The 224972-nt window shown below is 69.4% G+C and carries 210 protein-coding genes (1 of these 210 running past the window's edge); 113 read left to right on the forward strand and 97 right to left on the reverse strand.

The features are described 5' to 3' along the window. Nucleotides 1–42: 42 nt before the first annotated feature. The 8 genes from WDJ58_RS04415 (at nucleotide 43) to WDJ58_RS04450 (ending at nucleotide 12852) form a co-directional block, all read left to right on the forward strand. Nucleotides 43–465, forward strand: coding sequence for a hypothetical protein (locus WDJ58_RS04415; protein WP_338916415.1), 423 nt, complete (start codon nucleotides 43–45; stop codon nucleotides 463–465). A 468-nt stretch (nucleotides 466–933) separates the two neighbouring features. Continuing rightward, nucleotides 934–3612 (forward strand): alkaline phosphatase PhoX, encoded by a 2679-nt coding sequence (locus tag WDJ58_RS04420; protein WP_338916416.1) that lies wholly within the window; start codon nucleotides 934–936, stop codon nucleotides 3610–3612. A gap of 42 nt (nucleotides 3613–3654) precedes the next feature. Then, the gene (locus tag WDJ58_RS04425) at nucleotides 3655–4440 is read left to right on the forward strand and encodes a cell surface protein (RefSeq protein WP_338916417.1); all 786 of its coding nucleotides are present in this window, start codon (nucleotides 3655–3657) and stop codon (nucleotides 4438–4440) included. Nucleotides 4441–4536: 96 nt separating this feature from the next. After that, entirely contained in the window at nucleotides 4537–7509 is a 2973-nt protein-coding gene (gene uvrA, locus WDJ58_RS04430; RefSeq protein WP_338916418.1) for an excinuclease ABC subunit UvrA, read from the forward strand. A gap of 219 nt (nucleotides 7510–7728) precedes the next feature. Further along, entirely contained in the window at nucleotides 7729–8175 is a 447-nt protein-coding gene (locus tag WDJ58_RS04435) for a hypothetical protein (protein WP_338916419.1), read from the forward strand. A 306-nt stretch (nucleotides 8176–8481) separates the two neighbouring features. Further along, nucleotides 8482–10518, forward strand: coding sequence for a hypothetical protein (locus WDJ58_RS04440; RefSeq protein WP_338916420.1), 2037 nt, complete (start codon nucleotides 8482–8484; stop codon nucleotides 10516–10518). Between the two features lie 167 nt (nucleotides 10519–10685). Further along, on the forward strand, nucleotides 10686–11699 hold the full coding sequence (locus WDJ58_RS04445) for a WD40/YVTN/BNR-like repeat-containing protein (protein ID WP_338916421.1): 1014 nt from the start codon (nucleotides 10686–10688) through the stop codon (nucleotides 11697–11699). A 73-nt stretch (nucleotides 11700–11772) separates the two neighbouring features. After that, the gene (locus WDJ58_RS04450; RefSeq protein ID WP_338916422.1) at nucleotides 11773–12852 is read left to right on the forward strand and encodes a geranylgeranyl reductase family protein; all 1080 of its coding nucleotides are present in this window, start codon (nucleotides 11773–11775) and stop codon (nucleotides 12850–12852) included. Between the two features lie 176 nt (nucleotides 12853–13028). Here WDJ58_RS04450 and WDJ58_RS04455 read toward each other — a convergent pair whose 3' ends face one another. Next, nucleotides 13029–14096, reverse strand: a complete 1068-nt coding sequence (locus tag WDJ58_RS04455; RefSeq protein WP_338916423.1) for an aminomethyltransferase family protein — start codon at nucleotides 14094–14096, stop codon at nucleotides 13029–13031. Nucleotides 14097–14249: 153 nt separating this feature from the next. Further along, a complete protein-coding gene (locus WDJ58_RS04460) occupies nucleotides 14250–14546 on the reverse strand; it encodes a DUF6432 family protein (protein WP_338916424.1) in 297 nt (98 codons plus the stop codon). A gap of 160 nt (nucleotides 14547–14706) precedes the next feature. On the opposite strand from WDJ58_RS04460, the gene WDJ58_RS04465 reads away from it, so the two are divergent. Further along, nucleotides 14707–15666, forward strand: a complete 960-nt coding sequence (locus WDJ58_RS04465; RefSeq protein ID WP_338916425.1) for a DUF7093 family protein — start codon at nucleotides 14707–14709, stop codon at nucleotides 15664–15666. Nucleotides 15667–15771: 105 nt separating this feature from the next. Next, nucleotides 15772–16164: a DUF5611 family protein gene (locus tag WDJ58_RS04470; RefSeq protein ID WP_338916426.1), complete on the forward strand. Its 393-nt coding sequence runs from the start codon at nucleotides 15772–15774 to the stop codon at nucleotides 16162–16164. A 146-nt stretch (nucleotides 16165–16310) separates the two neighbouring features. Here WDJ58_RS04470 and WDJ58_RS04475 read toward each other — a convergent pair whose 3' ends face one another. The 3 genes from WDJ58_RS04475 to WDJ58_RS04485 form a co-directional block, all read right to left on the reverse strand. Next, on the reverse strand, nucleotides 16311–16487 hold the full coding sequence (locus tag WDJ58_RS04475; protein WP_338916427.1) for a hypothetical protein: 177 nt from the start codon (nucleotides 16485–16487) through the stop codon (nucleotides 16311–16313). A 234-nt stretch (nucleotides 16488–16721) separates the two neighbouring features. Then, nucleotides 16722–17072, reverse strand: coding sequence for a cell division protein SepF (gene sepF / locus WDJ58_RS04480; protein WP_338916428.1), 351 nt, complete (start codon nucleotides 17070–17072; stop codon nucleotides 16722–16724). Nucleotides 17073–17172: 100 nt separating this feature from the next. Beyond that, nucleotides 17173–17652, reverse strand: a complete 480-nt coding sequence (locus WDJ58_RS04485; RefSeq protein ID WP_338916429.1) for an RNA-binding protein — start codon at nucleotides 17650–17652, stop codon at nucleotides 17173–17175. Between the two features lie 131 nt (nucleotides 17653–17783). Between WDJ58_RS04485 and WDJ58_RS04490 the strand changes: the two genes are divergently transcribed. Together WDJ58_RS04490 and WDJ58_RS04495 are read left to right on the forward strand one after the other, a co-directional pair. Then, complete coding sequence (locus WDJ58_RS04490) at nucleotides 17784–18110, forward strand: DUF7562 family protein (RefSeq protein WP_338916430.1); 327 nt, start codon at nucleotides 17784–17786, stop codon at nucleotides 18108–18110. 618 nt (nucleotides 18111–18728) lie between these two features. Further along, entirely contained in the window at nucleotides 18729–20087 is a 1359-nt protein-coding gene (locus tag WDJ58_RS04495) for a ribonuclease R family protein (protein WP_338916431.1), read from the forward strand. Between the two features lie 146 nt (nucleotides 20088–20233). Here WDJ58_RS04495 and WDJ58_RS04500 read toward each other — a convergent pair whose 3' ends face one another. Further along, nucleotides 20234–20764, reverse strand: coding sequence for a DUF4188 domain-containing protein (locus WDJ58_RS04500; protein ID WP_338916432.1), 531 nt, complete (start codon nucleotides 20762–20764; stop codon nucleotides 20234–20236). A 170-nt stretch (nucleotides 20765–20934) separates the two neighbouring features. Continuing rightward, nucleotides 20935–21774 (reverse strand): helix-turn-helix transcriptional regulator, encoded by an 840-nt coding sequence (locus tag WDJ58_RS04505; RefSeq protein ID WP_338916433.1) that lies wholly within the window; start codon nucleotides 21772–21774, stop codon nucleotides 20935–20937. A 291-nt stretch (nucleotides 21775–22065) separates the two neighbouring features. Between WDJ58_RS04505 and WDJ58_RS04510 the strand changes: the two genes are divergently transcribed. The 5 genes from WDJ58_RS04510 to WDJ58_RS04530 all read left to right on the forward strand — a co-directional run bounded on the left by WDJ58_RS04510 (nucleotide 22066) and on the right by WDJ58_RS04530 (nucleotide 30809). Next, complete coding sequence (locus tag WDJ58_RS04510) at nucleotides 22066–23664, forward strand: hypothetical protein (protein ID WP_338916434.1); 1599 nt, start codon at nucleotides 22066–22068, stop codon at nucleotides 23662–23664. Further along, a complete protein-coding gene (locus WDJ58_RS04515; protein ID WP_338916435.1) occupies nucleotides 23661–24386 on the forward strand; it encodes an ABC transporter ATP-binding protein in 726 nt (241 codons plus the stop codon). Before WDJ58_RS04510 ends, WDJ58_RS04515 begins: the two co-directional genes overlap by 4 nt. 435 nt (nucleotides 24387–24821) lie before the next feature. Further along, nucleotides 24822–25955 carry an ABC transporter permease gene (locus tag WDJ58_RS04520; protein ID WP_338916436.1) on the forward strand — a complete coding sequence of 378 codons (1134 nt, stop codon included), beginning with the start codon at nucleotides 24822–24824 and terminating at the stop codon, nucleotides 25953–25955. 129 nt (nucleotides 25956–26084) lie between these two features. Next, on the forward strand, nucleotides 26085–29069 hold the full coding sequence (locus WDJ58_RS04525; protein WP_338916437.1) for a PAS domain S-box protein: 2985 nt from the start codon (nucleotides 26085–26087) through the stop codon (nucleotides 29067–29069). A gap of 75 nt (nucleotides 29070–29144) precedes the next feature. Then, nucleotides 29145–30809: an acyl-CoA synthetase gene (locus tag WDJ58_RS04530; RefSeq protein WP_338916438.1), complete on the forward strand. Its 1665-nt coding sequence runs from the start codon at nucleotides 29145–29147 to the stop codon at nucleotides 30807–30809. A gap of 41 nt (nucleotides 30810–30850) precedes the next feature. Here WDJ58_RS04530 and WDJ58_RS04535 read toward each other — a convergent pair whose 3' ends face one another. The 3 genes from WDJ58_RS04535 to WDJ58_RS04545 all read right to left on the reverse strand — a co-directional run bounded on the left by WDJ58_RS04535 (nucleotide 30851) and on the right by WDJ58_RS04545 (nucleotide 34347). Beyond that, nucleotides 30851–31738, reverse strand: coding sequence for a hypothetical protein (locus tag WDJ58_RS04535; RefSeq protein WP_338916439.1), 888 nt, complete (start codon nucleotides 31736–31738; stop codon nucleotides 30851–30853). Between the two features lie 122 nt (nucleotides 31739–31860). After that, nucleotides 31861–32970, reverse strand: a complete 1110-nt coding sequence (locus WDJ58_RS04540; RefSeq protein ID WP_338916440.1) for a branched-chain amino acid ABC transporter permease — start codon at nucleotides 32968–32970, stop codon at nucleotides 31861–31863. Between the two features lie 27 nt (nucleotides 32971–32997). Continuing rightward, nucleotides 32998–34347, reverse strand: a complete 1350-nt coding sequence (locus WDJ58_RS04545) for an ABC transporter substrate-binding protein (protein ID WP_338916441.1) — start codon at nucleotides 34345–34347, stop codon at nucleotides 32998–33000. 151 nt (nucleotides 34348–34498) lie between these two features. Between WDJ58_RS04545 and WDJ58_RS04550 the strand changes: the two genes are divergently transcribed. Genes WDJ58_RS04550 through WDJ58_RS04560 form a run of 3 tightly spaced genes read left to right on the forward strand, consistent with a single transcriptional unit; the run spans nucleotide 34499 to nucleotide 36947 of the window. After that, nucleotides 34499–35377 carry a branched-chain amino acid ABC transporter permease gene (locus tag WDJ58_RS04550; protein ID WP_338916442.1) on the forward strand — a complete coding sequence of 293 codons (879 nt, stop codon included), beginning with the start codon at nucleotides 34499–34501 and terminating at the stop codon, nucleotides 35375–35377. Further along, on the forward strand, nucleotides 35374–36201 hold the full coding sequence (locus WDJ58_RS04555; RefSeq protein WP_338916443.1) for an ABC transporter ATP-binding protein: 828 nt from the start codon (nucleotides 35374–35376) through the stop codon (nucleotides 36199–36201). The genes WDJ58_RS04550 and WDJ58_RS04555 overlap by 4 nt, the downstream gene beginning before the upstream one ends. After that, nucleotides 36198–36947: an ABC transporter ATP-binding protein gene (locus WDJ58_RS04560; RefSeq protein WP_338916444.1), complete on the forward strand. Its 750-nt coding sequence runs from the start codon at nucleotides 36198–36200 to the stop codon at nucleotides 36945–36947. The genes WDJ58_RS04555 and WDJ58_RS04560 overlap by 4 nt, the downstream gene beginning before the upstream one ends. Nucleotides 36948–37008: 61 nt before the next feature. Here WDJ58_RS04560 and WDJ58_RS04565 read toward each other — a convergent pair whose 3' ends face one another. Next, nucleotides 37009–37470, reverse strand: a complete 462-nt coding sequence (locus WDJ58_RS04565) for a pyridoxamine 5'-phosphate oxidase family protein (RefSeq protein ID WP_338916445.1) — start codon at nucleotides 37468–37470, stop codon at nucleotides 37009–37011. 125 nt (nucleotides 37471–37595) lie between these two features. Here WDJ58_RS04565 and WDJ58_RS04570 point away from each other — a divergent pair, with 125 nt between their 5' ends. The 3 genes from WDJ58_RS04570 to WDJ58_RS04580 all read left to right on the forward strand — a co-directional run bounded on the left by WDJ58_RS04570 (nucleotide 37596) and on the right by WDJ58_RS04580 (nucleotide 38475). Beyond that, nucleotides 37596–37775: a hypothetical protein gene (locus tag WDJ58_RS04570; protein WP_338916446.1), complete on the forward strand. Its 180-nt coding sequence runs from the start codon at nucleotides 37596–37598 to the stop codon at nucleotides 37773–37775. A 128-nt stretch (nucleotides 37776–37903) separates the two neighbouring features. Next, nucleotides 37904–38038 (forward strand): hypothetical protein, encoded by a 135-nt coding sequence (locus WDJ58_RS04575; RefSeq protein WP_338916447.1) that lies wholly within the window; start codon nucleotides 37904–37906, stop codon nucleotides 38036–38038. Nucleotides 38039–38133: 95 nt separating this feature from the next. Next, on the forward strand, nucleotides 38134–38475 hold the full coding sequence (locus tag WDJ58_RS04580) for a hypothetical protein (protein ID WP_338916448.1): 342 nt from the start codon (nucleotides 38134–38136) through the stop codon (nucleotides 38473–38475). Nucleotides 38476–38587: 112 nt separating this feature from the next. Here WDJ58_RS04580 and WDJ58_RS04585 read toward each other — a convergent pair whose 3' ends face one another. Further along, nucleotides 38588–39163: a DoxX family protein gene (locus WDJ58_RS04585; RefSeq protein ID WP_338916449.1), complete on the reverse strand. Its 576-nt coding sequence runs from the start codon at nucleotides 39161–39163 to the stop codon at nucleotides 38588–38590. 249 nt (nucleotides 39164–39412) lie between these two features. Between WDJ58_RS04585 and uvrB the strand changes: the two genes are divergently transcribed. After that, nucleotides 39413–41467: an excinuclease ABC subunit UvrB gene (gene uvrB, locus WDJ58_RS04590; RefSeq protein WP_338916450.1), complete on the forward strand. Its 2055-nt coding sequence runs from the start codon at nucleotides 39413–39415 to the stop codon at nucleotides 41465–41467. A gap of 227 nt (nucleotides 41468–41694) precedes the next feature. Here the strand turns inward: uvrB and WDJ58_RS04595 are convergent, their stop codons facing one another. Together WDJ58_RS04595 and WDJ58_RS04600 are read right to left on the reverse strand one after the other, a co-directional pair. Then, on the reverse strand, nucleotides 41695–42732 hold the full coding sequence (locus WDJ58_RS04595; RefSeq protein ID WP_338916451.1) for a sodium:calcium antiporter: 1038 nt from the start codon (nucleotides 42730–42732) through the stop codon (nucleotides 41695–41697). A gap of 105 nt (nucleotides 42733–42837) precedes the next feature. Continuing rightward, nucleotides 42838–43281 (reverse strand): bifunctional nuclease family protein, encoded by a 444-nt coding sequence (locus tag WDJ58_RS04600; protein WP_338916452.1) that lies wholly within the window; start codon nucleotides 43279–43281, stop codon nucleotides 42838–42840. A 257-nt stretch (nucleotides 43282–43538) separates the two neighbouring features. On the opposite strand from WDJ58_RS04600, the gene WDJ58_RS04605 reads away from it, so the two are divergent. Then, nucleotides 43539–44909: a sulfatase gene (locus WDJ58_RS04605; RefSeq protein WP_338916453.1), complete on the forward strand. Its 1371-nt coding sequence runs from the start codon at nucleotides 43539–43541 to the stop codon at nucleotides 44907–44909. Nucleotide 44910: 1 nt separating this feature from the next. Here WDJ58_RS04605 and WDJ58_RS04610 read toward each other — a convergent pair whose 3' ends face one another. Genes WDJ58_RS04610 through WDJ58_RS04620 form a run of 3 tightly spaced genes read right to left on the reverse strand, consistent with a single transcriptional unit; the run spans nucleotide 44911 to nucleotide 47865 of the window. Further along, nucleotides 44911–45807, reverse strand: coding sequence for a glycosyltransferase family 2 protein (locus tag WDJ58_RS04610; protein WP_338916454.1), 897 nt, complete (start codon nucleotides 45805–45807; stop codon nucleotides 44911–44913). Then, nucleotides 45804–46571 (reverse strand): glycosyltransferase family 2 protein, encoded by a 768-nt coding sequence (locus tag WDJ58_RS04615; protein ID WP_338916455.1) that lies wholly within the window; start codon nucleotides 46569–46571, stop codon nucleotides 45804–45806. The genes WDJ58_RS04610 and WDJ58_RS04615 overlap by 4 nt, the downstream gene beginning before the upstream one ends. Before the next feature lie 22 nt (nucleotides 46572–46593). Then, entirely contained in the window at nucleotides 46594–47865 is a 1272-nt protein-coding gene (locus tag WDJ58_RS04620) for a hypothetical protein (RefSeq protein ID WP_338916456.1), read from the reverse strand. A gap of 122 nt (nucleotides 47866–47987) precedes the next feature. On the opposite strand from WDJ58_RS04620, the gene WDJ58_RS04625 reads away from it, so the two are divergent. Then, nucleotides 47988–48758: an enoyl-CoA hydratase/isomerase family protein gene (locus WDJ58_RS04625; protein WP_338916457.1), complete on the forward strand. Its 771-nt coding sequence runs from the start codon at nucleotides 47988–47990 to the stop codon at nucleotides 48756–48758. A 10-nt stretch (nucleotides 48759–48768) separates the two neighbouring features. On the opposite strand, the gene WDJ58_RS04630 is transcribed toward WDJ58_RS04625, so the two are convergent. The 3 genes from WDJ58_RS04630 to WDJ58_RS04640 form a co-directional block, all read right to left on the reverse strand. Beyond that, nucleotides 48769–48954, reverse strand: coding sequence for a hypothetical protein (locus WDJ58_RS04630; protein WP_338916458.1), 186 nt, complete (start codon nucleotides 48952–48954; stop codon nucleotides 48769–48771). Between the two features lie 136 nt (nucleotides 48955–49090). Next, nucleotides 49091–49378: a hypothetical protein gene (locus tag WDJ58_RS04635; protein WP_338916459.1), complete on the reverse strand. Its 288-nt coding sequence runs from the start codon at nucleotides 49376–49378 to the stop codon at nucleotides 49091–49093. A 184-nt stretch (nucleotides 49379–49562) separates the two neighbouring features. Beyond that, a complete protein-coding gene (locus tag WDJ58_RS04640; protein ID WP_338916460.1) occupies nucleotides 49563–51656 on the reverse strand; it encodes a minichromosome maintenance protein MCM in 2094 nt (697 codons plus the stop codon). Between the two features lie 145 nt (nucleotides 51657–51801). Here WDJ58_RS04640 and WDJ58_RS04645 point away from each other — a divergent pair, with 145 nt between their 5' ends. Beyond that, on the forward strand, nucleotides 51802–52485 hold the full coding sequence (locus WDJ58_RS04645) for an HAD family hydrolase (protein WP_338916461.1): 684 nt from the start codon (nucleotides 51802–51804) through the stop codon (nucleotides 52483–52485). 104 nt (nucleotides 52486–52589) lie between these two features. On the opposite strand, the gene WDJ58_RS04650 is transcribed toward WDJ58_RS04645, so the two are convergent. From WDJ58_RS04650 to thpR, 5 genes are all read right to left on the reverse strand, one after another. Next, nucleotides 52590–53255 carry a translation initiation factor IF-6 gene (locus tag WDJ58_RS04650; protein WP_338916463.1) on the reverse strand — a complete coding sequence of 222 codons (666 nt, stop codon included), beginning with the start codon at nucleotides 53253–53255 and terminating at the stop codon, nucleotides 52590–52592. 8 nt (nucleotides 53256–53263) lie between these two features. Beyond that, complete coding sequence (locus tag WDJ58_RS04655; protein ID WP_338916464.1) at nucleotides 53264–53539, reverse strand: 50S ribosomal protein L31e; 276 nt, start codon at nucleotides 53537–53539, stop codon at nucleotides 53264–53266. Then, nucleotides 53536–53688 (reverse strand): 50S ribosomal protein L39e, encoded by a 153-nt coding sequence (locus WDJ58_RS04660; RefSeq protein ID WP_338916465.1) that lies wholly within the window; start codon nucleotides 53686–53688, stop codon nucleotides 53536–53538. The genes WDJ58_RS04655 and WDJ58_RS04660 overlap by 4 nt, the downstream gene beginning before the upstream one ends. Nucleotides 53689–53752: 64 nt before the next feature. Then, nucleotides 53753–54598: a ZIP family metal transporter gene (locus WDJ58_RS04665; RefSeq protein WP_338916466.1), complete on the reverse strand. Its 846-nt coding sequence runs from the start codon at nucleotides 54596–54598 to the stop codon at nucleotides 53753–53755. A gap of 120 nt (nucleotides 54599–54718) precedes the next feature. Next, on the reverse strand, nucleotides 54719–55276 hold the full coding sequence (thpR, locus tag WDJ58_RS04670; RefSeq protein ID WP_338916467.1) for an RNA 2',3'-cyclic phosphodiesterase: 558 nt from the start codon (nucleotides 55274–55276) through the stop codon (nucleotides 54719–54721). A 246-nt stretch (nucleotides 55277–55522) separates the two neighbouring features. On the opposite strand from thpR, the gene WDJ58_RS04675 reads away from it, so the two are divergent. From WDJ58_RS04675 to WDJ58_RS04685, 3 genes are all read left to right on the forward strand, one after another. Beyond that, a complete protein-coding gene (locus tag WDJ58_RS04675; RefSeq protein WP_338916468.1) occupies nucleotides 55523–56275 on the forward strand; it encodes a tetratricopeptide repeat protein in 753 nt (250 codons plus the stop codon). Beyond that, nucleotides 56275–56577 carry a DUF424 domain-containing protein gene (locus WDJ58_RS04680; protein WP_338916469.1) on the forward strand — a complete coding sequence of 101 codons (303 nt, stop codon included), beginning with the start codon at nucleotides 56275–56277 and terminating at the stop codon, nucleotides 56575–56577. Before WDJ58_RS04675 ends, WDJ58_RS04680 begins: the two co-directional genes overlap by 1 nt. A gap of 86 nt (nucleotides 56578–56663) precedes the next feature. Further along, the gene (locus tag WDJ58_RS04685; RefSeq protein ID WP_338916470.1) at nucleotides 56664–57905 is read left to right on the forward strand and encodes an aminotransferase class V-fold PLP-dependent enzyme; all 1242 of its coding nucleotides are present in this window, start codon (nucleotides 56664–56666) and stop codon (nucleotides 57903–57905) included. A gap of 12 nt (nucleotides 57906–57917) precedes the next feature. Here the strand turns inward: WDJ58_RS04685 and WDJ58_RS04690 are convergent, their stop codons facing one another. After that, nucleotides 57918–58352 (reverse strand): hypothetical protein, encoded by a 435-nt coding sequence (locus WDJ58_RS04690; RefSeq protein WP_338916471.1) that lies wholly within the window; start codon nucleotides 58350–58352, stop codon nucleotides 57918–57920. 124 nt (nucleotides 58353–58476) lie between these two features. On the opposite strand from WDJ58_RS04690, the gene sufU reads away from it, so the two are divergent. Then, a complete protein-coding gene (gene sufU, locus WDJ58_RS04695; protein WP_380661561.1) occupies nucleotides 58477–58893 on the forward strand; it encodes a Fe-S cluster assembly sulfur transfer protein SufU in 417 nt (138 codons plus the stop codon). A 448-nt stretch (nucleotides 58894–59341) separates the two neighbouring features. Then, nucleotides 59342–63652: an LAGLIDADG family homing endonuclease gene (locus WDJ58_RS04700; protein WP_338916473.1), complete on the forward strand. Its 4311-nt coding sequence runs from the start codon at nucleotides 59342–59344 to the stop codon at nucleotides 63650–63652. 325 nt (nucleotides 63653–63977) lie between these two features. Here WDJ58_RS04700 and WDJ58_RS04705 read toward each other — a convergent pair whose 3' ends face one another. The 4 genes from WDJ58_RS04705 to WDJ58_RS04720 all read right to left on the reverse strand — a co-directional run bounded on the left by WDJ58_RS04705 (nucleotide 63978) and on the right by WDJ58_RS04720 (nucleotide 67040). Further along, on the reverse strand, nucleotides 63978–64484 hold the full coding sequence (locus WDJ58_RS04705) for a hypothetical protein (RefSeq protein WP_338916474.1): 507 nt from the start codon (nucleotides 64482–64484) through the stop codon (nucleotides 63978–63980). 271 nt (nucleotides 64485–64755) lie between these two features. Then, the gene (locus WDJ58_RS04710) at nucleotides 64756–65052 is read right to left on the reverse strand and encodes a hypothetical protein (RefSeq protein WP_338916475.1); all 297 of its coding nucleotides are present in this window, start codon (nucleotides 65050–65052) and stop codon (nucleotides 64756–64758) included. 3 nt (nucleotides 65053–65055) lie between these two features. Next, entirely contained in the window at nucleotides 65056–65388 is a 333-nt protein-coding gene (locus WDJ58_RS04715; protein ID WP_338916476.1) for a winged helix-turn-helix domain-containing protein, read from the reverse strand. Nucleotides 65389–65453: 65 nt separating this feature from the next. After that, complete coding sequence (locus tag WDJ58_RS04720; protein ID WP_338916477.1) at nucleotides 65454–67040, reverse strand: molybdopterin-dependent oxidoreductase; 1587 nt, start codon at nucleotides 67038–67040, stop codon at nucleotides 65454–65456. A gap of 141 nt (nucleotides 67041–67181) precedes the next feature. Here WDJ58_RS04720 and WDJ58_RS04725 point away from each other — a divergent pair, with 141 nt between their 5' ends. After that, the gene (locus WDJ58_RS04725; protein WP_338916478.1) at nucleotides 67182–67325 is read left to right on the forward strand and encodes an HVO_2523 family zinc finger protein; all 144 of its coding nucleotides are present in this window, start codon (nucleotides 67182–67184) and stop codon (nucleotides 67323–67325) included. A gap of 131 nt (nucleotides 67326–67456) precedes the next feature. Here WDJ58_RS04725 and WDJ58_RS04730 read toward each other — a convergent pair whose 3' ends face one another. Beyond that, entirely contained in the window at nucleotides 67457–68128 is a 672-nt protein-coding gene (locus tag WDJ58_RS04730; RefSeq protein ID WP_338916479.1) for a TVP38/TMEM64 family protein, read from the reverse strand. A 124-nt stretch (nucleotides 68129–68252) separates the two neighbouring features. Here WDJ58_RS04730 and WDJ58_RS04735 point away from each other — a divergent pair, with 124 nt between their 5' ends. Then, on the forward strand, nucleotides 68253–68648 hold the full coding sequence (locus WDJ58_RS04735; RefSeq protein WP_338916480.1) for a DUF5830 family protein: 396 nt from the start codon (nucleotides 68253–68255) through the stop codon (nucleotides 68646–68648). Nucleotides 68649–68715: 67 nt separating this feature from the next. Here WDJ58_RS04735 and WDJ58_RS04740 read toward each other — a convergent pair whose 3' ends face one another. Further along, nucleotides 68716–69342, reverse strand: coding sequence for a DedA family protein (locus WDJ58_RS04740; RefSeq protein WP_338916481.1), 627 nt, complete (start codon nucleotides 69340–69342; stop codon nucleotides 68716–68718). Between the two features lie 153 nt (nucleotides 69343–69495). Continuing rightward, on the reverse strand, nucleotides 69496–70716 hold the full coding sequence (locus tag WDJ58_RS04745; protein WP_338916482.1) for an acyl-CoA dehydrogenase family protein: 1221 nt from the start codon (nucleotides 70714–70716) through the stop codon (nucleotides 69496–69498). Nucleotides 70717–70931: 215 nt separating this feature from the next. On the opposite strand from WDJ58_RS04745, the gene WDJ58_RS04750 reads away from it, so the two are divergent. Then, nucleotides 70932–72026 carry a cohesin domain-containing protein gene (locus tag WDJ58_RS04750; RefSeq protein ID WP_338916483.1) on the forward strand — a complete coding sequence of 365 codons (1095 nt, stop codon included), beginning with the start codon at nucleotides 70932–70934 and terminating at the stop codon, nucleotides 72024–72026. 268 nt (nucleotides 72027–72294) lie between these two features. On the opposite strand, the gene WDJ58_RS04755 is transcribed toward WDJ58_RS04750, so the two are convergent. Further along, a complete protein-coding gene (locus WDJ58_RS04755) occupies nucleotides 72295–73464 on the reverse strand; it encodes a hypothetical protein (protein WP_338916484.1) in 1170 nt (389 codons plus the stop codon). Between the two features lie 158 nt (nucleotides 73465–73622). On the opposite strand from WDJ58_RS04755, the gene WDJ58_RS04760 reads away from it, so the two are divergent. The 6 genes from WDJ58_RS04760 to WDJ58_RS04785 all read left to right on the forward strand — a co-directional run bounded on the left by WDJ58_RS04760 (nucleotide 73623) and on the right by WDJ58_RS04785 (nucleotide 80449). Further along, nucleotides 73623–74804, forward strand: a complete 1182-nt coding sequence (locus WDJ58_RS04760; RefSeq protein WP_338916485.1) for a CaiB/BaiF CoA transferase family protein — start codon at nucleotides 73623–73625, stop codon at nucleotides 74802–74804. Nucleotides 74805–74924: 120 nt separating this feature from the next. Further along, on the forward strand, nucleotides 74925–76094 hold the full coding sequence (locus WDJ58_RS04765) for a thiamine ABC transporter substrate-binding protein (protein WP_338917813.1): 1170 nt from the start codon (nucleotides 74925–74927) through the stop codon (nucleotides 76092–76094). Continuing rightward, complete coding sequence (locus WDJ58_RS04770) at nucleotides 76055–77875, forward strand: ABC transporter permease (RefSeq protein ID WP_338916486.1); 1821 nt, start codon at nucleotides 76055–76057, stop codon at nucleotides 77873–77875. The genes WDJ58_RS04765 and WDJ58_RS04770 overlap by 40 nt, the downstream gene beginning before the upstream one ends. 2 nt (nucleotides 77876–77877) lie before the next feature. Further along, nucleotides 77878–78924 (forward strand): ABC transporter ATP-binding protein, encoded by a 1047-nt coding sequence (locus WDJ58_RS04775; protein ID WP_338916487.1) that lies wholly within the window; start codon nucleotides 77878–77880, stop codon nucleotides 78922–78924. 106 nt (nucleotides 78925–79030) lie between these two features. Continuing rightward, nucleotides 79031–80275 carry an MFS transporter gene (locus WDJ58_RS04780; protein WP_338916488.1) on the forward strand — a complete coding sequence of 415 codons (1245 nt, stop codon included), beginning with the start codon at nucleotides 79031–79033 and terminating at the stop codon, nucleotides 80273–80275. Between the two features lie 45 nt (nucleotides 80276–80320). Continuing rightward, the gene (locus WDJ58_RS04785) at nucleotides 80321–80449 is read left to right on the forward strand and encodes a hypothetical protein (protein WP_338916489.1); all 129 of its coding nucleotides are present in this window, start codon (nucleotides 80321–80323) and stop codon (nucleotides 80447–80449) included. Nucleotides 80450–80494: 45 nt separating this feature from the next. Here WDJ58_RS04785 and WDJ58_RS04790 read toward each other — a convergent pair whose 3' ends face one another. Next, nucleotides 80495–80821, reverse strand: coding sequence for a DUF5783 family protein (locus WDJ58_RS04790; RefSeq protein WP_338916490.1), 327 nt, complete (start codon nucleotides 80819–80821; stop codon nucleotides 80495–80497). 181 nt (nucleotides 80822–81002) lie between these two features. Between WDJ58_RS04790 and WDJ58_RS04795 the strand changes: the two genes are divergently transcribed. Together WDJ58_RS04795 and WDJ58_RS04800 are read left to right on the forward strand one after the other, a co-directional pair. Continuing rightward, a complete protein-coding gene (locus WDJ58_RS04795; protein ID WP_338916491.1) occupies nucleotides 81003–81263 on the forward strand; it encodes a hypothetical protein in 261 nt (86 codons plus the stop codon). Between the two features lie 116 nt (nucleotides 81264–81379). Continuing rightward, nucleotides 81380–82660 (forward strand): MFS transporter, encoded by a 1281-nt coding sequence (locus WDJ58_RS04800; protein WP_338916492.1) that lies wholly within the window; start codon nucleotides 81380–81382, stop codon nucleotides 82658–82660. Between the two features lie 47 nt (nucleotides 82661–82707). Here WDJ58_RS04800 and WDJ58_RS04805 read toward each other — a convergent pair whose 3' ends face one another. Next, nucleotides 82708–84393 carry a hypothetical protein gene (locus WDJ58_RS04805; RefSeq protein WP_338916493.1) on the reverse strand — a complete coding sequence of 562 codons (1686 nt, stop codon included), beginning with the start codon at nucleotides 84391–84393 and terminating at the stop codon, nucleotides 82708–82710. Between the two features lie 156 nt (nucleotides 84394–84549). Between WDJ58_RS04805 and WDJ58_RS04810 the strand changes: the two genes are divergently transcribed. The 3 genes from WDJ58_RS04810 to WDJ58_RS04820 all read left to right on the forward strand — a co-directional run bounded on the left by WDJ58_RS04810 (nucleotide 84550) and on the right by WDJ58_RS04820 (nucleotide 86432). Beyond that, nucleotides 84550–85560, forward strand: coding sequence for an AIR synthase family protein (locus WDJ58_RS04810; protein ID WP_338916494.1), 1011 nt, complete (start codon nucleotides 84550–84552; stop codon nucleotides 85558–85560). A 128-nt stretch (nucleotides 85561–85688) separates the two neighbouring features. Next, nucleotides 85689–85916 carry a hypothetical protein gene (locus WDJ58_RS04815; protein WP_338916495.1) on the forward strand — a complete coding sequence of 76 codons (228 nt, stop codon included), beginning with the start codon at nucleotides 85689–85691 and terminating at the stop codon, nucleotides 85914–85916. A 138-nt stretch (nucleotides 85917–86054) separates the two neighbouring features. Further along, on the forward strand, nucleotides 86055–86432 hold the full coding sequence (locus WDJ58_RS04820; RefSeq protein ID WP_338916496.1) for a hypothetical protein: 378 nt from the start codon (nucleotides 86055–86057) through the stop codon (nucleotides 86430–86432). Between the two features lie 78 nt (nucleotides 86433–86510). Here WDJ58_RS04820 and WDJ58_RS04825 read toward each other — a convergent pair whose 3' ends face one another. Beyond that, on the reverse strand, nucleotides 86511–87824 hold the full coding sequence (locus WDJ58_RS04825; protein WP_338916497.1) for an NADH:flavin oxidoreductase: 1314 nt from the start codon (nucleotides 87822–87824) through the stop codon (nucleotides 86511–86513). 119 nt (nucleotides 87825–87943) lie between these two features. Here WDJ58_RS04825 and WDJ58_RS04830 point away from each other — a divergent pair, with 119 nt between their 5' ends. Both WDJ58_RS04830 and WDJ58_RS04835 read left to right on the forward strand, forming a co-directional pair. Then, nucleotides 87944–88234 (forward strand): DUF6360 family protein, encoded by a 291-nt coding sequence (locus WDJ58_RS04830; RefSeq protein ID WP_338916499.1) that lies wholly within the window; start codon nucleotides 87944–87946, stop codon nucleotides 88232–88234. Nucleotides 88235–88319: 85 nt separating this feature from the next. Next, nucleotides 88320–88628: a CPCC family cysteine-rich protein gene (locus tag WDJ58_RS04835; protein ID WP_338916500.1), complete on the forward strand. Its 309-nt coding sequence runs from the start codon at nucleotides 88320–88322 to the stop codon at nucleotides 88626–88628. Between the two features lie 108 nt (nucleotides 88629–88736). On the opposite strand, the gene WDJ58_RS04840 is transcribed toward WDJ58_RS04835, so the two are convergent. Together WDJ58_RS04840 and WDJ58_RS04845 are read right to left on the reverse strand one after the other, a co-directional pair. Then, complete coding sequence (locus WDJ58_RS04840) at nucleotides 88737–89396, reverse strand: DUF502 domain-containing protein (RefSeq protein WP_338916501.1); 660 nt, start codon at nucleotides 89394–89396, stop codon at nucleotides 88737–88739. 111 nt (nucleotides 89397–89507) lie between these two features. After that, complete coding sequence (locus tag WDJ58_RS04845) at nucleotides 89508–90119, reverse strand: DedA family protein (RefSeq protein WP_338916502.1); 612 nt, start codon at nucleotides 90117–90119, stop codon at nucleotides 89508–89510. A 193-nt stretch (nucleotides 90120–90312) separates the two neighbouring features. On the opposite strand from WDJ58_RS04845, the gene hemB reads away from it, so the two are divergent. From hemB to hemL, 7 genes are all read left to right on the forward strand, one after another. Then, nucleotides 90313–91353 (forward strand): porphobilinogen synthase, encoded by a 1041-nt coding sequence (hemB, locus tag WDJ58_RS04850; RefSeq protein WP_338916503.1) that lies wholly within the window; start codon nucleotides 90313–90315, stop codon nucleotides 91351–91353. 454 nt (nucleotides 91354–91807) lie between these two features. After that, nucleotides 91808–93163, forward strand: coding sequence for an ammonium transporter (locus WDJ58_RS04855; RefSeq protein WP_338916504.1), 1356 nt, complete (start codon nucleotides 91808–91810; stop codon nucleotides 93161–93163). After that, on the forward strand, nucleotides 93156–93527 hold the full coding sequence (locus tag WDJ58_RS04860) for a P-II family nitrogen regulator (protein WP_338916505.1): 372 nt from the start codon (nucleotides 93156–93158) through the stop codon (nucleotides 93525–93527). Before WDJ58_RS04855 ends, WDJ58_RS04860 begins: the two co-directional genes overlap by 8 nt. Before the next feature lie 3 nt (nucleotides 93528–93530). Next, nucleotides 93531–93914, forward strand: coding sequence for an Lrp/AsnC family transcriptional regulator (locus WDJ58_RS04865; protein WP_338916506.1), 384 nt, complete (start codon nucleotides 93531–93533; stop codon nucleotides 93912–93914). Nucleotides 93915–94427: 513 nt separating this feature from the next. Then, nucleotides 94428–95801, forward strand: coding sequence for an ammonium transporter (locus WDJ58_RS04870; protein WP_338916507.1), 1374 nt, complete (start codon nucleotides 94428–94430; stop codon nucleotides 95799–95801). 1 nt (nucleotide 95802) lies between these two features. Beyond that, nucleotides 95803–96168, forward strand: a complete 366-nt coding sequence (locus WDJ58_RS04875; RefSeq protein ID WP_338916508.1) for a P-II family nitrogen regulator — start codon at nucleotides 95803–95805, stop codon at nucleotides 96166–96168. A gap of 664 nt (nucleotides 96169–96832) precedes the next feature. Further along, on the forward strand, nucleotides 96833–98173 hold the full coding sequence (gene hemL, locus WDJ58_RS04880) for a glutamate-1-semialdehyde 2,1-aminomutase (protein WP_338916509.1): 1341 nt from the start codon (nucleotides 96833–96835) through the stop codon (nucleotides 98171–98173). A 49-nt stretch (nucleotides 98174–98222) separates the two neighbouring features. Here the strand turns inward: hemL and WDJ58_RS04885 are convergent, their stop codons facing one another. The 3 genes from WDJ58_RS04885 to WDJ58_RS04895 all read right to left on the reverse strand — a co-directional run bounded on the left by WDJ58_RS04885 (nucleotide 98223) and on the right by WDJ58_RS04895 (nucleotide 100972). Further along, nucleotides 98223–98483, reverse strand: coding sequence for a glutathione S-transferase N-terminal domain-containing protein (locus WDJ58_RS04885; RefSeq protein WP_338916510.1), 261 nt, complete (start codon nucleotides 98481–98483; stop codon nucleotides 98223–98225). 118 nt (nucleotides 98484–98601) lie between these two features. After that, nucleotides 98602–99501, reverse strand: coding sequence for an alpha/beta fold hydrolase (locus tag WDJ58_RS04890; protein ID WP_380661563.1), 900 nt, complete (start codon nucleotides 99499–99501; stop codon nucleotides 98602–98604). Between the two features lie 40 nt (nucleotides 99502–99541). Beyond that, the gene (locus tag WDJ58_RS04895) at nucleotides 99542–100972 is read right to left on the reverse strand and encodes an arylsulfotransferase family protein (RefSeq protein ID WP_338916512.1); all 1431 of its coding nucleotides are present in this window, start codon (nucleotides 100970–100972) and stop codon (nucleotides 99542–99544) included. Nucleotides 100973–101323: 351 nt separating this feature from the next. Between WDJ58_RS04895 and WDJ58_RS04900 the strand changes: the two genes are divergently transcribed. Next, the gene (locus WDJ58_RS04900; protein ID WP_338917814.1) at nucleotides 101324–102334 is read left to right on the forward strand and encodes an AAA family ATPase; all 1011 of its coding nucleotides are present in this window, start codon (nucleotides 101324–101326) and stop codon (nucleotides 102332–102334) included. Between the two features lie 277 nt (nucleotides 102335–102611). Here WDJ58_RS04900 and WDJ58_RS04905 read toward each other — a convergent pair whose 3' ends face one another. From WDJ58_RS04905 to WDJ58_RS04920, 4 genes are all read right to left on the reverse strand, one after another. Beyond that, nucleotides 102612–103172 carry a metal-dependent hydrolase gene (locus tag WDJ58_RS04905; protein ID WP_338916514.1) on the reverse strand — a complete coding sequence of 187 codons (561 nt, stop codon included), beginning with the start codon at nucleotides 103170–103172 and terminating at the stop codon, nucleotides 102612–102614. Between the two features lie 345 nt (nucleotides 103173–103517). Beyond that, the gene (locus WDJ58_RS04910; RefSeq protein WP_338916515.1) at nucleotides 103518–104195 is read right to left on the reverse strand and encodes an HAD family hydrolase; all 678 of its coding nucleotides are present in this window, start codon (nucleotides 104193–104195) and stop codon (nucleotides 103518–103520) included. A gap of 147 nt (nucleotides 104196–104342) precedes the next feature. Further along, complete coding sequence (locus WDJ58_RS04915) at nucleotides 104343–104477, reverse strand: DUF7129 domain-containing putative zinc-binding protein (RefSeq protein ID WP_338916516.1); 135 nt, start codon at nucleotides 104475–104477, stop codon at nucleotides 104343–104345. Nucleotides 104478–104511: 34 nt separating this feature from the next. Further along, complete coding sequence (locus WDJ58_RS04920; protein WP_338916517.1) at nucleotides 104512–105489, reverse strand: methyltransferase domain-containing protein; 978 nt, start codon at nucleotides 105487–105489, stop codon at nucleotides 104512–104514. Between the two features lie 148 nt (nucleotides 105490–105637). On the opposite strand from WDJ58_RS04920, the gene WDJ58_RS04925 reads away from it, so the two are divergent. From WDJ58_RS04925 to WDJ58_RS04935, 3 genes are all read left to right on the forward strand, one after another. After that, nucleotides 105638–106201: a TATA-box-binding protein gene (locus WDJ58_RS04925; RefSeq protein ID WP_338916518.1), complete on the forward strand. Its 564-nt coding sequence runs from the start codon at nucleotides 105638–105640 to the stop codon at nucleotides 106199–106201. 64 nt (nucleotides 106202–106265) lie between these two features. Next, complete coding sequence (locus WDJ58_RS04930; protein WP_338916519.1) at nucleotides 106266–106763, forward strand: DUF7473 family protein; 498 nt, start codon at nucleotides 106266–106268, stop codon at nucleotides 106761–106763. 136 nt (nucleotides 106764–106899) lie between these two features. Then, nucleotides 106900–108102, forward strand: a complete 1203-nt coding sequence (locus WDJ58_RS04935; RefSeq protein ID WP_338916520.1) for an MFS transporter — start codon at nucleotides 106900–106902, stop codon at nucleotides 108100–108102. 43 nt (nucleotides 108103–108145) lie between these two features. On the opposite strand, the gene WDJ58_RS04940 is transcribed toward WDJ58_RS04935, so the two are convergent. The 4 genes from WDJ58_RS04940 to hisG form a co-directional block, all read right to left on the reverse strand. Further along, on the reverse strand, nucleotides 108146–109462 hold the full coding sequence (locus tag WDJ58_RS04940; RefSeq protein ID WP_338916521.1) for a hypothetical protein: 1317 nt from the start codon (nucleotides 109460–109462) through the stop codon (nucleotides 108146–108148). Beyond that, entirely contained in the window at nucleotides 109459–110070 is a 612-nt protein-coding gene (locus WDJ58_RS04945; protein ID WP_338916522.1) for a hypothetical protein, read from the reverse strand. Before WDJ58_RS04945 ends, WDJ58_RS04940 begins: the two co-directional genes overlap by 4 nt. A gap of 309 nt (nucleotides 110071–110379) precedes the next feature. Next, complete coding sequence (locus tag WDJ58_RS04950; RefSeq protein WP_338916523.1) at nucleotides 110380–110943, reverse strand: hypothetical protein; 564 nt, start codon at nucleotides 110941–110943, stop codon at nucleotides 110380–110382. Nucleotides 110944–111058: 115 nt separating this feature from the next. Continuing rightward, the gene (gene hisG / locus WDJ58_RS04955) at nucleotides 111059–111904 is read right to left on the reverse strand and encodes an ATP phosphoribosyltransferase (protein ID WP_338916524.1); all 846 of its coding nucleotides are present in this window, start codon (nucleotides 111902–111904) and stop codon (nucleotides 111059–111061) included. A 171-nt stretch (nucleotides 111905–112075) separates the two neighbouring features. On the opposite strand from hisG, the gene WDJ58_RS04960 reads away from it, so the two are divergent. From WDJ58_RS04960 to WDJ58_RS04970, 3 genes are all read left to right on the forward strand, one after another. Then, entirely contained in the window at nucleotides 112076–113371 is a 1296-nt protein-coding gene (locus WDJ58_RS04960; RefSeq protein ID WP_338916525.1) for an amidohydrolase, read from the forward strand. Nucleotides 113372–113567: 196 nt separating this feature from the next. Next, nucleotides 113568–114635 carry a hypothetical protein gene (locus WDJ58_RS04965; RefSeq protein ID WP_338916526.1) on the forward strand — a complete coding sequence of 356 codons (1068 nt, stop codon included), beginning with the start codon at nucleotides 113568–113570 and terminating at the stop codon, nucleotides 114633–114635. A gap of 148 nt (nucleotides 114636–114783) precedes the next feature. Then, nucleotides 114784–116064 (forward strand): adenosylhomocysteinase, encoded by a 1281-nt coding sequence (locus WDJ58_RS04970; RefSeq protein ID WP_338916527.1) that lies wholly within the window; start codon nucleotides 114784–114786, stop codon nucleotides 116062–116064. Nucleotides 116065–116282: 218 nt separating this feature from the next. Here the strand turns inward: WDJ58_RS04970 and WDJ58_RS04975 are convergent, their stop codons facing one another. Then, nucleotides 116283–116747: a hypothetical protein gene (locus WDJ58_RS04975; protein WP_338916528.1), complete on the reverse strand. Its 465-nt coding sequence runs from the start codon at nucleotides 116745–116747 to the stop codon at nucleotides 116283–116285. 153 nt (nucleotides 116748–116900) lie between these two features. On the opposite strand from WDJ58_RS04975, the gene leuS reads away from it, so the two are divergent. Beyond that, a complete protein-coding gene (gene leuS / locus WDJ58_RS04980; protein ID WP_338916529.1) occupies nucleotides 116901–119759 on the forward strand; it encodes a leucine--tRNA ligase in 2859 nt (952 codons plus the stop codon). A gap of 7 nt (nucleotides 119760–119766) precedes the next feature. On the opposite strand, the gene WDJ58_RS04985 is transcribed toward leuS, so the two are convergent. Further along, the gene (locus tag WDJ58_RS04985) at nucleotides 119767–121146 is read right to left on the reverse strand and encodes a hypothetical protein (RefSeq protein WP_338916530.1); all 1380 of its coding nucleotides are present in this window, start codon (nucleotides 121144–121146) and stop codon (nucleotides 119767–119769) included. Between the two features lie 216 nt (nucleotides 121147–121362). Here WDJ58_RS04985 and WDJ58_RS04990 point away from each other — a divergent pair, with 216 nt between their 5' ends. Genes WDJ58_RS04990 through WDJ58_RS05000 form a run of 3 tightly spaced genes read left to right on the forward strand, consistent with a single transcriptional unit; the run spans nucleotide 121363 to nucleotide 122980 of the window. Then, the gene (locus WDJ58_RS04990; RefSeq protein ID WP_338916531.1) at nucleotides 121363–121935 is read left to right on the forward strand and encodes an AAA family ATPase; all 573 of its coding nucleotides are present in this window, start codon (nucleotides 121363–121365) and stop codon (nucleotides 121933–121935) included. Beyond that, on the forward strand, nucleotides 121932–122348 hold the full coding sequence (locus WDJ58_RS04995) for an RNA-binding domain-containing protein (RefSeq protein WP_338916532.1): 417 nt from the start codon (nucleotides 121932–121934) through the stop codon (nucleotides 122346–122348). Before WDJ58_RS04990 ends, WDJ58_RS04995 begins: the two co-directional genes overlap by 4 nt. A 2-nt stretch (nucleotides 122349–122350) precedes the next feature. Continuing rightward, complete coding sequence (locus WDJ58_RS05000) at nucleotides 122351–122980, forward strand: HAD family hydrolase (protein WP_338916533.1); 630 nt, start codon at nucleotides 122351–122353, stop codon at nucleotides 122978–122980. 9 nt (nucleotides 122981–122989) lie between these two features. Here WDJ58_RS05000 and WDJ58_RS05005 read toward each other — a convergent pair whose 3' ends face one another. Continuing rightward, nucleotides 122990–123943: an alpha/beta hydrolase gene (locus WDJ58_RS05005; RefSeq protein ID WP_338916534.1), complete on the reverse strand. Its 954-nt coding sequence runs from the start codon at nucleotides 123941–123943 to the stop codon at nucleotides 122990–122992. Nucleotides 123944–124301: 358 nt separating this feature from the next. Between WDJ58_RS05005 and WDJ58_RS05010 the strand changes: the two genes are divergently transcribed. Next, the gene (locus tag WDJ58_RS05010) at nucleotides 124302–125132 is read left to right on the forward strand and encodes an amidohydrolase family protein (protein ID WP_338916535.1); all 831 of its coding nucleotides are present in this window, start codon (nucleotides 124302–124304) and stop codon (nucleotides 125130–125132) included. Nucleotides 125133–125170: 38 nt separating this feature from the next. Here the strand turns inward: WDJ58_RS05010 and WDJ58_RS05015 are convergent, their stop codons facing one another. The 3 genes from WDJ58_RS05015 to WDJ58_RS05025 all read right to left on the reverse strand — a co-directional run bounded on the left by WDJ58_RS05015 (nucleotide 125171) and on the right by WDJ58_RS05025 (nucleotide 127331). After that, the gene (locus WDJ58_RS05015) at nucleotides 125171–125575 is read right to left on the reverse strand and encodes a hypothetical protein (protein WP_338916536.1); all 405 of its coding nucleotides are present in this window, start codon (nucleotides 125573–125575) and stop codon (nucleotides 125171–125173) included. A gap of 76 nt (nucleotides 125576–125651) precedes the next feature. Beyond that, nucleotides 125652–126578 (reverse strand): glycosyltransferase family 2 protein, encoded by a 927-nt coding sequence (locus WDJ58_RS05020; protein WP_338916537.1) that lies wholly within the window; start codon nucleotides 126576–126578, stop codon nucleotides 125652–125654. A gap of 45 nt (nucleotides 126579–126623) precedes the next feature. Continuing rightward, nucleotides 126624–127331 carry a class I SAM-dependent methyltransferase gene (locus tag WDJ58_RS05025; protein WP_338916538.1) on the reverse strand — a complete coding sequence of 236 codons (708 nt, stop codon included), beginning with the start codon at nucleotides 127329–127331 and terminating at the stop codon, nucleotides 126624–126626. 208 nt (nucleotides 127332–127539) lie between these two features. Between WDJ58_RS05025 and WDJ58_RS05030 the strand changes: the two genes are divergently transcribed. The 8 genes from WDJ58_RS05030 to WDJ58_RS05065 all read left to right on the forward strand — a co-directional run bounded on the left by WDJ58_RS05030 (nucleotide 127540) and on the right by WDJ58_RS05065 (nucleotide 136594). Beyond that, nucleotides 127540–127818, forward strand: a complete 279-nt coding sequence (locus tag WDJ58_RS05030) for a MarR family transcriptional regulator (RefSeq protein ID WP_338916539.1) — start codon at nucleotides 127540–127542, stop codon at nucleotides 127816–127818. Nucleotides 127819–127844: 26 nt separating this feature from the next. Further along, nucleotides 127845–128651 (forward strand): MBL fold metallo-hydrolase, encoded by an 807-nt coding sequence (locus tag WDJ58_RS05035; RefSeq protein ID WP_338916540.1) that lies wholly within the window; start codon nucleotides 127845–127847, stop codon nucleotides 128649–128651. Between the two features lie 133 nt (nucleotides 128652–128784). After that, on the forward strand, nucleotides 128785–130389 hold the full coding sequence (locus WDJ58_RS05040) for an Hvo_1808 family surface protein (RefSeq protein ID WP_338916542.1): 1605 nt from the start codon (nucleotides 128785–128787) through the stop codon (nucleotides 130387–130389). 22 nt (nucleotides 130390–130411) lie between these two features. Continuing rightward, nucleotides 130412–131851: an Hvo_1808 family surface protein gene (locus tag WDJ58_RS05045; RefSeq protein WP_338916543.1), complete on the forward strand. Its 1440-nt coding sequence runs from the start codon at nucleotides 130412–130414 to the stop codon at nucleotides 131849–131851. Then, on the forward strand, nucleotides 131848–133182 hold the full coding sequence (locus WDJ58_RS05050; RefSeq protein WP_338916545.1) for an Hvo_1808 family surface protein: 1335 nt from the start codon (nucleotides 131848–131850) through the stop codon (nucleotides 133180–133182). The genes WDJ58_RS05045 and WDJ58_RS05050 overlap by 4 nt, the downstream gene beginning before the upstream one ends. Nucleotides 133183–133248: 66 nt before the next feature. After that, nucleotides 133249–133974, forward strand: a complete 726-nt coding sequence (locus tag WDJ58_RS05055) for a type 1 glutamine amidotransferase (protein ID WP_338916546.1) — start codon at nucleotides 133249–133251, stop codon at nucleotides 133972–133974. Between the two features lie 233 nt (nucleotides 133975–134207). After that, nucleotides 134208–134774: a metal-dependent hydrolase gene (locus WDJ58_RS05060; protein WP_338916547.1), complete on the forward strand. Its 567-nt coding sequence runs from the start codon at nucleotides 134208–134210 to the stop codon at nucleotides 134772–134774. A gap of 62 nt (nucleotides 134775–134836) precedes the next feature. Further along, nucleotides 134837–136594: an excinuclease ABC subunit C gene (locus tag WDJ58_RS05065; protein ID WP_338916548.1), complete on the forward strand. Its 1758-nt coding sequence runs from the start codon at nucleotides 134837–134839 to the stop codon at nucleotides 136592–136594. An 88-nt stretch (nucleotides 136595–136682) separates the two neighbouring features. Here WDJ58_RS05065 and WDJ58_RS05070 read toward each other — a convergent pair whose 3' ends face one another. Continuing rightward, complete coding sequence (locus WDJ58_RS05070; protein ID WP_338916549.1) at nucleotides 136683–137054, reverse strand: group I truncated hemoglobin; 372 nt, start codon at nucleotides 137052–137054, stop codon at nucleotides 136683–136685. 252 nt (nucleotides 137055–137306) lie between these two features. Between WDJ58_RS05070 and WDJ58_RS05075 the strand changes: the two genes are divergently transcribed. Beyond that, entirely contained in the window at nucleotides 137307–138458 is a 1152-nt protein-coding gene (locus WDJ58_RS05075) for an SPFH domain-containing protein (RefSeq protein WP_380661566.1), read from the forward strand. Between the two features lie 441 nt (nucleotides 138459–138899). Here the strand turns inward: WDJ58_RS05075 and WDJ58_RS05080 are convergent, their stop codons facing one another. Then, a complete protein-coding gene (locus tag WDJ58_RS05080) occupies nucleotides 138900–139901 on the reverse strand; it encodes a DUF5784 family protein (protein WP_338916550.1) in 1002 nt (333 codons plus the stop codon). Nucleotides 139902–140019: 118 nt separating this feature from the next. Between WDJ58_RS05080 and WDJ58_RS05085 the strand changes: the two genes are divergently transcribed. Continuing rightward, nucleotides 140020–140196 carry a DUF5786 family protein gene (locus WDJ58_RS05085; protein ID WP_338916551.1) on the forward strand — a complete coding sequence of 59 codons (177 nt, stop codon included), beginning with the start codon at nucleotides 140020–140022 and terminating at the stop codon, nucleotides 140194–140196. On the opposite strand, the gene WDJ58_RS05090 is transcribed toward WDJ58_RS05085, so the two are convergent. Then, nucleotides 140180–140941 carry a DUF7530 family protein gene (locus tag WDJ58_RS05090; protein WP_338916552.1) on the reverse strand — a complete coding sequence of 254 codons (762 nt, stop codon included), beginning with the start codon at nucleotides 140939–140941 and terminating at the stop codon, nucleotides 140180–140182. The two genes, WDJ58_RS05085 and WDJ58_RS05090, sit on opposite strands and share 17 nt — an antisense overlap. Continuing rightward, nucleotides 140942–141925 (reverse strand): NAD(P)H-binding protein, encoded by a 984-nt coding sequence (locus tag WDJ58_RS05095; protein WP_338916553.1) that lies wholly within the window; start codon nucleotides 141923–141925, stop codon nucleotides 140942–140944. A 268-nt stretch (nucleotides 141926–142193) separates the two neighbouring features. On the opposite strand from WDJ58_RS05095, the gene WDJ58_RS05100 reads away from it, so the two are divergent. From WDJ58_RS05100 to WDJ58_RS05115, 4 genes are all read left to right on the forward strand, one after another. Beyond that, the gene (locus WDJ58_RS05100; protein WP_338916554.1) at nucleotides 142194–142439 is read left to right on the forward strand and encodes a hypothetical protein; all 246 of its coding nucleotides are present in this window, start codon (nucleotides 142194–142196) and stop codon (nucleotides 142437–142439) included. 48 nt (nucleotides 142440–142487) lie between these two features. After that, nucleotides 142488–142694 (forward strand): DUF7561 family protein, encoded by a 207-nt coding sequence (locus WDJ58_RS05105; protein WP_338916555.1) that lies wholly within the window; start codon nucleotides 142488–142490, stop codon nucleotides 142692–142694. Between the two features lie 289 nt (nucleotides 142695–142983). Next, nucleotides 142984–144819 (forward strand): ATP-dependent DNA helicase, encoded by a 1836-nt coding sequence (locus WDJ58_RS05110; protein WP_338916556.1) that lies wholly within the window; start codon nucleotides 142984–142986, stop codon nucleotides 144817–144819. Nucleotides 144820–144913: 94 nt separating this feature from the next. Further along, nucleotides 144914–145159 (forward strand): hypothetical protein, encoded by a 246-nt coding sequence (locus WDJ58_RS05115; RefSeq protein ID WP_338916557.1) that lies wholly within the window; start codon nucleotides 144914–144916, stop codon nucleotides 145157–145159. A gap of 144 nt (nucleotides 145160–145303) precedes the next feature. Here WDJ58_RS05115 and WDJ58_RS05120 read toward each other — a convergent pair whose 3' ends face one another. The 6 genes from WDJ58_RS05120 to fer form a co-directional block, all read right to left on the reverse strand. After that, nucleotides 145304–146644 (reverse strand): aspartate aminotransferase family protein, encoded by a 1341-nt coding sequence (locus WDJ58_RS05120; RefSeq protein ID WP_338916558.1) that lies wholly within the window; start codon nucleotides 146642–146644, stop codon nucleotides 145304–145306. Between the two features lie 873 nt (nucleotides 146645–147517). Next, entirely contained in the window at nucleotides 147518–148591 is a 1074-nt protein-coding gene (locus WDJ58_RS05125; RefSeq protein WP_380660286.1) for a class I SAM-dependent methyltransferase, read from the reverse strand. Then, the gene (locus WDJ58_RS05130) at nucleotides 148588–149745 is read right to left on the reverse strand and encodes a 60S ribosomal export protein NMD3 (protein ID WP_338916559.1); all 1158 of its coding nucleotides are present in this window, start codon (nucleotides 149743–149745) and stop codon (nucleotides 148588–148590) included. Before WDJ58_RS05130 ends, WDJ58_RS05125 begins: the two co-directional genes overlap by 4 nt. Nucleotides 149746–149923: 178 nt before the next feature. Continuing rightward, a complete protein-coding gene (locus tag WDJ58_RS05135; protein WP_338916560.1) occupies nucleotides 149924–150766 on the reverse strand; it encodes a polysaccharide deacetylase family protein in 843 nt (280 codons plus the stop codon). Next, entirely contained in the window at nucleotides 150763–151500 is a 738-nt protein-coding gene (locus WDJ58_RS05140) for a glycosyltransferase family 2 protein (RefSeq protein WP_338916561.1), read from the reverse strand. Before WDJ58_RS05140 ends, WDJ58_RS05135 begins: the two co-directional genes overlap by 4 nt. A gap of 154 nt (nucleotides 151501–151654) precedes the next feature. Next, entirely contained in the window at nucleotides 151655–152347 is a 693-nt protein-coding gene (fer, locus tag WDJ58_RS05145; RefSeq protein WP_338916562.1) for a ferredoxin Fer, read from the reverse strand. Between the two features lie 184 nt (nucleotides 152348–152531). Between fer and WDJ58_RS05150 the strand changes: the two genes are divergently transcribed. Both WDJ58_RS05150 and WDJ58_RS05155 read left to right on the forward strand, forming a co-directional pair. Then, entirely contained in the window at nucleotides 152532–153695 is a 1164-nt protein-coding gene (locus tag WDJ58_RS05150; protein WP_338916563.1) for an acyl-CoA dehydrogenase family protein, read from the forward strand. A gap of 145 nt (nucleotides 153696–153840) precedes the next feature. After that, entirely contained in the window at nucleotides 153841–154572 is a 732-nt protein-coding gene (locus tag WDJ58_RS05155) for a CPBP family intramembrane glutamic endopeptidase (RefSeq protein ID WP_338916564.1), read from the forward strand. Nucleotides 154573–154694: 122 nt separating this feature from the next. Here the strand turns inward: WDJ58_RS05155 and WDJ58_RS05160 are convergent, their stop codons facing one another. From WDJ58_RS05160 to WDJ58_RS05170, 3 genes are all read right to left on the reverse strand, one after another. After that, nucleotides 154695–155105 carry a DCC1-like thiol-disulfide oxidoreductase family protein gene (locus WDJ58_RS05160; protein ID WP_338916565.1) on the reverse strand — a complete coding sequence of 137 codons (411 nt, stop codon included), beginning with the start codon at nucleotides 155103–155105 and terminating at the stop codon, nucleotides 154695–154697. Nucleotides 155106–155203: 98 nt separating this feature from the next. Further along, nucleotides 155204–155701 carry a cupin domain-containing protein gene (locus WDJ58_RS05165; RefSeq protein WP_338916566.1) on the reverse strand — a complete coding sequence of 166 codons (498 nt, stop codon included), beginning with the start codon at nucleotides 155699–155701 and terminating at the stop codon, nucleotides 155204–155206. 286 nt (nucleotides 155702–155987) lie between these two features. Next, a complete protein-coding gene (locus WDJ58_RS05170) occupies nucleotides 155988–156275 on the reverse strand; it encodes a hypothetical protein (RefSeq protein ID WP_338916567.1) in 288 nt (95 codons plus the stop codon). Nucleotides 156276–156652: 377 nt separating this feature from the next. Between WDJ58_RS05170 and WDJ58_RS05175 the strand changes: the two genes are divergently transcribed. Further along, complete coding sequence (locus WDJ58_RS05175; protein WP_338916568.1) at nucleotides 156653–157183, forward strand: redoxin domain-containing protein; 531 nt, start codon at nucleotides 156653–156655, stop codon at nucleotides 157181–157183. A 287-nt stretch (nucleotides 157184–157470) separates the two neighbouring features. Here the strand turns inward: WDJ58_RS05175 and WDJ58_RS05180 are convergent, their stop codons facing one another. From WDJ58_RS05180 to WDJ58_RS05190, 3 genes are all read right to left on the reverse strand, one after another. Beyond that, entirely contained in the window at nucleotides 157471–158784 is a 1314-nt protein-coding gene (locus WDJ58_RS05180) for an SAF domain-containing protein (protein WP_338916569.1), read from the reverse strand. Nucleotides 158785–159554: 770 nt separating this feature from the next. Continuing rightward, nucleotides 159555–161738 (reverse strand): elongation factor EF-2, encoded by a 2184-nt coding sequence (locus tag WDJ58_RS05185; protein WP_338916570.1) that lies wholly within the window; start codon nucleotides 161736–161738, stop codon nucleotides 159555–159557. A 146-nt stretch (nucleotides 161739–161884) separates the two neighbouring features. Further along, the gene (locus WDJ58_RS05190; RefSeq protein ID WP_338916571.1) at nucleotides 161885–162664 is read right to left on the reverse strand and encodes a J domain-containing protein; all 780 of its coding nucleotides are present in this window, start codon (nucleotides 162662–162664) and stop codon (nucleotides 161885–161887) included. A gap of 183 nt (nucleotides 162665–162847) precedes the next feature. Between WDJ58_RS05190 and WDJ58_RS05195 the strand changes: the two genes are divergently transcribed. Then, nucleotides 162848–163612, forward strand: coding sequence for a DUF5781 family protein (locus WDJ58_RS05195; RefSeq protein WP_338916572.1), 765 nt, complete (start codon nucleotides 162848–162850; stop codon nucleotides 163610–163612). A gap of 9 nt (nucleotides 163613–163621) precedes the next feature. Here WDJ58_RS05195 and WDJ58_RS05200 read toward each other — a convergent pair whose 3' ends face one another. The 11 genes from WDJ58_RS05200 to WDJ58_RS05250 all read right to left on the reverse strand — a co-directional run bounded on the left by WDJ58_RS05200 (nucleotide 163622) and on the right by WDJ58_RS05250 (nucleotide 175354). Continuing rightward, nucleotides 163622–164656, reverse strand: coding sequence for a winged helix-turn-helix domain-containing protein (locus WDJ58_RS05200; protein WP_338916573.1), 1035 nt, complete (start codon nucleotides 164654–164656; stop codon nucleotides 163622–163624). An 85-nt stretch (nucleotides 164657–164741) separates the two neighbouring features. After that, nucleotides 164742–165422 carry an NUDIX hydrolase gene (locus tag WDJ58_RS05205; RefSeq protein WP_338916574.1) on the reverse strand — a complete coding sequence of 227 codons (681 nt, stop codon included), beginning with the start codon at nucleotides 165420–165422 and terminating at the stop codon, nucleotides 164742–164744. Next, nucleotides 165419–166006, reverse strand: a complete 588-nt coding sequence (locus tag WDJ58_RS05210) for an NUDIX hydrolase (protein WP_380660293.1) — start codon at nucleotides 166004–166006, stop codon at nucleotides 165419–165421. The genes WDJ58_RS05205 and WDJ58_RS05210 overlap by 4 nt, the downstream gene beginning before the upstream one ends. Continuing rightward, nucleotides 166003–166404 (reverse strand): hypothetical protein, encoded by a 402-nt coding sequence (locus WDJ58_RS05215; RefSeq protein ID WP_338916575.1) that lies wholly within the window; start codon nucleotides 166402–166404, stop codon nucleotides 166003–166005. The genes WDJ58_RS05210 and WDJ58_RS05215 overlap by 4 nt, the downstream gene beginning before the upstream one ends. Beyond that, on the reverse strand, nucleotides 166401–166820 hold the full coding sequence (locus WDJ58_RS05220) for a DUF5809 family protein (RefSeq protein WP_338916576.1): 420 nt from the start codon (nucleotides 166818–166820) through the stop codon (nucleotides 166401–166403). The genes WDJ58_RS05215 and WDJ58_RS05220 overlap by 4 nt, the downstream gene beginning before the upstream one ends. 67 nt (nucleotides 166821–166887) lie before the next feature. Next, complete coding sequence (locus WDJ58_RS05225) at nucleotides 166888–167433, reverse strand: DUF5810 domain-containing protein (protein ID WP_338916577.1); 546 nt, start codon at nucleotides 167431–167433, stop codon at nucleotides 166888–166890. Nucleotides 167434–167506: 73 nt separating this feature from the next. Beyond that, complete coding sequence (locus WDJ58_RS05230) at nucleotides 167507–168196, reverse strand: 4-carboxy-4-hydroxy-2-oxoadipate aldolase/oxaloacetate decarboxylase (RefSeq protein WP_338916578.1); 690 nt, start codon at nucleotides 168194–168196, stop codon at nucleotides 167507–167509. 89 nt (nucleotides 168197–168285) lie between these two features. Continuing rightward, nucleotides 168286–169494 carry a threonine ammonia-lyase gene (ilvA, locus tag WDJ58_RS05235; RefSeq protein WP_338916579.1) on the reverse strand — a complete coding sequence of 403 codons (1209 nt, stop codon included), beginning with the start codon at nucleotides 169492–169494 and terminating at the stop codon, nucleotides 168286–168288. Nucleotides 169495–169680: 186 nt separating this feature from the next. Further along, nucleotides 169681–170097 (reverse strand): Hsp20/alpha crystallin family protein, encoded by a 417-nt coding sequence (locus WDJ58_RS05240; RefSeq protein ID WP_338916580.1) that lies wholly within the window; start codon nucleotides 170095–170097, stop codon nucleotides 169681–169683. Between the two features lie 163 nt (nucleotides 170098–170260). After that, nucleotides 170261–170986 (reverse strand): SDR family NAD(P)-dependent oxidoreductase, encoded by a 726-nt coding sequence (locus tag WDJ58_RS05245; RefSeq protein ID WP_338916581.1) that lies wholly within the window; start codon nucleotides 170984–170986, stop codon nucleotides 170261–170263. A 210-nt stretch (nucleotides 170987–171196) separates the two neighbouring features. Then, on the reverse strand, nucleotides 171197–175354 hold the full coding sequence (locus WDJ58_RS05250; protein WP_338916582.1) for a DNA-directed DNA polymerase II large subunit: 4158 nt from the start codon (nucleotides 175352–175354) through the stop codon (nucleotides 171197–171199). 265 nt (nucleotides 175355–175619) lie between these two features. Here WDJ58_RS05250 and WDJ58_RS05255 point away from each other — a divergent pair, with 265 nt between their 5' ends. From WDJ58_RS05255 to WDJ58_RS05265, 3 genes are all read left to right on the forward strand, one after another. Further along, complete coding sequence (locus WDJ58_RS05255; RefSeq protein ID WP_338916583.1) at nucleotides 175620–176738, forward strand: ORC1-type DNA replication protein; 1119 nt, start codon at nucleotides 175620–175622, stop codon at nucleotides 176736–176738. Between the two features lie 142 nt (nucleotides 176739–176880). Then, complete coding sequence (mdh, locus tag WDJ58_RS05260; protein WP_338916584.1) at nucleotides 176881–177795, forward strand: malate dehydrogenase; 915 nt, start codon at nucleotides 176881–176883, stop codon at nucleotides 177793–177795. 71 nt (nucleotides 177796–177866) lie between these two features. After that, nucleotides 177867–178583 carry a helix-turn-helix domain-containing protein gene (locus WDJ58_RS05265; protein ID WP_338916586.1) on the forward strand — a complete coding sequence of 239 codons (717 nt, stop codon included), beginning with the start codon at nucleotides 177867–177869 and terminating at the stop codon, nucleotides 178581–178583. 91 nt (nucleotides 178584–178674) lie between these two features. Here WDJ58_RS05265 and WDJ58_RS05270 read toward each other — a convergent pair whose 3' ends face one another. Then, a complete protein-coding gene (locus WDJ58_RS05270; RefSeq protein ID WP_338916587.1) occupies nucleotides 178675–179952 on the reverse strand; it encodes a hypothetical protein in 1278 nt (425 codons plus the stop codon). A gap of 111 nt (nucleotides 179953–180063) precedes the next feature. On the opposite strand from WDJ58_RS05270, the gene WDJ58_RS05275 reads away from it, so the two are divergent. The 7 genes from WDJ58_RS05275 to WDJ58_RS05305 all read left to right on the forward strand — a co-directional run bounded on the left by WDJ58_RS05275 (nucleotide 180064) and on the right by WDJ58_RS05305 (nucleotide 194465). Beyond that, a complete protein-coding gene (locus tag WDJ58_RS05275; RefSeq protein ID WP_338916588.1) occupies nucleotides 180064–182802 on the forward strand; it encodes a right-handed parallel beta-helix repeat-containing protein in 2739 nt (912 codons plus the stop codon). A 144-nt stretch (nucleotides 182803–182946) separates the two neighbouring features. Beyond that, nucleotides 182947–186429 (forward strand): right-handed parallel beta-helix repeat-containing protein, encoded by a 3483-nt coding sequence (locus WDJ58_RS05280; protein ID WP_338916589.1) that lies wholly within the window; start codon nucleotides 182947–182949, stop codon nucleotides 186427–186429. Nucleotides 186430–186477: 48 nt separating this feature from the next. Next, nucleotides 186478–187224, forward strand: coding sequence for an ABC transporter ATP-binding protein (locus WDJ58_RS05285; protein ID WP_380660300.1), 747 nt, complete (start codon nucleotides 186478–186480; stop codon nucleotides 187222–187224). Beyond that, the gene (locus WDJ58_RS05290) at nucleotides 187217–188512 is read left to right on the forward strand and encodes an ABC transporter permease (RefSeq protein WP_338916591.1); all 1296 of its coding nucleotides are present in this window, start codon (nucleotides 187217–187219) and stop codon (nucleotides 188510–188512) included. The genes WDJ58_RS05285 and WDJ58_RS05290 overlap by 8 nt, the downstream gene beginning before the upstream one ends. After that, the gene (locus WDJ58_RS05295) at nucleotides 188512–189738 is read left to right on the forward strand and encodes an ABC transporter permease (protein WP_338916592.1); all 1227 of its coding nucleotides are present in this window, start codon (nucleotides 188512–188514) and stop codon (nucleotides 189736–189738) included. Before WDJ58_RS05290 ends, WDJ58_RS05295 begins: the two co-directional genes overlap by 1 nt. A 58-nt stretch (nucleotides 189739–189796) precedes the next feature. Next, a complete protein-coding gene (locus WDJ58_RS05300) occupies nucleotides 189797–192793 on the forward strand; it encodes an FtsX-like permease family protein (protein WP_338916594.1) in 2997 nt (998 codons plus the stop codon). Next, entirely contained in the window at nucleotides 192786–194465 is a 1680-nt protein-coding gene (locus WDJ58_RS05305; RefSeq protein WP_338916595.1) for a sodium/phosphate symporter, read from the forward strand. The genes WDJ58_RS05300 and WDJ58_RS05305 overlap by 8 nt, the downstream gene beginning before the upstream one ends. Nucleotides 194466–194503: 38 nt before the next feature. Here the strand turns inward: WDJ58_RS05305 and WDJ58_RS05310 are convergent, their stop codons facing one another. Together WDJ58_RS05310 and WDJ58_RS05315 are read right to left on the reverse strand one after the other, a co-directional pair. Next, nucleotides 194504–194704, reverse strand: a complete 201-nt coding sequence (locus WDJ58_RS05310; protein ID WP_338916596.1) for a hypothetical protein — start codon at nucleotides 194702–194704, stop codon at nucleotides 194504–194506. A 53-nt stretch (nucleotides 194705–194757) separates the two neighbouring features. Continuing rightward, a complete protein-coding gene (locus WDJ58_RS05315) occupies nucleotides 194758–196116 on the reverse strand; it encodes a serine/threonine protein kinase (RefSeq protein ID WP_338916597.1) in 1359 nt (452 codons plus the stop codon). A gap of 158 nt (nucleotides 196117–196274) precedes the next feature. Here WDJ58_RS05315 and WDJ58_RS05320 point away from each other — a divergent pair, with 158 nt between their 5' ends. From WDJ58_RS05320 to WDJ58_RS05335, 4 genes are all read left to right on the forward strand, one after another. Then, nucleotides 196275–198044, forward strand: coding sequence for a histidine kinase N-terminal 7TM domain-containing protein (locus WDJ58_RS05320; protein ID WP_338916598.1), 1770 nt, complete (start codon nucleotides 196275–196277; stop codon nucleotides 198042–198044). Between the two features lie 314 nt (nucleotides 198045–198358). After that, nucleotides 198359–199045 carry a GNAT family N-acetyltransferase gene (locus WDJ58_RS05325; RefSeq protein WP_338916599.1) on the forward strand — a complete coding sequence of 229 codons (687 nt, stop codon included), beginning with the start codon at nucleotides 198359–198361 and terminating at the stop codon, nucleotides 199043–199045. Between the two features lie 130 nt (nucleotides 199046–199175). After that, nucleotides 199176–200204, forward strand: a complete 1029-nt coding sequence (locus tag WDJ58_RS05330; RefSeq protein ID WP_338916600.1) for a nucleoside recognition protein — start codon at nucleotides 199176–199178, stop codon at nucleotides 200202–200204. A 274-nt stretch (nucleotides 200205–200478) separates the two neighbouring features. Continuing rightward, the gene (locus tag WDJ58_RS05335; protein ID WP_338916601.1) at nucleotides 200479–200907 is read left to right on the forward strand and encodes a DUF7539 family protein; all 429 of its coding nucleotides are present in this window, start codon (nucleotides 200479–200481) and stop codon (nucleotides 200905–200907) included. 219 nt (nucleotides 200908–201126) lie between these two features. Here the strand turns inward: WDJ58_RS05335 and WDJ58_RS05340 are convergent, their stop codons facing one another. After that, nucleotides 201127–202344 carry a CBS domain-containing protein gene (locus WDJ58_RS05340; RefSeq protein WP_338916602.1) on the reverse strand — a complete coding sequence of 406 codons (1218 nt, stop codon included), beginning with the start codon at nucleotides 202342–202344 and terminating at the stop codon, nucleotides 201127–201129. Between the two features lie 330 nt (nucleotides 202345–202674). On the opposite strand from WDJ58_RS05340, the gene hemC reads away from it, so the two are divergent. From hemC to WDJ58_RS05355, 3 genes are all read left to right on the forward strand, one after another. Then, nucleotides 202675–203814, forward strand: a complete 1140-nt coding sequence (hemC, locus tag WDJ58_RS05345; protein ID WP_338916603.1) for a hydroxymethylbilane synthase — start codon at nucleotides 202675–202677, stop codon at nucleotides 203812–203814. Then, nucleotides 203811–204605, forward strand: a complete 795-nt coding sequence (gene cobA / locus WDJ58_RS05350; RefSeq protein ID WP_338916604.1) for a uroporphyrinogen-III C-methyltransferase — start codon at nucleotides 203811–203813, stop codon at nucleotides 204603–204605. The genes hemC and cobA overlap by 4 nt, the downstream gene beginning before the upstream one ends. A 63-nt stretch (nucleotides 204606–204668) precedes the next feature. Beyond that, nucleotides 204669–205406, forward strand: coding sequence for a uroporphyrinogen-III synthase (locus WDJ58_RS05355; protein ID WP_338916605.1), 738 nt, complete (start codon nucleotides 204669–204671; stop codon nucleotides 205404–205406). A 249-nt stretch (nucleotides 205407–205655) separates the two neighbouring features. On the opposite strand, the gene WDJ58_RS05360 is transcribed toward WDJ58_RS05355, so the two are convergent. Next, complete coding sequence (locus WDJ58_RS05360) at nucleotides 205656–206090, reverse strand: Rieske (2Fe-2S) protein (protein WP_338916606.1); 435 nt, start codon at nucleotides 206088–206090, stop codon at nucleotides 205656–205658. 745 nt (nucleotides 206091–206835) lie between these two features. Here WDJ58_RS05360 and WDJ58_RS05365 point away from each other — a divergent pair. Then, nucleotides 206836–208266 carry a DHH family phosphoesterase gene (locus WDJ58_RS05365; RefSeq protein ID WP_338916607.1) on the forward strand — a complete coding sequence of 477 codons (1431 nt, stop codon included), beginning with the start codon at nucleotides 206836–206838 and terminating at the stop codon, nucleotides 208264–208266. Further along, complete coding sequence (locus tag WDJ58_RS05370) at nucleotides 208263–208592, forward strand: hypothetical protein (protein ID WP_338916608.1); 330 nt, start codon at nucleotides 208263–208265, stop codon at nucleotides 208590–208592. The genes WDJ58_RS05365 and WDJ58_RS05370 overlap by 4 nt, the downstream gene beginning before the upstream one ends. 221 nt (nucleotides 208593–208813) lie before the next feature. Here the strand turns inward: WDJ58_RS05370 and WDJ58_RS05375 are convergent, their stop codons facing one another. From WDJ58_RS05375 to WDJ58_RS05390, 4 genes are read right to left on the reverse strand one after another with little or no spacing between them, the layout of a single operon-like run. Next, nucleotides 208814–209728, reverse strand: coding sequence for an ABC transporter ATP-binding protein (locus WDJ58_RS05375; protein WP_338916609.1), 915 nt, complete (start codon nucleotides 209726–209728; stop codon nucleotides 208814–208816). Next, nucleotides 209728–210888 carry a FecCD family ABC transporter permease gene (locus WDJ58_RS05380; RefSeq protein WP_338916610.1) on the reverse strand — a complete coding sequence of 387 codons (1161 nt, stop codon included), beginning with the start codon at nucleotides 210886–210888 and terminating at the stop codon, nucleotides 209728–209730. The genes WDJ58_RS05375 and WDJ58_RS05380 overlap by 1 nt, the downstream gene beginning before the upstream one ends. Further along, nucleotides 210885–211889, reverse strand: coding sequence for an NAD(P)/FAD-dependent oxidoreductase (locus WDJ58_RS05385; protein WP_338916611.1), 1005 nt, complete (start codon nucleotides 211887–211889; stop codon nucleotides 210885–210887). Before WDJ58_RS05385 ends, WDJ58_RS05380 begins: the two co-directional genes overlap by 4 nt. A 1-nt stretch (nucleotide 211890) precedes the next feature. Further along, the gene (locus WDJ58_RS05390) at nucleotides 211891–213114 is read right to left on the reverse strand and encodes an ABC transporter substrate-binding protein (protein WP_338916612.1); all 1224 of its coding nucleotides are present in this window, start codon (nucleotides 213112–213114) and stop codon (nucleotides 211891–211893) included. A 938-nt stretch (nucleotides 213115–214052) separates the two neighbouring features. Between WDJ58_RS05390 and WDJ58_RS05395 the strand changes: the two genes are divergently transcribed. The 4 genes from WDJ58_RS05395 to WDJ58_RS05410 all read left to right on the forward strand — a co-directional run bounded on the left by WDJ58_RS05395 (nucleotide 214053) and on the right by WDJ58_RS05410 (nucleotide 216694). Then, entirely contained in the window at nucleotides 214053–214874 is an 822-nt protein-coding gene (locus WDJ58_RS05395; protein ID WP_338916613.1) for an aminoglycoside N(3)-acetyltransferase, read from the forward strand. A 116-nt stretch (nucleotides 214875–214990) separates the two neighbouring features. Then, entirely contained in the window at nucleotides 214991–215836 is an 846-nt protein-coding gene (locus WDJ58_RS05400; RefSeq protein WP_338916614.1) for a hypothetical protein, read from the forward strand. Nucleotides 215837–215916: 80 nt separating this feature from the next. Further along, complete coding sequence (locus tag WDJ58_RS05405) at nucleotides 215917–216309, forward strand: DUF5783 family protein (RefSeq protein ID WP_338916615.1); 393 nt, start codon at nucleotides 215917–215919, stop codon at nucleotides 216307–216309. A 25-nt stretch (nucleotides 216310–216334) separates the two neighbouring features. Then, a complete protein-coding gene (locus tag WDJ58_RS05410) occupies nucleotides 216335–216694 on the forward strand; it encodes a NifU family protein (protein ID WP_338916616.1) in 360 nt (119 codons plus the stop codon). Nucleotides 216695–217213: 519 nt separating this feature from the next. Here WDJ58_RS05410 and WDJ58_RS05415 read toward each other — a convergent pair. The 3 genes from WDJ58_RS05415 to WDJ58_RS05425 form a co-directional block, all read right to left on the reverse strand. Continuing rightward, entirely contained in the window at nucleotides 217214–218233 is a 1020-nt protein-coding gene (locus tag WDJ58_RS05415; RefSeq protein ID WP_338916617.1) for a lysylphosphatidylglycerol synthase transmembrane domain-containing protein, read from the reverse strand. 3 nt (nucleotides 218234–218236) lie between these two features. Beyond that, nucleotides 218237–219721: a sulfatase gene (locus WDJ58_RS05420; RefSeq protein ID WP_338916618.1), complete on the reverse strand. Its 1485-nt coding sequence runs from the start codon at nucleotides 219719–219721 to the stop codon at nucleotides 218237–218239. 111 nt (nucleotides 219722–219832) lie between these two features. Continuing rightward, nucleotides 219833–220144 (reverse strand): DUF7130 family rubredoxin-like protein, encoded by a 312-nt coding sequence (locus tag WDJ58_RS05425; protein WP_338916619.1) that lies wholly within the window; start codon nucleotides 220142–220144, stop codon nucleotides 219833–219835. Between the two features lie 161 nt (nucleotides 220145–220305). Between WDJ58_RS05425 and WDJ58_RS05430 the strand changes: the two genes are divergently transcribed. From WDJ58_RS05430 to WDJ58_RS05445, 4 genes are all read left to right on the forward strand, one after another. Continuing rightward, nucleotides 220306–220518 carry a hypothetical protein gene (locus tag WDJ58_RS05430; protein ID WP_338916620.1) on the forward strand — a complete coding sequence of 71 codons (213 nt, stop codon included), beginning with the start codon at nucleotides 220306–220308 and terminating at the stop codon, nucleotides 220516–220518. Nucleotides 220519–220569: 51 nt separating this feature from the next. Further along, the gene (gene phoU, locus WDJ58_RS05435; RefSeq protein ID WP_338916621.1) at nucleotides 220570–221250 is read left to right on the forward strand and encodes a phosphate signaling complex protein PhoU; all 681 of its coding nucleotides are present in this window, start codon (nucleotides 220570–220572) and stop codon (nucleotides 221248–221250) included. A gap of 83 nt (nucleotides 221251–221333) precedes the next feature. Then, complete coding sequence (locus WDJ58_RS05440; RefSeq protein WP_338916622.1) at nucleotides 221334–221822, forward strand: pyruvoyl-dependent arginine decarboxylase; 489 nt, start codon at nucleotides 221334–221336, stop codon at nucleotides 221820–221822. Nucleotides 221823–221917: 95 nt separating this feature from the next. Continuing rightward, nucleotides 221918–222244: a DUF5811 family protein gene (locus tag WDJ58_RS05445; RefSeq protein ID WP_338916623.1), complete on the forward strand. Its 327-nt coding sequence runs from the start codon at nucleotides 221918–221920 to the stop codon at nucleotides 222242–222244. Between the two features lie 4 nt (nucleotides 222245–222248). Here the strand turns inward: WDJ58_RS05445 and WDJ58_RS05450 are convergent, their stop codons facing one another. Then, on the reverse strand, nucleotides 222249–222428 hold the full coding sequence (locus WDJ58_RS05450; protein WP_338916624.1) for a hypothetical protein: 180 nt from the start codon (nucleotides 222426–222428) through the stop codon (nucleotides 222249–222251). 166 nt (nucleotides 222429–222594) lie between these two features. On the opposite strand from WDJ58_RS05450, the gene WDJ58_RS05455 reads away from it, so the two are divergent. Next, nucleotides 222595–223350, forward strand: a complete 756-nt coding sequence (locus WDJ58_RS05455; RefSeq protein WP_338916625.1) for a class I SAM-dependent methyltransferase — start codon at nucleotides 222595–222597, stop codon at nucleotides 223348–223350. Nucleotides 223351–223391: 41 nt separating this feature from the next. Here the strand turns inward: WDJ58_RS05455 and infB are convergent, their stop codons facing one another. Further along, nucleotides 223392–224972, reverse strand: the 3' portion of a protein-coding gene (infB, locus tag WDJ58_RS05460; protein ID WP_338916626.1) for a translation initiation factor IF-2. The gene runs 252 nt beyond the window's last position; only the last 1581 of its 1833 coding nucleotides appear in the window; its start codon lies off the right edge, out of view — the gene reads right to left on this strand; the stop codon is at nucleotides 223392–223394.

Here is a 224972-nt window from a genome sequence, read left to right on the forward strand (position 1 = left end):
GCGCCCCCGGACGACGGCGGTCCGGGACGGCCGTCGAGGACCATGCAGACACCCAACGAACCGACCACGGCGGAGAGCGACGAGACGGTGATCGAGGAGTACGTGCTGGACGTCCGTATCGTCGAGTACGACGGGGAGGACGGGCCTCGATACCGGTTCGAGGCACCGGAGCACTGCGAGGTGACCTTCGAGGATTCCGATCTCGCGAGGCTGTACGCCGACGTCTACTTCGACGCCAACGGGTTCCAGGAGGAGGGGACCGGCGAGTTCGGGGTCCCGCCGGCGATCATCCAGGCCGGGCGGGACACGCTCGTCGCCTACTTCCTCACGCAGCCCTACGCCGATCGCAACTGGATCGCCTCGTTCTACGGGGAGAAGCCCGAGAAGATCGACCGGTACGTCTCCCGCGTCCGCAAACGCGCCGCGAGCATCCGGGAGGGGGTCACGGAGCGCGGGATCGAGTGACCGCCCGCGTCCCGTTCGCAGCCCGGGCTCCCCCCACCCGAAGACGGACCGCTGCCTGAACGGTGCTGGCGATCCCGTTTCCTTCCGGCGACACCCACTCCCAACGGCTATACCGGGGTAGAACACGTCCCGTCCGGAAGCGAGCTACCGGGAGACACGGCGTGGGTCCGAGGACACGGGCGAATTGTCAAATACGGACACATGGTCCGAGTCCCTAACGTTTATCAGCACGGCGCGGTTCGGTCGCGACTGTCAGCGGGGTCGTCGAACGATGGGAGCTACGCGGCCGAAATCCACCTCTGTGTCCCTATTTTCATATCAATTTTTCTGCAAATATATGCTTCGTTTCACTCTCTGATACGGTACGAACATATACATACCTCTCTGCAACGGTCCGGGCGAATCATGGCTGTTCGGAGAAATATTATAAAATATCATATCCTTACTCCGGGGCTACCCGCACGCAATATGGTGGATCTGACTCGGCGGCGGTTGATGGAGACGTCCGTGGCTGCCGCGCTCGGGGCCAGCGTGGCCGGCGTGGCGAGTGCTGATCACTCCACGGAGGTCGAGGAGAGCGACACCCCCGGCGCACCGAGCGTGAAGGGGAGCCTCAAACGGTTCTCGACGACGGCGTTCGGGGCGGAGGTGACGGGCCCGTTCGTGTTCCAAGACGGATCGCTGCTGTACAGCCTGCAGCACCCGGAGGGGGACAATCCGGAGCCGTTCAACCGAGCGGCGGTCGGGTACTTCAGCGGGTTCCAGTTCGACTTCGACGGGGACAACGACGACTTCACCGAGGTAGGGATCCCGGACACTGACGAGAAACAGCGGCAGGTCCGGTCCGCGAGCGGCGACTACGAGATCCTTATCCAGGGGCGCGAGCCGATCAACGGCGGCGAGTCGCGCCTCGGCGTCACACAGACGCCCGACGGGACCGACATCACCCAGAAGAACTTCGCGGGCACGCAGTACGGAGCCGCGGCGACCAACCCCGACTGCAACCAGTTCGTGGCGACGAACGACGCGGGGACCGAGGGGTACCTGTTCACCAACTGGGAGAACAGTCCCGGTTGCGTCTCACGGGTTCCGATCAGCCAGGACGAGAACGGCGAGTGGAGCGCCGACACCGAGAACGCGATCAACCTGACGGAGACCGAATCGCTCCGGGCACACGGCGGCACCCGGATCAACTGCTACGGCGACCTCAGCCCGTGGGAGACGATGGTCTCGTCCGAGGAGAACTACGCCCACCCGCGGGTCAATCTTACTCACACGGTCAGCGACATCGTGGAGGCGGGCTCCGGCGCGGGACTCATCGGCGGCTGTCAGTTCTGGAACCGGCCGAACCCGACCGAGATCGCCTCCGCCATCGAGACGTACGCCGAGAACGGCGACCTCTCCGAGGCGTTCGGCCCGCAGGGCTACTGGGCACTCGACGGCGTCGAGTTCCTCGCGTACTACCTCGGCGCGGAGCCGGTCGACCAGGACGGCGAGAACAACCTCGGGACGACGGCGATCGGCGACGTCTTCCCGAATCCGTATCGGTACGGCTACCACGTCGACTTCCGCGAGCCGGCGGCCGACGAGCCGGAAGCGGTCAAGTACTACGTGATGGGCCGGGCCTCCTGGGAGGCTCCGGACTTCGTTGGCGACCTGAAGACCGTCTACGGCTGTTCGGACGGGGACAGCAAGGGGATCTACAAGTTCGTCGCCGACGAACCGATCCCGAGCTACGAGGACACGGACGACATCGCGGGTACGCTCTACGCGCCGAAGATCACCAACGACGCCGCCAGCGTCGCCGACTCCGGTACCCGAAACTCCCCGGCCGAAGTCAACCTCGAGATCGAGTGGATCGAACTCGGCCACGCGACCAACGGCGAGGTCGAGTCCTGGATCGCCGAGTACGACGACGTCACGCAGGTCGACTACATCGAAACCCACGCCGAGACGAGCTGGAGCGAGGACCCCGAGGCGGCGCTCAGGGAGGCCGACCTGGAGGTCATCGCCAACGGGAATCAGAACTACATCACGAACGAGGAGATCGTCGAGTGGGCCAGCCAGTACGAGGAGAACGGCCCCGGCGGCGTCGACGAGGAGCTCCGGAAGATCCCGTTCCTCGAGACCCGGGCGGCCGCGAAGGAGATCGGCGCTTCCATCGAGTTCAACAAGGCCGAGGGCGTCGACAGCGTCGACGACGCCGGTCCCGGTGACTTCGTCTACTTCGGCATCTCCGAGTTCAACGACGACCTCGCGGACGACACCGGCGACATCCGGATGGACCGCGTCGACGGCGGCGTCGTCTACCGCGCCGAACTGGAGCGGGACTACAACGTCTCGACGCTCGAGCCGGTCATCACCGGTCCCGACTTCACCGACGGTCCGGAGGACGCGAACGACGCCCTCCGCAACATCGACAACGTCTACACGATGCGGGACGGCCGCGTGCTCTGCTGTGAGGACGGGTTCGGCGGCCCCGCTCGCTCGTACCCCAACGACGGGCTCTACGTCTACCAGCCCAACGTCATGGCGAGCGTGAGTTCGGTCGCGGTGGGCATGGGCAAGACCGGCACCGTCGACCTGACGATGTCGTCGGTCCCCGGCGGGCTCTCCGGCGGGAGCCTCTCCGTCTCGGTCGGGGACACGTCGGTCGCGACGTTCGCCGGTGCGACCGTCTCGGACGAGTTCGGTCTCACGAAGACGGCCGTGAGCGAGGACGGCTCGACCGCCACCGTACAGTTTACCGACATCGAGAAGAGTGTTCAGGGCGACCTCGCGGAGATCACCCTCGTCTCCCTCGAACTCGAGGGGACGGGCACGGGGACGACGGACCTCACCATCGAGGTCGGGAGCGTGGACGACGACGAGGGTAACTCCATCGAGGTCGAGACCCGATCGGGTCTGGTGGTCACCGGGCCGTCGGCGATCGACTCCGTCGGCGGCGGCGACGCGCCGACCGACCCCGACGGCGACGGGCTGTACGAGGACGTCAACGGCAACGGCCGGATGGACTACGACGACATCGTCCTCCTGTTCGAGCAGTTCGACTCCGACGCCGTCCGGATGAACGAGGCGGCCTACGACTTCAACGAGAACGGGAAACTCGACTACGACGACGTCGTCGAACTCTACGAGGAGACCTGAACGAGCCCCGACCGGCCAGCCCCAGCACACGGTTTTTCATACATGACCACCGATACCACGAAACTCCGGCCGACCGTCGACGACCCCCGCGACCAGCCGCCCCGGGATCCCCCGTTCCCCGAGCGCCTCCGGGCGACACTCGCCGTCGCGCTCGCTTGCACACTCGTGCTCGGACTCGCTCTCGCGACGGTCGGAGCCGCCACCGCACAGGGGGGGCCGACCGTTCGGGTCACCGACGCGAGCGTCGATCCCGGCGAGACGACGACCGTCCGGGTCGTCCTCACGTCGGCCCCCGACGGGCTGGCCGGCTACGAACTCGTCCTCGCGGTCGGCGACGGCGAGACGGCGACCGTCGCGGGCGCGAACTACACCGGGGCCTTCGGGCTGACGACCGATCCCGCGGTGAGCGATGGCGGTCGGACGGTTCGACTTGAGGCCGCCGACGTCGAGGGGAACGTCGAGGCCGGCGCGACGGACGTCACGCTGGCGACCGTCGAACTCCAGGGTGAGTCGGCCGGCCGAACCCCCATCGAGGTCCGACCCGTCCAGATCGACGCGGACGGCGGTACCCGGATGAACGTCAGTGGCGAGGCCGGAGCAGTCGTCGTCGGCGAACCCACGGCGACACCCACCGACGAGTCCACGGTGACGGCAGCGAGTGACGCAGCGACGACCGACGACGCCACGTCCGCGGCCGCCACGTCGGAGGGTGAGGGAGCGGTCGCCGGGACGAGCACCAGCGGGCAGGGGAGCCTCCCGCTGGCCGGAGCCGGTGTCGCCGCCCTCGCCGTCGCCCTCCTCGCGGCGATGCTCGTGCGGCGTCGGTGACAACCCGGGTATGTGCCCGGATGGTCGACCGTCGCCCGCGCTTTACTTTCACTCGCAACCGACAGGGTTTCACCCGGCCCGTCCTTCCCTCTGCCAATGACGAAGGACTACATCGAGGTCCGAGGGGCCACGGAGCACAACCTCGAGGACGTCGACGTCCGCATCCCCCGCGAGGAGTTCACCGTCGTCACCGGGCTCTCCGGTTCGGGCAAGTCCTCGCTCGCCTTCGATACGGTGTACGCGGAGGGTCAGCGCCGCTACATCGAGTCGCTCTCGGCGTACGCCCGGAACTTCCTCGGCCAGATGGACAAACCGCAGGTCGAGAGCGTGGAGGGGCTCTCGCCGGCGATCTCCATCGACCAGAAGAACGCCGCCAACAACCCCCGCTCCACGGTTGGAACGGTCACCGAACTCCACGACTACCTCCGCCTGCTGTACGCCCGTGTCGGGACGCCCCACTGCCCGGAGTGCGGCCGGGAGGTGGGCGAACAGAGCGCCCAGAACATGGTCCGCCGGGTGCTCGAACTCCCCGAGGGGACGAAGGCGAAGATCGCCGCGCCCGTCGTCCGCGACCAGAAGGGCGCGTTCGCCGATCTGTTCGACGACCTCGTGAGCGAGGGGTACGCCCGCGTCGAGGTCGACGGCGAGGAGTACGATCTGGCCGTCGAGCGGCCCGACCTCGACGAGAACTACCGCCACACCGTCGACGTGATCGTCGACCGGGTGAAGGTCTCCCCCGAAGCGCGCTCGCGGATCACCGACAGCGTCGAGACGGCGCTGGAGGAGGCCGACGGCGTGATGAAGGTGATCGTCCCCGACCCGCCCGAGGGGTTCGAGGAGATGGGCACCCGCGAGCGCCGGACGGGCGACCTGGCCGGCGAGGGCGACTCGCGGCTCGTCGTCGCGTTCTCGGAGGACCTCGCGTGTACCCACTGTAACATCGACCTGCCGGAGATCGAGACGCGGTCGTTCTCGTTCAACTCGCCCCACGGCGCGTGCCCGGAGTGCGAGGGCATCGGCGAGACGAAGGAGGTCGACGAGGACCTCGTGGTTCAGGACACCTCCAAACCGCTCAAGGAGGTGTTCGAGCCGTGGTCGTACAACCGGAACTACTACCGCCGACAGCTCGACAACGTGGCCGAGCACTTCGGCGTGAGCGTCCGGACGCCGTTCGAGGAGCTCGACGAGGAGGTGCGGGAACAGTTCCTCTACGGAACGAACGACGTGGTCCACTTCGAGTGGCAGACGAAGAACGGTACCCGCGAGAAGACCCAGCGGTTCGAGGGCGTGATGGGCAACCTCGAACGGCGGTACGTCGAGACCGACTCCGACCGGGCCCGGGACCACATCGAGAAGTTCATGGCGACCACGACGTGCCCCGCCTGCGACGGCACCCGCCTGAAGCCGGCCTCCCGGGCGGTGCTGTTCCAGGGGACCGCGATCACGGAGGTCAGCCGGATGTCGATCGGCGACGCGCTGGCACACTTCGAGGGGATGGAGGCGGACCTCACCGAGCGCGAACGCACCATCGCCGAGGAGATACTGAAGGAGATCCGCGCCCGGCTCGGGTTCATGGAGGAGGTGGGGCTGGAGTACCTGACGCTCGACCGCGAGGCCTCCACGCTCTCGGGCGGCGAGAGCCAGCGCATCCGGCTGGCGACGCAGGTCGGCTCCGGGCTCGTGGGCGTGCTCTACGTGCTCGACGAGCCCTCCATCGGCCTCCACCAGCGGGACAACGACCGCCTGCTCGACACGCTCTGTGGGCTCCGGGATCTGGGGAACACGCTCGTCGTCGTCGAGCACGACGAGGAGACGATGTGGCGGGCGGACAACGTCATCGACATGGGCCCCGGCCCGGGCAAGCGCGGGGGCGAAGTGGTGGTGAACGGCGACGTCGAGGACGTGATGGCCACCGAGGGGTCGGTGACGGGTGACTACCTCGCCGGCCGGAAGTCCATCCCCGTCCCCGAGGAACGCCGCGAGCCGTCGGGCTACCTCACCGTCCGGGGTGCCCGCCAGCACAACCTGAAGGACGTCGACGTGCCGATCCCACTCGGGAACTTCACTGCCGTTACCGGCGTCTCGGGCTCGGGGAAGTCGACGCTGCTCCACGAGATACTGTACAAGGGGCTCGTCCGGCGAATGAACGACACCGACGTCAACCCGGGCGAGCACGACGACATCGAGGGGATCGAGGAGATCGAGACGGTCCGGCTGATCGACCAGTCGCCCATCGGCCGTACACCGAGGTCGAACCCCGCGACGTACACGAACGTCTTCGATCACATCCGGGAACTGTTCGCCGAGACCAAGCTGGCGAAACAGCGCGGCTACGAGAAGGGCCGGTTCTCGTTCAACGTCAAGGGCGGCCGGTGTGAGGCCTGCGGCGGGCAAGGGACGGTGAAGATCGAGATGAACTTCCTCTCGGACGTCTACGTCCCCTGTGAGGAGTGCGACGGCGCGCGGTACAACGACGAGACACTCGACGTCACCTACAAGGACGCGACCATCTCGGACGTGCTCGACATGGAGGTCGACGAGGCCTACGAGTTCTTCCAGGGTCACACCGGTATCCGTCGCCGGCTCGAACTCCTGCGGGACGTCGGGCTCGGGTACATGCGGCTCGGCCAGCCCTCCACGACGCTATCCGGGGGCGAGGCCCAGCGGGTGAAGCTCGCGGAGGAACTGGGGAAGAAGGACTCCGGCGAGACGCTCTACCTGCTCGACGAGCCCACCACCGGACTGCACAGCGAGGACGAGCGCAAGCTCATCGACGTGCTCCAGCGGCTCGCCGACCAGGGGAACACGGTCGTGGTCGTCGAGCACGAGCTCGACCTGGTGAAGAACGCCGACCACATCGTCGACCTCGGCCCGGAGGGCGGCGAGGGCGGTGGCCGGGTCGTCGCCAGTGGCACCCCCGAGTCGGTCGCCCGCGAGGAGGACTCCTACACCGGCCGGTACCTCCGGAACCTCCTGCCAGCGGTCGATCTCGAGGGACCGCGCCCGGACCGCGAGGCCCGGGCCGTCGAGGGGGAGGGCGGCGCGACGGCGGGCGCGGGCGACGACTGATACGGTCGTGCGTAACGATTTACCGTCGATGGCCCGGACGTGATCGGCTATCGCCGGTAAAGGACTACGCACGACCGTATGAGACCGGACCGGCGACCGGGCCGGTCCCCTGACGCGTTCGCCCCCCGCGAGGCCCGTTTACTCCGGGACCGTTTTTGGGTCGTTTCGGCATCTGACCCCGGCGAGAGGCTTTTATTCGGGGATGCGTTTTCGAAAGTCATGGGATTACTCGACCCGCTCCGACGCCTGTTCCCTGCGGATCGCGACGGGACCGGGGGAGCCGAGGAGCCGGGGACGGCGACCGTTCCGGACGGTGGCCCCGGGCTCCCGGACGGCGTCGAGTTCGGTCCGGTCGCCCGGTCGTACGCCGAGACGGGAGCCCCGCCGACGGGTGCCCCGAACCCCGAACGGGACGGTCGGGTGAACGTGCTCGTCTCGCTGGACCGCGAGCCGGGACCGGAGGGGTTCGTCGACACGGACGACCTCGAACGACACATCGAGGCGGTCGGGGGTGACGTCGAACACGCCCACGGTGGCGGCACCGTCTCGGGGTGGGTACCGATCGGGTCGCTCGTCGACCTCGCGGGCGGGCCCGACGTCACCCGTATCGAGGTGACCATCCCCGACGACGGCCCCGTGCGCGAGGACCCCGAATTCGAGGCGTAGCTCGACTCCTCCTCGATTCGAGAACGCTCGCAACGTTCGAGAGCGACCTCCTCGACTCCCGAGTTCGTACGATTCAGCGTGCCACGGTCGACGGACGGACACGACCCGACCGTCCTTCCAGTCCCTCCCCGACTCCGACGCCGCTCGCCCCGGGAGACGCCTTTTCTGTGTCGCTCGCCGCCCGAGTCGGGCCTGTACCGACGGCCAGCGGTCGGGACGCGGAGGCCGCTCGGGGTCCGGGGTCGACTGCTCGGACCCGAATGTGCCGGGTGAAGACGTATGTGTCTAACAGAACTAGCCTCGCCTATGTCGAACGACGAGGGAGCATCCGACGGCGAGGTCGACGAGCGGATCGTCGACCTCCTCGAGGAGTTCGAGAACCCCCGACTCACCGCGACGACCGTCTCGGATCGGCTCGACCTCCCCCAGGATCGGGTCGAGTCACGGCTCGAAGCGCTCACCGCCGAGGACCGCCTCGTCCGGATCGACGACGGGTCGACCACCCGGTGGGCCGTTCCGAGCCGGGTCGACGAGGACGAAGCGGGTTCGGAGGACGCGGACGATGGGGACGGCGAGGGGAGCCCGGACGCCGAGGAGGAGATCGAGGCACAGGAGGAGGCCGACGACCGGACCGCCGACGAGGCGGAGGCGAGCACCGCGGAGGCCGACGCGGAGGAGACGGCCGAGAGCGAGGAAGGGTCTGAAGGGGACGAGGACGCCGATCCCGACGCGGAGGGCGATAGCACCGACGCCGAAGCGGGGAGCGAGGACACCGACCAGGGCGAAGGAGCGGGAGACGAGGACACCGATGCCGACATGGAGGACGAGGACGCCGACGTCGAGGAGGAGGCCCAGCGGGACGACGAGGGTCGCCCCCAGGTCGACGACGACGCGGACTTCGGCGACGAGGACGAGCCCGAGACGCACTCCCCCGAGGGGATGGTCAGCGGAGAGGAGGGCGAACCGTCCGACCGCGGCGACCCCGAGGCGGACGCCGACGAGAACGTCGACGAGGAGGATACGGAATCGGACGAGGGGGACGGCGTGGAGCCGGCGGATGTGGACGACGAGACCGGGGAGCGGATCCTCGAGTTCCTCCGGACGGCCGACCGGCCAAAGCACCTGGCCAGCGACGTCGCGGAGGAACTCGACCTCGAACGCAGCGAGGTCAGAACCCGGCTCGAAGCGCTCGAAGAGGAGGGTCACGTAGAGGAGATCGAAGTCGGGACCGACGCGCGGTGGGTCGTGCCCGGCCGGGTCGACGAACCGGATCCGGAGGCCGACGCCGACTCCGAAGCGGAGGACGAGGAGGAAGGAACGGAGGAAAACGAGGCGGAAGGCTCCGACGACCAGACGGGTTCGGCGGACGACGAGGACACGGAGCCGTCGGGCGACGAAGATTCGGACGACGGGTCATCAGGCGAGGAAGGATCGGGCGAGGAGGAGGGATCGTCGGACGGCGAGGGGACGAACGACGAGGGGGAGCCGTCGGGCGATAGCTCGCCGGACGCCGAGGACGAAGGCCATGAGGGTGAGGACCCGTCCGATACGGGGACGGACGACGACGGGACGGACGAGGCGTCCAGCGACGACTCGTCGGACGACGGCGAGTCGGCCGAGAACGTCGTCACCGAGGTATCGGACGGTGGTTCGTCGGAGAGTGAGGAGCCGGAGCCCTCCGAGGAGACGGAGTCGGAAGACACCGGCGAGTCGGGAGAGGCTGACGTCGACGCGGAGGCCGAGACGGGAACCGGGGAGACTCCCGACGAGGGGGACGGCGATCAGTCGGAGGACGGGACGGCCGACGAATCCTCGGGGGACGCCGCCACGGACGAGGAAGACGAAGAAAACGAAGAGGACGAGGACGACGGCTCGCCGGGTCCCACCGAGGAGGCGTACGAGGATCCGATGGAGGAGGCGTCCGGGGAGGTCGCCTCCCCGTCCACCCCGCCCCGTGCCAGCCCGCCCCCGTCGGAGGGGAGTTCCACGGACGAGGGGGCGACCGGCGGATCGGCCGAGGGCGGAGCAGAGGGATCGGACGGGGACGAAGATGAAGACGAAGACGAAGGTGGGAGTGAGGACGGAAGTGAGGATTCCGCGGACGGGGAGGGGGCGACGAGCACCTCGGCCGGACCGACCGAGGAGGCGTACGAGGATCCGATGGACGAAGCGGCCGGGGAAGCCGATTCCCTGGACGCCCCGCCCCGGGCCAGCCAGCCGTCGACGGGGGAGGACGATGGCCCGCTCCCTGGAGGAGATCGGCTTCGGGACGGGAAGACGGTCGCGGCGCTGATCGTCGGTCTAGCCGTTATCGTCGCAATTCTCAGGCGTCTCCGCCGGTAGTAGGTGGGAACCGAACGGCTCCCTCCGGCGATTCTCGGGAGACGAGTACCGCTGCGGCGGCCGAAACGAGGCGTGTTACGCTCGCCGTCGGATCGACCGCCGCGTTCCGAGCCCGAAATCCGCGCCGTGACGGTGCCGTTTTCACCGTTCCCGTGCTACACGTTTCCATGACGACCGTACACTTCGGGATCGACGACGCCGTGGTTCGGGTCGACGACGGCGACGCCCGGATCCTCGCGGACGGCGAGTTCGACGTCGAGTGCCTGGCGACCACGCCGGAGTCGCTGCTCGTCGGCACCGTCGAAAACGGCCTCGTACGGCGTCCTCACGACAACGAGAGTGGCGATGACCGCGAAGCCGGCGACGACAGGTTCGCGCCCGTCGACGGTATCGCGGAGGCGCGCGTCACTTCCCTGGCCGTCGGTTTCGATGGAACGTGCTGGGCGGGGACCGAGCCGAGTTCGGTCTACCGATCGACCGACGACGGGCGGACGTGGACCGAACTCCCCGGGCTGACGGACCTCCCCTCGGCGGGGGAGTGGTCGTTCCCGCCGCGACCCCACACCCACCACGTCCGCTGGCTCGAACCGGCCCCGGCCGATCCCGATCGGCTGTACGTCGGCATCGAGGCCGGCGCGCTCGTCCTCGCGACGGGCGTCACCGACCCCGAGGACGTCGAGTGGCACGAGCGCCCCCCCGGAAGCCGCCGGGACAACCACACGCTCGCCACCCACCCCGACGCCCCCGAGCGGGTGTACTCCGCGGCCGGCGACGGCTACGCGGAGTCGACCGACGGCGGCGAGACGTGGCACGAGGCGATGGAGGGGCTCGACCACCGCTACTGCTGGTCGGTGGCGGTCGATCCCGCCGATCCCGAGGTCCGGGTGATGTCCGCCGCGAGCGGTGCCTACCGTGCCCACCGGTCGGACAGCGCCGAGTCGTACTGCTACCGACGGACCGACGAGGGTCCGTGGGAGCGGATCTCGGGTGGTCTCCCGACCGGCGAGGGCGTCCTGCGGGCGGTGATCGATTCCGGCGGAGTGAGCGAGTTCTACGCGCTGAATAGCGAGGGACTCTTTCGCTCGGTCGACGCGGGCGAGACCTGGGACGAGGTCGACCTCGGCGACGCGTGGCTCGACCGGTTCTCCCGGTCGCCGCCGCGCGGACTCGTCGTCGACTGAGTTCGACCGACTTCCGCGCTCGACGAACGGGGAACTGGGAAGATACTTGTCCGCGAGACCCCACGTCCCTCCAATGCGGGATTTCGTCGTCGTGGGTGCCGGTCCGGCCGGGTCGCGGTTCGCGCGGTCGGCGGCCGAGCGCGGCCGGGACGTGCTCGTCCTCGAGCAGGGCGAGATCGGCCGTCCGCTCGCCTGTTCGGGCCACGTCTCGCTCGACGTCTGGGAGTACGTCCCCGAGGAGGCCCGCGAGAGGCTGCTTCAGAACGAGATATTCGGGGCGCGGTTCCACCTCGACGGCCCGGGGAGCCGCGCCTACCCGTTCTACAAGGAGACGCCCGTCTCGAACGCCATCGACCGGGTGGAACTCGACCGGACGCTCGCGCGGGCGGCGAGTGACGCCGGCGCGGACGTCCGCGACGGCCACACGGTCACGACCGTCGAGGAACGGTCCGACCGGGTGGACGTGACCGCTCGCGGCCCCGACGGTGTCGAGCGGTTCGAGGCGCGGATGGTCGTCGGCGCGGACGGCCCCCGGTCGCGGGTCCGGGACGAACTGGGCCTCCCCGACCCCGACGAGTTCCTCCACGGCGTCCTCGGGTTCGACCCGGGTGCCGATCACGAGGACTTCGTCGACGTCCACCTCACGGTCCCGGGGTTCTTCGCGTGGCGCATTCCTCGTGGAGAGGCCGGCGTCGAGTACGGCCTCGCAGTCCGGCCCGGCGACGACGCCCCCGGTCGGTTCGACGACCTCTGCGCCGGCTACGGGGCCGAAATCGACGAGCGGTGCTCGGGATTCATCCCCGTCGGGCCTCCCGACACCGTCACCGGCCGGCGCTCGTTCCTGGTGGGGGACGCGGCCGGTCAGACCAAACCGTTCACCGGCGGCGGCATCCTCTACGGAATGCGCGCGGCCGACGTCGCCGCCCGCACGGTCGACCCCCGTGCCCCGGCGACGCTCGACGCGTACGAGCGGGGCTGGCGCGAGGAGCTAGCGCGGGACGTCGCGCTCGGCCACCTCGTCCGCCGGGCTTACTCGCTCCCGCGCCCCGTGAAACGGCTCGGTCTTCGGGCGTTCTCGGGGGAGATCGGCGTCCACATGGACCGCCCCTCGACGCTGTTCTCCCGCGAGCAGTTGCGCGCGTTCCTTCGGTAGTGCGACGACGCTCCGTACGAACGAGATCCGGACGTGGGACGGCGTGGCGATGCTGCCGGATACCTCGAAACCCCCGGGCTCTCGCTTCGCCGTGCTTCCTGCAGCGCCGGCCCTTCTCGGTCCGAGTCCTCCGGATTCGTAACCAGTGATCGCTCCAGGCAAACGCCGAGAAGCCGTCAGTAACTCGGCACCCGACCCGAGCGGGCCGAGCCCTCGACGAACGGGAGGGCCACGATCCCCGCCTCCTCCCCGTCCACCTCGACCGTCTCGGCGTCGAGATCGAAGTCGACGAGCGCGAGCGCAACGGGGCGAGAGAGCGACGGGCTCTCGCCGCCGCGGGTCACCTCGCCCACCGCCTCGTCGTCGACGCTCACCTCGGCACCGGCCTCCGGTACCGTCGCGGGTTCGAGACCGACCACTCGGCGGGAGGGTTGGCCCCGGTTCTCGACCCGGGAGACGACCTCCTGGCCGACGAAACAGCCCTTCTCGTAGTCGACGGCGTTCCCCAGCCCGAAGACGTTCGGTATCCGATCCTGGAGCTCGCTGTCGAACAGCGGCGTCCCGGCTTCGAGGGTGAGCGAGTGCCACGTCCGGTGGCCGAACGGCGCGGCGTTCAGCCCCCTCGTCAGGAGGGTGTTGAACACCTCGCCGGCGGCGTCGGCGGCACAGATCACCTCGTAGCCCTCCTCCCCCGCGGGGGCGTCGGTGGCGATCACCGTGACGCCCTCGTCGGCCATCGAACCGCGGACGAACGACAGGGGGGGCTCCGGTGCGCCCGCGTGATTGAGCACACTGGCGATCTTCTCGGTCGACTTGGGACCGTGGACGCCGAACACCCCGAAGTCGGTCGACGCCTCCCGGATCTCGACGTCCTGGATGAACGTGCGTTCGGCCCACTCTTCGGCGATCTCGCCGGCCATCGACGGCGGCGTGAACAGCAGCAGGCGCTCGGCCGCGTTGTAGACGTACAGGTCCGCGCGGACCTTCCCCTGGGGGTCGAGCAGGAGCGCGTAACACCCCTCGCCGTCCTCGGCGGGAACGCGGTTCGAGACGACGTTGTCGACGTACTCGACCCGGTCGGAGCCGGTCACCTCGACGACGCCGTAGCCCATCTCGATCACGCCGACGCCGTTGCGGACCGCGCGGTGGGCGCTGTCCGGCCGGCCGTAGTGCTCGACCACCCGGCGACCGTCGTACTCGACGAACTCGGCCCCGAGGTCGTCGTGTGCCGCGGCGACTGTCATCGGTCGGGGTACGGTGCCGGAACGTAAAACGGTGCGCGGTCCGGGCGCGGACCGCGAGTCGCTCCGTGACTCATACGGTCGTGCGTAGTCTTTTGCCGGCGATGACCGACTCCGGTGGGGTTGATCGACGGTAAATCGTTACGCACGACCGTATCAGAACGGGAGGCGGTCGAGCATCCGCTCCAGCCAGGACTCCTCCTCGGGCTCCTCGCTCGGGTCGGGGACGACCCGTCCGTCGGGGTAGATCCGCGTGGTCCCCGACTCCATCTCGACCTCGATGAGGCCCGCCGACTTGAGCTCCGCCAGCGCCTCCTCGATCCCGTCGATGTCGACGTCGGTGTGCGACCGCAGCTCGAAGACCGTCATCCCCTCCTCGTGGCGATCGACGAGCGCGTCGAGCACCGCGACCTGCGTCCCGTCGCGGTCGCGGTACTCCCGCTTGGCCTGCATGGCCGCGTGTTCTCCGGGCGACGTAATAACGGTTGACGACGGAACGCCACTTTCGGACGTCGGTCCTCGGCGGTCCGGGGCGGTCCGTGGTGGCCCGTCGGTGGGTATCGGGGCGTCCGGCCCGGCAGTTTTATACGCCGAACGCGGTGACGTTCCCCAAATGGGTCTCAGGTGTTCCATCCTCGGGCATACCTTCGACGAGACCGAGGTCCGTCGCGACCGCCGCGAGCGGGGATCCGGTAACGAGGTCATCACCGTCGTCGCGCAGGTCGAGCGGTGTAGCCGGTGTGGCACCGAGCGCGTCGTCTCCGAGAACAAGGAGGTCGTCTCGGTCGTCGACGCCGACGAGGTCGGCCTCGAAGCGGGGGAGAACGCGGGACCGGGAACCGCCGCGTCCGAGCCAGGGGGGGCCGTCCCCGACGGAGCGGCGGCCGACGACACCGATGGACCCGCCACCGCGGAAGGGGACGCCGAATCCGACGACCTCCACTCGGCGCTGGCCGGGGACGAGGCCGACCCCGGCGGTGACCCGGAGGCTCCGACCGGGTCCGGCGGGGCGTCCGAGCCACCGGCGGAGACGGATGCGGATACGACGGCCGACCCGTCCGAGGAGGACGTCGAGTTCATCACCGAGACGGAGGGGTCGCTCGGCGGCGGCGAGGACGTCGCCGAGGACGCCGACGTCCCGAACGACGCCGGTGACGCGCCGGGCGAGGGGGGTGGCGGCATCGGCGGGATGGCCGCCCGAAGCGGGGCGTTCGACGGGGACGAGACGGATTCTGCCGGGAACGAGAGCGAGACCGAGGGTGCTGCCGACGACGCCGAGATACTCGACGCGCCCGAGTCGAACTCCGAACGGGCTCCCGGCCAGTGGCCCGACGAGCCCGACGGGAGCGAGCCGTGGGAGCCCGACACGCTGGACGAGCGCGAGCGGGACCCGGACGCGGCGGCCGAGTCGGACCCGGACGTCGAACCCGTCGCCGAGTCCTCCTTTACCGTCCCCGCGGGGTCGCTCAGGTGCCCGAACTGCGGCCACGAGGTGAGCGCCGACTCCTCGTTCCGTGCCGGCGACGCCTGTCCCGAGTGCCAGGCCGGCTACCTCGAATCGGGCGACCAGTGACGGCTATCCCCGGGTATCCCCGGGCGGGCGCGGTCTCACACGGTCGTTCGGGGGGATCCGGCACAGCCGAAATGGGTAAACCCCTCCTCTGTGAACGCCGCGAACATGGAGGAGTACAAGATGCGCCGGGGTGAGTATCTGGAGGATCGAGTTCCGGATCTGGAGGCGACCATCGAGGACTACTTCGGCCCCATCACGGGCACCGAGGAGTTCAAGGGGAGCGACCTCTACGTGGTCGGCGAGCCGAAGAACCCCGTCTTCGAGAAGGTCGTCGCCGGAGCCGTCTCCTACAGCGGCAAGAAGGACAAACTCGCGGTGGACTTCCACGAACGGAGCCTGGAGGAACTGATGGAGGCCGGCGACGTCGACGCCGCCGGCGACGCCAACACGGCGAAGAACGAGTTCCTCCTCGAGTGCACCGGTCGGGACGCGAAGTCCCGCCGCGAGTCGATGAAGCGCTCCGTCGAGGACGACGCCGACGCCCCGGACAACGTCTGATACGGATCGTCGTGGCGATTTACCGGCGACCACTCGAACGGGGTCCGTGATCGCCGGTAAAAGACTACAACAATCCGTATGAGCCGACACCCGGCTCTTCCCCGGAGGTCGGTCCAGGCGTTCCGACCGCTACCCGCCGCTCGTTCTCACATCACGTCGGGATCCTCGCGTTCGTAGGCCGACTCGGTCAGCAGCGCTTCGAGGTTCGCGTACGGGACGAACGCCAGCATCTCGTCGTCCTCGTCGTACAGTTCGACGCCGTTCTCGACGTGTTCGTACGTCTCGGCCTCGAGCTGGCCGTTCGGCAGGATGGCGCGGTACATACGAGCACGGTAGTCCACGCGAGGTGGTATGGGTTTCGCCCACCCCGGTCGGTCCGTCCGGGGCGGTCCCGCTCGGGAGGGGGGTTCGTCCGGGCAGCGCGCTCACCTGGCGAGACGCTACCGTCCGGCGCTTCACGGGTCCACCGGGACGACGAGGACTGCCGACCGCTGGAGCCCGCGGGAACGGTGTCGACCGCCGTTCCGGATCTGTCCCCTTACTCGGGGGGGAGTCGACTACCCGAGTTTCTTCCGGGAGACCTTCACGCCGCCCGGCGTGATGATGATCTGGTCGTCGTCCTTCTGGACGATGTCGCCGCCGACCTCGCGGGCGACCTGCTTGAGCTCGTCGCTGATGTGCTCCATCGTCCGGTCGCTCGTCGAGTGTCGGGTGATGTCCGCGATGACGACGCTCCCGTCGTAGACGGCGTCCTTGATGGGGATGACGTCGCTCTTGTCGCCGATGGTCGCGATGTGGACCGTGGTCCCGGTCTCGACCGCCGCCGCGTCGAAGTCGTCCACGTCCAGTTCCACGTAGTCGTCGGTCCTCCCCTGGCCCCCCCCGAGGAGTTTGCTCATGAGACCCATACCTACGGAGGCGTCCGGTGCGGGCATAGTTCTTACGTCAGACGCACGTACGCGGCGGGAGCGCCCGACCTCACCGCCCGGTGCGCCGCGGCTCCGGGGCTCAGACGGAGAACTCGTAGAGCTCGTCGCCGACGTGGTGGAGCGACGTGACGACCTTCCCCGAGTCGCCGGCCATCTCCGAACCGTCGACGTCCGCACGACCCACCGCGAGCACCTTCCCGTGGGTCTCCTCGGCGATACAGACGAGGTCGCCGGGTCCGATGGCGTCGTCGGCCTCGACGATACCCGGGCGCATCACGTTCGCGCCGTCGGAGACGAACGAGACCGCACCGGCGTCGACGGTCACCACGCGGCGCTCCGGGGGGAACTCGTTGGCTCCCCGGACGGTGAGGAACGGCTCGTCGTCGAAGAACGCGACGAGCGGCTCGCCGTCGACGAGAACGACTCGCTCCTCGGAGTCGGTGAACTCGACGTCCTCGAAGGCGTCGCCCTCGATCTCGACGCCGAGCCCCTCGCGGACGGCGTCGCGGATCTCGTCGATCTCGTCGCCGCGGAGGTGGTGTCGGGACTTGACGTTCATACCTCCGCCTGGGGGTGGCGACCGGATAAATCGTCCGTCACTCGGCCGAGCGGTCCGCCGCCGGTGACTGGAGCGCGTTCGTGGGGGTCCGAGCACAAAGCTCTAAGTCGGGGGGCTCGAACTGGACGCGTATGTTGGGCAGGCGTGACCGCCGGGGTCACCGCGAGGTCACCTGCGTCGCGTGCGGCCTCGATCTCCCGCGGTCGGACGCGCGCGAGTACGACAAGTTCGGCGACCGCTACGACCGGCGGGACAAGGAGTTCGAGTACCTCTGTAAACCCTGCTACCGGGGGCTCTGCCACCAGCCACGGCGCGGACTCGAGGACCTCCTCGTGGCGTCCGGCGCGGGCGAGCAGTCCCGGGACGGCTTCCTCGCGGAGTTCGCCGCTCTCCTCGACGAGGGCGCGAGCGCCGAGACCGACCCGCCGACCGAACGCGACGAGCGAAACGAGCGCTGATACTCGGCCCCAAGCTCTCCTGCCGCTCGTGGCGTCCGTCTCGACATCTCGTCCGAGAGCCAACGTCTCGCGGTCCCTGCTCCCCTCTCGGCCGCCGTTCACCCTACCGGAGACTTGCCTCCGTTCGCCATGACGGGGTCTCCCTCGCTTCGCTCGCTGCGGCCCCGCGGCTCGCGGGTCGTTTCGCTCGCTGATCGTTCTGCTTCCGTTCGCGTGGTCGGAACGCTCTCGGTCCCCGCTCACAACGGCGGTCCCTCGCTTCGCTCGGGCCCGCCCGCATCTCGCGGGCTTCTCCCGCTCGATAACGAGGGTCTCTCTCAGGTGGATTCGCTACGCTCACCCACCAACGCTTTCGCTCGACCCTCGCTGCTAACGGTTCCCTGCGGTCGCCGTTCGTCACGATGGGGCCTCGTTCGCTTCGGTCCCGTGGCTCGCGGGTCGCTCCACTCCCCGTTCGCCACCAGGTGGCGCTCCCTTCGTTCGCGCCACCCACACCTTGCGGATCGTTCCGTTTCCCCGATCGATACCGGGGGCTCGCTGCTCGCGGCTCGCTCCCTTCGGTCGCTGCGCCCTCGCTCTCCCCAACAACTATTCAAGCGCATCCACCCAAGCCAGTCCATGAGCGACGAGCGCGACGAACAGGCCTACGCGGGGACCGCGGAGGGCCAGGGTCCCGTGCGGATCGACGAGGAGCTGGCCCGACATCTCGCCAACAAGCGCGAGGAGCTGTTCGAGGAGTTCGAGATCCGGGACGGCTTCCCGAGCGAGGTGCGCCGCGAGGCCGAGGAGCGCACGACGGACATCCAGGCCGAGATCACCGAGGAACTCGACGAGGACTACCGCACCGACCACCGCGACCTCACCGCCTGCACCATCGACCCGGCGGACGCCCAGGACTTCGACGACGCGATCTCCATCGAGAAGGAGGAGGACGGCCGCTACCACCTCTGGGTGCACATCGCCGACGTCACCCACTACGTCCACCCCGGCTCGACCATGTGGCAGGAGGCCGTCGAGCGCGGGAGCACGGTCTACCTGCCGGGGTACACGGTCCACATGCTCCCGCCGGTGCTCGCCGAGACCGCGTGTTCGCTCGTCCCGAACGAGGACCGCCTCGCCCACACCGTCGAGATGCTGATCGATCCGGAGACGCTCTCCTACGAGGAGATAGACATCTACAAGAGCGTCATCCACTCCGACGAGCGGCTCACCTACAGCGAGGCCGAGCGCCGGCTCGACGAGCCCGACGCCGACCTCCACGATGAGCTCTCGCTGGCGTTCGAACTCGCGGAGTCGCTCCACGAGCAGCGCAAGGACGACGGCTCGCTCGTTCTCAATCCCAAGCGCGATCGGGCCCACACCATCATCGAGGAGTGCATGCTGAAGGCGAACAAGGCCGTCACCCACGAACTCCAGTGGGTTCGCGGGCTCGAGGCGATGTTCCGCGTCCACCCCCAGCCCTCCCCCGACGAGTGGGACAAGGCGCTCCAGGAGATACAGGAACTCGACGGCGTCTCGATCCCCGCCGACTCCTGGGACGACCCCCGCAAGGCGGTCAACGCCACCCTGGAGCAGGCCCCCGGCAGACAGCTCAACAAGATCCAGTGGGCCGTGATGAAGGTGATGCCCCGGGCGAAGTACATGAACGACCCGTTCGGCGGCCACCACGCGCTCAACTTCGAGATCTACGGCCACTTCACCTCGCCCATCCGCCGGCTCTCCGATCTGGTGAACCACTGGATCATCTACCAGAACGAGACCCCGGAGGATCACGACCTCGCGGCGCTCTGTGACCACGCCAGCGACCGGCAGAAGGACGCCGAGACCGCCGAACGCCTCTACAAGCAGTTCCTCCAGGAGATCGGGCTCGACCCCCACGCGGTCAACAACCGCGGGCTCGAAGTGATCGAGGAACCCGACGAGGGCCAGGACCTCGACCGCGAGGCGACGGAGGTCGACCCCGAGGCGCTGGACTGATGGTGATTCGCGGACTCCCCGGACGTTCTAACGCGACGTCCTCTCGACCGCTCGGGATCGCGCTGACCGATTCCGAGGGCGTATCCGGTTTACGTTGTAACGAGTGGATGGATACGTCGGCCAGCGAACCAGGCCCCCGAGCTCAGTCACGATCGCTCTGCGGCCGCACTCCGAACACCATCCGCTTCGATTTCACCTCCCTTCGTCACACCGAGTCTCCCCGCGGCGGTTCTACGCTGGTCGGTCGCCGGGCGGAGCTCCCCGGCCTTCGCTAACCCTATCGGCGGGGTGTTCTCGTAGACCGTTTCGTACTCCCCGCTCGAAATTACGTACGTCTCGTGCCAGATCCCGACGGCGTCGGTCTCGTCCAGTAACTCGTTCGCCCACCGCATCGCAGGGGCGTGTTCGGCATCCCCGTCGAGGGCGTACTCACGGAGGTCCTCGAACGAGCGCCAGTACTGGACGACTTCCTGGACCCGAAATCCGGGTTTGAGGTCCCACGCGAGGAGGCCCCGTTCCGAGTCCGCGTCGAGCTCGTCGAGCATCCGTGGCATGGCACGAAACACGGGAAGCCACTGATGGAGTTTCCAGAGCGAGTTGATGCGCATGCCGATTCGGAAGACCACGAACTCTTCTCCGAGCTCTGCCGTCATGCGTTCACTGATGATCTTGGTCATTGCTGGGTTCGCGTTCGTCCACCCTTTGGGCCCGAGATCCGATCACGGGGCGGTGAGCGAACGACACGTGAGAGTTCGGGCACGATCGCTATCCCCCTACCCGTTGGGTGTATACTCGCGGTGTGGGCACGCACGACGTGATCCTGGCTGACCCCCGGCGGACACTCGGGTCACGGTGCGGACTCGGCGAAGTACCCTGGTTCGAGTCGCGTAGCCTCTGCCCGGTAGGTGTCTATAAGCTGGTTGGCCCAGGAACGGACGTCCTCGTCCCGACTGATAATGGGAACGCCGTAGGCCTCCGCGAACGGCTCGGGCCGGCTCTTCTTGATCAGGACGTTCTCGTCCATGATCCAGAGATTGCAGGGGATCTCCCCGTCGTACTGGTAGAGGCCCGCCCCGGCCTCGACGATCGACGCCCATCGACCTCGGCGTCTCGGAGTTTCCCGGAGGAAATCGAGACTGCCAGTGGTGAGCACACCCTCGGCCGTCAATCGGCCGGACTCGACTCCCTCGAGAATAGCTTCCGACAGCGGCTCCGGGGGCACGAGATGTGTGAACGCACGGTGTCGTGTAGCCTCCTCGACCATCTCGACCATCAGATCGATAGTTTCGACGGGATCGTCCCCCTCCGGCCGCTGGACGATGGCATCCGCGAAGTGCTCGAGACCGATGGTCAGTTCCTCCGTGGGGAGCCATTCGACTGTTTTACCGAGGTTCCGTACGGCGACGACGGATTCGAGGAACGGCCGGAACTGTCGCTGGAGCCGAGTTCCCTCCGGTGTAGCTGTGTATGTACCATCGGGAGTGCGTTCGGCCCACCCCCGGTCCTCGAGTTCGTTCACGATCCGGTCGAGCGTCGTACGCGATGTGCCCGTGATCTCGGCTAACTCTCGTCTGCTGGCGGAGCGGTCAGTGAGGGCTCCGAGGATTTTCACTCGGTTCGCGGATCGAGTGAGGTAGGCAACATCCTCCAGTGCCTGAGCGGGGACCTCCGATTCCCCTCCGTTCATATCTATACGACCATGTCAAGGTATTCCAAGCTTTTGCCGACCGGGTTGCCGTAGCCATGGTCTCCGGGAAGGGCTTCTGGTTGCCGGACGCGCGTGCTCATGTGACCGATTCGCTCCGTCTCTGTCGCCCCCGGCGATCACCCGTCCGAACCCTCCACCCACACCGACGAACGGCGACGCCTGTCCCGCCGTCCTCACCGTCCCCCCTTCGGGAAGCCGATGGGCCACGCCGCCCTCGCTCGCCGCCGAGAGAAGGTATATCCGTCCCGGCCGACTAGTCGGGCCATCCGAATGCGACGCTCTCCAGTGGTCCTCCTCGCGGTTGCGCTCGTCCTCTCGGCGGTCACCCCGGCGGTCGCGCTCGCGGCCGTCCCCGACGCCCGGCTCACCGTCTCCGGGCTGAGCGTCGCCCCCGACCGGCCCGTGGCGGGCGAACCCGTCACCGTCACCGCGACGGTCGGGAACTCGGCCGGGAGTAGCTCCGCGGTGAGCATCGAGTCCGTCGAACTCGTCAACGGGGGGAACGTCCGCGCCCGGGCGGGAGCGCCCGGTTCGCTCTCCCCGGGCGACTCGCTCACCGTCGACCTCGTGACGACGTTCGCGTCCCCCGGCGAGCGCTCGCTCTCCGTCGAGGTCGTCGCCGAGGACGCCGACGGCGAGGAGGTGACCGTGCGCCGGCCGCTGACGGTCGTGATCGAGGAGTCGCCGCCCCAGCTCGACCTCGAGTTCACCGATCCGGTCGCGGACGCCGAGAACCGCGCCGCCGTGGTCGTCTCGAACCCCTCGACCACCCCCCGCCGGAACCTCGAACTGACCGTCTCGGGCGAGGGCGTGAGCGGCACCGACACCCGCGCGACCGTCCCGAGCCTCGATCCCGGCGAGAGTCAGATCGTCAACCTCACCGTCAGCCCGCCGGTCGGCGAAGGGGCGCTGAACGCGACGCTCGCCTACACCACCTCGACGGGGGCACGCGACACGACCAGTCTCGTCCACGGGTTCGAGGCCGAACCGCTACGGGAGGACGTGGGCGTCGCCGTCCGCAGAGCGCCGGAGGAGGAGCAGGGGGCCGCGGGCGCGGGCCCGAACGCCGACGCGCTGACCGGGCTCCTCGGCCTCGCCGGCGCGGCGGGGGCCGCAGGGGGTGGCGGCGGGAGCACGCTCCAGGGTCAGGGCGGCGGGGAGGAGGCCGGCGACGCCCTCGCCGTCGAGGTGACGAACTTCGGGAACGCGCCGATCGAGGACGCCGTGGTCGTTCCCCGAACCGGCAACCGGACGCTCCCCCGCCGGTTCGTCGGGACGCTCGCGCCCGGCGAGTCGAGCACGGTGACCGTCTCGCTCGACGGCGTCGACGCGGCGACCGTCGAGGCCGTCGCCCGCTACGAGATCAGTGGGACGAACGGCTCCGCTATAGGGTCGTTCGACTACCGGCCGCCCGCCGGAGAACTCCGGGTGACCGACGTCGACCTCTCGTTCGCCGACGACGGTCGGCTGGTCGTGACGGGCAACGCCGGCAACGTCGGCGACGGCGAGGTGGGCGGCGTCGTGGTCTCCGTGGGAGCGAACGAACACGTCTCGCCGGCCTACCCCCAGCGCGACTACTTCGTCGGGACCGTCGAGGCCAGCGAGTTCGCGCCGTTCGAACTCACCGCCGAGGTCGACGTCGAGAACGCCTCCGCGATACCCGTCGGCCTGACCTACCGGACCGGCGGGGAGACGGTCACCGAGAACGTCACACTCCCCTACGACCCGTCGCTGGCCCCCGATGGCGGCGCGGGCGGGTCGGCCTCGCTGTTCCCGACCGGGGCCGTGGGCACTGCCGCGGGCGTGACGCTCGGCCTCGCACTGATCGTTCCGGCGGTCTACCTCGTCCGGCGGCGCACGGGACGATGACGGCGCTCCGGGAGGGGCCGGCCGAAGGGGAGCCATCCGGCGAGACCTGCGAGGCCCCGCCGCTCGAACTCCGCGACGTCGTCAAGGAGTACGACTCGGGGGTGGAGGTCGTCCGAGCGCTGAAGGGGATCGACTTCCGCATCGAGCGCGGCGAGTTCGTCTCCGTGGTCGGTCCCTCCGGTTCGGGGAAGTCGACGATGCTCAACGTGCTGGGGCTGCTCGACGTCCCCACGAGCGGCGAGGTGCTCCTCGACGGGCGGGACGTCACGACGTTCACCGACCGCGAGCGGACCGACGCGCGGAAGCGCTACGTGGGATTCGTCTTCCAGTCGTTCTACCTCATCGACTCGCTCACCGCGACGGAGAACGTCACCCTCCCCACCGTCTACGACCGCGACCGCGACGCCACCGCCCGCGCCGAGCGGCTTCTCGAACGCGTGGGACTGGGCGACCGCCTCGACCACACGCCCGGACAGCTCTCGGGAGGACAGAAACAGCGCGTCGCCATCGCCCGGTCGCTCGTCAACGAGCCCGCGGTTCTGCTCGCCGACGAGCCGACGGGCAACCTCGATCAGGAGACCGGACGGAGCGTCCTCTCGGAGTTCCGACGGATCTGCGACGAGGAGGGCGTGGCGGTGGTGACCGTTACGCACGACCCGCTGGTGGCCGATTATGCCGATCGGGAGGTCGAGCTGGTGGATGGGGTGTTGGGTGGTGGGTAGTGTGTTCGGTGAGGGGAGTCCCTGGTGGAATCGAAGGGCGGGGGTGTCTCTCGTTCCCTGTCCAATAGCGGATCGAAACACGAGCATCCCCGAAGCCCTCGGGAACTCCGATCGGGGGACTCGCTGCGCGCTTCGCTCGCTCCTTCCAGTCGCTCGCTCCAGTGCTTGGGTCGTCCGCCTTCCCGGGGTTCCCTCGCCCTTCAGAAGTCCGCCAGGAACCTCGGTCGATCGGCCACCGTCGGCCACTCGCCTCCCCAGCCGACTCGGTCGTTCGGCTTCGCCTCACTCCCTCGTCCCTCGCACATCTTTGGGGCGCGCACGAGAGCGCGCCCAGCGCGCGCCAGTGGGACCGACGGGCAGGTCGATCCCCCCGGACGCCCCACACGGAACGTCTCCACGAATCCCGTCTCGACCCGAAACGAGGGTGCCCTGGTGATGGTCCTGGAGCGGTTCCCGTCGGTCCTGATGGCCCTGCGGAACCTGGAGCGCAACCGGCTCCGCTCCGCGCTGGCGGCGCTCGGCATCGTCATCGGGGTCCTCGCCATCGCCACCCTCGGAATCTTCGGGAACGTCCTCGCGCTGTCGGCGACCCAGGAGCTCGGCGGCATCGGCAACCAGGTCATCGTCTCGCCCGCTCAGGACACGGGCGCGGAGACGCTCTCGCCGCGGGACGTCACGGCGGTCGAGCGGATCGCGGAGGGTCGCGGCGAGGCCGTCCCGCTGAAGGCGAGCGGCGCGGTCGTCTCGGGGAACAGCGCCCGGACGTTCGCCCAGCTCTACGGCCTCTCCGACCCGTCGGCGCTGTTCGAGGCGGGGAACGGTGACCTCCCGCGGCGGCACCGACAGGGCGCTATCGTCGGAAACGAGACGGCGGCGGCGCTCGACCTCTCCGTCGGCTCGGCGGTCGAGATCGAGGGCAACCGTTACCGCGTCGTCGCGGTCCTGGCCGAGAACGACGCCATCTCGCCCATCCAGCCCGACAGCGCGGTCGTCCTCCCCGAGGAGGAGTTCGTCCAGGAGGGGTACAACCAGGTCGTCGTCCAGGCGGACTCGGGCGAGGACGCCCGGTTCGTCGCCCGGACGGTCCGCGAGCGGCTCAACGTCCGCGAGAACCGGGTGTCGGTGTTCGAACTCGGGAGCGTCCTCGACCGGATACGCGAGTTCTTCGCGCTGCTGAACGGGTTCCTGATCGCCCTCGGCGCGGTGTCGCTCGTCGTCGCCGGCGTCGCCATCTTCAACGTCATGCTGATGAGCACCCGCGAGCGCCGCGGGGAGATCGGCGTCCTTCGAGCGGTGGGCGTCCAGCGCGAAGACGTCCTCCGGACGCTGGTCGTCGAGTCCGTCCTGCTGGGCGTCCTCGGCGGGCTCGTCGGGGCCGTGCTCTCGGGGCTCGCCGCCCTCGCGCTCGGCTACTTCACCCGCGTCGAGTTCGACGTGGTGCTCGACCCCTCGAACGGCACCTACCTCGTGCTCGCGTTCGGGTTCGGGGTGCTCGTGGCGCTCGTCTCCGGGCTCTACCCCGCGTGGCGGGCGGCGAACGAACACCCCGTGGACGCGCTACGGGACTGAGCTCGTCCCCGGTCGACCGTACCTCCGCGGCTCTCCCGGGGGTCCGTCGTCGGCTGCTCGACGTTTGGGTCTCCGTTTCGAGCAGCGAATCGAGCGAACCTTTTGAGTATCTGTCACCGACATCGGCGTATGGACGAACCGGTTCGCGACGGTCGCTCCTCCGCCGTGGCGGCCGGGGACGGCCACGAGCCGGCCACGGTGCTTCACGTTGACGACGAACCGGAGGCCGTGGAGGCGGTCGCGGCGTTCCTGAAGCGGGTGGACGACCGGATCGAGGTGCTACGGGCGACGGGGACGGCGGAGGGGATCGAGCGGCTCGACGACGGCCGAATCGACTGCGTCGTGAGCGGTCACGGCCCGCCCGGCGTGGACGGTCTCGAACTCCTCCGGGCGGTCCGACAGTCACGCGGGGACCTCCCCTTTGTCCTGTTCACGGAGGGCGATGATGCGCTCGCGGCGGAGGCGATCGCCGGCGGCGTCACGGACTACCTCCCGATCCGGGGGGCGGACGACGGGTGCGCGCTGCTCGCCGAGCGCGTCGCGGACGCCGTCGCCGATCGTCGCGCGAGACAGGCCCGGTTCGAGACGGCCGGCCGCCGGCGTCGCGAACGGGCCCTCGAGTTACTTCACGAGGCGACCCGGGAACTCGTGTGCGCCGGGTCGGAGGCGGAGATCGCCGACCTCGCGGTCCGGGCGGCGCGGGACATTCTCGGGATGCCGGTCACCGGCTGCTGGCTGTACGACGCGGACGCCGACGCGCTCCGTCCCGCCGCGTCCACGGAGGAGGCCGACGTTCTCGTCGGCGACCCGCCGACCTATCGCAAGGGTGAGGGGCTCTCGTGGGGCGTCTTCGAGACGGGCGAATCGCGGGTCTTCACGGACGTGCAGGAGCGACCGGGACGGTACAACCCTGAGACGGTCGTGCGGAGCGAGATGATCCTCCCGCTGGGCGAGTACGGCGTCCTGAACGTCGGCTCGACCGAGGTCGACGCCTTCGACGACGCGGACGTTTCGCTGGCGCGGGTGCTCGCGGCCAACACCGAGGCCGCGCTCACCCGTGCCGAGGGCGAGGAGCGGCTCGGGGCCCAGCGGGAGCTGATAGACGCAGGTCTCGGCGCGCTCGACGACGTCTTCTGCGTGTTCGACGCCGACGGGGAGCTGGTCCAGTGGAACGACCGGGTCCGAGAGGCCACCGGATACACGGACGAGGAACTCGCCGGGAAGGGTCTGGCCGAGTGTCTCGCCCCCGGGGATCGCGACCGGGTCGCCTCGGCCGTTCGGAACCTCCACCGGACCGGCAGGGGGCGAATCGAGGCCGACCTGCTCACCAGCGACGGCGAACGGGTCCCCTACGAGTTCACGGCCTCGTCGTTCGACGGATCGGCGGCCGGACCGTCCGGATTCGTCGCCGTCGGCCGGAACGTCACCGCTCGACGGGAACGAACGCGGGAACTCGAGCGCTACGAGGGTATCGTCGAGGCGTCGGGCGATCCGGTGTACACGCTCGATTCGGACGGTCGGTTCACGTTCGTGAACGACGCGCTCGTCGAGATGGTCGGCTACGACGAGGCGACCCTCCTCGGCTCGCACGTTTCGGTGGTCATCCCGCCCGACGAGGCGGCGGGGATCGAGCAGGTCATCCGGTCGCTGCTCTCCTCGGACGAGAACCGGGCGACCGTCGAACTGCCGGTCGTCACGGCCGAGGGCCGACGGATCCCCTGTGAGGCACATATCACGTTCCTCCCCTTCGAGCGGGAGTTCCGGGGGACCGTCGGCGTGGTCCGGGACGTTTCCGAGCGGATCGAGCACGTGCGGAAGCTCGAGCGACTCCAGCAGCGAACCCAGGAACTGATGCACACGCGGACGAGGGCGGAGACCGCACGGGTTGCCGTCGACACCGCGGACGAGGTCCTCGGCGTTCCGCTCTGTGGGGTCAACCTGCTCGACGAGAGCGAGGAGACGCTCCGTCCGGTCGCGACGCTCGACAGGGTCTGCGAGACGTTCGAGGAGCCGCCGTCGTACCACCGTACGTCCGGGGCTGAGACCGACGGTGTCGTCTGGGACGTCTTCGAGGACGGCGAATCTCTCGTCGTCGACGACACCCGGGAGTACGGAGAGCTGGCCGAGGAGACGCCGGCGCGGAGCGTCGTACTGCATCCGATCTCCGACCACGGCGTCTTCATCGTCTCGGCGACCGAGGTCGACGCGTTCGACGGGACGGACACGGTCCTCGTCGAGATCCTCGCCACGGCGCTCACGGCGGCGCTCGACCGCGTCGAGCGCGAGTCGATCCTCCGCGAGCGCGAGGAACGGCTCGGACAGCAGAACGAGCGGCTCGAGGAGTTCGCGAGCGTCGTCTCCCACGACCTGCGGAACCCGCTCAACGTGGCGATGGGGTCACTCGACCTCGCACGCGCGGAATGCGACGCGGCGGAACTCGACGCCGTCGCCGACGCCCACGACCGGATGGAGGCTCTGATCGCCGACCTCCTCGCGCTCGCACGGGAGGGCCAGGACGCCACCGAGATGGGGAGGGTCTCGCTCGCCGAGGCGGCCGAGCAGTGCTGGCGAGGGGTGGAGACGGGGGACGCGACGCTCCGGATCGAAACCGATCGGATCGTCTCCGCCGACGAGAACCGCCTCCGGCAGATCCTGGAGAACCTCGTGCGGAACGCCGTCGAGCACGGCTCGACGAGCAATCGGGCGAAGCCCGATGACGCCGTCGAGCATGGCGCTCGACGGGCCCCCGCTCGCGATGCTCGCGGAGACAGCGTGGAACACAGTTCCACGGGCAGTCGGCCGGAGGCCGACGACAGCCTGGAGCATAGCTCCACGGGCGGCCGGGCGGGGTCCGACGAGGGCGATGGTGTGACGATCACCGTCGGGGACGTCGAGGACGGGTTCTACCTCGAAGACGACGGTCCCGGCATCCCCGGGGCCGACCGCGAGCGGGTGTTCGAGGCGGGATACTCGACCAGCGACGGGGGGACGGGCTTCGGACTGAAGATCGTCGCCGACGCCGCCCGGAGCCAGGGGTGGGACGTCGCCACGACCGAGGGAACCGACGGGGGTGCGCGGTTCGAAGTGACCGGGGTCGAGTTCATCGAGGGGTAGCGGGTCGATCCGGATCCGGCTCGGCTTCTGCTCGCGTCCCCTACGGTTTTGCCTCCTCCTCTCGAACCCCGTGCCATGACCTACCACGTCTCCCTCGACTACGACACCTACGAGGCGGCCCGCGAGGGGTTCTCGTGGGACGTCCCCGACGATTACAACGCGGCCTACGACCTCCTCCGCAAGCACGAGGATCCGAAGGGAAGCGTCGCGCTGTTCCAGGCCTACCCCGACGGGCGGCGCGAAACCTACACGTTCCACGATCTCGACGTCCGCTCGAACCGGCTCGCCCACGCGCTCCGCGGGATGGGCGTCGAACGAGGCGACCGCGTGGGCGTCGTCGTCCCGCAGAAGCCCGCGAACGCCCTGACCCACCTGGCCTGCTGGAAACTCGGAGCGGTCTCGATCCCGCTCTCGATCCTGTTCGGTCCCGACGCGCTCGAGTACCGCCTCGGCGACGCGGACGCGAAGGTGGTGGTAGCGGACGCCCCGGTCCGCGAGGCCGTCGACGCGGCCCGCGAGGGCCTCCCGAACCTCGAAGCCCTCGTCGAGGTCGACGGCGAGGCCGCCGGTGACGCTCTCGCGTTCGAGGACGTCCTGGCGGGTAAGCCTCGGGAGTTCGAGATCGTCGAGACGGACGCCGACACGCCCGCGATCGTCCTGTACACCTCCGGGTCGACGGGTCCGCCGAAGGGTGCGCTCCACGGTCACGGCGTCTGGCTCGGGCACTGCCCGGCCTACCGGATGTACTTCGAGCGGGACGTCGAGACGGCGGTGGCGTGGACCCCCGCCGACTGGGCCTGGATCGGCGCGCTCGGCGACCTCCTCTTCCCGTCGTGGCACTACGGTCGACCGGTCGTCGGCTACCCGATGGGGAAGTTCGACCCCGAAACCGCCTTCGAGATCGCGGCGGAGTTCGGCGTCACCGACGCGTTCCTTCCCCCCACCGCGATACGGATGATGATGGGGGTCGACGACCCGTCGTCACGCTACGACCTCGACCTGGAGGCGGTCTGTTCGGGCGGGGAGCCGCTCACCCCGGAGATACTCGACTGGGCCGCCGAGACCCTCGACGGCGTGGCGATCAACGAGATCTACGGCCAGACGGAGGCGAACCTGCTGGTGACGAACTGCCGGGGCTGGTTCGACCCGCGGCCGGGAAGCATGGGCAAGCCCGTCCCCGGTCACGAGGTCGCCGTCGTCGACCCCGAGACCGGCGAGGAACGCGCCACGGGGGAGGTCGGCGAGATCGCCGTCCGTCGCGGGCCGGACGCCGCGTACGGCGACGATCCCGTGATCTTCCGGGAATACTGGAACCAGCCCGAAAAGACCGAGGCCACCCGGGTCGGGGAGTGGCACCTCACGGGTGACCTGGGCTACCGCGATCCCGAGGGGTATCTCTGGTTCAAGTCACGCGACGACGACGTCATCATCACCGCAGGCTACCGCGTCGGGCCCGGCGAGGTCGAACGCGCGATCCTCGAACACCCGGACGTCGAGCAGGTCGGCGTGATCGGCGTCCCCGACGAGACCCGCGGGGAGGTGATCAAGGCGTTCGTCCAGCCCATTCCGGGCGTCACGGGCGACGACGCGCTCCGCGAGGCGATCCGCGACCTCGTCCGCGAGAACCTCGCCCGGCACGAGTACCCCCGCGAGATCGAGTTCATGGACGGGCTCCCACAGACGACTACCGGGAAGATACAGCGCCGGGAACTCCGGGCCCGCGAGGGCGTCGAGGACTGAGCCACGAGCCGGCCACCCGCCGGTGGCCCGGTGGCTCCGGCCTACGCGCGGCCTGCAGGCGTGGCGGTCGGAGTCGGCGTACTCGTGTCGGCTCCCGGCGACCCGACACCCGTCCCGGTGGCGTTCCGGGCGGCCGGGAGCCACGCCGGCGACGCGACCTCGGTCTCGCCGACGTCCCGGAAGGTGACGTTCACCGACACCCGGAGCCCGCCGACGTCGTAGGTCAGTCGGTAGGCGATGACGAGGCCGTCCTCCCGGACCGAGGCGTTCATGCTGACGTTCCGCAGGCTGCCCACCCGCTGTGAGCCGTTCTCGACGACGAGGTGATACACCGCTCGACCGTCGACGGCCCGCCGATCGACCACGTCGAACCGGAGCGTCCCGAACAGCCGCGCGAGGCCGGATCGGGCGGTCGCGCGCGCCGGCAGGACCGACGGGCCGGCCGGACCCGACGGTCCATCGAGGGTCGAGTACGTCGTCGTCCCATCCCGGGTCGTCGCGGCGTAGACCACCGATCCGTTCGAGTACCGGGCGAGGCGTGTCTCGGCCGTCCGCCCACCGCGGACGTCCGTCTGGTTCAGGTCGTAGTCGAACCGCTCGCCGCCGGTCGACACCCGGACGACCCGTCGGTAAGCCGACCGGAGCGAGCCGTTCGCGTACCGCCGTCGCTCCTCGCGGACGGTCGTGAACGAGGTGTTCGAGAGGACCGTCGCGTGGGCCTCCGCGAGCCGACCGGCGTCGAACACGCCGTCGGGGGAGACCCCGGGGGCGAGCACCCCCGGCTCCTGTGGCGTCCGGACTTCCGGGGGGAGTGGTGCCGGGGTGACCGTCCGGGTTGGCGTCCCCTCGTCGGCGGGGGTGGCCAGGCTCCCGCACCCGGCGAGCACGACCAGCGCGGCGAGCACGGCCGTGGACGCTACCCGGAACACACGGTCCGTTCGGACCGCGAACGCGAATGGTTACCGGTCGCGGTACCGTCGGTCCGCGGTCCGTGTGATACGCGTGTGACGAGCAGGAATGAGGGGTTCGGAGCCGGAGTGCAGTCCCTCGATCAGTCCGCCGCCTGCTCCTCGGAGTCGTCGTTCCGCGACTCGAGCCACGCCCGGAGCCGCCTGACGCCGCCGAAGACGCCGTTGTCGAAGAACAGGACGACGATCAGCAGCAGCACCCCGAACGAGAACTGCCAGTACTGCTCGAGCAGCGGGAACTGGCTGATGAACCAGCGGATGTACTCGTAGGCGAACGCACCCACCAGGGGCCCGAAGAACGAGTACGGCCCGCCGATGACGGTCATGATGACCGGTTCGGCCGAGAACGACCAGTGGGCGTACTGCGGGTTGACGTTCGTCAGCAGCGGGATGAGCAGCGCGCCGGCGAGCCCGGAGAACGCCCCGGAGACGATGAACGTCATCCAGCTGTGGTAGGTGACGTCGATACCGAGCGCCCGCGCCCGACCGGGGTTCTCCCTGATGGCCTGACAGATCATCCCGAACGGCGAGTTGACGATGCGCCACAGCGCGTACATCGCCCCCACGAAGACGAACACCGTGATGATGTAGTAGAACACCGGATCACGGAGGTTGATCATCGTGAACTCGAACCCGAACAGGTCCACCTGGCCCATGATGAACGTTATCCCGTCCGACCCGTTCGAGAACACGCCGTCGCCGATCCCGAACGCCGCGAGGATCTGGCCGATCGTGTCCTGGAAGAAGACGACGTAGAGGGCCATGCTGAACGAGAGCGTGATCATGGCGAAGTAGATCTCCTCGAGCTGGACCGAGAGGTAGCCGATGAACACCGCCAGCAGCGTGGCCATCAGGACGCCCAGGATCACGGCCAGCACCCACGTCATCAGCACGGACGTGCCGCCGAACAGCTCGGGGAACCCGAGCGCCGGGGCGACGACCGTGACGACCTTCGCGACGGTGTACCCGGAGACGGCGGTGAACATGGCGTGGCCGAACGACAGCAGCCCGGTGTATCCGTACAGCAGGTTGAACGCCGTCGCGAATATCGCGAAGATCAGCGTCTCGGCGAGGAGCGTCGTCTGGAATGGGGGGAGGATCAGCGGGAGGAGGAGCAACAACACCACACCGGCCGCGATGAGGGCGCTGTTGCTCTGTCCGTCGAGGAACCGCTCCCTGACTCCGTAGCTCATTGTGGGATGGTGTGTCTCAGGGGGTCTTTAGACTCCCGGTGGGAGGCCGCTCCCTTCGAGCAGGTCCAGCGAGGTTTCCCGGTCGAGCGTGGTGGTCTGGGTGTTCGTCAGCGTGGCACCGTCGTAGGGCAGGTCCATGTCGCCGGTGTCGTAGGACGTCTCTCCGATCACCGTCGGCGAGTTGGCCTGGTGGCTGTCGGGGTCGAGGGTGATCTCGCCGAACGGCGAGTCCAGCGTCATCCCCTCGAGCTCCGCGACGATGTCGTCGGAGTTCGTGCTCCCGGCCGACTCGATGGCCTGCTTGTACGCGAATGGGGCCGCGTACGAACTGCCGCCGGTGAACGAGGGGAGCGGGACGAGGTCCGAGTCCTGGTAGAGCTCCGCGTAGCGCGAGACGAACTGGTCGTTGACGTCGTTGTCGAACGCCGTGTGGTAGTACCAGCCGCTCCAGTGGAGCCCCTCGGGCACCGTGTCGCCGAGCGCGGCGAACACGTCCGGGGACGCGGAGATGGTGGCGAACTGGTCCTCGACCACGTCGTAGAGGCCGGCCTCGGCGGCCTGGTTGACGAACGTGACGACGTCGGCCGCCCAGACCGACGTGAACAGGACGTCCGGCTCGTCGGCGATGACCTGGTTGATCTGCGGGGTCATGTCCGAGGCACCCAGCGACGGGAACACCGACGCGCCGTACTCGAAGCCGGCGTCGAGCCCGTCCGCGTACGCTTTGAAGTAGTCCCAGGTCTGCGTGCCGTAGGCGTAGTCCGGCCCTAGGTTGGCCACGCGGGTCCCCTCGGGGAAGTTCTCGGCGGCGTACTTCGCGATGGCGTAGCAGTTGATCGAGGAGTTGGCGTTGGTCCGGAACAGGTTGTCGATCCCGGCGGCCGAGTCGCCGTAGGTCTCCTCGTCGTGCTCGGTCGCGAACGGCGTCCCGATGTCCGTCAGGATGACCGGGACGCCCAGCGACTCCCACGTCGGCATCGTGTTGAGCGTCACACCGGAGGAGGTCATGCCGAGCAGCGCGTCGACGTTCTCCTCCTGGACGAGACTCCGGACCTGCCCCTGCGGGTTGTTGCCGTGGTCCCGGATGAACGTCTCGACCTCGCGGCCGTCGATGCCGCCGTTCTCGTTGATCACGTCGACGGCGGTCTCGACCGCGGCCTCCGAGGCCGCCCCCAGCGCCTCCGCCAGGCCCGAGAGGAGGTAGACGCCGCCGATCCGGATCGGTCCGCCGCCGCCGCCGCCACCGATGCCCGAACAGCCGGCCAGCGCCGTCGCCGCGCCGACACCGGCTCCCGCGAGGAACCGCCGGCGGTTGACTCCTCTCGATCCCTGCTCCCCCGATCCCGTTCCCGCCGTCCGCCCACTCTTATCTGACATACGTCTTTATCCCGTTAGTTCATGGCATACATATACCCTGTGGTTGAGAGGTCCGACGACGGCCGTTAATTTCCCCCGCTCGCCGGTGATTTTCCGGGATAGCCGCTCCGGACGACGAAAGGTTTAATCGAGTTCTATGTAACTGCCCGCTATGGTATCGACCGGGCTCATCGTGGATCAGGTGATAACCGGGCTCAGTATCGGGTCCCGGCTGTTCCTCGTCGCCATCGGGCTCAGCCTCATCTTCGGCGTACTGGACGTGCTGAACTTCGCACACGGGGTGCTGTACGCCATCGGGGCGTACGTAGCTATCGTGGTGGTGAACAGCGCCGTCGGGAACTTCTGGGTGGGCGTCGTCCTGGCGGCGGTCGTCGTCGCGCTCATCGGCGTGTTCATCGAGGCCGGGTTCATTCGCCGGATCTACGACAGGGACCACCTGGATCAGCTCCTCCTCACGTTCGCCTTCGTCCTCATCCTCGAGGACGTCATCCGGTTCGTCTTCGGGTCGGGTACCCGGGTCGTCAACCCACCGGCGCTGCTCCGGTTCGACATCGCGCTCGGCGCGGGGTTCAGCATCCCCAGCTACCGGGCGTTCGTCATCCTCATGTCCCTCATCGTGATGGCGGGCCTGTTCGCGGTGCTCCGGACCACGAACATCGGTCGGATCGTCCGTGCCACGGCCAGCGACCGGGACATGGCCCGGCTGCTCGGCATCAACGTCCCGCGGCTCTACACGGGGGTCTTCCTCGTCGGGGCCGCGCTCGCGGGCATCGGCGGGGCGCTCGCAGCCCCACAGCAGGCGGTCACGCCGGGCCTGGGTAACCAGGTCATCATCAACGCGTTCGTCGTCGTCGTCATCGGCGGCCTCGGCTCGTTCACCGGGGCGTTCGTGGGGGCCTACCTCATCGGGCTGATGATCGCCCTCGGGAGCCTCGTCATCGCGGGAGCCGGACAGCTGTTCCCGTTCGTGGCGATGATACTCGTGTTGCTGTTCAAGCCGCAGGGCCTGTTCGGGGGTGTCGAGGCGTGAGCGCGGTCATCGAGACGGAGGGGCTCGAACGCCGCTTCGGGATGCTCGTCGCCGTCGACGACGTCAGCGTCAGCATCAACGAGGGCGAGATCACGAGCATCATCGGCCCGAACGGGGCCGGGAAGTCGACCTTCTACAACCTCCTCGCGGGACAGCTCAAACCGACCGAGGGGGACGTCCGCATCCGCCCCCGTGAGGGCGGGGCCCTCGTCGACGTGACGGACATGGAGCCGTTCGAGATAAACCGCCTGGGGCTCTCGCGGGGGTTCCAGATCAACAACGTCTTCGACGGCCTCTCCGTGACCGACAACATCCGCATCGCCCGGATCAGCCACGACGAACGGACGCTCGACCTCACCGCCCTCGCCCGACAGGACGAGCAACTCACCGCCGAGGTGCTGGAGGTGATCGACCTCGTGGGGCTGGAGGAGATCGCCGACACCGAATGTGCTAACCTGTCCCACGGTGACAAGCGGAAGGTGGAGATCGCCCTGGCGCTCGCGAGCGACCCCTCGGTGGTGCTGCTCGACGAGCCCACCGCGGGGATGAACGCCACGGAGACCCGCCGGATGGTCGACCTGATCCGCCGGCTCGACGAGGAGACCGACACCACGTTCGTCGTCACCGAGCACGACATGGAGGTCGTGCTGGGTATCTCCGATCGGATCCTCGTGCTCGACAGGGGGTCGCTCATCGCCGATGGGACCCCCGAGGAGGTGATGGCCGACGAGCGCGTCCGCGAGGCCTACCTGGGGCTGGACGCCGACGAGGAGGTCGGCGGGGAGTCCGGCTCCGACGTCGGCGTCGGAGGTGAGACGGCGTGAGCCTCCTCGAACTGGAGGGTGTCGACGCGTACTACGGGGCCAGTCAGGCCCTGTTCGGGCTCGATCTGGCTGTCGAGCAGAACGAGGTAGTCGCGCTCCTCGGTCGGAACGGCGCCGGCAAGACCACGACTCTGAGGACCATCACAGGGACGGTCGGCCGTCGGGAGGGCCACATCGAGTACGACGGCGAGGACATCTCCGGGCTCAGCGTCGAAGCCATCAGCAACCGTGGCGTCAAACTCGTCCCCGAGGACAGACGCATCTTCCCGACGCTCACGGTGCGGGAGAACCTGCTGATCGCCCGCGACGCCTGCAAGGGGACCGATCCCCGGCCGATCGAGGAGATGTACGAGGTCTTCCCGAAGCTCGAGGAGCTCAACCAGAGCCTCGGGCAGAACCTCTCCGGCGGGGAGCAGCAGATGCTCTCTGTCGCCCGGGCCCTCATCCAGAGCCCCGACCTCCTCCTGCTCGACGAGCCGACCGAGGGGCTGGCACCCGTCATCGTCGAGGACCTCAGCGAGGTGCTCCACGAGGTCGTCAGCCAGGACGTCACCGTGATCATCACCGAGCAGAACGTCGAGTTCGCGCTCGAACTCTCCGAACGCGCCTACATCATACAGAAGGGTTCCAACGCCTGGGAGGGCTCCATCGAGGAGCTCCGCGCGAACGAGGGGCTGCTCGATCAGTACCTCTCCGTCGGCGGTGGCGAGGAGGGAACGGAGGGCGAGGCGGCCGGCGACGACTGACACGCCGGCCGCGCCGCGCCCACCGATCCATACCGATCGAACGTCGCGACGGTGGCCTCGCTCACCCCTCGTCGGTGAGCGCGCCCCGCATCCGCTCGGAGTAGTCCCAGGTGTGCGTCCGGGTGGGATCGAGACGGATCTCGACCTCCTCCCGGTCCGCGTCGAGGAGCCGTCGGGCGAGCGGGGAGTCGGTCCCGCCGAGGTAGCGGGTCATGAGTTCCCGGAGCAGGCGCTTGTCCGAATCGGGACGCAGGGTCGCCTCGGCGCTCCCCCTGACGCCCATGTAGGGCGGCTCGTTCTCCGACACCTCGAACGCGACCCCGGCGTCGTCCTCGATGAAGGCGACGACGTCGGCCGACGCCGACGTGGCACACCAGAGCGCGCCGTCACGGAGCAGGTACCACAGCGAGAGCATCCAGAGCCGCCCGTCCGGTGTCCGCGTCGCCACCCGAACGGGGATCGCCCGCTCCTCCAGGTACTCGCGGGTCTGCTCCGGCGACCACGGACCGGTGGGCTCGAACATGGGTGTCCCTTCGGCTCGACACCCTTTGAACCCGGGCACGCGACCGACGATCGGTCCGGAGTCCTCGATAGCGCCACCGAGGGCTCATAGCAACCTTCCTTATCGGTACGCTCCCGGATCCGGACATGCCCGGTCTGACCGACGGTGACCTCCGGCGCATCGAGCGGTTCGTCCGGACCCCTCCGACCCGTCGCACCCCCGACATCCTCGTCCCCGCCGACGCGACGGCCCCGGCCGAACCGACGGATACCGAGCGGACGGACGGGACGACGGGCGCGAGCGAACCCCCTCGGTCCCGCCGCTAGATCCTCTGACTCGGCTCCCTCCGACACGCCTCCTGCTCCGAGTTGACCCTCGACACCGCGCCCGTCGCCGTTCTCGTCCGCCGGGAACGGCGGTGGGTTACTTGACCGGTCCGCGCCTGTCGTCGCGTATGCACGAAGAGTCCGACGCCGACACGATCGATCGGAGCCTCCCGCTCAGCATCAAGCTCGCGATGCTCGTCGCGTTCCTGGTCCTCCTGTACGTCCTCCTCGTCGACGTGTTCGGGTTCGCGAGCCTCGTCTGATCCGCACGGCGGTCCCGTCCGCGCGGTGAGAGCGGTCCCGTCCACACGATGAGAGCGTCGTGATTTATGCCGCCGGGGGCGGAAGCCAACCGCGGATGCAGGTCATCGTCCACTTCGCGGTCGGGCTGACCGGCGGTCTGCTCGTCCTCCTGTTCGTCGACTGGGAGCAGCCACGCGAGTTCCTGTTCATCTTCGGAAACGGTGTCTGGGCGATGCTCCCCGACGGCCACTGGATGCTCTCGGCGTTCGGCGTCGACGGCCTCGCGGCGGTCTGGAAGGCGTTCCACGGGACGGCCTGGGCCAACCTCTTCTGGTTCCACCACTTCCTGGACGCCTCCGAGACGGGCCAGGAGAACCTGGAGGCCGGTGCGAGCCTCCTGTTGCTGCTCGTCGCCGTCGGGATCTACTACCTGGAGAACGACTGGAACGCGGAGTGAGCGGCGGGCAGGGTAGCCGGGGTACGACGCTCATCGTCGATACGGGTCGAAGTGAGAGCGGAGAGGAGAATCGGTTGTCCGACCGCGGCCTCCACGGCTCACGGCGATCCGTTCAGCCGAGGAGGTACCGCAGCCAGCGGTTGTTCTGGACGAAGCCCATCTCCTCGATCCGGGCGTCCAGCCCGAGGATGCGACCCGCGCCGATGGCTCCGAGGCCGAACAGCAGGGCCGCGTAGACGATGTGGTCGTCGATGACCCAGCCGTGGGCCAGCGGGAGGCCCGCCAGCAAGCCGCCCTGGAGGGCGGCCGCCCAGTAGAACAGCATCATGACGGCTCCCCAGAAGGCGCTCCAGCGGACGGCCACGCCGAGGATCAGCGCGAGGCCCGTGAGCGTGAGCCCCCACATGTTGAGGATGTCTATGAGCGGGCTGCCGGCCATCGCCAGGAACATCCCCCTGAACGGGTTCCCCTGCGGGATGGCGTTGGCAAGGTAGCCGGCGGCCGTCCAGTTGTTGTCGGGATTGGCGTCGAGATACGTCACCAGCTTGGTGATCCCGCCCTGGAACAGCACCCAGCCCATCACGACCCGCATGACGACGATGGAGTAGCCGATCCAGTGTTCGGAGTATTCGAAGTCGGTCTCGCGGCCGAACAGTTCGGCCTCCAGTTTACGGGTGGTCGTGGACATCGTCGGTCACCTCTACACCAGCAGGTTGCGTCGACACACCCTTCAACCGGGACGGTCGTTCCTATCCGCCGAGAATCGGGTCGCATACCCGCTACCCTCCGACCGGCTCGGCCGCGACCGGTACCTCCCCGGACGTCCGCGTCCGTGACTCCGACGCCCGGAACAGTCCCCGCCGACGTCCGGGGTATCCCGTCGGCTCGTCTGCTGGCAAGCGGACCCCTGAAGTGCGTCCGGCCCCTGTACTCCCCGATGAGCGATACCGGCGGCGCACTCACCCCGGACCGGCCGGACGCCGAGCGCCCATTCAGGGTCGAGGCACCGTTCGAGCCCGCGGGCGACCAGCCCGAGGCCATCGAGCAGCTCTCGCGGGGCTTCCTCGACGGGATGGACGAGCAGACGCTCCTCGGCGTCACGGGCTCGGGCAAGACCAACACCGTCTCGTGGGTGGTCGAGGAGATACAGAAGCCGACGCTGGTCATCGCACACAACAAGACGCTGGCCGCACAGCTCTACGAGGAGTTCAAGAATCTCTTTCCGGACAACGCCGTCGAGTACTTCGTCTCCTACTACGACTACTACCAGCCCGAGGCGTACGTCGAGCAGACCGACACGTACATCGACAAGGACGCGAGCATCAACGACGAGATCGACCGGTTGCGACACTCGGCGACGCGTTCGCTGCTCACCCGCGACGACGTCGTCGTGGTCGCGTCGGTCTCGGCGATCTACGGGCTCGGCGACCCCCGGAACTACGTCGACATGTCCCTGCGCCTGGAGACCGGTCAGGCGATCGACCGCGACGAACTCCTGGGGCGGCTCGTGGATCTGAACTACGAACGCAACGACGTCGACTTCACCCAGGGGACGTTCCGGGTCCGGGGGGACACCGTCGAGGTGTTCCCGATGTACGGCCGGTACGCCGTCCGGATCGAGTTCTGGGGCGACGAGATCGACCGGATGATGAAGCTCGACCCCCTGGAGGGGGAGGTCAAGTCCCAGGAGCCGGCGGTCCTGATCCACCCCGCCGAGCACTACTCCATCCCCGAACAGCGCCTCGAACGGGCCATCGGGGAGATCGAGGAGCTGCTCGAACGCCGGATCGGCTACTTCGAGCGCCAGGGCGACCTCGTCGCCGCCCAGCGGATCGAGGAACGGACCACCTTCGACCTGGAGATGCTCCGCGAGGCGGGCTACTGTTCGGGCATCGAGAACTATTCGGTACATCTCTCGGATCGGGAGTCGGGGGAAGCCCCGTACACCCTGCTCGACTACTTCCCCGACGACTTCCTCACCGTCGTCGACGAGTCACACCAGACGCTCCCGCAGATCCGCGGCCAGCTGGCGGGCGACAAGGCCCGCAAGGACTCGCTGGTCGAGAACGGGTTCAGGCTCCCGACCGCCTACGACAACCGACCGCTCAGCTTCGAGGAGTTCGAGGAGAAGACCGGCCAGACGCTCTACGTCTCGGCCACTCCCGGGGATTACGAGCGCGACCACTCCGCGCAGATCGTCGAGCAGATCGTCCGACCGACCCACCTCGTCGACCCGAAGGTGTCGGTCTCGCCCGCCCAGGGCCAGGTCGAAGACCTCATGTCCCGCATCGACGAGCGGATCGAGCGCGACGAGCGCGTCCTGGTGACCACCCTCACCAAGCGGATGGCCGAGGACCTCACCGAGTACCTGGAGGAGGCGGGCGTCGCGGTCGAGTACATGCACGACGAGACGGACACGCTCGAACGACACGAACTCGTCCGCGGCCTCCGGCTGGGGGAGTTCGACGTCCTCGTCGGTATCAACCTCCTCCGGGAGGGCCTCGACATCCCCGAGGTATCCCTGGTGGGTATCCTCGACGCCGATCAGGAAGGGTTCCTCCGCTCGCGGACGACGCTCATCCAGACGATGGGCCGGGCCGCACGGAACGTCAACGGCGAGGTAGTGCTCTACGCCGACGAGACGACGAACGCCATGGAGGAGGCGATCGAGGAGACCCAGCGCCGCCGGCGCATCCAGCAGGAGTTCAACGAGGAGCACGGCCACGAGCCCCGGACCATCGAGAAGGCCGTCGGCGAGACGAACCTCCCCGGATCGAAGACCGACACCGGGGGGGCCTCCTCGCTCGAGGCCGACGACGCCGAGGAGGCCGCACTGCTGATCGACCAGCTCGAAGAGCGGATGTCCGCCGCCGCGGACAACCTGGAGTTCGAGCTCGCCGCCGACATCCGCGACCGGATCCGTGACCTCCACGAGGAGTTCGACCTGGACCGCGAGGACGAGGGCGTGCCGGCACCGACCGACGAGTTTTAACAACCACTTTTTCCTCCTCCGGTTCCTCGCTCGCTTCGCTCGCTGCGGAACCTCTCCTCGGAAAAACGTGAGGAAACGCTGCGCCCTCCGCTCTCTCCAGACAGACTCGCTTCGCTCGTCTGCCAACGTCCTCGTTCGCTCCCTTCGTTCGCTCACGGAGGACTTCGCTCGCGCGGATGCTCGTCCTCCCATCCGTCAGGAGGCCGTGAGCGAGCAGGACGAGGTAGTCACACGCCCTTGAGAACGTGGGTCAGGTCGGCCGTCTCCGCGACGATCCAGGCGACGAACAGGAGGTACGCGATCAGCAGCGAGTACGACTCGATCCTCGTGAGCGAGAGGTCCGTGCGGAGGGTCCCGAACAGCAGGACCGTCGCGAGCGTGAGGATCCCCAGCATCGGGACGGCGATCGCGAAGTCGATTGGAACGCTGCCGACGAGGAGGACGCCGACCGGGATCACCACGAGCAGGTCGAAGGTGTTCGACCCGAGGACGTTCCCGAGGCTCGTGGCTCCCCTGTCGTCCCGGGCGGACCGGATGCTGACGAGCGTGTCGGGGAGGCTGGTCGCGGCCGCGACGACGGTGATGCCGGCGAGGAACTCCGGGACGCCGAACGTGTGTCCGAGCGATTCCACGGCCCCGACCAGCTGCTCGACGGCCAGCAGGATGACCAGCAGGCCCGCGACGAGTCGTCCCCACTCCCGGCGGACGGGGACCCCGTCCGGGGCGGGCCCGGCCTCGTGGTCGCCCACGTCCTGCCACTGGATGAAGAGGTAGAGCCCGTACAGCAGGAGCGGGATCGTCGCGAGCGGCCGCGTGATCCGTCCGACCAGGTCCGGCCCGTCGGTGACGGGTACGTAGATGACCGCCATGGCGAAGGTGATGATCAGGGCCGAGACGGCGATCATGTAGAACTGCGCCTCCTTGTAGACGACCGTCCGACTGGACTCGAGGTCGCCGTCCGACGCGAGGCTCGACAGCGCCGGGATGACGAGGACGTTGAAGATGGCCGAACCGACGACCGCGCCGACCCCCATGTCGAACACGCCGGCGAGCGCGGCGAAGATCACGCTCGCGAGCTCCGGGAAACTCGACCCGACGGCGACGATGACCGACCCCTGAACGACCGCCGGCAGCCCGTAGCGGGCGGCGAGCCCCTCGGCCGATTCCTCCAGCCAGCCGCTGCCGAGCCAGATGAAGCCCGTCGCCGCGGCGATCACCAGGGCGTTCGCGAGGGAGGTGTTCGGAAGGAGCCCGCCGGGGATCATCGTACCCGACCCGTTCCGCGGACAGTTGGATGAAATCGTCGGTGCCGTTCGAGGATCCGTCCGGGGAGGGAGCGTTCTGCGCTCCCACGACCGCGACGGGAGCGGTCAGTCCTGCTCTCCCTGCATGTCGAACTCCTCGGCGGGCCGACCGGCCCGATCGACCACGTTCGCCGAGACCTCGATGGGACAGTCGACCCGGAGGGCGATGGCGATTGCGTCGGAGGGTCGGGCGTCGAACGTGAGCTGTCGACGCTCGCCGTCGCGGTACTGCTCGGCGTCGATCTTCGCGAGGAACGTCCCGTCGGCGAGACCGTCGATACGGACGCGGTCGAGGGCGCTCCCGAACTCGCCGACCATCTCGACGAGGAGGTCGTGCGTGAGCGGCCGCTCGAACGGCTCGTGGTCCAGGGCGTGCTTGATCGACTGCGCCTGGTCCGTGCTGATGAAGATCGGGACGACGCGATCGTCGACCTCCAGCATGACGACAGGCGTGTCCGGCCCCTGTTCGTTGACGCTCACGCCCACCCGAACCCGGGCCTCGTGTGTCATTACCCTCAATCGGTGGAACGAGTATGAAAACCTTTGGCAGGGACCCCTCTCCGCGGCCGGCTCACCTCCTCACGGGGTCGTGTCTGGGACAGCATCGGCACTCACGAGCTCCTCCCGGCTTCTCCCCGATACACGGTCGGCGTTCCGTCGACGTGACTCCGGGAGCAGACCGATCCGCCGAGGCCCTCCCGGCTCGTCGTCCGACCCCTCGGAGGTAAACGCATTTACCCGCCCGCGGACACCCACGGACAACCCGAATGTCGCCCGCTACCGATCCCCCGCGGAACGTCGTCCTCGTGTCTCTCGAGAGTGTCCGTGCGGACCACTGTGGCTACGCCGGCTACGACCGGGATACGACGCCGAACCTCGACCGCATGGCGCGGGCGGGCGTGGGGTTCCAGCACGCCGTGACCGCCGGCGGGTCGACCCCGGCCTCGATGACGGCCGTCCACACCGGCGAGTACCCGCTGACTGACCCGAAGGACACCGATCCCGGCAGCTGGCGGGCCGAACTCCGGCCCAAGCGAACCGTCGCGTCGGCGCTCTCCGGGGCGGGCTACCGGACCGGCGCGTTCGTCCCCAACGCCTTCGTCTCGAGCTACTTCGGCTTCGGCGAGGGGTTCGACGACTACCGCGACTTCCTCCCCGAGGAGGCGAGGGTTCGTATGGCGGGCTCGAAGACCGGGACCGACACCTCCCTCGGAGCACAGGTCCGTACCCTCGCCGGGAACGCGAGACAGGTGTTCGAGGGGCAGACACCGTTCCACAAGCGCAAGTGCTGGGAGGAGTACTACGACGACGTCCTCGAGTGGGTCGAGCGCGACGACGACCGGCCGTTCTTCCTCTGGGTGTTTCCAGAGGAGACCCACACGCCATACATCCCGCCCGCCGCCCGGCGCGACCTCCCGACGACCGCCTCCTATCTCCTCCGGAACGCCTCGTTCCTGAAGAAGCTCTGGGTCGACCAGCGCTCCTCCTTCTCGCTCACCGACCGCCAGCGCGATCGGCTGATCGCCCAGTACGACGATCTCCTCCGGTACGTCGACGGGCTCCTCGGTCGGCTGCTCGACGACCTCGCCGAGTACGATCCGGTGTTCGTCGTCCACGGCGACCACGGCGACGGTTTCGGCGAACACGGGTTCTACGAACACCCCCAGTCGCTCTACGAGGAACTGATACACGTCCCTCTGGTGGTTCACGATCCCGCCGACCGCGAGGGGCCGGCGTCCCGGAACGGGACGGACGTTCCCCCCGACTCCGAGACGGGGGAGTCGACCCCCGTGAGCCTGCGATCGCTCCCCGCCACCATCGAGACGGTCGCCGGGGTCGAACGGACCTTCGAGGGACCGTCGGTCTTCGAGGCCGAGGACCCCTACGTGGTGGCCAAGGTGACCGAGGGCGACCACCGGAAGGTCGCGGCCAGGGGCACCCGGTGGAAGTACCTCTCGCAGGAGCGAACGGAGGGAGAGCTGTACGACCTCCGGTCGGACCCGACCGAACAGGTCGACCGAAGCGGGGAGTATCCGGAACTGACCGCGGAACTGGACAGGATCGTCGGCCGACACCGGAATGCCGACCGCGAACGGCTACTCGTCAGATCGCACCTCGACGATCTGGAGGGCGTCTGATTCAGTCGCCGAGGAACTTCGCGAGCGCTTGCAAGTCGAGCTGGCTGGCCAGACGTTCCGCCCTCCGTGGGACGCTCGCGTCGAACGCGAACGGCTCGTCGGGCTCGAACGCGAGCATCCGAGGTGTCGCGGCGAGTCGCGACCACAGGATGCGTGCCGTGTCCTCGAACGCCCTCGTTCGAGACACCTCCTCCGGGCCGCCGTACTCCCGACGTACCCGTGCGCTCTCCTCGGCGTGGGCCGCGTCACCGGCCGTCCGTTTGTTCTCCGCGTGCATGCGGTTCCCCGCGACGAGGTGGGGAACGTGTTCGAACCGGTACCGTCGCCCGAGGTAGAGCCAGTACTCGAGGTCCATGCTGTAGTCGAGGCTGGTATCGAGTCCCCGATCGGCGACGACGTAGTCCCGGAAGAACGTCGCCGGCTGGGGGATGGAGTAGCTCCGCTGTAACCGGCCGTAGTCCCAGTCCAGGGCTCGCCGGACACGGCGGATCTCTCCCTCTCGTCCGATCTCTACGTGGTCGCCGTAGAGCACGTCGGCGTCAGGGCGTGTTTCGAACTCGTTTACCATCCGTTCGACCGTATCTCGGTAGAAATATACGTCATCGGAGTTGAGCCAGCCGACGACGTCACCGGTCGCGTTCTGGAAGCCCTTGTTGATCGCGTGGCTCTGTCCCTCGTCAGGTTCTGAAATCCATTCGAGAGAATAGTGTGGGTCATCTGCTGTCTCTCTTTCAACTCGTTTCAGAATCCTAATTGTTCCATCGTCCGAACCGCCGTCGAAGACGAGATGGTTGATATTATTGTAAGTTTGAGTCTGAACTGAGTCAAGTGTGTCCTTAATATAGTCTGCTTGATTGAATGAGGGAGTAACGATTATGACTAAGGGTGCTGCGCTCATTCAATGTGGCCTCTTATAATGAAGTAAAGACTGTATAGGTTCTGCAAATACAGTGAAGATATTATTTTAGGAAGTAATCCTGTTTCCGGAATTTCAGAATAGTATTTGCTCATATCTGATGTCAATTGGTTTTCATGAGTTCGAAATCCAGAAATCACAGTCCCAATCTGTTCTAATTCTGCTCTTTCGGCGAATTGCTGCCACAGAAAATAATCACCTGCCAATTTGATACCTGATGGGAATCCACCCTTTTTATCCCATAGATCTGCTGTCCAAAACATAGACTCTTGCTGCATCCAACCTAAAGCTCTCCCATGATACCACCCCTTTTCTATCCACTCTCTTCGATAGTAGGGCCGCAGTGGATTTACGTAGTATAAAACACCGCTTTCGTCCCAGTCTGCAGGATGTCCAATTATCCACTCCGTGCTTTCTTGAGTAAGGTGATCTACTGCAACTTCTGCTGCCCAAGGAAGGTACATATCATCTGTATTCAACCAAGCAAATATTTCTCCAGAAGCTAAATCAAAGCCCTTCTCGATCGCGTCATACATCCCTTCATCTGGTTCAGATATCCACGTTAGGTTGTAGTCTTCCTCATACTGTTGTATTATCTGGGTGGTTCCGTCTTCAGAGCCACCATCCACTATGATATGTTCTATGTTATCATATGTCTGGTTTATAATAGATGTGATGTTCTGTTCAATATATTCACTTGAGTTGTAAGATGGAGTAACGATCGAAACGAGAGGACAACAATTCATCCAGATAAAGAACTGATCTTTACTATATCGGATCGTTTGATATACGCGACTTAAGACACGGAACGTACGACGGCGTCACCGACTCGTATGCGACCCCTCTTCGCTCGCCGTACTCGATCATCTCGGTCAGGGTCTCCACGTGCTCCTGGTAGTAATCCCCGTACACGCGGTCTCTGAAGAACGCCGGGTGGGTCTCGAAGGCGGTGTTCATCAGCTCGTCGTCGTACTGTCCGACCTCGCTGTGTTCCCAGAAGTACGACTCGTCCTCCTTGCGCCCGTCGGCACCCACGATCCGCACGCGGTCGGTCAGCGCCGAGGCCACGGGGAGCATGAGCAGGGTCATGACGTTGGCCGTCCCCATCACTTCCAGCGAGTCGGCGGTCGGGAATCGGACGATGTCGTCGTTGGCGTAACGCAACCCGACGAGCCGATCGACGAGGTCGGGATAGTGCCCGACGAGCAGTTCGCGGTACTGCTCCGGGACGACCGCGACGAGGTCGTACTCCCGGATCGCCCGGACGGCGTCCTCCCTGAACTTGACGGCGTACCGACTCGGGCCGAAGTGGAAGACCGGGTCGCCGAACGTCAGCACGTCCGGCTGGAGGTGCTCCAGCAGGTCGTCGTTCCGGACGATGCTGTTGCAGATGATCGAGAGCGCGTCCTCGGGGAACTCCCGTTCGAAGGCGCGGTCGAGGCTCGGGCCCGTCGCGAAGACGTAGGAGGTGTCCTGTTCCTCGCTCCGGCGTTCGAGTTCCTCGTACACGTCCCGCGAGCGGTCCTCCAGCCCGCTTCGTGCGTCGTTACTGACCCGCGCCCACGTCACCGGTTCTGTGTGGGAGTAGAACGCCGGGTCGACGACGTCGACGCTCGCGGCGTTCCTGAGGGCAGCCCCGGACAGCCGGGCATCGGCGTCCCAGACGAGCAGACGGCCGGCGGTCCGTGCCCGCTCGTCGAGCGTCCGGGCGTCCACGTTCGTGAGCGGGAGGTGGTCGGTCTCGAAGTTCCCCTGGGCTTCCGACGTGTGTTCGCTCGCGTCGGCGACGTCGCCGTCGACGCTCACCGTCAGATCGAGGCCCTCGACCGTGCCAGCCGGGAAGTACCAGCCGAGCCGGTTCAGCAGGTCGCCGAAGGCCGTGGGCGAGTCGAACGCCGGGTAGAGCACGACCTCTCCGACCCGTTCGCGCTCGGCCGTCCACGGAGCGTACTGCCCGAGGAGGTTGAAGGCGTGGAAGTCCGCCGCCCGGAGCTTGATCCGGAGGAGGTTCTTCGACGCGGTCGCGACCGACGACTTCACGCGAGGCCGTACCAGAGGGGGGGATATAGTGATTGCCCTCCCACTAACTACCGGCACGTTCGCCTGATCGTCCCGCGGGGTCCCGGAGTGAGGCTCTTGTACCGGGACGTCGAGGCGTGGACATGGAGACCGATTCGGACGATGTCACCGTCGTCCGCGAGGACGGCCGTGCCACGGTGACGCTCGACCGCCCGTCGAAACTGAACGCGCTGACAGGTGAGATGTTCGCGGCGATCGGCGAGTCGTTCGAGTCGTTCGCCGAGGACCCGCCGAGCGTCGTCACGGTCCGCGGGGCGGAGGGGAACCTCTCGGCGGGCGTGGACATGTCCGGCGTGCCGGGGTGGGCGGAGGACCGCCCGCTCGCGGTCCGCGACGCGCTCGAGACGGTCCACGACGCGGTCGGTGCCATGGAGGCGCTGGACGCGCCCGTCGTCGCCGCGTGTGAGGGCCACGTCCTCGGCGGCGGACTGGAGCTCGCGCTCGCGTGTGACATCCGCGTGGCCGCCCCCGACGCGACGTTCGGCCTGCCCGAGTCGAAGATGGGGCTGGCGATGGACGTCGGCGGCGCACAGAAGCTCCCCGGGATGGTCGGGGAGGGGCTGACGAAGTACCTCGTGATGACGGGCGAACCGATCGGTGCCGAGCGGGCGTTCCGGTCGGGACTCGTCGAAGTGCTCGCGGAGGAGGGTGAGTTCGAGTCCGAACTCGCGACCCTCGAGGCCTCGCTAGCGGAGAAACCCACCTACGTCCACGGCCTGGCAAAGCGCCAGATCCACGGCGTCAGACCGGACGTCGGGACGGGGATGTCGCTCGCAATCCACCACGCTATCGCGGCCTATCACGAACCCGAGACGATGGAGCGCGTGGAGGAGTTCCTCGGCGGCGAAGAGTAGAGGGGGTCGGCTACGCCGGGCGCTCTATCTCGATCGCGAGCTCCTCGGCCAGTTCCTCGGTCGCGCCGACCGCCTCCGGCCGCCGACCCGCGAGGACGTGCTCGTACACCCGCTGGAGCTGTGCGGCCACCTCGTCGTCCCGGGTCGAGGGGGACGCCCGTCCAGTCCGCTCGGGGATCGATATTTCGGCTGCCATACCGATCGATGGGACTCGACCCCGGTCGTAGCTATCTACGAACTCAGATTCTGAGTTCTGCTGTGAGCACACGGGTTCCGAAAGGGAGCCGAGATCTGGGGCGAACTCCTCTGATTCGGTGGTCACTGTCGACCGGTTACTCGACCCGCTCGACCTCGAATCGGAGGTCGGCGGCCCGTTCCGCACCGTCGACCAGTCCTCGCACCCGCTCACGGGCCGCCCGCCGGGAGGGAGCCAGGACGACGAGCCCGTCGATCTCGTCGTCGCCGCTCGCCCGATAGGCCTCCAGGTCGCCGTCGAACTCCGTCGCGTACGCCCGCAGGATCGCCCGGACCCGGCGTTCGAGTTCGGCGAGATCGCACTCGCCGGCCTCGAAGGCCGCAAGCGCCTCCTCGACGTTCCGTATCACGGAGATGCGGTCCATCGCTACCTCCCGCGGTCCGCGGATCGATCACTCCCCCTCGCGGCGCTGGTCATCGGGCGGTATCCGGCGGCCGGGACGGATAAACCTCGCCGTGACTCGCACTGCGATACTCGTTCCTGGCGGGGTGGGGACCGACTCGTCCCGTCGTGGCGAGCCGGACGGACGCGAGGCCTGGGGACCTGGCCTACACCACCCGCAGGTGGTCGGTCTGTGGCTCGTAGATGTCGCCCTTGTTCTTGAGCTTCTGTATCTCGTGTTCGACCTTCGAGCGGTCGATTCCCGCCTGCTCGGCCCGCTCGATCACTTCCTCGAACGGCGCGCCCCGCTCGTACTCGTCCTGGAGCTCCCTGATGATGCCCTTGACGTTCTTGATGCGGTCGCGCTGTGACTTCGAGGTGCCGGCCTCGACCATGTCGGCGTCGAACTCGCCCGTCTCGGGGTCCATCCCGACGTCCTCCAGCGAGGAGCGGACGATCTCGATGACGCGGTCGGTGTCTTCCGTGGTCACGGTGTCGGAGAGGCGGATGCGCGCGGAGGCCTCGGCGAGTCTGACGAGCGCCTCGAGTTTGCGCGCGGTGACCGGCACTGGCGAGTCGTCGCCCTCGCCCTGGCCCCGGAGGGTCACGTAGAACTCCCGGATGGCCTCCTTGGCCTCCTCGGTCATCGTCGGGTAGCACTCCCGCTTGGCGAACGCGACGTACTTCCGGAGGAGGTCGGCCTCGATGGCCGGTTCGACCTCCTCGGTCACGCTGTCGACCTCCTCCTGGGAGACGTTCGACGTGGCGACGTTCGAGCGGTGGGTGTGGAGCTCACCCGCGAAGTTCGTCTTGATGATGTGTTCCGCGAGGTCGCGGTCCTTCTCCTCGTCCGGCTTGTCCGTGATCGTGAAGATCAGGTCGAACCGCGAGACCAGCGCCGGCTCCAGGTCGATCTGCTCGGCGATGGGCTCGTACTCGTCGAACCGGCCGTACTTGGGGTTGGCCGCGCCGAGCAACGAGCAGCGGGATTTAAGAGTTGCATTAATTCCGGCCTTGCTTATGCTAATGCTTTGTTGTTCTAGCGCTTCGTGCATAGCCGACCGGTCTTCCGACCGCATCTTGTCTAGTTCGTCGATTGCGGCTATCCCCTGGTCCGCGAGCACGAGCGCGCCGGCCTCCAGTGTCCACTGCTGGCCGTCCCCGAAGTCGTCGCGGACCGCCGCCGCGGTCAGACCCGCGCTGGACGAACCTTTACCAGATGTGTAAACCGATCGTGGAGCGAGGTTCCGGATGTACTGGAGTAGTTGACTCTTCCCCGTACCGGGGTCCCCGATCAGGAGCATGTGCAGGTCACCCCGTATCTTCGAGCCGTCGGGGAGCTCCTTCCGTACGCCCGAGAACAGCTGCATGATGATGGCGAGCTTCTCCTCGCGGTAGCCGTAGATCGAGGGCGCGAGCGAGTCGACCATCTTCTCGTAGAGGTCCGGGTCGTTCGAGAGCTCGAGAATCGCCCGCTCGTCCTCGTCGGTGATGTCCATGTCCTCGAACTGCTCGTCCTCGATCTCGATCGAGAGCCCCTCCATGTAGAAGTCGAAGATGGCGGATTTCTGACCCTGGTTCTCCTGCTGGTCGAGGTGGAGGATCCCCGTCGCCGTGACGTGGTCGCCCGCCGTCACCCTACCCGTGATGTCGTCCTCGATGTGTATGTCGATCGCCTGGGGGGTCTCGCCACCGCGGAGCCCCTCGGGGGACTCCTGGACGCGGAGCTTCTGTGCGTCGACGAACTCCGACTGATCGAAGTTGATCTGGAACGGCCCCTGCCGCTCACATCCCTGGCACTCGTGTGGCTCCTGGAAGTCACTACCCTGCGGGATGCGCGTGAGGGTACCACAGCGCTGGCACTCGAAGGCGGCCTCCTGCATCTTCGGGCGCACGTCCGTGGCCTTTCGGACGATCCCCTGGACGGCGACGAGGTTGCCGACGTGGTCGGCCCGGATGTCCCGGATGCCCGTCGGGTCGGCGAGCCCGCGGACGCGAACGTGGGCGTTGCCGAGCTTGACGTCGACGGGCAGGTCGTAGAGCCGGAGCGCCTCCTCCGCGTACTCGAGCATCTGCCCGGGCTTGGCGAGGAAGTCGTCGGCGACGTCCGGGTCGTACCTGTAGAGGTCGTCCCAGTCGACGTAGAGCGAGCGCTGTTCGCTGGGGTACTTCTGGGCGAGCTGGCCGATCTCGTTGCGGTAGTAGTTGCGGTAGAACTCCTCGAACCGCTCGATGAGGTCGGCGTCGTCCGCGAGAGACATCGGTCGAGGACGGGTTGTGCCGCTTCGGGTATCAAGCTTCGCAAAGGGTGGGGTGAAAGTGAAACGCCACACCCGGCGGCCGCTCGCGTCGTCCGTTCGCTACTCTGCGCCGCGAGCTTTTGTCCCTCGGCGTCGTAGGGTATCCATGCGCGGTTTCACGGCGATCCTGTTCGACCTCGACCACACGCTCTGTACGCACGAACAGGACGCCGAGACCGTCTACTACGGCGCGTTCGAGGTGGCGGGGATCGAACCGTTCGGCGAACCCGACGCCCTCTGGGCGGCGCTCTCCGACTCGCCCCCGCCGACCCCCGACGACCGGCTCGCGTACCTCGCCGACGGGTTCGCGAGCGTCGCCGACGGCCACGGCCGCTCGGTCGACGCCCGGGCGCTGGCCCGCGGGTTCGACGAGGTCGTCGACCACTCGGCGGTGGCGTTCAGGGAGGGCGCGGAGGTGGCGCTCGAGGCCGCCCGCGCGCACGCCCCGGTCGGCCTCCTGACGAACGGCCCCGCACACCGCCAGTCGGCGAAGCTCGAGGCACTCGGTCTCATGGACGCCTTCGACGCCGTCGTCTTCGCCGGGGACATGCCGCGACGGAAACCGCACCGGGATCCGTTCGAGCGGGCGCTCGACGAACTCGGCGTCGAGGCACCGGGGGCGCTCTACGTCGGCGACTCCCTGAAGTACGACGTCGCGGGTGCGAAGGGAGCGGGACTGCGGGTCGCGTGGTGTCCGGCCGACGGTGAGGACGACCCCGGCGAACACGCCCCGGAGTACGTCCTGGGATCGCTCGCCGAGCTCGTGGACGTGCTCGGCGGGTCGGGTTGAGCGTCGACTCGGCGTCCATCTCCCTGCTATCGGGGGACGAGCAGGCCCTCGTGGGAGGAACCGACGGAGAAGGGGTGCTGGCGGCGGGCGGTGGGGTTCGGGGTTCAGTCGATATAGCCGAGCGCGTCCTCGATGCGGCCGAGCTCCGGCCCCGTCGTGTCGTTGCCGGCGACGTAGCCCGAGGTGTTGGCGACCAGCCCGGAGCCGACGAGCGGACCGCCGTAGTTGATGGTGCCGATGTCGGCCGGGACGCCGAGGAGGTCCTCGAGGTAGTCCAGTTCCTCGTCGGTCGACTTGGGGTGACAGAGCACTCCCCGGGACGTGGTGACGGCGGCGGTCCCAACCGTCCGGACGCCCGCGAGGTCGCCGCGCTCGACGGGGACGTCGAGCGCGTCCTCGACGGCCTGCACGGCCTTCCGGGAGAGGTCGGGGTGGACGTACGCGCCGGTGTCGTTGGCCAGGACGACGTTCCCGGCGGCGTTGATCCGGCCCGGGAGCTCGTCGACCGGGAGGTCCGTCGCGTCCTCGATGCGCTCGCGCTCCCGGTCGGTGACGCGGCTGCTCACGAGGACGCCGTTCTCGTTCCCGACGGCGAGCGCACCGACGGTTCCGGAGCCGGCGACGGTCGTTCTGACTGCTGGAACTTCGAGTTCGGCCTCGAAGTCCTCGACGAGCGCGTCGTCCATGTCCGGCCTGAGGAGCACGCAGTCGTCGGTGGCGCGGACGAAGACGCCGACGTACGACGAACCGGAGAGGGCCGCGCGGAGCACGCTATCGCCTACGCCGTCTCCGCTTCCACGACCCGGTCGCCCTCCTCCTCGAACCGGGCGGCGCGGACGCGGATCTTCGACGGCGGCTTCTTCCGGCCGCGGGACCAGATCGCCTCGTTGATCGAGGGGTCGAGGCGGACGGCCTCCTCGTCGACGGAGAAGTGCTTGGCGAGGTGCTCGCGGATGATCCGCATCGCCCGGTCCGCGCGCTGGTGTTTGGCCTCGGCCCCGACGTCACGGAGCGGCACGGTGACGACCCGCTCCTCGAAGTCGCTGGCGCTCATTCGTCCGTGTCGTTACGACGCCAGTTGCGGCGCTTGTAGTTCTGCATCGTGTCGCGGTCGGTCTTCATGATGACCCAGGCCGGCACGCGCGAGTTCTGGCGCTCGAGCTTGGCCAGCCGCTTCTTCTTGGCCTTCGACTTCTTGCCCATAGTGGGACGGACTACCCCTCGCCGGCTTAAATTCTTGTTCCTTTGGCCCTCGCCGGTCGAGCGGTCACAGCAGCGCCAGCGGCACCATCACGAGCACGCCCACGACGAGGCCGCCGGCGAGTTCGCCGTAGCCGCGGTTCGGGAGCCCCTCGCCCAGCTCGAGCGCTTCGGGGATGAACTCGGTGAGCACGAGGTAGACCATCGCGCCCGCGGCGAAGCCGAACCCGACGGGGAGGAACTCCCGGGCGACCCGGACGAATCCGAACGCGAGGACCGCCCCGATAGGCTGGGGGAGCGAGGAGAACACCGCCCACCAGACCATCTTCCACTCCGAGACGCCCATCGACCGCAACGGGATGGATATCGCGACCCCCTCCGGAACGTTGTGGATGGAGATCGCGACGGTCATGAATATCGCCAGCAGGGGGACGGCGAACCCGAGGAACGCGACCCCGCCTTCGAGATCGAGGTCGGCGAACGAGACGCCGATCGCGACCCCCTCGGGGAACGAGTGGACCGTGAGGATGCCGAGGATGAGCAGCAGTTTGCGGAAGTCGGCCTCCTCGTAGCGACGCGGGTTCACCTCCTGGCCCTCGATCACCTCGTGGGCGACGATCACCAGCGCGACGCCAGCCAGGAGCCCGACGACCAGCGGGACCGTCCGGGCGATCCCCTCGTTCACGCCGAGGGCGACGACCCACGCCCACGGGCTGGCCTCCGCCAGCCCCTCGGAGATCAGGCCGAACACCGACGCCGAGAGCATGATCCCCGACGCGAGCCCCCAGAGGATCACGTTCCAGCGGTCGCTCACCTCGTCGACGACGAAGAAGGGGATGGCCCCGAGCCCGGTCGCCAGCGCGGTTATCAGCCCGGCGACGAACACGAGCAGGTAGTTCTCCAGTGCGGCCACACCGAGCGTAGACGGTCGAGGGGCATAAGACGTGTCATACTATCCGACAAGTTTCGGTCGACCTAATCCCCGCGGTCGGCGGCTGGCGGCGGGACGCCCGTCGGCGCGTTCGCGCCCTCGTCAGAGGGGGAACGACTCGACCGTCTCGTAGACGGGCCCCGCCTCCGAGAGTGTGCTCTCGGTGAGCCGGACCTCCCCGATCCGGAGTCGACCGACCGCCGGGTCCCCCTCCCGGACGAGTCCCTGGATATTCGATTTCGAGCGAGCGTCCCGGACCCGCGCGAGCGTCGCGTGGGGCGTGAAGTCGTGCTCTTCGGCGTCGAAGCCGATCGCCGTCGTCTCCCGCTCTATCGCCTCGTGGAGTCGTGTGAGTTCGTCGCTTCCCGCTCCGACGCCGACCCAGACGACGCTGATGTAGTCGAGCGACGGGAACACCCCGTACCCCTCGAACGCCGCCTCGAACGGCTCGACGTCGGCCGACTCGACGGCCTGCCCGAGCGCGTCGATCACCTCGTCCAGTCGCGACTCGGGCGTGTCGCCGAGGAACTTCAGGGTGACGTGTACCCCCTCTGGGTCGACGGTGTCGACGCCCGGCAGGTCGGCGAGCGGTTCCTGAATCTCCCGGATCTCGTCGGCGAGCCCGTCGAGGTCGACGCTCACGAACAGGCGCTTGCTCATGGGGGAAGTCGGATCGCCGGGGAGTTCGCTCTTTGGTCCCCGGATTCAAATGGGATGAGGGGACCACCGCTTCGCGTGATCTGAGAGCGACCGGGGCGGGTGATGCGGGTCTCCGGACCCGACCGAGGCGGTGGTCTCGAGCGTGACACACCTCGTCCCGACGGAGACGCGCCGCCACGTGTCACCTGCTCGCCACCGCGCCGCCACGACGCAGGGCTTAACCCGCTCGTTCGCCAACCCGGTGGTATGACCGACGACGAGGACCCCGAGCGCCGCCCGCACGAGTTCTCCGGCGGCGAGGGATTCGACGAGCCACACGAGGGGTTCGACCTCGACCCGCCGGAGCTGTCGGTCGACCCCGGGATGGTCGATCCGATCGACTCCCGCGTCGTCGCGGACACGCTCGACGACCGGCAGATAGCCAAGGAGGAGGTCGACGCCGCGGAACTACTCGAAGTGGGCCTCGGCTACATGCGGATAAATCGCCACGAGCAGGCCGCCGACGCGTTCGAGCGTGTCGCTCGCTTCGCCGAGAATTCCCGCATCGAGCAGGAGGCCTGGGTGAACAAGGGGGCTGCGCACAACGAACTTCAGGAGTGGGACGCCGCCATCGGGGCGTTCGAGGAGGCGCTCCACATCGACGACCGCTCGGAGCACGCCGCCAGCGCCGAGACGAACCTCGCGTACGCGCTCTGGGAGGCCGGGCGCACGGAGCAGGCGCTCGAACACGCCGAGCACGCGGTCGAACTCGACCAGCGGTTCCCGCAGGGCTGGTACAACCGCGGGTTCTTCCTCCTCGAGCGCGGGCTCGCCGAGGAGGCCCTGAACTGCTTCGACAACGCCATCCGCCTGGGTTACCGGAACGCCGAGGTGCTCGACGAGAAGGCCCGCTGTCTGGAGGAGCTCGGCGAGCACGACCGCGCCGAGGAGATCGCCGAGGAGGCGGAGGAGATGCGACGCGAGGCCGAGGAGGAGCTCGTGCGCGAACGCGACGGCTGATGTCGGTCCTCCTCACCGAGCGGGAGACGCCAGAGGGACTGCTCGTGACCGTCTGTGACGCCGACGTCGTCGGCGAGACGTTCGAGAACGGGTCGGTGTCGCTCACCGTCGAGGCCGACTTCTATGCCGAGGACGCTCGCGAGGCCACCGCCGAGGACGTCGCCGACAGCCTCTCCCGGGCGCTGACGGCCAACCTCGTCGGGACTCGCTCGGTCGAGATCGCCGTCGAACACGGGTTCGTCGACGAGGGGAACGTTCTCGACCTCGACGGTACCCGCCACGCGCAGTACCTTCGGCTGTAGTCTCTCGCGATCGTCCATCTCTCGTGCTCGCCGTCGATTTAGGCCGACCGAAGGAGTGACCTACCTCCGGGCCCTGGGTACCGACAATGGGAACCAAGGAGGTCGAACCGCTCGACGTGACGACTATCCGCGAGGACTTCCCGGTCCTCGAACGGGAGGTCGGCGGCGAGCCGCTCGTCTACCTCGACAACGCGGCCACCTCACAGACGCCCGAGCGGGTGATCGAGGCGATCAGCCACTACTACCGCCACTACAACGCGAACGTCCACCGGGGGATCCACCAGCTGAGTCAGGAGGCCTCGATCGCCTACGAGGAGGCCCACGACCGCGTGGCCGAGTTCGTCGGGGCCGACGGCCGCGAGGAGATCGTCTTCACGAAGAACACGACCGAGGCGATGAACCTCGTCGCCTACGCCTGGGGGCTGAACGAGCTCGGCCCCGGCGACGAGGTCGTCCTCACCGAGATGGAGCACCACTCCTCGCTCGTCACCTGGCAGCAGGTCGGCAAGCGAACCGGCGCGGACGTGAAGTACGTCCCCATCACCGAGGAGGGTTATCTCGACGTGGAGGCGGCCCGCGACCTGATCACCGACGACACGGAGATGGTGAGCGCGGTCCACTCCTCGAACACGCTCGGCACCGTCAACCCCATCGGGGAGCTCGCCGACATCGCCCACGACCACGGCGCCTACCTGTTCGCCGACGCCGCCCAGTCGGTGCCCAACCGACCCGTCGACGTGAAGGAGCTCGACGTCGACTTCGCCGCCTTCTCCGGACACAAGATGTGCGGACCCACGGGGTCGGGCGTGCTCTACGGCAAGGAGCACGTCCTCGAGGGGATGGAGCCGTACCTCTACGGCGGCGACATGATCGTGAAGGTCACGTTCGAGGAGTCGGAGTGGAACGAGCTCCCCTGGAAGTTCGAGGCCGGCACGCCCAGCATCGCTCAGGGTATCGCGCTCGCGGAGGCGTGTGACTACCTCGACGAGATCGGAATGAAGCGTATCCAGCGCCACGAGGAGATGCTCGCGGAGTACGCCTACGACCGCCTCACGGAGTTCGACGACATCGAGGTGTACGGGCCGCCCGGCGACGACCGGGGCGGTCTCGTCGCGTTCAATCTGGAGGACGTCCACGCCCACGACGTCGCCTCCATCGTCAACGACTACGGCGTCGCCATCCGTGCCGGCGACCACTGCACCCAGCCGCTCCACGACGTACTCGGCGTCGGGGCGTCCGTGCGGGCGTCGTTCTACCTCTACAACACCCGCGAGGAGGTCGACAAGCTCGTCGAGGCCGTCGACGCGGCCCGGCAGCTGTTCGCCTGACGATCCCCGCTCTCACCCCTCCCCGTCGGTCGTCTCGTCCTCTCCCCCTTCCTCGTTCGCTCCCGCGCCGAACCAGCCGTACCCCTCGATCAGCGTCGCCAGGGCCACCACCCCCAGCCCGCCGGCGATCACGAACCGATCGGAGAGCGACGCGATCCCGGCCGCCAGTAGCGCCGGCGTCCCCATCCAGAGGTACTCGAGGCTCGTCGGCGGCCGTCCCCGGAGGAGGTCGCGGGCGGCGGCGTACAGTCCGACCGCGCCGGCGACCCCCGCGAGGACGACGACCGCTCCGACCGAGCCGTCGAACGAGAGGAGCGCGGCGACGAGTGCGATCACCCCCCAGAAGAGCGCGTAGGCCCCGTCCGAGGTGAGGGTCGGGCGCGTCCGATCCGCACGTTCCCCTCCCGAGCGTTCACCCTCGCCGCCGGAGTCCCCGTCGTCGGTCACGTCCGGTGGCTCCGCTCCCCCCGGGCATGGGCGTTCCCATCGTCCCGCCCCCACCCATCTCCGGGATCGTCGACCGCACGACACCCTTTTCCTCCGTGCTCGCCAAGCACCGACAACAATGGGTATCGGTTCAGGCTCGGACATGTACCGCCAGCAGATCCTCGACCACTACAAGAACCCGCGGAACTACGGGGAGCTGGAGGACGCCACCTTCGAGCACGTGGGCGAGAACCCGATGTGTGGGGACACGATCAAGGTCTTCGTCAAACTGGAGGAGGACGGCGAGACCGTCGAGCGGGTCTCGTTCGTCGGCGACGGCTGTGCGATCTCGCAGGCCTCCGCGAGCATGCTCACGGGCGAACTCCGGGGGATGACCCTGGAGGAGGTGCGCGAACTCGACCGCGACGACGTCCTCGATATGCTCGGCGTCGAGGTGACGCCGATGCGGATCAAGTGCGCCGTCCTCGCCGAGAAGGTGGCCCAGGACGGCACCGAGATACACCTCGGCGAGAAGGACATCGAGAAGACGAAGACGGAGTAACGCGCTGTCTCCCGCCCGGAGGCCGTTCCGAGGGCTCGCTGGCGCTGACGCACGCCCGAACGAGAGGATGCCCCCTCACCTACTACGTCGTAGACGTGAACCCACCAGACCGTCGACTACCGCCCGAGGGCGAGCGTTCCATCGCTGCCGCCGCCAACCGGAACCCCCCTTCGATTCGACTGCGAATCACGGCCACGTCTCCCGGATATCCAGTCGAGTTTACTACTTTCACTCCGGTCTACCTACGCTTATGTGAGTCCGGACGGTCGCATCTGGTTGTACGCGCTTGGCATGCGCGCGGTTGGGGAACCAGAAACGGTAAGTGCCGACAGTGACAGGAGGAAACCCGACGCAGACGCCCGGATCCCAAAGTTAATTTAGGGATCGAAACACCTGGACATTACACTATGACACGGACCTATCTCGACACGAAGCGGGGGGCCGAGTGATGGCCGCGGAGGAACTCACCGCCGCCGACCTCACGCTCCCGATCAAGCGAACCGACGGGGCGACGCTCGAGGAGCGACTCACGAGCAACGCCTACAACAACATCCTGCCGGCGCGATACCTCCGGAAGGACGCCGAGGGGAACCTCACGGAGACCCAGGAGGAGCTGTTCGAGCGCGTGGCGAAGAACATCGCGCTCGCCGAGGCCGTCTTCGAGGCCGGCAAGCAGGGCATCGAGGTGACGGTCACGCCCGAGCAGGTGAAGCCGAACCACCCGCGGCGCGAGGAGCTCGCCGCCGAGGTGTTCGGCACTGCCGAGGGGGACGAGGCGGACGAAGACGGCGAGGCCGCGACGATCCCGGAGGACGCCGAGACCGTCCTGACCGCCGAGAACGTCAACAAGTTCGCCTACGAGACGATCGTCCCGGAGCTCCCCGACGAGATCCGCGAGCACGTCGAGTCGGTCGCCGGGGAGTACCGGGAGCTGATGGAGTCGCTCTCGTTCATCCCGAACTCGCCGACGCTGATGAACGCGGGCGACGAACTCCAGCAGCTCTCGGCCTGTTTCGTCGACTCGCCCGAGGACGACCTGACCGACATCCACCAGACCGCGAAGGAGGCCGCCGAGGTCTTCCAGTCCGGCGGCGGGATGGGCTACGCCTTCTGGCGGCTCCGACCCTACGGCGATCCGGTCGGGTCGACGGGCGGGATCGCCAGCGGGCCCATCACGTTCATGGAGACGTTCGACCAGATGTGTGAGACCATCGCCCAGGGCGGCACCCGCCGGGGGGCCCAGATGGGCGTCATGCGCGTCTCGCACCCGGACGTCATCGAGTTCATCCACTCGAAGAACAAGGACGTCTCGCTGGCCCACTGCCTGCGGCTGAACGATCCCGACGACTACACGTACACGACGTTCGCCGAGGCTCTGGAGGAGGCCCGCGGGCTCATCGACGAGGACGGAAAGGTTCCGAAACACCTCCGGAACGCCGTCGAGGGCCACCTCTCGAACTTCAACATCAGCGTCGGCGTCACCGATGGGTTCATGGAGGCGCTCTACGAGGGCGAGGAGTTCACGTTCACCAACCCCCGCACCGAGGAGCCGCACGTCGCCACCCACGAGACCAAGGAGATGTACGACCGCTACGGGCTCGGCGAGTACGTCGAACCCGGTGAGGAGTTCTCCATCCCCGCGCAGGTCCTCTGGGACCGCATCGTCGACGGCGCTTACGAGAACGGCGAACCCGGGGTCATCTACCTCGAACGGGTGAACAAGCAGCACTCGTTCGACGTCGAGGAGCACCCCGACCACCGCATCCTCGCCACGAACCCGTGTGTCACAGGCGACACGCTCATCAGTACGGACAACGGGCTCGTTCCGGCCGAGGAGCTGTACGAGCAGGGCGTCGCACAAGACGTCGTCGTCGACGGCCGGCTCAGCGATGATCGAGTCAAAGAGGCCAGTAGCGTCTACAAAACCGGCGAGAAGGACGTCTGCAGGCTCACCATGGCTGAGGGCTACGAACTCCGCCTGACCGCCGATCACCGCGTGATGACCGACGAGGGGTGGGTCGAAGCGGGTGAGCTCGACGAGGGTGACACCGTCCACATACAGAACCGCAAGGGCGGTTTCGGCCAGCACGGCTCCGCCGAGGAGGGGCGGGTCCTGGGCTGGCTCGTTGGCGACGGTCATCTCAAGGACGGCGAGGAGCGCGCGGTACTGAACTTCTACGACGAGGACGCCGACGTTTCCGAGTCGTTCGCGACAGACGTGAACGAGGTCGTCCGTGAACCGACCGGGAGCGCCGATTACGAGATCGGTGTCAACGAAATCGCCCGGAACGACGACTACCGTGGCGCGCAGGCGATCGAACAGCGCATTCGTTCGACACGGCTCTACGAGTACGCCGAAGAAGCCGGGCTCGTCGAGGAGAAACTGCGGGTTCCTGATGCAGTCATGCGCGGCAGTGAAGAGATGGCCCGCGGCTTCCTGCAAGCACTCTTCACTGCTGACGGGGGCGTACAGGGTAACGTCGAGAAAGGCGTCTCGGTTCGCCTCGCCAGTACGAGCTCTGATCTCCTGAAGCAGGTCCAGCAGCTCCTGTTGAACTTCGGTATTGCGAGCAAGATCTACGAGGACCGGAAGGACGCCGGGGTCACCGAACTCCCCGACGGGCGAGGTGGGACAAGAGAGTACGACACCGAAGGCTTCCATGAACTCGTGGTCGTCAAGGACAATCTCGTCCGCTTCGCGGACGAGATCGGTTTCCTGCTGGACTACAAGACCGATGCGCTGGAGAATCGGCTCGACGACTACGACCGTGGCCCGTACTCCGAGCAGTTCGAGGCAACGGTCGAATCGGTCGAATCCGACGGCCACGAGACGGTCTACGACCTGACCGAACCGGAAACCCACTCGTTCGTCGCCAACGGGCTCGTAACCCACAACTGCGGAGAACAGCCACTCGAAGAATACGAGGCCTGTAATCTGGGCCACATCAACCTCTCGACGCTCGCGGCCACGGACGCGCCCGACTGGCGGGTCTGGCACGAGGACCACGCGGACGAGTACGACTCCGAGGAGGCTGCAGTCGAGGCGTTTCTGGAGGACGCGATGGACTGGGAGGCGTTCGACCACCGGGTCGAGTGGGGCACCCGCTTCCTGGAGAACGTCGTCACGATGTCGGACTTCCCGGTCCCCGAGATCGAGGAGAAGGTCCGGGAGATGCGGAAGATCGGCCTCGGCGTGATGGGCCTCGCGCAGCTCTACGTTCAACTGGGTGTGCGCTACGGGAGCGACGAGGGCAACGAGATCGCCCGCCAGCTCATGCGACACATCAACCACGGCTCGAAGTGGGCCTCCCACGAACTCGCCGGCGAGCGCGGCTCGTTCGCCGACTGGGGGGACTCGAAGTACGCCGACCCCCTCGAGTACCGCGAGTGGTTCGAGCACCACACGGGACTCGACGCCGAGGAGTGGGCGGACGGGTTCCCCATCCGGAACCACAACACGACGACCATCGCGCCCACCGGCACCACGAGCATGGTCGGCAACACCACCGGCGGGTGTGAGCCCATCTACAACGTCGCCTACTACAAGAACGTCTCCGACGACGTGCAGGGCGACGAGATGCTCGTCGAGTTCGACGACTACTTCCTGCGGACCCTGGAGGCAAACGACATCGACGTCGACGCCGTAAAGCGGGAAGCACAGGAGCAGATGTCGACCAACGAGTTCGACGGCGTCGAAGGACTGGAGACCGTTCCCGACGCCATCGGCGAGCTGTTCGTCGTCACCGCGGACCTCCGGGGCAAGGAGCACGCCGCGGTCCAGTGTGCGCTCCAGGGCGGCGTGGACTCGGCCATCTCGAAGACCTGCAACTTCCCGAACTCCGCGAGCAAGGAGGACATGGACGAGGTGTATCGCTACATCTACGACCACGGCGGGAAGGGCGTCACCGTCTACCGCGACGGCACGCGCTCGAAGCAGGTGCTCACCACCCGCGCGGACAACGCCGAGTACGCCGAGATGGACGAGGAGGAGGCCGCGGCGGCCATCCTCGAGGACATCGACGAGGCGTTCGGCGACATCGAGCGGTTCCTCGACCACGAGGCCGTCGAGGAGCGCCTCGGCGACGCTATCGAGCTGCTCTCCGACGCCGACGCGGCCACGCTCGACGAACTCGAGTACGCCGAGAAGCAGTCCCGTCCCGACGTCCTCAGGGGCGTGACCCAGCGCATCGACACCGGCTACGGCAAGGTGTACATCACCATCAACGAGGACGCCGAGAAGAACCGGCCGTTCGAGCTGTTCGCCAACACGGGCATGTCCGGCGGGTTCACCGCCTCGTTCACCGAGGCGCTCGCCAAGTCCATCTCCGTGGCGCTCCGGTCGGGTGTCGACCCCAACGAGATCGCCGACAAGCTCCGGGGCATCCGCAGCCCGAAGGTCGCCTGGGACAAGGGCGAGCAGATCAACTCCATCCCCGACGCGTTCGGGGTCGCCCTCCGTCGGTATCTCGACGACGAGATCGACCGGCCGTACCCGCGCCAGCAGAACCTCACCGAGGTCGGCGAGGGCGATGCCGCCGAGTCCGAGGCGGTCGACGTGGAGGTCGAACCCGACACCGCCCCGGAGACCGACGGCGGCCACGGCGGGGCCGCGGCGGCCACGCCGGGCGGTGAGGAGGACGCCACCCAGTCGCTGATCGACGCCGGGGAGAGCCCCGAGTGTCCCGACTGCGGGTCGATGTCGCTGTACTTCTCCGAGGGCTGCAAGACCTGCCAGGCCTGCGGCTGGTCCGAGTGCTGAGCTGAGACGGCCGGACCCGACCCGGCTCCCCTCGGGCCCTGGACGGCCCGCTCGATCCGCTTTTCGCCCCGATCATCTCGTCCCTCGACTCGAACGAGTCCGCACGACGGCGGTGATCACGAGCGGCCCTGTGATCCGGAGAGCGTGCGGACGGATCGGCGACCGGTCGGGGTCGCCGGTGTCGCTAGCGGACGGAGACACCCCGAAGCGACAGCAACGGGAGCGCGTACGCCGCTGCCGCCGGGTCGGGACCGTACGCTTCGGAGGTGTAGCCGGATACGCGCCGGGCTCCGTGTTGTGAGCGGAGCGCGGGAGCCGACCCCGGTCAGACCCGACCGTTCAGCGGACAGATGAAGTAGTTCGGCGGGCCGAAGCCGGGCCGACCGAGCGTCACCTCGATGTAGTCCGCGTCGAGGACGTCCGCGTCGTTCGTCAGGGATGCGTCGTCGTTGAACGCGTCGACGTCGGTCACCTCGGCGCTGTAGTGGATCCACTTCCCGCCGTTCCAGTCTCGGTCATCCGGCGCGGACTCGGAGACGAACGGGGAGCGCTGTTCCCCGCTCGCCGCCGCGTTGTCGACGATCGCTCCCGAGCCGTCGTGGAGGAAGTAGATGAGATCGCTCGGTTCGGGCGGTCCGTCGAGCACCTTCACCACGTTCGTTCGCCAGAGCACGTCGTTCGCGTAGACCGCCCCGAAGCTCCGCCCGTTCCCCCTCTCGTCGCCCCTCCCGGGGTTCGCTGCGGCCGTCCCGATCGCCCCGAGGCCGTCGACGCCGAGTGCGGCCCCGGTCCGGAGTACCGTCCGTCTGGTGTGTTCGCTGTCTTCGGTCATGATTCTTGGAGGCTCTCGCCTCGAAATGCGCCTTGTGAGCGTCTGTAAAGCCAGTTTTGCGAATTCACGACCGAACCCGTTGGGGTCCGACCGAACTCCCCCACGACTCCGTCTAGAATCCGCGGCGGATCGTGCGTGCTACTGGACCTCTCCGGGCACGCGTTCGATGGGGTTACCCCCGCGTCCCGGCGATCGTGCGGTCGACGGAATCGACAGGCTCGGCGGGCTCAGCAGGATCGACGCGTCGAGCGGTCGGATCGAAACCGAGCGGTCACTTCAGCGTGACGTAGGTGAGGAACGCGAGCGCGACCATCTGGAGCGCCCGCAGCACCGCGACCACCTCCTGGACTCCCGGGTCGGCGGAGTAGAGCATCCGCATGCTGAAGAAGAAGTAGATGGCCGCGGCGTTCTCGAGGAGCATCACGATCGCGAAGGCGATCAGCCCGGCGATCATGCTAGACCCGAACGTCCGGTAGTTCCGTGCCCAGACGACCGTGAGCGTCCCCAGCAGCAGGACGTTCACCGCCGCCATCGCGCTCGCCGCCAGTATCATGTCGGTCATCGCCATCGGTCAGTCCTCGTCCCTCGCTTCCACGCTCTCGGTTCCGCTCTCTGCCTCCGCCCGCTCGACGTCCATCCGCTCGGTGACCTGCTCGAAGGTCTCGCGGTGGCGCTCGAAGCGGTCCGTGAGGAAATAGAGCGCGCCGTACTCGTCGCCGCTGCGCTCGATCACGTCGTGCTCCAGGAGCATGTCGAGGTGGTGCCGGACGGTGTTGTAATCCAGCCCGACGTACTCCGCGAGCTGGTTGGCGTTGCGCGGCCGGTCCTCGATGGCCCGGATGAGTCTGACCCGGTTCGGGCCACCGCGCGTGCCGGCCAGCAGGTACCAGAGCGCCTTCTCCATCCGCGTTCAGGTTCCGTCTCGCACCTCTGCGGTTTAGCTCCTGTCCTCACGTCCCACACCTGCCTTCACGGCCGGACCGTCTCCCTGACCCACCCCGAGGCACCCCGCGGGTACGGCCTGGCCTCCTCGCGCGGCTGGACGTTCCCCTCGGCGTCGACCATGCGGACGACGACGTCGTGTCGCTCCCCCGGTGAGTCGTAGCGGTAGACCCACTGTCGCCAGGCGTCCCGCGGGTCGCCCGGGAGCGGTTCGGAGAGGTCGGCCTCGTTCCACGAGCGCCCGCCGTCGGTCGAGACCTCGACCCGCGAGACGCCGCGGGTCCCCGCGTAGGCGTGTCCCGCGACCTCGATTCGACCGTCCTCCAGGTGGTTGGTCGCGTGGAGCTTGGCGACGGGGATCACGGGCCCGGTGCCGTGCCACCCCCGCTGCTCCCAGTAGCCGTCCATCTCCTCTTCGAGTATCTCGATCTCCGTGAGCCACTTCACGTTGATCTCCCCCCAGTGGCCGGGGATGAGCGCCCGGACCGGAGCGCCGTGTCTGCGGGGGAGCGGCGCGCCGTTCATCCGGTAGGCGAGCATCCCCTCGCGGAGCGCGGAGACCGGGAACTCCTCGAAGAAGTCGTCCGCGGCACGGAGCATCACGCAGCACTGCTCCGAATCGGCCGTGAGGCCAGCCTCCTCCAGCAGCGGCTCGATATCCACGACCGTCCAGAGCGCGTTGTCCATCTTCTTCCCGTTCAGCTGGTCGCCGACGCACCGGAGCGTGACGAACTCCTCGCGGGATTCCATCGACGTGAGCGTCTCGTAGTCGATGTCGAACTCGTTCTCGACCGCGCCGGTCACCCGCAGGGACCAGCCCTCGGCCGCGACCTGCGGGTCGACGGAGTTGATGTCGACGCTGTAGAACTGCTCGCTCACCAGCGGTTCGATCCCCTCGACGGGGAGCGAGCGGTCCGCGGCCCCGCCGAGCAGGCGCTCGGCCTCGGCCGACATCGCGGTCCCGTCCCCGGGCGGGGCCGTCCCCGCTCCCGCGGAGCCACCGGTCTCGCCCCCGGCGCTCGCCCCATCGGACCCGCGGCCGCCGAGCAGGTAGCCCACCAGCCCCACGCCGAGCGCGCCCGCGAGGCCCGCGAGCACCGACCGTCGACCCTCGGACACCGACCGCGAGCCCTCGGAGCGACCCGTGGTGGCCGAGCGCCGACCGGTCTCGCCGACCACGAGCACGACCGCAGCGGCCCCACCTGCGGCGAGCGCCGGGCCGGTCACGGGGACGAGGGCGAACGCGAGGAGCGCGACCCCGAGTGCGGCGAGGAGGGCTCCGGCGAGCATCCCCACGGTCGGGCGATCGACCCGGGCGGCGAACTCGCGTCCCGCCATCGTCCCGAGCAGCGAGAGCGCCGCGAACGCGACGACCGCCAGCGCGACGGCCGTCCCGAGCGCCAGTCGCTGGCCGAGGTCGCCGAGCACCGTGATGGCGAACGTGATGAGGAAGCCGGGCGCGACCGCCGCGATGTAGCTGTCGATGGGCGCGACGACGAACGAGGGGGTGAACCCCGCTGCGGCGTACGACCCGACGACGCCCGCCACGCCGGCCAGCAGCGCGAGCACCGGCGTCGGCCACAGCCCCCGGAGACGGTCGAACCTGCCGTTCATAGCTCCACGAACGACCGTCCCACGTAAACCGTTTCTCCGGAATCCCCCCGAACTCCCTCTAGAATTCCTCCCCGTTCCCCGTTACGTCCCTCCCTCGCCCGCGTCGGCAAGCTTCAAGCGGACCGGGCTCCCCCTCCGTGTATGGACGACGGGACGGACGAGACGTCACGCCGCGGTGGCCGACCGTGCCCGATGTGCGACACCGCCATGTTCAGACGACACTGCAAGTACGTCTGTCCGAACCACGGCGTCGTGGTCGACTGTAGCGACCCCTTCACGTTCTGAGCCGAGCGGGGCTGTGACTGCCGGTCCACGAACTTCCCGACCTGCGGGCACCGGGTTCGGGCCGGCGGTTCGGCGACCGACGAGCGTCAGTGTCGGGACGACCACACCGGTCCCCGTTCGCACCGTCGGGTTCACCGGTTCCGGATCCCGTCGATCCCGACCGGACCGCCCCCCCGGAGGTGTCGGTAGAGCGGTCCGGCAACCAGGAGGGTCGCGAGCGCGACCGCCGCGACGACGAGCGGGAGTCCGGTCGAGACGCCCTCGACCGAGAGCGTCTCGAGTGAGGCCCCGAGCGTGACGGTGACGGCGACCCAGGGGGCTTCGCCGAGCGCCGTCCCCAGGACGTAGGGTGCGAGCCGCACCCCGGAGAGCCCCGCGCCGTAGGAGACGGGGTCGGTCGGGAGGGGTGCGAGCCGCGCCGCGGCGACCCCCCGGAGCCCCCCGGTGACGTCGAACAGGCGCTCGCCCGCCTCGCCCGCGCGACCGAGCGGGCCCGCCGTGCCCGCACGACGGGCCAGCAGGTACGGCGGGAGGCAGGTGAGGACCGCGCCCGCCAGTCCGACCGGGATGGCGACGGGGCCGTAGAGGAACCCCAGCAGGATCGAGAAGAGGCTGATGGGCCAGGCGAGGAACATCCGCAGGGTGTAGGCGACGAACAGCGCGGCCCCGAACAGCAGCGGCCGGGCGGCGAGCGCGCGTAACTCCCCGAGCACCCGGTCCGGCGAGAGGAGGACGGCTCCGGCGACCACGCAGGCCGTGAGCAGGGAGAGCCCCGCTACCTGTCGCCGCGTCGTCGGTTGCACGCACGGTACGGGGTCACGGACCGGTAAACGCCTTCTGGTCCCCTCGAACTGATCGTCGGGGCCGTCGGGTTTCCGATCCCCGGGTCGCACAAACCCTAAGACCGGACGGAGCGACTCACGGGACGTGACGGGGGGCCAGCCCGGTCAGGGTGAACGCGACGAAGCCGACCCGGTGGAACTCGGCGTCCAGCTGCTCGAACGGCTCGAACACCACGAGCTCTCGCTCGCGGGGGCCATCGACCGCATCGAGACGGTCACGACCCATCCGGCGCGGACCCGCGAGATCCTCGACACCGCCGAGAAACGGGGAATCATCGAGCGCGAGGACGGCGTCGTCCGGGTGACGGGCGGCCGGTTCCTCGCGTTCCAGAGCGAGGTCGTCAAACGGGAGGGGGAGTTCACCTGCAAGCGGTGCGGCGCGTCGCTCTCCGTCGGGCACTTCATGAAACTCGAAGCTGGCGAACTCGGCCCGTTCGGCTCCTCCTGTATCCGAAAGGTGACCGGTCGGGAGGCCGAGTGACTCCCGAGTGTGCCCGGCTCCGGGGGTCCGATGGAACGCCGATCTCCGTCTCGGCCGTGACTGCGGGCTACTCACGCGGGCCGGAGTGGTCGGACCAGCGCCAGACGAGGCCCCCGAGTGCCAGGAGTGCGAGCGCCGCGACCGCGGCCAGCCCCGGCCTGGCGCTGGCGGCGTCGAGGGCCGCGGCGAAGAGCGACCGCTGGCGGCCGTAGTAGACGACGCCACCAGCGGCCGCGTAGAACGCCACCGTCCCGACCGCAGTGAATGCCCCGAACCGGATCGGGCTCATCCCGGCGAGACCGGCCGGGACGGAGATCACGGATCGAAGTACCGGGAGGAACCGCCCCCAGAGCACGGAGGACTGCCCCCACCGCCGGAACCACGCCTCACCCCGTTCCAGCCGCTGGGCCGAGACGTGGATATGGTCTCTGAGCCAGTCGTTGTCGCCGACCCTGGTGTCGGAGAAGACGTAGAACGGGAGGAACGCGCCGACGGTCCCGCCGACGCCGGCCGCCACCAGGAACGCGAGAAAGGAGACGGGGTCGGTGATGATCACCGCGGCTGCGGCCGGGACGACGACCTCGCTCGGGAGGAACGGGAAGAGCATCGACGTCTCGAGGAAGGTGAACAGACAGAGCGCGAGCGGGCCGTACAGGCGCACCGCTTCCAGCGCGACCGCCGTCACGTCCTGCACGCCCCGGCTACGCGATGGGCATACAATAAGCCGGGGGCGGCGAGCGAAGGGCGCCGGAGGCGTCCGAGGGCGGTGGGTGACGAGGAGCGGGTACGTCGCGTTCGACGCGGGGAGTAGGTGGTCGGTATCGACCGGCCCCGGATCGTCTCGCACTCAGTACGACCGCGGCAGGTCGAGCACCTCGTGGGCGACGTAGTTCTTCACCATCTCGTTCGAGACGGGCGCGAGGACGTTGATCATCGCCTCGCGCCAGTAGCGCTCGACGTCGTACTCGGCGGCGTACCCCATCCCGCCGTGGACCCTGACCGCCCGCTCGCAGGCCTCGATGGCGTCCTCGCTGGCCCGGAGCTTTACGGCGTTCGCTGCCGGCCCCGTCTTCTCGCCCTCGTCGTAGCACCAGGCGGCCTTCCGGACCATCGTCTCGTCGCCTTCGAGCTTGGTCCAGGAGTCGGCGAGCGGGTGGGCGACCGCCTGATAGGATCCGATCCGGTTGCCGAACACCTCGCGCTCGCGGGCGTACTCGGCCGCCCGCTCTATCGCGGCCTGCCCGATGCCGACGGCGTTGGCCGCGAGGCTGATGCGCTCCGCGTTGGCGAACGAGAGGAGGTAGTCGAACCCCTCGCCCTCCTCGCCGATCCGGTCCTCGGCGGGGATCCGGAACCCGTCGAACCAGACCTCGTAGGAGGGTGAGGCCGCACGCCCGGCCTTCGGTATCTCGCTCACCTCTACCCCCGGCGCATCGGGGCCGAACTCCGTGAAGAAGAGCGTCAGCCCGCCGAACCGGTCGGTCTCCTCGCGCGGCGCGGTCCGGACGAGCAGCATGATGACGTCGGCCTGACCCGCCTTCGTCGTCCAGATCTTCTGCCCGTCCACGACGTACTCGTCGCCGTTCCGCGTCGCCTCCGGCGGCGCATCGTTCGCCGAGTCTCGCTCGACGCTCTCGCGTCGGGCGGTCGTCTCGATGCGCGAGGTGTCGGTCCCCGCGTTCGGTTCCGTCACCCCCGTACAGACCATCACGTCGCCGGCGGCGACGCGTGGGAGGTAGCGCCGCTTGTGCTCCTCGGTCCCGTACTCGATCAGCGGCGCGACGCTGAAGACGTGGTGTGAGGTGACCGAGGTGCCGGCCATCGCCGCGCCGGAGCGGGCGATCTCCCCCTGGACGAGCGCGGCCTCCTGGACGCCGTAGCCCTGGCCGCCGTACTCCTCGGGGACCGTGATGCCGCACCAGCCGTCCTCGGCGAACGCCTCGAAGAACGCCCACGGGAACTCCCCCTTTCGGTCGCGCTCGCGCCAGTAGTCGTCGCCGAACTCCGCACAGAGCTCGCGCATCTGCCGCCGGATGAGCCGCTGTTCCTCGGTGAGCCGGAACTCCATGCCCGGTCTCGGGCGAGCGCGTCCATAACTGCCGGTGGTGGCATCGGTAGTCCCGACGTCCGCCCGGAACAGTCCACGGTTCCTCGTCTGTGGCGTCTCCGCCCGCCGACCGTCGGTCCGTTCGGTCGGTCGCCGCGTCCTATCGAGCGAACGATCCCCGGCGGGTGGACTCTCGCCCGAAAGCACTTTTACCACACCTTCGTGATTACGCTTCAGTGACTGGTTCCCGGATCGCACTACTGGCGCTCCTGCTCTGCTGTCTTGGCCTCGTCGCGGGTGCGGTCGGCGGACAGTCGGGCGCTGCCGACACCACCGCGCGGGTCGAACTGGGCGGCCCGGCGACGGCCACGCCGGGCGAGACCGTCACGATACGGGTCAACGTGACGACGACGCGCCCGCTGTACGCCGCCCAGTTCGGGCTCGCGTTCGACGAGACGGCGCTCACCCCGACGGCCGTGAACAGGGGGAGCTTCCTCTCCGGGGACGCACGGTCGGTCCTGATCGCCAACGACACCCGCCCCGGGACCGCGAGCTACGGGGAAACCCGGGTCGGGACCGACACGGGCGTCAACGGGAACGGGACGCTCGCGACGGTCTCGGTCGAGGTCGCCGAGGCGGCGGCGGGCGAGTCGGTCGCGCTCGAACTCCGCGACGTCAAGCTCGTCACGCCCGAGACCGAGGCCGTCACGACGAGCACGGGGAACCTGACGATCGAGGTCAACGGGAGCAGCGGCGGGAGTGACTCGGGGAGCGACGACGGTGACGGCGGGAGTGGCGGCGGTGGGGGCGGCGGCCAGCTCGGCGGGGCTTCCCAGGGGGAGGTGTCGATCGCGAACCTGTCGCTGCTGAACACCACCGTCACGACCGACGGAACGGCCGTCACCCGTGTCGATCTGACGAACCTCGACCCCGCGTCGGGACGCATCACCCTGACGCTCACCGCGAACGGGAGCGCGGTGGCCGAACGGACGCTGTCGGTCGGGGCGGCCACCGATCGGACGGTCTTCCTCCGGCACCGGTTCTCCCGGCCGGGGACCTACGCGCTCCGGGTCAACGACGACCGGGCGGGCGTCGTGCGGGTCACGGCGGCGACGACGCCCACCGCGGAACCGACGGACGCGGGCACACCGACGCCCACCCCGACGCCGACCGACCCCTCGTCAGCCGGATCGGACGCCGGGTCCGACGCGAACACGACGAGCCCTCCGAGCGGCTCGCAGTCGCCCACCGCGGGTGACGGTGCTGGCTTCGGGGTCGGCAGCGTCGTCGTGGCGCTCGCGGTTCTGCTGATCCGGCACGGTCGGGACTGACCCGTCCTGTCGGTACTCTGCCCGAGACTCCTTCCGGCCCGCGTTCCCGGAGCGCGTCGGCGAGGAACACCGGACCGAACGCGGCCGTAGCGGAGCGGCTCACTACCGGGGCGGTCGAAACCGACGCATCGATCGGGGCTGAATAGCGTCCTGCCGTTCGGCTCGGTCGGGAGCGAGGCCGGCACTCTGACGGTGTACACGGTTCCGGACCGGCGACCGACCGGCCCCGGCCTGGCGGCGAGCGGTTCCGGGTGAGAGCCGAACTCCCCTATCCGGCGTGGTCCGACGTCAAATCCATCCGCCGAAACGCCTCCATCCCGTAGAAGTCGTCCGGGGTCCAGGCGTGCTGCTTGCTCACCCGTTCCCCGTGTTCGGTCGTGATGCTGGTCCGGCCGTAGTCGTACGTCGGCTCGTTCGCCAGTCTCCGCCGCATCTTCCGGAACTCGGATAGTGTCACACGATCCCAGAACGCGAGACAGCTGAGGGTCGCGATGACGACCGCCGGGCCGGTGTACGGCCCCTCCCCGTGCATCGCTTCGCCGCGGAGGTCCTGTAAATCGCTGAAGATTCGGCATTCCTCAAGCTGACCGGCAACGCTGTCCCAATCGTCCAATCCGGCCGCTGCCAAATCATAGAGCTGTGTGATAACGCCCTCCGGTCCATCGTCCACAGAGACTCCACCGAGCGAATTGATCTCGATCAATGTCGCTTTCGTCGTCTGATGAGGGGTATTTTTCAACCAATATAGCAACTTTTGACGGAGCTGACTGGATCCAGGTTTCCATTCCTCTGTCAAGCCTCCTAAGACTGCGAACCCGTACCGGGTCATCAGTGCGAACGAGTGCTGTGACATCTTGTAGAGCGGGGTGGGTACCTCCCCCTGCGACCGGATACCCTTGATGTCGACTTTGTTAGCAAGCGTGGCCCATTTGAGCTCGCCGAGCATGCCGAGATACACGAGAAGACAGAGGTCCTCCAGTTCGAGAGGATCGAAGGGGACGAACGGTTCATTCGTCTCCTCGATACCTCTCCTGGCAATCGCTTCCTTCTCTTCGAGGGGCTCCGCTTCCATCGCGGTGTGTGCTCGATCGAATAGCCGGAACAGGTATCGAGGATCGTAGACCGTGCTCGCGTAGGCACCGGTACAGCGCCAGTACTCGAAGTGAGCGGGGTCGACCCGATCTCTCGTCAGCAACGTCATCGCGCACAGATATCGTGGGAGACGACGGAGGGTCTCCAGCGGGAGGTCCAGTCCATCCGCTCGGCGGAGGAGCGGGATGCCGAAGTCGCCCTGTCGTGGACTGCTCGATATGTAGCTACTATCTGGGCTGACGTCATCGCTGGCTAACGTGGCTTCCCGCAGTTCGTTCCAGTTTCTGGAGAGCCAGGCCTCGAATCGAGTGTTGAGTTCGCGTTCCCACTCTCCCGGACTTCTCATGTATATTGATTGTTGATTTAGATGTAATAAATCGGTGGGTAGAGCCACGCACGATCCTCTCGAACCACGCTGTCACGGACACACCGCTCGTCGCGCGGGTCAGGACCGATCCCCGTCGGTCCCCAACCGCTTATGTCGCGGTCGTCCGACCCGGGCGCATGAACGGAGCGCTCGAGGACGTCGCGGTGCTCGACTTCTCGCAGAGCATCGCGGGGCCGTACGCCGCGACGATGCTCGCCGACTTCGGGGCCGACGTCGTGAGCGTCGAGCCGCCGGGCGGTGCCGGTCAGCGCCGGATGGTCAAGGAGGCCGTCCGGCCGAACGTGATGCGAAACCGGCGCTCGCTCGTCCTCGACCTGAAATCAGAGGACGCGGCCGGGGTGGTCGCCGATCTCGTCGAGGCTGCCGACGTCGTCGTCCACAACTACCGCCCCGAGGTCGCCGAACGGCTCGGCGTCGACTACGACACGCTCTCGGGCCACAACGAGGGAGTCGTCGTCTGCTCGGTGACCGGGTTCGGCGAGAGTGGTACCTACAGCGACCGGCCGGCGACCGACCCCATCGCCCAGGCGATGTCCGGGCTGATGTGGAATACGGGCGAGCCCGATCGCAAGCCATCGCGGGTGGGTGCCTCGCCGATCGACGTCGCGACGGGGATGTACACGGCGTTCGCGGCGATGGCCGCGCTCCGCCACCGCGATTCGACGGGTGAGGGTCAGCGCGTCGAGACCTCCCTGTTCGACACCGCGGCGGCGTTCATGGGCTACTGGTACACCCACTACAGTAGAACAGGAGAACAGCCGGGACGACAGGGTGACTCGTGGGGCGGCTACGCCCCGGTCGGCATCTTCGAGACCGCCGACGACCCGGTGTACCTCTCGGTCATGTACCAGCACCTCTGGGAGCGGTTCTGTGACGTGCTCGACCGCGAGGAGTGGCTCGACGATCCACGCTTCGCGACCGACGACGACCGGACGGCACACCGCGAGGAACTGACGACGGCCATCGAGGCGGCCCTCGCCGAGCACACCCGCGAGGAGCTCGTCGACGCGCTCGTCGAGGCGGGTATCCCCGCCGCGGAGCTCCGGACGATCGCCGAGGCCGCGGCCGACGACCACCTGCACGAGCGCGGGACCGTCGACGCCGTCGAGGACACGGACGGACGTGAGGTGCTCGTGGCCGCCGCCCCGGCGATCCTCTCCGAGACCGACCCGACTATCGAGCGCCCGCCGCCGAGAGCGGGCGAGCACACCCGCGAGGTGCTCCGCGAGCACGGCCTCGACGAGGGGACCGTCCGGTCGCTGCTCGACCGCGGAGCCGTCGTCGAACACGGGGAGTAGCGCGGTCGGCTGACGACGGGGAACAGAGGGGACGATCCCCGACCCGAGTCGTCGCGGGCGGGCGGATCGCGGGGTTTATCCACAACTCGGTGCAACCACCGGGTAATGGGACGACGAGACGTGGACCGACGGAGCTTCCTGAAGCGCGCCGGTGCGGGCGTCGGCGGGCTCACCCTGCTCGCGGGCTGCACCGGGACGGGTGGGGACGGTGCGGGCGACGGGACGCCGACCTCCACCCCGACCGAGACCGCCGGCGAAGCGACCGACACGGCGACCGGGACGCCCACTGGAACGGCGACCGAATCCCCGACGAGCGGCGAGCCGAGCGGCGCGCTGAACGTGGCGACCTACTCCTCGTTCACCGGCGAGGGGACGGCGGGCAACTGGCTCAAGTCCGCCTTCGAGGAGCGCTACCCCGAGGTGACCGTCGAGTTCTCCACCCCGGAGAACGGGATCAACCAGTTCATCCAGCGGAAGCGGCAGGGTGCGCCGATCGACGCCGACCTCTACGTCGGGCTGAACACGGGGGAACTCGTCCGCGTCGACGAGACCCTCGACGAGTCCCTGTTCGCGGCGGCGCGCGACCGGGTGGCGGGCACCGACTCGGTCAAGGAGGGGCTCAGGGTCGACCCGCAGGGCCGGGCCATCCCCTACGACACCGGGTACATCTGCATCGTCTACGACGAGGACGAGGTCGAGTCCCCAGCGACGTTCGACTCGCTCCTCGACCCCGCCTACGAGGGCGACCTCATCACCCAGAACGCCCAGCAGTCCGACCCGGGCCGGGCGTTCCTGCTGTGGAGCATCATCACGCAGGGCGAGGAGGAGTACCTCGACTACTGGTCCGAACTGGCGAACAACGGCCTCCGCGTCCTCTCGGACTGGGAGCCCGCGTACAACGCCTACATGAACGGCGAGGCCGCGATGGTCGTCTCCTACTCCACCGACCAGGTCTACTACCACGGCGAGGGCGTCGACATGTCGCGCCACCAGATCGCCTTCCTGAACGACCAGGGGTACGCCAACCCCGAGACGATGGCCCTGTTCGCCGACTCCGATCGAGCGGAACTCGGCCGGCGGTTCATGGAGTTCGTCCTCACTCCCGAGGCCCAGGCGGAGATCGCCGTCCGGAACGTCCAGTTCCCGGCCGTCGAGGGGGTCGAACTCCCCCAGGAGTTCTCGCAGTACGCCTACGAGCCCCCCGAGCCGGTCACCTTTACCTACGAGGAACTCTCGGGTAACGTCAGCACGTGGATCGACAGGTGGGCCAGACAGATCGTCTCCGGGTAGCCCGTCGTGCCGCCGAGCGACTCGCTCTCCCCGCCGGTCTCGCCGTCGCGCTCGCAGTCCTCGTCGCCGTCTTCTACTACCCCGTCGGGAGCGTCCTCGTCGAGGCCGTCGTCCGGGGTGGGCGGCTCACCGCCGGGCCCCTCCTCGCGGTGCTCGCCGACCCGTTCTACACCGGCGCGGCGAGCGCGCTGTTCGCCGACCCGCTGTCGGTCCCTTCGGGTTTCGTGACCTGGCTCCGCGCGGGACTCCCGCCGGTCGAGTTCGGACTGTTCGGGTTCACCGCCTACCAGGCCGCGCTGTCGACGGTCGCGAGCGTCCTCCTGGGACTTCCGGGGGCGTACCTCCTCTCGCGGTTCGAGTTCCGCGGCCGCCGGACGCTCCGCTCTTTGACCATCCTCCCGTTCGTCCTCCCCTCGATCATGGTCGCGGTCGGCTTCCTCGCGATGTTCGGCCGCAACGGCCCGCTCAACACGGTCCTCCTCTCGCTGGGTCTCGGACGCGTGGACGTCCTGTTCACGCTCGAAGTCATCGTCGTCGCGCACGCCTTCTACAACGCTCCACTCGTAGTTCGGCTGGTCACGGCGGCCTGGGAGACCGTCGACGCCCGCCGCGTCGAGTCGGCGAGGGCGATGGGTGCCACCCCGCTCCGGGCGTTCCGCGACGTCGTCCTCCCCCAGCTGCTTCCGTCGCTTCTGACCGCGGCGCTGCTCACGTTCGTCTTCACGTTCATGTCGTTCCCGATCGTCCTCGCGCTCGGGGGCCTGCGTCTGGCCACCGTCGAGGTGTGGCTCTACGCGCGCGTACAGGACCTCGCGCTCGCCGAGGCGGCGACGCTCGCCACCCTCGAAACCGTGGTGACGCTCTCGCTCACCTACCTCTACCTCCGCTACGAGGCCCGACAGGTGCGCGCCGGGAGCAACATCTCCCTCCCGCGACGACCGCTCCTCGACGGAGTCCGGACGCTCGCCGATCCGGCGCGGCTCGGCCTGCTCGCCTACGGCCTGCTCGCGCTCGTCGTCTTCGTCGGCCCGATGGCGAGCATGGTGCTCGCTAGCGTCACCGACGCCGGGGGGTTCACCCTCGACTACTACCGGTTCCTCTTCGACCAGCAGGTCGCCGAGACCGCGGGGACGACGCGCCCGCTCCCGGCGATCGTGAACTCGCTCCTGTTCGGCGCGGGCACGCTCCTCCTCGCGCTCCCCATCGGGGTCGTCGTCTCGGTGGTGGCGACCCGGGGCGGGCGCGGGAGCCGGCTCGCCGAGGCGCTCCTGACCGCGCCGCTCGCGGTCAGCGGCGTCGTCGTCGGCCTCGGCCTGCTCCAGACGCTCGTGTTCGGTACCGTGGTGATGGGCCACCGGCTCACCGCGACCGGACCCGTGGCTATCGTCCTCGCCCACGCCGTCGCCGCCTACCCGTTCGTCACCCGGAACGTCACGCCCGCGCTCGGCGGGCTCGACCCGCACCTCCCCGACGCCGCCCGCTCGCTCGGGGCGACGCGGCTCCGCGCGCTGCTGGACGTCGAACTCCCCCTGATCGCGGCGGCGCTCGTCGCCGGCGCGGCGTTCGCGTTCGCCATCAGCATCGGCGAGTTCGACTCCACCGTTCTCCTGGCGGAGGGCGTCGACAGCTACACGATGCCGGTCGCGCTCGAACGCTACATCGGCAACCGCTCGCTCGGGCCGAACCTCGGTCCGGCCACCGCGATGGGGACCGTCCTGCTCGCGGTCACCGCCGCGAGCTTCGTCGTCATCGACCGCGTCGGCGGGCGGTGGGAGCGATAGCGATGACGCGGGGCGTCGAACTGGAGGACGTATCGATCGCGTTCGACGACGTGCGGGCGCTGGCGGACGTCTCGCTGTCGGTCGAGGACGGCGAGTTCTTCACGCTCGTCGGGCCCTCGGGCTGTGGGAAGACCACGACCCTCCGAGCGATCGCGGGCTTCGAGACGCCCGACTCCGGTACCGTCCGGATCGGCGGCGAGGACGTTACGACTACTCCTCCGGAGGAGCGCCACGTCGGGATCGTCTTCCAGAGCTACGCGCTGTTCCCTCACATGACCGTCCGGGAGAACGTGGGGTACGGCCTGCGGTTTCGCGACCCGCCCGGGGGCGTCTCGACGCGCGAGCGGGTGGACGAACTGCTCGACCTCGTGGACATGGCGGGGATGGACGACCGGGACCCGACGGCGCTCTCGGGCGGCCAGCAGCAGCGCGTCTCGCTCGCCCGTGCGCTCGCGCCCGGCCCGGACGTACTCCTGCTCGACGAGCCGCTCTCGGCGCTCGACGCCCGGCTGCGCGAGCGCCTCCGTGTCACGGTGCGGGGGATACAGCGGGACCTCGGCATCACGACGGTGTACGTCACCCACGACCAGGCCGAGGCGCTCGCGGTCAGCGACCGGGTGGCCGTGATGAACGACGGGCGGATCGAACAGGTCGGGACCCCCGAGGCGGTCTACCGCGAACCCGAATCGCGGTTCGTGGCCGAGTTCGTCGGCGACAACAACCTCCTCGACGGCGAGGTCACCTCGGCGGACCCGCCGACGGCGACCGTCGAGGGCGTCGAGGTACGCCTGCCGCCCGACGTCGCTCTTGATCCCGGCGATCCCGTGACGCTGTCGATCCGCCCCGAGGCAGTCGAGGTCGTCTCGGGCACCAGCGAGAGCGGGACGACCCTGTCGGCGACCGTCGAGAGCGTCGAATTCCTCGGCGAGGCCTACCGGCTCCACTGCGCCTGGCGCGGGCACGAACTCCTCGTGCGGAGCGACGAGCGCGAGACGCCCGGCGAGACGATCCGCCTCGGCTTCGAGCCAGCGGACGTTCGCCTGCTCTGAATCGACGGGATACGGTGAGGCGGCGCGGAGTGGTGGGTAACCCGAAACGAGCGAGCACGGACGGAAGCGCAAGCTTCAGGCGGCGGGGCGAGGCCTCTCCGATCACATGGTCCCCGCCCTCCGCCGTCGGCTCGCCGGTCGGGTCTACTACGGCTGGGTCGTCGTCGGGGCCTGTCTGCTCGCGGCGATGGCCGTCTACGGGACGAGCTACACGTTCAGCGTCTTCTACGACTCGCTCGTCGAGCAGTTCGGCGTCGGCCGGGGACCGCTGGCGTTCGTCTTCGGGCTCCAGACCGCGCTCATCTACGTCGGCGGCGTCGCGGCCGGCCGGGCGACCGACCGCTACGGCGGGCGGCGCGTCGCCGCCGTCTCGGGCATCGTGCTCGTGGTCGGCCTCGGGTGGGCGGCGCTCGCGCGCTCGTACCTCGAACTCCTCGTCGCCTTCGGCGTGCTCGGGGGGCTCGGGATGGCCGGGCTCTACGTCGTCGGCTACGCGACCGTCCCGCGCTGGTTCGAGCGACGGCGCGGGACGGCCTCGGCCCTCGCCGCGGCGGGGACCGGTATCGGCCTCGTCACCCTCCCGGGGGTCGCGGACCGGCTCATCACGACCGTCGGCTGGCGCAGTGCCCTGCTCGCGGTCGCCGGCGGGGCCGGCTTCCTCGCGCTGGCCGTCGTCCTGCTGTTCGCCGACCGCCACGCCGACGTGGGGGCCGACCCCGCCGTCGAGTTCGAGGGCGGCGTCGGGACCGCTCCGTCCTCGCCGGGCATCACCGACGGGACGCGGGGGACGCTCCGATCGGTACCGTTCCTGCTCGTCTTCGTCGGCTGGACGTTCGCCTACGCGCCCATCTACGTGCTGGTGAGCCACGTCGTCCCCTACTCGACCGACGCCGGCTTCGGCCGGTCGACCGGCGTGTTTGCCATCACCGTCCTCGGGATCACGATCGTCCTCGCGCGACTCGGTGTCGGGGCGCTCTCGGACCGGATCGGCCGCGTCACCACCTTCGTGGCGAGCGCGGGCCTCATCGGTGCGGCGCTGCTCGCGCTCCCGCTCGCCACGACCCCCGGTACGTTCCTCGCGGGCGTCGTCGTCTTCGCCGTCGGCTACAGCGGTACCGGCGGCCTGCTCTCCCCCGTCCTCGCGGATCTGTTCGGCAACGAGGGGCTGAGCACCGTGTTCGGGGCGGCGTCGCTCGCCTTCGCCCTCACCGGCCTCCTCGCGCCGCCGCTCGCCGGCTTCTGGTTCGAGGCCGCCGGGAGCTACGCCCCCGCCTTCCGGGCGTTCGGTGCGCTCGGGATCGTCGGCGCCTGCTGCGTCCTGCTCGCGGCGAGGCTGACCCGGACCGGGTGAGCGGGTACCGCGAGGACTTATCGCCGCCGCCCGACAGCCCCGGTCGTGCCGGGAGATCACGACGCTTCCGACGACCGCCCACTCCTCGACCGCTTCGACGGCCTGCGGGTGGCCGACGTCGCACGCGAGGTGTTCGCGGACGACGAGGCGTCCATCGGGGCTGACGGCAACTGATCCAGGTCCCGCCGTGGGTGCGGACGACGCTCGCCGTTCCGAGGGTTACTCGTCGGACTCGAACCCGAAGACGCGGCTCAGTTCGAGTTCGATCCGATCGGTGAACTCGGTCAGGACGTCCTCGAACGTCTCGTCGTCGACGGGGAGGGAACCGACCCGCTCGCGGGGCTCCTCGGGCAGTTCGACGCGGAACTCGCCGTCGCCCTCGTAAAACGGCTCGCTCCCGTCGAGCACCTGGCGGTCGATCGCCTGGAGGACGCGCGAGTCGTACCGACCGTGCAGGTCCTCGAACGCGTTCCGGTAGGCCGTCTGTAGCTCGTCCATGTAGTGGACGTACTTCTCCTCGAACCGCTCGGGATCGAAATCGTTCACGTACGCCCGTACGGACCCCTCGGGGTAACGCCTTCGACGGCCGCCCTCCCCGTCTATCCCGTGCACCGGCTCGCTACTGAAACGGATTTCAGTAAGACACCCTACAGAAATGTATTTCAGATTATACTTTTGGTGCCGGGGGGTCTACGGGTAGACACGGGGTCACCCCCGGTGATACGAGATGAACCCACTCGCCTACCTCGAGGCCGCCGGTGCCACGCTCGTGGTGCTCTGGCTGGCCGCCGGCCTGCTCTCCGACCCGCTCCTGTTCGGCGTCGTCGCGGCGCTCGCGCTGGTCCCGCTGGCGCTGGTCGTCCTCCCCGCGCTCGTCGTCCACGCCCTCGCCGACCGTTCCGTGACGGTCCGGCGGCTCCCGCCCCTCCGGAGCGCCGGCGAGTCCGCCCCGCCTCGTCCCGATCGGGGCCCTCCGAGCGACGGCTGAGCAGGGGTACTCCCCTCCGGCCCTCCGCGGGCTGTCGCCGTCGTCCGCGGGCGGCGAAATTGCCGCGGAGGGACACGACTTTGTAGCCCTCCGTCGGCACTCCGAACGGATACACCTTGGCCCAGCTCGAAGCGCTGTTCGGTGACGACGCGTCGGTGATCCGTCACCGCGACTTCCAGACCCTGCTGCTGGCGAACGTCCTCCCGCCGCTCGGGAGCGCACTGCTCTCGCCCATCCTCGACTCGCTCATCGAACCGTTCGGGACCTCCACGGCCGACATCGGGCTGCTGATGTCCGTCTTCACCGCGCCGGCCATCGTCGTCATCCCGATCGCGGGGGCGTTCTCGGACCGCTACGGTCGCAAGCCGATCCTGGTCGCCGCGCTCGTGCTGTTCGGCCTCACGGGGTCGGCCATCGCGTTCACCACTGACTACCGCGTAGCGCTCGCGCTCCGCACTCTCCAGGGGGTGGCGTTCGGAGGGATCACGCCCGTCATCATCACGAGTCTCGGAGACCTCTACACGGGGAACGCCGAGGCGACGGCACAGGGGATACGCTTCACCGGCTCCGGGCTGACCCAGACGGTCTTCCCCCTCCTCTCGGGTGCGCTGGTCGCCGTCGCGTGGCAGTACCCGTTCCTGATCTACGCGCTGGCCCTGCCCGTCGCGGCCGTCGTCGCGCTCAGGTTCGAGGAGCCGACGGATCCCGGCTCGGACTCCGACGGTGAACGTGACCCCCGGGCGACCGACGGGGGACTCGGGGACGAGCGTTCGCGGCTCCGCGCGCTCCTCGGCCTCGTCCGCCAGCGCCGCGTGGCCGCGCTGGTCCTCGCCCGCGGCCTGCCGCTGACGGTCTGGATCGGGTTCGTCACCTACAACTCGATCGTCGTCATTCGGTTCCTGGACGGGACGCCGACCCAGGCCGGGATGCTGGTCGCGGTCGGGAGCCTCGCGTACGCCACGGCCGCGAGCCAGGCGGGGCGCGTCACCGCCACCTTCGACAGCCGGCGCTACCCGCTCGTCGCCGCGAACGTCTGTCTCGGCGCGGGGTTCGCCCTCTTCCTCCTCGCCACGTCGCTCCCCGTGGCCGGTCTGGGCATCGCCGTCGCGGGAACGGGGTTCGGCCTCGCGCTCGCGCTCTACCGCAGCATCATCACCGGGCTCACCGGGGGATCGCTGCGCGGCAGCCTCGTGAGCCTCGCGGAGGCCTTCGGACGGGTAGTCGCGACAGCCACGCCCGTACTCATGGGCGGAGTCATCGCCGTCGCGACGCCGCGGGTCGGGCTCGAGTCGGCGGTCCAGATCGCCGGCCTCGGGGCCGCCGCCGTCGGGGGCGCGGGCGGGGTACTGATGGTGCTCGTCGCCAGTCGGTCGCCCCCGGTCGGACAGTCCGGGTAGATCCGACCCCGGCGCTCGCTGTCCGCGGGGCCGCCAGCCGGAGCTAGTTACCGGTCTTCGACCCGTCCCTCGACGCGCTCCCGACGCGTCTCCCCCGCCGACCCGTCCGGCGTCCGGAGTATCTCGTCCGCGAGGACGTACCGGGGTCCCTCCGAGCCGGTGTACGTCCGCTCGAACCGCTCGCGGTCGACGAACGCGAGCAACGGGTCACGGCGGTGGATCTCGGCGGGATCGTCGCTGCCGTCCCGGAGTCGCCGCGCGAGTGCCCTCGCGTACGGCCGTAGCCTCGACTCTCTGAGGTGCGCTTCGAGCGGGGTGTCACGGAGCGCCAGGACGAGCCGTTCGAGGCCGGACGCCTGCTCCCTGCGTTCGGCCCGTTTCAGCTCCGAGGATGTCACCCGACGCCGGCCGTAGGTCTCCCGGTAGAGGTCGTCGACCCAGCGCTCGTAGAGGCGCTTGCCGTACCTGTCCCGTCTCGAGACGCCGTTCCAGAAGTCGAGGAGTTCGGCGTCCATCAGCGGGAACCACACGTCGAACTCCATCCTGACGAGCGCCCGCATGGAGAGGAAGTTCGGTATCCGCTCGCGCCAGTACCACCGCTCGACGGTCTCGAACGAGCCGTCCACCGGTCCGTCGTCGTCGCGCACGCTCCGCGCGATACGACCCTTGACCGTCTCCACTGCCGACCGGTCGAAGCCGTACTGTCGGTAGTGCCGGTCGTACACGGCGTCGACGACGGAATCGAGGTCGGCCGGGCCGTCCCGGTCGAGCAGCCGGCGGGGGACGTACGACCCCGCGCCGAACAGCTGGTGACCGTGGAGCCGGAGCGCGTCGCCGTCGACCGCGTCGGCCCCCTGCAACCCCTCCTGGATCGCTATCTCCACCGGGTGGGTGTGCGACATCCCGCTCCGACCGAGCCCCCGGACGATGTCCTCCCAGAGCGCCGATCGGTGGCCCGCCCGGACGTCCTCCCCGGTCAGCGGGATCTCGAACCAGTCGAACCCGACGTCGTCGATCACGTCCCCGGCGACCTCGAGGTCGTAATCCGCGTCCTGGATGTTCGAGTACGTGAACAGGACGACGTCGTCGTAGTCCATTCGATCCAGCATCGTCACGACCAGCCTGGAGTCGTGTCCCCCCGAGAGCCCCATCACTATCTGGCGGCCGTCGGCGACAGTCGCGACCCGTTCGAACGCCCGATCGAGGGCGTCCTTCCACGCCGCGTACTGGTCGGTCCCGTAGCGGTCGGGCCTCGGGTCGTCCCTGAACGCGTAGTACTGCCGCCGCGAGATGGCTCCCCCGGCGTCGAGACGGACGATCGATCCCGGCCGTGTCTTCCGGATCGAGGGATCGAGCGTCTCCTCACCCGAGACGTACGTCGCCATCCGGAACTCGAGTTCGCGGTCCTCGGGGACCCCACCCCCCGTGGCCGATCCAAGCTCCCCGAAGTGATCGCTCACGCGAACCGGATCCCCGGTGGTGTAGAACAGCGCCCGGCTCCCGATGCGGTCGGAGACGACCAGCGCCTCGTCCCCCCCCTCGCGGACGACCGAGAACAGCCCGTTCAGTTCCGACGCGCGCCGGACACACTCCCGCTCGGTCGCCCCGTCGAACAGGTCCACCAGCCCCCCGGTGTCGAGGAGGTCGCCGCCGTAGAAGGCCCGTCCCGCGGCGTGGACCTCCCCCACGTTCGTCCAGTCGTCGTTCTCCAGCGACACGCTCACCTCGCCCATTGGATCGGCTTAATCTGATAGCGATTAAAAACTATTCGACGAGTCGAGTGCCCAACCCGGCCCGGGCCGGCCGGGGTCCCCCACCACCCGACCCCGAACTCTCCCGGTCGACCGACGCGACGGGGGATACTTCACGGCCGGCCACGCAGCGCGGACATGGGCGAACTCGGGAAGATCGACCGGTCGTTCTTCGAACGGGTCATCCGGCCGAACCTCGGCGCGGCGCGCGAGGACGTGGCGGTCGGTCCGTCCCACGGCGTCGACTTCGGCGTGCTCGACGTCGGCGGTCGGGCGCTCGTGACCGCGACCGATCCCGTCTCGGTCGTCCCGGAGCTCGGGTTCGAGCGGGCCGGTCGCCTCGCCGTCGACATCGTGCTGGCCGACGTCGCCGTCTCGGGGGTCGCACCCAGCCACCTCGCGGTGAGCCTCTCACTCCCCCCCGAGATGACCGACGAGGAGCTCGCGACGACCTGGCGGGGAATGGCCGGGCACTGTCGCGACCTCGGAGTGAGCGTCGTCACCGGCCACACGGCCCGGTACTCGGGCGTCGACTACACCTGGGTCGGGGGCGCGACGGGGTTCGGCGTCGGGTCGTTCGAGGACCTCGTCCGCCCGGACGGCGCTCGACCGGGTGACGCGCTCGTCGTCTCGACGGGACCCGCGGCGGAGGTCGCGGGGCTGTTCTCGACCCTGTACGGCGACCGGCTCGGCCTCCCCGAGCCGACGCTGGCGACGGCCCGCGAGCGCCTCGACGACATCGAGGCCGTCCGGGACGCGCGGACCGCCTTCGAGGCGGGCGAGGTCACCGCGATGCACGACGCCACGGAGGGGGGCGTCGTCGGGGGGCTAAACGAGATGGCCGCCGGGGCCGGCGTCCGGTTCGATGTCGAGCGTGCGAGCGTGCCGCTCGCCCCCGGCGTCGAGGCGGTCTGCGGTGCCGTGGACGTCGACCCCTGGCAGGTGACCAGCTGTGGGACGCTCCTCGTGGCCGTCGCCCCGGACGACGCGGCGGCGGTCGTCGAGGCCCTCGAAGCGCGCGGGACGCCCGCCGCTGTCGTCGGCCGGGTCACGGAGGGTGAGGGGGTCTACGTCGACGGCGAGCGGGCCGAAGCGCCCGACGCGGACCCCTCGTGGGGGGCCGCCGCCGACCTCGCGGACCGGGGGTGATCGCCGACGGGGGCGGACGACTCACGTCTCGATTCGTCACTCGGACTTTATATACTGGGGTTCGTTGCCCCGGACGTGATGCCTGGGGAGCACGTGGGGAACGCGACGGCACCGACGGCGGAGGAACGATGACGATCCGTGGGGCCGTCCTCCGCTCGCTACTCGTCGTCGTCGCCGGTGGCTTCTCCACGGCGGGGAAGGTTTCCGGGAGTGTGGCGAGCCGAACCGGGGACGAGGAGGAAGAGGCGGAGATGATCATGACGCCGCCGGGTCCGCTCGGACCGGCGGCGTCGGCCGGCCGGCAGGCGATCATGACGGGCGTCGGCCCCGGTCCGGCGAGCGAGCAGGACGACTGATACGAACGGTCGTACCGACGTACCGGCGACCAGTCGGGCGGAGCTCCGACCGCCGTTGACGGACCACAGCGGCCCCGCGAGCGGCTCGGGGTCCGAGCCGGGAGTACTGTTATCAGGCTGTATCGCGTCGGTACACGCATGGTTCGACGGCCGACCAGCCGCGCAGACGACGGCGCGAGGTTCGCCACCGTCGTCGAGGAGGGTCGCGTCCGCGTCCAGACCCGCGACGGCCTGCTGTCGGTCGCCGACTTCGACGCCGTCGTCGAGGCGGTCGGCGGTCCCGCCTGGACGATCGAGTACACCGACTGGCACCACGAGCGCTACCCCGACCTCGACACCTCCGACGAGGGGCTCACGGTCGACGTCCGCGACATCGTCGAGGCGATGGAGCACGACGAGCGGTTCGTTCGGATCCTCCAGGCGATGCCGGCGACCGCCGTCGAGGGCGGGCTCTCGCCGCGGGCGGGTCTGTTCGTCGGGAAGCTCCTCGAGAACCTCCAGTCCGGCGTGGACTGATACGGTCGTGCGTACCGATTTACCGTCGGTCGCCCGGTGGTGTCGGTGCTCACCGGCAAAAGACTACAACCGTTCGTATCAGTCCTCGCCCGCGTCGTACGCGCCGGCCTTCTCCAGCCGACCCCGTTCGCGAAGCACCTCGGGTGTGCGACACACGCCCACCTCGCCGGCGGCCTGCGGGACGACGCAGTTGTTGCAGTTCTCGCAGACGACCGCCGATCCCGGGGTCGAGAGGAGCCGTGCGGCCAGCCGCGGCTCGGCGTAGAACGGCCGGCCGACCCCGACCATGTCGCAGGCGTCCCCGAGGAGGCGGTCCATCCGGTCGCGCTCGCGCAGGCCGCCGACGCAGAGGACCGGGACGTCGACCCGCCGCCGGACCTGCCGGCAGAAGTCCGCGTTCCACGCCGGCTCGAACCCGTTCCCGCGGGCGTCGATCCGGGAGGCCAGCCTCACGAGACGGGCGCGGAGGGGACCGCCGAACGCCGCCTCGTACCCCTCGACGAACCGCTCGTCGTCCCAGGCCCGCTCGGGGAACGCCCCGCGGATGATGGAGTGGTCCCAGAACGGGGACTCGGTGACCGGAACGAGCGCGTCGTAGCCGGCGTCCGCGAGCCGCTCCGCGGCACGGACGCCCTCCTCCAGCGTGAGATGTTCGCGTATCCACCACGGCGTCCGCGTCTCGGCGGGCACCTTCGTCACCACGGGGACCTCCGCGCCCACCCCGTCGCGGATCGCGTCGTGGACCACCTCGAAGAACCGGACCCGGTTCCGGAGCGAACCGCCGAACTCGTCGTCACGGTCGTTATAAAATGGTGAGAGGAACTGCTGGAAGATCCCCATGGTCGCGCCGGCGAGATGGACGCCGTCGTAGCCGGCGTCGACCGCGCGCTCGGCCGCGACCCCGAAGTCCTCGGCGAGGTCGTACACTTCGCGGGTGGAGAGCGGGCGGGCATCGAGGGAGAGGAACCCTAGCGCCTCGGCGGCCCGGAGCGGCCACGGTGGGGCCGAGACGGTTCGCTGGACGATTTCGTGCTCCTCCCTGTACGCGCGGTGCCACACCTCCATCGACCGGAGCCCGCCGTGGGCGAGCTGGCAGAAGATCCGTCCACCGTGATCGTGGATCGCGTCGGTGAGCGCCCGCATCGACGCGATTCTGTTGGGATCGTCGAACCCGGTCATCCCGGGGGCGGCCCGACCCTCCCGGCCGCGCACGGGCGTCGCCCCCTGCATGACGAGCCCGGCACCGCTCTCGGCCGCGGGCTCCAGTTCGGCGACGAGCCGGTCCGTGGCGTCTGGGTCCTCCCCCGCGTGTTCGAGCAGGGGGGCCCGGTAGAGGCGATTGTCGAGCGTGAGACCGCCGATCCCGACCGGCGAATCGAGCGTGGGGGACACGGTCTGCCCGTCCGTTGGGCTCGGGACACTTGAACGCGCCGGGCCCGGCGAGCCCCGACCGGGCGTCCTGTCCACCCCCCACCAACACCCCCAAGTTCGGCGCTTCCCTCTCGACGACCATGCCCGACCGCATCATGAAGGTGAACGCCTACACGACGCTCGACCTGCTCGACGGCCGCGCGGAGGCCCACGACTTCGAGGAGCGGGCCTACGCGACGCTGAACGTCACCTCCCCTCGACGGGACCCGGACCACGTCTCCCTCCAGCTGGAACTCGACAACACGGAACTCGAACACCTCCCGGCCCACGCGGACAGCGTCACCCTCACCGCAGAACAGGCCCGGACGCTCGCGGCCGACCTCGAGGAACACGCCGGGCGCGTCGAGGAAAACGAGGAAGACGAGGCGTAACGACGGCGCTCGCCAGGTAACGGACGAGTCGGCGTGGCCCGCCGACTCCCGCAGGGCTTTGTGGCTCGCACGCGTGTGTCGGCCCGTGTCGACCGGCGACCCCCGCGGCTACCGCGACGACAGCCCGGTCTCCCGCGAGCGCGGGTTCTGTCCCTGCTGTGGCTACCGCACCCTCGCGCCGGACACGCCCGGGTCCTACGAGGTCTGTCCGGTGTGTTACTGGCTCGACGACCTGGTGGCGTTCTACGCCCCGGACTACGAGAGCGAGTACAACCACCTCTCGCTCCGGGAGGCACGCCGGAACTTCCGCGAGCTCGGGGCCGTCACGCCGGAGGCGGTCGAGCGAACGCGCGACCCCGACGAGGCCCGCGACCCGAACTGGCCCTACGAGTAGCCGACCGGTTCTCGGGGATCGAGGGATCATACGGACGGTTGTAGTCTTTTACCGGTGACCGCCCGGACGGGGTCGGCGGTCACCGGTAAATCGTTACAACCGTCCGTATCAGTCGTCGTCGGTCGCGGGGGCCTTCCGCCCGTCCTCCGATTCGTCGCCGTCGTCGCCGCCCTCGGTGATCACGTCGATGGGGATTCCCTTGGGTCCCTTCGACTCGCCGAAGCCGGCCGAGAGGACGCGCGTGAGCGCGTCCTCGACGCTCTCGTCGGTGACCGTGTAGTCCTCGGGTTCGACCTCGATGACGAACCCGGTGGTGATGTTCGGGGAGGTGGGGAGAAAGAGGACGTCGCGGCCGTCCTTGGTCTGCTTGCCGGTCTTGAACGCGGTCATCCGGAGCCCCTGCCAGGTCTCGAGCTTCACGGGGGCCTGGAGCTCCTCGGTCCCGGAGACGGCGGTCTCGACGGCCATCTTCGAGGCGTTGTAGACGACCCGGAGGCCGGGGAGTCGGTTCATGATCGCGTCGAGCCCCTCCTCGACGAGGTCGCCCAGCGTCGTCCGCATCAGATAGCCGACCGAGAGGACGAGCAGCGCGAACACGACGATGGTGATGAGCACGCGGGCGATGGGCTGGTTCTCGAAGGTGCCCTGTGGGAACGGGAGGCGGGCGAGCGCCTGGTAGATGAACGCCACGATGTAGGCGGTCACCAGCAGCGGGACGAGGACGATGAGACCGCTGGCGATGTCTCGTTTCCAGGAACTCGGGAGCATGCGTGGTCAGGTCCCCCGCCGTACGGGTCTACCGAACGGTTCGCTTCCCGGAAGGTGAAACTTTCGTACTGTTCGCCGTCGGATTCGCCAGCCAGCCCGCTCCCGGTACGCTCAGAGCCGACCGAGCAGGCCGAGCGCGACCAGCGCCAGCCAGGTCTGAAAGACGAGCGAGCCGAGCGCCGAGAGGACGACGAACTGCCAGTCCTCCATCTCGGCCAGCCCCGCCGGGACGGTGAGCATCCCCCGCGTGAACAGCAGCGCGTTCGAGACGGGGACGACGAGCGGCCCCCAGCGGTCGAACCACCGATCGAACCGGTCGAGGCGGTCCTCACTCACCCGGAACCACGGCTTCGAGAGGAGATACTCCCGTCCGCCGCGCTTCGCGAAGGTGAACAGCGCGAACTGTCCCACCGTGGCCCCGGCGACCGCGACGAGTATCACGACCGCGACCTCGACCGTGGAGGACGCGAGCAGCGCCACCCCGGCGGGGACGAGCGCCTCGCTCGGCGCGAAGTAGAGCAGCATCGCTCCTTCGAGGATCAGGATGGCGAACAGCGCGAGGAGCCCGTAGCGGTCGAGCAGCGAGCGGACGAGCGCCTCGTCGCCGAGGAGGAACAGGCCGACCGCGACGCCGGCCGCGGCGAGCGCGACCCCGGCGACGAGGATGAGGCCGTAATCGGAGAGGAAACGGCGGAACGGCCCCCGACTCTCGACCTCCGTCATCGCCGGCGGTCGGAACCGCCGGGACATAGGCGTTGTGGGACGGGACGCTCGCCCGTTCGATCCTCCCCGTCGCGGACCCGTCCGGGAGCGGCCCGGGCGAGCCCCGGTCGATCCCATCCCCGTCCCCGCCCGGTGCGCGAGCGTCCCGGACGGAAACGAGAAGCCTTTGAGCGGCGACGGCCGAGTGTTCGGTATGGAGTTCGACCTCACGTCGCGTCCACGGCGGCTGCGCGCCGACGGCGTCAGGGGTCTCCTCCGCGAGACGACGGTCAGCGCTTCGGACCTCGTCGCGCCGGTGTTCGTGGACGCGACGACGGACGAGCGCGTCCCCATCCCCTCGATGCCGGGTCACGAGCGCGTCCCCGTCGAGGAGGCGGTCCCGCGGGTCCGGGAGGTGATGGAGACGGGGGTGGAGGCGGTGATGCTGTTCGGCATCCCCGATTCCAAGGACGAGGTGGGGAGCCGCGCCTGGGCCGAGGACGGCGTCGTCCAGCGGGCCACCCGCCGGATAACCGGGGAGACCGACGCCTACGTCATCACGGACGTCTGTTTCTGTGAGTACACGGACCACGGCCACTGCGGGGTGCTCGCGGCCGACGCCCGCGAGGGCTGGGAGCGGCTCGGCGGTGAGGAGCGACACGGGTCCGACGCCCACTCGGTGGACTCGCGGATGACCGTCGCCAACGACCCGACGCTGTCGAACCTGGCCCGAACGGCCGTCTCACACGCGAGCGCGGGCGCGGACATGGTCGCGCCGTCGAGCATGACCGACGGGATGGTCGGGGCCGTCCGCTCGGGGCTCGACGAGGCCGGCTTCGAGGACGTCCCCGTGATGTCCTACGCCGCGAAGTTCGGGTCGGCGTTCTACGGCCCGTTCCGAGACGCCGCCGACGGCGCGCCCGCGTTCGGCGACCGGCGGCACTACCAGATGGACCCCGCGAACGGCCGCGAGGCGATGCGCGAGGTCCGCCTCGACGTTGAGCAGGGTGCGGACGTGCTGCTGGTCAAGCCGGCGCTCGCCTACCTCGACGTGGTCCGTCGGGTCCGGGAGGCGTTCGACCACCCCGTCGCGGCGTACAACGTCAGCGGCGAGTACGCGATGGTCCACGCCGCGGCCGAGAAGGGGTGGCTCGACCTCGAATCGGCGGCCTACGAGTCGCTGCTGTCGATAAAGCGGGCCGGCGCGGACCTGATCGTCACCTACTTCGCCGAGGACGTCGCCGACCGGCTCTGAGCGGGGTGCTCCGGCTCGACGGGGTGGACGTTCGTCCAGGTGCGTCGACGCCACCCGAGAGATGACTGTTCGTAGCCCGATACCGCTTCTGGACGTCTCAGATGTCGTTTTGGCGACTCCCTCCCGATCGCAAGCTTTGCCGAGGCCCCCCGCGCGCCCATCGCGGCGGGCACGGACCACCCCGGCGGCCACGGAACGGGTGGCCGTTCGTCCGGAATGTTGCCCGAGATACTCAACAGACCTGGACGATAGAGGGCATTAAACAGTTATTATACTACCAAAGATGGCGTGTTTGTCCACTATATCGGTCGGTAAGTGAACGCTTCCTTCCCGTACGTTTATATACTGTCTGTAGTTGACCCTCGGGCGTGATTCGCGAAACGAACACGGTAAAAATCGGGGTAGAAGAGGGAGAAAACAAAACTGGAGGCCGGTCGGCGGGGATGATCGTAGGATGATAGGGCCGATCCCCTTGCAGGCCGACGTCACTGCCATCGCCAGCAGCGTCAACAACGTGTGGGTGCTGGTGGTCTGTTTCCTGATCTTCTTCATGCAGCCCGGGTTCGCGCTGCTGGAGGCCGGGCAGGTCCGCGCGAAGAACGCGGGCAACGTCGTGATGAAGAACATGTGGGACTGGTCGGCCGGGGTGCTGATCTTCTTCCTGGCCGGCGCGGCGGTGTCGACCATCGCCGCGCAGCTGACCGCGCCGGGGACCGCCCTCGACATCGGGGGTGCGTTCGGGTACATCAACGACCCGACGGCGTGGATCGGCTGGCTGTTCGGGGCGGTGTTCGCCATGACGGCGGCGACCATCGTCTCCGGGGCCGTGGCGGAGCGGATCAAGTTCTCCGCGTATATCATCTACGCGCTGGTCATCACGGTGTTCATCTACCCCGTGATCGCCGGGTTCGCGTGGGGCGGCGGGCTCCTGGGCTCGTCGGGCTACCTCGGGGGGATCCTCGGGGTCGGCTACAAGGACTTCGCGGGCGCGACCGTGGTCCACGCCCTCGGGGGTATCGCGGGGCTGACCGCGGCGTACATGGTCGGCCCGCGCAAGGGCCGGTTCGACGAGCACGGGAACGCCCGGCCGATCCCCGGCCACAGCGTCCTGTTCGCTGTGATCGGGACGCTGATCCTCGCCTTCGGCTGGTATGGGTTCAACGTCGGCACGCAGGCGACGGTCCTGACGACCGACGGGGAGTTCATGGGCGCGGCGCTCGGCCGTGTCGCCCTGAACACGACGCTGGCGATGGGTGCCGGCATGGTCGCCTCCACGGCCGTCACCGCGGTCTGGGAGGGCAAGCCGGACCCACTGTTCGGCGCGAACGGCCTGCTCGCGGGCCTCGTCGCCATCACCGGTGCGTGTGCGCACGTCACCTGGTGGGGTGCGCTGGTCATCGGGATCATCGGCGGGGTCCAGACCCCGCTGGTCTACCGGTGGGTCGTCGACTCGCTGAACATCGACGACGTCTGTGGCGTCTTCGCCGTCCACGGCTCGGCCGGATTCATCGGCACGATCCTGATCCCGTTCTTCGACGTCGCGGGCTTCTCGGTCGCCCAGCTGATCATGCAGGTCGCGGGGTCGGTGATCATCGGCACCTGGACGGTCCTGACGACGATCGTCGCGATGTACGTCATCGACGCGGTCGTCGGGCTCCGGGTGTCGGACGAGGAGGAGGAGCTCGGCCTCGACCAGGGCGAGCACGGCATGTCCGCCTACCCCGAGTTCACCGCCGACACCGGCGGCGAGGGGGCGCTGGCCGACGGCGGCCGGCAGGTCCGCACGGACGGGGGTGAGACCGATGAGTGACGCGGACGCGCCGAACGACGGCGGCGTGAAGCTCGTGATGGCGTACATCCGTCCGGACAGGCTCGGCGACGTGAAGCGGGCGCTCGCCGATATCGGCGCGCCATCGTTGACGGTGACGAGCGTCTCGGGTCGGGGCTCACAGCCCGCCCGCAAGGGCCAGTACCGCGGCGAAGAGTACACGGTCGACCTCCACCAGAAGACGAAGGTCGAGACCGTTGTCGCGGATATCCCCGCCGAGGACGTCGTCGAAGCCATCGCCGAAGGGGGCAAGACCGGCGAGCCCGGTGACGGGAAGATCTTCGTTTTGCCCGTCGAGTCCGCCTACCAGATACGGACCGGAGCCACCGGAACCGAGGCGGTCTGACCCGTGTCCGGGGCCCCGGACCGGTCGATCGCCCGCGGGGAGGGCTGGACGCCGGGGGAACGGGTCCTCGAACTCGAACGCGAGGGCCGGGTCGACGGATACGTCCCGGCGCTTGACTACGAGGCCCTGGGGATGGAGACGGTCGTGGTCCGGTTGCGCGTCCGCGACGACGTCGACGACGTGATCACCGACCACGCCGAGCACGTGACCGATGCCTACGAGACGACGGGGCCGTACAACGCGCTCCTGATCGCCCGGTTCGACGACCTCGGCGAGCTCAACGGGTTCCTCGCCGGGCTCTCGACCGACGACCGGGTGGCGGCCGCGACGGCGAACGTCGTGCTCCGGACGGCCTGCGAGTACGAGTTCACGCGGCTGCTCGGCTGACCGCCGGAGGGAGGGTGTGTGGGATGTGTCCACGTCGTCCGCCGCGCGTTTATTTTCCACCGGATGCTAACGAGAACCATACCGGTTGACGAACGTCCATTCGAATGGAGTATAGACGGTACCGGGCCTCACAGGGCCTCTGGCGGATGTTTTCGCGGATCGCGCCCCGTGATTGCCCTCGCCCGGCCCGTGCGGATCACCTCCAAAGGGCCACCGATGGGCGCGTAGCGGCCCGAGACGCCGATATCCCGTCGTGAACACGCGATCGGTGTGGACGTTCGTTCGAAACCGCGGCCGGCAGCCGCTCGGTTACTGGACGATAGATTACCTTATACAGCTATTATACTACCCAATTCGGGACGTTCGTCTACTGTAGGGGTCGATATCTGGACGCTCGAAACTGCAACCTTTATGTAGGGGAGTTCCATCACGTTCTCGCGTGATTCGGAGTACGAACATGGTGGAATACGAATCGAATGTGGACGTTCGTTCGGGGACGGACGGGGGTGTGGCGTGAGCCTCCTCCCGCTCCAGGCGGATCCGGCGTCGGTGGCGACCGCCGTCAACACCGTCTGGGTACTGACCGTGACGTTCCTGATCTTCTTCATGCACGCCGGCTTCGCCATGCTGGAGGCGGGGCAGGTGCGCTCGAAGAACGTCGCGAACCAGCTGACGAAGAACATGCTCACCTGGTCGGTGGGGGTCATCGTGTTCTTCCTGATCGGGGCGACGGTCGAGGCGATCACCGCTGGGGTGACCGGCGGCGGATCCTACTCGCTGTTCGCCATCTTCAGCCCGGAGTCGACGCTGAGCTGGGTCTCCTGGCTGTTCGGGGCGGTGTTCGCCATGACGGCGGCGACCATCGTCTCCGGGGCCGTCGCGGGACGGATGAAGCTCCGCGCGTACGTCACCTACACGGTGATCCTCGCGGGGGTCATCTACCCGGTCGTCACCGGTCTGACGTGGGCGGGCGGATTCCTCTCCGCGTTCGGGTTCACCGACTTCGCGGGCGGGATGATCGTCCACGGGATGGGCGGCATCGCCGGCCTGACCGCGGCGGCCATCGTCGGCCCCCGGCTCGACCGGTTCAACGACGACGGCTCGATCAACGTCATCCCCGGCCACTCGATCACGTTCGCGGTGCTGGGGACGCTCATACTGTGCTTCGGCTGGTACGGGTTCAACGTCGGAACGGCCGCGGCCCCGCTCTCGGCCGACGCCTCCGGGCTGGCCTCCTTCGAGTACGTCGGCCGCGTCGCGCTGACCACCACCCTGGGGATGGCCGCGGGCGCGATCGGTGCGGGGGCGCTCTCACTGTTCAAGACCGGCAAGGTCGACACGCTCTACGTCGCCAACGGGATGCTCGCGGGGCTCGTGGGCATCACCTCGAACACGGATCTGATCACGTGGTGGGCGGCGCTGGTCATCGGCGGCCTCGCCGGCGCACAGCTCCCGATCGTCTTCGGTCTGGTCGAGGAGTACCTCAAGATCGACGACGTCTGTGCGGTGTTCCCGGTCCACGGGAGCGCGGGCGTCCTCGGGGCCCTGCTGGTGGGCATCCCGATCTTCACCGTTCCGGGTGCGGGCGTGAGCTTCGTCTCGCAGGTCGTCGGCGTCGCGGTCATCGCCGGCTGGACCATCGCGGCCACGGCCGCGGTGTTCCTGGTCCTGAAGGCACTCGGCCAGATCCGGGTCTCCCGCGAGCACGAACTCGAGGGGCTCGACGTCTCCGAACACGGCGTGGACACCTACCCCGAGTTCGGCTCGCCGGACACGGCGGTCGACGGCGGACGGGTCATGAGGCCCGATGGTGGTCTTGTGAGCGAAGCGAACGAGGCTTCGTCGGACGTAACGTCCGACGGTGGACGGACGGAGGAGGAGAACTGAGATGAGCACCGAAGCCAACGACGGCGAGATCAAGATGGTGATGGCGTACGTCCGGCCCGACAGGCTGGGGGCCGTCAAGGGGGCGCTCGCGGAGATCGGCGCGCCCTCGCTGACGGTCACGAACGTCTCCGGTCGGGGCTCACAGCCCGCGAAGAAGGGGCAGTGGCGCGGCGAGGAGTACACGGTGGACCTCCACCAGAAGACGAAGATCGAGTGCGTGGTCGCGGACATCCCCGCCGAGGACGTCGTCGAGGCCATCGCCGAGGCGGCCCACACCGGCGAGCCGGGCGACGGGAAGGTATTCGTCCTCCCCGTCGATTCCGCCCACCAGATACGGACGTCGAAGGACGGCCCCGAGGCGGTGTAGCGCGCGGCCGGAGGGGTATCGATCGGTCGAGGTGCGGGACCTCGAAACGGAGCGGTACGGTACTGTTCTTCGAGGCGGAGCGTCCGACCAGCCCCGCGTCCGTCGGCGGTCGCCTCGATCCGGGGTCGGGGTTCAGTCCTACCGGACCCCGGGAGCGTGTTCCGACCGTCCGGCGGGCGGACCGGGGATCGGGTCCTCCCGTGGGCTACTGCTCACCGGGTTCGACACGTCGAGCGTCCCGACCGGACCGCGTACCGTCGGGTCACGGGTATAGGACGGATGCCGCGGGCCCCGGTGGGAGGCCCGCGGTCGAACGAAGGAACGGCCGTGCGTGTAGCACGGTGCCAGCCAATGGTTCGGATGGTACGCAGGCTCTGGCCTGTCGGGCGATACGACACCGCCGGGGGTGTTGTTCAGCTCGTCTCTTCTTCGCATCCTTCGTTACGACGCACGGTAATAAATAGCTGGCTCAGTTGGCAATAAATTCCGCTCTCTGAGAAAAGGCTGGACATAAAGGGTGGGAATAGCCATAGAAATGTTTGATTGTCATCGGTGGTGGGGTTGTTCGTCGGTCGGTGGACGATCGGTCGACCGCCGTCGGGCCGTCGGGCGGCCGCCGTCGAACCAGAAAGCTACTTTCCGTGGGCCGCCGAACCGGACGGACATGACCCACGAGCGCTCGCGGGATCTCTACGACCGCGCGCTATCGGTGCTACCGGGCGGGGTGAACTCGTCGGTTCGGGCCGCGCCCCGGCCCTACCCGTTCTTCGTCGAGCGGGGGGACGGCGCACACGTCGTCGACGCCGACGGGAACCGGTACGTCGACTACGTGATGGGGTACGGGCCGCTACTGCTCGGTCACGACATGCCCGAGTCGGTCCGCTCGGCCGTCCAGTCCCACGCGAGCGCGGGGCCGATGTACGGCGCGCCGACCGAGATCGAGGTGGACCTTGCGGAGTTCGTCGCCCGGCACGTCCCCGGGGTGGAGATGCTCCGGTTCGTCAACAGCGGGACCGAGGCGACCGTCTCGGCCGTCCGCCTCGCCCGGGGGTACACCGGCCGGGAGAAGATCGTCGTGATGCAGGGGGGCTACCACGGCGCTCAGGAGTCGACGCTCGTCGAGGGTGAGCCCGGGAACGTCCACCCATCGACGCGAGGGATCCCCGAGTCGTTCGCCGAGCACACGATCCCGGTGCCGTTCAACGACGAAGAAGCGGTCGCGGAGGTGTTCGAGGCACACGGCGAGGAGATCGCGGGCGTGCTCGTCGAGCCCATCCTCGGGAACACCGGCATCGTCCAGCCGATCGAGGGGTACCACGAGACCCTGCGCGACCTCTGTGACGAGTACGGCTCGCTGCTGGTGTTCGACGAGGTCATCACCGGCTTCCGCGTCGGGGGGCTCCAGTGCGCCCAGGGGAAACTCGGCGTTACGCCCGACGTCACCACGTTCGGGAAGATCGTCGGTGGCGGCTTCCCCGTGGGAGCTATCGGCGGCGAGACGGAGATAATCGAGTCGTTCACCCCGTCCGGCGACGTCTTCCAGGCCGGGACGTTCTCGGGACACCCGGTGACGATGGCGGCCGGGCTGGCGACGCTCGAGTTCTGCGCCGAGAACGACGTCTACGACCACGTGAACGCCCTCGGCGAGCGGATGCGCGAGGGGCTCGTCGATATCGTCGCCGATCAGTGCCCCGGCTACACCGTCGTCGGGACCGACTCGATGTTCAAGGTGATCTTCACGCGCGCGGACTCCCCGCCTCAGGACGCCGGCTGTACCGGCGGATGCTCGCAGGATCCCGACTGTGTCCGGTTCGGCGAGTGTCCGAAGGACGGCGGGGACGTCGGTAGTGCAGAAACCGACCGCTGGGAGCGACTGTTCTGGCCCGCGATGCGGGACCAGGGGGTGTTCCTCACCGCCAACCAGTTCGAGAGCCAGTTCGTCTCCTACGCCCACACCGAGGCCGACATCGACGAGACGCTCGAGGCGTACAAGGAGGCGCTCTGAGCGGCGGCGTAGCTCCCCGTCGGGACCCGCGAAAAACCGGAGGGCCTGCTCAGGCCGCCGCGCCGTCGCCGTAGGTCCGATCCAGGTAGGCGACGATGTCGTCGGACTCGGCCATCCCGTCGACGTCGTGATCCTCGTCGATCAGGACCGGGACGCCGGTCTGTCCGCTCACTTCCTCGACCTCCGTCCGCTCGTCGTGGCTCCGCGCCACCATCCGGGACTCGTACTCGAGGCCGAGTTCGTCCAGCTTCTCCTTCACCTTCGCACAGTACGGGCAGCCCTCTAGCTCGTAGAGGATGAGGTTCGACATCGAGTCGACGTAGGGTCGCGAGCATAAAGAGCCCGGCGGTGTCGTGCACGCCGTGCACAGGCCGGGTGAGGCGGACCGCCCTCCCGTCGTGATAGGGGATCCGGCCGCGTCCCCGGACTCACCCCCCGAGGTGGGCGATCAGGAGGTCCGAGATCCGCTCGGGGTACTCGTGGTGAACCCAGTGGGTCGCCCCGGGGAACCGTTCCAGGTGACCCTCCTCGCAGTAGTCGAGGCTCCGTCTCGCCAGCTCGGGGACCAGCGCCCGGTCGTCCTCGCCCCAGACGATAAGCGTCGGGGCGGTGACCCGCTCGCGCGGCGGTTCATCCGGGTAGCGCGCCGCCGCCCGGTACCAGTTCAGCATCGCCCCGGGAGCGCCCTCCCGCCTCCACGCGGCCCGGTAGCGCTCGACGTCCGTCGGATCGAACGTCCCCGGCCTGGCCGCCCGGAGCGCGCGGACCCATCGCGCGAAGTCGTCCCGTCGCGCCCGTCGCTCGGGGATCCGGGGGAGCTGGAAGTAGAGGACGTACCGGCTCCGCCAGAGCTGTTCCGGGTTCGACCGGAGCGTTCGGCGGAACGCCATCGAGTGGGGCACGTTGACGATCCCGAGGCGGTCGACGAGCCCGGGTCGGCGACGAGCCAGGTCCCAGGCGACGAGCGCGCCCCAGTCGTGGCCCACGACGTGTGCCGACTCCCTGCCCTCGGTTCGGACGAGTTCGGCCACGTCCCCGGCGAGTTCGCGCCGCCGGTAGGATCGGACGCCGGCCGGTTTCTCGCTGTGGGCGTAGCCGCGCTGGTCGGGGACGAGCACCCGATACCCCGCATCGACGAGCGGTCCGATCTGCTCGCGCCAGCCGTACCAGAACTCGGGGAACCCGTGCAGGAGCACGACGAGCGGGTCGTCGGGGTCGCCCGCCTCGACGACGTGCAGGTCGACGCCGTTCACCCTTCGGTACGCCGACTCGGCCGAGGGGACGTCGAGCACCGACGCGTCGGTCCGGGGTCCGGCAGTCGTGTCGATCGCTCCGCCGTCGCCCGTGCCGCCCGATCCCCCCACCGCCCTACACCCCGCGGGCCCGAACCCGCTCGACCAGTTCCATCAGCGCCCGCGAGAGCCGCTCGCGCTGGTAGACGAGCTCGCCGAGCCCCCAGAGCAGGAGGACGATCACGGCGAGGAACGCCCCCGCGAGCGCCCACGAGGACATCCAGACCGGCCGGAGGAACGGGGTCGCGTGTCGGTAGCGCTCGGCGAACCAGGTGAGCTGTGCCTCGAAGGCCGATCCCTCGGCGGCACCGACCAGCCAGTCGGAGAACGTCTCCTGGCCGGCCGGCCCGCGGCCCGCACCGCCGGAGACGGTGTACTCGCCGCTCGCCCCGATGTCGGTCATCGTCGGGCCGTTCGACCCCTTCGTGCCCCGCTCGGCGTCGTATGGCCCCCACGAGGCGTAGAACTCCCACACGACCGTGCCGTTGGGGGCGATCTCGACGACCCGGTGGTTGAGCGAGTCGGTGACGAGCGTGTTCCCGTTGGGGAGCCGGTCGGCGTCGCGCGGCCAGTTGAACCCGTCGACGCTCCAGGTCCGGACCCACGTCCCCGAGGGGCCGCTCGAGATTCGGCTCGCGTTCAGTTCGCTCGCGTCCACCTCGCTGTCGTTCCGGAGTTCGTACTCGACGACCCGGTCGTTCTCCGAGTCGGCGACGAGCATCGTCGGGTTCCCGCCCTCGCTCTCGAGCCAGTCGGGGTTGTGTTGCTCGTAGAGCGTGGTGTGGTTGTCGTCGCCGCCGAGGCGGTACTCGATGCGCTTCGTCTCGCGGTCGACGACGATGGCCTGATCGAAGTTCCGGGGCGAGAGGAGGTACTTCCCCTCCCCGATGCGGTCGACGTCGTTGAGGTGCGACCAGTCCTCGCGGAAGCCACCATCCGTCTCGTTGGGGTAGTGCTCCCGGAGGACGTACTCCCAGACGATCGAGTCGTTCTCGCGGTCGTAGACGAAGACGCGGTCGTTCGAGACGCCGTCCTCGAACTGTCGCATGTTGGCGACGAGCAGCCGGCCGCTCGGGAGCATGTCGACGTCGTGGGTGTCGGTGATCGGGAGCTCCTCGCTCCAGACCTGCTCCTCGGTCTCCGGATTCAGCTCGAACACGACGGTCGAGGTGGGCGTCGTCGACGTGACCAGGAGGTTCCCGTTCTCGAGGGGATCGACGTCGTAGAACCACGAGACGCCCTCGGCCTCCCCGGAGGTGATCACCGAGCCCCGCGCCTCCGGCGAGGCGCTGACGAGGCGGGCGGGCTTCTTGGGATTACCGACGCCCTTGAAGTGGAACCCCTGGACGGCGACGTAGGTCGTCCCGTTGGCGGGGTCGCTCACCGTCCCGGGGCCGAGCCCTGTCCGCTCGTGCGAGATCGCCGAGACGCCCGTGGGGACCAGCAGCAGGACGACGACGAACGCGACGGCCGCGCGGGCGAGCCACGGGCGCGACGGACGGTCCATGTTCCGGAGGGCGAGCGCGCAGTAGGAACGTCTTGTGGTTTGGGCCATCCGGGCGGCAGGTGAGAATCCGACGAGGAGCGGAGGTGGGCGGCACAACCGCTCGGGATGGCCGCCCCCACAGCCGGTGTCGGGTGGGCTTGTAAGGGGCGGTTCGCTACGGGAAGCACGGCGAAGTAAGCACCATAGCGAGTGAGCGGAGCGAACGAGCGAGGCGCGCAACGAGCCGCGCGACCGTAGCGAACCGGGGCTTTCGAGCTGTTTCCGTCTACTGCTGCTGGCTCGTCGAAAACAACTCCGACATCTATCCGCGAACGGGTGGATTCATACGCCGTCACCGACTACCGGGTCCCGATGGACGCGCCGCTGTGGACGGAGGCCCACGCCCCCTCGCTCGACGAACTCCCACAGCCGACCGCACGCGACTACCTCTCGAAGGCGAGCGCCGAGCCGCTCAACCTGATCCTCCACGGCCCGCCCGGCGTGGGGAAGACGGCGGCCGTTCGCGCGCTCGCCCGCGAGGCCCACGAGGACCCCGAGAACGACCTGATCGAGATCAACGTCGCGGACTTCTTCGGCCGGACGAAGAAGGAGATACGCAACGATCCCCGGTTCGAGCCGTTCCTCGCCGGACGCTCGCGGATGTCAAAGCGGGACATGATCAACTACGTCCTGAAGGAGTCCGCCTCGTACGCACCCGTCTCGGGGACGTACAAGACGGTCGTGCTCGACAACGCCGAGGCGATCCGCGAGGACTTCCAGCAGGCCCTCCGTCGGGTGATGGAGCAGTACGCGCGGAACACGCAGTTCGTCATCACGACGCGCCAGCCCTCGAAGCTCATCCCGCCGATCGAGTCGCGGTGTTTCCCGGTTCGGATGCGCGCACCCAGCGAGGCCGAAACCGTCGAGGTGCTCTCGCGGGTGGTCGACCGCGAGGGCGTCGAGCACGACGACGGCGGCCTGCGCTACGTCGCCGCATACGCCGAGGGGAACATCCGGACGGCGCTCCTGGCCGCACAGACCACCGCCGAGGGGGAGGGGAGCGTGACGATGGACGCCGCCTACGAGGCGCTGGGCGAAGTCGGCCACGGCGAGGCCATCTCGGACATGCTCGGCCGCGCCGAGCGCGGGGAGTTCACCGACGCCCGGAAGGACCTCGACGACCTGCTCGTCGACGAGGGGCTCTCGGGCTCCGAGGTGCTCGAGGAAGTCCTCGACGCCGGCCGAGAGCGCTACGAGGGCAACGAGGAGCGCCTGGCGCGACTCCACCGGCTCGCGGGCGAGGTCGACCTCGAGATGAGCGAGGGGAACTCCGACCGCATCCACGTCGCCCACCTGCTGGCCGAGCTCGGCCGTGAGGCCTGACAGTGGTTATCGGAGCCGGCCGGGGACTCAGTGATCCTCGACCAGCCGTCAGAGTGTGATTCCAGCGAAGCGACCCCGTGGGCTCCCCCGATAATCGCCGCGAGTCGCTTCGCGGTCCCCGAGATCCGGCCCCCGGTGGCCGTCTCGTCCACTCCTTCGCCGACGCCTCCGACGCGGTAGTCCGTGCCAGCCACGCCTGACCGTCCTCCCCTGCCGGTTCGGGACGATCGACCACGGGGTCGGCCTGCCGAACGAGTGGGCCGGACCGCTCGTCCCGTTACTCCGTCGCGACGGCCCCGGTGGTCGACCCGTTCGAGTGGCTCACGTAGTAGTAGATCCCCACGTTGAGGAGGATCCCGGCGACGAACAGCCCCCAGTTGAACCAGGGGTTGTTGTACCAGACGATGTCGATACCGAGTGACTGCTGGTAGATCGGCCAGAACGGCTCGACCGCCTCGGCGATGTCCGGTGCCGAGAGCATGTCCGCGAAGACGTGGGCGAGGCCCGGGATCCAGACCGCGAGGAACCCGAACCCGTAGATGTTCCCCTCGGCCTGCGGGGAGAGCCAGTCGCTCCCGCTCAGGGCCTCCTCGAGTATCCACCCGACGATCGGTCCGATGACCGCGGCGAGGATCGTCACCACGAGCACGGTGTGGAAGATCCCGTGGTGTTTGATGGTCGGAAAGACCCCCCGGAGGAACAGGTCTACGTCCGGGAGCATTCCGAACAGGAATCCCGACAGGACGAACGTCGCCGCGGTTTTCGGCCGGTCGAGGATGAACCACGCCGGCACGAGCCAGAGCAGCGCCATACCCAGGTGACCGACTACGTCGACCATACCCGAATGTTCGTGATACTCGTTTTTCAGGCTGGTGTCAGGATTTGCAAGCTCGGTTCGGCGGTAGACCCGTCGAGCGGTCGAGGACGTCCTCCGGCCGAATACGAGCGGGTGTCCGGTATCGGCCCACTGACTGTGCCTCGAGGGGGAACGAGGGCGGACACGGGCGATCATTCAGTGGCGGACGGGGACCCCTCTCGCTCGTCCAGTCTCGCTGGATTCCCCCGGTGGCTGCATTTGCAGGGTTCCATCGAGTGGTAGCCAGGGCCGCACCTCCGGGCGTCCGTGGACGGTGATCCGGGCGGGCCGACCCGGGCTTCGGACGGCCGACCCCCGTCGATCGTCTCACTCGGGGAGCAGGGCCGCCACCTCGCGCACGTCCGAACACGAGCGATCCGCCTCCGGATGCTCACCCACGAGCACTCCGGGGACGCCCACCCGACGGGCCGGTTCGACGTCCCGCTCGTAGTCCGTACCGACCGCCCAGAGCCGGGCGCTCTCGGATCCCGATTCCGCCCACTCGACGACGGTCTCGAACGCGCGGAGGTGTGGCTTCTCGAACCCCGTCTCGGCGGAGACGAACGTCGCCTCGAACTCGAAGCCGAGCACGGAGAGCACCGCCGGTAGCTCCGGGGGTCCGTTGGCGACCAGTACCGGGTCCCAGCCGCGTTCGCCGAGCCGATCGAACGTCTCGCGTGCGCCGTCGGCGACGGTCCACCGTTCGGGATCGGTGTAGCGCGGACGGACGTCGCCCGCGACGGCGTCCGCACGGCGTCGGTCGACCCCCACCGCCGACAGCGCGTCGGCGAACGTTCCCCGGTGTTCGGTCCACCACCGCTCGCCCGGCCAGTCCGCGTGCGGCTCCGAGGGGCGGTCCCACGGCAGATCCACCCGGGAACGGAGGCCGGCGGCCGGCGCGGTAGTGCCGACCGCCGCGCCGGCGAGGGCGTCCGCGAGCGCCCCCGTCACCCCGCCCTCGCGGCAGGCGAGCACCCCGGGTGCCCACAGGAGGTATCGTCTCACGAACGACGGGTAGGGTACCGGAGTCAAAAGACCGCCGACTCCCGACCCGGCGGCTACGGCTGTCGTCGCGCTCGGTAGCCTCCACTCACGGACGGGGACGTTCCACCGTTCGGCCTGTTCACCGGCTCCGGCCGCTACGGCGGGGCCTCACTGGTGGCGGGGCTTGGAGAGGTTCAGCATCGTCGTCCTGCAGTCGGGACAGCAGCAGCTCCCGTTCGCCTCGACCCGCTCGCCGCAGCGCGGACACTCGTAGAGGTTCGTCCTCGAATCTTCGGCGGACATCGGTCTTCATCGTGTCGTATGCTACCAGACGGTATCAGTCTGTGGGTGTCCCGACCAGCAGGTGGACGTGGCGGACGAGCGAACCGTGGACCCGACGTTCGATCCGCGCCTCGACCGTCCACCCGACCGCTTCCGCCTCCTCCCGCCAGGGACGGTCGGCGACGAGCACGGCGCGGGGGGCGATCCGGCGGGCCTCGCGCAGGCCCCCCGCGACGAGCGCCGCGAGGTCGCCGACCACCTTCGACTGCTTGCCGTACGGCGCGTCGAAGACGACGGCGTCCGCCGCACGGCCGCACAGAGGAAGGCGGGTCGCGTCACCACGGACGACGGCGAACCCACCGTCGAGGTAGGTCGCGAGGTTCTCCGTGGCCCCGCGGACCATCTTCCACTGGGCGTCGACGCCGAGGACACGCGAGCCGACCAGTCCCGCCTCCAGCAGGAGACCACCGGTCCCGCACATCGGGTCGACGACGGTCGCGCCCTCGCGCGCACCAGCGATGTTGACGAGCGCCCGGGCGAGCATCGGGTCCATGCTCCCCGGCTGGAAGAACGGTCGGTCCGTCGGCCGGCGCGTCTCGAACCCCCTGTCGGTTTCGACCTCGACCCAGCCGAGCGCGCACACACCCTCGGAGAACAGGGCTCGGAGTTCGTGATCCGGGTCCTCGAGGTTCACGTCGTATCCGTGGTCAGTGAGAACGCCTCCCAGGGCGCGCTCGGCCTCGCTCGTCGAGACGCCGGTCAGCCCTCGAACGTCGCGTGCACGCACGCGGACGGTCCCCTCGCGGTCGAAGCTCGTCGCCCGGAGCGCCGCGACCGCCGCCTCGACGCTGGGGTCGGTTCGTGCGAGGAGCACGCTGGCCGTCCGGGTGAACGCGAGGTCCGCGGCCCGGTCCGTGAGCCCGCGTACCGTCGCCAGTCCCGGCGCGAGGGGCTCGACGCCCGGGCAGGCGGCGCGGGCCTCGAGCGTCGCGAGCGGATCGTCGTCCTGGCCCGCCAGTTCGAGGACGTACACACCCGGAGCCCCGGCACGCGAGCGGTTCAGGGTATCGATCGCCGGACCCCACGGAGCCGTGACGGTGGCGTCGACTGTCCGTGAAACCGACCTGTCAGTACCCATCCTGTACCTTTATAAAGGTTAAATACGTGGTTTAAGTCGCGAGATGACGGACCCCAAAGAGACTATCAACATCGAGAACGTCGTCGCCTCGACCGGCATCGGTCAGGAGCTCGACCTCCAGAGCGTGGCCATGGACCTCGAGGGTGCCGACTACGACCCCGAGCAGTTCCCCGGACTCGTCTACCGGACCCAGGAGCCCAAGTCTGCGGCCCTCATCTTCCGCTCCGGCAAGATCGTCTGCACCGGGGCCAAGAGCACCGACGACGTCCACGAGTCCCTGCGCATCGTCTTCGACAAGCTCCGGGACCTCAACATCGAGGTCGAGGAGGACCCCGAGATCGTCGTCCAGAACATCGTCACGAGCGCGGACCTCGGGCGGAACCTCAACCTGAACGCCATCGCCATCGGCCTCGGGCTGGAGAACATCGAGTACGAGCCCGAGCAGTTCCCGGGCCTGGTCTACCGGCTCGACGATCCCGACGTCGTCGCGCTGCTGTTCGGCTCGGGCAAGCTCGTCATCACCGGCGGGAAACAGCCCGTCGACGCCGAGCACGCCGTCGACAAGATCGTCAGCCGGCTCGAGGAGCTGGGTCTCCTCGACGGCTGATCCGACGGCGACCGCGCCGGAACCGCCACGTACAAGCCCGGCCCGGCGGTAGTCCCGCGGGACGATGGTCACGCCGTCGGCATCCCCGCTCGCGCCGCCGTGCTCGCTCCCTCTCCCTTCCGCCCGTGCCCTCCCCGCTCAGTTCTCGCCTCCGCCCTGGGTCGCGCCCTCGCTCCCCCTGCAGGTCGACCTCACCGGCGGCGGGCTCCTCGCGCTGGCCGTCACCTTCCTGCTGACCTGCCTGTTCTACGCGGTCACGCTCCACCTCGCGGCCACGTTCTTCATCGGCGACGTCCCCTCACAGCGGGCCGCGACCGCCGCGCCCGTCCCGGCTCTGGTCTCTATCCTCCTCCAGCAGTACGGGCAGAGCGACGCCGCGGTCGGGGTCGACCCGTCGCTGCTCGTCGGGCTGGTCGTCCTCGCCACGCTCCTCGCCGACCTCCTGGCGGTGAGTTTCGTCTACCGGCTGAAGCTCAAATCGGCCATCCCCCTCGTTCTCCTGCACTTCGGCTTCGCCGCCCTGCTCGGCGTGGCGCTCGGGAACCTGCTGGGCGTGCTCTGAGCCTCCGGACACTGCTGGACCCCGAGCCGGGTCGTCGTGACGCGCCCCGCACCCGCTCCGCCGCCGGACCGGATCGGTACTGGCGGGCCGGGCGACCGGCACAAGAGTATTGAGACCTCGATAGGGATACCGAGCGATGGGTACCGACGGGTTCCGAGTGGGGCTCCCGAACTGGGGCCCTCGACACACGCTCCTCTCGGCCTGCGTGGGCTCGTACTTCGGCGTCAGGTTCGCGCAGGTCGTCGTCGGCCCGGTCGTCCCCGCCATCGTCGGGACGTTCGGCGTCTCCCGTGGCACGCTCGGGACAGCGCTCACCGGCATGTGGGTCGTCTACGCCCTCTCACAGCTCCCGAGCGGCGTCCTCGCGGACCGGTTCGGCGAACGCGGGGTCGTCCTCGTCGCGCTGGGGACCACCGCGCTCGCGACCCTCGGTCTCGCGGCCTCGCCCGCGTTCCTCCCGTTCGGCGTCGGACTGGTCCTGCTGGGCGTCGGTGCCGGTATCTACTACAATCCGGCGACGGCACTGCTCGCTCGCGAGTTCGACGCGGTCGGCCGGGCCGTCGGCACTCACCGGATCGGCGGACAGGTCGCCGGCGTCGCCGCGCCGCTCGTGGCCGCCGCCGTGGGCCTCCGGTACGACTGGCGCACGACGGTCCTCGTCGGGGTACCCCTCGCCGTCCTCGCGGCGCTCCTGCTGGCCCGATTCGTCCCCCCGACCCCGCCGGTTCGACCCGGGGCGTCGATGCGCGACCTGTTCGATCCGGGCGACCTCGTGTCACTCCTGGCCCGTCCGCACGCCCGGTACACGACGTTCGTGGCGACGCTCGTCGAGTTCGTCGGGCTCGCCACGATGGCGTTCCTGCCCGCGCTGCTGCTCGGGCACCAGGGTGTCCCGTCCCGTCCGGCGAACCTCCTGTTCGCCGTCTTCTTCGCCACGACGGCCCTCTCCCAGCCCCTCGCCGGCTGGCTCTCGGACAGGCTCGGCCGCGACGAGACGCTCACTCTCCAGGCGGCTGCCGGCGTCCTCGGATACGGCGCGCTGGCCGCCGGGTCGTGGCTCCTGGTCGTTCCCGGGGTCCTGCTCGCCGGGATCGCCATGAGCGCGACCCCCGTCGTCCAGTCCCGGATGATCGACGGGCTCTCCGACGCGGACCAGGGCGCGGGGTTCGGCGTCTTCCGGACGGTCTACCTCCTCCTCGGCGCGTCGGGGACGGCCGTCGTCGGGACGGCCGCCGACGTCGCCGGGTGGACGGCGGCGTTCGGTCTGCTCGCGGTCGTTCTGGCCGTCGTCCTCCTCTCGCTCGGCGTCGTGCGGAGCGTCGGTCCGCGTGCGGCGTGAGTCCGTCGACTGCTCCCCTCTCGGCCAGTCACGTCTCGGCCGCTCACGCCTCGCTTTCGAGCGCGGCGACGACCGACGCTACTGTGTCGGGGACCGCCTCGGCGTAGAGCCTCGCACGCACGAGCGACGCGAACGCGCTGTCGACCTCGTAGGCCTCTCCCCCGGTGTCTTCGAGCCGGTAGTGCGCCTCGGCGACCGCCTCCCGCGCCGGCTCGGCCAGCTCGACGCTCACACCGACGGGCTTCGTCGTCCACGCCTCCCGGAGGGCCGCGATGGCCTCCCGGTGGGCGGTCGAGACCCGTTCGGCGTCCTCGGGCGGGCCGTACTCGCCGGCCTCGATCGCGTCGATCACCGCCCGGAACGCCCGGAGGCTCGCCATCTCCGTCGCGGCTCCGAGCGTCGCCGTGGCGTGGTCGCCCGTCCGGCGCTCGCGGCCGGCGTCGTCGGAGGCGAACTCGACGTTCCGCCGCGCCTCCTCGTAGAGCTCGGCTGCGGGCGTCCCCTCGACGTCCCGGTCGAACGCCTCCGCCGCCCGGGTGTCGAGGAACTCCCCCACGCGCCGGCGGTAGGTAGCCGTCCGGCGATCGAGCCGGTGGGCCGCGGCCGTCATCGCCGACCGGTACGACCGCGGGTCGTCCGTCCCGTCAAGGTAGCGCGCCCGGAGGCGGATCGCGTCGCCGAGCGCCGCCCACCCCTCCTCGACGCTCCCGACGATCTCGCCGACCCGGAACACGTCGGCCGCTGGGTCGGCGGGGAACGGCGGCCACGCCTCCGCGCTCCGGCGGGCGTATCCTCGTAGCCCTTCGAGTTCGGCGTGGACGACCAGCGCCTCCGCGGGATCCCCGCCGCGGTAGTCGGACTCCGCCGCCAGCTCGTGCAGGTCCCGCCGGAGCTCCTCGCGGCTGCGCGCGACCGACTCGCGTTCGATCTCGTCGACGGCGGCGCGGTAGGCACCGTTGACCTCCGCGGCCTCGCTCCGCGTTCGCCGGGCAGCGCCGAGACGCGATGGACCGGTCGCCGCGTCCGGCCGGTCGTCGATCCCCTCGATCGCCCGCTCTCGACGGTCCCGGAGCCGCTCCGCGACGACGCCGTTCGGGACCGCCGGCCGCTCGGGGACGGCCGCGACGAACTCGCGGGCGCGGTCGTAGTGGCGTTCGACCAGCTCCTCCGTGACATCTACCGGGAAGGAGTCCGGTCGTGTCGGGGGGTCCTCCTCGGCGATCGCGGCGAGCGGGGCGACGTCGTACTCGCGCTCCGCTTCGTCGTCGCCGATCTCGACGTCCAGTTCCGCACAGCCGGCCAGCGCGGCCAGCCCCGCCCCGCAGGCCCCGAGCACCGATCGCCTGGAGCGCCGGGTCACGTCCCGTCACCTCCCTCGCGGGCGACTGCCGTCCCCCGGTCGCAGTCACCGCTCCAGCCGGCACCGTAGCCGCTGAACGAGTCGCCCGAGAACGGCAGTCGGATAGCGACGCCGACCGTGTCGCGGTCCTCGGCCGAGCACTCGACGTTCGCCGAGCGGAGCGCCTGACAGAAGTCGGCGTCGACGCCGTCGGTCTCCCGGTACACGCCGACGAGGCGTGCCTCGTAACACTCGCCGATGGGCCGCTGGAGCAGGTACACCGACCGGGATTCGAGGTCGGCCTCGTCGACGAACGCCCGCAGCTCCGCGGCCGGCTCCGTCGAGCGGAACGTCAGTTCCTCGCGGTCGGCCTCGTCGGTCAGGTACTCGATGCCCCGTCCGCCCTCGTCGACCCCGTCCTCGTCGACCCCGTCCTCGCCGACCGCGAACAGCGGCTCGCCGTCCGTATCGCGGACGAACGTCACCTCGAACTCGGAGGGAGAGACCGGGTCGCCGCGGGCGCGCGGGATCTCGTTCGAACTGCTTTCCTCGCCGGAACAGCCGGCGAGGGCGAGCGCTGCTGCTGCGGTGGCTGCCTGGAGGGCACGCCGACGGGACCAGTCGGGCATCGGTCCCGAATCGGGTATCGAGAGTTGAATGTCTTCCGAAACGATCGGTCACCGAACCCGACCGGTTCCCGCGACCGTCCCCGTGCGGCCTCCCCGTCCTCGACTACGCGACCGGCCGCTCGATCTCGGTACCGAAATCGTCTGCTGCGTCGGCCTCCTTCAGCCGGGTGGTGGTCTCGAAGACCCCAGACGACGTGTGCCGCGAGTGCTGTCAGCCCTGCGGCACAGCCCATCGCGGTGGGCGGATCACTGCCCCTCGTCTCCCTCGCTGGCCACGGTACGCAGGCCACCGCAGTCGCCCCGCCAGTTTCAGTCGTGGCCGCCCGATCCGTCCCCGGGGAACGGCAGTCGAACGCCGATGCCCACGGTGTCGACGCCGCCAGCCGAGCACGCGATATCGGCCGACTGGAGCGACTGGCAGAGGTCGACGGCCACGCCCCCGTCCCCGCGGTAGACGCCGACGAGCCGTGCCTCGTAGCACGCGTTGACTGGTCGCTCGACGAGGTCGACCGACCGGGATTCGAGGTCGGTCCCGTCGACGAACGCCCGTAGCTCCGCGGCCGACTCCGTCGAGCGGAACGTCACGCGGTCCCGGCTCTCTCCGCCCCACAGGTATTCACTGGGCGTCCGACGCGCTCCGATGCCCCCGTCCTCCCGGGCCGGTCCGTCGTCGGACCCGTTCCCGACGTCGAACAGCGGGTCACCGTCGGTGTCGCGGACGAACAGCACCTCCAGATCTCCGGGTGGGACCTGCTCGCCGCGGTCGCGCGGTGTCGACCTCGGACTGCTCCCCTCGCCGGAGCAGCCGGCGAGAACGAGCGCCCCCGTGGTGGCGACCGCCTGGAGGGCGCGCCGACGGGACCACTCGCGCATGGGGTCCGGGTCGTGTCCGGGGGGTGAATGCCTTCCGAACCGGCACCGACCCGACCCGCCCGTCGATCGCCCGTCACCGATCCGTCCGGGTCGCCGCTCGCCCGCCACCGGCCGGCTACTCCACGAGCCGTTCGATCTCGGTGACGAGGATGTCCGTCGCGCCGGCCTCCTTCAGCCGGGTGATGGTCTCGAACACCTCGCGCTCGTCGACGACGACGTGGACCGCGAGCGCGTCCGACCCGGCGACGTCCATCACCGTCGGCCCGCCCATCCCCGGGATGACGTCCTCGACCGCCTCCAACCGCCCTTCGGGGACGTTCATCATCAGGTAGCGCTTCCCGTCGGCGGCGACGACGCTCCCGAGCGCCGTCTCGACCTGCCGCACCTTCGGGTCGTCGGCGCGGTCGGGGTGGGCGAAGAGGTGGACCGACGACTCGAGCACCTCCTCGACGACCTCGAGGCGGTTCATCCGGAGGGTCGTCCCCGTGGAGGTGATGTCGACGATGGCGTCGGCGATGTCGACGTGTGGGGTGAGTTCGGTCGCGCCCGACACCTCCGCGACGTCGGCCTCGACGCCGCGGTCGGCGAGGAACTGCCGGGTGACGTTCGGGAACTCCGTCGCGACCGTCCCGCCGGCGAGATCATCGACGGTCTTCACTGAACCCTCCTCGGGGGCGGCGAGGACGAGCCGGCACCGGCCGAACTCCAGGTCGATCAGGTCCGCGAGGTCGACCTCCGATTCGCGGACCTGATCGAGACCGGTGATCCCGCAGGCGGCCGCGCCGTCGGCGACGTACTCGGGGATGTCCGCCGCGCGGGCGAACAGCACCGTCACCTCGGGGTCGACGGTGTCGGCGTAGAGCTTCCGGTCCGCGCCGTCGCGGACGTGGAGCCCCGCCCGCTCCAGCAGGCGCATCGTCGGGTCGTGCAGGCGGCCCTTGTTGGGGACGGCGATTCGCATACTCGCGCCTCGGCGTCGGCCGGCCTGTGCCTTTCGGTGAGCGCATACGTCGTCCTCCGATTCGTTCTCACCGAGGTCTGCACGGAAGCGCCGCTCTCGGGCGCTCCTCGGCGAAGTCTCGCCCCGACCGCGACTCGCAGGATTCACACTTCGCCCCCGAGAACCGGGCGTATGACACTCGAACTCTCCGGCGGGCACGTCCTCCGACCCGATCTCTCGGTCGAGCGCGCGGACGTCCTCGTCGACGCCGACGTGGGCGAGGTGCTGGACGTCGGCGACCTCGCGGGCACGGGTGACGAGCGGCTCGACTGCTCGGGATCGCTCGTGATGCCCGGGCTCGTCAACGCCCACACGCACGCCGCGATGACGCTCCTCCGCGGGTACGCCGACGACAAGCCCCTGGAGGCGTGGCTCCGCGAGGACGTCTGGCCGGTCGAGGGTGCGCTCGAACCCGCCGACGTCCGCGCCGGCACGGAGCTCGGCGTCGTCGAGATGCTCCGCTCGGGCGTGACGGCGTTCGCTGACATGTACTTCCACGTCCCCGAGGTGGTGGACGTGATCGAGCGGGCCGGGTTGCGGGCGCGGGTCGGCCACGGTGTCGTCACCGTCGCCAAGGAGACCGGGACGGCCCACGACGATGCCGCCGAGTCCATCGAGATCGCCCGCGAGTACGACGGTGCCGCCGGCGGTCGGGTGCGAACGGCGTTCATGCCCCACTCGCTGACCACCGTCGGGGAGTCGTTCCTCGAGGAGTACGTCCCCGAGGCCCGCGAACTCGGCGTCCCGGTCCACACACACGCCAACGAGACCCGCGAGGAGGTCGAGCCTATCGTCGAGGAGCACGGCCAGCGACCGCTGGCCTACGCCCGCGAGCGTGGCCTGCTCTCCCGCGAGGACTTCCTCGCCCACGGCGTCCACCTCGACGACTCCGAGATCGAACTGCTGGCCGAGACAGGTACCGGAATCGTCCACTGCCCGGCCTCGAACATGAAGCTCGCCTCCGGGATGGCTCCCGTCCAGCGACTGCTCGACGCGGGCGTCCCCGTGGGGCTCGGTACCGATGGCGCGGCGTCGAACAACGACCTCGACGTCTTCGACGAGATGCGCGACGCGGCGATGCTCGGCAAGCTCGCGACCGGGGACGCGAGCGCCGTCGCCGCCCCCGACGTGCTGCGGATGGCGACCGAGTGGGGGGCCGAGGTGGTGGGACTTCCGGCGGGCCGTATCGAATCGGGTGGAACGGCCGACCTCGCGGTCGTCGACTTCGAGGCCCCGCACCTCACGCCCGTCCACGATCACGTCAGCCACCTCGTCTACGCCGCCCGCGGGAGCGACGTCCGCCACACGCTCTGTGACGGTCGCGTCCTCGTCCGCGACGGCGAGGTGACGACGCTCGACGGCGCGCGCGTGCGGCGCGAGGCGGACGAGCGAGCGGCCGCCGCGGTCGAGCGTGCCACGGGGGAATAAGAGTCCGAACCACGGCTCATTTTATGAGTGATCGGCCGATTCCGACACTCGTATAGAACTTCTAGAAGTGTCTTTGAACCTTCTAACTGTCTTTGAGTGAGTATCGGAATTCGCCGAGACGGTCGGTGAACGGGAGTGAACGACGTGAACGAGAATCCCGGTTTATCTCCGATAACCGACGACGAACGAACGGACGATGAGAACCAGTAGTCGGACGATGGCGGTGGGGATGGCACTGCTGCTGGCCCTGTCGGTGCTCGCACCGACGGTGGCCGCGGCAGAGACGACGGTGTCGGTCGAGACGGATCCGGCGACCGACGTCACGGACCGATCGGCGACGCTGAACGGTAACCTGACGGAGCTGGGCGGTGCGGGGAACGCGACGGTTCACTTCGAGTACTGGGTCGAGGGCGACCGCGAGAACTCGACGAACACCACGGAGATGACGGTCGGGAACGGGACGTTCGGCCTGCCCGTCTCCGACCTCTCGAACGACACGACGTACGCGTACGTCGCCCACGCCAACGCGAGCGACACGACGACGGTCGGCGCGGAGCGAACGTTCACGACGCTCACCGAGCCGCCGCTGGGCGTCGACACGCTCGCGGCGAGCGACGTCACGCCGACCTCGGCGACGCTCAACGGCGAGCTGACCGGGCTCGGCGGCGCGGGGAACGCGACGGTTCACTTCGAGTACTGGGTCGAGGGCGACCGCGAGAACTCCTCGACCACCGGCGCGGACGAGATCAGTTCGGCCGGCACGTTCGAGATGAACGCGTCCGGGCTCTCGTACAACGATACCTACGTGTACGTCGCCCACGCGGAGGCGGACGACACGTCGGTCACCGGTGACCGTTCGACGTTCACGCCCGTACTGAGCGAGGAGGCCGCCGAGGACCAGCCCTTCGGCCACTGGGTCTCGGCGTTCGTCCACTCGCTGATCGACTCCGAGGATCTGGAGGAGCGGAACCTCGGCCAGGCCGTCTCGGCGTTCGTCACCGAGAACAACCCCGGTGCCGACAACCGGCCCGACCACGCCGGTCCCGACGGCGAGAGGAGCGAGCGCGGGCCGCCCGAGGACCGCGGAAACGACGACAGCGACGACGAGCGCGAATCGCCCGCGGACCGGAGCGACGAGGGCGACGAGGGCGACGAGGACGAGCGGGGTCCGCCCGCGGACCGCGGGAACGGCAAGGACAAGGGCAAGCGGGGTCCGCCGGAGACGGGCGACGACGCGGAGGACGGCGAGGACAGCGAGGCGTAACCGGTCCCTCCGGGACGACGTCGGATCGGTACGGGACCGCCGCCGAATCGGCGGCAGCGAACGGTTTTTCGGGTGTGCCGTACGGGTAGCGACGGCCCCCTCGTCGGGCGTTCGGTAGGTTCTTCGGTCCCCTGACCGAACGCCGGATATGACCTACCCGACGATCACCGAACAACTGGAGGATCCGGAGGCGGCCCGGGAGTCCGGGCGGAAGAAGATGTCGTGGGCCCGTGAGCACATGCCCATCCTCGCGGCGCTCCGGGGGACCTTCGAGGCCGACCGTCCCTTCGAGGGGGAGGTCGTCGGGATGGCGATGCACGTCGAGGCGAAGACGGCCGTCCTCGCCGAACTGCTCGCCGAGGGCGGTGCCGAGGTCGCCATCACCGGCTGTAACCCGCTCTCGACCCACGACGACGTCTCGGCGGCGCTCGACGCCAACGAGAACGTCACGTCCTACGCCCGACGGGGCGTCGAGGACGAGGAGTACTACGAGGCCATCGAGGCCGTGGTGGGCCACGAGCCGACGATCACCGTCGACGACGGGATGGACATGGTCGCGGCCATCCACGAGGACTACCCCGAACTCATCGACTCCATCGTCGGCGGCTGCGAGGAGACCACGACGGGAGTCCACCGGCTGCGGGCGATGGACGCCGACGGCGAACTGAAGTACCCGGTGTTCGCGGTGAACGACACGCCGATGAAGCGGCTGTTCGACAACGTCCACGGTACCGGCGAGTCCGTCCTCGCCAACCTCGCGATGACGACGAACCTCTCCTTTGCGGGCAAGACGGTCGTCGTCGCGGGCTACGGCGACTGCGGCCGCGGCCTGGCGAAGAAGGCCGCCGGGCAGAACGCCCACGTCGTCGTCACCGAGGTCGAACCCCGCCGCGCCCTGGAGGCCCACATGGAGGGGTACGACGTGATGCCGATGAACGACGCCGCGAGCGAGGCCGACGTGATCGTGACGACGACCGGCAACCGGGACGTCGTCACCCGCGAGGACTTCGAGGCCATGAAGGACGGGGTCCTCCTCGCCAACGCGGGCCACTTCGACGTGGAGGTGAACCTCGACGACCTCTCGGACCTCGCTACCGAGACCCGCGAGGTCCGCGACGGCGTTCGGGAGTACCAGCTAGAGGACGGTCGCCGGCTGAACGTGCTCGCGGAGGGTCGCCTCGTCAATCTCGCGGGTCCCATCTCGCTCGGCCACCCCGTCGAGGTGATGGATCAGAGCTTCGGCGTCCAGGCCGTCGCCGTCCGCGAACTCGTCGAGAACGGTGACGACTACTCGGCCGCCGTCCACGACGTGCCCGACCGGCTGGACCGCGAGGTCGCCGAGATCAAACTCGACGCCGAGGGGGTCGATATCGACGACCTGACCGACGTCCAGACCGAGTACATGGACTCCTGGCAGCACGGGACGTAGGACCGGAAACTGGGTGCCGACGTCTGACAACTTTTCGGGGCTTTCGAGGTGCTTCTACCAGCAGTAGTTCACAGTAACGCCTCGAAAGCCCCCGCAGTCTGAACTCGGGGGCCTCGCTGCGCTCCTCGCGCTCACTCCGTTCGCGCTGCGGTGCTTACGTCGTCCGCCTTCGTTCAGACTGCGGCCCCTTTCAGTCCCCTCGACACCAACGCCCGAACTCAGAGCGACTCTGCGATCCGGTCCGCCGTATCGTCGGCCACCTCTCGCCACTCGCCGGGCCGCCCACCACCACGTTTCGGCGGCGTCATCCCGAACTCGACGGGCCGATAGCGCAGTTCCGCGAACGAGTCGGCCGCGACTCGGCCGACGAACTCCGCGTTCTCCCGCTTCGAGGAGACGCCCCCCGAGGCGAGGTCGTAGTACCCCGTGAACACCTGGAACACCGACACCCGATCGTGGTCGAGCGCCCCTTCCGAGAGGTGCCGGAACAGCTTCGCGGTGTTGTCCGCGGGGTCCGCGCGCCGCCACTCCAGTTCGACGGCGACGAGGTGATCCGGAGCCACGCCCGCGACGTCGACCGGCGTCCCGGCGATCCGGTACTCCCGTCTCCACTCGAACCGGGGGCGTCGATCGGCGAGGCCATCGCGAAGACGGTCGTTGACGTCGCTGGCGAACGTGCCCACGTGACGAACCCGTCGCGGGGCGAGCTTGACGCTTTCGTCGCGGTCATCCGGTGGAGGGTTGGCGACGAGCCCCACGGACCGGGTCTGACACCGTGTGACGGGCCGGCGGTCGAGTATGCGCCTTCTTATGGGTGGGTCCCCTGACGTGGGTGTATGAGCGAGTACGACCCCACCGCCATCGAGTCGGCGTGGCGCGACCGGTGGCGGGAGGCGGGGACCTACGAGGCCGACCCCGAGGAGGCGGGTGATCCGACGTTCATCACCGTTCCCTACCCCTACCCCTCCGGCGGGATGCACATCGGACACGCCCGGACGTACACCGTGCCGGACGTCTACGCCCGCTACCGCCGCCTGCAGGGCGACAACGTGCTCTTTCCCATCGCCTGGCACGTCACGGGGACGCCGATCATCGGCGCGGTCGAGCGGCTGAAGAAGGGCGAGGAACAGCAGCTCTCGGTCCTTCGTGACACGTACAACGTCCCCGAGGAGACCCTCGAGGAGCTGGAGACCCCGATGGGGTTCGCCCGGTACTTCATCGAGGAGCACTACAAGAAGGGGATGCGCCAGCTCGGGCTCTCCGTCGACTGGCGTCGGGAGTTCACGACGAACGACGAGCGGTACACGAAGTTCATCACCTGGCAGTACGAGACCCTCCACGACCGGGGGCTGCTGGAGAAGGGGCTCCACCCGGTCAAGTACTGCACGAACGAACAGCAGCCGGTCACGACCCACGACATCCTGGAGGGCGAGGAGGCGGAGTTCCAGGAGTACACCCTGGTGAAGTTCAGCACCGAGATCGACGGCGAGGAGACCGTCGCCCCGATGGCGACGCTCCGGCCGGAGACGGTCCGCGGCGTGACGAACGCCTTCGTGAACCCCGAGGCGACCTACGTCCGCGCGACCGTCGACGGCGAGCGGTGGGTCGTGAGCGAGCAGGCCGCCGGGAAGCTCCGGCTCCAGGAGCGGGAGGTCGTCGTCGAGGGGACGCTGGCGGGCGAGGAGCTGGTGGGAAAGCGGATGACGAACCCCGTCACCGACGAGGAGGTCCTCCTCCTGCCGGCGACGTTCGTCGACGCCGACAACGCCACCGGCGTCGTGATGTCCGTCCCCGCCCACTCGCCCGACGACTACGTCGCGCTCGGGGAGGTCAAGGAGCGGGCCGACGAGCTGGCCGAGTACGGCATCGACCCCGACGAGGTGCGGGCGATCGAGCCGATCCCCATCCTGACCATCGAGGGGTACGGCGAGATCCCCGCGAGGGACGCCGTCGAGGAGCACGGCATCACCGCACAGGGCGACCCCGCCCTCGAAGATGCCACCCAGGAGCTCTACAACCGGGAGTTCCACCGCGGGGAGCTGATCGAGGCCTACGGGGAGTACGCCGGCGAGGTCGTCGAGGACGTCCGCGAGCGATTTAGAGAGGATTACCGGCGGCGGGGGGTGTTCGACTCGATGAACGAGTTCACCGAGGAGGTGATCTGCCGGTGTGGTGGGAAGGTCGAGGTCGCCAAACAGGAGACGTGGTTCCTGCGGTACAACGACGAGGAGTGGAAGGCAAAGACCAAGCGGGCCATCGAGCGGATGGACGCCATCCCGGAGAACACCCGCGAGCAGTACACCCACACCGTCGACTGGCTGAACGAGTGGCCCTGCATCCGAAACTACGGGCTCGGGACCCGTCTGCCGTGGGACACCGACTTCGTCATCGAACCCCTGTCCGATTCGACGATCTACATGGCCTACTACACCATCGCCCACCGGCTGGCGGACGTCCCGCCGGAGGAGATGGACCGGGCGTTCTTCGACACCCTGTTCTACGGCGAGGGGACCGTGGACGACCCGGACGAGCGGGCCCTCTCGCTGCGCGAGGAGTGGGACTACTGGTACCCCGTCGACTACCGGGTGTCGGCGAACGACCTCATCTCGAACCATCTCACCTTCTTCCTCTACCACCACGCGGAGCTGTTCGACGAGTCGAACTGGCCGGGTGGCGTCACGATCATGGGGATGGGCCTGCTGGAGGGACAGGCGATGTCCTCCTCGAAGGGCCACGTCGTCCTCCCCGGGGAGGCCGTCGACCGCTACGGCGCGGACACCGTCCGCTTCTTCCTCTTGAACAGCGCCGAGCCCTGGCAGGACTTCGACTGGCGGGCCGACCTCGTCGAGTCGACCCACGACCAGCTCCGGCGCTTCTACGACCGCGCCGAACGGATCATCGCGGAGGCGCCCGACGACCCCGATCCCGAACGGCGACCGATCGACCGGTGGCTGCTCTCGAAGCTCCAGGCCACGGTCCGCGAGGCGACGGAGGCGCTGGAGAACTTCGAGACGCGGACGGCCAGCCAGGCCGCCTTCTACGGCTTCGAGGAGAACCTGCGGTGGTACCGGCGGCGGGCGGATCTGGACCGGCCGGGCGCGAGGGCGACCCTCCGCGAGGTGCTCGGGACGCGCCTGCGCCTGCTCGCGCCGTTCGTCCCCTTCATGACGAACGAGCTCCACGAGCGGCTGACCGGCGATCCGGTCGACGACTGGCCGGAGGCCGACCCCGACCTCGAATCCGGGGCCATCGAGGCACGGGAGCGGCTGATCGAGCGGCTCACCGCGGACGTGGGCGACATCCTCGACGTGACGGGGACCGACCCCGAGACGATACGGGTGTACGTCGCCGCCGACTGGAAGCGCGAGGTCCTCGAACAGGTCGTCGAGACCGGTCCGGACGTGGGTCGGGTGATGGGCGAGGTCATGTCCGACCCCGATCTGCGCGAGCGCGGCGACGAGGTGAACCAACTGGTACAGGACCTCGTCGAGGTGGTCCGCGAGCGCGACGAGTCGGACCTCCGCGCGATGCTCGACGTCGACGAGGCCGCGACCTACGGGGACGCGAGCGAGTTCCTCGCCCGCGAGTTCGACGCCGAGGTCGAGGTCTACGCCGAGGACGACCCCGACGTCGAGGACCCGGGCGAGCGGGCCGGGAACGCCCAGCCGCTCCGCCCGGCAGTCCACGTCGAGTGAGCCCTCCTCAGGTGCTCGTCACGTTCGGTCCGAACCGCGCCGCGTACCAGTCGGGCGGCGTGACGGTCGTCTCCCCGAGGTAGCCGTACGTCCACTCCTTCCTGACCCGGTAGCTCTCCTCACCCTCGATCACCGTGTACGTCACCGTGAGGTCGCGAACGACCCCGTCGCGGTCGATCAACGCCACCGCCGTGTAGTTCCGCACGTCGCCCTCGATCGTCGGCGGGGTCCCGCGTCCCACGACCCGGTAGCGGGTCGCCCCCGCCGCCCCGCCGGAACCGTTCGCCGCGCGGCCCTCGACGGTCGTCTCGGGGGTCGAGAGGTAGTCGGTCACGAGATTCAGGGCGACGTCGTCGAAGTCCGGCGGCGGCACCGGGACCTGCTCGCGGTCCAGCACCCGGGTGTAAGTGGCGTTCCCGCCCGTCCAGTTCGCGACGAACCAGGCGCGGTCGTCGTCGTAGACGGCCCTGCGCCGCTCGCGGCTCTCGCCGTCGCCGACACTCTCCACCACGAGGAACCGGTCGTCCGCCACCGCGACGTCGGTGTCGTACTGGATCGGAGCGCCGTCCGGATCACCCCGCGGCGGCCGGTAGGTGTCCATCCAGAGGGTGTACGACTGGCCGAGCAGCCCCCGGGCGTGGGCGGTCGCCAGCGCCGACAGGTCCGTGATACGGTCCTCGGACAGGCCGGGGACGGCCGACGCGTTTGGCGGTGGGTCACCGGGACTTTCGGAGGTAGCCGGCGTCACGACCGCGCTGTCACCGACGGGTGTCGACTCGGGGATGGAAGGTGCATCGACGGCGTCGTCCGCGCCGGCCGAGGTGGTCGGGGAGGCCGAGGGGGCGGGGCCGGAGGCCGCGGTGAGCACCATCCCGGCGACGACGCCCGCGATCAGGAGCGCGAGGGCGGCGACGAGGAACGACGCGGGCGCGACCGGCGACTCGACGTTCCCCACGCTCGCCCGGAGCCCGCCGAGGTGGGCGCGGAGCCGCGCGGTGGCCGGCGGCCGGAGCTCCTCGGGTGGTGCGCCGAGGTGTCGCTCGCAGAGCGCCCGGGCGGTCGACCGGTCGACCGCGTAGCGGAGCATCGCGGCGACGTCCTCGGCGTCCAGCACTCTGACGCCCGACCCCGCCGCCGCGTGCGCCGTCCGGCTTCCGGTCGAGATCACCACGTCCGGTCGATCGGCCGATCCTCTTCCTCTCCCGCTTCCCGCGCCGATCCGGATACGCCGGCTCGCTCCGCGGCCGGTCGCCACCACGTCGCTCCCCTCCCGGGTCGTCTCGAAGCCGCGTGCGGTCCAGAGGTCGGCGACGAGCGCGGCCCGCGCGTCCGTGTCGAGCCGGCGGACGTGGTCGGCGAGGACGGCCTCGGTGTCGGGATCGGTCATGACGGTTCGGGCGGTTCGGTACCGTCTCGCTCGGTCCGCGACGGGTTAGTTCCTCGCTCCGCGGCCCCCTCTTCCTGATCGGGACGGTCGTGACGATCTACCGGCGAGCATCCGGCCGGAGTCGGTGTTCACCGGGAGAGGACTACAACCGTCCCTACGACGCGCCGCGCGTCGAACGCAGGCGTTATGCGGCAGAGCACAGTACGACCGGGAGAGATGCGTGTCATCGGAACCGTCGGGATGCCCGGGAGCGGCAAGGGGGAGTTCGCCGAGGTGGCCCGCGATCGGGGTATCCCCGTCGTGACGATGGGCGACGTCGTCCGCCAGGCCTGCCGGGACCGGGGGCTCGACCCCGCCGAGAACCACGGCGAGGTCGCCCGGGCGCTCCGCGAGGAGGACGGCCCGCTGGCCATCGCCGAGCGGTCGCTCCCGATGATCCGCGAGCACCTCGAAGACCACGACACGGTCGTCGTCGACGGCCTGCGCTCGGGCGACGAGGCCGAGCGGTTCGAGGCGGCGTTCGGCGACTCGTTCCTCCTGGTGGCCATCGCCGCCCCCGCCGAGGTCCGGGCCGAGCGGCTCGACCTCAGGGCCCGGGACGACCCCGAGAGCGAGGGCATCGACGAGCGCGACGAGCGCGAACTCGGCTTCGGGATGGGCGAGGCCATCGACCGTGCCGACCTCACGATCGACAACGCCGGTTCGCTGGAGGCGTTCCGCGACCGCGCGGCGGCCGTGCTCGACGACGAGACGGGTGCGACGGAGGTCGAGGGGGTCGAACGGCCGTGAGCGTCGTCTACAGCGTCGACGTCACCGTCACCGCGCCGGTGATGGACACGGAGGTCACCTCGCGGGTGAAGGACGCAGTGCTGAACCTCTTTCCCGAGGCCGAACTCGAGGAGCGCCACGGCGAACTCGTCGGCGAGGCCCACTCGATGGAGGAATTCTCCGAACTGCTCCACGAGCAGGAGATCCTCGACACCGCCCGGAACCAGTTCTCCGACGGCCTTCGGGGGGACGGCTTCGAGTTCGCGCTGAAGAAGCAGGCCGCGTTCGTCGGCGTCATCAACTTCGCCGTCGGCAACCCGGGCGAACTCGGGGAGATCACGGTGCGAGTCGACGTGCGCGACCCCGGCGTCGAGGCGTACGTCGACCACGTCGCGCCGCCGACCGAGGACGGCCGGCCGATCGAGGACCGGTAGCGATGGCCGGCGGGGAGGGCGGTCCCGACGCCGGGATCTGGTTCGACCTCGACGGAACGCTCCTCCACCTCGATGGAACCTACGAGGCCGTCCTGCGGGAGGCGTTCGGCCAGCACTTCGAGGCGGAGACGGTCGACCGGGCGGTCGAGGCGTACGACTTCCTCGATCGGTTCCGGGCCCTCGAACCCGACCCGGTCCGGGCGGCGATGGGGGGTGTCCTCCGCGCGATCGGCGCGGAGACGGTCGACGCCTCGACGCTCGTCGAGACGCTCCGCGAGGTCGAGTACGCCGCGATGCGGGTACTGGCGGGGACCCGCGAGACGCTCGCCGACATCGACGCCCCGCTCGGCGTCCTCACCAACGGTCTGCCGGCCTGGCAGCGGGAGAAACTCGTTCACCACGATCTCCTGCACCGGTTCGACGCCGTCGTCACCTCCTACGAGGTGGGCGCGCACAAGCCCGACGCCGCCCCGTTCGACCTCGCCCGCGAGCGGCTGGCCGCCGACCGGCACGTGATGGTCGGCGACGACTACGTGGCCGACGTCGAGGGGGCCCGCGCCGCGGGGTTCGAGGCCGTCCACGCCCCCACCGGGATCGCGCCGGTCCGCGACGAACTGCGGGAGCTGGTCTGACCGGTCCGCTCACCCGTCCTGCCCGTCGAACGCCGCCCGGAGCCGCGCGGCCGCGTCGTCGATCGCCTCGCGCCCCTCGTCGATGTGCTCGTAGAGGCTCAGGAAGGCGTGAATCTGCGAGTCGTAGTGGAGGTGCTCGACGTCGACCCCCGCCTCCTCCAGGCGCTCCGCGTACGCGACCCCCTCGTCCCGTAGCGGGTCGAACCCCGCCGTCAGGACCGTCGCCGGCGGGAGCCCCGAGAGGTCGCGGGCACGGAGCGGGAAGGCGTACGCGTTGCCGACGTGCGCGGGCTCGGGGACGTACTGGTCGAGGTACCACTCGATGCCCCGCATCTCGAGGAGGTAGCCCTCGCCGTTCTCGTCGTAGGCGTCGAACCACCGGACGCTGGGCGGATTGACCGCCGGGTAGATCAGGAGCTGGTGGGCGAGGCCGGGCCCGTCGCGGTCGCGCGCGGCGAGCGTGACGGCCGCCGAGAGGTTCCCGCCCGCCGAGTCGCCGCCGACGGCCACCCGATCGGGGTCGCCCCCGATGTCGGCGGCGTTCTCGACCGCCCACTCGGTCGCGGCGTAGCAGTCCTCCAGCCCGGCGGGGAACGGGTGTTCGGGCGCGCGACGGTAGCCGACGCTCACGACGACGCAGTCCGCACCGTTCGTGAGACGGCGACAGAGCCCGTCGTAGGCGTCGAGCGAGCCCCGGACCCACCCGCCGCCATGGAGGAAGACGAGCACCGGCGACGGGCCCTCCCCGACGGGGAGGTAGACCCGGACCGGGACGGGGCCGTTCGGCCCCGTGATCTCGAGGTCGGTGGTCCCCCCGACTGGCTCGGGCTCCTCGACGCCGAACAGCTCGTCGAGGAGCGCGCGGCCGGTCGCCACCGACAGCGTCGAAGCCGGGGGCGATACCCCGCTGTCGAGGTCGTCGAGCAGTGCGGCGGCCTGTGGGTCGAGTTCTCGATCCGACATACCGGACCGTCCGACGAGCGAGGTTTATAGCTTCGTCCCGCCGCGACTCGTCGGGAGTACCGTCGGCGACGACGTGGGTAAGTCGTTCCTACGCACGGGTACGCACGTCATTCTCAACTCGCTCGCCCGAATCGGTGCTCGTATGTACGAGATAGCGTGCGAGCGATGCGGCCGAGTCGGCTTCCACCCCTCCCGCGTCGGCGCCGAGTCCCGGGCGGCGACCCACAGCGACGTGACCGGTCACGGCTGCTCCGTCGTCCCGACGGGTCCGGTCTGAGGCCGTCAAACCGTTCCTCGCCGCCCTTCCCGGGTGCGACCCCCGACAACCCTTATACTTGGACCGGTCGACTCCCCGCCCGTGCTAGAACTGGAGCACCGCTTCCGGGCCGTCGACGTCGGGGCGACGCTCGACCCCGATCAGGATCACGACCGGGGCCGGGCGGTCGTCCCCGACCGGCTCGAACGTGAACTCCACCAGGCCGGGGTCGTCCGGGCGGTGGTCGCCCCGCGCGGCCGACGGCCGGAGACGCTCGCGGAGGCGGAGGGCTACCTCGCCGCGAACAACGCCGTCGCGCGGCTCTGCGTCGAGCGCCCGTTCGTCCCGTTCGCCCGCCTCGCCGGCGTGCGCGAGGTCGGCGGCACCGGGTCGCGGCTCCGGAACCTCGCCGCCCGGCGCAAGCCGTGGCACGCCGACCCCGAGGACGTCGAGCGGTACGCCTACGGCGACCGGTTCGAGGGGTTCGTCCTCGACCCGACGGCCGACGGCCTCCCCGACGAGTCGGTGCTCTCGGCGCTCGCCGACGCCGGCCTCCCCGTCCGGGTCCACGCCACGCCCTCGTTCCCACCGCGGGCCGTCGAGCGGACGCTCCTCGACTACGAGCTCCCGGTGATCCTCGCGGGATTCGGCGGCTACCCGCTCGACCGCGACCGGATGGCCGACGCCGTCGACCTGCTCGACGCACACGACGAACTCTACCTGGACACCGCCGCCGTCAGGTTCCGTGACGTCCTCGAACGCGCGCTCCGCGAGCACCCCGACCGGGTGCTGTTCGGCAGCGACGCTCCCGCGGTCCACCCCAGCGTCGGGGTGATGGAACTGTTGACCCTCTCCGTTCCCGAAGACGCGATGCGCCGGGCGTTCGAGGCGAATCCGACGCGGGTGGTGCCCTCGCTCGGGCCGGGGGAGTGACTACTCCGTATCGGCTATCGGGTGTCTAACAGGGCCCTTCATTCGTCCCCTTCAAGCCCCCGGTACGCCTCGTAGAGCCGGTCGTACGCCGCCCCCGTGAGACGGTGGCGCGTCACCTCGTCGTACCGGCCGTCGAGCCCCGGATACCGCGTACGGTCGCCGTAGCTCACCGCCACGTCGTAGCTCTCGTACTCGACGAGCCGCTCGGCGATCCGCCTGGCGCTCCGCTCGCGAGCCACAACCGTAATTCGCTCGCCCACGCGGACGCCGAACCGGACGAGGCCCTCGCCGCGGAGGAGCAGGAGGTCGAACTCCAGGGGCTCGCCCGCGCGTGCCGGCTCCGTCTCGAAGCAGAACACCGGCGTCCCGTCGCGGGCGAAGGCCACCTCGACCGGCGTGTAGGCCGTCGAGCGATCGCGATCCACCCCCTCCCCGTCGCTCACGTCACCCACCTTCGGTCCCCTCGGCCCACCGCCGTCCGATGGGACGTCCGACGAGACTCGTGTCGTCCCACTCGGCTCATCCTCGCCGGTCGTCGACGGTGACGGCACGGTCGGTCCGTCGCGACCAGCCGCTGGGGTTGCGCCGCGGGTCGCGGTCCCTGAGCCGCGCGAGGAAGCCCTCGGCGGCCCCGCGAAAGCCCCCCCGGACGACGTCCCGGCCGCTCGCGAGCCAGCTCGACGGGCTCCGGTCGCCGCTGGCGACCCCCCGGAGTCCCTCGACGGCGTCGGTCCCGGCGTGTCTGAGGAGCCGGTAGACGACGCCCGGTCGGAACCCGTAGTTCTTCACGAGCCGGTAGGCGAGCGAGCGGTAGCGCCACCGCCAGTCGCGTTCCTTGCGCCCCCCGTCGGCTTCGATCTCCCGGCGGACGCACATCCCCGACCGCCACGCGACCTCGTAGTCGAGGCCGGCGAGCCGGTGGGCGGCGTCGCGGGCTCCCCCGGTCCGGAGGTACTCGTCGAACCCGTCGATCCCCTCGATCGCCTCCCGACGGAAGGCGACGTTGCCGCCGTTGAAGTAGCGGACCTCCCGTCCCCGTATCTCCCGGACCTCCTCGTTCTCGGTGGTGACGCCCGCCCTGAGCTGTCGGTGGGTCGGGCCGGTGACGCCGCCGCGGTGGTCACCGTCGGTCGGGACCGCCGCGATCCCCTCCCGGAGCGCCGTGAACCAGCCATCCTCGACGGCGAGCGAGTAGTCGACGAACGCGATCACGTCGCCGCTCGCCCGGTCGAGCCCGGCGTTGCGCGCCACGTTGATGTTGCGCTCGTCGATCTCGACGAGCACGTCCACGTCGTCCCGGTCGCGGACCATCCCGCTGGTCCCATCCGCCGAGGGGCCGTTCACGACGACCACTTCGGCGGCGGGTGCGTTGGCCGCGAGCGCGTCGAGACACGCCCCCAGTTGCTCGCGGCCGTTCAGCGTCGGCACCACTACCGAGACGTCCATAGCCCCGGTGTGTGTTCCGTGGGCAAAAAGACCCCGGGACGCCCCTCAGAGGACCCGGGCGTCCCAGTAGGACACGGAAGCCAGCGGCGGGCCGAGCGGCGTCCGCCCGACGGCGGTGTCCGCCCGCCAGATCGCCTCCGCGACGTTCCCCGGTAGCTCCCGGTAGAACCCGAACGGGAGCCGGAAGTCGTGGGCGGCCCGTTCGAGCCGGAGGCCGGCTCCCGAGAGCAGACGCTCGACCTCCGTCTCCGAGTAGAGCCGCGAGCCCATCGGCAACAGCCAGTTGTAGAGCGACCGCGCGGAGTAGCGACGGAACGTGTCGAAGAACACCCGATCGCGCGACACCCGGCACATCTCCGAGAGGAACGAGGCGGGGGTGTCCGCCAGGTGGAAAAAGCGCATGGCGAAGACGGCGTCGAAGTGGTCGTCCGGGAACGGGAGGCGGGCGGCGTCCCCCCGCGTGAACTCGAGGTGATCCATCAGGTCCGCGGCGCGAGCCTTCTCGCGGGCCTCGCCCAGCATCGCGTCGGAGATGTCCATCCCGACGATCTCGGCACCGCGGTCGGCGAGCATGACGGTGAACCGGCCGGTGCCACAGGCGATCTCGAGGACCCGCCGGTCCTCGACCGGGGAGAGCGCGTCGAGGACGGCCTCCTTCTCGCGGCGGTCGATCACCTGTCCGCCGCCGGAGAACCGCTTGTCCTCGTACTCCTCGGCCACCTCGTCGGCCTGGTACCACTCCTGTCCCTTCACGCTACGGGACGGTCCTGCCGGGACGCATAAAACGGTACTGAAACCCCGGCGCTCCCCGGCTCATCCCCCGATGTGGGTCCGTCCACCGACTTCCGGCAACATCTGTCACTCGTTCGATTATAGGGGTCATTATACTCACTGTATGACTCCGTATTGTTTGGACACACATATAGGGAAGTTTTACCAGGTGGTGCGGCCCCGTACGGGTATGAGCACGACGACCGAGGAGCGTGCGGGGAAGGGCGAATCACCGATGGCGGACCCGGACTTCCGCGAGCGCCTCCGCGAACTCCCGCCGAGCGCCAAACTGGTCGCGAAGGTGCTGGAGGACGCCTCCCCGCTCTCGCAGGGCCAGCTCGCCGAGGAGTCGCTCCTCCCCGACCGGACGGTCAGGTACGCGCTCAACCGGCTCGACGAGGCCGACCTCGTCGGGTCGCGCTACTCCTTCCACGACGCCCGCAAGCAGGTCTACTTCCTCGTCAACTAGAAGTCCCCGGCGACGCCTCCCGTCGTATGGAACTCGAACGGGTGAGCTGTCGCGTCCGGACGGCGTCCCCGACCGGACAGACACACGCCTACGTCCTCGGGAGCGAGGACGCCCTCCTGGTCGACCCGGCGGCCCGCGTGGACGCGCTCGACGCGCTCGCCGAGAGGGTGAGTCACGTCGCACTCACGCACCACCATCCCGACCACGTCGGGGCCGTCGCCGACTACGCCGCGGAGACGGGTGCGACCGTCTGGTGTCGGGTCGGCCGCGAGACCGACTTCGAGGCCGCCGCGGGGGTCGAACCGGACCGGACGTTCGCCGACGGGATCGGGATCGAGACCGGCGAGGGGACCGTCGAGGTGGTGGACACGCCCGGACACGCGCCCGAGCACGTCGCCTTCCGCTTCCCGGGCGACGGGAGTGGTAGTAGTGAGGGTGAGAGCGAGTACCTCGTCGGTGACCTCGCGGTCGTCGAGGGGAGCGTGGTCGTCGGTCACCCCTCGGGGGACATGCGGGCGTACGTCTCCTCGCTCCGGCGGCTGTGGGCGCGGGACCCCCCGCGGCTCCACCCGGCACACGGTCCGACGGTCGAGTCGCCGCGCGAGACCTGCGAGCGGCTCATCGAGCACCGCCGAGATCGGGAGAAACGCGTCCTCCAGGCCGTGCGGGACGGCGCGGGGACGGTCCCCGAGATCACCGACGCCGCGTACGAGAAGGACCTCACGGGGGTCCGCGAACTCGCCGAGGCGACGGTCCGCGCCCACGTCGAGAAGCTCCGCGTCGAGGGCCGCCTCTCCTGGGAGGACGGGCGGGCCCGCGCGATACTCCCGTAACGCTACTCCCGAGGCGCGCGAGGGAGTCGAGTGCGGACGGCCCCGCGTTCGTCTTCCCGGTCCGGTCACCGGGTCGAGCGGCCTTCGGCCGTCGCCCGCGGGGCTTTTGACCCTCCCACCCCTTGGCGGAGGTATGCGACCCCTCCCCGCCCTGGCGCTCGCACTGGTGATCCTGCTGGCCGGCTGTGGCACCGGCTTCCAGGGCACACCCGCGCCCGCGGCGACCCCGGACTCGACGGAGACCGCCGCGCCGACGGCCCCGGGCACCCCGGCCCCGTCGACGCCGACTGGAGCGGAGACCGAGGCGCCGACGGGGACCGGAACGGAGGCCGAACCCGGGACCGATACGGGAGCGCCCTCCGCCTCGGGGTTCGACTTCGCGGACCCGCCCGAGGACCGCCTCGGCTGGGAGGACGGGCTCTGGTACAACGAGTCGCTCGCGATCACGCCCGAGGACGGGCTGAACGCGACCGAACTGAACGCCACCATCGCGCGGGCGATGGCCCGGATCGAAGTCGTCCGCGAGACCGAGTTCACGGAGACGGTCCCCGTCACCGTGATCAACCGCACGACCTACCGGCAGGAGTTCGCCGGCGGTGACGCCAACTACACTCCGGCGTTCCGCGCGTTCGACAACACGAAGTTCGAGGCGATGTTCATGATCGGCGAGGAGCGCGACGCCCTCGGCGTCCAGAACACGAACCGCGGCTCGAACGTCCTCGGGTTCTACTCGCCGCCCCAGGACGAGATCGTCGTCGTCAGCGAGTCCGCGACCCCGACGCTGAGCACGGAGTTCACGCTCGCTCACGAACTCGTCCACGCCCTCCAGGACCAGCGGTTCAACCTCAGCGAGTACCGCGCGCCGACCCGGGACGCCTACAACGGGCAGAACGGGCTCATCGAGGGGGAGGCGAGCCTCGTCGAGGACCGCTACCGCCAGCGCTGTGCGGCGGGGTGGTCGTGTCTCAACGTCTCGACGGGCGGCGGCGGTGGCGGTGGCGGCGACCTCCACCTCGGCATCTACTTCGTGAACTTCTTCCCCTACAGCGACGGCCCGGGCTTCGTCGCCTCGGTGTATCGACAGGGCGGTTGGGAGGCCGTCGACGACCTCTACGCGGACGTGCCGGCGAGCGCGGAACAGGTCATCTACCCCGACCGGTACGGCGAGGACCCCCCGGTTGACGTGAGCCTCTCCGACAGCGCCTCCGGCGAGTGGGAGCGCGTCTGCCCCGACGCGCCGCGTCCCGGGAGCCTCCGTCCCGACTACGCCACGCTCGGCCAGTCGGTGCTCTCCTCGATGTTCGCCTACACCCTCTACGACGACTACAACAGTTCGCGGCTGGTCGGCCCCCGCGAGTGGCTCAACTACGACGAGGACGGGAACCTCAACGCCTCCGACCCGCTGAACTACGACCTCCCGGTCACGAACGGCTGGGAGGGTGACCGGATGCACGTCTACGCGAACCCCGAGACCGGCCCCAACCAGACCGCGTACGTCTGGCGGATCGCCTGGGAGAACGCGACCGAGGCCGAGGAGTTCGCCGCGGGCTACCGGCGGCTGCTGGCCCACTGGGGGGGCTCCCGGGTCTCCGGCAGCCAGGACCACTGGCGCATCGACTCCGGGCCGTTCGCCGACAGCTTCTACGTCGAGGTGGACGGCGACACGGTCACCATCGTCAACGCGCCCACCCGGGAGGACCTGGGCGCGGTCTACGACGGCTACGCGCCGCCGTCGTGACTCCCTCACGCCGGTGTGGGCGATGAGTTCCATATGCCCCACCCGATACGGAGCGGTCGTGCTCGCCGCGCTCTGCATCCTGTCGGGGTGTAACGGGCTCGTCGGGCCGACCGGGACGGCGACGCCATCTCGAACGCCCGGCGAGGCGACCGCCGCCCCGGCCACGCCGGGCGGCTCTACTCCCTCCACCACCACCGAGAGGAGTCCGGCGAGCGCGACTCCCGCGGCCGACCGCCTCGGCTGGGAGGCCGGCTACGCGGCCACCGACCCGCTCCCCGTGAACGCGAGCGACGGGCTGAACGCCACGGAGCTGAACGCCACCGTCGCCCGGACGATGGCCCGGGTCGAACTGATCCGCGGGCTGGAGTTCGAGGAGCCGGTCGCCGCCGAGGTCGTCTCCCGGGAGACGTTCCGCGAGCGGAACGTGCGGTTCGTCGAACGCCGCGACCCGCGGGTCACGGAGGCGTTCTGGGAGGCGCTGTTCCTCGTCGGCGAGGACGAGAACGCGACCGGGGCCATCGAATCGGTGTTCGGGGGCGGCGTCGTCGGCTACTACGCCGACGACCGGATCGTCCTCGTGAGCGACGACGCGAGCCCTCGGGTCGACACGGGGACGCTCGCGCACGAACTCGTCCACGCCCTCCAGGATCAGCAGTTCGGCGGCGTCGACCGGGGGGAGACGTTCGACGCCCGTGTCGGCACGCAGGGACTGACCGAGGGCGACCCGGTAGCCGTCGAGCGGGCCTACCGCGAGCGGTGTACCGGGGAGTGGTCGTGCCTGTCGCGCCCCCGCCCGAGTTCGGATGCGGGTGCCATCGCCCGCCACCCGGGGGTCTACCTCGCGTTCGTCCAGCCGTACGCGACCGGCCCGGCGTTCGTCGAGGCGCTCCGGGAGAGGAGTGGGAACTGGACGGCCGTGAACGAGGCGTACGCCGACCCGCCGCGGGCGAGCGAGCAGGTCATCCACCCCGGGGCGTATCCCGACGAGCGGCCGGTGAACGTGACTGTCCCCAACCGGTCGGGATCGAACTGGACCCACATCGGTAACGATACCATGGGCGAGGGCGGTATCCACGTCATGTTCTGGGCGAACGGGCTCGTCCCGCGCGGGGACGACTCCGTCAGCACCGACTACGAACACCCCCGCTCGGCCGGGTGGGACGGCGACACGCTCGTCGTGTACGAGGAGACGAGAGATCCTGACGCCGATGCCGGGGGTGAGGGTGAGATGGCGTACGTCTGGCGGACCGTCTGGGAGAACGGGACGGAGGCCCAGGAGTTCCAGCGGTCCTACCGGGCGATGCTCCTCGTCCGGCACGGTGCCCGCGAGGTCGCCCCGGGCACCTACCACACGGGGAACGGGACGTTCGGCGACGCCTTCCGCGTCGTTCGGCGAAACGAGACGGTGACGGTGGTGAACGCGCCGACCGTCGAGGCGCTCCCCGAGGTGCACGCGTCGTGATCCGCCATCCGGCCCGTCTCCCCGCACTCGCCCTCGCGCTACTGGTGGTCCTCTCGGGGTGTACGTTCGGCTCGCCGTTCGTCGCCGACCGGGGCGGTCTCGGGGAGGAACTCGGACGCGAGGGCGGCTACGCCGCCACCGATCCGCTGTCGGTGACCGCGAGCGACGGGCTCAACGCGAGCGAACGCGAGGCGGTGGTCGCCCGGACGATGGCCCGGGTCGAACTGATCCGTGGGCTGGAGTTCGTGGAGCCGGTCCCCGTCGAGGTGATCTCCCGCCAGGAGTACCGCGACCGCCGTGCCGGGAGGGGTTCGGACGAGGGTGGCGAGGCGTACGGCCGCTGGAACGACCAGGTGTGGGAGGCGGCGTTCCTGGTCGGCGAGGAGACGCCCGTCTCGGAGGCGTTCGACACCGTGCTCTCCTCGTCGGTCGCGGGGTTCTACTCGCCCCGTCAGGACCGCATCGTGGTCGTGAGCGACGCCGAGACGCCGACGCTCGACCGGGCGACCCTCGCCCACGAGCTCGTCCACGCGCTCCAGGACCAGCACCTCTCGTTCGGGGGCGAGAGCGGAACGCAGGACCTCGACCTCGCCGAGGACGGCCTCGTCGAGGGCGACGCCAACACCGTCGAGGCCGAGTACGAGGCCCGGTGTGGCTCGCGGTGGGACTGCCTCCCCCGACCCGACCGCGCGGCCGGCGGCCCGGGCGAGTCGTTCAACCGCGGCGTGTTCCTGACGGTCTACGCCCCCTACGCCGCCGGCCCGGACTTCGTCCGCGCGCTCCGCGAACGGGGCGGGTGGGCGGCCGTCAACGACGCTTACGATGCGTTCCCCGTGAGCACCGAACAGGTCATCCACCCTGAGGCGTACCCAGACGAGCAGCCCATCGTGGTTCCGGTCCCCGATCGGTCGGGCGAGGGCTACGAGCGGTTCGACCTGGAACGGGAGACTGACACCCTCGGGGAGGCGACGATCTACGCGACCTTCCGGGCGAACGGCGTCGTCCCCGAGAGCCACTCGACGTACAACTACAGCCAGCGCCTCTCGGCCGGGTGGGGCGGGGACACGGTCGTCCCCTACCGCGGGGCCGACGGCGAGGACGGTTACGTGTGGCGGTCCACCTGGGACAGCCCGGCGGACGCACGGGAGTTCTCCGACGGCTACCGGGCGGTGCTCGACGAGCACGGGGCGGCCGAGCGCGGTGACGGGGTCTACGTGATCGAATCCGGCCCCTACGCCGACGCCTTCCGCGTCGTCCGACGGGACGAGACGGTGACGGTGGTGAACGCCCCGACCGTCGAGGACCTCGACGCGGTCCACGCCCGGCGATGACGGGCTACCGTGCAAACCTCTCCCGTGCCGAAACCCGTAACACCACCCCCGTACAAACGGGGTGACATGAGCGATCGCCCGCGGCTCGCCCTGCTGAACGCCTCCCACAGCATACACCACACCCGACGCAACTTCCGTCGCGAACTCGACGCCGACGTCGCCGAGTTCACGCTCACCGAGGAGAACTACCCCGTCGGCTTCGACTACGACGGCTTCGTCGTCAGCGGGTCGGCCTCGTCGGTCTACTGGGACGAACCCTGGCTCCCGGAGACCCGCGAGTGGCTGACGGAGGCCATCGACCGGGGGATCCCGGCGCTCGGCATCTGCTTCGGCCACCAGCTCCTCGCGGACGTCCTCGGGGGGACCGTCGAGGACATGGGTGAGTACGAGCTCGGCTACCGGACCGTCGAGCGGACCGACGCGGGACGCGAGGACCCCGTTCACGCGAACCTCGACGATTCCTTCTACGTCTTCACCAGTCACTCGGACGCCGTCACCGAACTCCCGCCGGGAGCGACGCTCACGGCCGAGAACGAGTACGGGGTCCACGGGTTCCGGAAGGGCCGCGTCTTCGGGATGCAGTCACACCCCGAGTACGACCTCGACACCGCCCGGTCGGTCGCCGAGGGCAAGGAGGACACGGACTACGTGAGCGACGACCAGCTCTCGGCGGTGCTCGCGGACGTGACGGAGCCGAACTTCACGCGGGCCGCCGAGACCAAGCGCGTGTTCGACGACTTCCTCGGCTACGTCGGCGAGGTGCGTGCGGAGCCGTCGGCGGCCGGGGATTAACGCCGCTATCGCCCGACTCTCCGGGGGCTTGCCTGCTCCGGGTCAGTGTTTATTATCCCGACGTGGAACTGTTGGAACACGGATCCCGTCCGCTGTGAACTCGCCTCACGATTCACGGCGGGCGGTTATGGCGGGAGGGGGCTTCGCACACCTATGCATCGAGCGCGTCGGAGTGACCGCGGTCGGTCGACCGCGTGGCGCGAGAGAAGCGGGCACCCGGTGGTGACGAACTGATGGTCGCAGACGGCGTCCACGTCCTGCTCGGGCCCGCGCTCGTGATGGTCCTGCTCCGGACCCGGCGGGTCGAACCGTACCTGGTGGCGCTCCTGTTCGCGGGCGTCCCCGACCTCGACCGCTACCTGTTCGGCGCGCTCTCGCTCCCCACGAACGGCTACCTCTGGGAGTCGGTCTTCGTCCACCGCGGCATCACCCACTCGCTGCTGGCGATGGCGCTGTTCGTCGGGCTCGCGTACCTGATCGGGGAGTGGCGCGCGGGCGCGATCGGCTACGGCTCGCACCTCACCGCCGACCTCCTGACCGGAGGGATCCAGCTGTTCTCGCCGTTCGCCCTCCAGCGGTACGGCCTCGAACTCAACTGGCTGCTCGCGAGCGCCATTACGGGCGCGTCCTCGAGCGCCGTGCTCGTCGTCGGGGTGATGGCGATGGCCCACCCGGAACGCGCGGACCGGCTCCGGACCGCCCTGCACAGCCACGTCCGACCCCGGTGGTGGCCGTCGTGGTGGCGGGGAGCGGCCCGGGGTGGTGCGGCGGTCGACCCGTCCGAGCCCGACCAGGACTGATCCGGTCGATCCGCCCCGGCCCGACGCGTCACCCTCTTTTCCGTCCGCGACCAACTACGGACGTGAATCGGGACGCGGTCCGCGAGCGGGCGAGCGACCTCCCCCGCGAGCCGGGCGTCTACCAGTTCGAGGACGGCGACGGGACCGTCCTCTACGTGGGCAAGGCGGTCGACATCAGGTCCCGGGTCCGGTCGTACGCGGACCCGCGCGGCGAGCGGATCCGGCGGATGCTCGACCGCGCCGACCGGATCGAGTTCTCGGTGACGGACACGGAGACGCAGGCGCTGTTGCTGGAGGCCAACCTGATAAAACGGCACCAGCCACGCTACAACGTCCGCCTGAAGGACGACAAGTCATACCCGATGGTCCAGCTGACCGACCACCCCGCCCCGCGCATCCAGGTGACGCGCGACCCGAACGAGGGTGCGACGGTGTTCGGGCCGTACACGAGCGTCTCGACTACCGAGACGGTGGTGAAGGCGCTCCGGGAGGCCTACGGGATACGGGGGTGTTCGGACCACAAGTTCTCGGGCCGGGAGCGGCCGTGTCTCGACTTCGAGATGGGGCTCTGCACCGCGCCCTGCACGGGGGAGATCGGCGAGGAGGACTACCTCGCGGACGTCGAGAGCGTCCGGCGGTTCCTCGGTGGGGAGACGGGCGTCCTGGCCGACCCGCTCCGCCGGGAGATGGAGCGCGCAGCGCAGAACGAGGAGTTCGAGCGGGCGGCGAACCTCCGGGACCGACTCGAGGCGGTCGAGTCGTTCCACGGCGGCGGCGCGGAAGCGGTGGTCTCGCGCGACGAGCGGGCGGTCGACGTCCTCGCGGCGGCCGTCGAGGGCGACAGCGCGACGGTCGCTCGGCTCCACAGCGCCGACGGGAAGCTGGTCGATCGCGAGCGACACCGGGTGAAACTGGACGCCGACTCCCCGTCGGACGCCGACGGCGGTCGGGTCGCGGAGGTGCTCTCGGCGTTCCTGACCCAGTACTACGCCGAGCGCGACCTGCCCGACGCCGTCCTCCTCGCCGAGCGGCCCGACGACCGGGAGGTGATCGAGTGGCTCGAAGGCGAGGGTGTCGCGGTGCGGGTGCCGGGCGCGGGGCGGGAGGCGACCCTCGTGGAACTCGCGCTCAAGAACGCCCGCCGACGGACGGGTGCGGGCGACGCGGCCGCCGCGCTCCGGGACGCCCTCTCGCTCGCCCGCCGGCCGGAGCGCATCGAAGGGTTCGACGTGAGCCACGCGCAGGGGCGGGCGGCCGTCGGATCGAACGTCCGTTTCGTCGGCGGCTCCGCGGAGAAGAGCGGCTACCGGCGCAAGCGACTCACGGACGAGAACGACGACTACGCGAACATGCGCCAGCTCGTCCGGTGGCGGGCGCTGCGGGCCGTCGAGGGGCGCGACGACCGGTCGGATCCTGACCTCCTGTTGATCGACGGCGGCGAGGGTCAGTTGCGGGCGGCGATGGACGCACTCGCGGAGGTCGGGTGGGTGATACCAGTAGTAGCGCTGGCGAAGGAGCGCGAGCTCGTCGTCACGCCCGACGGGACGTACGACTGGCCGGACGACGCGGCTCACCTCCACCTGCTCCAGCGGGTCCGCGACGAGGCCCACCGGTTCGCGGTCGCCTACCACCAGCAGGTACGGGACGAGGTGAAGACGGCGCTCGACGACGTGCCTGGTGTGGGGCCCGAGCTCCGGAGGCGGCTCCTCCGGCGGTTCGGGAGCGTCGACGGGATCCGCGCGGCCTCGACCGGCGAACTGCGGGCCGTCCATGGGATCGGCGAGTCGACCGCCGAGACCCTGCGGAGCCGCCTCGGGTGACTCGCGGCCCCGGCGCTCGCTTCCGTTCCCGCGCGAAGCCGGCTTCCCCGTTTCGGTCGTCGAGTTGTGCCGTCCGGAGGTACGCCGTCTACTCCCGTTCGTCCTCGACGATCTCGGGACGCAGGCTCTCGACTTCGGTGAGGACCCGTTCGCGGTCCGCCCCGGACACGCCGTTCTCGGCCAGCGCACGGTCGAGGTGCTCCGCGACGACGTCGAACTCCTCGTCGGTGATACCCATCCCGCGGTGGGCCTCGCGCATGTCCAGCCCGGTGTACTCGACCGGACCGCCCGTCACCGCCGAGATGAACTGCACCTGGTGGGCACGTAGCGCGGTCGTGTCCGTCCCCTCGAAGTGGTGGAGGACCCGTTCGTCGTTCAGCACGCGGTCGTAGAACTCGTCGACGACGCTCTCGACCGCCTCGTGACCGCCCATGCGGTCGAACACGGTGGCTTCGCTCACGGGAGGGGTCGTCCTCCGGCGGGGTGAAAGTGCCTGTGGCTTGGGCCGGGACACGAGGGTCCGGTTCCGCACAAGCGTTAAGCCGTGCCTTCCCTGAGTGAGGGTATGTCAGGCCGCGACCGCGACGGCGTCTTCTACCAGCTCGGCCGTCTCGTCGAGGAGCTGGAGAGCGGTTCGGCCGACAGGGAGGGGAGCGACGGCGGTAGCCGCGGCCCGAATAGCGGTGGGGACATCGAGGGCGACGACTCCTCGATGGCCTCCGAGGCACAGCGCCGCTCGACGCGGAACACCCTCCTCCTGGTCCTCGGCGTCGCGGTCGTGCTCGGGTTCGCGCTCGGCCTCGTCAGCATCAACCCGGCGACGATCGCCGGCCTCGTGCTCCTCTCGCTCGCGGTGGTCGTCGTCAGCGACAGCGTCGAGATCGTCCAGGCCTACGAGAAGCGCGCGCTGACGGTGTTCGGCGACCTCCAGGGTATCCTCGACCCCGGGATCCACTTCGTCCCGCCGTTCGTCTCCCGCACTTACCCGTACGACATGCGGACGGAGACGCTGGACGTCCCGCGCCAGGAGGCGATCACGCAGGACAACTCGCCCGTCACGGCGGACGCGGTCGTCTACATCCGGGTGATGGACGCCGAGCGAGCGTTCCTCGAGGTCGACGACTACCGGCGCGCGACGCTCGCGCTCGCCCAGACGACGCTCCGGGCGGTACTCGGCGACATGGAGCTCGACGAGACGCTCTCGCGCCGCGACGAGATCAACCGCCGCATCCGCGAGCAGATCGACGGCCCGACCAACGAGTGGGGAATCCGCGTCGAGAGCGTCGAGGTCCGGGAGGTCAAGCCCTCGATGGACGTCCAGTCGGCGATGGAACAGCAGACGGCCGCCGAGCGCCGTCGCCGCGCCATGATCCTCGAGGCCCAGGGCGAGCGCCGGTCGGCCATCGAGCGGGCGGAGGGTGACAAGCAGTCGAACGTCGTCCGGGCCCAGGGTGAGAAGCAGTCCCAGATCCTCGAGGCGCAGGGGGACGCCATCTCGACGGTCCTCCGGGCGAAGTCCGCCGAGTCGATGGGCGAGCGCGCGATCGTCGACAAGGGGATGGAGACGCTCGCGGAGATCGGTCAGAGCGAGTCGACCACGTTCGTCCTCCCCCAGGAGCTCACCTCGCTCGTCGGCCGCTACGGCAAGCACCTCACCGGAAGCGAGATCCGGGCCGACTCGGACCCGATCGAGAGCCTGCAGTTCGACACCGAGACCCGCGAGATGCTCGGTCTCGACGACATCGACGAGATCCTCGCGGAGGTGAGCGCGCTCGAGAACGGCTCGAACGGCGCGGGCGTCCCCGAGCCAGAACCGGAGCCCGACCGCGCGGTCGACCGGGACCGCGAGCCGGAGTCCGAGTGATCTGACCCCTCTCGCGGCGCACGGTTCACTTCGTTCGCCGCTCAGATGGAGGCTTCCTTTCGGTCAGCCTCGCTACGCCTCGTGGGTCTTCGCTCCCCGCTCGAATGGAGGTGGTCCTCGCTTCGGTTCCTCGCCGTTCGGCTAGTAGAGGCCTCCCTCAGGCGGATTCACTTCGCTCGAATCACCCTGCTGCTCGCGGCTCACTTCGTTCACCGCTCGTGTTTCCGTTTCCGAGGCCTCCCTTCGGTCGGCCGCGCTTCGCTCGCCCGTCAACGTTCTCGTTCGCTGGCGCTCATGAGGACTCCGGTCGGCCTCTCACTCCTCGCGGGTCGTCGCTACGCTTCTCCCCGCTCGGTTCGAGGGCTCGCTCGCGCTGCTCGCGGGCCGTTTCACTCCCCGCTCGCCGTTCGGGTTCCCGCGGCCTCCCTTCGGTCGGCCGCGCTAATCCCCGACCCAGTCGATGGCTCCCGAGAGGTCGAACGGGACCGTCCCGATCCGGTAGCCCTCGACCGAGCCGTCGGGTCGGGCGCGGAATACCACGGTAGGTCGGTAGCCGACGTCGGGTCGCTCGGCGGCGACGGCGGCCCACTCGTCGTCGCGGAACGACGAGCAGTCGATGACGAGTGTCGTGCCGGGGTGTTTGTCGAGCTGGGCACGGGTCTTCGACTGGCCGGTCTGCCTGACGGCGGCGACGGCGGTGTCGGCCCGCGAGCGCCGCGTGGGGGGGAGCGGCCGGGTCACCTCTACGAGGTGCTGGCCGTCGACGCGGAAGTCGAGCGCGTGGCCGCTGTCGAGTTCGACCTCGGGGACGAACTCGACGCCCGCGTCGAAGAGCAGTTTGGCGACGATGAACTCGCCCATCGTCGCGGCCATCCGCGTGAGGTCGGTCCCCGCGCTGGTCCCGAGCTTGGAGGCCATCTCGTAGCGGTAGGGGTCGAGACACCCGGTCGCGAGCAGGTCGTCGACGAACGAGAGCGCCTCCCCGCGCGTCGCGTCGGGGAAGCCCGCGGTGTGCTCGCGGAAGAACTCCCGCGTGGTGTTCCGGCCGTCCTTCGAACAGAAGACGGGGAGGAAGAACCAGGCCACGTACTCGTAGTCGGTGAGCCAGGGGTCGGTCGTCTCCATCCGCGCGAGCAGTTCGCGCTGTGCCCACCGCGTGACGGGGTAGGGTGCCTCCTCGAACGTCTCCTTGTCGGTGCGCCAGAGCGCCTCCGGCGTCTCGGTGTTGCCGAGCCAGTACGCGCCGTCGTCGTCCCAGCAGAACAGCGCGAAGTCCCCGTTGTGCATCTCGAAGCGGACGGCCTCGTACCCCGCGGGCGGGGCGAACCAGGGCGACTCGGTGGCCGCACCGAGGTTCGTGTCGAGCGGGCGATAGAGCTCTCTGTCCACGCGGTCGCGCGACCACGACCCGTGAGAGCGCCGGAAACGGAGGGGACCAGCCACGGTGTCCGTACTGCCCCCGGGGATTTACCCGTTGCGACGGATCATCGTTTCAGTTCGGCGACGCTGAACCCCTCCGATAGATTGAATAGCAGGGTTACGCAAGTTGTGTGTAGTTACCATGTCAATGGGTGCCTATGACGAGGACGAGCACGAACGCCGGGAGCAGAAGGCGAGCCAGGTCGACGCCGACTTCGACGACGAGCGGACGAACTACCAGGGGACGATCGAGTACGACTCGGGGGAGTCGGCAGAGGCGCTCCTCGACCAGTTCAAGCGGATCAAGTCCTCGCGCTGACTTCCGGGTCGCCGGGATCGCTCCCGTTCTCCCGCCGGTGTAACAGCACGACGGAGAGCCCCGTGACCGCAGTCACGGCGAGGACGTGCCCGACCAGCGCCACGAGCAGGACCGGGTGGTCGAGGAGGAACGGGACGAAGAGGAGCTGGACGAGGCCGAAACCCATCGTCTCGACGTCAGCACGACGTAGCGTCCGCACCGTCCCCGCGTCGAACCGAAAGCGGGCCGACCGCCAGAGCGCCACCACCGACGCCCACCAGCCCGTGCCGATCCGGTAACAGACGTCCCAGAGCACGAGCAGCGTGAGGTAGACCACCACGACGGGCGGTTCGGGGCCGAACAGCGACTCGATCAGCGGCGTTCCCGACTGTCGGGGATCGAAGACGAACAGGTGCGTGACGAGCGCGATGTAGGCGAGGACGGCGAGCACGACCTCGACGCTCGACCCGAACAGGAGCCGGCGGTACGATCCGGGAACCGCCGCCGAGCGGGCGAGCGAGGCGATGCGGAGCATCTCGACGCTCCCGACGGCCGCGACGAGGACGGCGACGGTCCCGGCGACCGCCGCCGCCCGGAGGTCGTAGTACCACGCCAGCGCGAGGACCGCCACCTCGAAGAAGCCGAGCTGGATGCCCACGGCCACCGGTCGGGACAGATCGATCCCCGGGAGGGCCCCGACGATGCTCTCGTACACCCACGTCTCGCCGTACTCGGGGGGTTCGGCGTACTCGGGCGTCCCGCCCATCTACGGCACCTTCGCCCGGTCCTCCGGAACCGCTCCGCCCTCGTCCTCGTCGTCCCCTCCGCTCCCGTCGCTCTCGCCGGTCGCCTCGGGCGAGACCGCGTCCTCGCCGAGCGCCCGCCGGACCGCCTCGTCGAACGGCGTGAGCTCGACGGGTACCAGCTCCTCGATGCGGTGGTCGCTGACGATCACCGCGTTCTTCAGCCCGAGGATGAGCGGGTGGGCGACGCTCGTGGGGACGTTCGTCACCAGGCCCAGCCAGTAGGCCGAGAGCTTCGGCGTCAGCACCGGCACCGGGAGGACGTACGGCTCGCGCCGGCCGGTAGCCCGGGCCGTCCGCTCGATGAGCTCCTCGTAGGTGAGCACCTCCGGGCCGCCGATCTCGAAGGTGTCGTTTCGGGTCGACTCCTCGTCGAGAACGCCGACCAGGTAGGCGATCACGTCGTCGATGGCGACCGGCTGGCACTCCGTGCGGACCCACTTCGGCGTGATCATGATCGGGAGGCGCTTGCCGAGCTGTCGGACCACCTCGAAGGAGGCGCTCCCGTCGCCGATGATGACCGCCGCGCGGAGCGTCGTCAGGTCGAACTCGTGGTTCGAGAGGACGTACTCGACCTCGCGGCGCGACTGGAGGTGTTCGGAGAGGCGGTCGCGCTCCTCGCCGAGCCCGCCGAGGTAGACCACCCGGTCGATCCCGTGTTCGTCGGCGGCCTTCGCGAAGTTGTGGGCGGCGCGGCGGTCGCGCTCGGCATAGTCCTTCCCGGCGTGCATCGAGTGGACCAGGTAGTAGGCGGCGTCGATCCCGCCGAGGGCGGCCTCGAAGCTCCCGGGTTCGAGCAGGTCGCCCGCCCGGACCTCGACGTCCGGGGGAGCGTCGTACCGGCCGGGGTCGCGGACGAGGGCGACGACGTCGTGGCCCGCCTCGACGAGGGCGGGGACGAGGCGTCCTCCGACGAAGCCGGTCGCCCCGGTGACGAGAACTCGCATACCTCCCCGGAGGACTCCGTTCCGGTTAAGTTTCTTCCTTCGTTTCACTAGAGAAACACCGTCAACCCTGCCCGGTCCCGACGTTCGTCGGCCCGGACTGTGGGGGCCGCTCGGATCGACCGCCGTATCGAATTCGTCCATATTATTCGGAGAACCCACGGAGATAATGGGGGAAATCACGGCAGAACCACTCTATGGCACCCGTCGGTATCTGAAGTAAGTTTTTAGTGGGAGGATCGGGCTAGCCACGTTCGAGGAGGTGATCGACGTGGCGATCGGCACGGGTGCCGGAAACGGACGCACCGACGGTCGAACGAGACCCCTCCCGCTCGCGCCGCCGGACTCGCCCTCGCGATACGATCTGACGCTGCTCGCCATCCCGCTCGCCTTCCTGTGTGCGCTCGTCCTGGGATCGACACTCCCGGTCCCGACGGCGTCCACGCTCCTCGTCGCGGCGATCTGCGGCGCGGCCGCCGTCGCCGACGCCCTGTTTTGCAACCCGCCGACGGGGTAGCGGGTCCCCAGTCACAAGCGCTTTGCCCGCACCGACCCACGCTCGCCTATGGCCCGGGAGCCGTGCGACGGCTGTGGCCGCACCGTGCGCATCGCCGGCGGCATCGCCAACCTCTGGTCGTTCGACGGCGACCGGACCGAGGGACTGACCCTGGAGCTCGAGGACGGCTCGGAGCACTTCCTCTGCTACGACTGTATCGAGCGGCTCCCCGAGGACCCGTCCGGACGGGACGTGGCCGCGCTCGGGGAGGAGTAGCGCGGCCGACCGGAGGGAGGCCGCGGAGAACCGAACGGCGAACGAAGTGAGCCGTGAGGAGTAGCGCGGCCGCAACGAGCAAGGCGAGTGAGACCTCGGAAACGCGAGCGGGGAGGAGCGGAGCGACGACCCGCGAGCGGTAGGGTAGTCCGAACGGAGTGGGGACCACCTCCGGTCGAGCGGCGAGCGGGGAGCGAAGCGAACTGCGAGGAACGGAACGAACCGAGGGCCGGAGTCCACGATCCGACGGGAGCGGTGGGTTTAGGCCGCCCGGGAGAAACCCTCCGCCGTGGACCCGGCGCGTATCACCGAGGAGTTCCCCGCCCCGAGCTACCGCGGCGCACAGGAGCGGGCCCTCGCCGACATTCGAGCGGCGTTCGAGGCCGGCAACGACGTGGTGCTCGTCCGCGCGCCGACCGGGAGCGGGAAGTCGCTGCTCGCCCGCGCCGTCGCGGGCTGCGCCCGCCGACCGGGCGAGGCAGAACCCCACGATGCCGTCGGGGCGTACTACACTACCCCGCAGGTCTCACAGCTCGACGACGTGGCGGGCGACCCGCTCCTGGAGGACCTGAGCGTCATCCGCGGGAAGCCCAACTACGACTGTATCCTCCCGGGCGAGACCGACACGCCCGTGAACCGGGCACCCTGCGCCCGCGAGCGGGGGTTCGACTGCCCGGTGAAGCATCGCTGTCCGTACTTCTCGGACCGGGCCATCGCCTCCAACCGGAACATCGCGGCGATGACGCTCGCGTACTTCATGCAGACCGCCGGCTCGGACGTGTTCGGCCGCCGGGACGTCGTCGTGATCGACGAGGCCCACGGGCTCGCCGAGTGGGCCGAGATGTACGCCACCATCGACCTCTCCTCGACCACGGTTCCGGTGTGGGAGGACTGCGAACCCCCCGCGATCGACGGGCTGACGGACGTCGAGGGGTACGCAGAGCGCTTGCGCGACACCTGTCAGCGCCGCCAGAAGGAGCTCCGGGGGCAGGTCGAACTCGCGCCGAGCGAGGCCGCCGACCGGGACCGCCTCGCCGAACTCGTGCGCGACCTCGGCTGGTTCCTGGAGGATCTGCGGGATCTGGACTCGCGGACGACGTGGGTCGCCGACCAGCCCGACGGGGCGGGTAGCCGTGTGACGATCAAGCCCATGGACCCCGCGCGCTACCTCCACCACACCGTCTGGGACCGCGGGCGGAAGTTCGCGCTGCTGTCGGCGACCATCCTGAACAAGGACGCGTTCTGCCGGTCGAGCGGCCTCGACCCCGCGAACGTCGCGCTCGTGGACGTCCCCCACACCTTTCCGGTCGAGAACCGCCCGCTGTACGACGTGACACAGGGGAAGATGACCTACGAGCACCGCGACGAGACCCTGCCGAAGGTCGCTCGGGCGCTCGTGCGGATCATGCAGCACCACCCCGACGAGAAGGGGCTGGTCCACGCCCACTCCTACGCCATCGCCGATCGCCTGACCGACCTCCTGGAGGACTTCGGCGTCGGTGCCAGGGTGCGAACACACGATCGCGAGAACCGCGACGCGGCGCTCGACGGGTGGAAGCGTTCGGGCGGTTCGGACGTCTTCGTCGCGGTGAAGATGGAGGAGGCCCTCGACCTGAAGGGCGACCTCTGCCGGTGGCAGGTGCTCTGCAAGGCACCCTACCCGAACACGCGGGACTCCAGAGTGTCGAAACGGCTGGAGGACGGCCAGTGGGCGTGGTACTACCGGACGGCCCTGCGGACCGTCATCCAGGCCTGCGGACGGGTGGTCCGGGCCCCCGACGACCACGGCGCGACGTACCTCGCCGACTCCTCGCTGCTGGACCTGTTCGAGCGAGCCCGGGTCGACATGCCCGACTGGTTCGCCGAACAGGTCGACCGCACGACGAAACCTGACCTTCCGGAGTTCGATCCCCGGAGCGCCGTCAGTGAGGTCGGCCGGGACGCCTCGGGACGGGACGGCGACTCGGCGGGGAGTCGTTCGGGTGGGAGCTCCGGCCGCTCGAACTCGCGCTCTCGTTCCCGCTCCCGGTCGCGCTCCCGATCGGGGTCGGGTTCGGGCTCGGACTCCTCGGACGGCTCCACGGCCTACGACGACCACCCGCTCTCGGACGTCTGGGGGGAGTGAGGCGGATCTCCCTGCACGGGGGAACCGACTCCGGAAACGACGTCGTGGTTCATCGGCGGACAACCCTATCCCCCGTGGAACGGTACGTGTCCGCATGGAGGAACACGAGGCCACGTTCGAGATCGAGTCGAAGGCCGACGCCCACGCCGTGGAACGCCTGCTGGAGCGTCTTTACGATTCGCTCCGGGAGGAGTCTCGGACGGTGCGGAGTGAAACGGGCGACTCGACGGAGATGCTGGAGCAGTTCAGGGCCCTCCTCGACTCCGCACGGCAACCGAGGTCCGGCACGCTGCGCGTGGTACTCGAACAGCGTGACGACTCCTTCGAGGGGCGCCGGTAGTCGACCCGCGGGGGTCCGAAAACCGAGGCCGGGAACGGGCCGTCGATCACCTCGATAACCCCGGCTACCGGTTCGGACTATCTCCCCTCGGCACCCACGCCGGAACCGGCGAGCCGGGTACGAACACGCGACCGCCTCCGATACCTACAGCACGTCTTCGGCGACCGCCTCGACGCTCTCCACCACGGAACGACCGATCCGTTCGGCGGACTCCTCGGAGACGTTCAGCGGTGGCGCGAGCATCACGTGGTCGCCGGCGACGCCGTCGACCGATCCCCGCCCGGGGTAGGTGTAGACGCCCCGCTCCATGGCTGCGTCGTACACCCGCTCGTAGACGTGCAGGTCGGGGTCGAACGGCTCCTTCGTCTCGCGGTCCGCGACGAACTCGACGCCGATCATCGCTCCCGTGTGGCGTATCTCCCCGACCATCGGGTGTGAATCGAGCGGTTCGAGTTCGGCCCGGATCGTCTCCCCCCGCTCGCGGCCGGTCGCCAGCAGGTCGGGCGTGTACCGCTCGACGACGTGGCCGGCGACGGCCGCCGCGACGGGGTTGCCCGCGTAGGTGTGGCCGTGGGGGAACGATCCCGCTCCGCCGGCGCGGAACGGCTCGGCCACCGACTCGCGCACGACGACGCCGCTGATCGGCGCGTAGCCGGCCGAGAGCCCCTTCCCGACGACGAGCAGGTCCGGGACCACGTCGTAGTGCTCGACGGCGAACATCGATCCGGTGCGGCCGAACCCGGTCATCACCTCGTCCGCGATCAGGAGGACGTCGTACTCGTCGCAGATCCGACGGACCTCCTCGTAGTAGGCGGGGTGTGGCCGGGCGGCGGGAATCGACGCGCCGCCGACGGGTTCGGCGACGAACGCCGCCACCGTCTCGGGGCCCTCCTGCTCGATGGTCGTCTCCAGCTCGCCGGCGGCCGCGCGGGCCTGCTCCTCGGGCGTGCCCTCGTACCCCCACCGGTAGGGGTAGGCGGGACCGATATGCGGCCACGCGGGGAGCATCGCGTCGAACGGCACCCGGCGGGTCGTGTTCCCCGAGGCGGCGAGCGCGCCGAGCGTCGACCCGTGGTAGGCCTGCCACCGCGAGACGACCTTGTGCTTCCCGGGCGCTCCCCGGGAACGGTGGTAGGCGTGCGCGAGTTTGAACGCCGCCTCGTTCGCCTCGCTCCCCGATCCCGTGAGGAAGACGGTGTCGAGGTCGCCCGGCGCGAGGTCGGCGACGCGCTCGGCGAGCGCCTCCGCGGGGGCGTGGGTGAAGTGTGACAGCGAGAGGTACGAGACGCGCTCCGTCTGCTCGGCCACGACGTCGGCGACGTCGGGCACCGAGTGGCCGAGGTTGGCGACGGCCGCGCCGGCCGCCGCATCCAGGAGTTCCTCGCCGTCGTCGGTGAGGAGGAACTCGTCGTACGCGCGTTCGATCCGGGGGAGGTCGGGCGCGACGCCCGCCCCCCACTTGTGGAAGAGGTGTTCCGAGGACATCCCTGCCCGTGCGACCCGGCGGGCGGTAATAAATCCGCTCGCCGGGGTCGTCGGTCGCGGCACTCCCACCTCCCGACTCGCGCGCTCGACGTCGCACACCGATCGAAATGGACGGTTACCCGAGGAAGAACGAGACGAAGTACGCGACCGCCGAGGAGACCATCAGGAACGCGAAGAGGAGCGCGATGATCTGCTGTCTGTTCATAGAGAATCGAGGCGGATACCCGCGTCTTCAGGCGTCCCGAGAACGCCAGAGGCGTTCTCGTGGGCTGCACGAGACGAACCGCGTCTCGTGAACGCGGGAGGAAGCCGACAGGGTGCCGTCTTTCCCACTGTTCTTCGACCGTCCGGTTTCCGAACGTGAGCGGTACTGCTAACTGAGTGTTGATTGTGTGTCATGGTACTGCATCCGAGCCAAAATGACTCGGGTGTAGGGGCACCCGTAGGCGTGCCCCGGATTAAACATCCCGGCGATGTGCAGAAACTCGGGGCCGATGCCGCCGTCCCTCCGGGTCGGAGTAACCGACTCGTGAAACGACCGCGTTCGAGGCCACCGAGAATTAAAGCGGTGTGAGTCAGCCGGTCGGTCCGTCGTGGACCGAACGTGCCTCTCCATAGGCCAGCGTCTCTCCGGATAAAGCCTGGAGAGAGTACGTCCGAGGACGCAGAACAGCCTCCTCGGACCGAACGCTGACGTACAGCCCGCCTCGGTCTGCCGCAGGTCGGTGGCTGGAAACCCATCATGGGGAAATGCCACGGCCTTCAGGCCGTGGTAGCTTACGTCCCTGGATTCCCGCCGACCGACTTAAGCGTCCGGGCGGTTCCTGCGTCGTCGATCCGCAGTCGGACCCGCTCTCCGTCCCGACCCCGACGTCACCCCACTCTTGCGTCGACGACGACGTGGTCGACCCCGGGGCTGTGGGACTTCACGACCCGCCGGTCGAGCACCTCGACTCCACGGCCGCGCTCGTCGGCGGCCTCGCGCAGCCGTGAGATCGGTCTGTCCCACAGTTCTGCCTCCGGCGTCGCCTCGTGGAGGTGGACGACCCCGCCCGGTCGGAGCGCCGAGAGTGCCGAATCGAGGTACTCCCACGCCTCGTAGTAGCCCATCACGACTCGATCGACCGCCTCCACCTCGACGTCCCGGCAGTCCGCCCGGAACGCCGAGATTCGGTCCTCGACGCCATTTAGAACCGCGTTCTCCGCGAGGTAGCGGAACGCCGTCGGGTTCACCTCCGTCGCGGTCACCGCCGCACCCGCGCGGGCCATCGGGAGCGTGAAGTAGCCGATACCGGCGAACATGTCGAACACGCGCTCGCCCTCGCCGACGACCTCCCCCATCCGGGCGCGCTCGGCCTCGTTCCCGGGGGCGAACATCACCGCCGCGAGGTCGAGCGCGTACCGGATGCCGTGCTCGGTGTGGACGGTCTCGGTGTCGCCCTCGCCGGCCAGCACCTCGATGTCGGGCTCGCGGGTCGTCCCCGAGACCCCGCCTCGGGCGAGGACGGTGTCGGCCTCGCCGTGGAGCGAGAGCAGCGCCTCGCCGACCTCCTCGGGTCGCGGAGCGTCCCCGATATCGACGAGGACGACGCTACCGACGACGGCCCACGATCCCGGCGCACGGTCGATCTCGTCGTCCTCCCACCCCCGCTCGCGGAGCAGGTCGGCGAGCCCCCGCGTCCGCCACGGGAGGTCGGCCTCGATCACCTCCCGCACGTCGGTCCCGACGGGCGGTTCGGTGACTGGGAGGGCGACACGCCCCTCGTCGTGTGGTGCGACGCTCCGCGCGTCGTCGTAGACGCCCTCCCCGCGGAGCGACTCGATGGCCGCTTCGGCCCGTGACTCGTCGACCAGCGCGGCCAGTCCCGGCCCTCGCCTTCCGGTCCCGTCCTCCCGGTCTGGGTCGTCCGCTCGACCGCTCCCGTTCTCGCTCCCCCGGTCGGTCACGCCGACTCCTCCGGATCGGTCCCCTCGCGCGGCAGGACGTGGAGGCCGGCCCGGGACCGGAGCACCGGGAGCGTCTCGGCGTCCGTATCCGCGAACGACGGCCGGGGGATGGTCTTGGCCTCGTAGGTCTCCGGGTCGAGCACCTGCACCGAGCGGTCGTCCTCGACGGTTACCACTGTGGTCTCGACGGCCTCCTCGCGGGTTCCGAGCTTGCGTGCGTCGGGATCGATCCCCTCCTCGTGGCTCGCCTCGTAGCGCTCGCCGGTCTCCAGGCGAACCCCCTTGAGATTCCCGTGCGCGGAGGTCACCAGCACCGGCCCGTCCCCGTCGTCGAGGTCGATGACGTCCCCGGGTGTGTACGGCGGGAGCCGCGCGACGAACGTCACCCGGTAGACCTCGTTGCCGTCGCCGTCCTCGGTGACGAGCGTCTCCGCCGCGGAGACCGACCCGCCGAACTCGCGGGTGATGCGGTGGGCGATGGCCTCGCCCATCTGGTTCGTGCTGATCTTCATGTCCGCCCCGCTGGCCGTGTAGTCGATCTCGGTGATGAACGCGTTCCGATCGCCCGTGGCCTCCCGCTCGGCGATGTACTCCTCGGCGATCTCGACGGCGCGCTCGTTCTCCGCGTCCGTCGGCACCCGTTCCGTGCCGCGGACCTGGACCAGCGCCGCGTAGTAGTCCCCCGCGATGCGGCCACATCGGGTACATGTCTCGCGGGCGATGTAGACCGGGACCGTCACGCTCTCCTCGACGGGCGTCTCGCGGATCCTGCCCGTGAACGTCGCGTGCATCCGGACGGTGTTCCGGTCGACCTGCTCGGGGTCGACGGTCCACCGGACGTCCTCGACGTCACGGTGGACGCCGAGCGCCCGGGTCACCTCCTCGATCGCGACGTCGGTGTAGTCCTTCGCTCCGACGTCGACCCACCGGTTCCCGCGGTGGACCGCGCCGCACTGCGAGCAGACCCGTACCTCTACTCGCTCCGGTGCGTCGACGAGTTCGAACCCCTCGAAGTAGCAGGCGTCACAGAGCACCCGGTCGGGGTCGCGCGGCTCGCCCGGCCGTGGCTCCTCGGGGGGGTCCATCGGGTCGCCACACCGCGGGCAGAACGCCCGCGACTCGCCGGACTCGTCGGAGCCGTCGGACTCGCTCATTACCGGGACCTAGGTCCGTCTTGCCGTTTAAACGTCGCGTCCGAGTGTGGAACACCGCCGAACGACGAGTCCGACGGCGTCTGCGCGCCCCCCGGACACCCGATCGTCGTCCGATCGTCGGGGCGGGTCGCCGCCGAGGACAGGTGGGTTCGTCCGGTGGCGTCGTGCGCGCCCTCTCTCACGAGTGCCGGAGATATTCCATCAGATCCTCGAATCGACCGGCCGAACGACCGGACCCGGCGAGCGCGTCGAGAGCCCGCTCGAAGACGGAGAACCCGTCGGCGTTCCGGGCGTAGATCGCCCGGTACGGGAGTGGGAGGCGCCTGTACGACTCGGGGTTGAATAGGTCGTGCATATGAACGTTGAACACCGTCGGCTGTTCGGATCGTCCCGATAGAAGCGCCAGTGACGGCCGACCGATGAACCGACAGTACGAGAGGGACGTCGGCAGGGGGAGCACGTCGGAGAACGTGGTGAAGGGGATCTCGTAGATGTCGTGGTTCACCCGTCTGTGTGGTACGGTCGGTTCACCCAGGTGGTTGAAGCGCCCGGGACGCCACGAGGGCAAAAGGCTAGCGTCGAACTCGTACCCGTTCTCGGTCAGCACGGTGTAGTCCTCCGGCAGGACGTCACCGTCCGGGAAGCGATATCCGGTCGGCTTCACGCCGAAGAACTCGTAGAACCGATCCGTACTCCGGTTTACCTCCCCGGAGACGTCCACGTCCGACCGGGGGGTATGGGTATGCGAGTGCGGGTGGAACTCCACGGGGACGTTCACATCGCGGAGAGATTCGACGGCTTCCGGTCGTGCGTCGAGGACCTCGGTCTGGACGAACACCGTCAGCGGGACGTCGTAGTGCTCGACCAGCGACCGGAACTCGTCGACACGCTCGAGCGCGCCGTAACGATTCGACGGCAGGGCGGTCCCGTAGTCGCATTCGAGGTCGAGAGTCAGGTAGGTGCGTCGATCGGAAGGCCACCTCAGTAGTCGGCGAGACTCCCCGGCGGAGGACGGTGTCACGGACCGAACACGATCGTCCTCAGTACGTTCTTCAGGAGGACGGTACCGTGCGAGACCGGGTTCTCGGTGCTTGTCGTCTCGACGTCGTAACTGATCTCGGTGCCGACCTCCTCGACGCTGAACCCGTCCAGGCAGGCCAGGTAGAGGACGTCCGTGCTCGCACCCATGTGGTCGCTGATACGGTCGCGTCCGGCGAGGGCGCGGATCACCCGTCGGTCGTAGGCCCGGAACCCGCTCTGCGTGTCCGTGATCGGTGAGGACGAACCCGCTCTCCCGAGGGCTACCACCGCGAGCGTGTTCAGCAGGTGGAGTCCGAAACGACGATACAGTGGAGCGTCCGTCGCGCCGGATCCGACGAACCGACTCCCGACGACGACCCCGGCACCGGTCCGGTCTAGGTGACCGACTAACCTCGGTATATCCGACGGGTCGTGCTGGGCATCCCCGTCGAGCGTGACGAGGTGAGTCGCCGATCGACGGGTGGCCTCCTCGAAGATCGCCTTCAGTGCCGCTCCGTACCCCCGGTTACGGTCGTGCCTGATGACGGTCGCGCCGGCGGAGCGAGCGATCCGTGCCGTCCCGTCGTCGCTTCCGTCGTCGACTACCAGTACCTCCTCCGCGACGCTCGACGACTCGGAGACGACGCCACCGATAGTGTTCGCCTCGTTGTACGCCGGGATACCGACGACGGTACCCTCGACGTCCGGGTCCCCGAGTGCGTTCCCGTCGTCCATCACCTTCGCCTATCCTCTCATCTCACATAGTAGTTTCTGAGATGATATTTACCGGGGCGCTTCCTTCGGGTAAAAAACAAAATCGTCCCCCGGCTCGACTAGGAGCGGAGGGTACTGCTGGCCGTCCCGACCGCTCCCGTGATCGCCTCCGCTCTCAGTCGCTCGATCGCGCCTGTTCGAACGGGCGTGGCGGCAGTCGGAGTTCGTCGAGGTCGGGGAGGTGCTTGACGTTGTAGACGACCCGCATCCTCCCGGTGACTGGCGCGCCGACGCAGGAGAGCCGGATGCCGTGGTCGAGCATGTCCGAGGGGAGGATGTGGTCGACGGGCATCGACATCTCCCCCTCGGTGACCGCGACCGCGCAGTTCGCACACGCCCCGCCGCGACAGGCGTACGGCCACGCGAACCCCTCGCCCTCGGCGGCCTCGAGGAGCGACTCGCGCGTCCCGACCGTGAACCGGCCGTAATCCTCGGTGTCGAGTCCCGCCTCGGCCGCCTTCTCGAACAGGTCCTCGTCGTCGAGCGACCACCCCTGGTCCCCGAGGACGTCGTAGTTCAGGTACTCGACCTCCGGGTCGGGAGGTTCCGGCTCCGGCTCCGGTTCGGGTTCGGGTTCGGGTTCGGGTTCCGCCGCGTCGTCCCCCTCCTCCGCACCCCGTCCGGACGAGTGCACACGGGCCCCGTTCCCCGAGGTGATCTCCTCGTAGGCGGCTCGCACCGCCTGGAACTCCGAGGCGGAGCCGCCGTGGTCCGGGTGGGCCTCCATCACTCGCCGCCGGTACGCCTGCTCTATCTTCTCGGCGTCCGCGTCCGGGTCGACCCGGAGCGTCTCGAACGGGGACTCCACGCCCGAGGGTAGTCCTGTCGCGCCCAAAACGTTTCTCCCCGCGGCAGTCCTGGCGCTCGCGTACGCCCCCGCGCGTGGCTTCGTCGGGACGTGACCCCCGGTCGTCGACCGTCCTCGCTCTCGATTATCTCGTCGATCGGGCCGGTGTACCAGGGCTTTTGTCGGTGCCGTCCGAAGGCGTGGTATGCTCGACTACGTCGATCTGGAGGCTGACCTCACGAGCGAGGAGCGGATGGTCCGCGACACCGCACGCGAGTTCGTCGAGGACCGGTTCAAACCCGTCGTCGCCGACCACTGGATCGAGGGGACGTTCCCGACCGACCTGATCGAGGAGATGGGCGAACTGGGATTCTACGCGCCGAACCTCTCGGGATACGGGCTGGCCGACCTCTCCGAAACCGCCTACGGCGTCCTGATGCAGGAACTGGAGGCCGGCGACTCCGGGCTCCGTTCGATGGCCTCGGTGCAGGGCGCACTCGTCATGTACCCTATCCATGCCTACGGGAGCGAGGAGCAGAAAGACGAGTGGCTCGAGGAGATGGGGACCGGCGAGAAGATCGGCTGTTTCGGCCTCACGGAACCGAACCACGGTTCGAACCCCTCGGGGATGGAGACCCACGCCGAGGCCGAGGACGAGGGGTACGTGCTCAACGGGACGAAGACGTGGATCACGAACTCGCCGCTCGCGGACGTGGCGCTCGTCTGGGCGCGCGACCGCTCGGCCGACGACGATCCCGTGCGGGGGTTCCTCGTCGAGACCGACCGCGACGGCGTCGAGACGCCGAAGATCGAGGAGAAGCTCTCACTGCGCGCCTCCGTCACCGGCCAGGTCGAGCTCTCGAACGTCTACGTGCCCGAGTCGAACGTCCTCCCCGGCGTCGAGGGTATGAAGGGGCCGCTGTCGTGTCTCACGCAGGCCCGATACGGCATCGCGTGGGGGGCCATCGGCGCGGCCCGGGACTGCTTCGAGACCGCCCGGGAGTACGCCACCGACCGCGAGCAGTTCGGTAAGCCCATCGCCTCGTTCCAGCTCCAGCAGGAGAAGCTCGCCGAGATGGCGACCCAGATAACGACCTCACAGCTACTGGCCTACCGGCTGGCCGAACTCAAGGAGCGCGGCGACCTCCGGGCCCAGCAGGTGTCGATGGCAAAGCGCAACAACGTCCGGATGGCCCGCGACCAGTCCCGTATCGCCCGTGAGATGCTCGGTGGCAACGGCATCACGGCCGACTACTCGCCGATGCGCCACATGGCGAACCTCGAGACGGTGTACACCTACGAGGGGACCCACGACATCCACTCGCTCATCCTCGGCCACGACCTGACCGGCGTCGCCGCATTCGAGTAACGTCGCCCGATCGGGCCACCGAAGCGGAGCGTCGTGGCTCAGTTGTATCGCCTCTCTACCCCGCGAACCGCCGCGTACGCTCTCCTGTGTATCGAGGAGCGATCCACGGGTCCGTGTTTTATTCGCGTACGATGATGATGAACCGATGGGAGTCAGAGGCCGCGTGTCCGTCCGGCCCCGGATCGCGTCGTCCGGCGTGTTCGGGGCGGTCACGGTCGCCGTCGCGGGTCCGGTCGCCGGCTTGGGTTTCTCCCGGCTGATCGGACACCTCCCGCCGGTCGGTCCGCTGTCGCGGCTGGCGGCCGCGGTCGTCCTCTACGGGGCCGGTCTCGCGGCCGTCGGGGTCGGATACCTCGCGCTGACCGGCCGGCTCGGCGATCTCCGCCCCGTCCGCCCCGACGCCGAGGAGGTCCGTCTGGTCGCCGCGGTCATCGCCGTTCTCGTCCTCGCCTGGGTCGTCGCCGTCGTCGGCCTCGCCGTTCTCGGCGTCCCGTTCGCGGGGAACGCCCTGACCGCACAGGCCGACGGCGGGTTCCGGATCTCGCTGGTGCTCCTCGCCGGCCTCTCGCTGGTGGTCATCGCGCCCACCGAGGAACTGCTCTACCGCGGGGTCGTCCAGGCGTCGCTGTACGACGTCACGTCCCGACGCCGAGCGGTGGTCGCTGCGAGCGTCCCCTTCGCGCTGGCACACGTCCCGACGCTCTACGCCGATACCTCCGAGCCCTCGGCGGTCGGGCTCTCGCTGATCGCCGTCTTCGGTCTCTCGCTCGTGTTCGGCTGGCTCCACGCCCGGACCGACGACATCGTGGCTCCGACCGCGGTCCACGGTGGGTACAACTGTCTGGTCTTCTGTCTCCTCTACCTCGTCGGGGTCTGATGCGGACGGTTGTGTCCTCTACCGATGATCGCCGATCCTGGATCGGGCGATCGTCGCGAAGTCGTTACGACCGTCCGTGTGAGCGTCGGCCCGGTCGCCGCTCCGGCGTCCCGTCGTCCCCGTCAGTCGTCGTCCTCGTGTTCGGTCTCCACCACCGAGGGCTCGCGCCGTGTCGGCGGCTCGGCGGAGACGAGCAGCCCCCAGACGTCACGTCGGTCGGCCGCCTCGCGGTAGAGCCGCTCGCGGAGCGGGCCGTAGTCGGCGAACTGGTTGAGGAACGTCCGCGCCTCCCGTGGGAGGACGCCCGCGCGCTCCAGGGCCCGCTCGGTGGCCTCCCCGCACGAGTAGACCGCGTCCTCCGTCACCAGGTGGACGCACTCCTCGTAGTCGGCGGGGAGGGGTTCGCGCTCCTCGTCGGTCAGTTCGGAGAAGCCGACGATGCCCATCTCGGTCCGCCGGGCGACGAACGACGCCACCCACGAGCAGAACCCACAGTCGTCGTCGTAGACCAGCGTCGCCTGAGTCCGGGTCATACCCGTGTTAGGTGGCCGGCCGACGTGGGGCTTTCGGCTGTCGCATCGCCGCACTCGGCGGGTCTCGTCCGGGTCCTCCCGAACCACGACCCGCGAGGTCAGGTGAATCGGCCGGTCTCGGCCCCGCACTCGACACACACGGTCACGAGCGCCTCGGCGTCCTCGGCCCGCTGCACCTCCTGTCCGGTCCGCTCGCCGCACTCGGAGCACTCCCGGAGGATGGTCGTCTCGCCGCCCTCCTTCGGGGCTCCGAGCGCGAGCGCCTTCACCCGCGTCTCCCCCCGGTTCCACCCCTGCTGCCACTCGCCGGGGCCGAATCGGACCGCCTCGCCGGCGCTCACGGTGACGTCCTCCTCGCTCGCGGGTTCCGAGCCGCTCGGTGGCTCGCCGGTCTCGAACGTCACCTCGCCCGCCAGCACGTAGAACACCTCCTCCTGATCGGCGTGTCGGTGGTAGCCGAACGCGAACGACTCGCCGGGTTCGAGTTCGTAGTAGTTGACCGCGACGTCCTCGGTTCCGAGCGCCCCCGTCAGCGATCGCTTGACGCTCGCCGGCCCCATCCACGAGTCGACCTCCTCGATACGCGTCTTTCGCATGGCTGGGGGTCGGCGAGTCGGGAGTAAAGGGTATCGACGAGGGCGATGGGGTGCTGGCAGCGCCGACAGCGGTCGCGACGATCTGGGTCCCGGACGCACTCGGACCTCGAAACCCGTCGTAGATACCGAACGGGGACGATCGATGTGCTCTCGGCTCCCGAGCGGCAGGCGGGTTAGCCTCCCCGGCGAGCCCGTCCCCGCCCGTCCTCACGCGACGGCTTCGGCTCTCGTGACGTCGGCCTGCCGTCCCGTGTGTCGGGTCTCCCCGTCCTGCGTCCCTCCCGAGTCACGACGTGATCGCTCCGTCCATCGCGTTCCCGGCACGGGTTTTGACTCCGGTCTTCGGGAGCACCCGGGCGAGGGCGGCGACCCCCGGTGCGGCTCCGATCGTCCCGGTGAGGAGTACCGAGATCAGATCCCCTTGCGCGTAGTGTATTCGCACCGCGGCGAGCCAGAAGTCCGTCCATCCGACCACGAACGCGAGGACCAGGAGGCCGACGACGAGCCTCCCTGCGACTCCAATGGCTGACGTTATCGATTCCCCGACTGCGTCGCCACTGTGTTCGTCTGCCATCGTCGTTCGGGAGGGGCGCGAGCCGGATGAACCACCAGCCACGACTTCACACTCCGAGGGCTAGCTCGGCCTCGCTCCCGATCGAGTGCCGGATCGCTGGCGGACGACGACGTAGCGGGATTTCGAACCGCGAAGCCGGAATGCCGGCTCGCGATGTCACGCCGCTGGCGCTCCGAGCGGGGGTCTGGGATCGTCACGACGCTCGACGCTCGCCGGGTCCATCCACCGGTCGACCTCCTCGATGCGCGTCCGTCTCACGCCGGTGAGCGAGCGGCGGCTACCGCCGTTCCCGGTCGGCGAGTGGGTGGCGGTCGCCGTCCGGTATCGGATCTCGATACCTGACGGGCGTTATTGGGCGATCCGGTCGCAACGAGGATATGGTGGCTTCAGGGCTCGACGTCGGCGACACGGCACCCGACTTCACCGCTCCGCTGGTCTCGCCGGAGGAGGGTGTCGAGGAGGTGTCGCTCGAATCGCTGCTCGCGGACCGGCCGGTCCTGCTCTGCTTCTACACGAACGACTTCAGCCCCGACTGCATCGACGAGTGGTGCTCGTTCCGCGACTACGGGTGGTTCTCCACGAGCGAGCAGGTGCAGGTCGTCGGCATCAGCAAGTCACGCGCGAGCACGCACCGGCGGTTCATCGACTACCTCGGGCTGACATTCCCGCTCTTCTCCGACCGGGATCTCGCGGTCGCCGGGGCGTTCGACGTGAAGTACCGCACGTTCAGGCTCCTCCCCCGGTCGCGCCGCTCGTGCTTCCTCGTCGATACGGACCGAACGGTGCGCTATCGGTGGGTCGGCACCCATCCCCTCGACCCGACGCGGGACACTCCCGACGTCTACGAGATACACGAGGCCATCCGTGAGGAGTACGGCGAACCCGAGGCCGAGACGTTCGGGTTGTAGAACTCAGCGTGCGCTCCGGGAGCCACCTCCGTCGCCCCGATCCTGTCCGATGCTGCCCCGGTGGGATCACGAGACCTCCCTCCGATCGGCGGCTCGTATCCACGGTTTCGTTCGATCCCTCGATGCACGCGGAGTGCAGCCCCTTCGGTCGACAGCCACCGAATGCGGGAACCGAGGATCCGGCCTATGAGCAGCGTCGACGCGAACCTCTCTCGTAGTTGTACAGATGGACTACTCAGAAAATGGCGTAGTGATACGAACGGCTGTTGACAGAAAGCGCAGCGGAGCTAGACGGTTTCGTCCTGTATCCGACGGAGGTGGTAGAGGAACGAACTTTCGTCGACTTCCACGTCGTCTTCAGTGATGCGTTCATCTCGTTGGACAGGGCGAGTTACCTCGGCTCCGGCCAGTAGTTCGAACGGAACGGCACCCTCATTAGCCGCCTTCTCTGCGGACTGTAGTGCGCCGTAGATCGTGGTTCCCCCGCCACCATCGATCACGTCACCGGGCTCCAAGTCGCGCTTGGCTCTCGCGACAACCTCCGAAGCCTGCGTCCGAACGACTCCAGTGGGGCCGTCGTTGAGGGCGACGTTAGCGATACTTACGGTTGTTTCCGGGAAGATGTGGTACGAACGGTCGAAGTACTGGTATTTTCCACCATTTACGGTTGGTACGTTGAACCGTTGTTCGAAGTACTGCTGCATTTCAGGGTTTTTGGCTTCCGTGATCACGAATGCACTCGGGTTGTTAAAGCCGTCGGCTGGGGTGACTCCGTCGATGACACCTTTTTCATCGAGGACCCCCCCGTCACCCTTCGGGCGAAGCGTTTCGAGTACACCTTCCTGATCGGTCTTGGGGATATGTGGCTCTCCGCTGTCTGGAGTGAGACCGATCGCGTTCGCTGCTGCGCAGAGTTCGACGGAGACTTTCGTCCCGTCCAGAAAGGTGTTGTACATGCGTGGGTTCGGGTCGTTATTTTCGATGAACGACTCAGAAAGACCAAACCGTTCAGGCGCATCGTCCGGAGTTCCGTGGGGTTCGAGCGTGAAGATAGTCCCCTGGCCTGCGGCGACGATGTCCAGTCCTACTGATTGGGCCCAGTCGACAAGACCGATCACTTGCGCTGGCTCGTCCCCGTAGGCCATCGAGTACGTGACCCCTTTGGTCGACGCGATCTGTGAAAGAAGCGGGCCGACCGTCGCGTCGGTCTCTACGGTCACGTTGACGACATGGTTCTCAGCAGTGATTGCAGCCCAGATATGACGAGCCGCATCGACCGGGGCGCCGGTCACCTCGACCACGACGTCTACCGGGGCTTCCGCTGCGACGACACCGTCTGCTGTCACGACGCGTTTGCCTTCATCCAGGGCGGCCGCGACCTCATCGGAATCGTCTGTTTTTACGACTTCGCTGGTGTCAACGCCCGCTTTCCGATAGGCCGTCTCCGCCTTCGAGATCTCGATATCTGCCAAGACGACCGGATCGATACTTGGCATTCTCTCCACCTGATACGTGACGAACTTGCCGAAGACTCCCGTACCGATTATCGCGACCGATATCGGATCATCTGCCCGCTTTCGCAAGGTTTCTTGTAAATACATCGACTTTCACCTCCCTTCGCGGGCATATATAATTATTGACCAGCCGTACAATACGCACAAACGTTGACTCGTTGCTATGATAGTTGCCCGTCCTGCTCGGATAGCCCGTCGAAGTTCAGTATGCAGCCGTTACTGGTTTCGAGATACCAGTATCCCCCACCTGGATATCGGTCCCCGAACCCGGTGTAAGTAGCACCGGAGCCGTGCCCATCGACTCGAGAGGTCGTGACAGGATATCGGATACTCCGGGTTTTCGTCGCACCGATCCCATATATCTCGAACGATCCCGAATCTCGGAAATCCACGGCTGGTGGATGAACGCCACTACGGTTTTGTCATTATAGGTCACTTCTAACATCGATCAACAGTGTCGGTTACTGACATCGAGTTGTCGGGTGTGTTCTCAGTGTGGTGTACTCACTGGGGCCCGAACACCCTTCACAGCAGAGGTGTCTCCTTCTGAGACATCATGACCTGCGAGTGCCGAGGGTTGAGAAGCGGGGCTGTAGCGGGCGGCGTTCGGCTGATCAGACAGACCACGGACCGATGGTCGTCACAGATCGCCCTCCCGGATCGACACCGGCGTACGCACGGCATTTCACCCGTCCGAGCGACCGCAGCGAGTGCGGATCGAAGTTTTTCTCGCGTCCTTGCGAGCCGAGCGGGACGGCTGCGCCGTCCCGCTGGCCGTGCGAACGGGCGGCTTCGCCGCCCGTGAACAGAGAGTGGTTCGCGAGTGAAGCGAGCGAACCCGACGAAGGAAAAAGTGGTTAGAAGTAGTCGACCTGCGCGGGCAGTTCGGCCTTCATCCCCTTGCGCTCGCGGATCTCCGCGATGATCTCCGGCTGGAGGTTGTCCGCGAGGACGCGGAAGCCGGCGTTCTCCGTGTTCCAAGAGGCACGCCCCTCCGTGGCGGACCGGATGTCCGAGGAGAACCCGATCATCTCGTCGACGGGCGCGATGCCCTCGACGACCATCAGGTCGCCCTCCTGGTACATGTCGTCGACGCGGCCGCGGCGGCCCTGGATCTCGCCCGACGCCGAGCCCATGTACTCCTGGGGGACGTCGATGCGGACGTCCTGGATCGGTTCGAGGAGTCGGATCTCGGCGTCCATCAGCGCCCGGTGGACGGCGTCGCGCGTGGCCGGGATGACCTGCGCGGGACCGCGGTGGATGGCGTCCTCGTGGAGCCGGGCGTCGTGGAGCCGCAGGAGCGTCCCCTGAACGGGCTCGGCGGCCAGCGGGCCGTCCTCGAGGGCCTCGCCGATCCCCTCGACGACGAGCTCCATCGTCTCGTTGAGGTGCTGGATACCCTTCGTGTCGTCGATGAGGATGTTCGAGCCGAAGATGGTCTCGACGTTCTGGGCGGTGTCCTTGTCCATGCCGGCCTCCATCAGCGCCTCGCGGCGCTCCAGTTCCGGCATGTCCATCGAGGCCTCCCCCAGCTTCAGGAGCTCGACGATCTCCTCGCTGAGCGGCTCGACGCTCATGTAGAACCGGTTGTGCCGGTTCGGCGAGATGCCCTCGACCTCGCGACTCTCGGTCGTGGGTGCCTCGCGGTAGACGACGATCGGTTCGCCCGTGGTGACGGGGATCCCCTGGTTACGCTCGATGCGCTGGGTGATGACTTCGAGGTGGAGCTCGCCCTGTCCCGAGATGAGGTGCTCGCCGGTGTCCTCGTTGATCTCGATACGGATGGTTGGGTCCTCCTTCGAGACCTGTCGGAGCGTCTCGATGAGCTTCGGGAGGTCGTCCATCGACTTCGCCTCGACGGACTTCGTGATGACCGGCTCGGAGATGTGTTCGATGGACTCGAACGGCGTCATCTCCACCGACGAGACGGTCGAGCCGGCGATGGCGTCGCGCAGGCCGGTGACGGCCGCGATGTTCCCGGCGGGGACGCCGCGGTCGAGCTCCTCGCGCTCGCCGCCCATGAAGATCCCCACCGACTGGACGCGGTTCTTCCCCGCAGTGCCGGAGACGTAGAGCTCCTGGCCCTTGCGGATCGTCCCCGAGAACAGCCGGCCGGTGGCGATCTCGCCGGCGTGGGGGTCCATCGAGATGTCCGTGACCATGAAGACGACCTCGCCGTCGTCGTCCACGTCGCGCATCGTGTGCGCGAGGTTGGAGTCGGCGTCGCCGCGCCAGACCGTCGGGATGCGACGGGGCTGGGCTTCGAGGGGGTTCGGGAAGTGCTCGGCGACCATATCGAGCACGACGTTCGAGAGCGGCGACTCCTCGTGGAGCTCCTGGCGCTGGTCGTTGCGCTCCATCTCGATGATCTCGGGGAAGCCGATCCCCGTCCGGGTCATCGACGGTGCCGAGACGCCCCACTTGTAGAGCGCGGAGCCGAACGCGACCGTACCGTCCTCGACCGAGACGGTCCAGTCGACGTCCTCCTCCTCGGTCATCCCGCGGATGAGGTCGTTCACGTCGCCGATGACCTTCATCAGCCGCTCCTGCATCTCCTGGGGCCCCTCTTGGAGCTCGGAGATGAGGCGGTCGACCTTGTTGATGAACAGCGCGGGCTTGACGCCCTCGCGGAGCGCCTGCCGTACCACCGTTTCGGTCTGGGGCATCGCGCCCTCGACGGCGTCGACGACGACGAGCGCGCCGTCGACGGCGCGCATCGCCCGCGTCACGTCGCCACCGAAGTCGACGTGGCCCGGCGTGTCGATGAGGTTGATGAGGTGGTTCTTCTCCTCCCACTCGTGTGTCATCGAGACGTTCGCCGCGTCGATGGTGATCCCGCGCTCCTGCTCGTCCTCCTCGGTGTCCATCATGAGCTGCTGGCCGGCCGTCTCGTCGGAGATCATGCCGGCACCGGCGAGGAGGTTGTCCGTCAGGGTGGTCTTGCCGTGGTCGACGTGTGCGGCGATGGCGATGTTCCGGATCTGCTCCGGCTTGTCCATCAGTTTCTCGCACTCCTGTACGATCTTCTTGCGTCGGCCCATTATGAGGGTAGATTCCAGCAGGAGCGTGAAAAGGGTAGTGTTTCGCCCCCGTGCGCGGGTATCAGCCCGTCTCATCCCCTGGCGAACTGTGACGTACCGAGCGCCCGCCCGTTCGATCCGCCTCCATCGAGGAGGCGAGCCGGGGTTCAGCTCGCGCCGCCGAGGTGCTCGCGAAGCCGCTCGTAGGCCTCCCGCACCCGGATGAACGCCTCGGGATCCCCGCCGAGGTCCGGGTGGGTCTCCTTGGCCCGCTCGCGGTAGGCCTCCCGCACCGTGTCGAGGTCGGCCTCCGGCTCCAGCCCGAGGACCTCGTACGCCGCCTCGACGGTGGGGCGGTCGTCGTGATCCCTCGCGGCCGCCGAGCCGTCCCGCGACCCGTCCTCGCGGTCGCCGCCCGACCAGCCGGACCAGCGGCGCGAACCGGCCTCCTCGCTCGTCCCCCGCCACCAGCCGCCCTCCGCGGCGTCCTCCGGGTCGGTCGCCTCCCATCCCCAGGGGTCGTCCCAGTCGTCGGGGTCGTCGCTCCAGAACGGGTCGTCCGGGTCGCTGTCGGCCCACGTCCACTCGTCGTAGTCTGCGGCCGCCTCCCCGCCGTCCGTGGCCTGTGTCGCCCGTCCGTGGTCGTCCGTGTGCTCCCCCGGATTCGGGGCCGCGCGATCCCCGGTTTCGGTTCCGGTTTCGGTTCCGCCCCCCCCGTCGGTCGACGGGTCGTCGGCCCGGCCGGTCCCCCGGCTCCCGGTCTCCACCCCGGCGTACACCGAGCGGAGCATCCGCTCGCGGGCGTACCGGTAGGCGAGGAACCCGCCGGTGGCGCTGACCGCCGCGACGACGAGGAAGACGGGCGAGCCGAACCCGACGAACAGCGAGACGAGGGCGACGCCGCTCAGGAGCCCGGCGAGCCCGATAGCGACCCACGTCCGGTACACACCTTCCCTTTGGACCCGCGCCGGTGTAAGTCTCCCGTCGGACGTGACGGGCCGTTCTGGCCACTCCCGTCGTCGCCGGCTACCTCGCCCGTCGCTCCGGTGACTGCGCGTGTGCGTCGCGCCGCAGTAAATGCCGCCGACCCCGTAAGACCCATACCCCGTGACGGCTTGGTAACGGTAGACATGGACGTTCGCGTGATGGGTCGGGGGCCGGTGGATCCGTTTCTCAGTGCTCGCGACCTCTTCGAGACCGAGCACGACCTGGAGTGGCCCGTGGAGGTGAAGGTCCGCGAGGACCCCGACGAGCGGACGCTCACGGGTCACTACGACGACGACCACCACGTCCTCGTGATGTCCGAACAGGCCGCGCGGGGGGCGATGGCCCGCGAACTCGCCCTCCACGAGTACTCGCATATGCTCCTGTACGAGCAGGCCCACCCCTCGCACACCCAGTCGACGGAGGAGGCGCTGTTCCTGGCGCTCACGGGCCGGTCGGTCGAGCGCCGGAAGCTCGCCCACTGCTATCAGATCGCCAACCACATGAAGGACATCTACGCCGACGACATCACGCTCGACGTCGCCCCCGCCGACAAACTGGTGTCGTTCCTCGAATCCTCGCTCGCGACCGCGCTCGCCGACCGGCCGGCGGTGCGACCGGGTGGCTGGCAGCGGCTCACCCCCGCCGCCGATCCGGAGATCACTGCCGTCAACGCGGCGTTCGCGCTCGCGCTCTGCGAGCGACACGACCTCCTCGCGCCCGACCACCGACTCTACGACCTGGCCCGGGCGGCCGCGAGCGACGCCCCCGACGTGAGTCTCGACGAGTTCAAGCGCCGGTTCCTGACCCTCGCCGCCGACCCCGACGAGTCCGAGTACCGCAAGGCGCTCGTCGACGTCACCCGGGCGTACGCCGTCGGATCCGGGTCGGCCGAACGGGCAGCGGACTGATCCCGTGGCTCACTGCTTCTCGCTCGTCTCGATGACGGACAGCGTCTCGTCGAGCGTCAGCCGGCACTCGTCGCCCTCGTAGCGAACCGTGACCTCGACCCGGGGCGGGTCCGTCGAGACGACCTCCTGTTCGTGTTCGGCGACGAGCTCCGATCGCCGCCGGACGCGCTCGACGTCGTCGACCTCGTACTGGAGGGCGACACCCCGCTCGTAGTAGAAGGCGACGACGGCGGGATGGTGGACGACGAGGGTGCTCGGGGACGCGGCGTGGTGGTTCTTGCAGACGCGACAGGAGAGCAGGGCCATCGCGGCGAACCGCCGGCCGCAGGTCTCACAGACGCCGTCGGGGTCGTGGTCGTGGTCCTCACAGACGAGGAGCGTCCGGTCGACCGGCCCGGAGCACTCGTTACAGATCCCCTCGACGGCGGTCTTGGTGTCCTGGTAGGCTCGGGTCAGCGCCGCCGCCCAGGCCTCCTCGGGACTCCGGTCGGTGAGTCCCGCCGGGTCGAGCGCGCCCCCCGTCAGGTAGCCGTCCGGTCCCAGGTCGTGGCCCTCGTACGCGCCTTCACACTCGGTACAGACCCGGTAGACCCACCCGTCCTGGTAGGTGACGGCGGTCGGGGCACCACAGAGCGGACAGGCGATGTCGATCTCGCTCCTCTCGAACGAGGGTTCCTCGATAGCGGTCCCGGCGAGGACCGTCCGCACGACCGCCTGTCCGGAACGCCGGAGGGCGTACCCGCCCGCGGACCGCCCGTCCGACGAGTCACCCGAATCACTATCCTCTACCCGGCGGACGAACCGCCCCTCGAGCCGGTCGAGGTGGTAGTTGAACCGACTGGAGTCGCGCACACCGACGTGTTCACGGAGCGCCGAGAACGGGACCCCCTCGTCGGGCCTCCCGGGGTCGTACGCCTCCCAGAGCGCCAGCAGGATGGCCAGTCGCGTCTCGTTGCCCAGCGCGGAGAACGCCTCGGTCGCCCGCGTCGCGTCGCCCCCGGCCGCCGCTTCGAGCGGCGAGTCGGTCGTGTCCGGGTCGCTCATACGGGCGGGAGGGCGACGGCGAGCAAAAAGGGACGGATACGCCCGGATCGATCCCGGCGTCCGGCCCCGGGTCGGACCCCTTCGCTCAGAGGTAGCCGGCCTCCCGTGCGACCAGCAGCGGACCGAGCCCCCACCCGGCCCCCGAGTCGAGCACCGTCTCGAACGCCTCCTCGACCGGCAGGGTGCGAACGGCGATGAACTCCGTCTCGTCGAGCGCCTGTGGCCCCGCCGACAGCCCCGTCGCGACGGTGACGTGCCGGCGGTGGCGAACCCAGCCGTCCGGGTAGTACGACCGGACGTACTCGACCGAGTCGGCCTCGTAGCCCGACTCCTCGCGGAGCTCCCTGCGGGCGGCAGTCGGGACGTCCTCGCCGGCGTCGATCGCCCCGCCGGGGACCGTGAGGAACGTCCGTCGCTGGCGCGGGCGGTACTCCTCGACGAGCACCACCTCCCCGTCTTCACCCTCCGTTCCCTCCGCGAGCGCGACGACGGTCACGCCGTCGACCGGATCGACCCAGTAGTAGTTTCCACGGGTGCCGTCGGGCCGCTCGACGCGGTCGTACCCCGCGTCGAAGAAGGGGTTCTCGTACTCGGTCTCGGTACCGAGTACGGGCCACTCGGCGGCCGTCCCGGGTGGTCGTGGCAGTTCGCCCCTGGCGGCGATATCGACGTCGGGGACGCCGGGCGTCGGCTCGCTCGACGCCGCCCGTCCACCGGACCGACCGTCCTCCTCGCCGGATCGGTCACGGTCGCCGTCGCCGCTCACAGCAGGCTCTCCTCGCGGGCGAGCAGTATCCCCTCGAGGGTGGCGTCGTTGGTCGGCGGTTCGCGAACCGTCTCGAGGGCCTCCTCGACCGGGATCGATGTGACGGCGAGGAACTCGTTGCCGTCGAGCTTCCGACCGGCGGGTTCGAGCCCCTCCGCCCAGACGATCCCGCGACGGTGACGCAGCACGCCCGTCGAGCAGTTGAGGGTCTCGAGCAGCGTACACTCATCGGCCTCGTAGCCGGTCTCCTCGCGAAGTTCGCGCCCTCCGGCCTCGACGAACGACTCGCCAGGCTCGACGATACCCGCGGGGAGTTCGAGGCAGTGCTCGCGGATCGTCGGGCGGAACTGCTCGACCATCAGCACCTCTCCCTCGAGAACCGCGACGACGACCGCCGCGTCGGGCAGTTCGGCCCAGTAGTAGCGCTTGCTCGACCCGTCGGGTTGCTCGACCTCGTCGTACCCGCCCGTGTACCAGCCCGTCTCGTACTCCGTCTCCGAGTCGAGGACCGGCCAGTCGTGGTCGGTGCCGTCCGGCCGGTCGATCTCGGTCGGGTCGGCGTCGTCCCGCTCGTCCTCGCTCACGTCTCACCCTCCCTGACGATCTCGGCGCGGTAGCGCGTCCCGTTCCGGCTGACGAACACCGCCCCGTCGGCCGTCGCGTCGGGGTTGCGCTGACCGAGGGCGGAGAACTCGTCGAACGGCGAGTGGGCGAACGACTCCTTCAGCCCGAACGGACCCTCCCAGTACGGCTCCGAGCGGCCGTCCCCGCCGCTCGCGGCCACGGCGACCGCGCCCGTCACGTAGGGGTAGCGCCGCTCGGAGAGGTTCGTCGCGTTCACCGACGGCCCCGGCTCGACCGGCTCGGCGACCACGTAGTAGGGGGCTCCGCTCCGCAGGTACGAGGGGACCGCCCCGAGCGCGAGGAGGCCCGCGACGACGACGAGGATGGCGACGACGACGTTCCGCGTGACCCGCCTCATGCCCCGAGCCCGTCCCGGTAGAGGCGACCGAACGCCTGGCGGCGGAGCGTTCCCACCGCCGCCCGTTCCTCGTCCTGGAAGGTGGCCGCGACGGCCTCGCCGGCGAACGGCGCGGCGTGCCACGCCACGCGGCCGACGTTCTCGTTCCCGACGACGTGGACCTCCCCGTCGTACTCCTCGCGCCACGCCTCGAACTCCTCGCGGGTGCCCACGCTGACCGCGAGCGTGCCGGCGAACAGGGCGTCCCGGGCCGTGAGGACGACCTCCTCGGTCACCCGGTCGCGGTACTCCTCGCGGTCGAACCCCATCGCCCGGGCCACCTCGCGGACCACCACCTGTGCGGTCGGCCCGAGCGACTCGTAGCGCTCGCGGGCCGCCTCGAGCGTCTCCGGGGAGAACGTCCCCTCCGTGTGCATACTCCCTCTAGCGGGGGACGTCAGTTACGCGTTGCCATCCGCCCTCGCCGCTTTTTCTGCTCCGATCTCATCCCCCGTGACCGTCCCGTTCCTCGCGTGCCTCGTCCTCGTCGGCCTCGGCGCTCTCGGACTCCGGGTTTCGCTCCCGGTCCCCCTTCCCGGCTTCCTCCTCCAGCATCTCCCGGGTCATCTCGCGGGCCTCCTCGAGCACCTCCCGGGTCTCCTCGTCGAGCTCCGTCGACTCGTGCGGGGGGCTGCGGTCGTGCCCGTGTCCGTGATCGTGGTCGTGCCCTCGGCCAGGTTCGGACCCGTGCGTGTGCCCGGCCTCGTCGTCGAACAGCGCCCCCGAACGCTCCTCCAGCGGATCGGTCGGGTTCGACTCCTCGAGCCCACCCACCGTATCCTCGAAGACCTGTTCGAACTCGCCCTCGGGGGCGTGCTCGGCGACCCGCGGGGCGAGTTCGGACTCGCCCGCCTCGCTCCACCCCGGCGCGTGCTCGTCCAGCCACGTCTCGTGCTCGCTATCCCCGAGGACGGCCGTGAACGCCATGTGGTTGGCGAGGTGGCGCGCGTCGGCCTGCGGGGTGGCACAGACGGGGCACTCGTATCCCATACCGACACGAGGGGAGCGAGGGCTAAAACCGGCGGGGTCCCGGGAGCCCAGCCGGGCCGCCGTTCGGCCGCGGCTACCGGACCGATTCCTCGGGACCGACCACCGACAGGTCCTCGAAGAGCTCGTCGTACCCGCCGATCTCGTAGAGGTACTCGCCGTCCTCGACCCGCTCGCGGAGATCGGCCTCGGTGGCGACCTTCTCGCGGGACCGTTCGAGGACCGCCTCGGCTTCCCTTACCGGGACGACCGACAGGCCGTCGCCGTCACCGACGACGATATCTCCGGGATGGACCGTCACCCCGGCACACGAGACGGGGACGTTGATCGAGCCGGGCGACCCCTTGAGCGGGCCCTGTGGGTGGAAGGCGCGGGCGTAGACCGGGAACCCCATCGCCGCGAGCTCCTCGCGGTCGCGCACGGCACCGTCCACGACGACGCCGGCGAGATCGTGGGCCGCACACGAGGCGCACATCAGTTCGCCCATGTAGGCCGTCTCGGTGTACCCGTCGCCGTCGACGACGAGGACGTCGCCCGGTTCGGCCATCGCGATCGCCCTGTGGATGATCAGGTTGTCCCCGGGGGAGGCCTTGACGGTCAGCGCGGTGCCGGCCATCCCGGTCCCGGTGGCGACCGGAGCGATACCGGAGTCCATCGCCACGCCGGTGTTCCCCATCACGTCGGAGACGATGGCGCTCGGGACGCCCTCGAAGGCCGAGACCAGTTCGGGGTCGGGACGCTCGACGTCGGTTTCGACGGTGTGCATACCCCCGGGACGGCGGTGGGTCCCCTCAAGCTGGCGGTCCACACGAAGCGGCTCCCGTGGTCGCCAGGGTCGGGCAGGTCTCCCGGTGCCTACACCAGCACCTCGACCTCGTAACCGTGGGACTCCAGAGTGGCGATGAGTTCGGCGACGTGGTCGTGGCCCCGCGTCTCCAGGTCGAGTTCGACGTCGGCGGCGTTCAGCGCGACGTCCTTCGAGGTCCTGTCGTGCTGGATGGCGTAGATGTTCGCCCGCTCGGCCGCGAGTATCTCGATGAGCCGCTCCAGGGCACCCGGGCGATCCTTCAAAACGGTGCGAACGCGGAGGTAGCGCCCCCGCTCGATCAGCCCGCGCATGATCACCGTCGAGAGGACGTTGAGATCGATGTTGCCACCACAGAGCGCCACGACGATGGTCTCGCCGTCGTCGTAGTCGAACGCCCGTTCGAGGACCGCCGCCAGCGGGACGGCTCCGGCACCCTCCACGAGCGCCTTCGACCGTTCGAGGACGGCGACGAGGGCGCTCGCGATGGCCTCGTCCGGGACCGTCACCACCTCGTCGACCCGCTCGCGGATAATCTCGAAGGTGTACTCGCCGACGCTCCGGGTCGCGATGCCGTCGGCGATGGTGTCGACACGGTCGAGTTCGACCCGCTTGCCTTTCGCGAGCGAGGGGACGACGCTCGACGCGCCCTCGGCCTGGACGCCGACGACGCGTGCGTCCGTCTCCGCCTTCACCGCCGTGGCGATACCCGAGATGAGCCCCCCGCCGCCGATGGGCACGACGACCGTCTCCACGTCGGGACAGTCCTCGACTATCTCGAGGCCGATCGTCCCCTGACCCGCTACCACCTCCGGATCGTCGAACGCGTGGACGTACGTCCTGCCCTCCTCGCGCTCGATCTCGTGGGCGCGAGCGGCGGCCTCGTCGTAGTCCTCGCCGTGGAGGACCACGTCGGCCCCGTAGCCCTCGGTAGCCCTGATCTTCGAGATCGGTGCGTACTCCGGCATGACGACCGTCGAGGGGACGCCCGCCCGGGTCGCCGCCAGCGCGACTCCCTGGGCGTGGTTGCCGGCCGAGGCCGTGACGACACCGGCGGCCCGCTCCTCGTCGCGCAACTGCTGGATCCGGTTCGACGCCCCGCGGATCTTGAACGCGCCCGTCCGCTGCATGTTCTCGAGCTTGAGGTACACCTCCGCGCCGGTACGCTCTGAGAACGTGTGAGAGTGGTCGAGGGGTGTGTGCCGCGCGACGTCCCGGATACGGTCGCGCGCCGCCTCGACGTCCGCCAGGGTTATCATGTGGCCGGGTTCCCCGGCCACCGGGTTATACCCCGGGGGAAAGGAGCGTATGCATCCAGACGAACGGCCCGCTCGGGTATAAAGAACCGGCTAGCGAGGTGAAAGTGAAACCGCACGACGAGAGTGGGATAGATCCCGCGGACGACGGTCGTACGCCGGGTGTCCGACGTCGCGAGGACCCGGTGATCAGCTCACCGGGATGTCCGTCCCCCCGCTCCCCTCGGTGGTCACCTTCGGGAGGGTCACCGTGAGCACGCCGTTCTCGTGGACCGCCGTGGTCTCCTCCGCGACGACCGGTTCGGGGAGGTAGACCGACCGGCTCACGTCCGATCGGCGGCGCTCGCGGCGGACGAACGTTCCCGATTCGGTCTCCTCGGTCGTCTCCCGCGAGGCCGAGAGCTCCAGGGTGTCGTCGCGGAGCTCGAGTTCGATCTCCTCGCGGTCGAACCCCGGCAGGTCGGCGGTGACGACGAACTCGTCGTCCCGGTCCTCCACGTCGACGAGGACGGTCCCCGTCATCATCCGTCCCGGCTGGGCCTCCTCGAACTGTTCGCTCATCCGCTCGAACATCCGCTCTATCTCCTCGAACGGGTTGTCTCGCATACACGCGACGTTGTGCGCCGCGGGACAAAACCCCGTCGGCGGGGCGACCGGTCCGAGCCCCGACGGTCGTATCGCGTGCCGGTGGAACCCACCACCCGGCATCGAACCCCGGGCGGGAGCACCGTTCAGGGCCGTGGTGGTCGTTCGGAACCCGAGAGGTGCCTCACCACGGGATCGGAGCCCTATCGCGCCAGAACCGCCCGCCCGGGGCTCCGGGCCCGAACCGCGAGAGCCAGACGGGCGTCTCCGCCCCCTCCGCCGGGCTCCGGGGCGCGTCGTCACTCCCCATGTCGGTCCGCACCGACCCCGGACAGACCGCGTTGGCGACGAGCCCGTCGTCGGCGTACTCGCCGTCGAGGTAGGCCGTCAGCCCGTTCAGTCCGGTCTTCGATATCCGGTACGCCGGGTACCCCTGACCGCCGACGCCGCTGTACCCCTCCTGGACGTCCTCGAAGGCACCGTCGCCGCTCGAGACGTTGACGACCCGCCCGCCGGGACCCTCCAGTAGCAGGGGGAGCGCACGCCCGGTGAGGAGGATCGGTCCCCGCAGGTTCACCGCGAGCGTCCGGTCGACGTCCCCGATAGACGACTCGTGGAGCGGGACGTTCGGCGGCGCGACCCCGGCGTTGTTCACGAGGATATCCAGCCGCCCCGTCTCGGACTCGATACGTTCGACCGCGGCCTCGATCTCCGCTCCCTCGGTCACGTCGAGTCGGACGGCTCTCCACCCTTCGCCGGTCACGTCCGCGGTGTCCCGGGCACCGGCGTAGACAGTCGCGCCCAGGTCGGCGAGCCGAGCGGCGACCGCCGCCCCGATGCCTCTGCTCGTGCCCGTGACGAGCGCGACCTGTCCGTCGAGCGAATCGTACAGCGGGGGGTCGGGATCCATCCCCTTCCGGGACTCCTCCGAGTGACATAAGCTCGTGCTCGGAACCGATCACCGGTCAATCGGGTGTCCGGACGGCTGAGTCGGAGAACCCACCAGCTACTGTACCGCGAGTGAGCGCCTACGGCGCTCACGAGCGGCCTTTTTCACCCATGTTTTTACGAGGAGAGGTTCGCGCCGAGGGCGCGAACCCGACGAGTAAAAAGATGGTCTCTACATGAAATCGGCGATCCCGCTCTGCTTGTTCGTGTCGTCCTCGAACACCGATTCGAGGGCACGCTCCAGGATCTCCAGACGCTGTTTGGTGTACTCCCGGCAGCCGAACTCCTCGGCGACGGTCCGGGCGGTCTGCATGTACTTGTTGACCGACCCCTTGTGCACCGTGAGGTTCACCCGGCCGCCGCACTCCCGACAGTCGCCCGTCAGCGGCATCCGGCGGTACTTCTCCCCGCAGTCGAGACACCGCGTCTCCTGGCGCGAGAAGGCTCGAAGGTTCCCGATCAGGTCCGGCAGGAAGTGGTACTCGATGATGCGCTCGGCGACGTCGGTCTCGTCGACGGCCCGTATCTTCCGTGCGAGGTTCAGCTGGCCGTCCATCTTCTTCTGCATGTCCTCGAGGGTCTTGTACGCCGAGAGGTCCGGTCCGAGCGCGATGTCCGTGGTGTCGTGGGTGTGCCGGAACCCCGTGTACTCCCCGTCGGTGCCGAGCGAGTCCTCCGCGATCTCGATCTCGACCTCGCCGGGGTCGGCCATCCGCAGGGTCGCCTCGTAGAACTCCCGCGGATAGCGGTCGACGACGTCCATGTTGTGGGCCTCGTCGTCGATCTCGGTGGGGTCGATCCGCGAGGACATCACCAGGGGGGCGTCCATCTTCCCGCCGCGCTGGTCCGGCAGGAAGGACTTCGAGAAGTTCAGCAGGCCATCCATCAGGAGCATCACGCAGTCCTCGTCGCCGTCGCACTGAGCGGCCATCATCCCGTTCACCGCCAGCGTGTGCGTATCCTGAACGGTCACGCAGTAGACGTGGTCGGTGTCGGTCTCGACGAGAGTGACGTCCGAGACAGTGTCGAGGGAGACGCCGCCGTCGGCGGCCGTGGGCGCTGCCGAGGCAGGTCCTTCCGAGTCGGTCCACCGTGACGACAGCGGAACGCGCATCCCCGCTTCGACCTCGCTCGCCGGGACTCGCTCGACACCATCCTCCCATCGGAGGAGTTCGTGATCCGGCGTGACGGTCAGCGACCTCCCACCCTCCGTTTCGACTCGAACGAGGTAGTCGGGGGAGACGTGCTTCGAGACGGTTTCGACCCGCTGCCACACCTCTTCGCCGTCTTCGGTGACCGACGGTACGCGCACCTCGCCGTCGAGTTCGGATGTAAGTGTCCCGAAGTCGTCCGTCTCGGCCGTCTCCTCGTCGAGGCGTGCCTCTACGAACTGCTCGATGGATCCGTGATGCCACCCCTCCCCGTCCTCGTATCGGAGCTCCGTCTCCGGGTGGAAGCAGTTCCGTCGCTTCGCGGCATGGAAGTACGGGTGAGCGTACCCCACTGCCGCGCTCGTGAATCCGACGACCCGCCCGACGACGGCGGCGGAGGTGTGCGGTGCCATCCCGAAGACGAGTTCGCCGACGAGGTCCTCGCGGTCCTCGACCTCGTAGAACGGCTCCAGATCGTAGTACCGGACGAGGAGGTCGTCGACGAAGTCCGCCGTGCGGAGCATGTGTTCGGCCGCGCCGTCCGAGAGGACGACGTCCTGGACCTTCAGCTCGATCAACTGGTCGTCGTGGCGGAGCGGCTGCCCGTGTACGTCCTCGGTGTAGCCGAGTTCGCGGAAGTGATCGACGGTGACGTCCAGCTCTTCCGGCCGAACGGACGTCACGGGGAGGTCGGTCATGTCGTAGCGGACGGTGCCGTCCTTGAACGTCGAGACGCCGTGTTTCGCCCGGAGGATGCCCTTCTCCATCGGCTCGGGCACCTTCCCGGCGCTCGTGAGCCCCTTCACCCCCTTGAGCTGGTCGAAGGAGGCCTCTCGCTCGCCGACCCGTTCGAGCGCGTTCCGGTACTCGGCGTTCACGTCGACGGTCCGGTTCTCGACGGCGTCGGCTTCCGCCTCACAGCGGGGACAGATCGCGCGCCCGGACTCGTCGGGTGCGACGGGGATATCGCAGTTCCGACAGACGTACCGCGGGGCGGTGACGCCGTTGCACTCCGGACAGCGCGCCCGGAAGGTCTGTGTGCCACACTCCCCGCAGGCCCGGCGGCCGACCTGGACCTCGACGTGCCCGGGCGTCGAGCGCCGGTCGGGGGCGTGCTTTCCGGCGGCGGCGACGTCGCGCTGTGAGCCGCCGGCCTCGCCGATCGGAAAGAGCGTGTGGACGGCGGGCGAGAGGTCGCGCTTCTCGGACTTCTCCGGGCGGCCCATCCGCGATCCGATCCGGGTGGGTGCGCGCTCGCGGACGGCGAACGGTGCCACCTCGTTCACTGCGCGAACCGCGTTCGAGCCGGGCGGGTCGCCCTCGACGGCCCACTCGCGGGCCGCCGCGGGGAGGTCGGAGAGAACCCAGGTGCGTTCGAGGTCGTCCGTGAGCCCGAGCGACCGGACCAGGGGGAGCGCGTCCGGGACGGTCACGGTCCCGTCGCCCTGGCGGTGTTCGACCAGCAGCGTCTCCAGCGCCTCGACGGCCGCGTCGGTCCGGGGAAGGACGAGCGTCCGCTCGTCGCTATCCGGGGACGATCCCTGCGAGCCGTGGAGTCGCTCGGCCGCACCGTCGGCCTCGGCCCAGTTTCCCTCGCCCACGGCGTCGGCCAGCGCGTCGAACGCCTCGACCGAGAGATCGTGCCAGAGGTATGTGTAACGGGGGTGGAGCGGGGCGTCGTACTCGGTCGCCCAGCGAAGCGCCGTCCCGGCGTCGGGCGAGTCGAGGTCGGTCCCCGGGTCGTCCCGCATCGCCTGGACGTCCGCGCCCGCCGCCTCCATGTCCCCCGTCCACCACTCGACGGTGTACGAGGCGGGTGCGAGCGGGTGGTTGTTCTCGACGAACTCGCCGTAGTTGACGAGGTACTCCCCCAGATCCAGCACGGCGTCGACGCCGTTGCGGACCGCCTTCGCCTCCTCGGGATCGTCGATACGTCGGACGTCGCCGTTGGCGAGTCGCACGGTGGGCCCCTCGATGGAGTCGACGGGGACGACCCCCGCCGCCTTGCCGGGCCGCTCGGTCTTGATCTGCGTGCCGGTGGCGAGGAAGTCGTCGACGAGGTGCATCGTCGCCGGGTGAACGCCCGCCGTGGCGAACCCGTGGTTTCGCGCCCGGCCGTAGCGAAGCCGGAACCCGCCCGGACGCGAGGGGTGGCCGAACACCGGTCGACCCGCGATGAGGTCCCGGAGGAACTTGGTCGCCGGCTCCGGCCGCATCGGACCCTCGGGTTCGGGGGCCGCGTCGGGCTCCTCGGAGTCGTCCGCGTCGTCGGCCTCCGTCTCGTCCTCCCCCTCGTCCGTGTCCGACTCCTCGGCGTCCGATCCCTCCTCCTTCCCGATGGTCCCGTCGATGAGGTCGTCGAGCCACGGCCAGTCGACCTCCTCCAGTTGCGAGGTGTAGCGCTCGATCTTGGGGGCCTTCTGGGCGATCCCCTCGCCCAGGACGAGACACATCCCGCCGCGGGCGGAGTTGGTGTCGACGCGTTCGAGGTCCCGGTACCCCGAGACCTCCTCGTCACCCGTAGCCTCCCCGTCGAGCATGATCGGGCTGTGCTGGGCGATGAATCGCGTCTCCTTGTCCTTGGGCGTGTACTGGAGGCCGGTCTCCTTGTCGTAGAGGTCGATCTCCTCGACGTAGCGCTCGACCTCCTCCTCGCGGGGCTTGTACTCGTCGAGACCGACGAGCGTCCGCGTGTAGTCGGCCACGAGCACCGAGAGCGCCTGGGCGGTCCCGCCCGCCGAGCGGATCGGTCCCGCGTAGAACACGCGGACGAACTCCGTGCCGTCGTCGTTCTCCAGTACCTCGACGCGGTCGATCCCCTCGATCGGGGCGGCGACGACGCCCTCGGTGAGGAGCGCGACCGCCGTCCGGACGGCCCCCTCGACCTTCCCGGCGCGGGTGTCGTAGTCGCCGACATCCCCCTCGGCGAACCCGCGCGCGAGTTCGAGCGCGGCCTCCTCGCGCGAGATATCGGGATCGGCCTCCATCTCCCGGACGCGGTCGGCCACGCCCGGGATACCGAGGATGTTCTCGACCCGATCGGCCATGTCCTTCGCGATCGGTATCTCGACGTCCTCGGTCGGGTCGCCGCCCACCTCTCGCGCCCTCGTGGCGACCGACATCGCCTCGTCCAGCCTCGATTCGAGCCCCTCGAAGTACCGCTCGTCGGCCGGCCTCATCGCCGCGCCGCCCCCCGTCCGATCCGATCGCTCGTCCCCGAGTCGCCCCTCCCTCTACCCGGGCAGGCGTCGACCCCGTCCCCCTGGACCTGCCGGTGATGCATGCTCGACACCTGGCGCTTCCCGGGAGAAAAAGCTTCGCGTGTCCCCGCCGCTCGTCGCCGTCGTACGGGCTACACCCCTTCGTTTCATCTCCAGAAAGTTACTATCGTTCGTTCGACGCGGCGGAAGCGTTAAACGGTCGCCCGGCCGTGGTGAAAGTGAAATGGGCGGGGACATGCTCGGCTGGGACGAGTCGGTGTTCCGGGACGAGCACGTCTTCGAGTTCGACTACCTCCCGGAGGCGTTCCTCCACCGCGACTCCCAGATGGAGACGCTCAAGTACGCGCTCCGGCCCGCCGTCCGTGGCTCGCGGCCGCTGAACGTCCTCGCCAACGGCCCGCCCGGCACGGGCAAGACGACCGCGGTGATGAAGCTGTTCGACGAACTGGCGGGGCTCAACGACGTCAAGGCCGTCCGCGTGAACTGCCAGGTGAACTCGACCCGGTACTCGGTGTTCTCGCGGCTATTTGAAGGGATCTTCGAGTACGAACCCCCCACCTCCGGCATCTCGTTCAAGAAGCTGTTCGGGCAGATCACCGACCACCTCGTCGAGGAGGACGAGGTGCTGATCGTGGCGCTCGACGACGTGAACTACCTGTTCTACGAGAGCGAGGCGAGCGACACGCTCTACTCGCTTCTCCGTGCGCACGAGGAGCACTCCGGGGCGAAGATCGGCGTCATCGTCGTCTCCTCGGATCTCGACCTCGAACTCGTCGAGGAGCTCGACGGCCGGGTCCAGTCGGTGTTCCGGCCCGAGGAGGTCTACTTCCCGACGTACGGCGAGCCCGAGACGGTCGACATCCTGCGCGAGCGGGTCGAGCGCGGGTTCCGCGAGGACGCGGTCGGGCCGCGGGTGCTCGACCGCGTCGCCGAACTCACCGTCGACTCGGGTGGCGACCTCCGGGTGGGGATCGACCTCCTGCGCCGCGCGGGGCTGAACGCCGAGATGCGCGGCTCGACCCAGGTCGGGACCGAGGACGTCGAGGCGGCCTACGAGAAGGCCAAGTACGTCCACCTCTCGCGGCACCTGCGCGGGCTCAGCGACTCCGAACGGGCGCTGTTGCGCGTGCTCGCCGAACACGACGGTAACCGCGCGGGCGACGTCTACGAGGCGTTTCAGGAGGAGAGCGGGCTCGGCTACACCCGTTACTCCGAGATCGTCAACAAGCTCGACCAGCTCGGGATCATCGAGGCCGAGTACACGAGCGTCGAGGGCCGCGGACGCTCCCGCCGGCTCACGCTCGCCTACGACACCGAGGCGATCCTCGACCGGCTCGACTGAGCACGGAAGCGGCTGAAACCGGCCGACTGCGACGGGCCACTCGGGTGAACGTGCCGTAGCGGTCCGGAGGCTGCCGCCCGGAAGGTGGCCATTCCGGCCCCGAAGAGAACGATTTACCAACGGGGCGTTCCTCGCATCGGCCATGAGCAAGGTCAGCGTCATCGGCGCGGCGGGCACCGTCGGAGCCGCGGCCGGCTACAACCTCGCGCTCCGCGACGTCGTCGACGAACTCGTCTTCGTGGACATCCCGGACCAGCGCGAGACCACCGTCGGCCAGGCCGCGGACACCAACCACGGCATCGCCTACGACTCGAACACCACGGTCAGGCAGGGCGAGTACGAGGACACCGCCGGGAGCGACGTCGTCGTCATCACCGCGGGCATCCCGCGCCAGCCCGGACAGACCCGCATCGACCTCGCGGGGGACAACGCTCCCATCATGGAGGACATCGGCTCCTCGCTCGACGAGTACAACGACGACTACGTCTCGATCACCACTTCGAACCCGGTCGACCTCCTCAACCGTCACCTCTACGAGGCGGGCGACCGCCCCCGCGAGCAGGTGATCGGCTTCGGCGGCCGGCTCGACTCCGCGCGGTTCCGCTACGTCCTCGCCGAGGAGTTCGACGTCCCCGTGAAGAACGTCGAGGCGACCATCCTCGGCGAGCACGGCGACGCGCAGGTCCCCGTCTTCTCGAAGGTCCGCGTCGACGGCACGGACCCCGAGTTCACGGACGACGAGCGCGAGGAGCTCCTGGGCGACCTCCAGGCGTCGGCGATGGACGTCATCGAGCGAAAGGGCGCGACCCAGTGGGGCCCGGCGACGGGCGTCGCCCACATGACCGAGGCCGTCCTCCGGGACACCGGCGAGGTGCTCCCCGGCTCGGTGAAGCTCCAGGGCGAGTTCGGTCACGAGGACACCGCGTTCGGCGTGCCCGTCAAGCTCGGCTCGAACGGCGTCGAGGAGGTCGTCGAGTGGGACCTCGACGACTACGAGCACGAGCTGATGGACGAGGCCGCCGGGAAGCTCCACGACCAGTACGAGAAGATCGAGTAGCGCGGCGTCGCCGTCCGCGCCCGTCCGCCCCGGGACAACAGGCATGACCCCCCGGACACAAGCGGAGGTGGATGCGCGAGTTCACGTTCAGCATCACTTACGAGCCCGGGGCCGACCCGCTGATGGACGAGTTCGTCGAGCGGCCGGAGCTCGCCGCGGACTCGATGGACGTCCCGCTCACGCCGGACGCGTTCTGCCGGGTCGAGCGGTTCACCGGCCCGCGCCCGGCGCTCGACGCGGTCGAACGGCTCCGCACCGATCCCCCTGCCGTGGAGTCCGTCGGCGAGACCGCGCTCGACGCGACCGCCGACCACCACGTCATCGAGCGCGACCCCGGACGGCGGGTCGTCTACTCCTACGTCGGCGACGTCGTCGGGGGGACGACGATACAGACGCTCGCCGCGAAACACCTCGATCGGGGTGCCCTGGTCCGGACTCGACGCGAGGGCGACCGGCACGAGTGGCGGTTGTTCCTCCGTTCGGACCGCAACGTCGGGCTGTTCTACGACGCGCTCACCGGCCGGCTGCGGGAGGGACTCTCCTTCCGGACCGGCCACCTGCGCGACGCCGACGCCTGGGACCGTATCCCGACCGAGCGAACCGAACTCCCGGGCGAACAACGGGTCGCCCTCCGCGAGGCGTTCCGTCGGGGGTACTACGAGACGCCGCGCCGGATCTCCCTCGAGGAGCTCGCGGACGAGCTGGATGTCCCCCGGTCGACCCTCTCCTACCGGCTCAGGCGGGCCGAAGCACGACTCGTCGGTTCGTACGCCGGATCCGATCGGTGACCAGCACCCCATCCGCGTCGCCTCGTGGGGTGGCGTGCCGAGTGCCGCGGCCGGGGGCCGGACGTGTCCGGGAGAGCGCTCCAGCCCGCCCTCAGCACCGTCGTCGACCGAGCGCGAGCGCGGAGAGAGCGACGGCGAGTACCGCCGCGACCGCGCCGAACCCGGCACCGTCGCCGCTGGTCGTCGTGGGTGCCGGCTCGGCCGTGGTCGGCCGCGGGGTCACGACCGACTCGTCCGTCGCGGTCGGGGTGGCCGTCGGCATCGACGTCGCGCTCGGTGTCGACGTCGGCGTCCCGGTCGTGACCGTGAGCGCCCCGAGCGCGCTGCCGTCGAGGGCCAGTTCGTAGGTCCCCGGCGAGTCGAAGGTGGTCCGGACGTAGACGGTCCGCTCGGTCGAGGCGGCGACGGCGACGCGCTCGTCGGTCACGTTCGTCCCGTTCGCGGTCAGGCGCAGGACGAGGTCGCCCCGGGCGGGGTCGGCGTTGGCCAGGTCGACCCGGACGACGGCCTCCCCGCCGGTCGTCACCGACTCGTTCAGCAGTTCCGCCGCCTCGATCGTCACCTCGCCGTCCGCACCGTCGCCCGCCTGGCCGCCACCACCACCGCCCCCGCCGCCGGCACCACCGTCCCCGCCATCGCCGTCGTCACCGTCCGGCGTGGCCGTCGGGGTCGTCTCGATCCCAACCTCGTGTCGGTCACTGACCGCGAGGATGACCCGGTCACCGCCTTCGGTCTCCTGTTCGCCGCGGACCACCCCGTAGAGGGCGTACGTGCCGGGTTCGAACCCGTCCGTCTCGACGGTCGCCCGGTACTCGCCGTCTTCGACCCGCGTCGCGTCGGTCCGCACCGACTGTGCGTCGTCGCCGAGCACGACCTGGACCTCGGGGGGCTCGCGCGCGAGCGCCCCGTCAGCGACCGTGACGTTCACCGTGACCGATCCGCTGCCGGTCGTCGGCGCGTCGACGGTGAGGTCGTACCCCTGGACGACGACCGGGTAGACGTCGAGTATCTCCCCGTCGTACACCGCGGCGAGGTACGACCCCGGCGAGAGGTCGTCCGTCGAGAACGTGGCACGGTCGGAGCCGCTCATCGCGTCGGTCTGCTCGATGCGGAGGTTCCTGTCGTAGAGGTAGACGCTGTACTCCGCGTCGTCCGGTGCCGAGACGTCGATCCGGACGGTTTCGCCGGGGGTCACCCGGCCGACCGCGCCGACGGTGTAGTCCTCCCCGTCGACGGTGAGGCCGCGCGAGGGTATCTCGACCTCGTCCGGCGAGGACATCGAATAATCACTCGACTGAGACGTCGAGACGACCGCGCCCGCGCTTCCGACCAGGAGGAGGGCGACCAGGAGGGGGACGAACGATCGCATCCTGGGCGGGTTCTCGGCCAGCCATTAAAACGGTTCGGTCCGCGGTCCCTCCCTCCCCCGTCGCACCACCCAAAACCCTTTTATCCATTACATAAAGTCGTAGAATGTTCCATGGACAGCACTCCCCCGGGTGGAGGCGCGATCGCGACGGTCGCGATCCTCCTCCTCCTCCTCCTCGTGATCGGTGTTTCCGGTGCGGCGGGCGTCGCGGGAGCACAGGCCTCCGTCATCTACGTCGATGCCGGTCCGGACGATCCGGCGTGTCCGACGACCCCGTACACCACCATCCAGAACGCGGTCGACAACGCCACGGCTGGCGACACGGTCGTCGTCTGTGACGGCACGTACAACGAGACGGTGACGATAGACGAGGAGCTGCGGCTCGTGGCCAACGACGGCTCGGACGTCGTGCTCGCCGGTGACACGCTCACTGCCGGTTCGACGGCCATCACGGTCGAAGCGTCCGCCGCGGGATCGGTCGTCGAGGGGTTCAACGCGACCGACTTCGCCACGGTCGTGAGCCTCTCGAACGCCGGCGACACGGTGGTCCGTGACCTCGTGGCGAACGACAGCGAGACCGGGGTCGCCGTCTCGGCGTCCGGGACCGCGACGGTCTCGAACGTCACCGTCCGGGACGTCGCGCTCGACGGCGTCTCGACGGGCGTCCTCGTCTCGACCGCCGACGACGCGGAGCTGTCGGACGTGAACGTCTACCGGAACGTCGTCAACGGGAGCGCGACGGGCGTGCTGATCGAGGGGGAAAGCTCCGCTCCGGTGTCCGACGTCGGCGTCCGGCAGAACCTCGTCGCCAACGCCACGACGGCCGGCGTCCGCACCACGAGCGCGACCGATCCCACGGGGGTCCGCGTGACCCGGAACTTCTTCCGGGACAACGACCCCTACGGGGTACAGAACGAGAACAGCGGGGGGAACCTGACCGCGTGGCTGAACCACTGGGGCGACGACTCCGGGCCGGGGAGTCTCGGCGCGACCGTCACCGATCCGGTCACCGGGGAGCCGGCCGACGGGAGCGGGGACAACGTCTCGGAGAACGTCCGTTTCGACCCGTGGATCGGAGCGGCCGCCTGTGCGGATCCGCAGCTGCAGAGCGTCACCGATCGCAGCTTCGAGTTCTTCGAGGAGGAGGTCCAGCTCTCGCAGCTCCAGCCGGTCTGTCTCTGGGAGCGGGCGGCGCTGCCGCTCCGCGCGGACGACGACGACGCGGCCACGAGCGTCCGGAACCTCCAGGCGTTCGTCCGGACCGCCGGGGCCGGTGACGTCCCGATCAACCGCCCGCGGCTCTCGGTCTACCAGCAGGGCGAGGCGTTCGACCTCCAGTTCGAGTCGACCACCGGCGCGGACGTCTCGCGGTTCGCCGACGCCGAGACGCAGCTACTCGTCGTGCGCGGCGAGGAGGCGAGCACCGACTTCGAGGTCGGGCTCGACAACAGCACGGGCGAGGGACAGCTCAGCGTCGACGCCGCCTCGGTCCGGGTCGTCGACACGCCCGCGCTCGACGCCGACGGCGAACTGAACCACTCGTTCACGCCTCCCTCGTCGGGCGACTACACGTTCGTCCTCGTGCGGAACGACTTCGGATCCGGCGTGTCGGTCGACGACGCCGACGAGATCCGCGTCGACGGCGGGGTCACCGTCATCGGCGTCGAGTCCGTCCCGGTCCAGAACGAGGAGGCCTCCGCGGACACGACCGAGCCGAGCTACCCCGCCGGATCGAACGTCACCTTCCTGCTCGACTCGGAGCTCCGCGACGGGCGGACGAACCACACCGTCGTCCTCTACAACGACACGCGGTTCGCCGACTCGACCGCGACCATCGCCGTCGACGGGAACCTCTCCGACTCGCTCACCGGCGACCTCTCCTCGGGCGAGGTCACGGTCGAGCACTCGATCCGCTCGCTCAACGGCTTCGTCCTGGCGGACGTCGGGGTCTCGGCCCTCGGGTTCGAGGTGACCGCACAGAACCGCTCCGGGCGGGTCGATCCCTCGCCGTTCATCGACTCGGCCACGAGCGAGTTCGGGCTCTCCGACCAGGCGACGGTCACGACGACGGACGACGCGACGCTGCTCAACGGGTCGGTCGTCGTGGTCCAGGGTGACTCCGACACCACGGTCGACGTCCCGACCTTCCGGAACTTCTCGACCGGCTCCTACCGCTACGTCTACGTCTCCCAGCGGGGATCGGAGGTCAGCTCCGACACCGGGACCGTCGACCTCACTACCCCGACGCCCACGCCGACCCCGACGGCCACGCCGGGCGGTGACGGTGGCGACGGTGGGGACGGTGGTGCCGGCGGCGGGGGCGGTGGCGGCGGTGGCGTCGGCGCGGGCGGTGACGTGGACATCGAGACGTCGGAACTGCTGAACGAGTCGGTGACGACCGACGAGGAGGTCGTCGTCCGGGTCGACCTCGCCAACGTCGACCCCGCGAGCGGGCGCATCTCGCTGGAACTCACCGCCGACGGGGATGTCGTCGCCGAGCGGACCGTCTCCGTCGCCGCCTCCAGCGAGCGGACCGTCTACGTCCGGGCCACGCTCGACTCGCCGGGCGAGTACGACATCGCGCTGAACGGCGAGGAGCTCGGGACGGTCACCGTCACCGAGGCGGCCGAGACGCCGACGCGGACCCCAGAGGATGGGGTCACGCCCACGCCGGGCGACACGCCCGAGGTGACTGACACGGTGGACGTGACGCCGACCGACGGCGTCACCCCGACGACCCCCCCGGCGGGTCCGGGCGGGCCGACCGGGACCGAACTCCTCGTCGGGTTCGTCCTGGTGCTCGGGCTGCTGGCCGCGGTCGGTGTCGCGGTCTACCTCCTCCCCCAGTAGTCCGGCCGACCGCCCCTCTCGAACGGCACTCGCCCCGGTAGGACCCCCACCTCCACGGACGGTCCGTGGCAGGAACCACTGCCGCTCGCGGCCCCGACTACCAAAAACACTTTCTAACCGTGATAGAAACTCGCAGAACATCGCATGGATACGGTCGCCTCGTGGCGAGGGGTGCTCGCGGCGCTCCTCGCCGCGTTCGTGGTGGTGGGGACGGGTGCCGCCGGCGTGGTGGGTGTGGCCGGCGTCGCGAGCGCCGGTCAGGCGGGGACCACGCTCTACGTCGACGACGGGAGCGCCGCGGAGGGCGACGAGTTCTGCGCCCCCGGGTCGGCGAACGCGACGAGATACCAGGAGATCCAGACGGCCGTCGTCAACGCTAGCGAGGGCGACACCGTTCGAGTCTGTGACGGCACCTACTCGGCGTTCGTCGTGAACGAGCAGCTCACCGTCGTCGGTGCCGGCGGGGTCGTCGACCTGGAGGGAGCGCCCGGTCCGGCCGTCTTCGTCGAGGTGGACGCGAACGGGGCCGTCGTCAGGGGGCTCCCGGTCCGGAACGCCGGGGTCGGCGTGTTCGCCCGCGGCGCGACGGACGTCACGGTGGCCGACGCGTCGTTCGAGGGTATCGATGAGCGAGCGGTCGAGCTATCGGGTACGGAGGGGACGACCCTCAGGAATATCACCGTCAACGAGAGCGCCGTGGGCGTCCGGGTCGAGGACTCCCCCGGCGTGAGCGTCGAGTCGAGCACGTTCCGGAACCTCACCGGCCGGGCGGTGGACCTCGAGGACGCGGACGGCGCGACGGTGAGTGGGCTGAGTGCGACCGACGTCTCGGCCGGCGTCTCGGTCCAGTCCTCTGCCGACGTGACGGTCGCCGACTCGACGTTCGAGCGGGTCGGCGAGTCGGCCGTGACCCTCCGGAACTCGGGCGACGCGACGATCAGTGGGCTGGACGTGACGAACGGTTCGACGGGCGTCGAGGTCCTCGCCGCCGGGGGCGAGGAGGTCCCGGACGTGGCCCTCCGGGACGTGACGGTTCGGAACCTGACCGACGGGCTTCGAGCGGGGGTCTCCGAGGGTGCAACGCTCTCGGGACTCGCACTCTCCGATCTCGACGTCGCGGGAACGGACCGCGGCGTCGACCTGTCCGCGTCCGGGAGTGGATCCGTGCTCGCCAACGTGACGGTCGAGGGCTCGACCGTCGTCGACAGCGCCGAGCGGGGTGTCGGAGTGTCGACGCTCGACGGCACCGCGAGGGTCAGGAGCGTGGTACTGGAGGGCCTGACCGTCGAGGGGCCGGGTTCCGGTGAGGGGGTCAGCGTCTCCGCCCAGGCGGGGGAGATACGCGACGTCACCCTGGAGAACTCCTCGGTCGCGTCACACGAGGTCGGCGTGTCCGTCTCGAACGACGACGCCGTCCTCAGCAACGCGACCGCGTTCCGGAACCGCATCACGGACAACACGGTCGGCGTCGAGATCGACGAGGGCAGCCCGCGATCGAACACAGAGGACGTCGCCGTCCGCCAGAACCTCGTCTCCGACTCGACCGACGAGGGGGTGCTCGTCGGGGACGACACCGACGTGGACGGCGTGCGGGTGACGCGCAACGTGATCCGCGGCAACGGCTTCGGCGTCCGGAACGAGGGCGACGGCGTCCTGGCGGCGTGGCTCAACTACTGGGGGGTCGACTCCGGACCGAGCACCCCGACGGGTGTCGCCGATCCCGTCACGGACACCTCCGCCGACGGCGACGGCGACGCGGTCTCCTCCGCCGTCCGCTTCGACCCGTGGCTCGGGAAGGGGACCTGCCCGGCCCCGGGCGTCCGGAGCGTCGTCGACGGCCCGTTCGAGCTGTACGAGGTGTCGATCGGGCTCGGCGAACTCCAGTCGTTCTGCGCCTGGGACCTCGCGCCGCTCTCGCTCCGACCGGACCCCGCGGACGCGGCGACGAACGTCGGGAACCTGAACGTCTCCTACGAACTGGAGGGGACCGACGGGCCCGTCCCGGGCGACCGGCGGAACGTCACCATCTACGAGGCGGGCGAGTCGTTCGACCTGCAGTTCGGGGCCGGATCGACCGACACGGGCGCGTTCGCCGGCAACGAGATGCAGCTGATCGTCCTCCGTGACCCCGGCTCGGCGGCCCCGTCGTTCGAGTTCGGGTTCGACCACCGGGAGGGCGAGACGATCCTCCGGAGCGACGCCGAGTCGGCGGAGGTGCGAACCGACTGGGGGACGCTCGACGGCGACGGCCAGGTGAGCGAATCGTTCGAGCCGCCCGCCGCCGGCACGTACACGTTCGTCCTCGTCGAGCGGGAGTTCGGCTCCGGTCTCGAGGAGGGGACGCCGCGGGAGGAGGTCCGCGTCGACGGTGGCGTGACGGTCCTCGGCTTCGAGACCGTGGCCGTCCGGTCGACGGGTGCGGACGCGGCGGTGAACGACACGAACGCGAGCGACGCCGGTCTCCCGGCGGGCAGCGACGTCCCGCTGGAGCTCTCCTCGAACCTCGGGAGTAGCTCGACCGAACACGCCGTCCTCCTCTACGACGAGTCGCGGTTCCGGAACGCCTCGATGACCGTCAGCGTCGACGCGACGGCCGCGGACGTGCTCGCCGGGGAGTTCGACCCCGAGGGCGACGTCACCGTCAGGTCCTCGGTGGAGGATCTCAACGGCTTCTACCGGGCGGCCGTCGGGTTCTCCGCGCTCGGCGTCGACGTGCCCGTCACCGACGACTCCGGGCGGGTCGACCCCTCGCCGGTCCTCGGGCTGGGGACGCGGCTGTACGACACGACGGGGGCGAGTCGGACGACCGCGAGCGGAGCGACGCTCCTGAACGGCTCGGTCATCGTCCGGACCTCCTCCGATTCCAGCACGGCGATCGAGGCCGAGACGTTCCGGAACTTCTCGACCGGCACCTACCGGTACGTCTACCTCGCCCGCCAGGGTCGGGCGACGAGTTCAGACACCGGAACCGTCGAACTCACGGAACCCGCCGAGACGCCGACGCCCACGGCGACACCCGAGGACGATGACGACGACGATGGCGGTGGCGGTGGCGGCGGCCAGGTCGGCGGGATCCCCGGCGAGGTCGAGGTCGAGGCGACGGAGCTGCTGAACGGGACGGTGACGACCGAGGAGCCCGTCGTCGTCCGCTTCGATCTGTTCAACCCCGACCCCGCGGGTGGGCCGATCGATCTCTCGATCGAGGCGGACGGGGAGACGGTCGCGGAGGACACCGTTCGCGTCCCCGCCTCCTCGCGGCGGACGGTCTTCCTCCGGACGACGATCGGGACGCCGGGGACCTACGAGCTCACCGCCGCGAACCGTTCGCTCGGCTCGCTCACCGTCACCGAGGCCGCCACCGCCACCCCGGTCCCCACCGAAACCGGGACGCCGACCCCCACGCCGAGCCCCGCGAACCCGGGAACGGCCCCGGCGACCGCCACACCGGCCGGTGACGAGGCGATGGGGTCCGACCCGGGAGAGTCGGTCGAGGCGCCCGCAGGAGGGCCGGGGCCCGCGACGGAGACCGAGACCGTCGTGGCCCTGGGGATGGCGCTCCTGCTACTGTACGGGGTCGGGGTCGCGGTGTACGTCCTCCGCGAGAACCCGCCGTCCCGCCTCGGCTGACGCGATTCTTTTATGAACCGCTCGGTGAAACCCCCGGTAGCAACGCACATGTCCGACCGGTCGCCCTCCACTCGGTCCCCCGCCCCGCCGCCCGGGGAGGCGGGCGAGTCCGAACCCGCGGTGGTCTGTGAATCGGTGAGTCGCGAGTACCGGCGCGGACGCGACGGGGGGACCCGCGTCGTCGCGCTCGACGGCGTCTCGCTCTCGGTCGACCCGGGGACGTTCCTCGCGATCACGGGGCCGAGCGGGAGCGGCAAGTCCACGCTGTTACATTTGCTCGCGGCGCTCGACACTCCATCGTCGGGTCGCGTCCTCCTCGCTGGGACCGACACGGCGGCGGTCTCCGAGCGCCGGCTGACCCGGCTCCGGCTCGATCACGTGGGCATCGTCTTCCAGCGGTTCCACCTCCTGCCCTCGCTGTCGGCGCGGTCGAACGTGGCGCTCCCGCTGGTCGAGCGCGGCGTCCCGAAGCGCGAGCGCCATCAACGGGCCGAGGACCTCCTCTCCCGTGTGGGCCTGGGCGACCGGGTCGACCACCGCCCCGGCGAGCTCTCGGGGGGCGAACAGCAGCGCGTCGCCGTCGCCCGCGCGCTCGTCAACGATCCCGACCTCCTCGTGGCCGACGAGCCGACGGGCGAACTCGACTCCGCGACCGGACGGGTCGTCCTGGACCTGCTCGGCGAGGTGGCCGAGGACCGGGCGGTCGTCGTCGCCTCGCACGATCCCGCCGTCGGCGAGCGGGCCGACCGCCACCTCGCACTGCTCGACGGGAGGCGGGTCGACGGCGATGAATGACGACGACGCCGACCGGGGGGACCCGAACGCCGGATCGGCGGGCACCGCAGCGGGCGGGTCGCGCCGCGCCCGGTGGCTGGGTGTCGTCGGTCTCGCCGTTCGGCGGTCGCTCTCCTCGGCCGGCCGCGGCGGCTCCCGACAGACCGCGCTGACGGTGCTGGGCGTCGCCGTCGCGGTCGCCACGACGCTCGTCGTCGCCAGCGTCGCCCTCGCGCTCGTCTCCGGCCCGGCCGTCGCCGGCACCGACGCGGCCTACTGGATCGTCCCCGGCGGGTCGGCGTCGAGCGCCGTCACCGCCGTCGAGGGCCAGCGCCTCGGCCAGGCCCACCCGACGGCCGAGCGCATCGAGGGGTTCGACGGCGTCGAGCGCGCCACGCCGGTCCTCTACACGCTGACCCGCATCGAGGCCGAGGAGGACGCTCCCTACGTCCTCGTGGTCGGCGTCGTCGCCCACCAGGGGACGACGGTCGCCGGGCTCCCGGCCGATCCGCTGGCACCCGGCGATCCGTTCTACGCGAACGGGAGCTACGACGGGACCTGGACCGGCGAGGCCGTCCTCTCGACCAGCGCCGCGCAGGTCCTGAACGTCTCCGAGGGGGACCCCATCGGGCTCGGCGGCGGGCGCGTGGCGGCCGCGGGCGGCGTCAGGGTCACCCGCGTCGTCGAACCCACGTCGTCGGGCGTCGGCCAGCTCCCCGTGGCCCTCGTCCACCTCTCCGAGCTCCAGTGGGTGACGGGTGCCGCCGAAACCGACAGCGCCGACCAGATCCTCGTCCGGGCGACGCCCGGCGCGGACGTCCACGAGCGGCTCGAAGGGGTCTACCCGAACTCGGAGGTGCTCACCCAGGGCGGCCTGATACGCCAGCGGGCGATGGACTCACAGCTCCCGCTGGCGGTCTCGGTCGCGGGGCTGATCGTCGGCGTCGTCGTCGGCGCGCTCGTCGTCGCCACGGCGCTCGGGTTCGAGTTGCTCGCCGACGCCCCGGAGCGGGCCGTGATGGCGGCCGTCGGGATCTCGGGCCGGAGCCGATTGCTACTGGTCGCCGCACAGGGGCTGACGGTGACGCTCGCCGGCGGTCTCGCGGGGATCGTCCTCTGGCTGGCGGGGGTGGGGCTGGCGAACCTCGTCTCCACCCGGCTGTACGACGGCGGGATCGTCGCCCGACTCCATCCCGCCATCGGCGCGTACGGGGTCGGGGTGGCGCTGCTCGTCGCGGTACTGGCGGTACCGTACCTGCTCGTGCTCGGCGGCCGAACGAACGTGCTGGAACGGCTGGAGGACTCCTGATGCTCGAACGACTCCGCGGCGCGGTCGGCGTCGGGCTCTCGGGGCTCCGGTACCGGCGCGGCCGTGCGGCGCTCGCCGTCGCCGGCGTCGCCCTCGCGGTTCTCCTGGTCGTCCTGCTCGCTGGCCTGGGATACGGTCTGACGACGACCGGCGGGCAGGCCATCGACTGGCTCGACCGCGACCTCTGGGCGACGGCCGGGCCGGTCGCGTTCGCCCCCGGCGCGGTCGGCGGCGTCGAGAACCCCGTCGAGGACGCCCACGCGGTGGCCGCGGAGATGGAGGGCGTCGAGGGCGTCGCGGAGGTGCAGGCGCTCGCGTTCCAGGCCGTCTACGTCAGCCCCGATGGGGCGAATTTCGATACCGTCGTCGGCGTCGGCGGGACGGGTAGTGGCGACACTATCGTCGTCCAGCGGGGTCGGAGCTTCTCGAGCGGCGACGTCCACTACGCCAACGGGACCTACGAGGGGCCGATGACCCACGAGGTGATCGTCGGGCCGCGACTGGCCGAGCGCTACGGCCTCGAACCGGGCGACACCCTCCACGTCGGCGGGACGCTCGCCGCCGCCCGCGAGAACGAGTTCGAGGTCGTGGGGGTCTCGAACACCTTCTCGCGGTTTCTGGGTACGCCCACCGTGGCGCTCCACCTGAGCGAACTCCAGGAGGTCTCGGGGGGAACCGGAAACGACCGGGCGGCGATCCTCGCCGTCTCGCTCACCGAGGGGGCCGACCCGGCGGTCGTCGAGCGGCGGATCGAGCGGGCGTTCCCCCGCTTTTCGGTCCGGACGAACGACGAGCAGGTCGGGGCGGTCATCGGCGACCAGGGGCCGGTGCTGGCCGCGGCCGCGACGCTCGTCGCCCTCGCCGTGGTCGCCGGGGTCGCGCTCGTGACGAACGTGCTCGCGCTGCTCGTCGCCCAGCAGCGCGAGCGGTTCGCGGCGCTGAAGGCCGCCGGCGTCTCGGGCAGGCTGCTCGCCGTCGCCGTCCTCTCGCAGGGGCTCGTGGTGGGGCTGCTCGGCGGGGCGCTCGGTCTCGCGCTCGCGATTCCCGCGACCACGCTCCTCAACCGCGTCGTCGCCGATCTCGCGGGTTTCTCGGATCTGGTCGCCACGCCGTCGTGGCTGCTCGCCGGCGCGCTCGTCCTCGCGGCCGTCGTCGGGATCGGCGGGTCGACCGTCGCCGGCTGGCGCGTGAGCCGGATCTCGCCGCTCGCACACCTCAGACGATGACCGACGCACCACACTCGCGGACGCGCTCGCCGACGGACGGAAGACGGAGGTGTCCCCCGTGAGCTACCGCCGTGCGCTCCTCGTGCGGTGGTCCCGCCGGGACCGCCTCGCCGTCCTCGTCGTCGCCGTCACCGTCGCCTTCCTCACCGGGGCGACGCTTTTGCTGCTCGCGGCCGGCGGACAGATCGCCGTCGCCGCTACCGACTACGGTTCCTCGGGCTCGGCGACATTCCACGGCGACCCGGCCGACGCGCGGGCGGCGGCCGGCCCGGGGGAGGTCGTCCTCCCCGTCGCCGAGGTGACCGTCGACGGCGATCCCGCCACGCTGGTCGGCGTTCCCACAGGTGTGGACGTGGGTGCCGAACGCCCGTTCCGGCCCGGTGACGGCACCACGAGCGGGGAGCTCTCGGTCCCGACCGAGGTCACCTTCGAGGGTTCGGCGGGGGCGGTCGAGCGGACGGTCGAGCCGCGCGACCTCCGGGGGAGCGTCCTCCCGCCGTCGTGGTTCGTCACCGACCCCGGGACCGTCGAGTCGGTCGGCGCGACCGGCGCGTTCGTCGTCCGCGAGGGTGCGGAGTCGAGGGCGGGCGTTCCCCTGCTCGGCGCGCTCGCCTTCTTCCTCCGCGGGACCGAGCAGGCGCTCCGGGCGCTCGCGGCCGTCGCCGGCGGGGCCGCGCTGCTCGTCGGCGTCACCGTCTTCAGCGTCTCGCGGATGAGCGTCCGCGACCGCCTCCCCACCATCCGCATCGTCCGGGCGACGGGCGCGACGCCCCGGACCGTACTCGGGGTGTTCGCGCTCCGTGCGCTGCTGCTCACCGGCCTCGGCGTCGCCCTGGGGTACGCCGTCGGCGTGGTGGTCGCGAGCGGGGCCGTCACCGCCGCCGTCGCGGTCGGCCTCCCGACGACCCTCTCCGTGCGGGTCTCCGCCCGCGCGGTCGACGTCCTCGTGCCGCTCTACGGCACGCTCCTCCTCGTCGGGATCGTCGCCGGGGTCGCGGCGATCCGGCCGGCCGTCCGTACCCCGCCGGGACGGCTCACCGACGACGTCTCGCCGCCCTCGTCGGGCGAATCGACGCTCGCCGCCCGGCTCTCGGACGCGCTCCCCTGGCGGCCCTCGCTGCTCCGCTGGCGCGCGCTCGTCCCGACGACGGCCACGCTGTCGGCGTTCGTCGCGTTCGTCGTCGTCGTGGCCGGCCTCGCGGGGACCGCCGCCCCGGTCGTGAGCGCCGACGGCGTGACGATCTCCGAGCCGGGGGCGGCCCACCCCGTCGCGAGCAACGTCCCCCAGGGGTACGCCGACGCGCTCCGCGCTCGCGGCATCGACGCCAGCGCGGAGATACTGCTGTTCGAGGTCGTCGACGGACGGCCCGTCCCGGCCAGGGGCGCGACGTTCGGCCCGTTCGCCAACGTGACCGACGCCAGCCTCGTCCGGGGTCGGCCCCACGCGGCGGCGGGCGAGGCGACCGTCGGCCGCGACCTCGCACGGGCGCTCGGTATCGAGGTGGGCGACACGCTCACGCTCGGGGGCAGCACGCGCTCGGCGCTCACGCGGGTCGAGGTCGTCGGCGTGTTCGAGGCCCCGGGACCCTACGACGACCAGGTGCTCGTCCCGCTCGCGACGGCCAGACACCTCGCCGAGCAGGAGTCGGGACTGGTCCAGTTCGTCCGCGCCGAGCGACTCCCCGCCGCCGGGCCGAGCGGCGGGGCCAGCAGCGAGGTCGTCGGGATCTCCGCGCCGTCGAGGGTCGTCGCCAACGGCACGTTCCGCGTCCGCGTGAGCGTCCGCAACCCCGGGTTCGAGGACGAGGTCCGCGACCTCGTCGTGCGCTTCCGCGGCCAGGAACGCAGCACGAGGATCACCGTCCCGCGAACCCGAACGCGGACGCTCGTCTTCCAGTTCGGCACCGGCAACCCCGGGACCGGGACGGTACGGGCGGGCAACCGGACCGCGACCGTCGAGGTCCTCCGCGAGGACGCCCTCGAGGTGACGGGGCTCCCCGGCCGCGCCCCGCCGGGGAGCGAGCCGCTGCTCCGGGTGACCAACGCGTCCGGTTTCCCCGTCGCCGGCGCGAGCGTGACCGTCGTCGGCGCGAACGCCACGGAGGGCGGGGACAGCCGTGCCCGGACGACCGGCGAGGACGGCCTCGTCCGTGTCCCCCTCTCGGAGACGGGCACCCGGACGGTCCGCGTGACGGCCGGCGATCGCACCACCGAAACGCGGGTGACCGTCGCCGAGGGGGTCCCACGGGACCCGACGGTCACGCTGGTGGTCGACCCGCCCTCCCCGAGCGTGCTCGCGGTGCCGGCGGCGCGGCTCTCGCTGTCGAACCCGTGGAACCGGACGCTCGTCCGCACCGTCGCGATCGAGGGGCCGGGAACCGAGCGCCGACAGTCGGTCCGGCTCGCACCCGGCGGGTCGGCGAGCGTCGGGGCCGACCTCGCCACCCGCCCGCCGGGCTCGTACACGGTGACCGCGTCGCTGAACGGCTCGGTCGTCGCCGAGCGCCGGTATCAGGTAACCGGCGACGAGCGGGTGCTCTCGGCGCTCGCCGCCGGCGGCCGGACGGGGACGACGGGCGTCGGGCAGGCAATCGAAGTGGCCTTCGGCAACCTCCGGATCGTGGTCGGGGCGCTGCTCGGCCTCGCCGCGCTGATGACCGTCGGCGGGACGACCGCCACGTTCGCGGGCGCGGTCCACGCCCGCCGCCGCACCGTCGGGATCCACCGGGCGACGGGTGCCCGCCCTCGTGACGTGCTCGCGCTCGTTGCCCGGGACGCCGCGCTCGTCGGCGCGGTCGCGAGCGTCCTCGCGGTCGTCCTCGCGCAGGCCGGCCTGCTCGTCCTCGCCCGACTCGGCTACCTCGCGGCGTTCGGCGTGGGACTTCCACCGACGCTCGGCCCGCTCGCGCTCGTCGGGACGATCCTCGGGGGCGTCGCCCTCACCGTCCTCGGCGCGGGGCTGGCGACGGTGGCGCTCCTGCTGGCCTCGCCGGCCGACCTCCTCGAGGAGCGGACCGGCGGCCCGGACCCGACGGGGGTGAGCGAGGGTGACTGACCGCACCGGCGACGCGCTCCTCGTCCTCACCGCCTTCGCCGTCGCCGTAACGGCACGCGCGGCTCCCCTGCTCTGGAGCCCCCTCCCGGCGACGCTCGACGGGTTCAACTACGCCGGTCTCGCCCGGGCGACGCTCGAGACCGGGTCGCTCCCGTGGGACGCGGGCGTGCTCGCGGCCGACGAACTCGGCTTTACCACTACGCTGGCGACGGCGAGCGCGGTCACCGGCGTCGACCCACTCTACCTCGCACAGCCGCTCATCGCGTTCGTGGGCGCGGTCACGGTGCTCGCCGGCATCGCCCTCGTCCGCGAACTCGCGCCCTCGACGTGGCCCACACGGCGCGTGGGCCTGGCCGTCGCGCTCGTCGGGTTCGGCCTCGCGCTCGACGGCCTGTTCCTCCGGCGGACCGGCGTCCCCGACGAGGAGGCGGTCGGCCTGCTGCTCGTCCCCCTGCTCGCGCTGGCCGCACACCGCTGGCTCGACGGCGGCCGGCGGGCGTGGGCCGGCGTCGGGGCTCTCCTGCTGGCATTCCTCCCGCCGCTGCACAACCTGAGCTCGCTGGTCGGGCTGCTCACCCTCTCGGGGCTCGTCGCGCTCCACGCCGTCCGGTCGTCGGGAGCGAGGCTCGTCCGTGCGGGCGTGCTGGCCGCCCTCGCGTGGGTTCACGTGTTCGGCTACTTCGCTTTCGTCCGGCGGTTCGGGCTCGTCACCTCCTACAGCGACCTCTTCGACCCCTACCTCGGGCTGTTCCTCGCCTGGGTCGTCCTCCTCGTGGTCGGCGTGGTCTGGACCAGGGACGCGACGTCGAGGGGCCAGCGGGCGGCCTTCCTCGCGCCGGTCGGCCTCGGCGTCCTCGTCGTCGCCCTCAACGCCGTCGTCCCGCTGTTCCCGGGGACGATCGCCACGCTGTCGCCGGTCCTCATCGGCGTCGGCGCGCTCCTCGTCCCGATCGCGCTCGCCGCGGTCGGCCTCCCGGGCGTCAGACGGGGGGCCGGTCCGGCCGTCCTGGCGCTGTTCGCCGCGCCCGCCGCCCTGTCCTACTACACGCTGACGGCCTCGCTCACCCCCGAATTCTTCGACGCCGTGGTCCGGATACAGTCGTTCGCCCACGTCCCGGTGTTCGTCCTCGCGGGGGCGGGTGCGGCGGGGCTCGTCGCCCGGGCCGGCAGTCCGAGGAGCCGACGGCGGCTCGGTGCCGTCGTCGCCGCCGTGTTCCTCCTCTCGGTCGCCGTGACCGTCCCGCTGGGGTACGTCAACCTCGATACGGGGACCTACCCGAGCACGACCCTCGAATCGGAGTTCGGGGCGGCGACGTTCGCCACCGGCCGCGTCGACGGGCAGTACGCGACCGACCACACTCTCTCGCGGGTCGACACCCACTACCTGAGCGGCCCGGCCCCGCCCGACGGGGGGTTCACCTCCCGGGGCCGGGCCCGGGTCGACCCCACGCGGTCGTGGCTCGCCGGCGGGAGCCCCCCGACCTGTCCGACGCTCTCACAGCACTCGTGGACGACCACCGGTGCTCACCTCTACCCCGCCCCGCCCGGAACGGTCTCGACCACCGAATACCGATCGTGGCTGCTCTCGAGAAACGTCGTCTACCGCGCCTCCGGGCTCGACCCACTCACCCTCTCGGTGCCGCGGCGCCCGTCGGGGACGGGGAGCTGTTGAGCACGACGGATCGACGCGGGAGCTTCGCCGGGCGTCGTTCACCCGGCGAGTCGGCGGTAGCCGTTCCTGACGAGTTTGCCCGCGCCGATGACGACGAAGACCGACGCGCCGAGGACGACCCCGGCGTGGGTGCCGGGGAGGAGCGGGAGTTCGGTGTACCGACCGAGCATCAGGAGCACGACGGCGACGAGCCACAGGACGTACAGTCCGAGGGCGAATCGCTGGAGGGCGTTCCGCATACCCGCTCTCGGGCTCCGGCTCAGTTAGAACCCCCGTTCTCGGCTCCCGGTCCTCAGGCCGTCTCGAAGTCGTCCGGCGGCCCCGGACAGTTGGGGGCGTCGGACCAGTGGGCCTTCATCGCCGTCTCGTCGTTGAAGACGGTCGACCCGCAGGCCGGGCAGGGGACCCGCCAGCCCCGCCGAGGGTAGGAGAGCCAGGGGTAGGTCCCATCGAGACTGGCGACCGGCACGCTCCCCACCTCGACGACCCGTCCCTCCGCGAGTGCGCTCCACAGCGGGTGGTTCGGGTTCCCGTTCCCGCTCCCGGCGGTGGCGTCGGGCGTCTCCGCCACGCTCTCGACGATCCGCGCCCACTCCTCGGACGAGTGGGTCGCCCGCGTCGGCGGGCGCTCGGGCGGGCCGTCACACCGTCCAGCGTCGCGCCAGTGCGCCCGGAACGCCGCCAGCGTGTTCGTCACCGACCGTCCGCAGGAGGGACAGGCCGTCCGCCAGTCCGCCCGGTCGCCGTCGAGGAAGGGGAACGACGGGTCGACCGCCGGGTCCGCGGGCCCCGACGAGTCGCCCTCGCCGGTCTCGGCCGCCAGCAGCGAGAGGAGGTCGTCGCGGAACGAGTCGAGGTCGGGCCGGTCGGCCGGGTTCTTCGCCAGCGCGGGGAGCAGCAGGTCGTCGACGGCCGCCGGAAGCGCCGGCTCGACCGTGCTCGGGGGGATGGGTGCGGCCCCGAGCACGGCCTCACTCGGATCGGCGTCGGTCACGTACGGGAGGTCGCCCGTCAGCGCCTCGTAGAGCGTCAGCGCGAGGCCGTAGACGTCCGTCGCCCGTCCGAGACCGCCCCGCAGGGCGAGCCGCTCGGGGGGGTCGCGGATCGTCGCGTCGCTCCCCTCGTGCAGGAGGCGGGCGAGCCCGAACCCGTCGAGTCGGGGGAACGCCCACCCGGGCGTGGGGTGGAGTCGGACCCGACCGGGGGTGACGGCCCCGTGGACCACGCCCTCGTCGTGGGCGTAGCCGAGCGCGCCGGCGAGACAGACCCCGACCCAGAGGGTGTGAGCGAGTTCCGTCCGTCCCCGGTCGGCGAGCGTCGAGTCGCCGACCGTCGCCACCCACGGCCGGGGTCGCTTCCCCGCGCCGACGACCGGCGCGACGTGGTCGTGATCCGAGACCCGTTCCCACGCCTCGACGGCCGCGAGGAACGGTCGTCCACCCGTGGTCGCCCAGCTGTCGAGCTCGACGAGTTCGACCCGGCCGTAGCCGTCGAGCCACGCGGCGGTCACGGAGACGCCCCGCGTCCACGGGGCGGCCCCATCCCCCGATTCGTCCCGTCGGAAGTCCGTGTACGCCACCGTCGCGTCGGGGGCCTCGGGGAGCACCCCGGGTCCGGGGGCTGACGCGAGGTCCCTCGGGAGTTCGCTCATCGGCGTCGGTTACGAGCGCCCCCGGCTTAGTCCCTCGCCAGCCCGCCGACGAGTCCGCTCTCCCCGGCCCATCCGTCCCGGGGGGCTCCGGTGGCCGTCGGCTTCGACGTTCGATTTCGTTACCCCGTTCATTAGGCGGCCTGTCGTACCCCTCCGGCGTGCACACCGAGCAGCTCACCTACGCGCTCCCCCTCCTCGCGTCGGGTGTGGTGAGCCTCGGTCTCGCCGTCTGGGTCCCCCGTCGGTACGACGCGCGGGGGATCCGTTCGTTCGCCTACGTCTTCGCCCTCGTCGGACTGCTCGGCGTCGTCAGTGCCACCCACGTCCTGTTCGCCGGGTCGAGGGCGGTCGTCGAGGCGGCGGCGGCGGTCGAGCTGGCGCTGGTGGCCGCGGTGGCCGCCCTCTGGCTCGTCTTCGCCACCGAGTACGCCAACCGGTCCGTCCTCGATCGGCCGGTCCCGCGGGCCGTGCTGGCCGCGTTCGTCGCGACCGCGGTCGTCCTCCCGGCGACGAACCCGGTCCACGGGTTCGTCTTCCGGGCGTTCGTGTTCTCGCCCGACCCGTTCCCCCACTACGAGGTGGTGAAGGGACCGGGACACTACCTGATCGCGACCCTGGCGTACGTCCCAGTGCTCGCCGGGGCCGGGGTGCTCGTGCGGCTGCTCCGGTCGACCCGGTTCCTCTCGCGGGCCGTCGGCGCGCTCCTCGTCGGCGTGGCCGCCCTCGCGGGTGCCAACGCGCTCCCCTACGTCGTCGATCTCCCCCTTCGGTACAACCCGATGTACATGTCCCTGGGTGGGGTGGTGTTCAGCGTCGGCGTCGCCTCGGCCATCCACTTCAACCTCTTCTCGGTGACGCCCGTCGCCCGCCAGCACGTCGTCTCGGCCATCCGCGACCCCATCGTGACGCTCGACAAGAACCGCCGTATCGTGGACATGAACCCCGCGTTCGTCGAGGCGTTCACCGACGACGGCTCGGCGTGTGAGATCGCCCACGAGCCGTTCGAGGTCGCCGTGCCCGATCTCGCGACGTCGATTTCGCTCGACGACCCCGACCGGCAGACCGTCCGCGTCGGAGCCCCGGACGGCCGCGAGACGAGTCACTACACGGTCTCGGCCTCCCCGATCCTGTCGGGGCCGCACCTCATCGGCCACACGCTGGTCTTCCGCGACGTGACCGACGTGGTCGAGTCCCGCCGGGAGCTCGACCGGCAGAACGAGCAGCTCGACGAGTTCGCCGTCTCGGCCGCACACAACCTCCGGAACCCACTTGGGGCCATCTCCGGCTTTCTCGACGTGCTCGACTCGCACCTCCGGACCGCCGGGGTCGGCGACTCCCGCTACGATGCCGACCTCGTCGAGCGGTGTCTCACCCGCCTCGACACCGAGGCCGACCGGATGGACGACATCATCGCCGACTTCCTCCGCGTGATGCGCGAGGGCAAGACGGTCCAGAGCGTCGAGCCGGTGGATCTGGTCTCGGCGGCGCGGTCGGCCATCGACGCCGTCGGCTACGACCGCATCTCGCTCGTCGTCGAGCGCCCCGGGTACGTATGGGCCGAACCCTCGCGGCTCGAACTCCTCATGCGAACCGTCCTCCGATCCGCGTCGGACCGCGCCGGCGGGCCCGTCACCGTCCGGATCACCGTCACCGACGAGGGATTCGTCGTCGAGGACGACGCCGGCGAACTCCCGCTCGAGGACTGCGAGATGCTGCTCGAACACGGCCGGATGAGCGCCTACGACGTCACGGGACTCGGGCTGACCGTCGCCCGGACGCTGGCCGGGGTCCACCGCTGGGAGGTCGCCGCCACCCCCGGCGAGGCCGGTCTACGCTTCACCGTCACGGACGCGGAGACGCTCGTCGAGGGCGACCGTTCCTCCACCGCTAGTGACTCGGTGACCCCGGGACTCGATCGCGACGACTGATACCCTCGGAGCGGATCCGGGGGGACACTCGTTCCCTGGGTGGGGTCTCTTCGAATGGTTCACGGCAGACGGTGAGCGATCCCCCGATCCGGGGTCGCCGTCGGTCCGACGTCGCCCGCTTCGTCGTGTCGGCCGGTGGATCGATACGACAGCATAACTCTTCGTACCTTTACGAAATCTGAGTGCTGGCTCTATTCTGGATTCTATGCTCTGAGTGCCCGTGGGGGCCTAATAGGGGCCATAAAATTATCGCGTCACTAAATAATGTCAACAGCCAAATAATATATGTTCCGGTCAGTTCAATCGCTGAGCGCATGACCCGCGTCGACACGCAGCTCGTCGAACTGAGCGCCGAGACGACGAGTCCGGTCTACATCACCGGTCCCGACTACTTCGTCCCGTACGTCCGCGACCCCGCGAAGCACCTGTTCGTCCACCGCGAGGCGGCCGACGGCGTGCCCGGCGTGGTCGAACTGACCGAGGTCGGTGAGCTCGGCCGGACCGACTGGACGGTCGACGGGTTCACCCTGACCGGCGAGTTCGAGTACGAGGAGTTCGAGGGGGAGGTCTCCGTCCCGGTCGAGCGCGTGCTGGCCGAGACGCCGCTCACCCGCGAGGACTTCCCGCTCTCGTTCTTCAAGGTGGTCGCCGTCGACCCCGACCAGCGCTCGCGCGGGATCGGGACCCAGCTCACCGCCAAGGCGATCGCTCCACTGTTCGAGTCACCCCCAGTAGTTGCCTTCATCTGGCTCCGGGACAACCCCGCGAACCAGCGGCTGGCCGAGTACTACGCCAGCGGCCAGGTCGCCACCTTCGAGGACTACTTCGACGAGGACTGGGACTGTCCGGACTGTGGCTACGAGAACAACTGCACCTGTGACGTGATGGTGTACGGCTGGTTCGGCGACGAGCGCGACCGGGCGGTCGCCGCCTCCAACGCCGGGGCGGACGTCGAGGCCGAGACCGAAACCGAGGGCGGGGCCGGCGTCGCCTCGCACTGATCCGATCGGGTCGGCCCGCCGCTACGCTACCCCACCGAACCGTCCGCGCCGGCGAGTCGTCCCGGAGCATCCGGGGACTCGGAGTACCGCGAGCGAAACACACCTATTCGAGCGGACTCCTCGATACGGTATGGCGTCTCCCGCTCCCGCCCTGCCCGCGCTGCTGTGGGAGGTGCTCCTGCGCGTGGGGAAGATCACGCTGTTCATCGCGGTCGGGGTGAGCTTCGCGAACCTGCTCGTCGCGTTCGGCCTCGTCGAGCGTATCGCCGTCCTCTCGCGCTACCTCACCCGCCCGGCGAACCTCCCCGAGGAGGTGGGTTCGGCCATCCTCACCACTGCCGCCTCCACGACGGCCGGCTACGGGATGCTCGCCGAGTTCCGGGAGTCCGGCGTGCTCGACGACCGCGCGACGCTCGTCGCGGTGACGATAAACACGTTCTTCGGGTTCGTCCAGCACATCTTCACGTTCTACGCGCCCGTGCTGATCCCGATACTCGGCCTCGAGGTGGGGCTGGCGTACGTCGGCGCGCGCGCCGGGGTGTCGCTGGCGATCACGCTCACCGGGCTCCTCGCCGGGGCGGTGCTCCTCTCCGACCGGAACGTCGACCGCGGGGCCGCTCCGACGACCGAAACCGACGGCGGCGCTCGGGCCGACGACGGCGCTACGCCCGAGCCGGCCGGCCGCGACGACGGGACGGCCCGCGAGAAACTCCGGGAGTCCGTCGAGAAGGGCCTCGCCAAGACCCGCGAGATCGTCCCCCGACTCGTCGTGATCTACGTCGCCGTGACGCTCCTCACCACCTACTACGACCTGACCGAGGTCACCGCCGCGGCCGACCCGCTGGCCGAACTGACGGGCCTCCCCGCGGCGGCGGTGCCCGTGATCGCCGTCTACACGCTCGATACGACCAACGGCTCGCTCGTCCTCGCCCCGCTGGTCGAACAGGGGGTGTTCACTACCCGTACGGCCGTGGCGACGATGCTCATCGGGGGGATCGTCTCGTTCGCCGTCTCGACGTTCAAACGCTCGATCCCCTTCCAGTACGGCATCTGGGGGGCGGAGTTCGGATCGAAGGTCGTAGCCGTAAACACGGCGCTGAAGGTGGTCTGGATCGCGGCGTTCGTGGCGCTCGTGCTGTACGCCCCGTGGCCGCTGTAGGGGTTCGTGTACCGTTCTTCGTGCCCGTGCCCGTTGCCGCTCCGCCTTCCCACGTCGGCGACCCGCACCGACGCAGAGCAACTCCGTTCCGGTGTCCCTGTCCACGCCCGTATCCCCGGCTAGTCACGCGACCGGCCCGAGAGCGTCCCCGACCGGACGCCGGGACGGCACGGTGAGGGGGACGACGTCGTAGCGGTCCGGGTCGCGTGGCTGCCGTCCTCGTAGACCACGGTGCCGTGCGAACGTTGATTGGTCCGGCCCCCCTCGTGGACGCATGGACGAACTTTCCGACGAACGACAGCTCGTGGTACGGGCGCAGTCACACCTGGAGGAGTGGGTGAACGGGGCCCGGATGGAGGCGTACACGGAACTGTTCGAAGGTGCCGACCCGATCCTCACCGTCGAGGAACTGCGGCTACTCGACGCCCTCGACTCGGCACTGGAGCGACAGGGCGGCGACGGTGTCTGGGGGACCGATGAGTACGGGATCCACACGGCAGGCACCGCGGGCTCGGACAGTTCGATCGGCGTCGTCTGCGTGTACCATCCACAGATCACCAGGGACTCCGTCCTCCGGGGCGGGGACGGCCTCGACGACCAGACCGAAGAGCGGCTCAACGCGGCGCTCTGGAACTACAGCGAGCGCGTCGCGACGCTCGTCGGGGAGGAGCTCGACGAGTTCCTCGCCGGAACGCGGTCGTAGATCCCCGACCCCGTTCGAGAGGGTCCCGTCGTTCGTCGGTCCCGACACACGCTCGACGTCGCGATGCCGATCGAACATCGTGCACCGCTGATGGGGGACGCGGTTAGGGGTTCGTACGGTCGTGCGTGCTCGGTCTCGCTTCGGGGGTTCGCGCCACCTATCGCCGGTCTCGAAGCACCGACGCCCGAAGATCACCGACCGGTGGTTCGCAGGATCGTATCAGCCTCCGAGCCACCAGCCGTAGAGCTGTTCGCGCTCCCGGTCCTCGGTGGCCGAGCGCTTCTTCGACTGATCGTAGGTCTTCCCCTTGAGGAGCTGGCGCTCGACCGCGTTCGCGGCGAGACGGAGCGCGTGAGCGGCACCGTAGCCCTCCCCGTCGGCGGTGAAGTAGCCGCGGTCGGTGACCAGCCGAACCCGTGCCAGCACCAGCGGCACTCCCCGGTTTCGTTCCCTGTGCTCCTGTAGCTCGATACTGGCCTTGATGACGCTCATCTCGCCGTACTTCGAGGTCACGTCCTCGATCAGCGCCGAGACGTCGTCGTAGTCCATCCCCTCCAGCAGGTCGAGGCCGAACACCTGCACGGCGTTCCGGTCGTCGCGCTCCCAGGTGAGCGCCTCGATGACGTCGGTCTTCGTGACGATACCCACCGGCTCGTCCGTCCCGTCCGCCGTGACGACGAGCGAGGACAGCTCCCGCTCGAACATCGTCCCGACGACCTCGTCGAGCGGTGCACTCCGTCGGACCGTCACGACCGTGTCGGACATCAGGTTCCGAACCGGCAGATCGAGCATCCGATCGGAGTCCCCCTCGCGGGCACCGCCACCACCGCGTCCGCCCCGTCCGCCACCACCGTGGCCAGCGTCGCCGGCCGATCCACCCTGGCTCCTGCTGCCGCTCCGGGTCGTGAACTCGATGACGTCGTAGAGGCTCACCATCCCCACGAGGTCGCCGTCGTCGACGACCGGGAGGTGTGCGATGCGCCCCTCCCGGAGCGTGTTGAGTGCCTTCCCGACCGTGGTTTCGGGGGCCACGCTGATCAGGTCCGTCGTGTACGCGTCGTCGACGGTCACGGCGTCGAGGAACGGACGGACGGCCCCGAGGACTGCGTCCGCGGTAACCACGCCCGCGACACGGTCGTCGGCGTCGAGAACGGGGAGCGTTTTGGCGTCACTGCCGAGCATGAGCCGCGCGACCTCGCGGACGTCCTCGGTGCGGTCGACGGTCGGGACGTGCTGTGCCTGCGAGCCGACCTTCGCCGAGGGCTGGTTTGAAGAGGACGCCAACTGTCGACGGCTGACGACGCCCCGATACTCGTCGCCGTCCGTTACGACGACGGCGTCGAGTTCCTGGTTCTCGAACGCCCCGGCGACCTTCGAGAGCGGTGTGCCGACGTCGAATTCGGTGAACTTCGGCGAGAGGATCTCTGAGATATCCATGGGTAGTCCTCTACCGGGAGGGGCTCTGGACGGTTATGGCTGTTCCACGTCCCCCCGCCCAGTGGCCGCTGTTCCGGTCGGTGGCGCGTCGACTCGCGGCCGGCCGTAGATCGAGAGCCGGGGCCGCGATATCAACCCACCACGCCGGGGAGACGTCGCATCCCGGGCCAGTGGCGGCCATCCAATCTGACCGTGCCCGTCGGACGTCCGGGCCGTTTTCGTATAGCACGTCGCGGTTTACGGTCCCTCGTCTCGGATCCGAACGTCCTGCTCGGAGCCGCCCGCCCGCGACCCGAAGCGCCCTTCTACCGTCGTCGCCGACCCCATCCCATGAGAGAATCCCGGACCCTCCGCCTCGCGACGCGGGGGTCGGACCTCGCGTTACGCCAGGCGTCGGCGGTCGAGGACCGGCTCGCCGACCGCCGGACGGAGGTCGAACTCGTCGCCGTCGAGACCCACGGCGATCAGCTCCGCGAGGAGCTCATTCACCGGCTCGGCAAGACGGGTGCGTTCGTCCGCGCGGTCGACGAGCGCGTCCTCGACGGTGACTGTGACGCCGCCGTCCACTCGATGAAGGACGTCCCGACGGAGTTTCCCGACGAACTGGTGGTCGCGGGCGTCCCGAAGCGAGCGCCGCCCCACGATGTACTCATCACGCCCGACGGCGGGTCGATCGCGGACCTTCCCGAGGGGGCGGTCGTCGGGACGTCGAGCCTCAGGCGGACGGCCCAGTTGCTGGCCGAGCGTCCTGATATCGAGGTCGAATCCCTCCGCGGGAACGTCGACACCCGCATCGAGAAGCTCCTCGCGCCCTCGCGCCAGCGCGAGCACGAGCGGCGCATGGAAGCCGAGGAGTCGGGCGAGGAGGGCGAGAGCGACGAGGCGTTCGACCGGACCGTCGAGGAGTGGTTCGACGACCTGACCGAGATCGAGCGCCGGGCGCTCGGCCGCGATTGGACTACCGAGTACGACGCCATCGTGCTCGCCGAGGCGGGACTGGAGCGGATCGGCCTCCTCCCGCACGTCGCCTACGAGCGGCTCCCCGTCTCGCGGTTCGTCCCCGCACCCGGTCAGGGCGCGCTGGCGGTCACCGCCCTCGACGGCGAGTTCGCCGCACACGTCCACGAACGGGTGAACCACCCGCGGACGCGCGTCGAGACGACCGCCGAGCGCACGATACTCGAGACGCTCGGCGGGGGGTGCGTCGCCCCGGTCGGCATTCACGCGACGATGCGGGGCGAGTTCGTCCACGCGACCGTCCGCGTGCTCTCGCGGGACGGCACCGAGGAGGTGAGCGCGAGCCGCGACCTCCCGGTCGGCGACCACGCCGAGGCCGCCCGGACGTTCGCCGAGGTCCTCGCCGAACGCGGCGCTGACGACCTCATCGAGGCCGCGCGCGTCCACGACGAGGAGGAACGGGAGGCGAAGCGAGCGGACGAGGGGGAGGACGAGCAGGAGGCTCCACGATGAGCGGGGTGGACACGGCTGACGGCGAACCCGGGGGCGTCGTCTACCTCGTCGGGAGCGGCCCCGGCGACCCCGACCTCATGACGGTGAAGGCCCGACGCCTCGTCGACGAGGCCGACGTCGTCCTCCACGACAAGCTCCCCGGCCCGGAGATCCTCGATCTGATCCCCGAGGAGCGTCGCGAGGACGTCGGCAAGCGGGCCGGCGGGGAGTGGACGCCACAGGAGTACACGAACCGCCGGATGGTCGAACTCGCCCGCGAGGGAAAGCGGATCGTCCGGCTGAAGGGCGGCGACCCGTTCGTCTTCGGCCGCGGCGGCGAGGAGATGGAGCACCTCGCCGAACACGAGGTGGCGTTCGAGGTCGTCCCCGGGCTCTCCTCGGCGGTCGCTGGCCCCGGCGTCGCGGGTATCCCGCTCACCCACCGCGATTTCGCCTCGAGTGTCTCCTTCGTCACCGGGCACGAGGACCCCACGAAGGAGGAGTCGGCGGTCGACTGGGAGGCGCTCGCGGCGACGGGCGGAACGCTCGTCGTCCTGATGGGCGTCGGCAAACTCCCGGAGTACGTCGCCGCGCTCCGGGGAGGCGGGATGGCCCCCGAGACTCCGGTGGCGATGGTCGAGCGGGCGACCTGGCCCGACCAGCGGGTCGTCACGGGAACCCTCGACACCATCGTCGACCTCCGCGACCGGGAGGGGATCGAACCGCCCGCGATCACCGTGATCGGGGAGGTCGCGGCCACGAGAGAGCGTGTGAAGGCGTTCCTCCGCGAGGGAGGTGACGAGGATGGGTAAACCACATGTCGCGATAGGGAATCCTCGGCGATCGTCGTCGACGGACACCCGGGGGGCGGGCCGATGACGTCCGCACCCGTGATCGCGGTCTTCCGACCCGACGACGACCGCCTCCGTGACGCCGTCGCGCTGCTCGAATCGCTCGAGTGCGAGGCGGTCGCCGACGCGATGCTCGCCGTCGAACCCACGGACGAACACCCGCGAACGGACGCCGAGTTCACGGTCCTCACGAGCAAGACCGGCGTCGAACTCGTCGACGAGTCCGACTGGGTTCCGACCGGTGAGCTGTGTGCTATCGGCTCCTCGACCGCCGAGGCGTTCCGCGAGCACGGCTACGGGGTCGACCGGGTTCCCGAGACCTACTCCTCGGCGGGGCTGGTCGAGGAGCTACGCGACGCGGTCGAGGGCGTACGGGTCGAGATCGCCCGGTCGGACCACGGGAGCGACGTACTCCTCGAAGGACTCAACGACATCGGGGCGTACGTCCACGAGACCGTCCTCTACCGGCTCGTCCGCCCCGCCGAGGCGGGGGAGAGCTGCGAGCGCGCCGCCCGGGGCGACCTCGATGGGGCGCTGTTCTCCTCCTCGCTCACCGTCGAACACTTCGTCGGGGCCGCCGCCGACCGCGGGATACGGGAGGCGGCGATCGCGGGGCTGGACGACGCCGTCGTCGGTGCCATCGGCCGACCGACCGCGGACCGGGCCGCCGACCTGGGCATCGAGGTCGACGTCGTTCCCGACACCGCCGACTTCGAGACGCTCGCCCGCGAGGTCGTCACCCGGATACGCGAGCGGGAGTGAGACTGTCGTCGGTCTCTCCGGTCCGCCTGCCATCCTGTTCTCCTCCTGACCGTATCGGGTCCCTTGGCGCTCCGCGCCCACCGCTCTCTCGGCCCACCGAGCGTTCGAGCGCCGCTGTCGCCCGTCGCCCGGTCCCGACTGCGACCGAGCGGACACGGTTTCGTATCGTCGTCATCGGTTTACGGCTCCGGACGCCGGACGGGTGTGGCGACCGCCGAGAGGCTGGCGCGACCGACCGGGCGAACGGCCTCAGAACGACAGGTGTGAGGACGAGCTCGGCATGTCGTCGTCATCGTCCTCGATCCCGCCGTCGTGGCGGTAGGTCAGGCCGTCGTCGGTCAGGTAAACCCCCCCGTCCTCGACCTCGACATCGACCTCGACGAGCGTCGATCCGGCGGCCTTCCCGTTGTCGCAGTAGCCCGAACAGGAGTCGAACACCGAGCCGTGCTTCGGGCAGACGACGCCGCCGTCTCGCATCACCGCGCCGTTCCCGACCCCGCGGTCGAGGCGCTGGTCGGTCTCGTGCTGACAGAAGTTCTTCCACGCCTGTATCGGCCCCTCCTCGTCCTCACAGCACACCAGGATGACCTCCTCCTCGTTCCCCCCTCGTTCCCTGACGGTGAACAGGTACGACCCCGTCTCGGGCACGTCGCTCACGTCGGCCACTCGCGTCCGCACGGTCATTACCGAACCCTGGGGCGCTGGGCTTGAAACTTCCACGCTCGTCGAGGCCGGTCGAGTCCCGACCGGACCGGGTTACCCGGGCGTGAACGCGCCGGGGTCGGACGTCGCGCTGATGACCCGTGAGAACTCGCCCGTCTCGTACGTCGTTCCGCCGAGGACGCGGCCCCGATCGGGTCCGGGCGGTGCCGGGTGGTAGAGGGTAGTCCCGGCTCCGTCGTCCCCGGGTCGCTCGCCGACGCCCGTGACACGGAACGCGAACAGGTGGGGGGTCGTCGCGGTTGTCGAATCGGAGGCTCCCGGCGGGGGCGTCCCCGCCTGGGGACGCAGAGCAGCCGGCGAGGCCGCCGACGGCCGCCGTCCCCGGGGCGGCGAGGACCGCGCGTCGGTTCGTGGAGGGCACGCCCGCGAACAGTGCGCTCGAACGAATACGCCTTGTCCGGTGGTCCCTCCCTCGCCGACGAGGGTTCGACTCCCGCACGCTCTCCGGTGCTCTCGGACTCCGTCTTCGAGAGCCCGGTCGACGTCCCCGGCGTTCACCGGAGTTCTACCGCCGTTCCAGGGTCGAGAACGGTGCTGAGGGTCCCGTTGACGGCCGGTCAGCCGTGACCGCCGTGACGCCGGATCGGGGGAGCGTAAACGGCCGGTCGCTATATCGAATCGTCGACCACCGACGGCTCCGTTTCGGCCGAGGTCCTCCCGTGGGGACACCGAGGGTTCAAATCCGAAGGCGCGCTATCTCGCCTCGATGGCCACCAGCGTCCCCGCCCCCGTTCCCGCGCTCGCCGACCGCGCCGAGCGGTGTGCCGACCGCCTGCGCGAGGCCGACCGCGTGCTCCTGGCCTCGCACATCGACGCCGACGGGCTGACGAGTGCGGGTGTCGCCGCCACCGCGCTCCGGCGGGCCGGGATCCCCTTCGAGACGGTGTTCAAGAAGCAGCTCGACGACCGCGAGGTGGCGAGCATCGCCGCACGCGAGTACGGCACCGTCCTCTTTACGGACTTCGGGAGCGGCCAGCTCGACGCCATCGCCGAGTACGAGCGCCGCGGGGCGTTCACCCCGGTCGTCGCCGATCACCACCAGCCGGCCGACGCCGAGACCGAGTTCCACCTCAACCCCCTGCTGGAGGGTATCGACGGTGCCTCCGAGCTCTCCGGAGCGGGCGCGGCCTACCTGCTCGCCCGGGCGCTGGAGGACGACGGGAACGGACGTGACAACCGCGATCTGGCGGCGCTCGCGGTCGTCGGCGCGGTCGGGGACATGCAGGCCTCGGGTGGGGAACTCCACGGCGCGAACGCGGCGCTCGTCGCCGACGGGGTCGATGCGGGGGTCCTCGAGGAGTCGACCGACCTCGCGGTCTACGGCAAGCAGACGCGACCGCTCCCCAAACTCCTGGAGTACGCCACCGACGTCTTCATCCCCGGCATCTCTAACAGCCAGCGCGGTTCGATCGAGTTCCTCTCCGAGCTCGACGTCGACTGCCGGGACGGCGAGGACTGGAAGCGGTGGGTCGACCTGAGCGACGCCGAGCGCCAACGGCTCGCGAGCGCCCTCCTGCAGCGGGCCGTCGAGCGGGGCGTCCCCTCGGGGAAGATCGACCGGCTCGTCGGGACGACCTACACCCTGCTGGCGGAGCCCGAGGGGACGGAGCTCCGCGACGCGAGCGAGTTCTCCACCCTGCTGAACGCCACCGCCCGGTACGAGCGAGCGGACGTCGGCCTCGCGGTCTGTCTCGGAAACCGGGGGTCGGGGCTCGACCGCGCGCGGGAACTCCTCCGTAACCACCGGCGTAACCTCTCCGAAGGCTTACAGTACGTCAAACGCGAGGGGGTCACCCGCGAGGAGCACCTCCAGTGGTTCGACGCGGGCGAGGAGATCCGGGAGACGATCGTCGGTATCGTCGCCGGGATGGCCTACGGGAGCGACGGCGTCGACCGCAGCGTCCCGATAATCGCCTTCGCCCGGAAGAACGACGAGGAGACGAAGGTCTCCGCCCGCGGGACGGGCACGCTCGTCCGGAAGGGGCTCGATCTCTCGGCGGTGATGGGCGAGGCGAGCGCGGCGGTGGGTGGCAAGGGTGGCGGCCACGACGTCGCCGCCGGCGCGACCGTTCCCGCCGGTTCCGAGGCCGAGTTCGTCGCCGAGGCCGACCGCATCGTCGGCGAACAGCTCGGATGAGCGAGGACGGCGAGCGTTCCCCGTGGGACCGGCTCGGCGACCCACGGGTCGCTCGGTTCGCCGGCCTCCTCATAGCCGGGTTCCTGCTGGTGGTCCTCGTCCTCGCGGACCGCCCGCTCGGGCTGCTCTACCCCGCCGCGCTGGTCGGTGCCGGACTGCTCCTCGCCCGCCGCGCGCGTGGCTCACCTGTCGCACTCGCCGGCTGTGCGGGGGTCGCGCTCGGGGGCGTCCTCGAGGTGGTCGCCGTCCTCGGGTTGGCGGGGACGGAGCTCGCCGCCGAGGCGCTCGCACTCGTCGGGTTCCTCGTCTTCCTCGTCGGGCGGTAGTTCGGTATCCCCGGACCGCCCTACCGCCGACCGACACCGGCTTACCGGACGGGCGAACGGTCCGTCGTCGCTTCCTCTCGCTTCGGTCCGTGAGGTCAGTCCCGCTCGTCGTCCGCGCTCGCGTTCACGAGCCTCCAGCGACGACGCTCGCGACACCCTCGCGGTCTCTCCCGGCTGTGTCCCCTTGGCCGGTCTCCGGAGTCACTACCGACTGGCCGCACTCACCCGTCCGGTACCGGACCCGAGTCACCACGGTCGTGGAGGGGCCGCAGCGGCGTGATACGGGGGCCGCGGTCGGTGGTCTCGACGGTGGCCTCGATCCCGAAGACCTCCGCGAGCAGCTCCTCGGTGACGACGTCCCCGGGGGGTCCACGCGCACGGATCGAGCCGTCCTTGAGCGCGACCACGCTGTCGGCGTAACGGGCCGCCTGGTCGATATCGTGGAGAACGAGGACGACCGTCACGTCGCTCTCGTCCCGGAGCGTCTCGACGATCCCCATCACCTCGAGCTGGTGGTGCAGGTCGAGGAACGTCGTCGGCTCGTCCAGGAGGAGCACGTCGGTCTCCTGGGCGAGCACCATCGCGATCCACACGAGCTGTTTCTGTCCCCCACTGAGGCTCCCGACCTCCCGCTCTCGCAGGTGCTCGATCCCCGCGAGTGAGATGGCCCGCTCGATGGCCTCCCGATCCTCGTCCCCAAGCCCGTCGAAGAACCCCCGGTGGGGGTAGCGCCCGTGCTCGACCAGCTTCTCGACGGTGAGGCTGTTCGGCGAGACGTTCTCCTGTGAGAGCAGCCCGAGCTTCCGGGCGAGCTCCTTCGTCCCGAGCCGGTGGACGTCCGCACCGTCGAGCAGGACCGTCCCGCCGTCGAGCGCGAGCTGGTCGGCGAGCGCCTTCAGGAGCGTGCTCTTGCCCGACCCGTTCGGACCGACGAGTGCCGTCACCTCGCCGGGGAGGACCCGGATGGATTCGCCGTCGATGACCGGTTCGCCCGTCGACGGGTAGCCGATGACGAGCTCCTCGCCGGCGAACTCGCTGGCCGACGTCCCGTCCCCGTCGGTCGAGCCCTCTATGTCGCTGCGTCCTTTCAGGGTCGATACCGCTCCGCCGTCGGTCCGTGGTTCTTCGTCACTCATCAGATCTCACCCATGTTCTGCTGTTTGCGCATCAGGTACAGGAAGTACGGTCCGCCGACCAGCCCGGTGACGATGCCGACCGGGATCTGGACGGGGTTGAGCGCGAGGCGCGCGCCGACGTCGGCCGCGACCATCAGCGCCGGTCCAGTGAACACACAGCCGATCACGAGCTTCCGGTAGTCGCTGCCGACCACGTTCCGGACCATGTGGGGGACGATCAGGCCGACGAACCCGACGATACCGGCGACGGCGATGCTCGCCGCGGCGGCGAGCACCGCGATCCCCGACAGCGCGAACCGGACCCGCTCGACGCTCATCCCGAGCGACTTCGCGGTGCTCTCGCCGAGCAGCAGCAGGTTGAGCTGTCGGGAACTGATCAGCGCGAGCCCCATGGCGAGCCCCGTCCAGGGCAGCGCCATCCGGACCTGCTCCCAGTCGGTCCCCGTGAGCGATCCGGTCGTCCACGCGATGGCCGACTGGACGACGCCGAGGTCGTCGGCGAAGAAGAACAGGCCCGTCTGGAGCGAGCCGAACACCGTCCCGACGATCACGCCCGCGAGGACGAGCCGTACCGGCGACGTGCCGTTCTTCCAGGCGATGGCGTAGACGATCAGGAACGCGACGACGCCGCCGAGCGAGGCGATGACCGGGAGGAGCGAGGAGACCCCGAGGGTGAGCGTACCGAAGACGAGCGGGACGACGAGCGTCATCCCCGAGAACACGACGAGGGTGAGCAGTATCATCAGCCCCGCGCCCGAGGAGACCCCGAGGATGAACGGGCTCGCCAGTTCGTTTCGAGTCACTGCCTGGAAGATCGCTCCCGAGACGGCGAGGTTCATCCCCACCAGGACCGCGACGAACACCCGAGGCAGTCGAATGTTCCAGACGATGAGGCTGCGCTTGTTCATCTCCGGGACCCCCGCGCCGAACAGGAACGCCTCCCAGGCCTGACGGTTGAACACGACCTCGGGGTCGAAGACGGCCTGCCAGGCCTCGACGATGCTCATCGAGAACGCGCCGAAGCTCACCTGGACGAGCCCGCCGGCGATCACGACGACCACGCTCCCGAGACAGAGGGTGAACAGCGAACCGTCGAACCAGCCCAGCCAGCGCTCCCGGCGGGTCGTCGCCCCGCCACCCGTGGCGGTCTCGCCGCTCACGGCCGGTCCCCCCCGTCCGGGCTCGCCGCCTGCCGGCCGGCCTCGATCTCGCGTGCCGCCGCCAGGATCCGTTCGTCGTCGACGTGTTCGAGCAGCCAGTCGTGTCCGCGCTCGGCCCGGCGGTCGATCTCGCCCCCGGGGAGGTAGCTGTCGAGCCGACGGTCGACCTCGCGCTCGCGCAGTTCGACGAGCCGCTCCCCGTCGAGGCCGTGGTCGTCGGGCAGGCGCTCGTCGAACCACTGCCGCCACCGGTCGCGGTCGGCCCACTCCCCGTCGAGTTCGGCCTCCCGGCGGACCCAGTCGTAGTAGTCCACGAGGGGTTCGGGGTAACCCCGCTCCCGTCGGACGGCCTCGACGACCGCCACGCCGACCCGTGCGCCCCGCCCGGCGGCCACGATCGCCTGGTGGTCGAACTCGGCGGGTGAGGCGACGAACAGTCCCTCGACCGGCGTCCCTCCCTCGGATCCGGCGTAGCCCGTATCGAGGTGTTCGTGGGTCTCGCCGTCGTGCTCGTTGGTCTCGAACATCGCCGTCTCGTCGTCGAGCCCGCGCAGGTACTCGCCGTCGTAGCGCGTGGCCGCGACGACTCGTCGGGCGGTGATCGGCTCGCCCTCCTGTGGCGTCACGACGAACCCGTCGCGGTCACCGGAGCTGCTTGCTCCGGCTGGCTCGGCGGACGCCGTCCGCCGAACGTCCTCGAATCGGTCGACCGACTCGACGAGGTCGTCCCGGAGCTCACAACCTGCCGCCTCCGCGTGGTCGTGCATCAGCCCGTAGAGCGTCTCGACGTCGATCCCGCCGGGGAACCCGAGGTAGTTCTCCAGGTGGGCGCACCGCCGGATCGAGGATCGTCCGCGGTCGAGGACCACCGTATCGAGGCCGTACCGGGCGGTGAACACGCCCGCCGAACAGCCCGCGGGACCGCCCCCGACGACGGCGACGTCGTACTCGTGCCGGCGGTCGCGGTCGGTCCCGACCTGCCCCCTCGCGGCGTCGTCCATGTCAGAGCTCCCCGGCGACGACGTCGGCCACCCGCTGGCGGTCGAACAGCTCCTCGTCGGCGTCGTAGAGCTGTCCGGCCGTGCGCTCGGTGAGTACGAGGTTCGTGATCGGTCCCTGGTACAACCCCCCCGCCCGGTAGACGTCGCCGTTCCGTACCGCGGTGAGTTCGCTCGCCGTCGCGTGGTTCCGGAGGAACTCGACCACCGTATTCCGGAACGTCTCCGCGGACTTTGACTCGTACCCACGGAGCATGAGCACCTCCGGGTCGACCTCCAGCAGGGTCTCGATGTCGATGGCCGCACGGCTCCCGTGGAAGTCCCTGATGTCCGTGCTGGCGAGCGTGTCGCGGACTCCGAGATCGCGCAGGTGCTTGAACCCGGTCCCCTCACCGATGATGTAGGGGTAGAACTTCTCGGGCCCATCGCCGACCCCCCAGAGGACGGCCACGGACGGGCGCTCGCCCTGGCCCGGGACGACCGGTGCGAGGTTCTGCTGGAACTCGTCGTGTATCGACTCGAACGCCGCGTAGCGCTCCCGGCGCTGGAACACGTGCGCGAGCTTCTCGAACCCCTCGTAGAGCGTGTAGTACCGGTAGTCCTCGTGCCAGGGGTAGTGCTGGGCGTAGATGCAGTTGCCGAAGAACGGGCCGACGTTCTCGTCGATCTCGTCGATGTCCGACTCCTTCCACCCGCCGAACCGGTTCATCAGGAAGTGCGGATCCATGACGTGGACGTCCCCGTCGAGTTCGTAGAACAGCTCCTTGCTCACCCCGTCCTGGTAGAGCGAGACCATGTCGCTCCTGTCCACGCTGACCCCCGGTATCGAGTCGTAGTACTGGGTGTGGTACCGGGAGGTGAGCCAGACGGCCTTCGGCGGTTCGAGGCCGAGCGCGACCCCCATGTCCGCCCAGCTTCCGTTGTTCGCCACCCACGTCTCGGGGACGGCATCGAAGGTGACCTCCCCCACCGGTGCCATCGACACCGTGTAGGGTTCGGACTCCGGCTCCGCGGTGGCCGTCCGGGTCTCCGTCACGGACTCCGCGGTGGCCGTACTCGTCTCGGCCTCGGACGGCGTCCCCGCGGCCGTCCCCGTGGGATCGGCCGTCGATCCCGAGTCGGTTCCCCCGGTACACCCCGCCAGGAGCCCACTGGTGACGACCGCCCCCCCGTACTTCAGGTAGGCTCGCCGTGTCGGTTCTCCCCCGTCGCCTGACTCTCTCCACATACGGTTTAGGCTTGCCTAACTATTCAAAGCGTTTTCGAATTTTAGGTGGGCCTAATTGGGCCCGCCGTCGAGCGCAGGCTTCGCCTGCCCGTCTAGCCGCTCCCCCACTCACCCCCTCGATTCCGTCGAACGTCTCTCTCGTCGGCGCCCGTGGCGTGTCGGGTGCTTGCCGAGTGAGGACGATCGTCGTCGGTTTCGTATCGTAGCATACGATTTACGAACGGGTGGGCCGCTCGGTACGGCGACGGTCGAGTCCTCCTCGGGGTCGGCGTTCGGACGCCCGATCCCGAGACGCCATCGCTCGCGTGTGCCCGGGCGGCACGCGAGTACAATCACCTGGGAGACAGAGGAGACACTTCCTGTCGCAGTCGTCGCGGACAGTAGATGCCGTGTCGTTGGAGCGATCCACTGTGCATCCGGCGGAGGAGACGAGGATCGATCGTCCGGATCAGGAGCGGGCGTTCTCGACCACGTAATACGGGGGCGACGGTAGGGGGTCTCAGGTGAGGTGATCCCTGACCCGTTGGGGTTCGGCATCCCTCCGTACTGTAGGACACGGCCGAGCGCTCGACGGGCTACTCGTGGGCCGGCCGACGCCGAATCCGAACGGAGCATCGCGTCTCCCCTGCAGGCCATCGGTGGCGGGTGAAGGAGCGGGACGGGGGATATTCGACTCGAAGCTACGGGCGCGGGTCTTCCAGAACGGCGGGCTGGCTCCGGGCTACCGGCGAGAGGGGCGATGCGGCATGCCGGGCGGACGCAACTGTGACGCCCTCTGCGGTGCCCTGAGCGGGATCCGGATCCCTCGATCCCCGCACTCGGTAAACCGGATACGGCGATAGCGAACCTCCCCTGTTTTCCGCGCCCGGCCGTCACGAGAGCAGAGAGCGGTAACAGACCCCCCGGTGACTTATTCGATCCGCCGACCTGGGTGGCGTATGACCGATACGCTCCCCGAGGAGCGCTCCCCGGAGCCGGTGACCGTCGACTCGATGGCGAGCGACCTCGTGGACCTCGGCGTCGAGCCGGGGGATACGCTCCTCGTCCACGGTTCGCTCTCCAGTCTGGGCTGGGTCTGTGGTGGCCCGCCGGCGGTCGTCGACGCCCTCCAGCGTGTGCTCACGGACGGTGGGACGCTCGTCATGCCGACCCACACTCCGGGTCACAGCGGGCCCTCCGAGTGGGAGAACCCGCCGGTCCCGGAGTCCTGGTACGAGTCGATACGGGAGTCGATGCCGCCCTTCCGTCCGGGGGTGACACCCACCCGGGGGATGGGTGCGGTCGCCGAGTGCTTCCGGTCGTACCCGGACGTTCGACGGAGCGAGCACCCCAATCTCTCGTTCGCCGCCCGGGGTCCCGACGCCGGGTTCGTCACGGACGGGCACGATCTCGACTCCCGTCTGGGTGAGAACTCGCCGCTCGCACGCGTGTACGACCTCGACGGGAGGGTTCTGTTCCTCGGAACCGACCACGGGACGAACACCTCCCTCCACCTCGCGGAGTATCGAACCGAGGGGGACCCGGGGCAGGTGGCGAAGGGTGCGCCGGTCCTCGTCGACGGCGAGCGGCGGTGGGTGACGTTCGAGGACATCCCTATCGACAGCGACGACTTCTCGGCGTGTGGCACGGCGTTCGAGGAGGAACGCCCGGAGGCCGTCAGGACGGGGACCGTCGGCGTCGGGTCGGCGAAGCTCCTCGAGATGCGACCAATGGTCGACTTCGCGGTCGGCTGGTTCGACGCGAACCGGGACTTCGACTGATCCCGCGGAGCGGGGTGCTCATCCCCGCCGCCCCGAACCCGATTCCGAACTCCCGGTCGTGAGTCAGGTGTCCGGTGGCGTGAAGCCTATACTCCCGGCGGTCCATCGTCTCGCCGATGTCGACGCTCCAGCGCTTCCGCCAGCCCGAGTACACCGGCGAGAACCGCTGTATCCCGTGTACGCTCGCCAACTCGGTCATCGCGGTCGTGCTCGGGGCGGCCCTGGCGGTCGTCTGGATGCCGCTCGGTGTCGCCGTCCTCGTCGCGTCGGCGCTCGCCATCTGGCTCCGCGGCTACCTCGTCCCGGGGACGCCCGAACTCACGAAGCGGTACTTCCCCGACTGGCTCCTCGCCTACTTCGACAAGGGACCCGCGCGGGCGAGCGGGCTCGACGCCGTCGAGTCCGGCCCCGACGATGGGACCGAGGAGTTCGACGCCGAGGCCTTCGACGCCGAGCGGGTCCTCCTCGATGGGGGGGTCGTCGAGCCCTGCGAGGACGTCGACGACCTCTGTCTCGACGGGGGGTTCGAGCGCGGGTGGTACGCCCGGATGGACGCCGTCCGCGACGACGAGACGGCCGCGCGCGAGGAGCTCGCCCGACAGCTCGACGTCGACCCCGAGGTCGTCGAGTTCGAGGAGTACGGCTCGGCGACCGTCGCCCGGATCGACGGGGTCCGCGCCGGCCAGTGGGAGTCCCACGCCGCGCTCGTCGCGGACCTGGCGGCCGCCCACGAGCTCCCGTCTCGCGTCGATGGGTGGGCGTCGCTCCCCACCGAAGCCCGGAGCCAGCTCCTCGGCGGCCTCCGTATCTTCCTGGAGGAGTGCCCGGAGTGCGGCGGTCCGGTGTTCGCCGAGCGCGAGACCGTCTCATCCTGCTGTCGCTCGCACGAGGTGGTCGCCGCCTCCTGTCGGGAGTGCGATGCCCGCCTGCTCGAACTCCCCTACGAGGACGTCGCGGCCTGACCTCCGCGTTCGACCCTCGGTTCGTGCTGTGGATCGCGGGAACCGGCCCACTTTTCCCTGCAAGCGTCGAATCGACGGGTATGAGCGAGAGCGAGCGAGGGGACACGACCGACGGCGGGTTCGACCCCGAGCGGTTCGAGGAGGAGAAGTACCGCGAGTACTTCACGACGCTCCAGCAGGCCTACAAGTCCGCGTTCGACCGGATGAACGACCGCTACGACTCGACGCTCGTCCACGCGGTCGACCAGCGCGTGCTCGCCGAGTCCGAGCCGTTCTACGAGGACGGCGGGTTCCGGATCGACGTTCCCGAGGAGCCCTCGCCGGCCGAGCGCGTCGAGGCCGCCGGCGTCGTCGTCGACGACTCGCGGCTCGCGGAGGTGCTCGAACGCTACCGCGAGGTGCTCGACGAGGAACTCCGTGCAAGGTTCGGGCTCTCCGAGGGCGGGTCGGACGCGACCGAGGAGAACACCTAAACACCCTCGCGCCCAAGCCCTCCCCATGAGCACCGAGACCCAGAGCGAGGACGACGACCTGCGCGAGCGCATCAGCAACTTCCTCCGCCGGAACTTCCCGCAGATCCAGATGCACGGCGGGAGCGCGGCCATCCAGAACATCGACCGCGAGGAGGGGTCGGTGACGGTGATGCTCGGCGGCGCTTGCTCGGGGTGTGGCATCTCCCCGATGACCATCCAGGCGATCAAGAGCCGCATGGTCCAGGAGATCCCCGAGATCGAGGTCGTCCACGCCGATACCGGCATGGGCGGCAACGAGGGGATGGCCGGCGGCAGCACGAGCCCCTCGTTCCCGGGCGAAGGCAGCGCCCCCGACGACGACGAGGGCCCGCAGGCTCCCTTCTGAGGTCACTCGACGCTCTCGCTTTTTCGTGTGTTCGATGGAGGAGTGACGACTATCGGGTGGGACTGAAAGGGGCCGCGTTCTCGACGGTGAGCCGAACGGAGTGAGGCGAACTTCGATGAACGAGCGGAGCGAGTTCATCGGCGAAGTACGGTACCGCAAGCACCGCAGCGAGCGGAGCGAGTGAGGAGCGCAGCGTGTACCGCACGAGTCGAGAACGCGGGGGCTTTCGAGCTGTTCCTCTCGCTGTCGGTGATGAGACAACCGGAAACAACTCGAAAGCCCCCGGTCGATACGCTCCCGCGGCTCGCTGTGCGCGCTCCCTTCGGTCGCGTGCTTGCGTCGTCCCGAGAACCGCAATGCGGTTCTCGTGGGCTGTCCCCAGAACGGCTCCGCCGTTCTGGTGTGCATGCGAGACGCTGCGCGTCTCGCATACTGCACGAGAGCGAGCTCTCGTGAACGCCGGGGTTCGCGTATCGACCGGCCCCTTTCAGTCCCACCCGATACCCTGAGACCGCCCCACTACGCCCGACCCACCACCAGCAGCGCGGCCACGCCCCCGACGACGAGCGCGAACCAGTAGGAGGCGATCCGGTAGACCAACGCGAGCGCGAACGCCGTCGCCGCCCCGACGGGGGTGAGCGCGACGAGCAGCGCGACCAGCGCCACCTCGACCCCGCCGAGACCCCCGGGCGAGGGGACGAGCCCCGCGAGCGTCGAGGCGGGGACGATGAACAGCACGAGCAGCGGGTCGACGGGGACGCCGAGCGCTCGCCCGGCGAAGAAGAGCGGGAGCGCGAAGAAGGTCCATCCGGCGTAGGCGAACAGCGTGGCCTCGGCGAGTGCCCGGGGGTTGGTGGCGATGCGACCGAACGCGGCGTAGAGGTTCTCCATCCGCCGTCTGACCCCTTCGACGCTCATCCGGTCGGTGCGTCGGGCGACCGGGCCGACCAGCCGGACGATGCCCCGCTGGACGCGTTCCCGGAACCACCAGCCCCCGGCGGCGATGGCGGGCACCCCGACGGCCATCCCGAGGAGGCCGAACGCGAGGGGTCGGACGCCCGTCGGGAGTTCGGCCCCCAGCAGGAGAAAGGAGAGGCCGGCGGCCGCGAACGTGAAGAACGGGAGGAGGTTGAGGAGGTCCGCCGTGACGACCGACGCGAGCGACTCCTCGTAGGGGGCGTCGGTGTCGCGTGCGAGGACGTACGCGATGAACGGCTCGCCGCCGGCCTGCCCCAGCGGGGTGACGTAGTTGGCGAACGTGGCCGCGAAGTAGGTGACGACCAGCCGGCGGTAGGGCACCTGAATACCGACCTGCCGGAGGACGACCTGCCAGGCGCGACCCCAGAGCGCGAGACACAGGAGCGTCGAGAGACAGCCGACGGCGATCCACCGCAGTTCCGCGTCGGCCAGCGCCCGCGCGACGCGCTCGGTGCCGAGGCCCACCGCGACGAGATAGAGCAGGACGACGGCCACGACGAACCCGACGGCCGTCTTGGCGACGGTCTCGCGGTCGGCGAAGTCGAACGTCTCCCACCGCACGGTTCACTCCATGTAGCCGAGGTCCTGCAGGCGCTGTCTGGCGTCGTCGCTCATGTCCCCGAGGACGTCGCCGTCGCCGCCCGCGTCGTCCCACTCCTCGCCGACCCGCGACTCGAATCCCGCGAGCGCCGACGCCACCTCCGCGACGGCCTCGTCGTCCTCGGGCGAGACGGGGGTCGTCTCCCCCGGGTCCGAGTCGAGCCGGTAGGCCTCGTCGGCGATGCGCTCGTTGCGGATGAACTTCGCGTCAGGTCGGCGTGCGGCGCGCATCCGGGAGTAGAACCGGGAGTCCCGTTCCAGGCCGATACCCGCCGCGGTCGCCTTCGATTCGAGCTGTTTCAGCTCGACGATCGGGCGGTGGTACTCGACGAAGGCGAACTCGCCGTCGTCGAAGCCACGATGCTCCCCCGTCGGCGCTCGGAGGGAACGTTTCGGGTCGAGTGCCTCCCCGAGCCCCTCCACGCCGGCGACGTCGAGGACCGTGTGGTAGAGGTCGAGCAGTTCGACCTGTCCCTCGTCGCGGCCGGGTTCGAGGTCGGGGTCCTTGACCATGAGCGGGACGTTCACGAGCGGGTCGTAGATGCAGAACTCGTGGCCGTAGAGGCCGTGCTCGCCGTGGAGTTCGCCGTGGTCCGCACAGACGATCACCGTCGTGTCCTCCCAGCGGTCGTGCTCGCGCATCCAGTCGAACAGCCGCCCGAGTTCGGCGTCGATGTGGCGTATCTCGGCGTCGTAGAGCCCGCGGATGTCCCGCCACTCCGCCTCGTCGATGTCGCGCGCGCCGGAGTTGTACTCCTTCGAGTTCTGGCAGACCTCGGCGGGGTCCGCGCCGGGAGCGAACTCCCGGGCGTACTCCCCGGGCGGGTAGTACGGCAGGTGGGCGTCCATCAGGTTGATGAACGCGAAGAACTCCTCGTTGTCGTCCATGAAATCGATGGTCCGGTCGACGACCTCGGGGGTCTTCGAGTCGGCCCCCTCGCCGCCCGCGAAGTGCTCGTGGAGGGTGTTGCCGAGTTCCACCAGTCGATTGGCGACCGCACGGAGCCGGTCGTTGTCGTTGATACGCTGCCAGGCGTCCGCGAGCGCCCCCGAGAGGAGGTCGCCCGGCATCACCTCGAAGAAGTTGTCCTGGTCGTCGAACCCTGCGGTCAGGCGGGTGTAGGGGGTGATCCAGGCGTTCGAGGAGTAACAGGCCGTCGGGTAGCCCGCCGCCGAGAGCGATTCGGCGAGCGTCGACACCTCGTCGGGGAGGTAGGGGTCCTCCTGGGTCGCCCCGTGCTCGGAGGGGTAGAGCCCGGTGAACATCGAGGCGTGGACCGGGAGCGTCCAGGGGGCGGGGGCGACCGCCTGTTCGTACACCCGGGCCTCCTCGGCGAACCGGTCGAGGCCGGGCGTGGTGGGCCGGTCGTACCCGTACGGCGTCAGGCGGTCCTTGCGGACCGTGTCCATGACGACGAAGAGGACGTTCCGGCCCGACGTCTCGCTCATGTTCTCGACTGTGGGTCGCCGGCTAATGAAGTCCGTGGAAACCAGCCGACACCCGTCGGTCGCGACGAGAACGTCTCTCCGATGATATCGCCCCGCGACGGGACGGCCCGGTCAGTCCTGCTGCCAGTAGTAGAGCTCCTCCTTCGGAGCGCCGCAGCTGGGACACTCCTCGGGGAGACCGGCCGCCTCCAGTCGACCGAGCTCCCCGCAGTCCCAGCACCGCCAGTGGAGCTCCTTGGTCCCGGTCCTGCTGCCGGCCTCGTGCTCCATCGACAGCGCCACGACGCCCGCCGCGGTGCTGACGTAGAACCCGTGTTCGTCGAGCCCGCGGACGTGTCCGAGTTCCGTCCCGTCCGCGTCGTAGACGGTCTCGCCGAACGTGATACGCCGGCCGTCCGTGGCCCGCTGCTCGTGCTCGCTCATACACGATTGTATATCACCGAAAATGATAAAGGTTATCCGGGGTAGACGGTGCCGGACGCGTCGGGCGGGGGCCGTCGGATACCCCGATTCCCGCCCCGATCCGCCGGTCCCACACCCCTGCGGCCCGCAGGTTTATGCGTGGCCGCGACCCAGCCGGGGACATGTCGAACCTCGTCGCTCTCCCCCTCCAGCTCGAGGCGCTGGGGTCGCTCCCGGGCATCCTGACGACGCTCCTCGTCGTCGCGGTCGTCATCCTCGTCGCCCGCGTCGTGCTCTCGGTCGCGTGGCGCATCGTCGTCGTCGCGGCGGTGATCGCCGCGATCCTCTGGGTGCTCGGGCTGCTCGGGCCCCTCTCCTCGATCCTCCCGGTGTGAGCCGACGGTCCGCAAGCTACATAGTGGTACATAGCAGAAAAATAGCGCATCATGGCACGACAGTCCTACCAGGACGCGCTCGACCAGCTCCGCGAGGACGTGCTGTTCATGGGCGAGGTCGTCCTCGAACGGGTCCGGGCGGGGCTGGACGCCCTCGCTCGAAAGGACGAGGCGCTCGCCCGCGAGGTCATCGAGGGTGACGACGAGATAAACGAGATGTACCTGGACCTCGAGAGCGACTGTATCGACCTGTTCGCCCTCCAGCAGCCGGTCGCCGGCGACCTCCGGTTCATCGCCGCGTCGTTCAAGATCATCACGGACCTCGAACGGGTGGCCGACCTCGCGACCAACCTCGGGGGGTACGCCATCGAGGCCCAGCGCGACCTCTACCCCGACGTCGACGTCCAGTCGATCGGGGACGCCGTCGTGGAGATGGTCGAGTCGGCGATGGGTGCCTACGCGGAGAACGACGTGTCGGTCTGCCGTGCCGTCGACGAGCGTGACGACGAGATCGACGCCATGTGCGAGCGCGCGTCCAGCACGGTCGTCCGCGAACTCATCGAGACGGAGCTCGACCCCGGGAACGAGGACCGCGACGTCGAGTCGATCATGACCGACGTCTCGCGGCTGCTGCTCACCGTCCGCGACCTCGAACGGGTGGGCGATCACGCCGTCAACATCGCCGCCCGGACGCTCTACATGGTCGAGAACGACGACTCGCTGCTCTACTGAGCACCCTATCGCCGATCGCTGACCCGCCTCGCCTTCCGCCCCGAGACCGCAACCCGCTTGTCCGGCCTCGACCCACAGCCGGTATGCACGTCATCCGCGTCCTCCGGGGCCGGGGCACCGGGCCGACGGCGCTCGCCTCCTACGACGCGGCGCTCGCCTCGGTGAACGTCCACGACTACAACCTCGTCCGTGTCTCCTCGGTCGTCCCCGCTGGGGTCCGCGTGGAGGCGGTCGAGGAGGCCCCCGACCTCGGTCCGGCGGGGAACCGACTGACCGTCGTCGAGGCGCGCTCGACGCTCGCACCCGGGTCGTCCGGGTCGGCCCGGGCCGCCATCGGCTGGGCGCTCCCCCGTGATGGCCCGGGCGTCGTCTACGAGGGGAGCGGCAGGGAACCCGAAGCTGTTCGGCGGGAGGTCCGCGAGGGGCTCGACGCGGCGCGGGACCTCCGGAGCGACCGGGACTGGGACGCCGGCGAGACCGGGCTCGAACTCTCGAGCGCCGGGGCCGACCCCGATCGGCACGTCACCGCCCTCGTCCTCGCGGCCTTCGGCGAGAGCGAGCCCATCGACTGACCGTCGGTCCCGCCGCCGCGTCGTCCGGATCGCGGTAGAGCGGTCGGTCGTCCGACGGGTTTATGCGGCGGCCCGCGCAACCTCGGGGGAGTCGAATGCACGGAAACACGCCCCACGCGGGCCCCGAAAACGGACCGACGGAGCTGGAGCCGGAGGAGCGCCGAGCGCTACGGAGCGACCTCGCCGCGGTGACCAGCGAGGCACGCGCCCTCCTGCCCGACGGCTACCTGATCGGCAGCGAGATCGTCGACGGGACAGACGGTCCCGCCGGCACCGTCGCGGTACGGCCGCCCGCCGGCGCGGTCGTCAGCGTCGACCTCTCGGGGGAGGCGACGACCGCGGAACTCGCACGCTATCTGGTGGCGGCCGCGGCGCTCGAGACCAAACGGAACAGCGGTGCGGGCGACCTGCCGGCCCGGTAGGAGGCTACGGTGGGAAGAGGAACATCGCCATCCCCACCAGCCCAAGCGCGACGACCCCACCGACGGCGAACGAGAGGAGGAACGGAATCGAGGAGTAGAGCCCCACGAGCGCCCCGCCGGCGACCGGTGCGGGGATGCCCGCGAGCAGGAGGTCGTACCCCTCGCCGCCTGTCTCGGTCTCCATACACGATCCACACGGCGCCAGCTAATTAAATGTTATTAGAGGACGAGCGGCCGCGTTCCCCGACCCCGGTTCGGTGTCTCGCGCCAGCGGGTGAAACCTCCCTGGCGATGCCTCACCGAACCGGGAGCCCCGAAAGCGTATCCGTAACCCGTCGCTCGAACGCCCCATGAGGGAGAACCGCGACCTCTGGAACGCGTGGAGCGACGCCTTCCAGGGCGCGTGGAACGCCGACACGGCGGAGGACGAACTGCCGCCCGCCGGGATCCACCTCGGCCCGGACGCGAACGACTCCGAGACCCGCGAGACGGTCCTCCCCGGCCTCGACGGGCTGGACGCGGTCGAACTCGGCTGTGGCGGCGGGCAGGGCACCGTCGGTCTCGCCCGCGAGGGTGCCGACGCGGTCGGCGTCGACTTCTCCACCGCACAGCTGGATCACGGCCGCCGCCTGCGCGACGTTCACGGCGTCGACGCGGAGTTCGTCGCCGGCGACGTCACCGAACTCCCGCTCGCCGAGAGCGCGTTCGATCTCGCCTACTGCTCGTGGGTGTTCCAGATGGTCGACGACCTCGACTCGTGTTTCGCGGAGGCCCACCGGGTACTCCGGGAGGGCGGCGCGTTCGTCTTCGCCGTCCCGCACCCCTTCTACGAGACGTTCGACCCCGAGGCCCGCGAACTCGACCGGAGCTACTTCGACCGGGGGCCCGAGCGCAAGTCCATCGGCGACTACGACCCCGATCTGCTCGTCTTCCACCATCGGATCGAGGACTACCACCGAGCGCTCGTCGATAGCGGGTTCACGGTCGAGCGACTGCTCGAACCCGGTTCCGCCGATCCCGACGACTACGAGGAGCAGTGGAGCCACAAACCGGATCTGATGGCGAAGGTGCCGCCGGCGCTGGTAGTGCGGGCGGTGGCCGAGTAGCGTTCGATCGTGGTGGGCGAGGGCTTCGCTCGCCTCTCGCCCTACTTCCCCCAGAACGGGTCGACCTTCCGGTGTTTCTCCAGATACTGCGAGAGCGCCTCGATCTCGTCGCTCGGGATGTCCTCGCGGAGCTCCTGTTCGAGTATCTTCGCGTGTTTCTCGGGGATCTCCGTCCAGAGCTCGTCGCCCTCCTCTATCTGTCGGCCCACCGTGGGGCCGTCGATGGAGACGGCGGCGCGGTTGCCCGCCCGGAGCTCGTCGATGTTCTCGCCCTCGTCCTGGATGGACTTGAGCTGGCCGACTCTGGTGGGCTCGTTGCCCTCCCACTTCACCACGCGGGAGTTGCGCTTGAGCGTCCCCGAGAGCACCTCGACGCCGACGACGGCCGGGCTGGACTGCCGGAAGACGTGGTCCTCCAGCACGCGGAACCGGCAGGGCCGGGTGATCTTGTCGAGCACCTGCTCCTGCTGGGATCGCTCGATCCCCTCGACGAACTCCTCGTAGTCGTCGACGAGCTGGTAGATGACGTCCTGCTCGAAGATCCGGACGTCCTGCTCTCGCGCACGTTGCTCGGCGTCGGCGAGGATCTCGACGTTGAACGCGAGGATCACCTCGTGTTTCGGGTCGTTGGCGGTCGAGGCGACGGCGATGTCGCGCGGGGCGACGTCGCCGACCTCCGCGCGGACGATGGGTATCTCGGCCTCCTCCAGGGCGTCCGCGATGGCTTCGAGCGACCCGAGGGTGTCCGCCTTCACGACGACGCCCTCCTCGGCGGTCTCGACCTCGATCTCGGCGATCTCGGCCTCGACGTCCGCGATGACCTCCTCGACCGGACGGTCCCGGACGACCCGTACCGGCGCGCCGGCCATCGCGTCGTCGAGGTCGGGGGCGGCGATCTTGATCCCCGCCGCCGCGCCGACCTCCTCGACCTGCTCGAACCGGTTCTCCGTCCTGATCTCCGCGAGCGGTCGGGGCTGGAGCAGCGCACGCACCTCCGTCACGATGGGGTCCTCGACGCCGCCGACGACGATGGTGTCGCCCTTCCGGACCGTGCCGTCGTAGAGGACGACGTCGAGCGTCGTCCCGAACCCGCGCTCGTCCTTGACCTCCAGTACGGTCCCCGCACCCGGCCCGGCGACGTCGATCTCCATCTCCTCCTTCATGTACCGCTGGGAGAGACCCATGAGAACGGCGAGCAGGTCGGGGATACCCTCGCCGGTCTCGGCGGAGACGGGGACGACGCCGACGTTCCGCTGGAAGTTCTGCACGCGCCAGTACATGTCCGCGGAGAACCCCTGGTCGGAGAGCTCGCCGATGATCTCGTAGAGCGCCTCGTTCAGCCGGTCGGTCGCGTTGTTCGACTGCTCGTCCATCGACTCCTGGATGGGCGTGTCGGGGTTCGGGTTCCACCCCGGCGTCGTGTCGACCTTGTTCGCGGCGACGATGAACGGGGTCTGGGTCCGCCTGAGGATGTCGATCGCTTCGAGGGTCTGGGGCTGGAACCCGTCGTTCACGTCGACGACGAGGATGGCGATATCGGCGAGCGCGCCCCCGCGAGCCCGGAGCGTCGAGAACGAGTGGTGACCGGGCGTGTCGATAAATAGCAGTCCGGGAAGGTCGAA

Source organism: Salinirubellus litoreus, from assembly GCF_037335815.1.
GTDB lineage: Archaea > Halobacteriota > Halobacteria > Halobacteriales > Haloarculaceae > Salinirubellus > Salinirubellus litoreus.

What these genes read in the sequence shown, in the direction of transcription:
- WDJ58_RS05340 (WP_338916602.1), bottom strand. Translation starts at nt 202,344, where the DNA reads ATGGATATCTCAGAGATCCTCTCGCCGAAGTTCACCGAATTCGACGTC.
- WDJ58_RS05265 (WP_338916586.1), top strand. Translation starts at nt 177,867, where the DNA reads ATGCGCGAGTTCACGTTCAGCATCACTTACGAGCCCGGGGCCGACCCG.
- thpR (WP_338916467.1), bottom strand. Translation starts at nt 55,276, where the DNA reads ATGAGCAAGCGCCTGTTCGTGAGCGTCGACCTCGACGGGCTCGCCGAC.
- WDJ58_RS05375 (WP_338916609.1), bottom strand. Translation starts at nt 209,728, where the DNA reads ATGAGTGACGAAGAACCACGGACCGACGGCGGAGCGGTATCGACCCTG.
- WDJ58_RS05005 (WP_338916534.1), bottom strand. Translation starts at nt 123,943, where the DNA reads ATGTCGGATCGAGAACTCGACCCACAGGCCGCCGCACTGCTCGACGAC.
- WDJ58_RS05075 (WP_380661566.1), top strand. Translation starts at nt 137,307, where the DNA reads ATGGCCTCCGAGGCACAGCGCCGCTCGACGCGGAACACCCTCCTCCTG.
- WDJ58_RS05000 (WP_338916533.1), top strand. Translation starts at nt 122,351, where the DNA reads ATGGCCGGCGGGGAGGGCGGTCCCGACGCCGGGATCTGGTTCGACCTC.
- WDJ58_RS04550 (WP_338916442.1), top strand. Translation starts at nt 34,499, where the DNA reads ATGGTATCGACCGGGCTCATCGTGGATCAGGTGATAACCGGGCTCAGT.
- WDJ58_RS04625 (WP_338916457.1), top strand. Translation starts at nt 47,988, where the DNA reads ATGGAGACCGATTCGGACGATGTCACCGTCGTCCGCGAGGACGGCCGT.
- WDJ58_RS04830 (WP_338916499.1), top strand. Translation starts at nt 87,944, where the DNA reads ATGCCCGACCGCATCATGAAGGTGAACGCCTACACGACGCTCGACCTG.
- WDJ58_RS04610 (WP_338916454.1), bottom strand. Translation starts at nt 45,807, where the DNA reads ATGAGCGCAGCACCCTTAGTCATAATCGTTACTCCCTCATTCAATCAA.
- WDJ58_RS05270 (WP_338916587.1), bottom strand. Translation starts at nt 179,952, where the DNA reads ATGCGATCGTTCGTCCCCCTCCTGGTCGCCCTCCTCCTGGTCGGAAGC.
- hemC (WP_338916603.1), top strand. Translation starts at nt 202,675, where the DNA reads ATGAGAGAATCCCGGACCCTCCGCCTCGCGACGCGGGGGTCGGACCTC.
- WDJ58_RS05140 (WP_338916561.1), bottom strand. Translation starts at nt 151,500, where the DNA reads ATGGACGACGGGAACGCACTCGGGGACCCGGACGTCGAGGGTACCGTC.
- WDJ58_RS04810 (WP_338916494.1), top strand. Translation starts at nt 84,550, where the DNA reads ATGGGCGAACTCGGGAAGATCGACCGGTCGTTCTTCGAACGGGTCATC.
- WDJ58_RS05055 (WP_338916546.1), top strand. Translation starts at nt 133,249, where the DNA reads ATGAGCGATCGCCCGCGGCTCGCCCTGCTGAACGCCTCCCACAGCATA.
- WDJ58_RS05395 (WP_338916613.1), top strand. Translation starts at nt 214,053, where the DNA reads ATGACCGATACGCTCCCCGAGGAGCGCTCCCCGGAGCCGGTGACCGTC.
- WDJ58_RS05120 (WP_338916558.1), bottom strand. Translation starts at nt 146,644, where the DNA reads ATGTCCTCGGAACACCTCTTCCACAAGTGGGGGGCGGGCGTCGCGCCC.
- hemL (WP_338916509.1), top strand. Translation starts at nt 96,833, where the DNA reads ATGACCCACGAGCGCTCGCGGGATCTCTACGACCGCGCGCTATCGGTG.
- WDJ58_RS05040 (WP_338916542.1), top strand. Translation starts at nt 128,785, where the DNA reads ATGCGACCCCTCCCCGCCCTGGCGCTCGCACTGGTGATCCTGCTGGCC.
- uvrA (WP_338916418.1), top strand. Translation starts at nt 4,537, where the DNA reads ATGACGAAGGACTACATCGAGGTCCGAGGGGCCACGGAGCACAACCTC.
- WDJ58_RS04490 (WP_338916430.1), top strand. Translation starts at nt 17,784, where the DNA reads ATGTTGGGCAGGCGTGACCGCCGGGGTCACCGCGAGGTCACCTGCGTC.
- WDJ58_RS05285 (WP_380660300.1), top strand. Translation starts at nt 186,478, where the DNA reads ATGTCCGACCGGTCGCCCTCCACTCGGTCCCCCGCCCCGCCGCCCGGG.
- WDJ58_RS04965 (WP_338916526.1), top strand. Translation starts at nt 113,568, where the DNA reads ATGAGAACCAGTAGTCGGACGATGGCGGTGGGGATGGCACTGCTGCTG.
- WDJ58_RS04760 (WP_338916485.1), top strand. Translation starts at nt 73,623, where the DNA reads ATGAACGGAGCGCTCGAGGACGTCGCGGTGCTCGACTTCTCGCAGAGC.
- WDJ58_RS05215 (WP_338916575.1), bottom strand. Translation starts at nt 166,404, where the DNA reads ATGAGGCGGGTCACGCGGAACGTCGTCGTCGCCATCCTCGTCGTCGTC.
- WDJ58_RS05020 (WP_338916537.1), bottom strand. Translation starts at nt 126,578, where the DNA reads ATGGACGTCTCGGTAGTGGTGCCGACGCTGAACGGCCGCGAGCAACTG.
- WDJ58_RS05195 (WP_338916572.1), top strand. Translation starts at nt 162,848, where the DNA reads ATGGACGTTCGCGTGATGGGTCGGGGGCCGGTGGATCCGTTTCTCAGT.
- WDJ58_RS04475 (WP_338916427.1), bottom strand. Translation starts at nt 16,487, where the DNA reads ATGTACCGCGCCATCCTGCCGAACGGCCAGCTCGAGGCCGAGACGTAC.
- WDJ58_RS05150 (WP_338916563.1), top strand. Translation starts at nt 152,532, where the DNA reads ATGCTCGACTACGTCGATCTGGAGGCTGACCTCACGAGCGAGGAGCGG.
- WDJ58_RS04745 (WP_338916482.1), bottom strand. Translation starts at nt 70,716, where the DNA reads ATGGAGTTCCGGCTCACCGAGGAACAGCGGCTCATCCGGCGGCAGATG.
- WDJ58_RS05115 (WP_338916557.1), top strand. Translation starts at nt 144,914, where the DNA reads ATGGAGGAACACGAGGCCACGTTCGAGATCGAGTCGAAGGCCGACGCC.
- WDJ58_RS04710 (WP_338916475.1), bottom strand. Translation starts at nt 65,052, where the DNA reads ATGGCGATGACCGACATGATACTGGCGGCGAGCGCGATGGCGGCGGTG.
- WDJ58_RS05225 (WP_338916577.1), bottom strand. Translation starts at nt 167,433, where the DNA reads ATGGGATACGAGTGCCCCGTCTGTGCCACCCCGCAGGCCGACGCGCGC.
- WDJ58_RS04605 (WP_338916453.1), top strand. Translation starts at nt 43,539, where the DNA reads ATGTCGCCCGCTACCGATCCCCCGCGGAACGTCGTCCTCGTGTCTCTC.
- WDJ58_RS04585 (WP_338916449.1), bottom strand. Translation starts at nt 39,163, where the DNA reads ATGTCCACGACCACCCGTAAACTGGAGGCCGAACTGTTCGGCCGCGAG.
- WDJ58_RS04425 (WP_338916417.1), top strand. Translation starts at nt 3,655, where the DNA reads ATGACCACCGATACCACGAAACTCCGGCCGACCGTCGACGACCCCCGC.
- WDJ58_RS05275 (WP_338916588.1), top strand. Translation starts at nt 180,064, where the DNA reads ATGGACAGCACTCCCCCGGGTGGAGGCGCGATCGCGACGGTCGCGATC.
- WDJ58_RS05295 (WP_338916592.1), top strand. Translation starts at nt 188,512, where the DNA reads ATGCTCGAACGACTCCGCGGCGCGGTCGGCGTCGGGCTCTCGGGGCTC.
- cobA (WP_338916604.1), top strand. Translation starts at nt 203,811, where the DNA reads ATGAGCGGGGTGGACACGGCTGACGGCGAACCCGGGGGCGTCGTCTAC.
- WDJ58_RS05250 (WP_338916582.1), bottom strand. Translation starts at nt 175,354, where the DNA reads ATGAGGCCGGCCGACGAGCGGTACTTCGAGGGGCTCGAATCGAGGCTG.
- WDJ58_RS05255 (WP_338916583.1), top strand. Translation starts at nt 175,620, where the DNA reads ATGGGCGGGGACATGCTCGGCTGGGACGAGTCGGTGTTCCGGGACGAG.
- WDJ58_RS05355 (WP_338916605.1), top strand. Translation starts at nt 204,669, where the DNA reads ATGACGTCCGCACCCGTGATCGCGGTCTTCCGACCCGACGACGACCGC.
- WDJ58_RS04935 (WP_338916520.1), top strand. Translation starts at nt 106,900, where the DNA reads ATGGGTACCGACGGGTTCCGAGTGGGGCTCCCGAACTGGGGCCCTCGA.
- mdh (WP_338916584.1), top strand. Translation starts at nt 176,881, where the DNA reads ATGAGCAAGGTCAGCGTCATCGGCGCGGCGGGCACCGTCGGAGCCGCG.
- WDJ58_RS05030 (WP_338916539.1), top strand. Translation starts at nt 127,540, where the DNA reads ATGAGCACGACGACCGAGGAGCGTGCGGGGAAGGGCGAATCACCGATG.
- WDJ58_RS04705 (WP_338916474.1), bottom strand. Translation starts at nt 64,484, where the DNA reads ATGACCGAAGACAGCGAACACACCAGACGGACGGTACTCCGGACCGGG.
- WDJ58_RS04420 (WP_338916416.1), top strand. Translation starts at nt 934, where the DNA reads ATGGTGGATCTGACTCGGCGGCGGTTGATGGAGACGTCCGTGGCTGCC.
- WDJ58_RS04680 (WP_338916469.1), top strand. Translation starts at nt 56,275, where the DNA reads ATGTCGGTCCTCCTCACCGAGCGGGAGACGCCAGAGGGACTGCTCGTG.
- WDJ58_RS04570 (WP_338916446.1), top strand. Translation starts at nt 37,596, where the DNA reads ATGCCCGGTCTGACCGACGGTGACCTCCGGCGCATCGAGCGGTTCGTC.
- WDJ58_RS04595 (WP_338916451.1), bottom strand. Translation starts at nt 42,732, where the DNA reads ATGATCCCCGGCGGGCTCCTTCCGAACACCTCCCTCGCGAACGCCCTG.
- WDJ58_RS05220 (WP_338916576.1), bottom strand. Translation starts at nt 166,820, where the DNA reads ATGCACACGGAGGGGACGTTCTCCCCGGAGACGCTCGAGGCGGCCCGC.
- WDJ58_RS04755 (WP_338916484.1), bottom strand. Translation starts at nt 73,464, where the DNA reads ATGAGAAGTCCGGGAGAGTGGGAACGCGAACTCAACACTCGATTCGAG.
- WDJ58_RS04465 (WP_338916425.1), top strand. Translation starts at nt 14,707, where the DNA reads ATGGGTCTCAGGTGTTCCATCCTCGGGCATACCTTCGACGAGACCGAG.
- WDJ58_RS05440 (WP_338916622.1), top strand. Translation starts at nt 221,334, where the DNA reads ATGCACGTCATCCGCGTCCTCCGGGGCCGGGGCACCGGGCCGACGGCG.
- ilvA (WP_338916579.1), bottom strand. Translation starts at nt 169,494, where the DNA reads ATGATAACCCTGGCGGACGTCGAGGCGGCGCGCGACCGTATCCGGGAC.
- WDJ58_RS05325 (WP_338916599.1), top strand. Translation starts at nt 198,359, where the DNA reads ATGACCCGCGTCGACACGCAGCTCGTCGAACTGAGCGCCGAGACGACG.
- WDJ58_RS05180 (WP_338916569.1), bottom strand. Translation starts at nt 158,784, where the DNA reads ATGTATTTACAAGAAACCTTGCGAAAGCGGGCAGATGATCCGATATCG.
- WDJ58_RS04820 (WP_338916496.1), top strand. Translation starts at nt 86,055, where the DNA reads ATGGTTCGACGGCCGACCAGCCGCGCAGACGACGGCGCGAGGTTCGCC.
- WDJ58_RS04545 (WP_338916441.1), bottom strand. Translation starts at nt 34,347, where the DNA reads ATGTCAGATAAGAGTGGGCGGACGGCGGGAACGGGATCGGGGGAGCAG.
- WDJ58_RS05335 (WP_338916601.1), top strand. Translation starts at nt 200,479, where the DNA reads ATGGACGAACTTTCCGACGAACGACAGCTCGTGGTACGGGCGCAGTCA.
- leuS (WP_338916529.1), top strand. Translation starts at nt 116,901, where the DNA reads ATGAGCGAGTACGACCCCACCGCCATCGAGTCGGCGTGGCGCGACCGG.
- WDJ58_RS04495 (WP_338916431.1), top strand. Translation starts at nt 18,729, where the DNA reads ATGAGCGACGAGCGCGACGAACAGGCCTACGCGGGGACCGCGGAGGGC.
- WDJ58_RS04775 (WP_338916487.1), top strand. Translation starts at nt 77,878, where the DNA reads ATGACGCGGGGCGTCGAACTGGAGGACGTATCGATCGCGTTCGACGAC.
- WDJ58_RS04500 (WP_338916432.1), bottom strand. Translation starts at nt 20,764, where the DNA reads ATGACCAAGATCATCAGTGAACGCATGACGGCAGAGCTCGGAGAAGAG.
- WDJ58_RS04580 (WP_338916448.1), top strand. Translation starts at nt 38,134, where the DNA reads ATGCAGGTCATCGTCCACTTCGCGGTCGGGCTGACCGGCGGTCTGCTC.
- WDJ58_RS04845 (WP_338916502.1), bottom strand. Translation starts at nt 90,119, where the DNA reads ATGACGGAGGTCGAGAGTCGGGGGCCGTTCCGCCGTTTCCTCTCCGAT.
- WDJ58_RS04435 (WP_338916419.1), top strand. Translation starts at nt 7,729, where the DNA reads ATGGGATTACTCGACCCGCTCCGACGCCTGTTCCCTGCGGATCGCGAC.
- WDJ58_RS04455 (WP_338916423.1), bottom strand. Translation starts at nt 14,096, where the DNA reads ATGACAGTCGCCGCGGCACACGACGACCTCGGGGCCGAGTTCGTCGAG.
- WDJ58_RS04645 (WP_338916461.1), top strand. Translation starts at nt 51,802, where the DNA reads ATGCGCGGTTTCACGGCGATCCTGTTCGACCTCGACCACACGCTCTGT.
- WDJ58_RS05455 (WP_338916625.1), top strand. Translation starts at nt 222,595, where the DNA reads ATGAGGGAGAACCGCGACCTCTGGAACGCGTGGAGCGACGCCTTCCAG.
- WDJ58_RS05230 (WP_338916578.1), bottom strand. Translation starts at nt 168,196, where the DNA reads ATGCACACCGTCGAAACCGACGTCGAGCGTCCCGACCCCGAACTGGTC.
- WDJ58_RS05130 (WP_338916559.1), bottom strand. Translation starts at nt 149,745, where the DNA reads ATGAGCGAGTCCGACGGCTCCGACGAGTCCGGCGAGTCGCGGGCGTTC.
- WDJ58_RS05290 (WP_338916591.1), top strand. Translation starts at nt 187,217, where the DNA reads ATGAATGACGACGACGCCGACCGGGGGGACCCGAACGCCGGATCGGCG.
- WDJ58_RS04450 (WP_338916422.1), top strand. Translation starts at nt 11,773, where the DNA reads ATGCGGGATTTCGTCGTCGTGGGTGCCGGTCCGGCCGGGTCGCGGTTC.
- WDJ58_RS05420 (WP_338916618.1), bottom strand. Translation starts at nt 219,721, where the DNA reads ATGAGCGAGACGTCGGGCCGGAACGTCCTCTTCGTCGTCATGGACACG.
- WDJ58_RS04525 (WP_338916437.1), top strand. Translation starts at nt 26,085, where the DNA reads ATGGACGAACCGGTTCGCGACGGTCGCTCCTCCGCCGTGGCGGCCGGG.
- WDJ58_RS05400 (WP_338916614.1), top strand. Translation starts at nt 214,991, where the DNA reads ATGTCGACGCTCCAGCGCTTCCGCCAGCCCGAGTACACCGGCGAGAAC.
- WDJ58_RS04855 (WP_338916504.1), top strand. Translation starts at nt 91,808, where the DNA reads ATGATAGGGCCGATCCCCTTGCAGGCCGACGTCACTGCCATCGCCAGC.
- WDJ58_RS04515 (WP_338916435.1), top strand. Translation starts at nt 23,661, where the DNA reads ATGACGGCGCTCCGGGAGGGGCCGGCCGAAGGGGAGCCATCCGGCGAG.
- WDJ58_RS05200 (WP_338916573.1), bottom strand. Translation starts at nt 164,656, where the DNA reads ATGAGCGACCCGGACACGACCGACTCGCCGCTCGAAGCGGCGGCCGGG.
- WDJ58_RS04700 (WP_338916473.1), top strand. Translation starts at nt 59,342, where the DNA reads ATGGCCGCGGAGGAACTCACCGCCGCCGACCTCACGCTCCCGATCAAG.
- WDJ58_RS05155 (WP_338916564.1), top strand. Translation starts at nt 153,841, where the DNA reads ATGGGAGTCAGAGGCCGCGTGTCCGTCCGGCCCCGGATCGCGTCGTCC.
- WDJ58_RS04720 (WP_338916477.1), bottom strand. Translation starts at nt 67,040, where the DNA reads ATGAACGGCAGGTTCGACCGTCTCCGGGGGCTGTGGCCGACGCCGGTG.
- WDJ58_RS05280 (WP_338916589.1), top strand. Translation starts at nt 182,947, where the DNA reads ATGGATACGGTCGCCTCGTGGCGAGGGGTGCTCGCGGCGCTCCTCGCC.
- WDJ58_RS04960 (WP_338916525.1), top strand. Translation starts at nt 112,076, where the DNA reads ATGACACTCGAACTCTCCGGCGGGCACGTCCTCCGACCCGATCTCTCG.
- WDJ58_RS04630 (WP_338916458.1), bottom strand. Translation starts at nt 48,954, where the DNA reads ATGGCAGCCGAAATATCGATCCCCGAGCGGACTGGACGGGCGTCCCCC.
- WDJ58_RS05160 (WP_338916565.1), bottom strand. Translation starts at nt 155,105, where the DNA reads ATGACCCGGACTCAGGCGACGCTGGTCTACGACGACGACTGTGGGTTC.
- WDJ58_RS04860 (WP_338916505.1), top strand. Translation starts at nt 93,156, where the DNA reads ATGAGTGACGCGGACGCGCCGAACGACGGCGGCGTGAAGCTCGTGATG.
- WDJ58_RS04470 (WP_338916426.1), top strand. Translation starts at nt 15,772, where the DNA reads ATGGAGGAGTACAAGATGCGCCGGGGTGAGTATCTGGAGGATCGAGTT.
- WDJ58_RS04780 (WP_338916488.1), top strand. Translation starts at nt 79,031, where the DNA reads ATGGTCCCCGCCCTCCGCCGTCGGCTCGCCGGTCGGGTCTACTACGGC.
- WDJ58_RS05450 (WP_338916624.1), bottom strand. Translation starts at nt 222,428, where the DNA reads ATGGAGACCGAGACAGGCGGCGAGGGGTACGACCTCCTGCTCGCGGGC.
- WDJ58_RS04510 (WP_338916434.1), top strand. Translation starts at nt 22,066, where the DNA reads ATGCGACGCTCTCCAGTGGTCCTCCTCGCGGTTGCGCTCGTCCTCTCG.
- WDJ58_RS05310 (WP_338916596.1), bottom strand. Translation starts at nt 194,704, where the DNA reads ATGCGGAACGCCCTCCAGCGATTCGCCCTCGGACTGTACGTCCTGTGG.
- WDJ58_RS04795 (WP_338916491.1), top strand. Translation starts at nt 81,003, where the DNA reads ATGAACCCACTCGCCTACCTCGAGGCCGCCGGTGCCACGCTCGTGGTG.
- WDJ58_RS04445 (WP_338916421.1), top strand. Translation starts at nt 10,686, where the DNA reads ATGACGACCGTACACTTCGGGATCGACGACGCCGTGGTTCGGGTCGAC.
- WDJ58_RS04635 (WP_338916459.1), bottom strand. Translation starts at nt 49,378, where the DNA reads ATGGACCGCATCTCCGTGATACGGAACGTCGAGGAGGCGCTTGCGGCC.
- WDJ58_RS04885 (WP_338916510.1), bottom strand. Translation starts at nt 98,483, where the DNA reads ATGTCGAACCTCATCCTCTACGAGCTAGAGGGCTGCCCGTACTGTGCG.
- WDJ58_RS05090 (WP_338916552.1), bottom strand. Translation starts at nt 140,941, where the DNA reads ATGGGCGGGACGCCCGAGTACGCCGAACCCCCCGAGTACGGCGAGACG.
- WDJ58_RS05430 (WP_338916620.1), top strand. Translation starts at nt 220,306, where the DNA reads ATGTCGAACCTCGTCGCTCTCCCCCTCCAGCTCGAGGCGCTGGGGTCG.
- WDJ58_RS04540 (WP_338916440.1), bottom strand. Translation starts at nt 32,970, where the DNA reads ATGAGCTACGGAGTCAGGGAGCGGTTCCTCGACGGACAGAGCAACAGC.
- WDJ58_RS05425 (WP_338916619.1), bottom strand. Translation starts at nt 220,144, where the DNA reads ATGAGCGAGCACGAGCAGCGGGCCACGGACGGCCGGCGTATCACGTTC.
- WDJ58_RS05370 (WP_338916608.1), top strand. Translation starts at nt 208,263, where the DNA reads ATGAGCGAGGACGGCGAGCGTTCCCCGTGGGACCGGCTCGGCGACCCA.
- WDJ58_RS05095 (WP_338916553.1), bottom strand. Translation starts at nt 141,925, where the DNA reads ATGCGAGTTCTCGTCACCGGGGCGACCGGCTTCGTCGGAGGACGCCTC.
- WDJ58_RS04660 (WP_338916465.1), bottom strand. Translation starts at nt 53,688, where the DNA reads ATGGGCAAGAAGTCGAAGGCCAAGAAGAAGCGGCTGGCCAAGCTCGAG.
- WDJ58_RS05410 (WP_338916616.1), top strand. Translation starts at nt 216,335, where the DNA reads ATGAGCACCGAGACCCAGAGCGAGGACGACGACCTGCGCGAGCGCATC.
- WDJ58_RS05315 (WP_338916597.1), bottom strand. Translation starts at nt 196,116, where the DNA reads ATGAGCGAACTCCCGAGGGACCTCGCGTCAGCCCCCGGACCCGGGGTG.
- WDJ58_RS04990 (WP_338916531.1), top strand. Translation starts at nt 121,363, where the DNA reads ATGCGTGTCATCGGAACCGTCGGGATGCCCGGGAGCGGCAAGGGGGAG.
- WDJ58_RS04415 (WP_338916415.1), top strand. Translation starts at nt 43, where the DNA reads ATGCAGACACCCAACGAACCGACCACGGCGGAGAGCGACGAGACGGTG.
- hisG (WP_338916524.1), bottom strand. Translation starts at nt 111,904, where the DNA reads ATGCGAATCGCCGTCCCCAACAAGGGCCGCCTGCACGACCCGACGATG.
- WDJ58_RS05240 (WP_338916580.1), bottom strand. Translation starts at nt 170,097, where the DNA reads ATGCGAGACAACCCGTTCGAGGAGATAGAGCGGATGTTCGAGCGGATG.
- WDJ58_RS05085 (WP_338916551.1), top strand. Translation starts at nt 140,020, where the DNA reads ATGTCAATGGGTGCCTATGACGAGGACGAGCACGAACGCCGGGAGCAG.
- WDJ58_RS05185 (WP_338916570.1), bottom strand. Translation starts at nt 161,738, where the DNA reads ATGGGCCGACGCAAGAAGATCGTACAGGAGTGCGAGAAACTGATGGAC.
- WDJ58_RS05385 (WP_338916611.1), bottom strand. Translation starts at nt 211,889, where the DNA reads ATGGACGACGCCGCGAGGGGGCAGGTCGGGACCGACCGCGACCGCCGG.
- WDJ58_RS04440 (WP_338916420.1), top strand. Translation starts at nt 8,482, where the DNA reads ATGTCGAACGACGAGGGAGCATCCGACGGCGAGGTCGACGAGCGGATC.
- WDJ58_RS04460 (WP_338916424.1), bottom strand. Translation starts at nt 14,546, where the DNA reads ATGCAGGCCAAGCGGGAGTACCGCGACCGCGACGGGACGCAGGTCGCG.
- WDJ58_RS04565 (WP_338916445.1), bottom strand. Translation starts at nt 37,470, where the DNA reads ATGTTCGAGCCCACCGGTCCGTGGTCGCCGGAGCAGACCCGCGAGTAC.
- WDJ58_RS04815 (WP_338916495.1), top strand. Translation starts at nt 85,689, where the DNA reads ATGACGATCCGTGGGGCCGTCCTCCGCTCGCTACTCGTCGTCGTCGCC.
- WDJ58_RS04505 (WP_338916433.1), bottom strand. Translation starts at nt 21,774, where the DNA reads ATGAACGGAGGGGAATCGGAGGTCCCCGCTCAGGCACTGGAGGATGTT.
- WDJ58_RS05105 (WP_338916555.1), top strand. Translation starts at nt 142,488, where the DNA reads ATGGCCCGGGAGCCGTGCGACGGCTGTGGCCGCACCGTGCGCATCGCC.
- WDJ58_RS04520 (WP_338916436.1), top strand. Translation starts at nt 24,822, where the DNA reads ATGGTCCTGGAGCGGTTCCCGTCGGTCCTGATGGCCCTGCGGAACCTG.
- WDJ58_RS04575 (WP_338916447.1), top strand. Translation starts at nt 37,904, where the DNA reads ATGCACGAAGAGTCCGACGCCGACACGATCGATCGGAGCCTCCCGCTC.
- WDJ58_RS04925 (WP_338916518.1), top strand. Translation starts at nt 105,638, where the DNA reads ATGACGGACCCCAAAGAGACTATCAACATCGAGAACGTCGTCGCCTCG.
- WDJ58_RS05445 (WP_338916623.1), top strand. Translation starts at nt 221,918, where the DNA reads ATGCACGGAAACACGCCCCACGCGGGCCCCGAAAACGGACCGACGGAG.
- WDJ58_RS04685 (WP_338916470.1), top strand. Translation starts at nt 56,664, where the DNA reads ATGGGAACCAAGGAGGTCGAACCGCTCGACGTGACGACTATCCGCGAG.
- WDJ58_RS05330 (WP_338916600.1), top strand. Translation starts at nt 199,176, where the DNA reads ATGGCGTCTCCCGCTCCCGCCCTGCCCGCGCTGCTGTGGGAGGTGCTC.
- WDJ58_RS04915 (WP_338916516.1), bottom strand. Translation starts at nt 104,477, where the DNA reads ATGTCCGCCGAAGATTCGAGGACGAACCTCTACGAGTGTCCGCGCTGC.
- WDJ58_RS04655 (WP_338916464.1), bottom strand. Translation starts at nt 53,539, where the DNA reads ATGAGCGCCAGCGACTTCGAGGAGCGGGTCGTCACCGTGCCGCTCCGT.
- WDJ58_RS04715 (WP_338916476.1), bottom strand. Translation starts at nt 65,388, where the DNA reads ATGGAGAAGGCGCTCTGGTACCTGCTGGCCGGCACGCGCGGTGGCCCG.
- hemB (WP_338916503.1), top strand. Translation starts at nt 90,313, where the DNA reads ATGGAGTTCGACCTCACGTCGCGTCCACGGCGGCTGCGCGCCGACGGC.
- WDJ58_RS05245 (WP_338916581.1), bottom strand. Translation starts at nt 170,986, where the DNA reads ATGGATCCCGACCCCCCGCTGTACGATTCGCTCGACGGACAGGTCGCG.
- WDJ58_RS04675 (WP_338916468.1), top strand. Translation starts at nt 55,523, where the DNA reads ATGACCGACGACGAGGACCCCGAGCGCCGCCCGCACGAGTTCTCCGGC.
- WDJ58_RS04840 (WP_338916501.1), bottom strand. Translation starts at nt 89,396, where the DNA reads ATGCTCCCGAGTTCCTGGAAACGAGACATCGCCAGCGGTCTCATCGTC.
- WDJ58_RS05405 (WP_338916615.1), top strand. Translation starts at nt 215,917, where the DNA reads ATGAGCGAGAGCGAGCGAGGGGACACGACCGACGGCGGGTTCGACCCC.
- WDJ58_RS04875 (WP_338916508.1), top strand. Translation starts at nt 95,803, where the DNA reads ATGAGCACCGAAGCCAACGACGGCGAGATCAAGATGGTGATGGCGTAC.
- WDJ58_RS04945 (WP_338916522.1), bottom strand. Translation starts at nt 110,070, where the DNA reads ATGCCCGACTGGTCCCGTCGGCGTGCCCTCCAGGCAGCCACCGCAGCA.
- WDJ58_RS04600 (WP_338916452.1), bottom strand. Translation starts at nt 43,281, where the DNA reads ATGACACACGAGGCCCGGGTTCGGGTGGGCGTGAGCGTCAACGAACAG.
- WDJ58_RS04485 (WP_338916429.1), bottom strand. Translation starts at nt 17,652, where the DNA reads ATGAACGTCAAGTCCCGACACCACCTCCGCGGCGACGAGATCGACGAG.
- phoU (WP_338916621.1), top strand. Translation starts at nt 220,570, where the DNA reads ATGGCACGACAGTCCTACCAGGACGCGCTCGACCAGCTCCGCGAGGAC.
- WDJ58_RS04950 (WP_338916523.1), bottom strand. Translation starts at nt 110,943, where the DNA reads ATGCGCGAGTGGTCCCGTCGGCGCGCCCTCCAGGCGGTCGCCACCACG.
- WDJ58_RS04930 (WP_338916519.1), top strand. Translation starts at nt 106,266, where the DNA reads ATGGTCACGCCGTCGGCATCCCCGCTCGCGCCGCCGTGCTCGCTCCCT.
- WDJ58_RS04725 (WP_338916478.1), top strand. Translation starts at nt 67,182, where the DNA reads ATGGACGACGGGACGGACGAGACGTCACGCCGCGGTGGCCGACCGTGC.
- WDJ58_RS05360 (WP_338916606.1), bottom strand. Translation starts at nt 206,090, where the DNA reads ATGACCGTGCGGACGCGAGTGGCCGACGTGAGCGACGTGCCCGAGACG.
- WDJ58_RS04905 (WP_338916514.1), bottom strand. Translation starts at nt 103,172, where the DNA reads ATGGTCGACGTAGTCGGTCACCTGGGTATGGCGCTGCTCTGGCTCGTG.
- sepF (WP_338916428.1), bottom strand. Translation starts at nt 17,072, where the DNA reads ATGGGTCTCATGAGCAAACTCCTCGGGGGGGGCCAGGGGAGGACCGAC.
- WDJ58_RS05060 (WP_338916547.1), top strand. Translation starts at nt 134,208, where the DNA reads ATGGTCGCAGACGGCGTCCACGTCCTGCTCGGGCCCGCGCTCGTGATG.
- WDJ58_RS04970 (WP_338916527.1), top strand. Translation starts at nt 114,784, where the DNA reads ATGACCTACCCGACGATCACCGAACAACTGGAGGATCCGGAGGCGGCC.
- WDJ58_RS05165 (WP_338916566.1), bottom strand. Translation starts at nt 155,701, where the DNA reads ATGCGAAAGACGCGTATCGAGGAGGTCGACTCGTGGATGGGGCCGGCG.
- WDJ58_RS04895 (WP_338916512.1), bottom strand. Translation starts at nt 100,972, where the DNA reads ATGGACCGTCCGTCGCGCCCGTGGCTCGCCCGCGCGGCCGTCGCGTTC.
- WDJ58_RS05365 (WP_338916607.1), top strand. Translation starts at nt 206,836, where the DNA reads ATGGCCACCAGCGTCCCCGCCCCCGTTCCCGCGCTCGCCGACCGCGCC.
- WDJ58_RS04640 (WP_338916460.1), bottom strand. Translation starts at nt 51,656, where the DNA reads ATGTCTCTCGCGGACGACGCCGACCTCATCGAGCGGTTCGAGGAGTTC.
- WDJ58_RS04530 (WP_338916438.1), top strand. Translation starts at nt 29,145, where the DNA reads ATGACCTACCACGTCTCCCTCGACTACGACACCTACGAGGCGGCCCGC.
- WDJ58_RS05175 (WP_338916568.1), top strand. Translation starts at nt 156,653, where the DNA reads ATGGTGGCTTCAGGGCTCGACGTCGGCGACACGGCACCCGACTTCACC.
- WDJ58_RS05170 (WP_338916567.1), bottom strand. Translation starts at nt 156,275, where the DNA reads ATGGCAGACGAACACAGTGGCGACGCAGTCGGGGAATCGATAACGTCA.
- WDJ58_RS04900 (WP_338917814.1), top strand. Translation starts at nt 101,324, where the DNA reads ATGGACGCGCCGCTGTGGACGGAGGCCCACGCCCCCTCGCTCGACGAA.
- WDJ58_RS05390 (WP_338916612.1), bottom strand. Translation starts at nt 213,114, where the DNA reads ATGTGGAGAGAGTCAGGCGACGGGGGAGAACCGACACGGCGAGCCTAC.
- WDJ58_RS05045 (WP_338916543.1), top strand. Translation starts at nt 130,412, where the DNA reads ATGAGTTCCATATGCCCCACCCGATACGGAGCGGTCGTGCTCGCCGCG.
- uvrB (WP_338916450.1), top strand. Translation starts at nt 39,413, where the DNA reads ATGAGCGATACCGGCGGCGCACTCACCCCGGACCGGCCGGACGCCGAG.
- WDJ58_RS05035 (WP_338916540.1), top strand. Translation starts at nt 127,845, where the DNA reads ATGGAACTCGAACGGGTGAGCTGTCGCGTCCGGACGGCGTCCCCGACC.
- WDJ58_RS04805 (WP_338916493.1), bottom strand. Translation starts at nt 84,393, where the DNA reads ATGGGCGAGGTGAGCGTGTCGCTGGAGAACGACGACTGGACGAACGTG.
- WDJ58_RS04615 (WP_338916455.1), bottom strand. Translation starts at nt 46,571, where the DNA reads ATGAATTGTTGTCCTCTCGTTTCGATCGTTACTCCATCTTACAACTCA.
- WDJ58_RS04985 (WP_338916530.1), bottom strand. Translation starts at nt 121,146, where the DNA reads ATGACCGATCCCGACACCGAGGCCGTCCTCGCCGACCACGTCCGCCGG.